Source organism: Neobacillus driksii, from assembly GCF_013409995.1.
Lineage (GTDB): Bacteria > Bacillota > Bacilli > Bacillales > Cytobacillaceae > Neobacillus > Neobacillus driksii.
Genome location: NZ_JACCBX010000001.1, coordinates 122,932 through 353,617, shown reverse-complemented (window position 1 = coordinate 353,617; position 230,686 = coordinate 122,932). Strand labels below are relative to the sequence as shown.

Below are 230,686 nucleotides of genomic sequence, written 5' to 3'. Positions count from 1 at the left end.
AATTCCTTCCTTTTGCAGGTAAGGAGCAAATTCTCCAAAACATTGTTCAGGACTGCCATCGAAAAGAATTCCGCCGCTAGAATCCAGGACTAGACAACGATCAATCAACTCGATCCAATCATTAAGCTTATGTTCAATGACGATCAGCGTAAACGGATGCTCTTTATTTAAACGAGCAATCGTCTCCACCAGCTCTGTGCTAGACAGCGGGTCAAGGTTTGCTGTCGGCTCATCGAGGATGATAACCTCAGGCTGGAGAGCCAAGACACATGCAAGCGCAAGCTTCTGCTTTTGACCTCCAGACATGGTATGGATTGTCGTCCTTTTTTCAGCCAGCAAGCCTACCATTTCAAGTGCAGTATTAATCTTAGCTTCCATTTGCGACCGTGGTACATGGAAATTCTCCAGGCCAAACGCAACCTCTTCCTCAACCGTCAGCATGCAGAATTGGCTTTCGGGATCTTGAAAAACAATCCCGATTTTTTGGTTGAGTTCACCGGGTTTAAAATCATCCAGAGTTTGACCCTCAAAAGTAAGGCTCCCTTTCAATTCACCATCAACTGCTTCTGGATATAACTTGTTGAGGCAGTAGGCAAGCGTGCTTTTTCCAGAACCGCTCGGACCTAATAATAAGACAGATTGATTTTTTTCAATTGAAAAGGTTAGGCCGGTAAATATATTGCTATCTTCATAGCTGAATCCCAGTCCGTTTGCCTTAATCTGAGGTTCAAACGGTGACATTTCGCTTATGTTCCTTTCCTAATGGAAAACTGTTTAAGGCTCCTGTTTTTGCAAGACCTTCACTTAAATATTTGCCAAGTAACCCTGCCAGCAATGCTCCACTTAGTACCCGAACAAAGAACATCGCTGTTACATAACCCGGTGAAAGGGCAGCAAACCCGGAAACAAAAAAGCCCCAAGCAAAGCTAAAAACGGACGAACCCATCCCCGCGGCCATTAGAACCCAGGTGGAATAATTCTTCCACTTTGTGGCAGCAAAGACCGCTTCTGCACCTAAACCTTGAATCATTCCAGAGATGATTAATTGTGGTCCAACGGCATTACCTAACATAACCTCAACGGCAGCAGCGACTGTTTCTGAGAGAAAGGCCGCTCCTGGCTTGCGGATAATATAAGCGGCAATAATCGAGACAATAAACCAAATTCCAAAAATAATATCATAGCCAATCAAGCCGAACAGGCCGAAAAGGACATTACCTAACTGAAGAAACAGTAGATAGACTACTGCAAAAACCACGGCAAGTACCGATAAAACAATGATTTCTCGGAGCTTCCATTTTGCGAGCATTTATTTGTCCCCCTTTTTCGAAGGGCTGTTGGCAGACATCGCAACAGTCATGACAATATGAGTTGAGTCGCTATCGTGGGCACCTTTAAAGGCATCCTCCAGCGTTTTGAACACTTTGTTTGCATCGCCGTCTAGTCTCGAAGCATAGTGAACACCTTTTGTAAAAGTTCCCTGATCTTGGGCAAGTTTACACTGGTCCATGATCACGTTCATATATGTAGGAATTCCCATTGGGTATAGGGCAAATTGGACTGCTACATCCTGTTTGATTTGCAGTGATTTTTCCTCATTTAGTCGATCAGAGTTTTCTGACAGGTAGACATCACCAGCTGAATCTCCCGGACAGCCGTTTGAAAACGTAGCCTGCAGGACAACATGATCACCGTTTTTGGACGACTCTAGAAAAATAGCTTTCACGACATCGAATACATGTTCAGAACGGCCTCTAACACATGTGCTGACATCATCGGTTTCCATCCATACCTTTGAAGTATTCACTTTCTCTAAAGCTGATAGAATAATATCTACAAACCTATCAGACATCGGATAAATCGAAAAACGCGCCCCTGTAATTTCACTTGTACCGCAAAAATTAGTCATCGTACATTCCCCCATTTTGGATTTTTGGCAACAAAAAAACTGCATCCCATGGGGGAATGCAGTCGAATCCTATCAACGTTGACTTCACGATAATCTTCTCCTGCACTTCCCCACGCTAGTATTATCTAGATCGGGTCATAAGGGTCGGACAACGTCCTCTCAGCCAAAAAGCTCCCCTAGTGCAAAAACCATATGCGATTTTCATTGTTGCCTTAATAGTAAGATAAATTTTCCAGCTTGTAAAGAGAGTTGTTTGATTGGTGTTTAATTGGTGTTTAATTGGTGTTTAATTGGTGCCTGTCACCGCTCGTGGACACTGTCCATCTCAGGCGGACATTCATGTACTTTTTTGAATAATATGGTAGTAAGTACCTTATGTAGATTGGGGGTAGATAGATGGGGCTCTGGGATTTTTTTGCGGGTAAGTGCGCATTTTGTAAGAGGAGGGTTAGACCTTTACGAAGTTATTTCGATGATCAGGGGAAGGTGATTAAGGTTTGCTCGCATTGTTCTGAGTATGCTGAGCGCAGGGCATTTAGGAAAAGAACTTGATTTTAGTTCTTATAAAAAAAGTGGAAAGAGTATCGATACTCTTTCCACTTTTTAAACATATTAATTATTTTCCCTTACTTGGATTGACGGTAAAGGTTAATTTTGTTTCAGCCTCATGGTAGCTTGATAAGAAACCATTATTGTTTTTATCTTTAGCTAAAACAATGATTGTATAGGTTCCAGGCAATTTAGGCGTCCATGAAACTGTGCTGTTTACTCCATAATCCTGTAAAAGAGTAATATTTCCCTTTTCATCTTGGAGTAAAAAGCGATATACAGCATATCTGCTTCCTTCTGAGACAGCAGTGAACTTGTGTAGATTCCTAAATGCATGGTTACCCGTCACATTAGAGATAACGCTGACTTTCGTCACTACTTCATCAGTAACGGTTACTTGAGCATCTGTACTTTCATTTTTGGAAGCATCTGCAGCAGTTACATGAATCACTACACCTGCTACCTGCTTTGCAATGGTAATTGTGAAATTGCCCTCTGCATCTGCTTTAGTTGTGCCAATTTCTTTACCATTAACCTTTGCTGTTACATTTGCGCCAGGTTCTGCTTTTCCACTAATAGATAGGTCATTATCGTTAACCCGGTTTACAACTGGTGCTCCTGGTGCGGTAACGTCAAGAACGGTAACTTCTGCTGCTTCACTAACATTGCCTGCAGCGTCAGTGGCAGTCACAAGTAACTTCGTACCTGTATTTTGCACAGCAATAGCGATTGTGAATTTGCCCTCGGTATCTGCGGTGGCCTTACCGATTTCTACTCCATCCACTTTAGCTGTTACTACAGAATTTACTTCAGCAGTTCCGCTAATTGTTGTGTCTTGATCTGTTACACCATTTATAAATGGCACTTCTGGTTTACTAGTATCCGTACCAATCAATTCTTTCGTATCTCTCACACGGATACGTGTACCGTCTGCAAATGTACCAGACAGACCTACTGCTTCAAGTGTATCGCCAACTTTAAGATCAGGGACTGGACCGCTTTGGTTCACAATGTAACCGTCAGTAAATACTAATACATCACCAGAACCATCATTAATTACATAAGAGTTAGCGTCAAAAATCGATACCACTTTACCTTTTACCTTCACAAGCAATCCTTGGTTTGCGTCAGATGTCGCTGTGCCTGTAGGTACTACTTTTGGTTGTAAAGGTTCGCCGGTACCTATTTTTATAACATCCTGATTAAAGCTAGTAAACTCAATTTCTTTGTTTCCGTCAAAAGTAATAATGTGTCCGTAGATTCGAACTTTATCACCTGGTTTAATGCTATCTGCCGGAACTTCTTGGAATGCCATAATTCCGCCAGTTTCATCTTGTACATAGAATGCATCGAAGAATACTCCTGCACCTGTTGTAACAGTTCCTTCAATAACAGTTTGAGAATCATCTGCTAACTTACGTGCATCGCCAATTTTTGTTACTTTTGTTCCGCGTCCTGCCAGCCAGTTAATGGCATTTAGGGAGAACTCGTCATTTCCTTTTGGCTCGTATGATTCATCAATTTGCTTATCATTGAAAATGTTCATACCAGAAACGATAATACGTCCATTTTCTCCGATTTCTTCTGATGCAATTAATGGAATTGCTGAACCGCCAACCGCGTCAGATACTGCGTCATACGTGTAGCCGCCCTTAATATTACCTTGATAAGTGGTTTCATTTCCTTTTGCTAAAATCGTAACCTTGCCGCCATCCGTTAACGGTTGGTTATTAGCTGCCGATAAACTTGTTCCACTATAGTAATCTAAGAATGATACGCGGTCCGTAATATAATTTGAAACTAAGCTTGGGAATACGCGGACTGCAAATGGGCTTACCTTTGGATCACTCCAGAAGTTACCTTCTTTACTATCATCAAATACTCCATCATTACCCATACGAATCGTTGAACCAATTTCCCCTAATAAAGAGTTGTTGATTGTAGGATCTGTGCTGTTATTGCTCTTTCCTGCAAACAAGACGGAGCCGCCATTTTTTACAAATTTGGCAATCGCTGCACTCTCATCTGCTGTAAACGCATTTCGATTGTGTGTAATGACTAAAACTTTTACAGTGCTCAATACTGCATCCGTAATGGTTTCTTTGTTTTCAACAACTGTATACCCTTCTTTTTGTAAAAGAACGGTAAAGGCTTTAAGGTTGTCTTTGTACGTTCCACCATCTGAACTTGTGTTTTCATTGTTGTGTTTCGCGTCGATCATTACTTTTAATCCTAGTGGCTCTTTTACATTAACATCTAGGGTAAACTGGTGCGTCCCATAATCAGACGAAGCCACAGCGATTAATTTGTGATCGCCTTTTATTGTGTTGTTCCACGTAAAGCTTGCAGTTCCAACACCCTTCGATACGATGGAAGAAAGCGTTTGTGTCCCAATAAGGTTCGCTTCTTTTACCTCATCGTAGTAAAGATTTACATTTACATTTTGTACACTTTGTGTTCCGTTATTGCTTACACTTGCCTTTAAAGTAGCTGGATTGCCTTCAAAAATAACTTCGCCCTCAACGTCGATTCCGTTCACACGAACGTCAACTGCTTCTTCTTTTGACCAGATTGGAGCAGAGTACATTCTTTCACCATCTGCTTGTGTTACTCGAACAACAAACCATTGTTGTCCGCCAGCCACATTGTAAGATGGTTCCCATGTGAAATCTTTTGTCATTGGCGAATATGAATCAACAACCACGCCGCCATTTGTGACTAATTCTACTTTTTCAACTCTATCATCAGATTTATAATCAGCTGCTAAGTAGTTATACTCACTCATAGAGCGATCTTCAGCAACTAAGTCGCTTCCTGAAATCTTGAACTTCAAATCCTTGCTATCTACAGTTGAACCCATGTAGTAGTCGTTTGCTAACACATCTAGTGTAAAGTTTGGATCTTCTACCATGTAGACACGCATATTACGCATTGAGTGTAATAGAGACGCTTGTGTAAGATCGTCAGCTACGATTACTGTACGTGCCATGGTTTGTCCCCATGTACCTTCATGGTTATCTTCACCATAAGTTGGAGCAACCTGCCATCCTAAATCTAGTACAGAAAAGAACTTCTTCTCAGCGTTCGCATATGCATAGTGTCCTGAACCATTACCAACTTCTAGCATGGTGAACAGTTGGTCCACTTCTTTGTTATAAGGTTTAAAGTTGTTGAATGCATTGTTTGACATGTCTGGGTGGTTAAACTGACCCACGATATCATCGTATGTCATTACCCATGCATAATATTGGTTTAAATCTTGGTATTGCTTGCCGTTAATATTACGATCGATAAAGTTCTCTGATCCAAAAATATTGGAATGTCCCCATGTGGTAGAAGTCATTTCAAATGCTGGGAAAACGACATATTCACCATTTTTCGTGTTCTGATCAGCTAAATCCTTTGTTAACTGCCAGTCTGAACCGCCTGTACGTTCTTGCATACCATCACGAACAACTGTGTCCTGACCAAGTAAGGTTGGATCGATATCGTGTGAATGGTCAGAGAAAGCAAACCAGTCATATCCGTATCTTTTACCAGCAGCAACCGCAGCTTCTGGACTGCCTGCACCATCATGTGAAATATTGGTATGGTTGTGAGTAGTTCCACGGAAATGCTGACCGCCAGTGAACCGAGGAACAGATTCAAATGTCCATTCTTTCGTACCTTTATTACCTTTAGAGTCAGTGGCTTCTACTTTTACAGTATGAACACCGTTTACAAGGTCTTGCTCAGGTGTAAATTTCACTTGCTTTTTGCTGATTGTTGCGTTTGTTACTTCTGCTCCATCAAACCAAATCTTAACAGTTGTTGTGTCTACTTCACTTGGATCTTCCATAACAACTGAAACTTCTGGTCGAGGGCTTTCTACCCTAGTACCATTTTGAGGAGTTTCGCTTAGGAATTCTGGTGCAAAAGTGTCTGCGACCACAGTTACTTGATGCGGCGCACTTACTGTTCCAGAAGTTTGCGTCTTTTCTCCTGATTTTGCTTCAATATAGTATTCAAAAGAATTGGCAGGTACGTTAGCTTTAGGAAGAGTAACAGTATAACGACCTTCTGTAGTGGAAGTCATTGGAAGTGCCGTAAATTCTGTTGTATCTTTCGCACGGTAGTATGCAGTAACAGACTCTGCACCGCTTGCGATCGTTACAAACTCAATGTTTGTATCTTGGAACACTTCAGTTAATGGAGTGTGGCTCAAGTTCAACATCGCTGTGATATCTTTGACGTCACGCGGGAATACTTGATATCCATTGACGTGTGTAGCATTTGTCGTGTACTGCCCAACAATACCAGTAATCGAATAATTGTTACCAACCACAAGATCAGTATCAGGATTAATTCCTGTACCACCCATTACCCTGATAGTAGTTGATTTATTATTTTCATCCACCAGTGTTACATTGTAATTGGCTCCGGTAGCTGCAACAGCAGATACTTTACCGCTTACTTTTACAAGGCTTCCCTCAAGAGGCTCAGCCACTGTAAATGTAGTTAAATCAAGAATGGTTATATCCTTTACAGCTGGAATTGGATTTCCTTCGCTTACTTTAACAATTGCTGTAGGTTCAAACTCGGTTAAACCATTATAAACAATAACTTTACCAGTCACTTTTAGTTTGTCGCCGCGTTGAATAGTAAGTCCTGAATCAAAGCTTCCAAATACGTTGATACCGCCAGTTGCATCTTGGATATAGTAGTTATTTTTCTGAGTTCCAAGAATACCATTTTGTACGGTTACTACACCTTCAACAGTATAAAAATTGTTTAGATTCAGCAAAATTCCTTTAGAATCTGTTGCTTTTACCTCATTTAAAGGTGTAACAACATCTAACACAGCTTTTTCAATCGCGACAGGAACACTTTCTAACATAGTTCCTTTATCACTAGTTGTCTTCTGTGTAACATACACTTTATCAGGAGCATTGTTAATCGTAATATTGAAATCTCCCGTAGAGCCTGCTTTTACTTCAGTTGTAGTTAATTTTTGAGTAGCAGCTTCATCAGCATAAACATTGATTATCGCTTCCTTAACCACTGCACCAGCGCCGCCGATTAAAGTTCCTTTCCCTGCGTTAACCATATAGCTTAGCTTATCAAAAATAACATTGCTACTCGGAGCCGCTTTATTAATTTGAATAGCAGCACTTTCATCAAGTTCGGTCTGTTTAGCAGCAATAAAAACGGCTGTCAATGCTTTTTCAGAATTGAAGCTGATGTCAAAGGAACCATCTTCTTCCGCTGTTACTGTTGAAAGAGGAGTTCCCTTGGTTGCGGTTTCATACACATTAATAGTCGATTTCCCTTCAACTGCTTCAGGTCCTCCTGTTACCTTAACGGAAGTCCCTTCTTGTAAAAATTGAATATTATAACCCTTCGGCTGTAAACTAATCTGTGGAACCATTGGTTTTTCAGGAGTGCTTGCAGTGTTTTTAGGCACTGGTGCTACTGCAACAAAGTCCGTCTTGTTGTCATTGGAATCCCAAGCATTTCCTTTACCTGCAGCAGGTTCTGTATTAGCGTACGGTCTACGTTGAACGCTCTTTGTAGCAGAAGGTGCTGGAGTTGGCCCAGTTCCCTCGTATGCGCTTGCAGTAGTACCAAAACCTACATAATCAACTTCTACTGACTCATGGTTTACTAATTTTACTTTCCCTGCACCAGCAGCCATTGCAGTCGAACCTGTTGCATCAGGAGTTGGTAGATCTACTCCGTTAGCTCCGCCGCCTTGTGAAATTAAATAATAACCATAAGCTGGAATCTTACCAGATAGAGGTGTACCAGTCCAGGTAGTACCTCCTGCAGAGGCATACTCAACTTTCCATCCGTCTAATGAAATTGCTTGGTCAGTTGGGTTGTATAACTCGATGAAGTCTTTATTTAAAGGAGCTCCACTGTTACCCCCACCGCCATAAACTTGAGAGATTACTACATGACTTGCTTGTTCCGCATAGGCTTTCCCCATTAAGCCGCTCGGCAAAAAGGTGCTAACTAATATGAGAAATGCCATGAATGTGCTTGTCCAGCGTTTAAATTCTTTCCCTTTGCTAAAACTCATCTCTCTACCACCCTTTTGTTTATTTAGCTATCTTTTTCTATTACTTACTTTTAGAAAAAAAGTCTCCTCTCTCTCAATTAATCTATTGCCCTATTATTCTACAAAATTCTCACCAATATAGGAATAACCAAAATCATGTAATTATACTGATAATTATAATTTATGTATACAAAATCCAAAGGAATGTGATTATATATAGGAGGATTCTTAGTTTATAAAAATAGAACTCAGGGGGGCTGTATAGTGATTTCTTGTTTCGACAAAAAAGAACAAGTTTTGAAATTTCTTCTTAAACCAAATAGATTACTTAATTATATTGCTATTTTAGCCATGCTAATGATGTTATTCCCCTCATCCGCACATGCACATGCATATAGCGCAAGTTATACAACTATAAAGATGGATCAGGATAAAACAGAATTTATTTTTTCTATTGATTCCTTGTCAATTATTGAATTAATAGAGGGTATTGATAAAAATAAAAACAATGAACTCGAAAAGTCGGAAGTAAAAGAGGGAAATCATGAATTAGAGGAACTTGTTCATCACCATTTAACACTAGACCTAAACAATCGTCAGCAAGAACCTGCATTGGACAGAATGGTCCTGGAGAAAAAGGAAGATAAGAATTTTTTAAGCTATCATCTAACTTTTCCAGCTTTTTCGGCGGGAGACACCCTCAGCCTTAATGATGGCCTATATGTAAATGATCCAGATACCAATTACGTTAACTTAATTTCCTTTGAGTTTGCTGGTACGACTGGTCAGGCGATTTTACAAGGAAAAGAGCGAACTTGGACAATTCTTTTGGCTGAAGCACAGGAGGAGCAGCTAGAAGAGGGACAAACGTCCCAACCTGAAGAGAATCAACCACAACAGGAGCAATCAGAAGCAACTCCTCAAGTAGAGACTTCTAATTCCTCATCCTGGTTTTCCTTTTTCAAACTTGGAATGCTCCATATCTTAACAGGCTATGATCATCTATTATTTCTATTAGCCTTACTTTTGAGAAAACAAACGTTCAAACAATACGCAGCAATCATTACGTCGTTTACGATTGCACATAGTATTACCATAAGTCTTGCTGTTCTAGGTATTATCACATTGCCTTCTCGATTTGTTGAATCTGTCATTGCATTTAGTATTGTGTACGTTGCGCTAGAAAACATTTTTAGAAAAGAAATCCGGCACCGCTGGGGCCTTACCTTCTTATTTGGATTAATCCACGGACTTGGATTCGCAAATATCTTAAGGGAAATGAATATCCCGAAGAGTGATTTGGCCGTTGCACTCGTAAATTTCAACATCGGTATTGAAGTCGTTCAGTTAGCGCTAGTACTATTAGTTCTTCCACTACTAACCTACATGTTCAAGCTCCAATCATCTAAAATAATTATTAAAATCGGATCCACAATAGTAGCTGCATTAGGAGCATTTTGGCTCATAGAAAGACTATTCTCATAAGCAATATCAATAAAGGCTTACCGTTATTTCCTATGACTAAAGGAAATAACGGTAAGCCTTTATTTTTTTATGCACTTGCTCCACCTTTAAAGCTGTCATATCATGAAAAAGATTATACAATAATGTATAAATGGTGACAGGCACCGAGAAAGGAGGTCAATCCTACAATGGAACTTAATGGCGTTTCTAGATCTGTTTGCCCGCTCGATTGTCCGGATCAGTGTGGTTTGCTGCTGCATAAAGAGGATGGAAGGATTGTTAAGGTTGAGGGTGATCCGGAGCATCCGGTGACGAAGGGAAATATTTGTAATAAAGTTCGGAATATGGCGGAAAGGATTTATGATGAAACCCGTCTGAAATATCCTATGAGGAGAATTGGAGCTAAAGGTGAGGATAAGTTTGAACGGATTAGCTGGGATGAAGCCATAGCTACAATAACTTCCAAGTGGAAAACACTTATCGAATCAGACGGTCCAGAAAGTATCCTCCCTTATAGTTTTTATGGAAACATGGGACTGCTGAATGCGGAGGGGATGGACCGCCGATTCTTTCACCGTATGGGAGCATCACAATTGGACCGGAGTATCTGTTCTTCTGCTGGCTCTGTTGGGTACAGATATACGATGGGCGGCAGCTACGGAATTGATCCAGAAGATACGATTCATTCCAAGTTGATAATCTTTTGGGGGATTAACGCGGCTAGTACGAATATGCACCAAGTGGCACTCGCTCAGAAAGCCCGCAAAAACAACGGCGCTCAAATTGTGGTTATTGATGTGCATAAAAACCAAACTGGAAGATTAGCAGATTGGTTTATTCCAATTTTACCAGGGACTGATAGTGCTCTCGCTTTAGGAATCATGCATATTTTATTTGCTGAAAACTTGGTGGACTCCTCCTTTTTACACCAATATACAGTTGGATATGAGGAACTTCGCGAGCATGTTATTCAATATGATCCTATTACAGTATCAGAAATTACAGGTGTTCCTGTTGATGATATTTATAAGCTTGCTAGAATGTATGGGACTATCTCGCCTTCTTTTATTCGGATTGGCAACGGTCCGCAGCACCATGACAATGGCGGTATGTTTGTCCGAACGGTTTCATGTCTTCCAGCATTGACAGGTCAATGGCTCATCAAAGGCGGCGGTGCCATAAAAGGAAATTCAGGGTATCTAACGACCAACACTACAAAACTGCAGCTTCCAAGATTACTGAAAAATAAACAGACGCGGGTAATTAACATGAACTTGCTGGGAGAAGCTTTGTTAACAGTGGATCCGCCAGTAAAATCACTGTACGTATACAGTTGTAACCCTGCGGTAGTTGCTCCTGAAGGGAATAAAGTCAGAAAGGGTCTTGAGCGTGACGATTTATTTGTTGTGGTTCACGATTTATTTTTAACAGAGACCGCCAAATACGCTGATATACTACTTCCTGCAACATCGTCTTTTGAGAATACAGATATATACACTTCCTATTGGCACCATTACATGCAGATTCAGCAGCCAGTCATAGAAGTCTATGGAGAGTCAAAATCCAATGTGGACGTTTTTCGTCTTTTGGCCAAAGGAATGGGCTATGAAGAATCTGCATTCGAAGATACAGAAGCAGAAATGATCGCACAAGCACTTAATCAACCAGCCAATCCGTATTTGCAAGGAATGGATTATGAAACATTAGTAGAGAAACAGTTTATAAAAGCGGCGGTAAGGCCACTGTTACCAGGCAAGTTGCGAACACCTAGCGGGAAAATTGAATTGTACTCAAAGCGGATGAAAGCAAATGGATATCCTCCACTGCCAACTTATAATCCTTTAGTCATTGACGGAGAACATCCTTATCAATTTATTCCTGCACCCAATCATAATTTCTTAAACTCTACCTTTTCAAATAATCAAAAGCACATCAGCCTTGAAAAGGCACCTCGATTATATATGAATAGCAAGGACGCTAAGGCTTCTGGTATTGAAGATGGTGACCAGGTTCGGGTCTGGAACCAGCGTGGCGAATGTCTGTTAAAAGTGAGTGTAGGCGAAAATGTCCTCCCAGGAGTAGTCGTCACCCAAGGACTCTGGGCGGATTTAGAAGGTACAAAACAACTCGTAAACACCCTAACTCCAGATAGAATCGCTGATATGGGCGGCGGCGCCACCTTCTTTTCTGGACGGGTCAGCGTCGAAAAAATATACAGTGATGTATAAATGGTGACAGGCACCGCCTTTTGGCGGTGCCTGCTTTCATAGTGACAGTTCTCCCACATTTTGAAGTGTCACACCTGTTTCTTCTTTATTTTTTTCTACTTCAATGGTTCCTGTAGTTAGTCGAATGATATTTTGAAGGACACCTTTTAATTTTTTCTCGTGTACAACGACTTCACCTAAGATATCTAATGTAGATACTTTGGTGCGTAGAACCTCTTCACTTACATCGTCATCAAGGAAAAGCTGGCCTTTAACAATGAAAGTAGCTGGCTGGTCTAAGGCTAGGAATTGGTCGTTTGACCATACTTCTTCCCCTTCAATTAAGATAAAGTTGTTTTCGTAGGACAAAACTTCTGTTTCCAGCAGACTTAATCGTTCATAAACGAGGTCCTCGACTTCCTCGTGACAAATGATAACAGAAGTAGAATGAATTTTTTCCACTGCTTTTGTTAGCGTTTCTCTAGAAACATCGCTCTCTATAATAACCGGTTTATTGGTAAACCACTTTTTCTGTTGGAATCTCCGAATCGAACGTGCATTTAAGCGCAGCGGTTTACCCAAAACCTCATATCCAGCAGGAATGACTTCCACTTTACAGGTTGTTAAAGAAGCTGCTTTTTTATATAAATAAGCTTCTTGATTTTCAAAGATTTCGATCTTCCCATTCACTTCTAACTTATTAATTTTCTCATTAAATAAATCTAGATTCAGCTCCTGCGCAAAAGTTAACAATCCATTTACAACTAGAAATAAAGGTTCATCTACTGATTGTAAAAAGGAATTCGTCAATGTAAATTTACCGTTCTCTAATCTTGGCGGGGCACTATGATAGGTTTCAACTGCTCCGTTATTTTTTGTTAACATGCTGCCGGCGACTCCAGATAAATGTGCAGGGCAGTACACTTTTCCATTTACCATCAAGTTTAAATTCCCTGCTTGAATCTGGTCCGGTTGAACATTCCGATCAATAATTACCACACCATTTACTAAAAGAAGGACTGGGTCAACAATGGAGGACAGATAGTTTTGATCCAGATTTAGAACTCCGTTATACAGGCGGTAACCAGATGGTACCTCTAAGCTCGACCCGATATTTCCAATATTTAAGCGAGTAAGGAGATGCGCATTTTCTTTCCCATAAAGAACGAGACCGACATTTTCAATCCGTTCTACACCTTTAATACTCTCTTCCGTAGCGTTAACCAAATTTAGTAATCCCACATTTCCAATTCGTTGACTCATTATATTTCCTCCTCTAAAATCGTTCTCAATCGCTTAATAGCAAGATGAAGCTTATATCGTACCGTTGAGGCCGGAACCCCCAACTGACCGCCAATTTCCTGACTGGATAGTCCTAACCAATATCTTTTAAAAATTAAATCACTTAAATCCTGTGGCAAATGTCTAAGTAAATCGGTTATTTCTAGGTGACTGACACCCATCTGCTGGATAGGAAAATCCAAGTCTTCCTCCCACTGTGTCAATCGTTGTTCTTTCCGGCGGTCATCGATCAACCTGTTTTTCATGACCCGAAAAAACCATGCTCGCTGCTTATATTCCGGCAGGCTGAGCAGCTCTGGTTCATTTAGCGACTTGATCATTGCGTCCTGAACGAGGTCATTTGCCTCCTGCCCATGCCTTGCAATGGAACGGGCAAAACGGAAAAGATCATCTTTTAACTTTTCATATAAATCACTCACTTCGACCTTCAAATTGACCACTCACTTTTATTCATTTTTTAATTCTTAGTGAAAATCATGTATTGCTTTCAGCTATTGTCTTTGCCGCTTTCATGTAGATAACGATTGAGGAAAGAAAAGTGTTGGAATTTTTTAAAAGAATTTTTAAAAGTGGATTTTTCTATAGATTAATATTGATGGAAGTTGGTGCAAAGAAAAAAGACAAGTTCCATATTTATATGGTCCCTGTCTTAATGGATTACTTACGATCTAACTCTAATGGTCTTAAATTCGCTTCAATATCTGCACGGCGGGGTTCCAGAAATGGCGGAAGTGCCAGCTTTTCCCCCAATGTTTCAATAGGTTCATCCACATCGAAACCTGGAGTGTCTGTTGATAATTCAAAAAGGATATGATTTGGTTCACGGAAATAGAGTGCTTTGAAGTAATAACGTTCCACTTTACCTGAATTCATGAGACCCGATGCAGCGATTTTCTGTGCCCAATAGTCATATTCTTCCTCATTCGGAACACGAAAGGCCACATGATGAACACTTCCCCGGCCTGGCCGCTCCCTAGGCAAATCCGGTCTCGTCTCGATATGCACCTCTGCTCCAGAGCCGCCTTCACCTGTTGTAAAAACCAGAATATCCGGGAAATCCCCTGCAAGTGATGGATATGTGCCAGCCTGTGTAAAGCCCATTACTTCAGTTAATACTTTAATCGTTTTGTCCGGGACACCAACCGTTAAGGTCACAGGACCCAAGCCAATGATGGCATGCTCTACTGGGACATCAGTTTTGTCCCAAGGAACACCCGCAGCAACTCCTTGTTCATCGTTATCTGCCACTAAAACTAAACGCGTACCCTCATAATCCTGAAACGCAAGGGAATCACGATTGTTTCTCTTCTCAATCTGCCCGTGTTGAATCCCAAACTGCTTAAAACGTTCTGTCCAGTAGTGGAGCGCATCTGTGTCCTTCACACGCAGTGACGTAGATGAAATACTGCCTATTCCTGGGTAGGTATGTCCCAATCCAGGAATATCAAAGAATGTAATCTCAGTCCCTGGACTACCCTTCGCGTCACCATAAAATAAATGATAAGATTCTGTATTATCTTGGTTGACTGTTTTCTTGACCAGCCTCAAACCTAAAATCTTTGTATAAAACTGAAAGTTCCTCTCCGCCTTACCCGTTAAGATCGAAACATGATGTAAACCTAACAGCTTCATTTAATGACCTCCTAAACGAACTTCATTAGCGCATAATTATCTCGAATTCGAGATAATTATACCTGAAAATGGTTCCCTCCGTCAATATCAGTGAATCAAACAGATATTACTATCCACGGAGGGAGTGTTGTCACCCTGTTTACTGGTTATAATTCCACACAATTTTCCATTCGTCTTTTTCTTGAACAGCAAAGACTTCTTGTTCCAGGTCAAAGTTTCCATATGTTCCCTTATAGGTTTGGGTCACAAGAATCTTATAAACGTTTTCCATGGATGGTCCTGTTTCGGACAATTTCCATTGATCAATTTTTTCGGGTTCACTCATCACAAAGTCAAACGTTTCGACGCCAAAGTGGTTCATGAACACATGGGCCCTGTCTTGTATATAATGCCCTTTTTTGAATCTTTCCTTCATAGTTGAATGAAAAAGCTCCCAGGACGAAGAAAATTCCCCCTCCTGTTCAAACAAATAAAACTCCTCCACCACAGCAGCTGCCTCTTCATCGGGCGATAACCAAGCACCCCTTATTAGCATAAAAACAGTAACGATACAGACCAGCAGCACCATTCCCATTACAAAACCTTTAAGCGACGCGGATTTCCTAGACATGTACCTCTCCTTTAATACAGACTCCCCATACTAAAGACTATGTCCAGCCTCGTCCAAATATTAATAAGTTCGGGTTCAGATTCGACCTACCTGTCCGCCTGGGGTGGACAGTATCCACGAGCGGTGCCTGTCACCATCATCGACCATCCTCATTGTAACCATCAGCGAAATTGATTCTCGATATATTCTAGTTCTTCCTGAGGGGTCAGTAGACGGGTGGCTTTGCCGATGTTTCCGTTTTGGGAGGACCAGATGCGGTTGTGAGCGCTTACGGCATTACTGAAGTCTTTTCGGATCCACGGTTCTAAGATTGCTAGGAGCATATCTTTCGTACTTCCATTTTGGAAGTCCTTATTTTTTATTACATTAAATAATGTCTGAACTTTATCGGCGGTGATTTCGGAGGCACCCCATTTTTTGTCTGCCTCCACCTTCTGATGTGTCATATTGTGAACCTCTTGTATTAGTTCCGCATTAGTCATCGTTTCATATTCCTCCGTCACCTTACTTGCTACAGGGGTCTCAAAGCTTTTATCGATTTTTGTTTGTGCCTCTTTCGCAGCAACGGGATCATTTTTCTTCACATTTAATTCTAGCCCGCGGTCTTCAGTTAAATAAAAATAGGCCCCCACAATACAAGCTAGAATCACTACGATAGGACCCCACACTTTCCATTTTTTCATTGAGCTCTCCCCCTTAAACCTAATCTATCTAATTTCGTTTAGGCAAAAGCCCAATTTTTATTAATTATACAAAATTATCCCAGATACTTGTACCATTAATATTTAACAAGGATATCAAGAATAAATGCTTTCACTCTCAACATAGGTTGCCTCCGTTTTTTTGCAAAAGTAAAAAACAGCAAATTGACTGATAATTAGCCAAAAATGCAAATTGACCTAACTAAATTTAATTAATCGCACAAAACGTGATTGTTCTGACAATTATCAAGTAGTTATGTAATTCATCGCCATTCGATGCGCTTTACGTTTCCCTATAAGGTAGAGGTACCCGGGAATAAAATGAAAAGCGCGCTTTCTGAAAGGGACCATCCTTGGAAAGCTTTGATCGGTTAGCCATTCAATATGAACCAGTGATTGAGCGGATTATGTACTCACTTCACATTTATAAAAATAGGGATGAATTTTTGCCAGGACGGTCTTATCGCCCTTTGGGAGGCAAGCAAGCGATTCAACCCAGCAAAAGGGAACTTTCCCACCTACGCCTATCACTATATAAAAGGCTATATACTCATGGAATTGACAAGGGAAACCAAGGAGTCGGAGAGAACATTTTATCCAGAGAATGAATTTTGGGATAATACAGTGGCCCCTTATACAGAGGAACCTTTGGTGGAGGATATACTTCTTCAGCATTGTCAAACTCTAACACCCAATCAAAGAAAATGGCTCTTACTAACAGTACTGGAAGGCTTGAGCATAAGTGAAATTGCCGAAAAGGAAAAGGTATCACCATCTGCGGTAAAAAGTTGGCGGAAGGGAGCTCGCGACAAATTAAAATTATCTATGGGTCATAATTAAATCCAAAAAGGTGCCTACCACTATAATGGCTCGGCGCCTTTATATGAGGAACACAAGCCAGTAGCAATGGAGGAAGAATATTAGGGTATAGAAACTTGAGGCAAAGACAGTGAGTCCCTTTGTAAGAAAAGATGTTGGTACTTTTTTAAAAAGAATAAACAAGTAAAGGCACAGCGAAAATCCCATCTTGGTAATCAGAAACAAAGCTGGATCTGCTTCATATATTCTATTCATGAGCGGGTTCATTTCCTGTATCATTGAGTTTTTCAAGCCAAAGTAAGTAATGAAAGCATCAAATATGTTTAAGAGAGATAAATAATGAAAAAGTAAGACCACGGCACCCTTACCTCCTAGGTAGTTCTTAATAACGGATTTCTTTTTTGGTGGTATGTTATCCTTCTAACTAGAAAGATAATCGTTAGACAATTTCTTCTTAATATCAACCTAACAATCAAAAATAACACTTGATTGATAGTTGAAATTGACGTTATAGGTCGAGATTGAAAAAGAGAGCTCGAAGAAAGTCGAGTAATTCATAATCATGTTAAATTGAAGAAAGACAGAGAATGAAGGCGAAAAAATTTGTTCAGAATCATTAAATTTATAAAAGAATGGCCCAGAGTTGAAAACTCTGAGCCATTTTACGTTATAAACTATAATTCCGCATTTCCACCAAGTTATCACTCGGGTGCTTTGGTGTGTTTCCACTTGTGACTAGCTTCTTATAGTTTCCATTTTGGAAAGTCTTTTATCTTTTGTTTTTCATACTCCGTCATTCTTGAGTACGAGTGTGACAGTTTTGAAAGGATGTACCCCTGAGGGCTAGCAGTTTCCTCGTGATCGTTAACCTCTTGTAGTTTGATATTGGTAAACATAATAGCTATTTGTGCTAAACTCTCGATTGTGTCCATCAATTCAGGGTTGTCATTGTAATTTTTCTTGGCGATGGCATAAACAGTATCCAGTCTGCTCCTTATGTGCTTAAGTGTTTCCGCGTCAAATTGGTCTTTTTTCATTACATTTCACCCCTTATAACTAAAGCATATGGAATTTCAAGGGATGTGGAACTACTAAAATAAATAATTATTAACAAGAATAAACTCGTTTTAATAGAAAAAAGGCATTTTCCCTTTTGCAAAAGAGAGAACGCCATTTTCACTGATTGGTTATTTTATAAAATATTGATAACAGACGACTGCCTCTTCCTGTTTAAAGCCCTCCTGAATATATAGAGCCTGGGCACGCTCATTCTCTCCGTTTACACTAAGGATGGTGCGTTTATAGCCTTTTTCCTTGGCAAATCTTAATGAAGCTCTCAGCAGGCTTCTTCCTAAGCCGCGGCCTTGATAATCAGGCAAAATCGCGACAGGTCCAATGTTCATAATAGGTGCCTCATCATATTCATCATCGGCTCCTCTTATCACTCCTACCGGTTTTTCCTGATCGAACAGGATCATCATGCCGCCTTCAAGGTAATCATCATCTGTTGACAGCTTTTTTACCCCCTCAGTGGTGAGCGGTGTCTCACTGCCTTTCAGAGTTGAAAAAGCAGCATTTCGTACTTTTAGCCAATGCTCTTCATCCTGTCCTGGACGAAAAGTTCTAAGCTCGTAACCGTCTGGGATTTCGACTTCTGGTATGTCCAGGTCCTCTCTTACTAGCAGGAAAGCATATCTTTCCACTGAAAAATTCAAGCCCTCGATCATCTCTATTAATTTTTTATTAGTTACTGGGATAAACAGAAAAACCTTATCTAGGTCAGTTGTATGTTTTAAGACTGCCTCTAGCAGCTGCTGATAGCAGTGCATATCTTGAGTTTCACAATGGAAAATGCGAAAGCGGGCCCTTTTTCCACGTTTATGATAATCATCCATGACCAGCGAAGCTGTTCCGACTATTTCATCCTGCTCATTTAATGCAAGATAAGTAGGATTTTCATCATCCACGACAAACTCCCGTAATTCAAAATCATACAAATAGGAATCATCAACCTCTGATCTATGCCTTTTACAATAAGCAACAAAATCAGAAACTCTCTCTTTCTCTAACAATACAACCCTCATCTGCTCCCCCTCCTATAAATCTTTATGGCATTCAATTAAGATTTAGGCTGAAATAACTCCAGAGTCTCCCCGTCTGGCCCCTTAAAGAAGATATACTTACTTCCATTCGCCAAAGTAGAAATTTCATCATTTGTAAAATGTACCTTCAAACTTCTAAGACGTTCAATTTCTCCTTCAATGTCGTCCACCGTAAACGCAATATGATGAACCTTCCCTTCATCAGGAAAAGTGTTGTCCTTCCCACAAATAAGTTCAACAATCACCTGTCCACTACCACCATCACCTAAAAACGCTAACCCAGTAGATTCATTCGCATCAAACCTATCCAGCAAATCCAATCCTAAAACATCCTGATAAAAACCAATAGAAACCTCCAAATCACTCACCATCACACCAACATGCTCTAACTTCTTAACTGCCATAAAAAAACCTCCTTATTATGGTGCCTGTCACCATTTATGCAAATTGTACCACTTATACATTCATTTATGTATGAAACCTCTTTTAACGGTTCAAACTGTGGTTGAAAAAGGGGGACGTAGTAATGCGAAGTTGGTTTATTTTTATTTGGTGTACGGCCATTTTGATTTTTACTTGTACGTCAAGCTTTCATGATTTTATCGAATTTGGTGTTGTGAGGTTCCGTTGGGATGGTCGTCCAACCTTTTCTGATTTCCTGTCACCACTCCCCGATGACCTTAGTAAAGGATTCCTTTTGCAAAAGTTAGGCCATATAATCGCTTTTCACGTTCTTACTGTCCTGTTGTTAATGAAATTTAGATCTCATATGATAATCCTCGCTTTGGCTGCTTCCTTTGCGGCTCTAACTGAGTTTATGCAATTATATTTTAGTCGTGGTGGAAGGGCTTTTGACATTGGATTTGATTTACTAGGTATTTTATTGACGTTAGCCATTGCAAGCCTGTTTAGGATAAAACATTCCGATCGCATCAATTTAAATAATTAAAGCACTCATACAGAATAAAACTACCTTTCACTTAATTTTCAGTTATACTTAAGCAAAAATAAATAGATTCAATAGACAAATGAGGTGTAGTTTTATGGAGTGGAAAATTAAAAAAGTTCAAAAAGACCAAGTAGACCGATTTGAGATTGTTCAAGAAGATGTAACCCTGCCAAACCAAACAGATATGCATTTCTCTTATGTGAATTTTTCACAGGGTGTTTGTATTTTGCCGATAACGGAGGACGGGAAGGTTATATGTATTCGGCAGTATCGTCATGCAGTCAAGGAATGGCAATGGGAATTACCTGCTGGAGCCATTGACCCTGAAGACAAAGAACCTCTTTCAGCAGCCAAAAGAGAACTTGAGGAAGAAACGGGCTGTCAGGCTAAAAACTGGATCAATCTAGGAAGTGTTTTCCCCTCCCCTGGGTCCACAAGTGAGCAGATTTTCCTTTTTGCTGCAACCGACCTCATAAAAAAAGAGCAGCAGCTTGAAGCCACCGAACAGATAGACCTACATACCATCGAAATGAACAAGCTAAATCAGCTAATTAGTAGCGGGGAATTCAAACACGGCGCCGGACTCGCAGCCATCCTTCGTTACCTCATAATAAATAATTAAACAGAAAAAGGGTTTCCAGCACAGCACGTGCCAAAACCCTTTTTTTGTTTCATCAAAGCATCATTGATGGCACGCACCAAAACCAACCATTCTTCATTTCGGAAGGAATGCCACTCGTGGTCACTGTCCGCCTCAGGTGGACAGTGTCCACGAGTGGTGACAGGCACCATCCACCGCACTATCCACCAGAAAATATTTTATTTATTCTAACTATGATGTATTATAGTAATATTAAATTTGAACGTTATGAGGGGGATTTAGGATGAGGTTGTCTGGTGAGGAGTTGGAGGTTCTTTCGATTCTGGAAGAAAATCATAGGATTCCAGTGCAAGATATTGCGTTGATGGTGAATTCGAGTGTGGAGGACGTTTCGGCGATTATTAAGAAGTTGGAGGATGAGAAAATCATTGTTAGTTATCCGGCTTTGATTGATTGGAGCAAGGTGGCCGGCGAGGAAAATATCGTCGCGATGATTGATGTAAAAGTGACCCCGAAACGCGGGGTAGGTTTCGATGAGGTGGCGGAAAGAATTTACCGTTTTCCTGAGGTTACATCTCTTTATCTCATGTCCGGTGCGTATGATTTATCGATTACCATTGAAGGTAAAACAATGAGTGAGATCGCTAGGTTTGTGTCAGAAAAGCTGTCGACAATTGATAATGTTATTTCCACAACCACTCATTTCATGTTAAAAAAATACAAACATGATGGTGTCATTTTTGGCGAAAACAATGATCGCGATCGTCGGATGGTGGTTTCACCATGATGAAGGAACACCAACACTATTTATCTGGAATGGTAAAAGAATTAAAACCATCTGGAATCAGGAAGTTTTTTGACCTTGCGGCCTCGATTAAGGGAGTCATTTCCCTAGGCGTTGGGGAGCCAGATTTTATTACACCATGGAGCATACGAGAAGCAGCAATTCTATCTTTAGAAGAGGGCTATACTTCCTACACTGCTAATCCGGGCTTGTTAGAATTACGACAAGAAATTTCAGGTTATTTAAACAAGCGGTTTGGGGTCCAGTATAATCCTGTCGACCAAGTAATTGTAACGGCCGGTGCCAGCCAGGCCATTGACCTGACCTTCCGTGCCATTCTAAATCCTGGTGATGAAGTACTGATTATTGAACCTGCTTTCGTTTCTTATGCGCCATTAGTTACGTTGGCGGGCGGGAAGCCAATTCCGGTCTCAACACACCCGAGCAATGGCTTCAAGCTTACAGCTGAACAAATCGAAAATGCGATTACAACCAAAACAAAAGCAATTCTGCTTTGTTCACCAAATAACCCGACAGGTACCTATTTAAACAAAGAGGAACTTACAGAAATTTCACGAGTGGTAGAGAAACAAGACTTACTTGTTATTTCTGATGAAATCTATGCAGAATTGACCTATGATGATGAATATACAAGCTTTGCATCGATTGAGGGTATGTATGATCGAACCATCCTAATCAACGGCTTCTCCAAAGGATTTGCGATGACAGGCTGGCGACTAGGGTTCTTAGCAGCTCCTCAGCCATTTACCGAACAAATGGTAAAAATTTTACAATACACAACGATGTGCGCACCGCATATGCTGCAGCACGGCGCCATCGAGGCTCTACGAAATACCTATCACGAAGTGGAAAGCATGAGAAGAAGTTATCGTAGAAGACGTAATTATATTGTTCAATCGTTAAACAATATAGGGCTGGACTGTCATACTCCAGGCGGAGCCTTCTATGTCTTCCCTTCCATTAAAAAAACCGGTTTGAGCTCAGAACAATTTGCGGAAGAACTTCTGCTTGCAGAAAAAGTAGCCGTTGTTCCTGGCAGTGCTTTTGGCGAAAGTGGCGAAGGGTATATTCGCTGCTCCTATGCGACCTCTATGGAACAACTTCAAGAGGCAATGCAGCGAATCAAGAGGTTCATGGACTCCTTGGAATCGAAAGAGAACCGTGTCCAAGAGCTTTCTACAAACAATTAAAAGCTTTAAAAAAACGTCAAACCCCAAGGGGCTTGACGTTTTTTCTATTTGGAGAGTTTTGTTAGTAACACCACTGCCAAATTTATGGTAAGATTTATATATTTCAAACAGTTATCTATCAAGAAAAGAGGAAAGAAATGAACCAACAAGATAATTCCAGATCTATATTCATACCACTTACGATTTCAATTATAGCGATATCGTTCTCAGCCATTTTTGTAAAATGGTCGGACGCACCTGCTTCCGTTTTAAGCATGTATCGCATGCTGCTTGCAAGTCTATTAATGCTTCCGATCGTCTGGAAAAACCGCGAAGAATTTAAAAAAATCACAAGAAATGATTGGGTCTTTTTATTTTTATCCGGTCTGTTTTTAGCCCTGCATTTTGTCCTTTGGTTCGGTTCATTAAAATTAACCACCGTCGCTAGCTCAACCATTATTCTTGCCTTGCAGCCTATAATCTCATTAGTAGGTGGTTATTTTCTATTTAAAGAACGAACAACAACATCTGCGTTGATGACAATGGGAATTGCGATAATAGGTGCGATGATGATTGGCTGGGGTGACTTTGCCTTGAGTCAGGACGCCATCCTTGGCGATATCCTTTCCTTCTTAAGTGTAATTGCCGTAGTTGTTTACTTAATGATTGGTCAAAGTATCGTGAAAAAAGTTTCACATTGGATTTATAGTTTTAGTGTGTTTTTCATTGCCGCTATCGTTCTATCAATCTATAACCTTAGTACAAGTGTTGCATTTAATGGCTATCCGGCCAAGGAATGGGGAATATTCCTCTTACTTGCAACCGTTCCGACAATCAGTCACATCATCAATAACTGGCTGTTAAACTATGTTAATGCTACAACCATATCAATGAGTATTTTAGGTGAACCTGTTGGTGCGACGATATTGGCAGTGATTTTATTAAATGAACACCTTGCCAGCTGGCAAATTGCCGGTGGAATGCTCGTGCTTCTTGGTGTATTCTTCTTTTTAACGCAGCAGCAAAAAAGGATTCCTATTAAAGGAACCGTAAAGACCGGGACTTGAAATAAACCTCCATTAGGGGGTTTTTCTAATGTTACAGGCTGTTGTCCATCGACACCCTTGTCTTCTTCTCATAAAATAAGAAAAAACGAAATTATGGAGGAGATGAAATGTACAAGGTATTTGCCGGCCCTTTCAAATCTAGGGAAAATGCACAGGAACGAGTAGCCTTCCTGCGTTCAAAAGGAATCCAATCCTTTATTGTATCCACCGTCATTTCTGGTGAAACTTGGTTCCGCGTACAAGCAGGTGCCTTTTCTACCTGGGAAAACGCAGATAAACGAGTAAATGAAATCAAGGCAAAGACAGGAATAAATGCTTTCATCCTAACAGACAACGTTGGTTCAAGCACGACTTCTAGCACAGTTTCAAGTCCCCGTAGTATTGATCTCAATCCATCCTCAATTTTAGGTACTACCCAGCTATCTGCTGAACAAATGAATGCATATGTAAGGACGATAAACCCTCATGCACCCTTGTTAGGAGAATATTACAAAACATTCGGAGAGTATTATGGGATTAGAGGGGATGTTGCGTTTGCACAAGCCCTGCAGGAAACTGGCTATTTTCGGTTTACAGGGGATGTTAGGAGTAGTCAAAACAACTTTGCAGGAATTGGTGCCACGGGCGGCGGAGCAAGGGGAGCAGGTTTCAACACACCCGAGGAAGGTGTACTTGCACATCTCCAGCACTTATATGCTTATGCTACCACAGCAGCATTACCCGACAAATACCCGTTAGTTGACCCCCGCTTTCATCTTGTAAATAGAGGTTCGGCAACAACATGGACCGCTTTGAACGGAAAATGGGCTGTACCAGGTACCACCTACGGTCAGTCAATCTTGAGTATCTATCGAAGAATGGCTGAAGCTTAAAAAATATCGAAAAGGTTAACTAAAGCCAGGCAAAAGGCCAGGCTTTTGTTTTTCACTTCCCCGACATGATTAATGAGCCTTTTATACTAATTATCTATTAATTTTTTACAAATTCGTGATATGATAAGAGCAAATTCAGATAATTAGAGGAAACTGTATGAATAGAAAAGGGCAAATCACGCTAGTTTTAATATCGGTGCTATTTTCCAGCTTCCAAACCCTTGTGGAGCATGAACGTTTTTTCACAGTAGACTTTCTTATTTTTACAGGGATTGCTTGGCTGGTTGGATGGCAATATGACCGGGCACGTTTCTTCGGTAAAAAAGCGCGTGATAGTGAAGAAAGCTATAGACAATTAATAGATTCATTGCCAAAGTCAGTCATAATACACCAAGATAATAAGGTCATCTATGTAAATAAGGAAGCCCTAACGATGATTGGTGCAAAGCAGAAGGAAGAAGTAATTGGAACTTCTATTTATAATTATGTTTTTCCAGAATATAAGGAACGACTAATAGAACGCCTGAATCAAGTAAAAAAAGAAGTCCTTCCATTAAACAATATTGAATACAAATTTAAAAAGTTAGATGGTTCGGTATTTGACTTTGAAGGCTCTTCCATGTTCATTACATATGGCGGAAAAGAAGCTATATTGTCAATCGGAAATGATGTCACAAAAAGAAAAGAACAAACCGAACAACTCCTGCAAAAATCAGAAAAGTTGGCGCTTCTTGGTCAAATGGCTGCAGGTATAGCCCATGAAATCCGAAATCCACTTACCTCCATTAGAGGCTTCATTCAATTATTCAAAAGCGAGACACATCAGGAAGAGTACTATGATATTGTGTTATCAGAACTTGACCGAATCAATAACATCGTCGGAGAATTTCTTGTACTTGCAAAACCAACCGCTGCTGTTTTTGCCGAAAAAGATGTAAAGGAATTAATTAAAGATGTTGTGACCCTAATTAATACGCAATCCATCTTAAACAATGTCCAAATCTTTGTAGAATTTGAATGTGATTTACCCAAGATAAGCTGCGAGGAAAACCAATTAAAACAGGTCATTTTAAACCTGCTAAAAAACGCAATAGAAGCCATGCCTAACGGCGGAAATATAGATGTAAAGGTTAAGACAAAGGAAGAAGGAAAAATTTCTATCCAAATTATCGATCAGGGAATTGGGATTCCAAAGGATCGAATTCCGACCCTCGGTGAACCCTTTTATACGACAAAGGAAAAGGGAACTGGCCTCGGACTTATGACATGTTATAAAATCATTGAAAGCCATAGCGGTCAATTAATGATTGAGAGTGTAGTAAATGAAGGAACGACAATCGAAATTATTCTGCCAACCATCACCCAGCGAGTTTTTAGCCTTACTTAAGAAACCTTCAGTTATAAGGGTTTCTTTATTATGTAGTAAAATAAATGCCAAGGAGGCGAAGAGAAATTGGACAATAGAGAGATTGTTTATTTAAGCAAGGGATTGCCCAAAACGAATTTACATAAGGATGAAACGTATATATCTGGAATCTGGAAAGAACAATGTGAAGAACTTTTTGCAGGCTTCGATCAGATAAGTGGCGACCAGGTGGCAAATCCTGAGTATCATGGCGGAGCAGACCGTGTCGTCTGCGTATATCCCTTCGAACATTATGAGCATTGGCAAAGTGTTTTTGGTAAACCACTAACACCCTCTGCATTTGGGGAAAATTTAACTCTTATTGGCATGAAGGAAGACCAGGTATGTATTGGAGATGTTTTTCAGATTGGCGAGGCTGTCCTGCAGGTGTCCCAAGGTCGGTATCCTTGCTCAACCATTAATAAACGGAATAATAATAACCTTTTATTAAAAAGAATTGTAGAAACCGGATATACCGGATATTTTTTTCGAGTGCTGAAAGAAGGAAAAATAACAGCAGACGCTCAGATAAAAAAGCTGGTTTCACATCCGGAGCAAATCACAGTCTCCTCTATTCATCATCTCTATTTCCATAATCTATCACCATCGGTTGAATTGATTGAAAAAATAGTCGGGATTGAAGAATTGGCACATCAGTGGCGAACGTATCTCCTTGATTTAAAAGAGAAGATTGAAAAACTCCCGGGCTAAGCCTGGGAGTTTATTTGGTGAACAGTTTTAAAAACTGGTTATAGCCTTCTTCTTGAAGTTTATTTTTAGGTACAAATCGGAGTGCAGCCGAATTAATGCAATACCTGGCGCGATCAGGACCAGGACCATCATCAAACACATGCCCAAGATGGGAATCAGAGGTTTTGCTTCGAACCTCAATCCGCCTCATCCCATGAGAAGTATCAAACCTCTCCTCTAACTCATAACGCCTTAATGGCTTGGTAAAACTCGGCCAGCCGCAGCCGGCATCATATTGGTCAAGTGAACTAAAAAGCGGCTCACCTGAAATGATATCTACATAAATTCCTTCTTCTGTGTTATTCCAATATTCATTTTTGAATGGTGGCTCTGTGGCATTTTTTCTAGTGACATCAAATTGAATCGGTGTTAGTTCTTTTTTCAGATCCTCATCACTTTTCCACTTTTTCCAGTTTTCACGTATGAACTTAGCACGCCCTGAACCCTCTCGATAGTGGTTATAATGAAAAGGCATTTTCTTATAATAGTCCTGATGTTTCTCCTCTGCTCGGTAAAAGGGGCCAGCAGGCAGGATCTTTGTTACAATCGGCTTTTGAAAACGACCGCTTGCAGTGAGCTCTGCCTTTGCGTTCTCCGCCATCTCCCTTTGTTCTTCTGTGTGATAAAAAATCGCCGTCCGGTACGATAAACCGCGATCATTAAATTGCCCGCCCTCATCGGTTGGGTCGATTTGCTGCCAGAATATCTCAAGCAATTTCTTATAGGGAAAAATGTCCGGGTCAAAAGCAATTTGAACCGCTTCATAATGTCCCGTCGTATCCGAGCAAACTTCCTCATATGTCGGGTTTTCCTTATGTCCGCCTGTATAACCCGAAGTCACTTCTATAATCCCAGGCTGCTCGTCAAACGGCGATACCATGCACCAAAAACAACCGCCTGCAAACGTTGCGATTTCCGTCATTGGATCAACTCCTTTTATATTTTCTGACATCCGCCAGTATTTCTGCCATCCGCAACTAATTCCTGCCACCCGCAACTAAACTAATCCAGCCTATCCACCAAGTATTATTTCTTAACCATTTAAGAAAATTTTAATCTTTCGTTTAGAAAAAATTTAGTTTTATAAAGTACCCTTTTGGTAACGAATCACTACACTAGGAGGTTACATTTATGAAGCAACTATGGATTGTTTTTGCCCTCGCATTATTCGTATTAGCCGGGTGTTCATTCAATACCGCTACTGCAAAGAGACCTACAGACGGAGAAGGTTTATATAAATTCAGCTGCTTATCCTGCCATGGAGAAAACTTAGAAGGATTAGCAGGTCCGCCCGTGACCAATATGAAATCAAAGTATTCAGAGGAAGACTTGCAGAAATTGCTGAACGATGGTGCCGGCATGATGCCTGGCGGACTACTTTCAGAAGAAGAAACTAAAACCGTCACAAAATGGCTCTTAGAAAAATAAAAGGTTAGGGATTCCTAGCCTTTTTTTCAGGCTTATTTCATGCTTTCGGACTTACTTCACCAAATTTTTCGGTGTTTCACCCTGTAAACCCTGGAGTAAATTTTCAGCAGCGAGTGACGCCATTTTAAGTCTTGTGTTCACACTAGCACTGCCAATGTGCGGCAGGGCCACAACATTTGGAAGGATGAGAAGAGGGTGGTCTGTCCTCAGCGGCTCTTCTTCAAATACATCAATCCCTGCACCCCAAATAACCCCTTTTATCAAGGCTTGATAAAGAGCCTCTTCATTCACGATCCCGCCGCGGGCCGTATTAACCAAGACAGCAGTAGGTTTCATAAGTGATAACTCTTCAGCACCAATGTAATTCTTCGTCTCCGGCGTAAAAGGCATTAATACGCAAACAAAGTCCGATTCCCGCAGTAATTTTCCTTTGTCCACATACTCAATACCAAGCTGTTCCTCGACTTCACGCTTTCGGGAGCGGTTATGATAGTAAACTTTCATATCAAATCCGCTCGCTCTCCTAGCGAGCGCCTCTCCAATCCTGCCTAATCCGAAGATCCCCAAGGTAGCGCCATATATATCCTGCCCTGTTAATTGCATCGGCGACCATGTTTTCCAATTTCCCTCACGCAAGTAATCGGAGGCTTCTACCAATCTCCTAGACGCGGCCATTAACAACGCAAAGGTTAAATCCGCTGTTGTCTCCGTTAATACTCCAGGTGTATTGGTTACCATAATCCCTTTTTCATTTGCAGCAGCCACGTCGATATTGTTGTAGCCAACCGCCATATTACTAACAATTTTCAACCTTGTTCCCAATTCTAAAAGGGGTCTATCGATAGTCTCTGTTAATAAACAGTAAAGACCATCAACATCCTGAATCTCTTTCTCAAGGATTTCTCTGGGAACCGGCTCCTCTTCCTTATCCCACATTTTCACTTCACAAACCTCTGCTAACCTTGAAACAATCGGTTCCGGCAACTTCCGGGATATGTAGATTTTTGGTTTCAACTTGGTATTCACTCTCCAAAAATAAAAATGATGGTAAAAAATTCATATTTTAGGATAAATTTCCACACCCACTTACACATTTCGACAACCTCCCACACCGCTAAATGGTAAGATAGTCTTGCTTTTATTCAAGTGAAACGAAATGTATCTAATTTTTCATGGGTGTGTCATGGATGGATTGGTTGGTTAGAAAAAAACTATATATTTACTATACACTTTTTCATACTCTTGGTTATTATATCTTACTTCTTTTCTGGCAAAAGAATGAAGCAGTCAATACAACTGGGGAGAATCTATTTTTACTAGCTGCCCCCCTTACCCATCTATTATTTTATATTTCATTTACCGTAAACAGAAAACGAATGAAAAATATCTATGGCTCTTCCTCTCACTAGGATGTTTTTTCAACTTTATGACTTTAATGACAAGTCGTTATTTTTCACAAAAGGAATTTCTTTATCTTGAATGGAATGATTCCTTTTATATTCTTCAAATCGGATGCTTTCTTATAGCGTTTATTTGCAAAATTAGAATAGATGAACACCATAATCTTTTAAAATTTACTTTTGATACCTGTATTGTAATGGCTGCAGCGATTGCATTTAGCTGGCATTTCATCATTCGTGATCTCCAAACTCAACATATTTTTATAGGATATCCCATTGGAGATTTGATCCTTTTTTTCGGGGCAATGATTTTCTATTTAGTATCCGAAAAACTATCCCCTTTTCGAGTTTTAATACTTTCTAGCTTATTGATTCAAGTGGTCGCTGATTGTTCCTATCTTTTTTTTACGATGATGAATATCCCTTTTTCAGAAGGTTTATTTTATCCATTATGGTCCCTTTCACCTTTATTACTGGGTATTGCAGGAACATTGACAATAGCAAATGGCGATACATCTCCAGTAACGAAAAATAAGATCCATTCTTTAAAAGAATCTATCACTCTAAGATTATTACTGCCTTACATAAGTGTAATCCTTTTATTTATAATTATGATTTCCCAACATCATGATTCAATCAGTTTAATTATAGGGTCAGAGGCGGCTATTCTCTTGCTAATCGTACGGCACATTTTTGCTTCCTTAGTAAATCAAACATTGTTGGCAAAATATCACGAACTTACAGAGGAATTAGAGCTGAAAATTGGAGAGAGGACCGAAGAGCTAAGCTCAAAAAACCGGCAGCTCCTTTCTGCAGCACGGAAAATGAAATACATGGCCTACCATGATGTATAAGCGGGCTGCCAAATAGAAGGATGTTTTTGGAAAGGCTGAAGACAGCAATGGATGAAGCCAAAAGGAATCATTATAAACTCGCGGTTATCTTTATTGATTTGGACCGTTTTAAAAATATTAATGATACACTGGGGCATGAGTTTGGTGACCTGCTGTTAAAGCATGTTACAAAAGAAATGGCAAAGAGCGTCCGCAGGATGGATACGATTTCTCGACAAGGCGGGGATGAATTTACCTTCTTACTAAATCGAATCCGTTCGGAGGAGGATGTCATTCCATTAGTGGAACGAATCGATTGATTGTGGCAAAGCCAATCACCATTCAAGGTCAAGAATTACATGTCTCCATGAGTATTGGGATTGCTTTTTACCCAAGTGATGGAAAAAGTACTGAAGAGCTAATGAAAAATGCAGACATGGCCATGTATCGCGCCAAAGAAGAAGGCCGAGATACTTACAAATTTTATTCAATGGATATGAATAAAGCAATTTCAAGAAAAATGGCACTTGAAAATGGTTTGAGGAAGGCGCTAAAAAATGATGAATTTGTTCTAAATTATCAACCGCAGGTGAGTTTACACACCGGGGAAATTGTCGGAGTAGAGGCATTACTTCGGTGGAATACAACGGAAACCGGTATGTTATCTCCGAATCAATTTATACCTGTTGCTGAAGAATCGGGGCTGATCATTCCCATTGGGGAATGGGTCATAAAAACGGCCTGTATACAGGGGAAAACTTGGCATGATAATGGTCAAAGCGATTTAAAAATAGCAGTAAACCTCTCCCCCGTACAATTCCTTCACGATAATTTGGTTGGAACGGTCATTAACGCTTTAAAGACATCTGGCTTTAATCCAAATTATTTAGAGTTAGAAATCACCGAAGGCGTTGCTTTTACGAATGCAGAGGCAGCCATAAAAAAAATGCAGGCTATACGAGAGTTAGGCGTGCGAATATCCATTGATGACTTTGGTACAGGATACTCTTCTTTAATGTATCTTAAAAGCTTTCCAATAAACACCTTAAAAATACCTAAGCCGTTTAACCAGGACATCATGAGAAGCCAAAAAGACAAAGCATTAGTAGAAACGATTATCTACCTTGGCCACAGCCTCGGGTTATCCGTGATTGCGGAAGGAATTGAGAGTAACGAACAGCTGCGTTTTCTTAAATAACACCATTGTGATGTGGTTCAGGGTGACCTGTATAGTAAACCATTAACAGTAATGCAAGTAAGTGCTTTGATTGAAAATAATTTGGCTGAAAAAATCTCATGATTCGGATAAAAAGGTATAGACCCTTCTTTTAAACAAACACTATTCTTATCGTATGTAAAAGGAGACTGTATTGTGATGTCATATGAGATAACCAACATGATTATTGATGATGATTTTGATAGTGAGGAATATGTAACAGCAGAGTTTATACATGATCAAACCAATTACAGCATTACGTTTAAAAAGGCAGACCTAGAAATCATTAATGCTTGGGTATATAAAGATGGCACCTCCCTACCGGCTAATTTATCCGATACAATGATTGAATCGATTAGGGATGATATAAAAAAGAGAATTTAGCTCAGAGCTGGTTGGTTACTCCAATCAGCTTTTTTTATGGATTTGTAAATTTCACTGATATATATTAATGATGTATATCAACTAATGGAGGATACGAAGCTGAAGAAAAAACTAAAAAGGTTGCTCATTTTTCTACTTTTGTTGTCTTTATTTATTTTTCTAAACAATAGTTCTATTTTTGCCAAGGATCGTAAGGGTGACCCTCTGCTTCTCGCACACCGCGGATTGGGACAAACCTTTAGCATGGAAGGAATCCAAGGCGATACATGTACGGCGGAACGCATTTTCAAACCTGAACATTCATACATAGAAAACACAATCCCTTCCATGGAAGCTGCGTTTGAAAATGGAGCTGATGTAGTTGAATTGGACGTGAAACCTACAAAAGACGGGCAATTTGCTGTTTTTCATGACTGGACGCTGGAATGCAGAACAAATGCAGAAGGAACTACAAAGGAATTTACAATGGCTGAATTAAAGCAACTTGATATCGGCTATGGTTATACAGCGGATAACGGAAAAACCTATCCATTTCGTGGGAAAGGCGTGGGCCTTATGCCATCCCTCGATGAAGTGTTAGACCATTTTCCAGAGGGTGCATTTTTAATTCATATCAAAAGTGATAATCCTGAAGAAGGAATCCAACTTGCAAATGTGCTCACAAAACTGCCTGAAAAACGCTTAAGTCAAATAACTGTTTATGGCGGGGACCAGCCCCTAGCCACGATAAAAGAAGAAATCCCTAATCTTCGCGTCATGTCAAAAGCCACGTTGAAAAGCTGTCTTCTTCCTTATATGGCAGTCGGCTGGACAGGATATATTCCTTCAGCGTGTGAAAAAACACAATTGCATATACCAGAGAAGATTGCTCCGTGGTTATGGGGTTGGTCCGAAAAGTTCTTAAACCGGATGGACAGTGTCGATACGCGGGTGATTGTGGTTGCCGGTGATGGCGGCTGGTCGGAGGGCTTTGATACTCCTGCAGATTTAAAAAGACTTCCTGCTAATTATAGCGGCGGAATCTGGACGAATCGGATTGATAAAATTGCCCCGCAAATAAAATAAAGGTGGACGCAAAAGTCCACCTTTTTTCTTATATCATTTGCTTGATTAATTCCTTATTACGCTCTTTAAAAGCCTCATTATGGGAAGAAACCATCGCAACTTTTGCGGCGTCAGGCTGAATAAACTGCTTCGCTTTGTTTACTGCATTGGCTGCATCCTGAAATGCACCCGCGATGAGATTGATTTTCCCCTCGTACATGAGAATATCCCCTGCAGCATAAAGACCCTCAATAGAGGATTCGCTTGTTGCGTTTCCAGCGATATAATAATTATCTACTCTAGCAATATCTATCTCACTATTTTCCAATAGTGTTGCGTCCTGTTCATACCCATGACTAATCACCACTTCATCTACTGACAAATAGGATACCTCACCTGTTTCGTGGTTCGTTAATTCCACGGTAGAGATTTCATCGCGGTCATCATTAGCAATTAATTTGGTGATCGAAGATTGAAAGAAACAATCTACAGAGCTTTCAAGCAGCTTTGTTGCCTGTGCTTCTTGTCCATGCCCACCCAATTCCTCTTTTCGATAGGTTAAATAGACCTTTTTCGCAATTGATTCTAACTCATTTGCCCAGTCTACGGCAGAATTTCCACCACCGGAAATGATGACCGTTTTGTCTTTGAACTGTTTAAAGGATTTAACCGTGTAATGTAAATTAGACACTTCAAATCTCTCGGCACCTTCAATCTCCAGCTTTTGCGGATTTAAAATGCCGCTGCCTATGGCCACAATCACTGTTTTTGAAAAATGCTTTTGTCCAGAAGATCCTGTTAAAACAAAGATTCCTTCTTGGTTACGCGCAATCGACTCTACTTTTTCATTCAAAACAACGGTTGGACTAAAGGTTAACGCCTGTTCAACAAGTTGTTCCATTAACTTTGCTCCGGTAATTGGTGTTAAACCTCCAACATCCCAGATCATTTTTTCTGGATAGACGTGAATCTTTCCACCTAATTCTGGTTGGTATTCAATGACCTTTGTTTTCATTTCTCGTAGTCCACTATAAAAGGTGGAATAAAGCCCCGCAGGTCCACCGCCAATAACCGTTACATCAAACAATTCTTGTTGTTCCATATCCGTCCACTCCTAACCAACTGTAATTGATTATCATTATCAATAAGATTAATGGATTTCCCCTCGATTTACAATAGATATTTTTTGAAAATTCTGCGGCAATAAAATTTGTCGATTTTTTGACAAGTATAGAATATACAACAAACCTTTATTTAATAAGGAAATGAGACTCTTATCAATAAACACTATGAAAAGCTTAAAAACTGTTCACAAAATTGTAATTGACAATCATTATCACTCACCTTTATAGTAAGGTCATACGAAACTGATAATCATTATCAACTATTAAATAGTAACTAACACAAAAGGAGGATTACAATGGTTCGCCTCTCTACTGATAACCTAAGCATTGGCTATGGTGAACGTTTAATTGTCAAAAGTCTAAGCATCGAAATTCCAGATAGGAAGATTACAACCATTATCGGACCAAATGGCTGTGGAAAATCGACTTTATTGAAAGCAATTACACGGATCATCTCCCACCAATCTGGATCCATCCTGTTGGACGGAAAAGATATCTCAAAAGTAAACACGAAGATTCTTGCGAAGCAAATGGCCATTCTTCCTCAAACACCAGAAAGTGCAAGTGGACTAACCGTGGGGGAGCTTGTATCCTATGGCCGCTTCCCTTATCAAAAAGGCTTTGGCCGCCTTACAAAAAAAGATTATGAAGTGATTGACTGGGCCTTAGAAGTAACAGGAACCATTGATTATAAATTCCGGCCTGTCGACGCCCTATCCGGCGGGCAGCGTCAGCGCGTATGGATTGCGATGGCATTGGCACAAGAAACGGAAATTATTTTTCTAGATGAACCAACTACCTACCTGGATATGGCCCATCAATTAGAAGTTTTAGAGCTTCTGCAAAAATTAAATCACGAGCAACAGCGGACGATTGTCATGGTCCTTCATGATTTAAACCAAGCTGCCCGCTTTGCGGATCATATTATTGCCTTGAAAGACGGTGAAATCGTAAAAGCAGGGAATTGTGAAGAAGTCATCAGTCATAAAGTACTCAAAAAGGTATTTAATATTGACGCTGTTATCGGCCACGACCCACGAACAAAAAAACCAATGTGCGTAACGTACAATTTACTAAAAGGAGAAACCAAACATGAAAAAACTACTACTGCCCTTTATCCTGCTCGCAGCGTTAATTATTAGTGCCTGCGGTACAGATACTTCAACAGAAAAGGAAAACGCAGCACCTGCTGAAAAGAAATCAGAAACGATTACCTACCAATCAGAAAATGGACCGATTGAAGTACCGGCAGATCCACAGCGCGTTATTCTACTATCCGGCTTCACGGGTAATGTACTCTCTCTTGGCGTGAATGTTGTCGGCGTAGACACATGGTCTAAGAATAACCCGACATTCGAAAAAGAAATGAAAGATGTTGCAGAAGTATCCGATGAAGACCTCGAAAAGATTATCGAATTAGAACCAGACTTAATTATTGGATTATCCAATATTAAAAACGTAGATAAATTAAGTGAAATTGCCCCTACTGTTACCTATACTTGGGGAAAAGTTGATTATTTAACACAGCACATCGAAATTGGAAAACTATTAAATAAAGAAAAAGAAGCGAAAGAATGGGTGGACAACTTTAAGAAAGAAGCTGAAAGTGCCGGCGAGGAAATCCGTGCAAAGATTGGTGAAGACGCAACCGTATCGGTTATGGAAAGCTACGGAAAAGATCTTTATGTATTCGGAAGCAACTGGGCACGCGGAACAGAAATCCTTTATCAAGCTATGAAACTAAAAATGCCTGAAAAAGTGAAGGAAGTTGCAGAGTCATCAGGCTACTTTACTTTATCTGCAGAAGTAATTCCTGAGTATGCGGGAGATTATGTGATCTTGAGTAAATACTCTGACGCTGATACTTCGTTCCAAGAAACCGAAACATACAAAAACATTCCGGCTGTAAAAAACAATCGCGTTTTTGAAATGAATGGTCAAGGTGCTTCTTTCAGTGACCCAATCACACTTGAAAAGCAGCTAGCATTCATTAAGAAATCATTTTTAGGTAATTAATATTAAGAAGAGGAATCCTTTTACAGGATTCCTCTTCCCCCTATTCTATGAAAGAAAAGATGAGAGAGTTATGACGAATGAAAACCGACGTTCCATTCCTTTTGGCTATAAACTATTAATTGGATTGCTTGTATTTGCCGCGATGTTTGTCCTTTCGATGACCATGGGAGCAGCAGATATTTCTCTCCACAACGTATGGCAGGCACTATTTTCAGATGGTAAGGGTGAAAAAATATCCATCATTCGTGAAATCCGTCTGCCTCGTGAAATCGCTGCCATCATTGTTGGGGCTGCGCTTTCCGTCTCCGGAGCAATTATGCAGGGAATTACTAGGAATCCCCTGGCTGATCCAGGGCTGCTGGGTTTGACCGCCGGGGCAAATGCTGCACTTGCATTCATACTTGCTTTTATTCCTTCGGCAAATTATTTCAGTGTCACCACCGCCTGCTTTATTGGAGCAGCGGTAGGAACCACCATGGTATTCGGCATTGGTGCGATGAGAAAAGGCGGCTTTTCACCACTAAGAATCGTATTAGCAGGCGCAGCTGTTTCTGCTTTCCTTTATGCCATTGCTGAAGGTATTGGGATTTATTTCAAGATATCAAAAAATGTCTCGATGTGGACCGCTGGGGGTATGGTTGGCACTACATGGGGGCAGCTCCAGATTATTGTACCCTTTATCCTAGTTGGGTTACTGGTCTCTTTCTTTTTATCAAGACAGCTTACGATTCTTAGTTTAAATGAAGAAGTGGCCGTGGGATTAGGTCAAAATACAACACAAATAAAGGTCATTCTCTTTATCGCAATCATTTTATTAGCAGGGGCTTCTGTTGCCCTTATAGGAAACATGGCTTTCATCGGCTTAATGGTTCCTCATGTTGTTCGAGCAATGGTTGGAACCGATTATCGTTTTATTCTTCCCATGTCGGCTATCTCTGGAGCTACCTTTATGCTTTTTGCCGATACACTTGGCCGGACCATGAATGCTCCCTTTGAAACACCTGTGGCGGCGATTGTCGCAACCTTGGGACTACCTTTCTTTCTTGTGATTGTCCGTAAAGGAGGTAAGGCATTCTCATGATTCACCCATCGTTACTTAGAAAACAACGAATTATTTTCATTAGTTTACTTGCATTAATTTTGATTACCCTTGTAGTTGGGTTGGGCTTAGGTCCGGCCTCTCTTTCTTACGATAGGCTGATTCCTACCCTTTTTGGTCAAGGTAGTTTCAAAGAGGAATTTGTGTTATTTTCGGTTCGATTACCGCGAATCATCATTACCCTCTTAGCTGGAATGGCACTAGCTTTATCAGGGGCGATTTTACAAGGAATCACCCGTAATGATTTAGCTGACCCTGGCATTATTGGGATTAACTCTGGTGCGGGTGTTGCTGTTACTGTTTTCTTTTTGTTTTTTCCTATCGATTCTGGTACGTTTGTCTATATGCTTCCAGTTGTTGCTTTCGTCGGTGCATTGCTGACTGCCGTTCTGATCTATCTATTCGCATATAGCAAAACCGAAGGGATGCAGCCTGTGCGTTTGGTGTTAATCGGAGTCGGATTTTCGATGGCACTTTCCGGAGCCATGATTGTCCTAATTTCTTCTGCTGAACGCGCAAAGGTCGATTTTATTGCGAAATGGTTAGCAGGGAATATTTGGGGAACTGATTGGCCGTTTATTTGGGCACTCCTCCCTTGGCTGGTTGTTCTGCTTCCTTTTACATTATATAAAGCCAATAGATTGAATCTGCTAAGTCTTAGTGAACCAGTAGCAATCGGCGTTGGTGTATCGATTGAGAAAGAGCGGATTGTTTTACTTATTACCGCCGTTGCCCTTGCTGCCTCTGCGGTTTCCGTTACAGGAGGAATTACCTTTATCGGCTTAATGGCGCCACATATGGCAAAAGCGTTAGTAGGACCCCGAAATCAATTATTTATACCAATTGCCATTCTAATTGGCGGCTGGCTTCTTGTTTTTGCTGACACCGTTGGGCGTAATATCCTAGAATCTTCAGGAATCCCTGCCGGTATTATGGTTGCATTAATTGGAGCTCCATACTTTGTATACCTCTTATTGAAAAAATAAGGCGATATCCTTGAAAAAAGGATACGCCTTTTTATTTTAAATGTTCATTTAATACGTTTTCTTCTAACACATCCATACTGCCATACACTTTTGCTATATGTTTTTCTCCCCAAGCACATAGTGAATCTAAGATACCTTTTAAACTCCAGCCATACTCACTTAACTCATACTCAACTTTTGGCGGAACTTGATTATATACAATTCGGTTAATAACCCCATCTTCCTCTAGTTCACGCAATTGCTGCGTTAGCATCTTCTGCGTTATATCAGGCATCAAGCGTTTCAATTCACTGGTTCGTTTTTTGCCATGGGTTAAATGGCAGAGAATCACACACTTCCACTTACCTCCGATTACTTCAAGTGTGGCTTCTACAGATATATTATATTTCTTTTGTTGTTTCATACGTAATACCCTCCTCTTTACAGGCACTTATAAGTACCTATATTACTTAAAAGTATCTATATCACTTTAAAGTGCGTACTTCACTAATGTTTCACTATATCTCATAATAACATTTATCGATTGAGCTGTAGCAAGCAAATCGTTCAAATATTTTTAAGGAGGAGACATATATGTCTTTCAATCATAAACAAAGTTTGTTTTCACTGCTGGCCTTAGCCATTAGTGCCTTTGCAATTGGAACCACTGAATTTATCAGTGTCGGCCTTTTACCGCTAATTGCAAATGATTTAGAAATACCCGTTACAACTGCCGGATTAACGGTTTCATTATACGCACTTGGTGTTACCTTTGGTGCACCGATACTGACATCACTTACTTCTAGTATGTCACGTAAATCTCTATTACTTTGGATCATGGTCATTTTTATTATCGGAAATGGTCTTGCGGCAAGCGCTACGAGCATCAGCGTACTCCTAGCTGCGCGCGTAATATCTGCCCTCTCACATGGTATTTTCATGTCAATCGGCTCTACGATCGCAGCTGATTTGGTACCGGAAAATAAGAGAGCCAGTGCAATCTCGATTATGTTTACAGGACTAACGGTTGCCACGGTCACTGGCGTTCCGTTTGGTACCTTTATCGGTCAAGAATTTGGCTGGCGAATGGCGTTTATCCTGATTGTTGTTGTCGGAATCATCGCATTACTAGCGAATAGTATCCTAATTCCATCGTCTTTACGAAAAAGTACCGTTTCATCTTTTCGTGATCAAATCAAAATCGTCACAAATGGCCGTCTATTACTAGTATTTATCATTACTGCCTTAGGTTATGGTGGAACGTTCGTCGTCTTTACTTATCTATCTCCAATCTTGCAGGATATCACAGGCTTTAAAGAAGGAACGGTAGCCGCGATTCTACTTGGCTATGGAATTGCAATCGCGATCGGAAACATGATAGGTGGAAAGGTGTCCAATCAGAATCCGATTAAGGCTTTATTTTATATGTTTATTGTCCAGGCTGTTGTCCTATTTATTTTAATGTTTACAGCACCATTTAAAATCGCAGGATTAATCACGATTTTCTTTATGGGACTGCTTGCTTTTATGAACGTACCCGGTTTACAAGTGTACGTCGTGATGCTGGCAGAGCGGTACGTGCCAAGCGCCGTAGACGTAGCCTCTGCCCTTAATATTGCTGCCTTTAATGCAGGAATCGCAATTGGCTCCTACTTAGGCGGCATCATAACCGATTCAATTGGACTGATTCACACCACTTGGATAGGAGCGTTAATGGTCCTTGGCGCTGTAATCCTTACAGGCTTAAGTCGAAACCTTGAACAAAAGGACAAAGCCGTCGAAAACACGTGTTCATTATTAAATCAAAAAATGGAGGTTCAATAAAATGACAAACAACTTACAAGCAACAACTACTTTATCAAATGGGGTAAAAATGCCTTGGTTCGGTCTTGGGGTATTTAAAGTCGAAGAAGGTCCCGAATTAGTAAATGCTATTAAATTTGCGATTAAACAAGGTTACCGCAGTATAGATACAGCCTCTATTTATGGGAATGAAGAAGGTGTTGGACAGGCCATTCGCGAAGCGATGACAGAATATGGAATTAAAAGAGATGAATTATTTATTACTTCGAAAGTCTGGAATTCTGATTTAGGTTACGAATCAACTATTACGGCTTACGAAACTAGCTTAAAAAAACTAGGTCTCGATTATCTTGATCTGTACCTTATTCACTGGCCAGTAGAGGATAAATATGTAGAGGCTTGGAGGGCATTAGAGACAATCTATAAAGAAGGAAAAGTCAAAGCGATTGGAGTTAGTAACTTCCAAGTCCACCATCTTGAAAAAATACTAAAGGATACTGAAATCAAACCAATGGTCAATCAAGTGGAATACCATCCACGGTTAACTCAGGCAGAAGTCAAAGCCTTTTGTGATAACAATGGTATTCAATTTGAAGCCTGGTCACCTTTAATGCAGGGTGAATTATTTGATAATCCTCTATTAAAGGAACTAGCCGATAAATATAACAAAACCGTCGCTCAAATCATTTTACGCTGGGATTTACAAAACGGAGTTGTAACCATACCTAAATCAACAAAGGAACACAGAATAATAGAGAACTCCAACCTATTTGATTTTGAACTGACAAAAGAAGATATGGATAAAATAAGTAGTCTAAACGAAAACTATCGAGTCGGTCCAGACCCTGACAACATTGATTTTTAAAAGAAATCGAAGGCGCTCCATTACAGCAGGGAGCGCCTATTTTTATATTTTCTTCACATACTCAGACTTCAAACTCATGGCACCAAATCCATCGATTTTACAATCGATATTGTGGTCGCCATCCACTAAACGTATATTTTTCACCTTCGTACCTTGTTTTAGTGTTGAGGAGCTTCCTTTTACTTTAAGGTCCTTGATGACCGTTACACTGTCGCCATCACTTAATACATTTCCATTTGCGTCTTTTATGACTCTTTCTTCTTCTTCAGAGACAGTTTCTAAACTCCACTCATGACCGCACTCCGGGCAGATGAATAAACTTCCATCTTCATATGTATATTCAGAATTACATTTTGGACAATTTGGCAAAGTAGACATGTTCGCTTTCCTCCCTTCGTTCTATTCTTTGTATATTGTTGCATAGCTTTTTCAAACGGACAAGCTCCTCTTCTTACAATGAAATTAAATAAAAAAAGTTTGAGCTTCATAAATCTTTTCTATCGAATCCAATCTCTTGACATCAAGATAAATTTGTATTATATTTATCTCGAATTGAAAATATCTTATTTTATAATATTTTTATTCAAAACACTTGAATTCGAAAAACCTTTATAGATTAAAATTAACAGCAAGGGGTGGCCAGCATGGGTTTTTTAAACAAATTATTTGGTACAACAACAAAGGAGGAAGAAACAATGACAAATCCAAAATTAAAAATCGGTATTATTTTAGGAAGTACACGTCAAGGACGTGTTAGCCCGCAGGTAGGAGAATGGGTAAAAGGAATTGCTGATCAACGCGGAGATGCTGACTATGAAATCGTGGATATCGCAGATTACAACCTGCCATTCTTAGGAACTACTGATGGAACAGAACCAGGAATCGCTGCTTGGAATGAAAAACTTGGGAGCTTAGATGGATTCGTATTCGTTGTTCAAGAATACAACCACAGCATTACTGGCGCATTAAAAAATGCAATTGATTTTGCACGTGAAGCTTGGTACAACAAAGCTGCTGGTATCGTAAGCTACGGTTCAACAGGTGGAGCACGTGCTGCAGAACATTTACGTGGAATCCTTGGCGAAGTAAAAGTTGCTGACGTTCGTACACATCCAACATTGTCTTTATTCACAGACTTCGAAAACGGCTCTGTATTCAAACCACAAGATTTACACCAAACAAACATGACGGCAATGCTTGATGAAGTAATCGCTTGGAGCGGAGCTTTAAAAACATTACGATAATATCAAAAATAGCGCTATAGTCTATTCGACTATGGCGCTATTTTTGTCTCTTTTCTAGCCTGTGTTAAAGCGAAACTTTGATATTGGCACCTGTTGATTTGCGCGGAAGGCACGAAGACTCCTGCAGGAGTACGGAGCAAGTGAGACCCCACAGGCGCTTGCGCCGAGGAGAAGGAAAAGCGGAAGCGCCTTGTCCAGCCCCGACAAGCGCTGGAGGGCCTGGCGTTGAAGTCGCTCTTTGACTTCACCGTCAGGACCGAAGCGACTCGAGGGGCTAGGCGCTGTAGCTAGACAGGCTCACCGCAACGTCTGCGGAAAGCGAAGTGCCTCGGGACAGGCAAAGACCGCACGTCCCTGTGGTGATTATTCCAAGAAGCATTCCTTAGTGGAGCGCAAATCAACAGCCCAATTAACACAGTTAAGTAAAAAAATGCGTCACAGTCCATACCGACTGTGGCGCATTTTATACTTGTGTTTTTACCAATTTGTCCAAGCCTTCCCTTTCAAAAAGCATACCTTATTTTTAGAGGATTATAAATTTAGATATTATTTTTGAAAGGAGAATGACAATTGCCTAAAGTTATCCATTTAAACCTGCGGGTGGACCCGACCCAATATATTCCCCAGATTCGGGAAGTTCCAGGCTATGATTATATCCATTTGGTCAGGCAGCCTAAGTATATGGTAAACTTGCCGCTTCTCAATAAAAAGGTTCACTACCTAAGTGAAATCTTCTCACCAAAAGAATATGTAGAAAAAAATAAAATTTCGCTCATACACGCACACCATGCTCAATTAGGTTTATTACTTCTTCCATTTAAGGAAGAAACCTCCCTCCCACTCGTAACAAGTATAAGGGGCAGAGATGCAACCCTTGCTAATCAGCCGGTTGACTATTTAGAAGGCATGAAGATGCTTTTCGAACAAGGAGATCGCTTTTTCCCGGTTTGTCAGTATCTAGCACATCGCATTAATTTATGGGGATGTCCTGCCGATAAAATCAGAGTTCTCTACGGAGGGGTTGACCTTAGCCTTTTCCCTTATAAAGGACCAAATCTACAAGGATCACAGAACATCGTTTCAATCGGGAGATTAGTAGAAAAGAAAGGGCACCATGTCTTAATGCAGGCATTTAGTAAGATTAAATCCCAATTTCCAAATGCTACCCTTACCATTATTGGAGGCGGTGAGCTGGAAGGCTATATTAAATCCCTAGCCTCACAGCTGAATTTAGGTACCTCCTTCCGTCTATTAAATCGTGTGCCAAAAAGCCAAGTTCCAGAATTAATGGGACAAGCTGACATATTTTGTGCACCAAGTTTAACGGCGTCCAATGGCGATGTAGAAGGAATTCCGAATACGGTCAAAGAGGCTATGGCAACAGGAATTCCAGTGCTCTCCACCAACCATGCTGGTATTCCAGAAATCATCACAAATAACCAAGATGGAATATTAGTAAGGGAAAACGATGTCGATCATCTTGCAGAAGCATTAGAATTTATGTTAATGAACAGTCACCTATGGGAAGGCTATGTCATTTCTGCTCGTCAAAAAGTCGAACAAAACTTTGACCAAAATAAGCAGCTCTTTTTGCAGGCTAAATATTATGATGAATTGTTAGGGGGATCATGATGGAAGATTTCAGATTAATTAAAGTAACGAAAGGACCAAAAACTCTATTAATTGACAACCCCACTAACTATCCTTTAATCGGAATGGGTGCTCAAGGAGCCGTATTTAAAATATCGGAGGAGCGCTGTGTAAAAATTTATAGCAACACGCTTCAAGCCCAAATGGAAGTAGAGGCATTAAAAGCAGGACAACACTTACCATTCTTTCCACGACTTTATGGATACGGTGAAAACTATATCGTCATGGAATACTTTAATGCACCAACGTTGAAGGAATACATCCGGAATTGTACCTTTATCCCAGAATCGATTACTAGAAAACTTCTGTTTATATTAGGTGAAATGAGAAATGCTCAGTTCACAATGATTGACGCCCCGTTACGGGATATTTTCGTCCTTGAAAATGAAGAACTTAAGGTAATTGACCATGTAAATGCCTTCAAGCGCATACATCCGGTACCACTTAAATTATTGAGAGATTTAAACATGATGTTACTAAAAGAATCCTTCTTATCTCAAGTAAGAAAATTAGAACCGGACACATATAAAACGTGGCAGAGATATTTTGATGAAAACAAAATAGATTACCGAAACATTCCCGTCTTCTCAGGAGGAGATGGTGAAGGAGTAAAAGTGGATAGCGCTATCTCGCAAACATTAATTGGTGCAGGACATCAAGGTGCGGTCTATCGTATTGCTGAGGATAAATGCGTAAAAATCTATGGAAAACCAGGACATTGCGAAATGGAAAAAACCATTTTATTGGCTAATCAGGACCTTTCCTTTATTCCAAAAGTTTATGAAAGCGGAAATAACTACGTTGTCATGGAATATTTAGTGGGACCAGATTTAAACACCTTTCTAAAGAAACAAACCACCCTTCAACCCGTCGTGACAAAACTCTTATTAGACATTCTAACCTCCCAAAAACAGGCTGGATTTAAACAAATAGATGCCCCTTTACGACATGTATTTGTCACTAACAATGGTTTTAAAATGGTTGACCATGTCTACTCATACTCTCGTCTGCAAGAAAGACCTCTTGAACTTTTTCAAAACCTTCATGAAAGAGGTTTCCTGACTGATTTCCTAGAGCAAGTAAAGGTTCTAGATCCTGCCACACATGCGGAATGGACGAAAACTCCTATCCCACTTACCGAAGAGGAAGTACAAAGGGAAATTAAGGACATTCCTACTGTTTTGCCAGTAATAAAAAACCGTAGCAGTAAAAAAGGGAATGGCCATAAAAAGGGCAAGGATCATGGTAAGGACCACGACCATAAAAAAGGGCATGATCGTAACAGTCAAAAAAGGGAGCACGGCGGTAAGAGGGATAACAAGAATAAGAAAAAGGGAAATGATCGTAAAAAAGGATCGGATAAAAAATGAACATTTTAGTGACAGGAGCAGCAGGTTTTATTGGCTTCCATCTTTCTAAACGTTTGTTAGCTGAAGATTATCATGTAATCGGTGTGGACAACCTTAATGACTATTACGATGTTCGATTAAAAAATGAACGGCTAAAGCAATTAGAGACTAACGATAAGTTTACTTTTTATCATGTAGATTTAGCCGATGCAGAAGGTTTAAACAAAATTTTCGAGAATCATTCGATTCCCATAGTGATTAATTTAGCTGCGCAGGCTGGGGTCCGTTACAGCCTTACCAATCCTCACTCCTATGTTCATTCAAACCTCGTAGGATTTGTAAATATTTTAGAGGCATGCAGGCATTATCAAGTGGAGCACTTACTTTACGCGTCGTCTAGTTCAGTATATGGAGCAAATTCCAAAACCCCCTTCTCTACCCGAGACACTGTTGATCATCCGGTAAGTATCTATGCGGCTACGAAAAAAGCAAATGAATTAATGGCACATACTTACAGTCATTTATTTAATATCCCCACTACTGGTCTTCGTTTCTTTACTGTGTATGGACCTTGGGGCAGACCAGATATGGCTTATTATTCTTTTACAAAGGATATAATCGATGGAAATCCGATAAAGGTGTACAATAATGGCGACATGCGCAGGGATTTTACCTATATTGATGATATCGTTGAAGGAATCGTCAAATTGCTAGACCAACCACCTGAGCCAAATCCAAACAGAGATCTCGACCCAAGCACAAGTCATGCCCCCTACAAAATCTATAATATCGGCAACAATAGCCCCGTTAGATTAATGGATTTCATTCAGACTTTAGAAAATCTAATCGGTAAAAAAGCCAAAATCGAATTCCTCCCGATGCAGCCTGGAGACGTGAAAGAGACCTATGCAGATATTACGGACCTGCAGAAGGCGGCCGGCTTCTCCCCTGCTACCCCATTAGAAATCGGGTTAGGTCATTTCGTAGAATGGTATAAAAAATATCATTAATAACCAGCCCGAATCCCCTCTAATAAATGGAGGGGATTACTTTTATTATGGCTGTGTTAAAGGAGACTGTTGATTTTAGAACCTGTTGATTGGAGCGGAAGGCGCTCGACTCCTGCGGGATGAACGAGCTGAGTGAGACCCCGGAGGTCGGCACGACCGAGGAGGCTCACGGGCGAGCCCGCGGAAAGCGTAGCGCCTGGAGCGCAAATCAACAGCCAAATTTAACACAGCCTTCAGAAAAAAAATCGTACTATATGCCTAGTAATAGAACAAGAACTACAGTCATCTATTCAGTATACTAGGCTTAGGGAAATTTTCATTTTACTAGAAAGCAGGTTGGTTGTATGTCCATTGGAAAAGTGATTTATTATCATCGAAGAAAGCAAAATAAGACGCAAGAACAGCTTTGCCAGGGCATTTGCTCGGTTACCCACTTAAGTAAAATTGAAAACAATGTAAAAGAGGCCAATCAAAAAACACTACAGATGCTGTGTGACAGATTGCAAATTTCTATTGAGGAAGAAAACAAAAAGAGCGAATTAGTTAGATATAAGCTGGATTTATTCTACGAGACAATAGAGCGGCTGCACCAAGAAAAAGCTGCAATATTATATAAAGAATTGCAAGAATACAAGGAATATGTGTACTGTACGGACATGATTTATCTCTATGAATTATATATGCTGCGGTACTATCTGCTATTGCACGATTTTTTTACGTTTGAGGATTCCTCCCGAGGCATTCATAAATATATCTCAAAATTTTCTCCTTATGAAACTTATGTCTGGGACCTCCTTCAAGCCATCTATTATGGAAAAAAGGAACAATTTTCCCAGGCCCTCCTCTTCTTATCTCGTGCGGAAAACAAAGCAGAGGAATATCGGGCAAAAATATCAGAGTATTATTATTTTCGATCAGCCCTGCACGGGCATTTATCCCACTACTCTTTATCGATTCATTATGCGTATAAAGCATTGCATGTTTTTCATCAGACAAACAATTTATTAAGAATGGTTCATGTCAAAATGATTCTAGCTATTAATTTCATTCATATTGGTGAATTTGATAAAGGGAAAGAGATACTTGTACATATTTTAAATGACGCAGAGATGCTTCAGGATACGGAAACGAAGGCCCTTTCGTTTCATAACCTCGGGTTTTTATATTACAAACAAGGGAATATAGAAGAATCGCTGGATTATTATTCACAGGCTCTTCAGCACAAAGAAAAGAATTCAGCTTCCTATTATATAACGATTTCCTATCTAGCAGAGGCGCTTATTTCTTTTTCGCAAAATGAAAAGGCTGCAGAGCTGTTATCTGAGATATTAGATTCCTTTCAAGATCAAAAATCGCCGCGATGCATTGAATTGAAAATCCTTTATTTAGAAGCAGCAAGTACAAAGAAAATGCTGGTTCAATATATCATTAAACATGGACTGCCCATTATTGAACATCATATGAATATCGATAGAGGAATGAAATATCTTCAGATGGTTGCAGCCTATTATGAAGAAAAACAGGACTTTGCTTCTGCCAATCACTATCTTCATATATGCAATCAACACCTGAAGAACCTGCTTACTAACATTAGGTCACCCGTTGACCTTAGGAAAACAGGGGTCCGAGAAAAACAATAAAGATAGTCTTCTAGATTAGAAGGGACAATTGCATACCAATTGTCCTTTTTTGTCGAATGTATAAAATTGTCCCAAGTTAATAGAAAGGAAAAACCATCTATTTTTAATAGTAAACCCTCCATTTTTTATACTAGTTCCTCTTATGGGGCCCTTATTTAACACAAATTGTCCCAATTAACAGTCTATTTAAATCCATCTATAGTTAAAGATGTTACAAGAAAAATTTTTTAATAGAAAAGGAGAATGTGAATAATGGGCAAGCAAAAGTATAAAAAGTATTTTGCTGTGATGATGACCACGGCTCTTCTTGCAGTCCCAACTCTACAAGCATTTGCCGATGATTCGGGCAAGGCTGGCGATGGCAAAGCTGCCATTACAAATCTGCAGGGTGTAAATGCAAAAGCAAGTACTGGAAAACATGTGATTACCCTCATTACTGGTGATGTTGTAACGGTGACAGAGCTTGCAGATGGACAAAGCGTGATTAACGTGGAACCTGCAACTGCTGGCGGTGGTGCACGAATTTTGACAGTGGACAAAGGTACATATGTCATACCTGACCAAGCAATGCCCTATTTAGCTTCTGGTTTCTTAGATCAGGATTTATTTAATGTTACTGCACTCATTAAAGATGGTTATGATGACGCAACACTGAAGACTTTACCTGTTATCGTGCAATATTCAGAAGCAAAATCTCGTTCAGGAGCGTTACCAACACCAAAGGGTTCTAAAAAGACCCATGTACTTGAAAGTATAAATGGTTTGGCACTTTCTACAGAAAAAAAGGACACAAAAAAGTTCTGGCAGGACATTAAGCAGAAGCAGAAGACTGCAAAAACCTCAAAAGCCATGTTGACTCCTGGAATTGAAAAAATCTGGCTGGATGGCCGTGTGGAAGCCACACTTGAACAGAGTGTACCTCAGGTTGGGGCTCCTATTGCTTGGGAATCCGGTTACGACGGTAGTGGCGTAAAAGTTGCAGTGCTTGATACAGGAATCGATGCAGAACATCCGGATATCGCAAGTCAACTGGTTGATGCAAAGAGCTTCGTTCCAAATGAAGATGTACGTGACTATCATGCCCACGGTACTCATGTAGCTTCAACAGTACTTGGGACAGGTGCTGTCTCAGAGGAAAAAAATAAAGGGGTCGCCCCAGGTGCAGACCTGCTTGTAGGAAAAGTCCTTAGTAATGAAGGATTTGGCTTAGATTCTTGGATTATCGATGGGATGGAATGGGCGGCTCAGAATGCCAAAATTGTTAATATGAGTATAGGCAGTAACGAGCCTAGCGATGGAACCGACCCAATGGCTCAAGCCGTAAATAACTTAACTTCTGAAACAGGGGCGCTGTTTGTCATTGCTGCTGGTAATACAGGTATGGAAGGAATAAATTCACCTGGTTCGGCAGCTTCTGCTTTAACAGTTGGCGCAGTGGACAAATCTGATCATCTTGCCTGGTTCTCATCAAAAGGGCCACAAAATGGAATATCGGGATTAAAGCCTGACCTCACGGCACCTGGTGTAGGAATTCTAGCTGCCCGCTCTCAATTTAGTAATGGCAGCGGTTCGTATATGACGATGGATGGTACATCAATGGCAACCCCTCACGTTGCTGGAGCAGCGGCTATTCTAGCGCAGCGTCATCCTGATTGGACAGGAGCACAGCTGAAAGAGGCACTGATGAGTACAACCAAGAAGCTAGACCATATTAAGCCATTTGAAGGCGGTACTGGGCGTCTTGACGTTGCTGCTGCCACATTGGGTACTGTCCGTGCGACAGGGTCGCTGGACTTCGGATTCTATGACTGGCCGCATGAAGGTGACAGTATGGTTGAGAAAAACATCACGTATATAAACGACGGCGACCAGGCTGTTACACTAGACCTTTCTACCGTAATAACAGATAGCAATGGTGCAGAAGTACCTTCTGTCTTGCTTACACTTTCAACAGACAAAGTGACAATTGAGGCTAAGAGCAGTGCGGAAGTTAAAGTAACTCTTGATCCACAACTTGGTACTCTTGGCGCCCGCTATCAAGGACATATTTCAGCTAATCTTAATGGACAGACAGTTGCTCATACTTCTTTAGGCATGATAAAGGAAGAAGAGAAATATTCTCTCACCCTAAATGCAACAGATCGCGACGGGACACCTGCTGAAGCTTACTTTTATCTTCTTGGACCGAATGGCGTTCCAGAATTTATGTCCGTTAACGGGACAAGGGAACTGAGATTGCTGCCAGGTACCTATTCCGTTATGGGTTGGATAGAGGTTGATAACGATACAGATCACCGCGGTATTGCACTTGTCGGTAATCCAGAAATCAACCTGAGCGGTCCACAGACCGTTGAACTAGACGCTCGTAAGGCAGAAGCGATTGAGGTAAACGTTCCAAATAAAACAGAAGCCATTTATCGAAAATTGGAATATTACCGCAACACTGGAGAATCATCTATAAATGATATTTACATCATGCCTGTATGGGCGGATAACATGTATGCACAGCCTACTAAAGAAGTAGAAAAAGGAGAATTCACTTTGGCCACTCGCTGGCGCCTGGCTGAACCGATGTTGACAATCAACTTCCAAGGCAAAGAGCTGGATGATATCCCTCAGGCAGGAAGTACGCTTTTAAAAGGTACACACAATTTAGAGACTGTGTATGCAGGAAAAGGAGCTCCAGAGGATTATACTGGTCTTAATGTAAAGGACAAGGCCGTAGTCGTTCTTCGCAGTGATGAAGTATCAGGCTCAGAACGTGCTGCAGCAGCATTAGCAGCTGGTGCAAAGCTGTTAATTACCGTAAATGATGGACCACAGGAGCTAAGTGAGTGGGTTGGAATTGAAAATGAAGATTTTTCACTTTCTGATACACCTCTAGCTGTTGCCGGTATTAGCGGTACGGAAGGTCAACAGCTTGTGGAGGCAGCGAAGGCCGGAAAAGTAACACTAAATATTAAAGGTAAACCAGACACTGAATTCGTTTATGACCTTGTTGACATGCACCATGATGCTGTACCGAGCGATTTAACGTATTCACCAAAAAACAAAGATCTTGTTAAAATCGATAGCAAATATAAATCAGATCGTCCGGCACCAGGAGCGGAATTCCGTTATGATATCCTGAGTCACAGTCACCATGGAGTTGGTTTCCTGCGACAGCTATCACTGCCTTCTGTTCGAACCGAATGGGTATCCGCCCAAGAAGGCACATCTTGGTACCATCAGGCTACTATACTTGACGCACAATGGGAAGTACGTCAGCCGAAAGTGGCTTACACACCTGGTCAGAAACTAGAGGAAGAATGGTTTTCACCAGTCGTCCGACCACGCCTTGGAGACGGTTTCTGGCCCCCTTACCGTGACAGAAATTACTTTGTTCTTAACATTCCGGCATGGGCTGATTCAGGGATCGGACACACTGGAGCAGACATGAATTATCCTGGAGAGCAAACGTTAGAATTTTATCGTGGAGATACGCTCGTGAAAAAAGCAAACGGACAGGCAATCTATTCATTTGTAGAACAACCCGAGGAAAACACGAAGTATAGAATCGTAAGTAATGCTACTCGTAATCCAGAACGCTGGAAGACATCTGTTCGTACCCATACCGAGTGGACATTCTGGTCAAAAAAGGCAGAAGAATCTCGTGTAGCTCTGCCGCTTCTTTCACTGGATTATAAAATTGATACTGACATGAACGGTAACGCTATTGCAGGCAAAACAACAAAGCTTGGCCTATCCGCGGTTCAAATTGCTGGTGCACCAGGAAACGGAGTTGTGGAAGGTGCTTCCCTTGAAGTTTCGTTTGACGAAGGCCTGACATGGGAAAAAGTTGATTTAACTGCTGAAGACAACGGTTGGACAGCAAGTATTAAATATCCAAACAAAGCTGGAATGACTGTCTCCCTTCGTGCAAGCGCTTGGGATGACAAAGGCAATAGTATCAAACAAGAAATAATTAAAGCTTATGGACTAAGGTAAGTTTTAGGGGCCAGTTTTCACAACTGGTCTCTTTTTGTGGATAGAAAGACAAAAGATATGGAAGTATATAACTAACTTGTCATTAAAATGTTAGGAGGATGAACATTGCAGAAGAAAACTTTGTTTAAGCTTCCACTAATTATTGTTTTTCTAACTGTTACATTTTTCGTAAATAGCGACCAAGAGAAAGAAATTCACGCATTTTCGAACCAGGTACTTCAACAAGGCTCGTCTGGTGAAGATGTGATTGAGCTGCAATCGCGCCTCTCTTATAATGGCTTTTATAAAGGTAAGATTGACGGGGTTTTTGGATGGGGTACATATTGGGCAGTTCGGAATTTTCAAGATCAGTTTGGTCTTCCTGTTGATGGGATGGTAGGGGCAAAAACGAAGGCCATGCTTGTAAAAGCAACAAAATATGAAAAGCAAGGTAATTCAGGTGGTACTGGTGCCAATGTTCCAAATGGGTATAGCCAAAACGATATCCAATTGATGGCGAACGCCGTATACGGAGAATCACGCGGAGAACCCTACATAGGTCAAGTCGCTGTGGCAGCCGTTATTTTAAACCGAGTTCAGAGTGCCTCTTTTCCAAACAGTGTCGCAGGTGTCATCTATGAACCTGGAGCCTTCACTGCTGTAGCCGATGGGCAAATTAATTTAACACCAAATGAAACCGCAAAAAAAGCCGTATTGGATGCAGTTAATGGATGGGACCCAACTGGCAATGCCATTTATTATTTTAATCCTGATACCGCGACAAGCAGCTGGATATGGAGCCGTCCACAAATTAAGAAAATTGGTAAACATATTTTTTGTAAATAAATAGAAAACTGTCATCTACAATTGAATTATGATGACAGTTTTTTAGTCTATGGCTTTATAATTCCCTGCTCCTTCGCTTTAAAAACGGCTTTGTGCCTTCCTGTCACTTCTAATTTGGAATAAATATTTGAAATATAATTCTTAACGGTTCCTTCAGTCAGGAAAAGCTTTCTGGCTATTTCACGATTGGTTAGCCCTTTCGAAAGTTCCTCTACTATTTCTACTTCTCTTTCCGTGAGTCCAAAATCTTTACGATTACTTTTTTCCTCTATTACTTTTTCCGTTGGGGTAATCCATTGTGTAATTAACTGCTTCGCAATCTCCTGCGTAATCAGCGTCCCACCGTGATGGACAAGCCTGATTCCTGCTGCAAGATCTTTTGGATGAATGGCTTTTAATACATATCCCTCTGCTCCAGCTGCCAAAGCGTCCCGAACATACCCTATTTCCTCAAAGGTTGTTAAAACCATTACCTTTACAGACGGAAATAGGCTTTTAATTTGAGCTGTGGCGTCGACCCCATTCATTTCAGGCATATGAATGTCCATCAGTACTACATCCGGAGAAAGCTTTTTCGTTAACTCCAATGCGACTTTTCCATTTTCAGCTGTTCCGACAATTTCAAAGTCAGTTTCCCCTCCCAATACAATCGCAAGGCTTGCCGTAATCAGTTCCTGGTCATCCACTAGTAACACTTTTATCATCTTGTATAACCCCCTCCCTAAAACGGCTTATATTCACAGGTAAAAAACAAGTAACAACCGTTCCTTCATTTCCCTTTGATTCAATGCTCAATCGACCTTGGAGTGATTCCAACCGCTCCTTCATTCCATTAAGACCAAAACCAAAGCTTACCTCTCGAATGCCTATGCCATTATCCTGTATCAAAAGGATCAAATGAGAAAAATCGGCCTTTAGTGTAATCATAATCTCATTGGCATTGCCATGGCGGATGGCATTAGTTAGTGATTCCTGAAGGCACCTTATTAGAGTAATGGTTGCTTGAGAGGATATATTGATTTCATGTAGGCCTATATGTTCAAAATGGATATTAGTTTTCGTATGTAAGGCAAATTCATCCGCAATTTTTTTTAGCTGAGAAGGTACATCTTCCCTATCTTCACTTGGAGATATTTGATGAATTTGAGTTCGAATTTCTCGTAAAGATTTCCTCATCACATCACTTAACACATCTACTTGTTCTTGTGCTTTTTCCGGAGATGTTTTCATTAGATACGAGGCCGCGTCAAGTCCCATAATAACAGATGTAAAGGTATGTCCTACCGTATCATGGAGATCTCGTGCCAAGCGATTTCGCTCCTCCAATAACGTGACCTTTTCAATTTGCCTAGCATATTCCTTCAAAAGTTGATTCTGCCTTCGGTTTTCAACAAGCAGCCTTTGCGTCCTCTTCTCGGCTTCAATAACGTTTGCCACTGCTATACCAATGCCATAGAAGAAAAAACCATCTATAACGCCAAGGCCCAAATGGTTTAATCCAACTGCAAGCACAGCAAGGAACGGAACAAGGGAAAATCCCGCCCAAAACCACCAACGTTCCTTCCCAGGATTACTATAAATACCCGCACAGAGGGCAGGATAGGCCAAGAAGGATGAATACTCCCCTAACAAATAACAGCCGACAATTAAAAACAGTCCGCTGAAAATTAATTCAAGTAAAGGATAGTTTTTGACACCGAAACTATCAATCTTAATTCCTAACCATTGTGGAATTAAGAACGCGGCAAAGAACAACGGCAGGATTAGCCAGAAGAAAGGCATGGAGGAAAGAAATATAGCTAGAAATAATAAATGAAGGACAAACCAGCCTATTCTAGTTATTTGTGCCGTTTTATAAACCCAATGGGATTCTTGCCGAATTGGCAGCATAATGAGCACCTTCAATCTTCTGATTTAATCACTTACTATATTCCACACCGCTTCATATTTCCCTTTTTTTCCGTTAAAGGCTGTCTGTCATAAAAGTCATATGACCCCCTTATGACCAAGTTCACTTTTAGGTATGACCGTTTCTCGCAGATAATGAGGATACAAATTGAAGAAAAGGGGAAAAACAAATGAAAAAATTTTTATATCGTTATAGTTTGGTTTTATTTCTTGTAGTACTGATTGGCAGAGGCTTAATAGGAATGCTTGCCGTAAAGGGGATTCAATCGTTTAACCCTTCACTTACGGTTGAAAAAGATTTAGGTTGGTTAATCATGCTAATCTATGCAACCACTGTTTTCTTAGCAGTAAAATGGGTGAAAATTGACAAAGAAATCGGATTGAAAATGCCTTCCTTAACAAAAGAATGGTATGTTTGAGTACCAGCACTCGTTATCCCTGCCACATTGGCCTTCTATCTTGGTTTTAATTCAACATTGGGGCATATTCCGCTATTGCTGATTGCTGCTGTAGGTGTTGCAGTGAATGAAGAAATTTTATTTAGAGGTATTCTTCTTCGAGCGATATTACCATTTGGTAAAGCAGTTGCGATTATTGTTCCTTCACTTTTATTTGGTACTGCACATCTCGGTAATATCTTTGTTGGCGGGGATGTAACATATGCACTTTTTCAGTTTGGATGGACGTCTTTTGCTGGTATGGCCCTTACAGCGATGGTTTTAGCAAATAAGAGCTTACTTCCAGCTATTCTCTTCCACTTTGTGTTAGATGCAGTAGAGTATGGTACCACAGGCGCTTACGGTGTTCATAGTACAGAGTATTCACTGAAATGGTTAAGTATATTTTTACTGCTCAACTTAGCATTTTTACTATACTCACTCATTATTTTAAAAAAATCCAAAAACCAGCAAATTAATCATACAGTCACACCTTTGTAAAAATAAATAGGGCTGACCTTCAAGGAGGATTATTTCCATCCACCCTTTTGGTCAGCTTCTTTATTTCAGCAACTCTAGAGCGAAGTTTAGAAAACAATCGTTTTGTTTTGATGGACTATAATTCGGTCTTCAATATGCCATTTTACCGCTCGAGCCAAAACACTTCTTTCCACTCTACGACCAATTTTTTTCAAATTATCGACATCATCACGGTGATCGACACGGGCAATATCCTGCTCAATAATCGGCCCTTCATCTAAATCATTGGTAACATAATGGGAGGTTGCTCCGATTAACTTTACACCGCGGGCATGGGCACGCTCATACGGCCTGGCACCGATAAACGCCGGTAAAAAGGAATGATGGATATTAATGATTTTCTTTGGATTTGCCGCAACAAATTTAGGAGTCAGGATTTGCATATACCGAGCTAATATCACTAAATCAATTTCATATTCCTTTAATAACTCAAGCTGCTTCTCTTCCACCTGTTCACGAATATCCTTATTCGCAGGAATATAGTAAAACGGGATATTCAAGCCTTCCACAGCATCCCTTGCTTCCTCATGGTTACTTATCACAAGCGCAATATCCGCCATTAAATCACCACTTTGCCATTCCCATAGCAATTCAAGCAAACAGTGAAGCTCCTTCGACACAAAGATTGCCGCTTTCTTCACATGATAGACATGCGTTAATTTCCAATCCATTGAAAACTTCTCAGCAATCGCAGCAAACTGACCTTCCATATCCTTTGCCTTTTCCTTTAAACCCGGGCATTCAAATTCAATTCGGATAAAAAATACTCCGCCTTCCGGATTGGTAGAATATTGACTGGACTCTATAATATTGGCTTGATACGAAAATAAAAACTGTGAGATGGCTGAAACAATGCCTGGCTGATCCGGACAACTGACAAGCAAACGGCCACGATTACGGTTCTCTTGTTGAAACTTTTCAAGTTGATCCTTTATATATGTATTCATTTTCTATCTCCTCTAACATTATTAGAAAGAATTATACAGCAGAAAGCCTTTATAAGCTAAGTATTTTTGAAAATTCTAATTTTAGTTCACAAACAATTAATGGTAAAATTTATTAAAAGGAGGTTGTCTGTGATATGAAAATCGCTTTCATTTCTGACATACACGGGAATGCTATCGCACTTGATGCTGTTCTTAAGGATATCGAGAAGCAAGGAATTGATAGAATATATGTGTTAGGTGACATCTGTTACCGTGGACCGGAACCGAAACGCTCTCTCGATTTAGTCCGCTCTTTACATACTGATGTGATAAAAGGAAATGCCGATGAATGGGTGGTACGCGGTGTCAGGGAAGGTGAGGTGTCTGATAAGGCACTAGAGTTAATGAATCTTGAACGCCAATGGATTGTGGAGCACCTAGAACCAGCAGACATCGATTATTTAGAGAACCTGCCTGCTCAATTAAATCTCACCATCGAAGATGTTGAGATTTCAGCCTTCCACGCTACTCCGACGAGTTTATTTGATATCGTCCTCCCTAACGCGGATGACAACCAAATCGAAACGAGTTTAATTCAGGCGCAAACTGCACAGGTTTTCGTATATGCACATATCCACAAGCCATATATTAGATATCTAAATGGCAAAGTCATTATGAACATTGGCAGCGTGGGTTTACCATTCGATGGCCTGACAAAATCATCCTATGGACTTGTTGAAGTCCAGGACGGACATATAAAAACATCCATCAGAAGAGTAAATTATGATTTCGAAAGTGTCGCAGCACTGTATCATGAAGTCCATTATCCAAATGCAGAAATGATGAGTAAAGTGATACGGACTGCAAAAATTTAAAGACAAAATCGCTGTTCACTTTATGGCAGCGGTTTTCTTTGAATATAGAAAAAGGAGTTTTTTAAAATGCAGTTATTTGTAAGGAATCTGACGGAAGAATATGCAAAACAGATACTGAATTGGAGATACGAACCACCCTACGATTTTTATAACAATGAAGAAACCTCTGAATCTCTGAACGAATTACTAGAGAACCCCTATTATGCCGTTTTGAATCAATTCGATGAACTCGTTGGGTTCTTTTGTATTGGAAGCGCAGCCCAAGTCCCATTCGGTTCTACAGTTGGCGCCTACAATGAGGATATGAAAGATATCGGTATTGGCATGAATCCTGCGATTACCGGACAGGGGTTTGGGACACCATTCTTCACGTATATCCTTTCGTATATTCAAGAAACCTATCAGTTGGATTCAATCAGATTGACAGTAGCAAAGTTTAATCAAAGAGCCATTCATCTTTATACCAAACTTGGATTTGTTAAAAAAGTGGAGTTTAATAGAGGAACAACTGAATTCATTACGATGGTTAAGCATTATTAATAGATTAGGGCCGGAGTCAATACGTTCTCCGGCCTTATTTGAATTTTCCTTTTAAGCCCTTCTGTTCAGGAGTAAAGAACGTTTCGACCATTTCCACACTAGTTGGTCTGCTAAAATAATATCCCTGCATGTTATGGCAGCCAATACTGCATAAAAATTGATATTGCTCTAACTCTTCAACTCCCTCTGCTACCACATTCATTCCAAGGTTTCTTCCCATTGCCACTAATGTTCGACAGACAGAACGCTGATTTTTATTCTCTAACCCTTCAATAAAGGATTTATCAATTTTTATCGTATTAAATGGATATTGAACGAGATAACTAATGGACGAGTAACCAACCCCAAAATCATCAAGAATGATGTCGACTCCTTTATCCTGTAATTCTTTTATCGTGTGCAATGTTTGCTGGACATTGGTCATCGCTGTTCTTTCTGTGATTTCAATTTTTAACAGATTAGCAGGTAACTGATGGCGTGCTAAAGCGTCCTTAACACTTTCAAGAAAAGATTCCAAATTAATTTGCCTCGCAGGTACATTAATAGAGACATAGAATGGTGGCAAGTTCATATCTGTCCATATTTTACGTTGTCTACAGGCAGTCTCCAATACCCAATTGCTTAATTTTATGATTAAATCTGACTCTTCGGCAATTTGGATAAATTCTCCTGGTGATATCGCCCCTAAAACGGGGTGCTGCCAACGCAGAAGTGCTTCTACCCCGATCACCTGTTTTCCATACACATCAACGATTGGTTGATACACCAGATATAATTCATTCTTTTCTATGGCTTTATGAAGGTATTGCTCTAGCAGCAGTTTTCGTGATAGACTTTTCGCCATTCCTAATTCATAGGACTGTATTCCTACTCCGCTTTCCTTTGCAAGGTACATCGCTTGGTCTGCCTTCTGAATTAATCCTTCTGCCTCATACCCATGATCAGGAAAAATACTCATTCCAATACTGGCATTGAGTACATATTCATGACCAAGGAGTCCGATTGGTTCTGCAATTATTCTATTAATTCTGGCTGCTGCTTCATGAAGTTCCTCCTTTGTGTTCACGTTATTTAGCAAGATGACAAACTCATCCCCGCCTTGACGTGAGATTGTATCATCACTCTCCAAACTGCCCTTCAACCGGTCTGCAATAACCTGTAAAACCTTATCTCCCATTTTGTGACCAAGAGAATCATTGATATATTTAAATCGATCGAGATCCAAGAATAGTACCCCGACCTTTATTTTCTTTTCCTTTGCTTCATTTAACGTTTTATGAAGCTCATAATCCAATTTCCTTCGGTTTGGCAGACCTGTCAAAGAATCATGAAAAGCTAAATACGTTAATTTTTCCTCTGCTTTTTTCCTCTTTGTACTATCCACAACGATTTGATCAATCCTCTTAATACCAGTAATAATAGTATCCCAATTCCGAGTAGTAGAAGGTGAAAGATTCTTTTCATTTGCTGTGCTGGTAATATAGCCGCAAATACCTAGAATTACACCATCTACTTTAACGGGAATAGAAAGAATATTTACATCTATTACTTGACCGTTCCGATTTCTAATCTTTGTTTGAATACTCTTCCTTTCTCCTTTGAGGACAGTATTAATATGCTCAATCGTCTTATCAATCTCTTCTTCTTCTAAAAACGTGACAAAATTCCATTGATAATCAGGATGTCTTTCACAACCTGTTAATTCTTGAACAGCTTCATTCGAAAAAACAATACTGCCCTCCAAATCCATTACGTAACATGGATAGGGCATAGCTAAAAGTAAGGGTTTACATCCTTCGACGAAAGTACTTAAATCTGAATTTTTAATCTCATATCTCAAGAGAAATCTCCTTTCTACGTTCCGGAGAATCAAACATCTGCTTAATGAGACGATATACCATATTCCCGCATATAGCTGTGATAGATATCAACAAACTCAGACATTTTTTTCACCTTCTATAACTAATCAAACGTTTGATTAAAAGCGCTCAATCTCATTTAAAGAAAGCCTATATTAATTTCCTAGAAAATAACCTGTCGAAATAAAGCAGGTCAGTTTGATAGAAACCAGTCGAAAACAAAAGCAGATACTAATGACAAGCTTTTCGTTTTTTCCCATTCCCTTTTTGATAAAGTTAATTATCGAAACGTGTTTAGTGCTTTTGTCTCTATTTTTCAAGTTAAGCACTGTAAAATAAATCATTTGTATTATTGTGAGTGTAAGCGTTTAACATTATAATCAGTATAACAATTGGAAAACAGAAATATTAATCTACAACTACTACTAGGGAGTGGATTTTATGGACGAGCAGGGTAATTTCGCCTATGGACTAGTTTGGGGCACTTCATTAAGTGTACCACTATGGATTGCGTTTTTCGGTTGGATAAAAATAATCATTCATTTTATATTTTAGGCCATATAAAAAATACCCTTGCCCGGAAACGGACAAGGGTTTGTTGTTTAATACTGCTGATTGTTATGCCATCTCCAAGCATCTGCAATAATCTGTTCCAAATTCCGCTCTGCTTTCCAGCCTAATTGATTGTAAATCTTTTGTGAAGAAGCTACCAGTCTTGCTGGATCTCCAGCACGACGATCAGCCATTTCAACATTCGCTTTTACCCCGGTTACTCTTTCACACGTCTCTATAACCTCTTTTACCGAATAGCCAAGACCATTTCCTAAATTATAAATCTCTGCACTTTTCTTTCCACTTAATAAAGCCTCTAATGCAAGGATATGGGCGCTTGCTAAATCAGTAACATGAATGTAATCGCGAATACATGTACCGTCAGCCGTGTCATAATCACAGCCGAAAACAGCCACTTTTTCACGTTGACCTAAAAGCTGTTGAAGAATGATAGGAATTAAATGCGTTTCTGGGTCATGACTTTCACCAATTTTAGAAGATTCATGTGCCCCAGCCGCATTAAAATACCGTAGAATTACATAGTTCAAACCATATGCCTTCGAAAAATCAGAAAGCATTTGCTCTATCATTAATTTAGAATGGCCATAAGGATTGATAGGAGCTGTGACGGTTTGTTCATTAATAATCTCAACATTTGGGATACCATATGTAGCCGCAGTAGAAGAGAAAATAAAGTTCTTAATATTGTTTTTCATCATTACTTTTAGAAGCGTTAACGTAGCTGCGACATTATTTTCATAATATTTAAGAGGATCAACCACAGACTCTCCTACTAGGCTAAAAGCAGCAAAATGCATAACAGCCTTAATGGGATAACTAGAGAAAATCATTTGCAGGTCTTCTTCATTTCCGAGATCTCCCTGTACAAAAATGGCTCTTGTATCGATCGCTTCACGATGACCTGTAGACAGGTTATCTAGTACAATTACCTCTTCCTTTTCCACTAATTCCTTAACAAGATGACTGCCGATATAACCAGCACCGCCAACAACGAGAATCATTGTCATTTCCCCTTATACAAAAAATTTTTCTTATAAGTTTCATTTTATCACAAAATCATTGTAACAAATCCACCCCCCATTACGTCCAAAACTTGAATGTTGTAAATATTGGAAACCCGAAAAGCGGAAGCGCCTTGCCAGGGGCGACAGGCATAAGACGAGCCGGCGAGAAGGTTGTTCTTTAACCTTCTTGACGGATTGTCAGAAATGTGGAGGCGACTGCCCTGGGACGAAGGCATAAGACGGCCACTGCAAGAAGGCGCTTTTTGCCTTCTTCAGGGGGCGGCTTATGACTCGAGTCCCAAGGAGCCGAAACTAGACACGCTTATGACCCCGAGCCCCTAGGCGCTGGAGCTAGACAGTAACCTAAGTTCATAGTTGCTTTCTTATCTTTCAGGTAGGTTGAAAAGGGGGAATATTTAGAATATAATTTTTTTTGCGGGAAACTACTTCTATTATACAAATGTAATGACTTTGAATGAGAAATGAGGTGGGAGATTTTGAGGTTAATTAGATTATTTACATACTATCTACTTGGAATGGTATCTATATTTTGTGTGAGTATTTTTCCACAATATTTTTCCACTAGAGGAACTCCAGAATCAACAGGGTATTTTGCACAATTATTCTCGTTTGGGAAGGACTTAATGAAACCAGAGTCTTGGGTCTATCAATTCGAAAGGTCGCAAGCGGGTGGTGCTCCAATGATGGAGATTATGGGGCCGGCATTTATTTATTCCATGCAAATCCTGTTAGGTGCTCTTTTGGCAGGCTTTAGTATTGCCCTTTTTCTCGCATTGGGGTCGGCCTTTTTACCTAAAATCGTGCTTAGTCCCATCAAGAGATTACTTGATGTGTTGGAATCTGTTCCAGACTTGATACTCGCTACCTTATTACAAGTATTATCGATTATGATCTTTAAGTCGTTTGGAGTGGATTTATTTCGGGTCGCCAGCTTTACCGAAAAGGCCTACTTTGCTCCGATTGTCACGTTGGCGATTTTACCGCTTGTATCCATGTTCAAAATCCTTCTCCTTATGATTGAGGAAGAGTTTTTGAAGGTATATGTCACCTTTATAAAAAGCAAAGGGATAGACAAATTAAATATCTTAATTAGACATATCTTAAAAAATATCATGCCCCTTTCGTTTCATCATATCAAGATTATTATTTGGGGAACACTTTCTAGCCAATTTATCATTGAGCGTGTGTTTAACGTCCACGGACTAACCTTCTACTTACTTGATAACTTCAAACCTATAACCATTTTTGTTACTTTGGGTCTTATTTTTACACCTTTTTACTTTCTGTTCCAATTAGTAGATATTTGGCTTAAAGAAGACCTGCCATTATCTTATGAAACAAGACGGAGATCCTGGTGGCAAATATCACGCATTGGAAATATGGTGGAGGGAACAAAGAGGTTTTTTGAAAACATCCTTTATTCTATTAAATCGATTAACCTAAGAAAATTATCGCCTTTCCGTCCATTCATCAATGCATTCTTTACTTTTTACCGTCATATGAAAAATTGGAAATTTGCAATTGGAGCTTTATTTTTCATAGTAACCATCAGTTATAGCATTATTTATTCGGTCACAACTGATAATCATGTTGACCAAGTAAGACTTTATTATTCAGAAGACGGTGTAAAGCTGCTGAGTGCAATGCCGCATGCTCCCACAAAGCCCTTTTTCTTTGGTTCCGATAAATTAGGGTTCAGCCTTTTTGACCAATTAGTCATTGGCGCGAAATATACGCTGATCTTTGCTTTACTTATCGCCTTATTGCGTGTAGTTGGCGGGCTTTTGTTTGGTGTTATTTATGCCTTTTATTTAGGACCCCGCACCCAGCAATGGCTTGCAAAGTTAATCGATTCGATTCATTTCCTGCCATTAAGCTTGGTGGCATATATTCTGTTGGCGCCGATCTTAATGCCGGCATTTACCGGTTTTGGCTATGAATTTACCTATACGTTTACCGAACGGATTTTACTTGAAATGTTCATTTTAACCATCCTGGTCGTTCCGTTAACGAGTGTTCTACTAGGAAAAGAGATAAAGCGAGTTCTTGACTATGAATTCATTGCAAGTGCGCGCGTTTTAGGCGGGAGCAGATTTCATCTCTTCTGGCGGCACATCTTCCCGCATATTGGTGCCCGTTTAACGATCTTATTAGGAACACAATTTATCCAAGTTCTATTAATTTTTATCCATTTAGGGATCTTTAAATTTTTCTTTGGCGGGACCAAACTAGACTTTGATCCAATGGGTGCGGATCCGCCGATGTCGATTACCCATGAATGGTCTGGATTAATTGGGGAGTTAGGAAGAACAACCATTGCTTCAGGTCGCTACTGGTACTTGTGGATCTTAGCGGCTTTCATGATGGCGATTTTTGCAATGCAGCTGATTATCCAAGGAGTAAAAGAAGTTCAGCAAGTAAAAGTCGGAGTGTTATATAAACTTCCAAAAGCTCAAAAGAAAAAAGCTAAACATACACATGAAGTTCCTTCCTATCAAGTTACAAAGGATAGTTTTAAAGTGATTGGAAATGAGTCTAATAGTACTCTCGAACCTGGTGTGGGTACAACGTTCGACCGAAAAATAAAACCAAAGTTTAAACGAGGGTTTGAACGTGGAATGTAATATCGAACCAGTGCTCGAGCTAGATTCAAACAAAAGAAGAACCCCGTACACTTAGTTTTGTACGGGGTTTATTTTTGCAAGAATAGCATTGTACGTCTCAATCGCAAATTCCTTGAAAGGCAAGTATGGGATATTTTCGAATTTCTTCACTGCCAATTCGGCAGATTGAAGCGCATTTTCCATTTCGCCAAGTTTAAAATGGCATAAAGCTTTGTATGAATAACGAACATAAAAAAGTGATAAATCAAATGGATGGTGAGTAGTGGTCGGAGTCTCTACTTTTTCAAATTCATGTATCGCTTCCGTAAATTTTCCAAGACCATAAAAAGCCTTTCCTTTTTCCATTCTATAAAGCCACTCCACCACTTCTTCTTCTTGGGGGTTGCCTAAGTACTGGTCAAGGATTTCAAGCGCCCTGGCGTACTCTTTGTTTTCAGCAATTAAAGTCATAGCAATGAGCAGATTATGAACGAGGATGGATAATGTATCCTCAGCAAACTCACCGTATTGCTTTAACTTACGTAAATAAAGCTCTCTCTTTTCTTTATCACGAAACATCATGGCCTGTCCGGCACCGATTCTGTATAAATCATCCGTACGATAAAAGATTCGGTGCTTTTTTGAAAAAATTAAAGCATTTTCCATCACATGAGAGGCCGTCTCATACTCACCAACCGCAAAATAAAGAATAGCTTCTGTATAGTCAAGGTCAACCTGTGTCATGGGGTCGATATAGACATGATTGGATTCAATTTCCGTTCGTTCGCTCAGTAAGATCTCTAATGCGTTGGAATAATCATGTTCAATGAACTTTACCATAGAACGAAATATGGCAATTTGCGCTCGATTAGCTGTTACATTCATCTTGTCATACATAGTCGCAGCTTGGTTAGATAACTCTTCCCAGCCAAAACGCTTTTCTTCATATAGACTCCTGCTGTAAATGTCTAACAATCGTGCTGCCTCATACCCTTGGGGAAGGTTTTTTATATAGGGTTCCAGCAGGGTTAAAAGCTGTTTATACTTATCTGTTGCTTTTTCCTTTTTTTCATTGTACAGCTTTTCTGCTTTTTCAAGAACCTCTCTTAATTCCAATGTACTGACTTCCTCTAATAAATCAGTTACTTCCACCCCTAATCCCTCAGCAATATAGGCAAGGCTCTCCATAGAGGGCTGTGCTTTATTGTTCTCGATTAAGCTAAGCATGCCCTTGGTAAGTCCTAGTCCTGCTAGTGCTTCAAGCGTCAGCTTTTTCTGCTTTCGCAATTTTCGTATTCGGTCCCCTAACATGTAAAGAGCAACTCCTTAAAACGTTTCTTTGTTTAATTATATTAAACTTACCCATAATTTGAAAGATATAAACGAGATAAAAATAAATTTGTTTAATTAAATTAAACTTTCTGCTTGATTTGGTAAAAACCTCATGTTATGATTTGTTTAATTAAATTAAACTTACTGAATGAAAAGAGGAGATTTTATGAATAACAGTATGATGTTGAAAAAAGCCACGTATCATCTTTGGACTTTTACCATAAGCAAACTGATTGCATCTTTTGGATCGCAGGTATATTCATTTGCTATTAGTTTTTATATATTGCAGGCTACTGGTTCGGCGAAAAGTTTTGCGTTGAACTTGATTTGCAATGTATTACCTCGGACCATCGCAGCCCCATTTGCAGGTTATATCATCGATAAGTACCCACGGAAAAGAATCGCGATTATCTCACAAATAGCGACGACCTTGGCCATCGGGGGGTTATTAGTCGTCAGTGTCACCTTTGGATTATCTCTAACCGCAATCTATATCACTACCTGCCTCCTCTCCCTAACATCCATGTTTTCCAGCGTAGCGTTCACCTCTTCTATAACAGGACTTGTGGACGAAGCAAGAATTCAAAAAGCCATGTCATTAAACCAAATGTCCGTATCCTTTGCGGCTATTGCCTCTCCAGCAGTCGGAGGCCTCTTGTATGGAGTGATTTCCATGCCAGTGTTCCTCATCTTTTTTATGGCCGCTTCGACGGCTGCCATCGTTCTAGACGCCACGATGAATTTCACATTGTTTGCTTCTCAAAAGTCAGAAACAGTCGATAAACAGAAAGAATCCATGTGGCAAGGAATGAAGGCTGGGGTATCCTATTTAAAATTACAGCCGATGTTGATGACCATTATCTGGATTGCGTTATTCGTTAATTTTCTTTTCAGTGCCTATCAGGTTGGATATTCGTTTATTCTTATTGAAAAATTAAAAATGCTTTCCCATCATTTTGGTTTTACGGAAGGTGCCTTTGCTGTTGGCATGCTGCTGTTATCGATTTATCTCTCCATCCGGAAAGAGATAAAATTTCCGTTGTTGGTTTCAAAAAGGGGTATTATTCTCATGGGGCTCATCATGGGAAGTGCCACTTTACCTTTACTCTTTACCATGTCTTATAACATCATGTTTGGCTACTATATTCTTCTTCAATTTGTGTTAGGAGTGTGTATTGTTTTCGTCAATACGCCAACCCAGGTGATGATGCAAAAACAAATTGCCGATGAATATAAGGGGCGTGTATTTTCGCTTATTGAAACAGTAGCAATGGCTTTATCACCATTAGGTATGGTGCTTTATGGATTTCTATATGATGTATTTCCTGCAGAATGGGTTCTGCTCCTGTCATCTGGAGTATGTGTGTGTGTAGTCCTTACTCTTTTAAGACCTGCCGTCATACGAAGGGTCCATCCGGAGCTTGAAGCGGAAAAAGTAGTGAAGAAAAGTGCGGAGGCATTTTGATAAGGTTTAGATGGTTGGATTCAGTTGAATCTAACCATCTTTATCAACCTAATTTAATAATTCGCCTAACCAACCTTAAATGAGACACCAAGATTAGAAAAACGATGGGATACAGAAAGATGGAATACCAGAGCTTCCAGCCTGTATAGTTAAAAAAGTGAGTCCTTTCAACAAGAATTTCAATAATGGAGGATCCTGCGGTCCATGCAAGGATATAAAAGAGTTTTGTTTGATTAGTCCCTTTAAAGGGATAATAGTTTAAAAACAAAATACTAACAGGCATAAAATAAAGAAATTCCCCTATAAACCCGTGCCATTGAAAACCCTTACCAAAATATCCGTACAAATGGTATTTAAAGTTGAGAACCATATCTACATTAATGCCAAACAACAACGCAAAAAGACTCGTTGTATACAATTCAATTTTACTCAATCTTTTTGGGACTAGATAAGCAATAATGATAAGAATAAAAAAGAATATAAATACCAGCTTCCACATGGATAGATAATCTCCTTCTAAGGCGGCTAATTAAACGTTATATTTTCCTAATCCTTGCTCATATAGTCACATATCAATCCTCGTCTAGATAAAATGCCTAAAGACCTACTCCATCCACCTGAACAGGAGGATTAATTTTCCAAAAATATAGTTATTTGTATCTAAATTGTTATTCTGGTAAATAAAATACTCCTTTAATGAATAATAATGAATTAACCCCCAGAAAGGAGTGAATATGCAATGAGTGTATTAGATCGCAGTCCGTTTTTATACTTTTTATGTATCCTTGCAGGTTTTGCCTTATTAAGGGTGGAGCTAACTGGATTCTTTGCACCGCTTAGTCCCTTAGTTCTCCTCATTGGTGTCATAGCTGTCCTTTTATTCTCACTTGTGTTAATCATCCATGGGGTCCTTTGTTTGGTAAAAAGAAGATAGTCGTTTAAAGTTCAAGAAAGAGAGCGAAAAGCATCGCTCTCTTTTTCTTTTATTGTTTTAGCGAAGGCCTGCATTAAATTTTTTAAAATTTTTAAAAATGCCTATATATAAGCATTGAAAACGTTTTAAAACTAAATAATTAATTATTATTTTAAAAAAGGGATTTGACTTTTCACTAACCCTACAGTAAATTAATTAACAAGTTCAAAAAATGAATAAAGTAAAAATACTTCTTATCAAGAGAGGTTGAGGGACTGGCCCTATGACACCTCGGCAGCGGAATCATTGATTCTGTGCCAAATCCAGCAAGTGCGACTTGATAGATAAGAAGAGGACGCTGATTATTTCAATTTGCCCTCTTCTTTTACAAGAAGAGGGTTTTTACTTTTAACTGAATAGTATTTCTTATCCAGAGAGGTTGAGGGACTGGCCCTATGACACCTCGGCAGCGGAACCAATTATGGACTGTGCCAAATCCAGCAAGCAGCAGGCTTGGGAGATAAGAAGAGATTTTTGCGATTGCTTTGCAGCGGCATGCCCTCTTCTTATTTCCAGGAAGAGGGTTTTTTATTTTTTTTAAAGGGGAGATACACCATGATCGAATTTCAGAATCTTAAAAAGGTTTATGAAAGTGGCGGGCAGCAGGTTGCGGCACTGAATGGAATTGATTTGAAGATTAATAAGGGAGAGATTTTCGGAGTAATCGGGTTTAGCGGTGCCGGTAAAAGTTCTCTAATCCGCTGTGTAAACTTACTAGAGCGTCCGACTTCAGGTAGTGTAATCGTGGATGGTCATGACCTCACTTCTATGTCCGTCAAAGAAGTCAGGGGGATTAAGAAGAATATTGGAATGGTTTTTCAGCACTTTAATCTATTAAACTCAAAAACGGTTTTTGCCAATGTGGCAATGCCCCTTACATTAGCCAAAGTTTCCAAGGACGCGATTAAGAAACGCGTTCAGGAATTACTAGAATTTGTCGGGTTAGCCGACAAAGCGGATTATTATCCTGACCAGCTTTCAGGCGGGCAAAAGCAGCGAATTGGCATTGCAAGAGCCTTAGCAACACAGCCTTCGATTCTGCTTTGCGACGAGGCTACATCTGCACTAGATCCACAGACCACCAGCTCCATTTTACAGCTGTTGAAAAAAATCAATAAGGAATACAACATAACCATTCTAATCATTACCCATGAAATGGCGGTCATTAGAGAAATATGCGACCGAGTGGCAGTGATTGAATCCGGTAAAATTATTGAAGAAGGCACGGTGTTTAACGTCTTTTCATCTCCTAAAACGGAGACAGCAAAGAACTTTGTTAGCTCCGTCATGAACGACCAGATCCCGGATTCTATAAAAAATATCATCCAAAAACATGACGGAATGCAAAAGGTTTACCGAATTAACTTTGTAGGCAGTACAGCCGGTCAGCCCCTGCTTTCTGAACTTGCCAAACAGTTTGAAATTCATATCAATGTCTTGTTCGGAACGATTACTGAGCTTCAAGGAACACCGTTTGGGAACTTAATTGTGGAGTTCCAAGGCTCTGATAAAGAAATCATCCGGGCATTAACCTACATCAACCAGAAGAAAATCAGCATAAAGGAAGTGACAGCACATGCTAGTTAACTCAGAGCAAATTATTTCTGCTTTAATTGAAACGGTCCAAATGGTTGCTTTTTCACTTTTGTTTTCAACCATCCTTGGACTGCCGCTGGGAATTTTGTTAGTCGTAACACGGAAAGGACATCTGCTTCAGAATCTTCCGGTTTTTAATGTATTGAATGGAATTGTTAATATTTTCCGATCTGTGCCGTTCATTATTTTATTAGTGGCAATGATCCCTGTAACAAGGTTGATTGTTGGAACTTCGATTGGAACCGCAGCAGCAGTTGTTCCTCTCGTTTTCTATGCAGGACCTTATATTGCTAGATTGATAGAGAATTCATTACTAGAGGTTGATCCTGGTGTCATTGAAGCAGCAGAGGCAATGGGCGCAACCCCATGGCAAATTATTAGTAAATTCCTCATTCCGGAAGCACTCAGCTCACTCGTTCTTGCCTTGACTATCGCGACCATTGGTCTTGTTGGTGCTTCGGCAATGGCTGGCGCTGTCGGCGGCGGTGGAATTGGAGATTTGGCGATTACATACGGCTACCAGCGTTTTGATACAGTTACGATGATGATTACTGTGGGAATTCTGATTGTGATCGTACAAGGTCTACAGTCATTTGGAAATATAGCAGCTAAAAAAATTAGACGAAGATAACTAGGAGGAAACATACGATGAAAAAACTTTTATTATCCATCATTATTGTTGCATTAGCCATTATTGGCGCTGGGTGCGCTGAGAAAACATCAGAGGGTAAAGAATCCACTACCGTTAAGCTTGGTGTTAGCGGAACCGATACACGCATTTGGGATTTTGTAGCGAAAAAGGCAGAAAAAGAGGGAATCAATATTGAGATCGTATCATTCTCAGACTACGTTGCTCCCAACACAGCTCTTGCAGAAGGCGAAATTGATGTTAATGCCTTCCAAACTGTCGCCTATTTTGATGTATTTATTAAGGAACACAATTTAGACCTAGTGCCAATCGCGACTACCGTCCTTGCCCCAATGGGAATTTACTCTGAAAAATACAAAGATGTGAAAGACATTCCAGATCGTGCAAAGATTGCCCTTCCAAACGATGCATCCAATCAAGGCCGTGCATTATTACTTCTTCAAGAAGCTGGGGTAATTGAATTACCAAAAGATTTCGATCCAAATGGCGATCTAACACAAATAAAAGAAAACCCTAAAAACATTGAATTCGTTCCAATGGTACCAGCACAAACACCAAGAGCATTACCAGACGTTGCCGCTTCTGTGATCAATAACGGGATTGCCGGTGATGCAGGTCTTAGCCCATTAGAAGATGCTATTTTTGTTGAAAGTGAAACAGCGACTCCTTACCTCAATATTATTGCTGTCCAAGCAAAAGACAAAGACAACAAAACCTATAAGAGATTAGCAGAACTTTACCAATCTGAAGATACAGCAGAATTTATTGAAAAAGAGTACAAAGGCAACATGATTCCAACATTCGTGCCACTTAGCAATATAGGCTGGTAGTTTTCTAGAAAAGGTGGAGAAATGATGACAGTACCTACTAAATCCTTAACAGCATTAAAAGAAACAATCATTGAAAATGTAGAAAACAATAAAGAGCTTTACCTATCAACAAGCCATAAAATTCATGAAAACCCTGAAATCGGCAACGAAGAATTTTTTGCTTCTGCCCTTTTGACCGATATTCTTTTAGAAGAAGGATTTGAGGTTGAAAAGGCTGTTGCCCGACATGAGACTTCATTTATTGCTCGTAAAAAGTCAGAAAAACCAGGTCCATCCATTGCATTCCTAGCTGAATACGATGCCCTCCCAGGCCTAGGACATGCCTGTGGACATAATATTATCGGAACCACAAGTGTTGCAGCAGCCATTGCCTTGAGTAAGGTACTGCAAGAAACAGGCGGAGAAGCAGTTGTATTCGGTACTCCGGCAGAAGAAGGCGGTCCAAACGGCAGTGCAAAAGGCAGCTTTGTTAAGCATGGACTAGTGAACGGAATTGATGCAGCACTAATGATCCACCCGAATAGTGAGACACGTCTAACTAGCACATCTCTGGCTGTGGATCCACTAGACTTTGAATTTATCGGTAAGCCGGCACATGCCTCTGCCAACCCGCATGAAGGAATTAATGCACTTGACGCAGTCATTCAGTTGTTTAATGGCATCAATGCCTTAAGGCAGCAGCTTCCGGGCGATGTACGGATTCATGGAATCATCACCCATGGCGGGGACGCACCAAATATTATCCCTGAATATGCAAAGGCACGATTTTACATCCGTGCTGCTACAAGAACTGGTTTGAACGAAGTTACACAAAGGGTAAAAGCAGTGGCAGAAGGTGCTGCATTAGCTACAGGGGCAAAGTTAAACGTTATTGCCTTCCAAAATGAAGTCGATAACCTTCTATTAAATAATAGTTATAATGCTGTATTCAAGGAAATCGTGGAAGAACTAGGTGAAACCGTGGTTGAAAGTGCAGACAAAGGCATCGGCTCAACAGATGCAGGAAACATCAGCCAGGTTGTCCCAACTATTCATCCTTATATAAAAATTGGTGCTAGCGACCTTATTGCACATACGGTACCATTTAGAGAAGCCGCAGCCTCCCCTAAAGGAGACCAAGCTCTGATTACAGGCGCTAAAGCTCTTGCACTAACCGCGTTAAAACTGATGACAGACGCTGATACATTAACGCAAGTAAAAGAAGAATTTATAGAAAGAAAAGCAGCAGAATCCAAATAAAAAGACGCCCAGTAACATAACCTTGTCGCTGGGCGCTTGTGTTTTAATTTACTTTTTTGGTGCTGAAGCACTTTCTCTTACAATTAACTTCGTATTGATGGTTATTTTTTTACTAACTTCCCTTTTCGAAGAGAGTCTCTCTACCAATAAGTCTACAGCTGTTTCACCCATAATTTCGGTATAAAGTTTAACCGTCGTTAGCGGTGGGACCATATATTGAGCTGTCGCCACATCGTTGAAGCCGACAATACTCAAGTCATCAGGGATTTTCACCCCAAGTTCATAGGCGGCTTTATAGCATCCAACAGCAATCGTATCATTGGCAACAAATACAGCAGTTGGCTTAGTTTCTGATGTTAACATTTCTCTTAGGTTGGTATAACCATCCTTCGGATCATATCCACCAATTTTAACTAATTCCTCTTTGAAAATATTTTTTTCTTTCAAGTAATTTTCAAAAACATCTTGCCTCAAATCTTTAAATCGATTCCCATACATATCTGTTTCAACGCCGCCAATAAAGCCAATATTCTCGTGGCCTAATTCTGTTAAATAGTTAAGAGCATTTCGGGTCGCAGAGTTGAAATCGATGACAACGGAGTCAAAATAATATTCGTCCGGATTTGAATCAACAAAGACACATGGTTTATTAAAACCTTTTATTTTTTCAATATCCTTGCTCTTAAAGGTTCCTAGGCATAAAATACCATCAATCTTATTAAGATTCCCCTCATTGCCTTCCTTATCAATTCTGAAAAAATCAATGCTTCTGCTTTTTAACTTTTTTTCCAAGGCAACTCTTATCGACAAGTAGTAAGTATCAACTAATTCCTCCTCAAGTGAGAAAGAATCGTATAATCCTATTTTCCATTTGCTCTTTTGCTTCTTCTTCGGAACTACCACATAGGCTAATTCCTCAGCTGCTTCAAAAACCCTTTTTCTTGTTTCTGGAGAGACATTTAATGTTTCATCATAATTTAACACTCTTGAAACAGTAGTGATTGAAACATTAGCTAAATTGGCTATATCTTTTATTGTGGCCATTATTTCTCCCTGCCTGCTTGTTTTTTATCTCACTGTAATTCAATTACGTATTTCCTTTAATCTATTCTTTTTTAAAAAAGGTAATTTGGTCTCTGAAATGATGATGGCACATAGAATAAGGATTGCGCCAAGCACCATTTTTACGGTCATTGCTTCATCCAGTATCGCAACGGAAAATACCATTCCCCAGAATGATTCTGTTGAAAGAATAATCGCTGCCTTTGTTTCGGTAATCATTTTTTGAGCAACAGTTTGCAATAAATAAGCGATTGTCGTTGAAAAAACACCTAGATAGAGGAGGGACAACACCCCTTCCCTTTCCATCACAACAGATGTTTCCCCTTTGAATGCAACAACAATGCTCCCAATGAGTGCTGCTGTAATCATTTGAATCAGAGTCAATGCGATAGGGTCTGAATCTTGAACATATTTCGCCGTATAGAAGATATGGAACGCAAATCCAAAGGCACAGCCAAGTGTCAACAAATCTCCAATATTAATGTCAGCGGAGAGTTTAAGCGATAATACCCCGACCCCAATCATAGCTAAAATAGCACCAACTAGTTCGTACATATCAATTTTTCGCTTATACATGACAAAGGCAATAAAAGGAACGATCACGACATTCACTGCTGTTAAAAAGGCATTTTTTGAAGGGGTGGTATATTGAAGGCCCACCGTTTGAAGCGCAAAGGCCAAATATAAAAAGATCCCCAATACTGCTCCTTTTATCATAGTACTTTTATCTATATTTTTCAGCTTTTTATGGAAAATTACACCCAAAATCAGAGTGCCTATAATAAACCTTCCAGCCAAAATCTGATAGGGAGTAAAGTGGTCCAATGCGATGGCGCTGGCAACAAATCCGCTTCCCCATATAATAGCTGTAATCGTAAGAGCGATTTCTCCAAAATACTTTTGCATTTAATCCCCCCTAAGTTGATCATCTAACAGCAGCAGAAATACACTCGAAGTCCACGTAAAGGAGGTATCTACTAGTCCTTTTCCAGTTAGCGGATCAAAGTTTTCCGCCATCCCGCCCATAAGCGTGAGATTTAAAAACTTACCTCTAAGCCGATTTCCGACCTCTTCATAACCATTATTTTTTAACGCATCGATAAAGAGATAGGTAACAGGAGCCCAGATTGGACCGAGCCAATAACCGTTTTCCCGGTAATAGTTACTCGTTAGGCCTTCAGTAGCCAGGCCAAATTTTGTTTCAAAGTTGCCTTCAAGGTCAGACACTAGGCGATCCATTATGCTTTTATCCAAGCGATAGCCAATGATTACTGGAAGTCTTAAAATTAAGCTGCTTCTGATTTCTATTTTCTCACCATTCTTGCCAACCCGCCCAAAAAAGCCATCTGCATCATAAAGTCTCTCTAGTAGTAGGTTAAATAAGGTGTCGGCTTGATTCTTAAATTGCTCTGCTTCCTCTTTTTCTCCCAACCTTTCAGCAAAGGAGGAGAGAATATCAAACGAACGAATTAAAAAACTAGCAAGATCCGGCGCTTCCACCGGCATCCCCACATGAAACAGGGAAGCATTATCCCAGCCAGAATCATTTCCATGTTTATAATGTGGCAGCCTGCCCTCGAAGGTCCGATAATTTTCATAATAGGTCATGACTTTTTTCGTAGACTCATAAACCATTCTTAACCGCTGTTCGTCCTTAAAGTAGTCATTTTTCTCCATAAGCTGCTCATAGATATAAGCAAATATCGGCGGCTTGATACAATTGTACGAAATGAACTTGTCATTCACAAAATCAGGGTAGGCACCGGATACATCTTGAGTGTCCATGAAAATTTTTAATTGAGCAAAGCTGAGTTCAGGATATTTTTCGCCTAAATTCAATGCGTTAAAGCAATTGTCCCATGACCAGATATTATACATCCACAGCTTTGACATATACATCGCATAATCTTTTAGAGCCCCATCCGGGTGAACAACGCTCGACCATGTTATATAAGAAGCCCTTTCCAAGGAAGGCAGATATTCCGCCTGTTCATAACCCTTTCTCATGGAATCAAACCATTCTTTGTAAAGTACTGCTACTTGTTCTTTCCCTTTGCTAAATGGAAGGTATTCTTTTATTTGATAAACGGTTCGATAACTTTCAATCACGAAATGTCCATTTTTCAAGCGCATATCAATATAATCATTTCCAATAATATTCCATGGTGCATCCGCAATCATTTCACCATTTAGGTTCATGATCATTAATTTTAATTCCTTAGGATAGATGTGGTATTCGTACATTCCATCTTCTAGTTCCATTAATGAATCATATTTCCCTTTTGTCGCTCTTAATCTAAGTTCCACATTCTGAACTTCAATATGGAGTTCATCTTCCTTAGGGATGATGATTTCCGCAACACGTTCTAAATTGCCTTTTAAATAGAAGGAAACAGAAATCTCCGTAGCATGTACTACGAATTCCTGTGCCACTCCATCTTTTACGATATCTACTTGAAATAGATTTGATGGTGCATCGTCCCCGCCGTGAACGTCTCTTATAAATACAGCCTGTGAATCCTTATCTTGTGAGATACAAAAATAGGACCCAAATCTGGAAAATGGTATTTCTTTAATATCTAATTTCATCCTATTTCTCCTTGTAATTTAATCACCTTTAGCTGTAACCTATTTCAAATAAGCAGGGTTTCCCCTGCCTTTTTAAAATTTATCTAACTCTGAAAAATTTACTCTCTTCTACTAAATCATCTTTAGGAATGCTCCTTATTTCCAGCCCGATTTCAAAGTCTTCTACTCCCACCCGATAGGCTGTAAGCTGTTCCTCACCGCAGCTATTACTTCCAAGCCCGCTTTGTCGATAATCGATCGTTAACTCATTGAATGGTGATTTTTTTATTTTCCCCCGGTGCATCGCGTCCTCCAATGCGCTTGTTTCATAATCATGGATGGTAAAATCCCTGATTTCTTTAAAATTAAAGAGAATTGACTGATTCCCCTTTGATACTGCTAAGAATGAGGTATCACATCTTGAGCCATTTTCCTGCGGATAAACATAATCGGTATGCATTTCTTCTACACTTTTATGATAAAGGCCAATACTTTGGCTTCTTTTACTATCCTGATAACTTTCAGAATCGCCTCTCCCATACCAAGTTACATCATTATACTCTTTGTTAAGATGCATCGTAATTCCGATCCTAGGCAGTAATTCAGGAATCTCTTTCCCTCTAATGATTTTAGATCCTTTCAACTGAAGGTTTAACACACCCATCTGGTTGATCCGATAATGATAAGACAAATGAAAGCCCCAAGCTTGATTGACACTTGATAAATATTTATGGATTTCTATATCAGCAAAGTCTTCATTCATTTGATAGTTAAACGAAACCAATTGCTCCTTTGCATTTTTTAGAAAGTATTTATTAATCCACGCGTCCTTTTTATACATATCATTATCAATAACCGCTCGCCAAAGTGTCAGTTCCGGTCCTTTTTCGATAATTTCTTCCCCATTTAATTTATGGGATACAAGGACACCATAAACTTTAGAGAAAACCGTTTTAAAATGGTCATTCTCTAGCGCCAATTGACTAAAACTTTCATTGATGGAAATCATTGGTCCACCCCCATGCTTGCTTACAACTATTTTCTTCACCTTTGTTGCTTCTAGTAAAAAACTTTCACTAGTAATCAGATGACCGGCGTTCGCATATAAAGTATTCTCTGGTTCCGAGTAACTTAATTTTATCCGAACATCATTATATTTTAAGGCTTCCAGAAGATTCAATGGCAACACTATTTCCATCTCATCCTGTGCAGGGATATTTGGGAGAGTCATATTCTTTTCTTCTATTAATTGATCAAACGATTCTACCTTAATGTGCAGCTGGATACCTTCTAGGTTTCTAAAATCATATCTGTTTTTTAACCTTATCTTGAGCTGATTAAGGTCTACTGCTTCCGTTACAATCGGTTCAATAACCTTTTTGTACTCAATCAGCCCAGGTGATGGTGTCCGGTCTGGGAATACGAGCCCATCAATACAGAAGTTTCCATTCGTAGGGAAATCTCCGTAATTCCCTCCATATAGGTAATAGACATTTCCATCTTCATCAACACTTTCGATTCCATGGTCATACCATTCCCATACGAATCCGCCTTGTAAACGAGGATATTTCCTCATCACTTCTTGATATTCTGTCAGCCCGCCAGGTCCATTTCCCATCGCATGGCCATATTCACATAAAATATGCGGCTTTTTCCCTTCAAAATCCTGCCCAATTTCTTCAAGCGCCTTTAGTCTCGTGTACATCGTCGTATACATATCACTGTAGGAAGCATGTCGATCTCCCTCATAATGTATCAATCTAGTAGAATCAATTTCTTTTATCGCTTGATACATCGCAGTGAAGTTTCTGCCCTGACCAGATTCATTGCCTAAAGACCAAATAATGATACTTGGATGATTTCGATCTCTTTTCACCATTCTAACTGCACGATCGACATACTGTTTTTCCCATAATTCATTGTCACTGATCCAATTATAATTCCCTGTGTTTTCAAAGCCATGGCACTCAAGATCTGCTTCATCAATAACATAGAGTCCATATTCATCACAAAGATCATAAAAAACATCATTATTTGGATAATGGGCCGTTCTTACAGCATTTATATTATGCTGTTTCATTAATAGTACATCATGAAGCATATCCTCATAGGTTACGGTTCTGCCCATTCTCGGATTAAAATCATGGCGATTCACACCATTAAAAAAGATTCTTTTTCCGTTTACTCTCATTTCATTGTCAATAATATCAATTGATCTTACGCCAAATCGCAGCGGAACAATTTCTTTTTCTCCATCAGCTAATTTATACTCTAATGTAGCCATATAGAGATTTGGCTCCTCCGCATTCCATAATAATGGATTCACCATTTCTCTTAACACTTGAAATTCTCTATGAACCACATCTACAGGGAAAGTATCTATTTCATTTCCTGCTTGAAAAATCTTCACATTAACTTTTTGAATTTCACTCGTTAAAAACTTCCCCGTTATTTTTAATGTAAAATCTTTAAAATCTTCGTCCGGTAATGTTTCAATGAACACATCCACAAGAGTATCTTTATTCACTCTATATAGTTCTACACTTCTAAAAATCCCTGAAAGCCACCACATATCTTGGTCTTCTAAATAGGTTCCGTCCGAAAACTGGTAAACTCTAACGGTAAATCTATTTTTTCCATTTCGAACGTACTCCGTTAAATCAAACTCTGATGGCATTCTTGAGCCTTTACTATAGCCTGCATGATGACCATTTACATAGAGATCGAAAGCGGAATCAACACCGTTAAATTTAACGATGATTTTTTCTTCTTCCTTTATATCTTCCAGATAAACTTCTCTAAAATAGATTCCTGTTGGATTATCCTGCGGTACAAATGGAGGGTTAATCGGAAAAGGGTATAAAACATCTGTATAATGCATATTTCCATAACCCTGTAATTGCCAGCAAGATGGCACAGTGATATCATCTAAATCTTCAATTTCGAATTCCTCTGTTTCAAAGTTGACTGGGGAAAATTCAGGAGCTTCCAAAAATAGAAACTTCCACTCACCATCAAGTGACAAATATCCCTTACTCATTTCTTTTTTATATTGTAATGCCTCATCAAACGCACTGTATCTGTAAAAATCAGTATGTGCAGGAAGCCTGTGTAGTGCTGTAAGATGGATATTTTCCCATCTTTTCATTTCACGTTGCATGTTTTCTTCCTCCGAATTTTATTACTTGATTGAGCCGCTTATCCCTTCAACAATGTATTTCTGCGCAAAGGCAAAAACGATGACTGGCGGAATGATCATAACGAGTGTCATCGCCATAATTGGTATAATTTGAAGCTCATGTACACCTTGGAAAGAAGCTAAACCAAGTGCCATCGTATATTTAGATTGATCATTTAAATAAATAAGTGGTCCTAAGTAGTCATTCCAAACCAATATAATATTTAGTACAGCAATCAAGGTTAAAGGTGCCTTCATGATTGGAAGGAAAATTTTATAAAAAATTTGAAACTCATTCGCTCCATCAATTCTCGCTGCATTTTCTAAATCCTTAGGAATATTCATTAAAAACTGCCTTAACAAAAAGATATTATAAGCTGAGCCGAAGAAGGCAGGGACAATCAATGGTTTTAACGTATTGATCCAGCCAAACATATTAAATTCCATATAAAGTGGAATCATCGTAACATCCCATGGAATCATCATCGTTGATAGAAGCAACATGAAGAGAATGTTTTTATATTTAAAGTCATATCTAGCAAAACCATACGCAACCAAGGAACAGGAGATAAGCTGACCGATTGTTGTCAATACGGTTACAATCATCGAGTTCTTAAAATACGTACCAAATGGCTGGCTATTCCAAGCATCGATAAAATTGCTTAAAAGTGGTACATCAGGCACGAATTTAGGTGGAAAGCTAAATACTTCTGCTTCTGATTTAATCGCTGTGATAAATGCCCATATAAAAGGAAATAGAAAATAGAGCGAAAAGAGGACAAGAATACTGTAAACAATGATTTTATGTTTTCGGGTTATCTTCATTTTCTTTTCCTTCCTTTTCTTTCCTTTTTCACTTCAGCCTCATAAAATACCCATGCAGAGGACGACTTAAAGATTAACATCGTCAATAGCAAGATGATAATAAACATAAACCAAGCATTAGCACTCGCATAACCGAGTTCATGGTGTTTAAATGCATTGTTATAAACAAATAGTCCATAGAAATACGTCGATTTTAATGGTCCGCCACCTGTTAATAACAACACTAACGTTAATTGCTGTAATGCGGCGATAACAGATGTGATGACATTAAATAAAATGGTTGGTGTAATGGTTGGAATGGTAATACTAATAAATTGTCTGATAGGACCAGCACCATCAATGGATGCAGCTTCATACATTTCATATGGAATTCCTTTAATATCGGTATAAAAAATTAACATCATCGTCCCGACGCCCCAAGCACTTGCAATTACAATCGTTATGATTGCCCACTTAGGGTCAATAAGCCAGTCTGGTCCTTCAATCCCAAGCAAAGATAATATATAATTTAAAACTCCATACTCAGAGTTAAACATCCAACCCCATATAATAGACACTGCTACACCGGATACAACGGCCGGGAGATAGAAGATTGTCCTAAATATCTTAATTCCTTTAATTGGCTGGGTGATAAGGAGTGCGAGCACCAAAGCAACTAAGAGGTTTAATGGCACAAATATTAAGGCGAATTTCAAGGTGATCACGAGCGAATCATAAAATTGCGGATCAGCCGTAAACATCGTTTTAAAGTTATCAAAGCCAATAAACTTTGTTTCACCGGCAATCGGCCAATCAAACAAACTCATGATTAATGAAAAAACCAAAGGTCCTAAAGTGAAAACAATAAAACCGATGATCCACGGTAAAATAAATAAAAATGGCACTCTTTTACGGACTAATGTGAATTTTTTTGGTTTGTTCTTTTTAGTAAACATATATTTCCCTCATAATGGTTTGACCTTTTTGAATCCGACAGATAGCAAAATCCTATTTAAAAAAATGAGAATATATCATACTGCCATGATATATTCTCACTGGAAATCAATAGACAATCTTACTTAGCTACACTATTTAAAGCTTCTTTAGGATCAACACGTGTACTTGGATTGAAGATTTGTTCAAACACTAAACTTAATTCGTCAGATAGTTTACTCCAGTCTTCTGTTACAAACGATGTTGGTGTATATCCTTCACTTTGTTCTAGCATGTTGTAGAATACTTTCTTAATGGGATCTTCTTGGAGCTTTTCTGATTCAACTACACTTTTTAATACTGGAAGTTCAAAGGATAGTCGTGCTTTATTTGCTTGTTCGCCTGTCCAAAATTCCATAAATTTAAAGGCAGCTTCTTTGTGTTTAGAATCCTTGGACATTGCAATACCAGAAGAACTTACGATACTAGCACTTGGATTATTACCAAACGCAGGGATTTCAACAACTCCATAGTTGATTCCAGCTTCTGTAAAAGCGGAAAGGTACCAGGCACCGTTAATAAACATACCTACTTTGCCTGATTTCATTTCAGTATCGCCCCAGCCTTCTGTGGTAATCGCAGTACCCTCTTCCAACATATTTTGGAACATCGTAAACGTCTCAATTGATTTCTTTGAATTTAAGTTGCCGTCTAATTTACCTTTATTATCTACATAAGAAGCACCATTCCCCCATAAATACATCTCAAAATCATATGGGTCAGGTTGACCTGGGAAAGCAAATCCAGTAATTTTCTTATCCTTATTCGTTAGTTTCTTAGCTGCAGCTTGTAGATCTTCCCATGTCCAACCAGCTTGTGGATACTCAAGCCCTGCTGCGTCAAATAAATCTTTATTATAGTAAACAACATGAGTCGTATAACCTACTGGAAGACCGTAAATATCCTCTCCAACGGAGTTATAGTTCCATAATGCTTCATAGAAGTTACTCTTGTACTCTTCCCCTCTATCCTTGATATAAGAATCGAGCGGCTCCAGAGCATCTTTATATTGCGGATAATTCCACATATACATGATATCCGGAGCGTCCTTAGCACCAATTCCTGCAGTAATCTTCGTGTCATAATCGCCGCCGTAAGCTTCCAAAACTACTTCGATATCGCTATTTTTCGCATTAAATTCATCGATTAATCCTTGTTGTAGCTCGACATCGTCACCAACATCCCACGTTGCAAACCTTAACTTGACTTTCCCATCCTCCGCTTTCTCTCCGTTTGTATCGGATGAACTGCAAGCGGATAACAGCAGTGTGACTACAATAGTAAAAAGGAAAAACAATTTCATTTTCTTTGGTACGTTCATTCTATCCCTCCTAGTAGTTTATAGGATTATTATAATGACAGTTTTACTAAAAGTAAATGCTTTCATTTAATATTTTACTAAAAATATTTTTATATATTTATAATTTTCAAATTCTTTAGTTTGGTAGAATTATACTCTGTTATCACAGTAAAATATGAACAATTCTAGGATTTTTGGTAGTATTTCTTGGAACATAGGGTAAAATCATTCAATTTTTACTTATATATCTCAGTAAACAAATTACCAATCAATTTTAGTAAAAATTGATATTATAAAGGAGAGTTTTACCTAACACATAAAACCACCCGGGAAGCATATCCATATTTTTACTAAATGAGCACAAAATAAAAAAGGCGATTTCAGTCTAGAACTGAAAATCACCTTTTTTAAATCTTTTACTCCAAGTTTGGGCAATCCATTTTAAAACATCTTTAAAACCTCTCTCAAGGCAAACGAGTGGTATGCATCCTTTTTCGTGATAATGCCAAGTCTCCAGTACAAGGTTGGCTCTGCAAGTGGGACGATATGAACATTAGGATTATTTTGTTTACTGTAAATAGACTTTGGCAGCAATGTTACGCCAAACTGTGAAGAAACAAGCTCTAGTATTAAGTCCCACTGTGAACTCTGATAAGAGACCTCCGGAATAAAACCTGCCTCTATACAAACATTTTTAATATAGTCATGCAGCGTAAACTCATCTGAAAAAAGAATAAACTTCTCTTCTTTTAACTCAGTGATTTCAACGGTGTTTCTTTTAGCCATCAGGTGGTTTTTATGTACATAAAGAACAAATTCATCTGTGATGAATGGCTGCACATTAAACTTTGATGTGTCAGCTGGCAGTACGATTATGCCGAGGTCGACCTGTCCGTTTTCAACAAGCTGACCGATAAGTTTTGCACCTCTTTCCACTAAATGCAGAGAAACGTTAGGGTATTTTTCCTGAACCCGCATCGCTATAGTTGGAAAAAACAATGTGCCAATTAGAGGTGGAATCCCTATTCTAATTTCACCAGATGTAACATTCTTTAAGTCGTCAAGAAGGTTGGTGATCTCAGACAGTGACTCCACTGCCTTTTGTGCTTGCTCATAAACAATCTGTCCGGCATCTGTCAAACGTAAATGACGGGTGGAGCGGTCGAACAATTCTACGTTCAATTCTTCTTCTAGCTTTTTTACTGCCTTACTGAAAGAAGGCTGTGATAGATAGGAATGTGCCGCCGCTTTTGTAAAACTTTGATGAATCACTACTTCAATAAAAGACCTTAAATCGCGAAGTTCCACAGGTTGCTCCCCCATTTATTCCAGATATTCATATTATTTATTCTTTTTATGTATTTTACTTATAAATAAACGGCATGTAAACTAGTAGGTAATAGAATATTCAGACTAAAAGGGGAGAATATTGATGAAATCTAGTAAATTAGTTACCTCATTTTCGGAAGCGGTTTCAGATATCCAGGATGGTGCCACTTTAATTGTCGGCGGCTTTGGTTTATGCGGCATCCCAGAACATTCGATTCAAGCTTTAAAGGAACAAGGAACAAAAGATTTAACGGTAGTCAGTAACAACTGTGGTGTGGATGACTGGGGTTTAGGCCTCCTCCTAGCAAACAAGCAAATTAAGAAAATGGTGTCATCGTATGTAGGAGAAAACAAAATTTTTGAACAGCAATTTTTAAGTGGTGAACTAGAGGTGGAATTGACACCACAAGGCACCCTTGCAGAGCGTATACGAGCTGGCGGTGCAGGAATCCCAGGATTTTATACTGCAACTGGTATAGGTACCCCAATAGCAGAAGGAAAAGAAGTGAAAGAATTTGATGGAAAAACCTATCTGCTTGAACGCGGAATTGTTGGGGACTTTGCGCTTGTGAAGGCATGGAAAGCGGATACACTTGGCAACCTCGTTTACCGTAAAACATCACGCAATTTCAATCCACTCGCTGCGATGGCAGGTAAAATTACGATTGCTGAAGTCGAAGAAATCGTCGAAGCGGGTGAGCTGAATCCAGATGAAATTCATACACCCGGCATTTACGTGCAGCGTATTTTAGTTGGCACCAACTATCAAAAACGAATTGAACGGCGGACAGTTGTTCACGCATAACTCACATAAAAAGGAGCGGATGAAAATGAGAGACACTCGTTTAACGATTGTGAAGAGAGCGGTGCAGGAAATAAAAGATGGAATGAATGTTAACCTTGGAATCGGAATGCCGACACTTGTTGCAAATGAGATTCCTCAGGATTTCAACGTATTATTACAGTCGGAAAACGGACTGCTTGGTATTGGTCCTTACCCGATAGATGGTCAGGAAGATCCTGATTTGATTAACGCAGGAAAAGAAACGATTACAACTGTTCCCGGCTCCTCTTTTTTTGATAGTGCTGAATCCTTTGCGATGATTCGCGGCGGTCATATTGATTTGGCGATCCTTGGCGGCATGGAAGTGTCCGAAAATGGTGATCTTGCAAATTGGATGATTCCAGGAAAGATGGTCAAAGGAATGGGCGGCGCTATGGACCTTGTGAATGGAGCCAAACGGGTTGTCGTTATTATGGAACACGTCAACAAACACGGTGAGTCCAAAATTAAGAAAGAATGCTCTCTTCCACTGACAGGTAAACAAGTGGTACACCGACTCATTACCGATCTTGCCGTCTTTGATTTTACACCAGATGGTATGGTGCTGATTGAAACAGCTAGCGGCGTAACAGTCGAAGAAGTAAAACAAAAAACGGAGGCCACCTTCACCTTGTCTCCGCTGCTTTTGGAAGTGCAATAAATTTTAAAGATTGAATCACCGAAGGGGAAAACCCCAGCCAATTTATCACATAAAAGTTAAAAAAACCAAGATGTTCAGTAAGAAAAAGGAAGGGGCCTCCCTTCCTTTTTCTTTTAAAAATCCTGCGACTGTAATTAGAATACTAGATGTCTAACGAATTAATTCTTCCATTCCCCAACTTTTCTTTTAACGCTCCGATAAACAAACTCACTCGTATTATTTCATAAAAATACTGAATTATTAAAATACAAATATATCAATATACTTGAGGAGGTTTTATGGACAAATTTTAGAAATTATGGAAAAACCATATCACATTTTTGTGGTTCATTGACGAGACTAATCGCTCCTAATATTGTAGGAGAAGACCAGTGTTTATATATATACCCATTTTTGAAAGTGCTTTCATCTTTATAAAACAGGATAAGGGAAGCCTGCTTGATCCAAGCTTCATATAAAATTGAAAAAGGGAGAGTTGGAAAAATGAATCGTTTTAAACAGGGACATTCGTGGGTGGCTGTCTTTTTCGGCTTATGTTTACTGCTGTTATTGCCGAATACAAGCTATGCAAAACAACCAGAATCATCCTATTGGTTTCCCGATCAATTAATGAAATGGTCGCCAGAGACTGACCCAAACGCTCAATTTAACCGCAGTAAAATTCCATTAGCAAAACGAGAAGTGTTATATGGAGTGAATGACCATGCCCAATCTGAAGCAAAACTAGTGGCATTGTCTGCGCTCAACTCAAACACAAGCGGTGTACCTTCTCAAGGCGGGAAAGAGTTCTTTGCGAATACGTTCAGTTATTGGCAATATGTCGATTTAATGGTGTATTGGGCGGGCTCGTCCGGTGAAGGCATAATCGTCCCTCCAAGTGCAGATGTGATTGACGCTTCTCACAAAAATGGAGTTCCGATTTTAGGAAATGTGTTCTTTCCTCCAACGGTATACGGCGGAAAGTATGAGTGGGTCGACCAGATGCTGAGCCAAAGAGAGGATGGCTCCTTCCCTGCAGCCGACAAGCTGCTTGAAGTGGCCAGCTACTATGGTTTTGACGGCTGGTTTATTAACCAAGAAACCGAAGGCGGAGACCCAGAATCAGCCAAAAAAATGAAAGATTTCCTCATCTATCTGCAGCAGCAGAAGCCGAAAGGTATGCAGATCATGTGGTATGATTCGATGACGGAGGATGGGAAGATCAGCTGGCAAAATCATTTAACGGATAAAAACGACAGCTTTTTGCAGGACGGAGAAGCTCGTGTTTCTGATAGCATGTTTTTAAACTTCTGGTGGCGTGACCAAGAGTCTTCCTTTAATAAAGCTCATGGCCTTGGAAGAAATCCCTATGATCTACATACAGGCATTGATGTCGAAGCAAGAGGAACAAGCACGTCCATTCCTTGGCAGGGCATATTCCCTGAGGGCAAAGCACCTTTTACTTCTTTAGGTATTTACCGACCTGACTGGGCCTTTAAAACAGCGGCGACAATGGAAGAGTTTTATCAGAAGGAAAATGAATTTTGGATTGGTAATTCCAGAAATCCATCCAATACAATGGATAATGGTGCTTGGAAAGGAATGGCCCATTATTTTAATGCAAAAACAGCGATTAACGAATTACCGTTTGTTACTCATTTTAATACAGGAAGCGGCAAGTTTTTCTCCGTTGATGGAAAAATCGTAAATAATCAATCTTGGAATAACCGCAGTCTTCAGGATATCCTTCCAACCTGGCGCTGGCTTAAGGAAGGCGGACAAAATGTTAATGTTGAGTTTGATTGGGATACGGCCTACTACGGAGGAAGCTCTTTAAAGCTTTCGGGCGCCATTGATCCAAGCAATCCTACTCATCTTAAGCTTTATAAAACCAATCTTCCAATCCAAAAAGATACTGAAATCTCGATGACATACAAAACAGCGGCGAAAAATCCGCACCTGAAGCTGGGAATCAGCTTTATTGATAATCCAGATCAATTTATCTTTTTTGACGTAAAAAAACATAGTAAAAATCAATGGATGACAGAAACCTTTAAACTGAAAAAATACAGTGGTAAAAAAATTGCAGCGATTTCACTGTTGGCTGAAAGCGACACGGAATTGAAAGATTATGAAATGAATATTGGAGAAATCAAGGTTTCCAACAAAAAAGCGAAACAGAATGGAAATTCCCCGCAGCAAGGAAAGGTAAGAAACATTACCTTTGATAAAGGGATTTATGCCGATGTCTCTCTTGCCTGGGATCCTTCTGAATCGGATGATGTAAGCCATTATGAGATTTATCGCCGATTACCGAACAATGAAAAAGAGCTTGTTGGTGCTACACCAAATCATGTTTATTTCTTATCTGCTATGAAACGATTTGAAAAAGAAAGCCAAACCGTATTAGAAATTGTCACTGTAAACAAGGAGTATACTCGCAGCGAACCTGTTGAGGTGACATTTGAATGGCCGCCATATCCAAAGCCGGAAGCAGATTTCCGTGCTGATAAAACGATCGCGGCTCCAGGGGAACCAGTGCAGTTTTCTAATGCCTCCTCAGAGGTAACCGAAGAAGTCGAATGGCATATTGAGGGTGGAACTCCAGCGGTTAGCAGTGATGAAAATCCGGTTGTCACCTATGCAGAGGAAGGTGTTTATTCCGTAACCTTGATTGCGAAAAATAGTGAAGGTGAAAGTATCCTTACAAGAGAAGCATATATTACTATTTCCGAATCCGCTAAAGAGATAAAAAATGTTGCGTTGAATAAGACAGCTATCGCGAGCGGACAATGCGCTCCTTCTGAAGGACCAAGCTTTGCTGTTGATGGAAAGGTAACAGATAACAGTAAGTGGTGTGCATTAGGACAGGCTCCTCATTGGTTAAATCTTGACCTCGGTGATCGATACGCCATTTCTAAGTTTATGGTTCGTCATGCCCAAGCAGGAGGTGAACCGCAAGCCTTTAATACGCAGGGCTTTAGAATCGAAGTGAGTTTGGATGGAGACAACTGGACAGAAGCGGTTCGGATAACGGATAATACTGAGGGTGTTTCCGAGCATAGTATATCTTTAACTAATGCCCGATTTGTCCGCTTATGGATTGATAAGCCGACTCAAGGCAGCGACCAGGCCGCAAGAATTTTTGAATTTGAAGTTTATGGATATCCAAATCAGTAAGTTATGGAAGCAGGGTGTTCGAATTGAGCACCCTGCTTTTACTTTAAAGGAAGCTATGTTAAATTTTATTGTTATTAATTAGGCTGTAGAAACTTCATCCTCCATATCATAGAAACCCAGCTCCATCGTGGATTTCCCCGATAGTGTAAAGGAATTACCCTAATACAGGCTGATCAACAAACCTTATACTTCCTTTATGGTTATGTAATTCCAAAACTACAATTTTGTTTTCTCCCTTATGCAAAAATGGAGCTGGGACATAGAGCGTTTGCTGTGGTCCGATTTCCCAGTATCGACCAAGATTATGTCCATTCACAAAGACAACTCCTTTCGTCCACTCGGACATATCGATGAACGTATCTGCTACTTCCTCAATATTCAAGGTCCCACGGTGAAGATAAGGATGATTTTCTTTAGCGTCATTACTGTTGAACTTTAAGGAACTCAAATCCTTTAACGGTAAAGGATACACGGTCCAGCCAAATAAGAATTGGTTTCCTGCTCGAACACCTTCGGTAATCCCTTTAAAATCCTTAAGGAATGGCCCATAGTTTACGCGTCCCATATTTTCAACTACAATTTGTAATTTTGTTTCTTCCTCGGTGATATCAACCTCAATACTTGCCCGGTTGCCAATTCGCTCGACTAGACCAGCGTATTCACCATTCAAATAAATTTGCCCGCGGTCATGAATATCTTGAACCGTGATCGTCTGCTGACCGTATGCTCCTTTGATTACCGTTTCATAGACGATAAACCCATAAGCCTGCCCCGCCTCTTCCATCGTTAAAGGGGTTTGGCACTGCACTGGATTTGAAAGTTGATTCAATGAATCTAGTAACGCAGCATGTTCCTTCAAATAAACCTCACCGTATCGTTTTTTTTGCGTCACTGGAGGTAATTTCATTTCAGGCAAATCAACATATTTTTCAAATGTCTTTCTCACCGCAAAGAATTTTTCCGTCACATCACCAGATTCTGTCAACAAGCCATCATAATCGTAGCTGGTAATCGTAGGCTGATAATGTTCTTCGTTATGATTGGCACCATTATAGAAACCAAAATTGGTCCCCCCGTGGCCCATATAAAAATTGACGGAACCATTTTGCTGCAAAATGCTCTCCAATGTTTCTATGACACTTTCAGAGGATTGAGTGTGGTGCTCTTCGCCCCAATGATCGAACCATCCGTGCCAAAATTCCATACACATTAGCGGTGCATTAGTCTGGAACTGCTTTAATTGTTCGAAAGCACCTTCTGCACGAGAACCAAAATTGACGGTTCCCAGAACGCCTTCAATCATCCCGCTATTCAGCAAACTTGCCGCTGGACCATCGGAAGTAAATAGAAGCTCCTGTCCGATTCGTTTTTGGACACTGTCCCGCATATAGTGCAAATACTTTTGGTCATTTCCATAACTGCCGTATTCATTCTCAACCTGGATTGCAATGATCGGACCCCCATTGGAACACAGCAATGGCTGTAATCGTTCAAATAAAACATCGAAAAACGCATCTACTTTTTCTAAATACGGTTGATTGTAGCAGCGTAAGTGAAGATTTGGCACGGTTAATAACCAATAAGGAAAACCACCAAACTCCCACTCAGCACAAATATAAGGGCCAGGCCGGACAATAACATGAAGACCAACTTTTTCCGCCGTTTTGATGAAATGCTCAATGTCAGCAATGCCTTCAAAAACAAACTTTCCTTCCTCAGGTTCATGTAAATTCCATGCCACATAGGTTTCTACCGTATTAAACCCACATTCTTTTAATTTAATTAAACGATTTTCCCAATACTCTGGCACGGTCCTAAAATAATGTATCGCCCCGCTTAATAACTGGATTTCCTTGCCGTCTAATAAGAATGATCTTTGATTAAATGTTAATACAGACATACTTCCCCTTCTTCCTTGAGCCTAAGTCAGATTAAAGTTTTTTTCCTTTATCTTGTTATTAATCTGTTCCCTTTTCAACAGGTACCACTCATAATTTCTAGGGTATTGATCAAAGGTGAGTTCCTGATCCAATCCTTCTTCTAAAAGCGCTAAAACTTGTTCTCTACCAACCAAGCTTTCCAGCAATTGCAGCGCTCTTAAATCTTGGAGGGCTTCATTTAAAACCTCAAGCCTTATGGATTCGATTGGACCATCCTCACCGGGATAAACGAGGAAAGCATCTCCTGAAGGGAATGAATAATTGGCATCGGTAATTTTAAATGGATCAATCGGCTTTTTTGAGTATTGTGAATACCAAAAATTGTATCCCCAATGAAGAAAGCCAGAAACGTTGAATTTATACAATTGCATCCCGAGAACCCGGTTTCGAAATGACGGCATATTGAAAAAACGATTTGAAACCTTTTTATATTGGGCACAGCAATAATACGTCCAAAGATTTTCTACACCATTTTCCAAAAAGGCATCGATATGATCATTAGATGGGATCGGAGTTTTGACAAGTCCTTTCTCATAAAAAGCATAGTCTGAAAGTGCGTCAATCACCGGAAAATCTTTTAGGTAGATTTGGAGGATATCACTGGCATTTTGGTACGATTCAATATGATCAAAATGAGGCTCATCTGACACATGGAAAAATACATGATTTTCTAATCCGTTCTGTTTAATGAAATCAATTAAACTAGGAAAAAATTGATGAAGAAAATCACGATACTCCAGGCCGGCAGCATCCGTATTCCAACCGAAAAATTGTTTAGGCTCTTCATTTTCATAGCCCATTATTTTTGGTGCATGCTTTGCTCCCCACTGGGTAAAAAAATGGGAAAACTCAAAATACTTGATTCCTCTATTTCTACATAAATCAAACCATTTTTTTAACTTTTCATATCGGAAATAATAATTTTTACCTGCCTTTTCTACATCAACAAGCTGCACAGTCGGACGTTCTCCACCGGCCTCAGTATCTAAAGGTGGTGTAAATAAAGGTGTTAATATCATATTCATTCCATGTTTTGCAGCTGTTTGAACAAATTGCTCAATTCGTCTCCAATGCTCTTTACTGAAGATTTCTACTTTATAATGTGTTGCCAAACAATCAGTATGAAACCATTCTGTATGAATTAATGTTTGTTTAGGAAGTTCCGACCCAATTACCTCTAATTCAAAAACTTCGTTCCCTAGACATTCGCCATTGGCTTTTTCAAAATTCACTTCAATGGGGTGTCTGCCGGGATTAATGTCGCCTTGAAGATCAACTGTAATCCATATAGCGCGCCACTGACCTGGAAAGGCAGTTAAACCATTTTCGGCCATGATTGGATATAGCGGATCCGGGTATAATCCAGGTAAGGATGTAAGGATGATTTCATCATGGTCATGATAACAAGGTAATTCCGATGGAACCAGCCCTACTGAACGGATAGATATCTTCTCTATCAAGTCGGAGCGCACTACCACCCTAATATCCTTCACTAACATAGTAGATTTATAGGCGATCTGGAAAGAGTACGTTTCATCCAAAAGTGCTGAACTCTTTTTAACCGCCCTGTCTTTTAATTCCTGATTTGCAAAGACCTTGGTTAAAGAACTTATACATCTGGTTATAAATTTTAGTTCCATTAATCATACCCCCACTCTCTCTACTACAAAACAATAACTATAATTTTTGCTTATGCATGAATCGGAAAGCCCTGACTTGTAAATCAGGGCTTCTGTTAGAAAAGCATCATAACAAGCTATAATTGTTTGGGCGGAATCTTCATAATCTGGCTGCCGGATTATATTACGTTTTTTTCAGTACTAACTCTGCAGTAATTGGCAAATGATCAGAAACATTAGTGTTAATAACTTCCCCAGTACGAATTTCAACATCTTCAGAAGTAAAAATATAATCAATACGACTATCTGGTCTATTAGCTGGAAAGGTAAAATCATTATTTTTACCCATTTCGGCAAATACATCTTTATATTGTGCAGTCATCTTTAGTATCTCTGCACTTTCAGGCGTTGCATTGAAGTCTCCTACAATGATACTAGTTCCTTCTTTTTGGTTTGCAATATCATGTATCTCTTTGATCTGTAGATCCCTCTGTTCTGCTCTTTGATCGTCAAGATGTGTGTTGTAAAAATGAACATAATTTCCTTTCACATTAATCACCGTTTCCAAAAGGCCACGCTGCTCTGTGGGGTTCCCTGGATATGTAATATTTGTGAGTAAATGATTTTTAGCAGAAAGGATTGGGTACTTGCTTAAAACGGCGGTTCCGTATTGACGACGCAACTCCCCTTCTTGTAAAGGATCATAGTCAAGATTTGCACCATATGCATAATGCATTCCTAAGTATTTTGATAACCATTTCGCTTGATCTACGAAGCTACTACGCTCGGAAAAATGATTATCTACCTCTTGTAAACCAATGATATCGGCACCCGACGTGTTAATTATTACTGAAATTCTATTCAAAACCAAAATGGCATCTGTTACTGCATGATGAATATTAAAAGTCATAACTTTAATATTAGTTACTTTACCCCTAATGTATCTCTTTTTCACTATTCTCTCTTCCTTATTGGAAATTAGGCTTCTCATCAAAAATAATATTGTCTTACGTCGATAATGGTATATTTCAGAAAAGATTCATATCTATTTTGGTACTAGTCCCTAATATACTCAAACGGCATCCCAAATTCGTCGGACATTATCGAAACTTATTTTTGCTGCCTTCTCACAATCTTCCATTCCTTCGAACTCGATGGAAATATAACCATCATAACCTGAATGTTTAATAACCTTTAAGACCTCAGGTAAATTGATATCCCCATGCCCGGTTATGGCACCTCTTAAATAATTTCCGGAGCTTGATGGAAACCAGCCTTCTCCAAGACCGAGAGATGACGTTCTGCGGTAAAAATCTTTCACATGCACCATTGAGGCATACGAAATATTTTTCTTTACAGCTGAAACTGGATCCTCATCCACACAAAGGAAATTTCCTGCATCTAAGGTAGTTTTAAAATTTTCCTTATCAACTTTGTGAATCAAGCGCTGAACCCGGTCGCTGGCCTGCACATAGTAGCCATGATTCTCAACACTTGTAACAATATCAAACTGGGCAGCATAATCAGCAATTGTACGGCAGGCTTCAGCCATTCTCGGCAGATCCTGTTCAAAATCCCGGATAGATATTTCATCTTGCGACTTCCAGGCAACATCATGCCTCATTAGCTTTACACCGAGACGATGAGCGATTTCAACTTCCATTTTTACTCGCTCAATTTCATTTTCATAATCCGTTAAAAAATTTGCACCAATCGCGTAATTGGAAATCGCGATACCCGCTTCCTCTGCTTTTTGCCGAATAGCATCGGCGAGCGATACATCCTCGACAAGATTAAACCCAATCGGAACAATTTCAACATGCTCCCCGCCCTGGTCGGCAGCCCATTGAATAACATCAAAAATGGTCATTTTTTTCGAATTGATTGCCCCTTGCAAGCTGTACGAACTAAACCCAAGTTTCATTTATTGTTATCCTCCTAATATCGATTCTTCTTATTTCCAACAAGTCAAAATTCCACTGTTGACGAGATAGGTGTTTAATCATCAAACTGCACCAAGCATTTTATACTGTGCTTTTACTAATCCATAGTAAACCCCTTGTTTTGCCATGAGGGTGTCATGATTTCCCTGCTCGAGGATATGGCCATGGTCTAGGACAATAATCTTATCAGCTTCTCTGATTGTTGAAAGCCGGTGAGCGATCATGATCGCTGTTCTTCCTTTTAACAGTGTTTTTAATGCTTGTTGAATTTTCACTTCTGTCTCCGTATCAATACTTGCCGTTGCCTCATCAAGAATGAGAATTTTTGGGTCAGCAAGGAGTGCTCTGGCGAAGGAAAGAAGCTGGCGTTCTCCTACGGATAACACATTCCCGCGCTCTTCCACCTCTGTATGATACCCGTTTGCAAGCTGGGTAATGAAGGAGTCAGCCCCTACCGCTTTTGCTGCTGCCATCACATCTTCATCACTTGCATCTGGGTTACCAAAACGGATGTTTTCCATGATGGTACCTGAAAAAATAAAGGTCTCCTGGAGGACAACGCTAATTTGCGAACGGAGACTTGCGATCGACAGTTCCCGAATGGAATGCCCATCGATTTTGACAACCCCCCTTGTCGCATCATAAAAGCGGCTTACCAAATTCGCAATCGTCGTCTTCCCAGAGCCGGTGTGTCCGACAAGTGCAACGGTCTCTCCCGCTTGGATGGAAAAAGAAACACCGTTTAACGCTTTCCTTGTGGCATCATAGGAAAACTCCACTTCCTCAAACTCGATTTGCCCTTTAATCGAAGAGAGCTCCAATGGTTTGGCAGCCTCCTTCACAATCGGTCTTTCATCTAAAAACTCAAAAATCCGTTCCGAGGACGCCATCCCGATTAACAGCTGGTTATACAGCTGCCCAAGCCTTGAGATCGGCTCCCAGAACATGCCTAAATAAAAGGCAAAGGAAACGAATTCCCCAATGGTACATTCCCCATTCGCAACCAGCACTGCACCATACCAGATTAAAATAACGGTTCCCACCGCATTGGTCATTTCAACAAGCGGGCCAAACATCGCATTTTTCCGAACCGCCAGCTTCCATCTTTGGAGGTTATCATAGTTAAGCGCCTTAAAAAATTGCGTGTTTTCGTTTTCCTGTGTAAAAGTCTGAGTGACACGAATTCCTTGGATACTCTCATTTAAGTGCGAGTTCATCTTTGACTGAATGGAACGTACCTCCTGCCAAGATAGCCGGATTTTTTTCCGCAGGCTTGTGGAGATAAAAAACATAATCGGCAAGATCACCATAATGGCAATCGTTAACTTAGCGTTTAACGAAAACAAAATAAAAATCGTCGCAAACAACAGGAGAAAATCCGTTAATAAATTGATAACCCCGCTCGTAAACAGCTCCTGAAGGGAGTTAATGTCATTCATAATCCGGACTAAGATGGACCCAGCAGAGCGCTGATCAAAAAATCGATGCGATAGGGACTGCACATGGGTAAATAAATGCTTGCGCAAATCATAAATCACATTTTGACCCAGCTGATTCATCCAGCGAATCCTTAAAGCATTAACGACATAGGACACTATATATAACCCGGAAATGATAAAGACAAGCTGGATTAACAGGGTTGTATCTTTTTCAATAATGGCCTTATCAAGGGTATAAACCCCAATCAAAATCGGAATAAGTAACCGGATGGCCGTTGAAATAAGTACCGTAAGAAACGAGAGTGGCAGTAAATTTTTTGCATATGGTTTTACATATTCTAATAAACGCCACATTTGTTGCCAATTAAACGGTTTATCAATGACTTGATCCTGTGAATAATGAAATCGCTCTAAAATTAGCTTTTTCCTCTGATTTTCTTTCATACTTCCACCTACCTTACTGCCTTTTGCATAATCGCCTCGTGATCCTGGTATTGAATGTTATAAATCCTTCGGTACGCTCCATTACCGGCTAAAAGCTCATCATGTGTTCCGCGTTCTATAATACTTCCATTATCTAATACGAGAATTTCATCCGCATGCTGAAGCGAGGAAATTCGATGAGCAATAATAAAGGTTGTTCTCCCCTTCATGACTTCCTGAAGAGCCTTTTGAATTTGAAATTCCGTTTCCATATCTACAGCACTTGTTGCATCGTCTAAAATGAGAATGGCCGGATTTGTACAGATGGCACGGGCAATGGCAATCCGCTGCTTTTGTCCTCCGGAAAGACCCATTCCCCTTTCCCCCAGCATCGTGTTATATCCGCCCGGCAGCTCCATGATAAACTCATGGGCATCGGCCCGTATGGCTGCGTCGATGATTTCTTCCATCGTCGCCTCCGGTCGTCCGTAGGAAATATTGGCTTTGATGGTTGAAGAGAAAAGGAAGGTTTCTTGTAATACAACCCCGATCTGGGAACGAAGTGTTTTAAGACTATATTCCTTAATCAAACGATCATCAATCAGAATATCACCTTCCGTTGGATCGTAAAAGCGCGACAACAGTTGGATTACACTCGTTTTTCCAGAACCAGTAGCGCCAATTAGTCCAATGGTTGAACCGGGAGGCACATCAAAGTTAATTTGCTTTAGTGCAGCTGTTTTCTCGGTTTGATAACGGAATGTTACATCACGAAAGACAACATGCCCTACCACTTTTTCACTTTGTCTTATCGTTTCTTCATCAATAATGGCTTCTTTTGCTTCCAAAACTTCTAGGAGCCGTTCGCCGGAGGCCTTCGCCTGGGAGAACATATTAATGGTGAAACCAAGGTTCATGATGGGCCACAAAATATACCAAATTAAACTGTAAAATGCCACAAGCTCACCTGGTTTTAAGCTGCCATTGATGACTTTGTATCCGCCAAATGCTAGTAGTGCAACGACAGAGATATTTCCAATCAGCTCCATCAGCGGGAAATATTTCGACCAAATCGAAGCAGTAAAAAGCTGTTTTGTCCGATAGTCCTGGTTGGACTTATTAAACCGCTCAATTTCCACCTTTTCTTTCGATAGTGCCTTAACGGTATGGATTCCGCTAATATTTTCTTGAACCTTTGTATTTAAGCGGCCAAATGATTCACGAATCCCGCGAAATGCGGGATGAACGCTTTTATCGAATTTGTACACCACGACACTGATAAACGGAAGGGCAGCAATCGTGACAAAGGTAAGGGAAACAGAATAATAAAACATCACGCATAAACTGGCACCGACTACAATAATAAACCGGAGAACCTCAGAAAACCCGAATGACACGAAAAAGCGAAAGCCTTCAACATCAGCAGTTAAACGTGACATTAAATCCCCGGTCTTCGCATTATCATAATAACTGAATGACTGCCGCTGCAGTTTTTCATACAGGGCGTTACGCAAACTGTACACCGATTTAATGCCGAACATATCGGCTAAATAATGTTGGATAAAGGTCGACAATCCTTTTACGGCCATTACCGAGATGAATCCTAGGGAAATCCACGGCACCCAGTTATACTGCCCACCAAGTACGACTTCATCAATTGTCATCTGCAGGATCACCGGATAAACAACGGTAATGCCCGCCACAATGATCAAGAACAACATTGACCAAATGAAGTCCCGTCTATATGGGAAATAGAACGACCTTAATTTTTTGAAAACAGACATGTCTTCCTCCTTTAGAAAAATGTATCAACCTTTAGATCATATTGTGTTAGTCCCAAAAATATTTCGGAAAATTTATATTTCGTAAATCTAACATTTGGACAATATAAATACTTATATTGATTATAAGACCATAAAAAACGTAAAGAGTAATCCTTACGTTTTTATGGTCTATTGTCAATAAGGGTCTGTCAAATCCTTGTTTCTTCTATTAATATGGCATCCTCAATCAAACGCAATTTCCTGCTGTTTGGCTGCCGATTCATAAATCGCGGTTAGCATCTTCATCATTTCAACACCATCATCAATCCCGCCGATTGGCTGCTCGCCCGTTAGACAGCAGGTAACAAAGTGATTGATTTCATTTTGGAAGCCATCTTGGAAATTAAACCCTGGATGATCGATTTGCGGCGTACTGTTAAGGATCGTATTATTTTCCTCGTGAACAAGCACCAAGGCTGGATCAATTTCCGCTCCGCCTTTATCACCAAAGATGATGGCACTGCTTTGATCTTGTTTCGCATGCAAGGTAAAGCTGACGTCGACCATTATGGAGGCACCATTTTCAAAACGTATTAAGGCATTAGCCAAATCCTCAACATTATTATCTGGAGAGTAGTCCGCCGCTTTATAAAAGGAAAGTGCTTGAATATTGGTGCGATTACCTAGTTTGTGGTATGTATTCGCACTTACAGTCTTCACCTTTGGCCTACCCATTAAGTACCATAATAAATCAAGCACGTGAACGCCGATATCAATTAACGGACCGCCGCCGGAACGAGATTTATCGGAGAACCAGCCGCCGGGATTCCCCAATCTTCTTAAGTTGGAGGCTTTTGCATAATAAATTTCTCCTAATGTTCCTTTATCGATAAACTCTTTTAAAATTGCAATACTTGAAGCATGACGGCGGACATAGCCAATCATAAAATGTTTATCCGTCCGCTCGGTTGCGGCTTTAATCTCCAGCGCTTCTTCGTAGTTGATACATAAAGGTTTTTCACATAATACATGCTTTCCGGCATCTAGCGCTGCAATTGAAATTTCCTTATGTGTATTATTCCACGTAACCACGCTGATGGCATCCAATTCCGGGTTTTTCACCATTTCACTATAATCCGTATAGACATTAGCAATCTTATATTTTTCGGCCTTCTTGGCGGCCCGTTCTTCAACTAAATCGCAAACAGCCATTAATTCTACATTGGGATTGTTTTTGTACGCTTCAAAATGAGCTTCTGATAAGGAGCCTGCTCCAATAACACCAATCTTTAACTTTTTCATTTTTATCAGCCTCTACTTCGTTTTTTTATTCTTCATTATGCGGGGCTTCCCCAACATGGTGGAACGACATATCCTTAATGATCGGTGTTCCGTCACATTCCGTAATTTCAAGGATGACACCTTGTACTTTCACTGCCGGAACTCGAATAATTGCCTTATGGCCAATATTTTTCCCTTCATAAATGGTGACAAGCTGATGGGATTTAGCCGTGATGATGCTGACTTTATATTGTAAGACGTTTTCGCCTTTACTCAAATCTTCCGTGATGATGATATGATCGAGTATTTTAGGATCTTTAGGCTTGTAAATCCACTTTTTATCCTCATTCTTACATTGATGAAAGGTACCGACCGGATGCTCAAAGCGGCGCTGGATTTCCCTGCCCATTTCCAGCAGCAGTTCCGTGTCCTTCTGCGGCAAAACCCCTTCTCTATTTGGACCAATATTCAGCAGCAAATTGACCCCGCGCCCAACAGATTGATAATAAAGCCCCATTAATTCTTCGATACTTTTTATGGTGTGTTCATCATGTTCGCTATAGAACCAATTCGTCCGCATTTGCACGTCTGCCTCTGCCGGCAGCCAGCGCGCTTCCCCTAATTGATTTTTCTGCTCTGTAAGGATGGAAAAATCCATTGCATCGACCACATTCCAGCTTGGCACAGGTGCAATTCCATCTTCATTGCCAACCCAGCGAAAGTCAGGATCCCCCATGTTTAGGAGGATATTGGGCTGTAACCGCCGGATTTCTCCGATAATGCGCGGCCAGTCGTATTCGTGTCCCTCTGAACCGCAGCCATCCAGCCAAAGAATATCAATTTTGCCGTAATTGCTTAACAGCTCGGTGATTTGATTCACAAAATAATCATCGTATGCCTTCGCATCTTTCGTGTAAAAATCGACGGATCCGTCATATGGAGAATAATATAAACCTGATTTGATTCCAAACTTACGGCAGGCATCGGTAAATTCCCTAACGACGTCGCCATTGCCACCTCTCCACTCTGATTGAGCGACAGAAAAACTGGAATAGGCTGTAGGCCAATTAGAAAAACCATCATGATGTTTCGCTGTAAGCACCGCATATTTCATTCCGGCTTCTTTGGCGGTTCTAATCCATTGTTCACAATCTAAATTCGTTGGATTAAATTTGGCAGGTGACATCGGTCTTTCGTCGAAATCAACGTACCCCTCATAAAAGGTTCTTAAGCCAAAATGTAAAAACAGCCCGAATTCCCAGTCTTGATAAGCAAGCTGTCTCTCAGTCGGGTAAATCTTATGTTTCGTTGTCATTGCACTGCCTCCTTTGTTTTAAATAGATTGCACTACCTTCGACTCCATATCAGCCTGAGACAATGATGATATTTGCATATGGACAGGCATCGCCTGTTTTTACCGCACCTTTTGCATGGTTTGTCAGTTCTTTCATTTCATGGTGACTGATTTTCTCAAGAAGAATATGCGGGTAACGCTTCTTTAAATCTTCTAATCTATCAGGGCTAATATCTTCCATCTCGTCTGTAACGATAATTCGATCAATCGATATTTCTTCTGCTAATGGTTCAAGTACCTGTAGAACGGTCGGTTGGTTATTTGCATATCCGAGATTGATTCTTGTAACGTGATTGGGGAGAGGGTACCCTTTATCTGCTATAACGAGATAATCGGTATGACCAAGACTTGCAGCCAAATGTGAAAGTTCCGGATGAAGGATGCCTTTTTTCTTCATATTTTTTGTCCTGCCTTTACCATTATGATGTTTTTCTGGATTCTGCTTGTCCAAAATTCTGTTTATACACTTCTTCCTTCTGTTCTTGAGTAAGGCGGTGCACCAAACTCTGCACAGGCCGTTTTAAATAAAACGTTAAGCCGGTAGGGTGCTGGACCACTGTTACAAGCTCCCACCCTTCCGCACCCAACATTGAAATATTCTCTTCTTCATTTGTAAATAAATACTCCCACTTCATCTAAATAGTGTACACTCCTCTCATTCAAATCCTATGATATAATAAGGTTACCGATAACCCCAGAATAACATCGCCTTATTTTTTTGTCAATTCAAAATCTTCCATAAAAAATAATAGATTTGTAAAAATCTCATTAGAAAGGAACTTCTTCAACAAATAGGTGGCTTTATTTGAAAGGAAATAATAAAACAACGTCCAGATATTATTTCTCTGAACGTTGTTTTATTATTTCAATCATTTCCTCAACTTCATGACAAGGATTTAAAATGTTATAGATTAAAAAGCTCTAGTCTGTGCACTTTGATTCATTTCTCAAAATAGATTAGCAGATTATGCATCAGCTTTAATGCGCCATACCGTAAATCCAGTGCTCATTACTTTGCACTGTCCAATCGCTTGTTCCACCGTAGTATAATCCTTGCTCCACGCAACGAAATAGCTAAATTCGTAAAACCCGCCCAATGTCGCTTTGAAATTAGTCTCCCAGTAGTTACTCATTACCCAGGCATACATTTGGCGTTCTGTCTCTTCGCTTTGCTGAGTATGGAGCAATCGTTTTCCATATTCTAGAGAGCCTAATTGTATTAGAGGCGTATCTGGTGCAGCAATCATGAGGGAACTGTTTTCACCTACAAAAGCCAAACCTTCTTGAACGCAATAATAGTCGAGCAGTGTCCCCGATATTTGATCAATCCAAGGGCGTACAGGAGCTCCAGCCTTATCAAGCCACAACGTTTCATCCTTCTTCTCTCCTGAAGTAAACGGTAGCGAAATATATACATTTTCTGGTTCCCACACGCTATCTTTATGAAAACGGACAGCTACGTCAACTCTGCTGCAAGATGCATGAAGTTTTAATAGCAAAGAGTAATAGCTCATTCCATTTATTTCGAACTGAAGTTCAACTACCCCATATAACGGTCCGCTGGAGAGTGCCTTCGCCTTAACTAACCGTCCGACGGAACGCTGCACGTTCAACCCTTTCCTGTTACGGCCCATCGTGCTGCGAGCAGTGAAGATGCTGCTCGGGTTCTTTGGGTCAACCGCAGGCGTCAATTCATATACAGGCGTGAACGCGCCGTGCTTCCTGTCGTTACGGATCAATTCCTCTCCCGTTTCCTTATTCATCCAAGAGAAAATCCCTTCTTCGTTCCAGCGGATTTTCACGAAAGGAGAGTCAACATCATGCTGTGAAATAATAAATAAATCCTTAGTCTCGCCAGATTGGTTTATATCCTCAATGTCATAAATCGCGTCTGCGCCAATCAGCTTAAAATTGCTTGTTGTTCTGGATTTAGCTGTTTTCGCCGGTCGGATGAAATATCTCTTCAGCTCCCCCGGCTGCAACTTCGCCTCGACAGTAACACTTTGGTAACCAACTTGATACGGAACAACCTGACCGCTTTGTTCCTCGACGACTTTAGATATTTTGTGCCCTCATAAAGCGGATATTAAAGAGTCTTTTACCTCATTGGAAGTTGATGTTCCTGAAGGAAAGTCCATTGTACCTTGCAACATAAAGGCAGGAGACGTTCTTTTCTTCAACGGAAGTGTTATTCACGGCTCTTATCCGAATCAAACAAAAGAGCGCTTTCGCCGAGCCTTTATTTGTCATTATGTTGCCGAATCTACCTCTAGAATCGGAAAAGGATATGGTCCTTTGTACCGATTTGACGGATCGGCAGTAGATATAGAGACTAACAGTAAAGGATTACCGTGCGGCATTGATTGGGAGCACGAATTCGAAATACATTAATTTATTTATTTTGCTAACTTAGCACTTTTAAAAAGAAAGAGTGGCACTGAAAAAGTCTGATTAAGAGGTAAAACTCTCACATAAATGAGAGTTTCTGCCTTTTTTTAATTGATGTATAAATGTAAAGCGGTGGTTCTAGTGTGTAACCTAGCCAATCTCCAGAATGGCTTTTAAATAGTTGACGGGACTTCCTACTTCAATTTCAAAATACCCCTTCTCAAGCTCGTATTTATGTTTGCTGCTAAATACTTGTAATTCTTCCGCTGCTAATTCCAAGGTCACTTCTTTGGTTTCTCCAGCGGCAAGCCATACTTTCTTAAAGCCTTTTAGTTCCTTCACCCTTCTTGTGATACTAGAGCCCTTTCCTTTTACATAAAGCTGAATAACTTCGAAGCCATCGCAATCACCGCTATTCGTAACATCTAAGATTATTTTGAACTTTTCACCTGCTACTAATTTGTCAGATGGGATTGTTTGCTCGGAGTATCGAAGATTGTCATAGTTAAACTCCGAATACGAAAGTCCAAATCCAAACGGAAATAATGCCTTTCCAGACATATCAAGATAGTCCTTTTTAAATCCCCCTTCTTTGTAATTATAAAAAACAGGGAGCTGCATGGAAGACCTTGGGATTGAAACAGGTAATTTTCCACTTGGATTAACATGTCCAAATAGCACCTCTGCAATAGCTTGTCCGCCCATTTGTCCTGGGTACCAAGCACTTAAGATGGCCGGAGCTTGTTCCGCTATCCAGGGAATGGCATGGGGTCGCCCCTGTATCAGGACCACAACGGTGGGTGTTCCGGTTTTGATGATTTCCTGCAGCAATTGCAGTTGATGACCACCCAACTCTAGGTCTGCTACGTCCACATTTTCACCGCAATCCATTTCTTCTTCCCCAGAAGCATGAACGACCGCTCCATTCAGGTCAAATTGGGCGTTGAAATTCCTTGCACTTGAACCCCCTAACACCACAATGGCCACGTCAGAAATGCCGGCAAGTCGAACGGCTTTCTCGATCCCTTCCGAATCAAGGGAACGTATGCCACATCCTTTTTCATAAGCAACTTCTATATCTCCCGCTAAGGTGGTGATCCCCTGAAGAACCGTGGTAACCTTTTTCTCTTTTTGGAACGGTGTATAATCGCCAAGCTGATTATAGATGGCATCAGCATTTGGTCCAATGACAGCAATCTTTTTAATACCCTTATTTAATGGAAGAATTCCATTATTTTTTAACAAAACGATGGATTGCCTGGCTGATTCTAGATTGATTCTATCCGCCGCTTCCTTATTTTGGGGAGGTTGGGCTTCTGCAAAAGGTTGATCAAACAATCCCATTTTGAATTTAAGCGTTAAAACCCTTCTGACTGCATCATTAAGCTTTTCTTCACGAACAAGACCTTCTTTAATCGCCTTTTCTAATGTGAGATACACATGATCCCAAAGACTGATATCTATCCCGCTATCAAGAGCTAAGGCTGCTGCCTTTTCCCGGCTCTGGGTTAAATGGACCAAAAGATCTAGAGCGCAGCCATCTGCCATAACTGCCCCTTTAAACCCTAACTCTTCGCGTAGAATTTGATTGAGAAGATAGCCATTGGCATGGCACGGGATTCCGTCAATTTCATTATAGGCTGCCATACAGGCCAGGGCTCCTGATTTAATAGCCGAAATCATCGGCGGCAGGTGAATCTCCCTAAGTTCTCTTTCACCTATCGAAGCGGGGGCAGCATTATGGCCCCCCATTCCATTTCCTTGGGCGGCAAAATGTTTGAGGACAGCAATCATTTTACTGTAGGGGATTGTGTCACTTTCTTCTCCTTGCAGCCCTTTTACTACAGCTTCGGTAAACCGGGCAGCAAGATACGGATCTTCACCAAAGCATTCTTCCGATCTTCCCCATCTTGGATCGCGGAGAATATCCAGTGTCGATACGAGTGCCAGATGTGCGCCTTTTGCCCGTACTTGTTCGGCAACGGCTGACATCAGTTCTTCATGTAAGTCCGGGTTCCATGTTGCTCCCACTCCTAAATTAACGGGGGTAAGCAGGCTGTCCAGACCTTGATGACCGTGGGAGCACTCCTCTGATAACAGGACGGGAATTCCTAATCTGGTATGGTCCCTGATATATTGTTGAATCATATTAGCGACTATGAAACTATCGCTCTCGGGAATACCGTTTTCATAGGTAATTCCTGACCATGGGTCTGAACGAAACAGGCCATAAAGAACGCCGATTCCATCTCCGAAACGAACATGCTCCTTAAATATTTCCGTCAATTCATACCCTGCTTCCGTTTTTCGAAAAGCCTCCCAACCATACATTTTTTGGTTCACCTGGCCCACTTTTTCCTTTAAGGTCATTTTTTCCAGTAATATTTCCACCTTGTCCGCTATTGTTCCTATTTCGTTAATTGAATGATCCATTTTCCACCTCACTCTGACTCCTTTAGTCCTTTTTTTATGGCTAGTTGGGTACTACAATAGTTTTCACTTCAAATGGCTTCAAATGGAGGAATAGTTTGCTCCCTTGCATCGGGATAACGGCTTGTCTCTCCTCCAACAGATTCGTTTCAGCTGCAGAATGAACGGACTTCGCCAAATTGATTTGTATTTCTTCTCTGCCGCCGCTTGATTCATACATTCTAAGCGTAAGTCCTGTGCCATCCTCGGAGGTTTTCACTGTATCAAGAATGACATGTTTAGACCGTGTCGCGATAAAGGAATTCGAACTTGGAAGATTTCCTTTATGGGAAGAGGTGCTTACGACCACTACAGGATGATTCAACTCATAGCCCCGCTTCACTACTTCCGCCTCTCGGAAGTCTCCTTCATGTGGGAAAAGAGAGTAGGTAAATTCGTGATGCCCGAGATCCGCCCCCGGATCCGGCCATTTCGGTGCACGTAATAAAGAAAGCCGCAATACGTTTTTTTTCACGTCATATCCATACTTGCAGTCATTTAACAAACTCACACCATAGCCCGCTTCCGAAAGGTCCGCAAAGCGGTGCCCGCAAACCTCAAATTGTGCCTTTTCCCAGCTAGTATTGGTATGGGTTGCCCTTTCGACTGATCCGAATGGAATTTCATACGTCGCTTTATGACTTACTACCTCGACAGGGAATGCCACTTTTAATAGTTTATGCCGTTCTTGCCAATCTACTTTCGTTTGGAAGTCAATTCGTTTACTTTGATGGTACAGAATCATATCTTGTTCGATAACGGATTCTGCCAGCTGCCATTTAAAACGAATGACATCCTTCGTCTCGCCTTTTTGAATCCCTTTCTCTAATAGGACCGCCGTTTCTGCAGGCTGGTCTTCAAATTTCGGGTCAATATCCCATGCATCCCAGTAGAGCGGACGGTCATGAAATAATTGAAGCTGATTGGCAGCCCCGCCATTACACAGGACATCACGCTGGGCCAACTTGTCATACAGACGGGAAATTTCCCCCTTTTCGTTCCAGTTCACTAAATAAAAGGCTGTTTCCCATTCGTGACCGAATTCATCTTGATTATGGATAAGCGGATTTTCCCTATTTTTCAACCATACTGTCGTGTACCCCATTTCGGGAATGTCAGGAACATAAAAGGATAATTCCAGTTGGCCATGATCCAATGGAAGGATGTCCGTTGAAAGGATCTCACCATCCTGATTGACCGCGACCTTTCCGGCTAATTCAAGACCGCCAACCAGTCTCACCGTTTCTGATCGTTTCCAGGATAAACTGTTAAACAAGAGTAGAGGATCCCCTTCACCTACCGTCTTAATTTGCCTTTCTAACGAACGCAGGGCATCCCGTTTCACCTTTTCACCAAGTTCAAAAATTTCATTGTAATCCACTTCTGACTTTAAATAAACTTCCGGAGTAGAAGTGCCTGGAATAATATCATGAAATTGGTTTAACAGAAGTAATTTCCAACCTTCCTCCAATGACGGAAGAGGGCTAATCCCTGTAAAGCTTGAAGCGATGCTGCTCCAAACTTCTACCTCCCGGTAAAGAACTTCCGCTTTGCGATTCCATTTCTTATTCCGGGCATGTGTGGTATAGGTTCCCCGATGAAGCTCTAAATACAGATCCCCTACCCATGTAGGCAAATGTGGGTCTGCTTGGCGTATGCCATCGAAGAATTCATGGGCTGTACTATTCACTACAGCCGGCAGGCCAGGAAGTGAGGAGGAACGATCCAGATAGTCAATCATTTCCTGTGTCACTCCGCCGCCGCCATCTCCATGACCATATAACAGCATCTGTTTGGGATAGTCTTTCTTTTGCTTAAAATGATTCCAGTGATTCTCAATTTCCTTTGGATGGGTATATTCATTCAGCCCATGATTCAAATAGGAAAGGACCCGCGTCCCATCGATGCCTTCCCAATAAAACAAATCATAGGGAAAGGGGTTCGTATCATTCCAATTCATTTTCGTGGTCATGAAGTAATCCAGCCCCGCTTTCTTTAACAATTGCGGCAGAGAGGCACAATATCCAAATGTATCCGGTAGCCACTCAATTTTTGGCTGAACCCCGAATTCATCCTTATAAAATTTCATGCCATATAAGAGCTGACGTACTAATGATTCACCGGAAGGCATATTTAAATCAGGCTCCACCCACATGCCTCCGACCACTTCCCAACGGCCATCCGCAATATGCTTTTTTACCCTCTGATAGATTTCAGGATAATGCTCTTTTACAAATGCGTAAGCTTGAGGCTGGCTCTGGGCATAGGTAAAGTTCGGATTTTCATCAAGCAATGTACTCATCGTCGAAAAGGTCCGGCTGCACTTACGAACGGCTTCCTTCATAGGCCAAAGCCAGGCTAAATCGATATGGGATTGTCCAACCATCAGCATCTGTCCCTGCGAACTTCCCGCTATGTCTGCAAGCTTTATCTTTAAGTCATCTTCTATCTCAGCAACCCATGATGGATTGGTTAGGGCCTCCGGTTTTTCAAAAAGAATCTTGTGATACACCTCTGTCAATTCCGTGATCATTTTGTATTTTTCCAGGTTACCTTCCGGCAGCAACTTGCTGGCTTCAAAGTAACATTTCACGGTCGCCAAAAGACTTTGGACAGCTGTATTGGGCAGCTCAATTCGCCCTTTTAGAAGCGTAAGGGGCGGCGGGTCAAATTCTGCCGGTTCATTTTGATGATTTAACTCATCAACCGATTGGGCAGCGGGGTTAAATAATTCAATTTTGATCTGGACTTTTTCCTGTCCCCGTACATTTTCCGGAAAAGGGACATAGCTCCGGTTGCGGTCAATCCCATGATAGGCATGTCCATCTAATGAAACTAATCCCTCATGGTTGGTGGGGCGTCCCTGTGCTCCAACTAAAAAGGTGAAGCCAAATGGTCGATTTCGCCACCCTTTTGGGATGGACACTTCTTTTTCCAAAAACATCGTGGTTCCTGAATGGATTAACAAGTCCCCTTCATTCGCAAGGATGGTTCCTTCAGATTCAAATTCATACGTTAATGGCTCGGCGTAAAACCCTCGTTTTGCCCGCCAATCGGGGATTTGAACGGACTCTAAGACTTGGTGTTGGTTTAAATACTGAATCAATCGGTGGATTCTCTGCAAACGGTCTCCCTCCAAGCTATCAAACTCTCAAAGTAAAAAAAGAGTATGGCAGATTGACTCTAGATATCTGCCATACTTAAAAGAAGTGTCCTCGCTTTATTTAAATGTGCGAATATATTTGATTGCCTCGCCAATGTCATGGGCAGGGTTGGTCCCGACCTCACGTTCAATCGTTAAGTAACCCTTATACCCAATTTCTTGAAGCGCTGCGAAATAGCGCGGGAAGTCTACCTTTCCTTGTCCAAGTGGAAGCTCTCTAAAGAATTCGCCTTCTGTCACCATTTTGGCAATCTTCTCGTGATCGACACCTCCGCCATAGCCAAGAGCACCATATACATCACGTGGGTCAACCAGCTTATATCTGGCGCCGTCCTTCACATGGGTATGAACGATGTAATCCTTCAGAAGTTTGACACCCTCCACAGGATCATCCCCCGTGACCATCACCATATTAGCCGGATCAAAGTTAACAGAAACGCCATTTGTACTTAATGAATCCAAAAATGTTTTCAATGTTGCAGCGGTCTCTGGACCTGTTTCAATCGCAAAAAAGGCATCCAAGCTTTTTGCGTATACACCAAGCTCCTCGCAAGCCTTTTGCATATCCTCATACACACGGGAGAAAGGATCTTCAGGAACGATGCCAATATGCGTCGTGACAATGGTCGTTCCTAATTCTACAGCCAGGTCAAGGATCCGCTTTGACTTCTCCACTTTCTCAAGGTTCACAGCGCCATCCTGAAATCCATGTCCTCCGAGATCGCCGCATAGGGCGGAAATTTCTAATCCTAAAGACGCAATGTAATCTTTTAAATCTCTCCGGGCTGAAGAGGATAAATTTTCCGGACTCATCTCGCCTGAAACCGCATAAATTTGGACACCGTCTGCACCAAGGTCCTTTGCAACTTTAAGACCTTCGCGGATGGGTAAGCGAAGACTATCCACAATAACGCCAATGTTGTTGGTTAATTTATTAAAAGCCACTATTTACTCACCTCATCCCAGAATCTTCTAATATTGTCCATCCCAATTTTGGTCCCAACCTGACAATCTTCCATACCCTCGAATTCAATTGTAAGGTATCCATCGTAGCCGGAGCGTTTGACAAGTTTCACAATTTCACGAATATTAATGTCGCCATGGCCAACAATAGCCCCGCGCAAATAGTTTCCGTTTACAGTGCCAAACCATTCGCCGCCCCCCGGATTCTCATAGAAAGGACGGATATAGAAATCTTTAAAATGAACGGTTGCAGCATATGGAAGATTCTTCTTAACGCCAACAAGCGGTGCCTCATCTGCACAAAGGAAATTCCCCACATCAAGAGTGTTTTTGAAATTAGGACGGTTCACGGCATGAATCACACGCTGAACACGGTCGCTTGATTGCACATTAAAGCCGTGATTTTCAATGGTGGTGGTAATGCCGAATTGGGCAGCATAATCGGCAAGTAATTGACTGCCGCGCACCATTTCATCAAAATGCTCTTCAAAATAGTGGATCGTCATTTGCTCCGGCGGCAGCGTGAAGGCAGTTACATCATGACGCATGATTTTGATGCCCATACGGTTCACGATATCAACATGCTGTTTCAAACGCTCAACCTCAGCTTCGAAGGCTTCCTCGTCTGGTTGAATGAAATTTGCCGGCAACGAGTAGGCAGATAGCTCAATTCCCACAGACTTGGCCTTCTCGCGGATTTGGTCGGCTAACTCTGGCTGGTCAACAACGGTAAAACCGTATGGCACAAGTTCAAGATGCTCACCGCCGTTGTCAGCAACCCATTGGACGACGTCTAGAATGGTCATCTTGCCTGCTTTGATATCTTTTAATAGACTATAAGAACTAATTCCTAGTTTCATTTTTCAAGACTCCTTTTTTCTTCTAATTTATAGGATTTCACACTTCAATCAATAGACTAACTAGCTATTTAACCAATTAGTTCCAATTCAATAACTGTGTCACTCTCATCCGGCAATGCTGCCCCTGTTAACGTGATAAATGCGCCATTTTCTATATCAGAATACTGCTCTGCCATCCACGGTACTTCTACCTTCAATTCGCTGCCGTCTGCCAGAAAACGTGCTTTTTTAATTTTTCCTTTTAAGCCTTGGAAGTAAATTGGCCCAATGCCGCGGTCATACACATGCGCATATAAAAAGCGGCCTTTTTGTGTATAACGTCCCCACTCCGGCTTGGCCAATGATGATGCCGTACAACCATAGATGCTGTCGCCGTTTTTCTCCAACCACTCTCCGACTTCGGATAAAATCGCCAAGGACTGCTTCGGAATAACCCCTTTCGCATCCGGACCTACATTTAGCAGCAAATTTCCACCCTTGCTGACACATTCTACTAATGTGCGAATAACCTGTTTCGGAGATTTATAGTTTACATCCTTTGAATGATAGCCCCAATGATCATTTAACGTAATGCATGCTTCCCATGGAATCGGCTCCCCGTTTCCATTCACGATGCCGCCGACCGGAATAATCTGTTCAGGTGAGTAGAAGTCACCGGCATACACTTCCGGCTCAGCAGACTTAATATTACCGCCAAGACGATTATCAATCAGGACATCAGGCTGGATGGAACGAATCATTTCTACTAGTTTCGTTGCCTCCCATTTCTCCCCGGTCATGTCGTCATAGGAAAAGTCAAACCAGAGAATATCAATTTTGCCGTAATTGGATAACAGTTCCTTCACTTGCCCATGGAAGTAATTTACATAACGGGAGAAATCGGTCACTTCATCCTTATATTCCTCATTGTTCCGCATCGGGTGCTGGCGATCGCCGTATTTAGGAAAATCTGCATGATACCAATCAATAATAGAATAGTAGAGTCCGACCTTTAGACCTTCCTCACGAAAAGCCTCCACGTATTCCTTAATGAGGTCTCGCCCCGCCGGCGTATTGGTTGCTTTGTAATCAGTCAGCTTACTATCAAATAAGCAAAAACCGTCATGGTGTTTCGCAGTAAGGACCACGTATTTCTGTCCTGCTGCCTTAGCGGCTTTTGCCCATTCCCGCGGGTTATAACTGGTTGGATTAAATTCTTCAAAATACGGCTGGTAGTCTTCATTACTTAAACACTCGAAGCTTCGTACCCATTCTCCTCTGGCAGGGATCGAATAAAGTCCCCAATGGATAAATAAGCCGAAGCGGTCCTCCATAAACCACTGCACACGCTCTTCTCTTGTCATCATTTTGTCACTCCCTCTTTTTAAGTCACTATTCACTTCGTTCTCTATCTATCTATCTATCTATCTATTGTAATTAAATCGTTTCTTTTACAAAAGTATTAGTTAATGATCCTAACTTTTCAATCTCCACGGTTACAACGTCGCCTGGCTGAAGATACACCTGCTCCGCTTCAGGCTTTCCTAGTACAACACCTTCAGGGGTGCCTGTTAAAATAAGATCGCCGGGAACCAATGTCATATGTTGCGAGATATAGCTGACAATTTCCGCAACATTGAAGATCATATCCCCCGTATTTGAATTTTGCCGCACTTCGCCATTAACAAGGGTCTTTAACTGTAAGTTTTGCGGATCCCCTACCTCATCCGCAGTCACAAGATAAGGACCGACAGGACTGAAATCATCACATGTTTTTCCCAACAGCCATTGCGGTGTTTTTAACTGAAGATCGCGTGCCGATAAATCATTTACCGTACAATAGCCAAATACATGATTAAGGGCTTCCGCTTTTGATACATATTTTGCCTTTTTGCCAATGACAACCCCTAGTTCTACTTCATAATCAAGTTTCTCGGTTACGCTTGGTACCGCAATATCGCGCTCATGACCCGTTAAGGTGTTATTAAATTTATTGAAGAGAATCGGAACCTGCGGATACGGTGCATTTGTTTCATCTGCATGCCTACGGTAATTTAAGCCTACACAGATGATTTTATTCGGTTGCACAACACATGGTCCATATGTACAATGATCCTCATCCACTAAATAGGGAGGATTATCCGTTGTATCCAACTGGTTAATAAAATCCCTAACCTTTTCCACTGCCTCTTTCCCATGTTCAATAACTTCTGTAATGGTTGTAGGGATCTTTTCATCATTTCCGCTGATCAAAGCCGCTTCCACATCAATAATACCCGCTTCAATTTTGACACCTAAGGTTTTTCGTCCTTCATTATCAAGCGTTAAAAATTTCAACGTAGTTCCTCCATTTCTTTCATTAATCTAGGCGTTTTTCCCAAATACGACTCCGCCGTCAATGTAAAGAGGCGAACCCATCATAAATTTCGACTCATCTGATGCTAGGAACAAGGCTGCCTGTGCCACATCTTCCGGGCGGCCAAGTTCACCGCTTAATTGTCTCGTTTTAATCGTCTGAATGGCTTCCTCCGGATTATCATAGGAAGTTTTTAAATAGTTTTGGACAAATGGTGTCAAGATCGTCCCCGGAAGCAAGGCATTTACACGAATATTGTACGGTGCGTAATCAACCTGCATCGATTTTGTCAGGGAGAGTACCGCTCCTTTTGTAGCTGCATAGGAGGCCCTGTTTAATAGCCCGATTTCCGCGATACAGGATGACATATTAATAATGGAACCGCCTCCTTGCTCCATCATGTGCGGAATCGTATATTTGCTTGGCAGATAGACCCCTTTAATGTTCACATTGATAACTTTATCCCACGTCTCCGGTTCAATTTCATGCAAACGTCCTACCCCGCTAATCCCGGCATTATTAAAGAGAACGTCAATTCGCGAAAACTTCTCAATGATTTGTTCAATCATGCCGTGGACAGATTCCGGGTCAGTTACATCAGCCTGAATAAAAATCGCATTTCCGCCTGATTGAACGATTTCCTGAACCGTCTCCTGTCCTTTTTCCGAATCTAAATCATTGATTACAACCATTGCACCTTCTTTGGCAAACTGAATGGCTGTACACTTGCCAATCCCTGACCCTGAACCCGTAATTAATGCAACTTTATCCTTTAATCTCATGATTTTAATTCCTTTCATAAACAGAATCTGCAACGTGCCATTTGTTATAAACTGATTCCGATTCTATTGATGCTAAATTCCTGATGTCCTAAAATTTCGGCCTTTGTTAGGCTGCCGGAAGCAACACTGACAATTTCATCAAAAATTCTCTTCCCTGCTTGTTCAAGTGTTTCTTTTCCTTGCAATACTGCGCTGGTATCAATATCAATATTGTCCTCCATGCGCTTGGCTGTTCGTTCGTTCCCTGTAATTTTGATGACAGGAATAATCGGATTACCGGTTGGCGTTCCAACCCCAGTCGTGAAACAGACGAGATGTACACCTGCTGCAGCCATACCGGAAACACATTCAATATCATTTCCGGGGGAGTCCATGAAGTAAAACCCATTCCCATTAATTGGTTCTGCGTATTCAATAACACCCTGCAGCGGTGAAGTGCCCGCTTTACTAATACAACCCAGGGATTTCTCTTCAATGGTTGACAATCCGCCCTCAATATTGCCTGGACTTGGATTCCCGCCGCGCATGTCTACTCCCATACGGTCGATTTCCGCTTCAAAATTTCTGATACAATCGTAAAGTTTCGTAAGGACTTTGGCAGATACCGCTTTTTCCGCTAAAATATGTTCCGCCCCTATGATTTCGGTGGTTTCGCCCATGACAATTGTGCCATTTTCGGCAACAATTAAGTCAGACGCCTTCCCAAGTGACGGGTTACTGCATAAGCCTGATGTGGCATCAGACCCGCCGCATTTTACCCCGACATTTAATTCAGATAAATCAATATCGACTCTATGTGCATTCTGGACTTGTGTTACCAATTCCTTCGCAGCTTCGATTCCTTTTTGGATCGTCTTTATTGTCCCACCTTCATCTTGGATATCAAGCCAGATGACCGGTTTGCCTGTTTCCTTGATTTCATCGCGAATTTGTTCGGCATTCATAACCTCGCAGCCAAGGCTGATAATTAAGACGGCACCGACATTAGGGTTTTTCCCCATACCGACCAATACTTGATGTGTTCTTTCCTTGTCTTTACCCACCTGGCTGCAGCCATGCTGGTGGGGAATCGCAACAGTTCCAGACACCTGCTGCTCAATTCGGTTCACCACTTGATTTGAACAAATGACTGTTGGCATTAGAAGCACATGATTTCGAATCCCTACCGTACCGTCTGGTCTTTTATATCCCTTTATGATGGTCATGAATTCTTCACCTCTTTTTGTGTATGAGCATCTCCCCGACCGCGAATCCCTTCGATATTATGAACATGTACATGTTCACCACGATCAATAAACTCCGATGCAGCACCAATTGATTCCCCATATTTCAGAATTCGTTCCCCTTTTGGAATCGGACGTAATGCCACTTTATGTCCAAAACGAATGTCATCCTTTACCACCAATGTCTGTGGTTTTCCTTCCAACGTGTAGGTAATCGTTTCTCCCGCTTTCACATCACAGAGCATTGTCGCGACATTGTCTATATTATTCAAAACAATGCTTGACATGTCAGAATTGAAATCATATGCCGCCATGTTTACCCCTCTTTTCAATCATTTTATTATACTTCTACACGATCCCATTCTGGCTTAGGCCCAGCTGCATACCCAATAGTGGCACCGCCATCTACAACAATATTTTCACCTGTTACAAAGGAGGAATCATCACTTGCTAGAAATAAGGCAACATTGGCAATTTCATTTGGGGTCGCTGTTCTCCCTAATAAATGGGAACGATCCTGGGCCAGACTTGCCTGCTCCGGATTTTCCTGCAGTTGCAGCCAATCCGCTAGCAACGGTGTTTTGACACCAGCAGGACTAATCGAATTCACTCTGACTCCATGTGGCGCAAGGTCAATCGCAAGCGCTTTTGTTAACGCAATAACGGCACCCTTCGTTGCGGAATAGGCCGGATTAAATTGCTGGCCGACAACCCCTGTCATCGAACCCATATTCACGATGCAGCCTTTGCTCGCCTTTAAATAGGCTAATCCATATTTAATGGTTAGGAACATACTTTTTACATTCACGTCAAAAAGCCTATTCCATTCATGTCCCTCGATTTCTTCAATCCCTTTGGGTAAAATGGTCCCAGCATTGTTAAATAAAATATCAATTCCACCAAATCTTTGAATCACAGAAGCAATCAAATCTTTTACTTTGTCTTCATTGGAAAGATCGCAGCAAATCCCCATTACCACGCAGCCCTGCTGCTGTAATTCCTGGACAGTCTGATTAAGTTTTTCTTCATTAATATCAACCACCGCGATTTTTGCTCCTTGTGATGCAAATACATCAGCAGCAGCTTTGCCAATTCCACTGCCGCTCCCGGTAATGATGGCTACCTTATTATGTAATCTCATACCATCCCTCCTCCTATTTATCTCGTTAATTTATAAAACCGAAAAGCATTTTCCCCAAAAATAGCTTCCCTATCGCTTTCCGTTACATAATCCGGCAATGTGGAAAGCAATAGTTCCACAACATCCTGATAGCTTGTTTTTAAGAGACATACTGGCCAATCACTGCCAAACATCACGGAGCGGGATCCGAAGACATTGACGACATGATGGATATAGTGCTCAATTTCGGAGTTCTTGATTTGCGGCCCTGCTTCTGTCACCATGCCTGACAGCTTGCACATAACATGTTGGTAGCTGGCAATTTCGGTGATTTGCTCCTTCCACGGCTCAATGATTTGCTCTGCTATCCTTGGTTTTCCCAAATGATTAATCACAGCCCGTAAACTTGGGAACGTTTTTAGCAGCTGAATAATGACCGGAAGATGACGCGGATAGATTAATAGATCAATCGGAAAGTCATCTTCAACTAGCAATTCGATATTCTTTAAGACATTATTTCTTAGAATCCATTTGTCATCGTCTAAATCCTGTAACATCGGTCTGATTCCAACGAATCCTTTTTGATTTTTAAGCCTTCTGTATTCACTTGCAAAACGGGGAGATTCCATGTCTAGCCAGCCAACCACACCGGCAATAAAATCATTCTGTTCATATAATTCTAGTAAAAACTTGGTTTCAGCCATGGTAGGGGCTGCCTGAACCACAATGGTCTTGTCCATTTGGAATGACTGTAAATTTTGGGAAAAATCCTCTGGTAAATAATCCCGATATAAGAGCGAATGCTCAGGAGTCAACCAATCATAATCACCCCGCGCTAACTTCCAAAAATGTTGGTGGGAATCAATTCTCATCGCGAACATCCCTTCAGAAACTACACCCTATTTTTTGCGAGAGGTGATAGTTTAGTGTTATCGGTAACTAGAAAATCAATCACTTTCCCTAAATAAGTCTAAAAACATTGTTGGAAAATTAAAAATGTTACCCATAACACAAAAATATCACGGAAAGTAGTTGCTGTCAATTAAGATATACCATATATTTATAGTAAGGAATCTTTTTAAAAGGAGAAATGATATGACCACTATTTATGACATCGCAAAAAAAGCAAATGTCTCTCCTATGACCGTTTCAAGAGTAGTGAATAATTCAGGGAAAATTAGTGAAAAAACAAGAGAGAAAGTTGAAAAGATTATTGAGGAGCTAAATTATATTCCTAATAATGCTGCCAGAAGCTTAACGCTTAAACAATCAAAAATATTGTCATTGGTAATAACGGATATAACCAACCCTTTTTATACAAAAGTTGCCCGCGGTGCTGAGGATAAAGCAAAGCAAATGGGGTATCGTTTACTTTTAAGCAATAGTGATGAAAGCTTCGAAAAAGAATCTGAATATGTTGATATGCTTATTTCATCAGGCGTTGACGGCGTACTTATAGCACCATCCGGGGATGAATCACAAAAAAATCTTAAAACCCTGATAAAAAATAGAATACCGTTCGTATTAATCGACCGGCATGTAAAGGGAATTGACTGTGACTTAGTCATGGGTGACAGTTACCAGGGGACAAGGCAGCTGTTAGAACATTTAATCGGGCAAGGCCATTCAAAAATTGCGCTCATCAATGGTCCAACGAATGTTTCAACAGCACGTGAAAGGGAAAAAGCGTATTTTGAGGTATTGCGCTTAGCTGGCATCGAAGCAGACAAAAAGCTTGCCGCCAATATTTCCTATATGCAGAATGATTCCTATAAATTTGTTAAAAATCTTATCTCCCTGCCTGAGTCCAAAAGGCCGACAGCAATTTTTGCAGCGAACAACTTTATTGCGATTAACACGATTAAAAGCCTTCGCCAATTAAATGTCCGGGTACCTGAAGACATAGCGGTTGTTTGTTTCGATGATCCGGATCCGATTCCGGATTTCAATCCGTTTCTAACGATTGCCGCGCAGCCGGCATACAATTTCGGGTATATGGGAATTCAGTTATTAATTGAACGAATCGAAGGCAATGGCCCGGCGGAAAAGCAAAAGGTCATTCTGCCACCGGAAATCATTATTCGAAGTTCTTCCTTGAAAAAATAAAACAAGAAAAGGTCTGACATGGGGTCAGACCCTTTTTAGTTAAGTCAATTTAAAGACATAGGCAATTGGAGCCTTTTCTCCCTCGCCCAATCTTGGAACCTTAACCATTAATCCAGCATCCGTCTGTTCAAATTCGACAAAACCTTTTCCACCGAGCATTTCCACTTGATTAACCTTTTGGGTATATGGAATCGTCAAAGATTCATCAAAAGAATAATCAGCTTCATTTTTAAATAGACGGAAACAATAGGTAGTGTCTCCTTTGCATGTGAAAGCAAAATCTTCTGTGAAGTAAGGGTCACAAATACGTGTACCGTAAATGGCCTCACCATAAACTTTTAACCACTCACCAAGTTCCTTCATTCTCTCGATGGCCCTTCTAGGCAGGCGACCATCAGGCTGTGGCGCAACATTAAGAGCAAGGTTTCCACCTTTTGATACAACTTCAACCAAAATATTTACAAGTTCACGTGTAGATTTATAATCATCTTCATATCTAAATGAAAAAGAAGTTCCCATCGTGATGCAGCTTTCCCAAGGTACATGCAATGCCCGTTTGGGGATGGTCTGTTCAGGTGTAACATAATTTTCAAACGGTCCGCCAATTGTTCTGTCCGCTGTCAACAGCCATGGCTGTAATTTGCGAGCTTTTTCGACTACTTCCCCAAGGCGGATGTCCTGTTTTCCTTTCCCGACCCAACCGGCATCCAACCACAAAATATCTATCTTTCCGTAATTGGACATCAGTTCCATAATTTGATTATGGGTAAAGTTTACAAACTGATCCCACAGCCATGGATATTCTTTTGGATCATAAGATGGGCCGCGCCACATATCCCTGCCTCTTTCCATTCCCGGGGCCCAATAATACTCCGTATTCCAATCGGCTTTGGAGAAGTAGGAAGCAATCCCTAACCCTTTATTGCGAAAAGCATCGAAAACATGCTTGCATATATCCGCATATTTATGAGCATGGAAAGGGCAATCCGGACCTGTAATTCGATAATCCGTCTCTTTTGTATCCCACATACTAAAGCCATCATGGTGTTTAGTCGTAAAAATTAAATATTTGAAGCCATTTTCTGAAGCCAAATCTGCCCATTGTTCAGGCTGAAATCGAAGCGGATTAAAGGTTTTGTTCAGTTCGAAGTATTGCCGTTTGAATTCCTCACCATCAGAAGTCCAGTCAATATCGGTGCGTGACCAATCTGCATCCTTATCACTTAATGCCCATGATTCTACTAGCCCCAATTGTGAATAAGGCCCCCAATGCATCATTAGCGCAAGCTTCTGGTCCTTAAACCATTCTAACCTTTCCAATAGAAGCGGATCTTCCGGTTTAACCCATTCTTTTTCAGAGCTGTAGTTATGAACACCTTCCGTAATTTCCTTTTCTTTAACCTCATTAGCCATAAAATCATCTCCCCTTTGAATGGTAAACGAAAAAGAGAAGAACATCTCTTCCCCTTTTCGTACAGAGCAATTAAACTAGTAAATTATTTTTTGTATTTTTCATCGTAGGCTTTTTGATAGACTTGAATGAAATCTTTAAGACCGGCATTCTCTAAATTCTTGACATACTCTTTCCAAGACTTATCATCAAGTTTTGTTTTTCCAGTAATAAACGCAGCTGTCATTTCATCAACATAATTCTCGATTGCCTGTTCAAGAGTAGCTAATTTGTTTGAATCTTCCTCACTAAAGAATAATTTTGGAACCGGCTCGATAGTCGTTGAGATGTATGGTACATGTTCTTCTGTGGCCTTCCATAAAAGCTGTTCCTGATCATTCTCAGGTACTGCTTGACCAGCACGGAATGCGTTTGTTCTTAGAGATGGACCTGTTTGATTCCACCCAATATTATTGTTAACATTGTTTGGATCCAGCTCCTCTAATGTCCATACGGCCGGATTTCCATCTAAACCAAGTTGACCCTCTTTCGCTTCAAGGAACTGACCCATTCCAAAAACGGAATTGATCGTGACTTCGTTTTCATACATTGCTTCTGCCCATCTAAAGGCAACATCAGGATGTTTTGCTTTATTCGTAATAATAAACTCAGCCGGACGGGTAACAGGTGATGGTTCGTTAAGGGTTATTTGTTGACCATCTGGTCCTTTTAAAGGAGGAACGGCAACGTAATCCTTTGCTCTTCCCTTATCTGAAACATCTGTAAAAAATGAAGGAACAGATGATGCTGCTGCACCTAAAATTGCGATGTCAGGATTTTCACCCAATTTTTTAAATTGCTCAGGATCTTGTGTAAATGAGCCTGAATAAATTAAACCATCATTGTACATCTTATTTAAGTATTTTAAGCCTTCTCTCCATTCAGGCTTATCCCATGGGACAACAAATTTTCCATCTTCAATATATTTATCACTATAACTAAACGGGTTCATAAGAAATCCAGCAACCTCTTCATGCCAATAATTCTTCATGCCTGAAAACGGGATCTCATCCGCTTTTCCATTGCCATTTGGATCCTGTGTTTTGAATGCCATCATGACATCGTAAAATTCTTCTGTCGTAGTTGGTACATCAAGTCCAAGCTTGTCCAACCATGGTTTATAGATCCACATTTTTTGAGATGTAGTACAGTGAAAACATTCATTTACCTGCGGCAAGGCAAAAATATCGCCATCCGGAGTTGTTACTGCATCTTTAACTAAAGGCATTTCTTCAAACATTTTCTTCGTTTGAACACCATACTTGTCAATCAAATCATTTAACTTAAGAAAGACACCTTTTTCCCCATACACGCGTAATTGTGCTGGAGTAAGAGTCATATCCATAATGACATCTGGATATTCACCGCTAGCCAGCATAAGATTTAACTTTTCTGCGGCACCCTCCTCTGGAAGAACCTCCCACTTAATATGTACTCCGGTTTTCTCTTCGTACCACTTCGTAAACTCATTGGTGGCAAAATCTTTTACCCCTGTGTTCGATTTGGTCAGGACTGTTAAGGTCTGTTTTTCCTCTACAATTGGAAATGTTCCTGCTTCCGTGACAATATCTTTGTATTCTTTGTCTTTCTTTTGGGTTGTGGAGGCATTATCGGAACAGCCAACCAATAGTAGTAACATTGCTATTACTAAAGACAGAAGCATATTAAACTTTCTTTTCATCGTTTCATCCCCCTTAATAAAGTTTCATTGAAAAAACATATAGCTTATTAAAGCAATTTGATTCAATACAGTTAATCAAAGAAATTTTAGGACCAATTCGTGTTACCACCCCCTCACAGTGTAATGAAAAAAGATTACTTCCCTAGTTATCCTTTTAAAGATCCAATCATAACACCCTTTACAAAGAACCTTTGGACAAAAGGATAAGCAATTAAAACCGGAAGGGAAGAGACAACAATAAGTGAATATTTCAGCAGCTGTTGTAGTCCAATTTTATTTGCCAATTGTGTGGCATCACCCATCATTGAAGGGTCCACGCTGTTTTGAACAAGAATGTCCCTTAATATGAGCTGCAGCGGGAATAAACTTGCATCGCGCAAATAAATTAATGCACTAAAATAAGAATTCCAATGCCCAACTGCATAAAAGAGGGAAATAACCGCAATGATAGGTGCTGAAAGCGGTAACACAACTTTGAATAAAAATTTAAAATCATTGCACCCATCTAGTTGAGCCGATTCGAGCAATTCATTTGGAATGGTAGATTTAAAGAAACTCATCGTAATAATGACATTAAACACCGATAACGCATTTGGAATAATAAGAGCCCAGCGGGAATTTAATAATCCTAAATCTTGTACTAGAAGATAGTTTGGAATTAATCCGCCATTAAACATCATGGTAAACACAAACAGGAACATGAAGATTCCGCGTCCATAAAAGTCTCTTCGTGATAGCGGATATGCCGCTAAAATGGTTAAGACAACATTCACTGTTGTTCCAACAACCATATAAAACAATGAGTTTCCATATCCAGTCCAAATTTTGCTATATTCAAAGATTGTCTTATATCCTAACAAACTGAACTCTACCGGAAATAACCAGACCCGCCCGCTTGCTACAGCGTTTGTCGAACTTAAGGATGCACTAAGTACATAAATAAGCGGATACAAAACTGAAAGGACGAGGAGTGATAGGAAAATGTAATTGCAAACAGTGAAAATGCGGTCACCCCTAGACTCGCCAATCTTTGTGTTCATAAGAATCCTCCTCTTTTAATTGGTTTACCATAGCCCATCCTGTCCAACCTTTTTCGCCAACTTGTTGGAGGCAATAATAAGAATAAATGCTACTAATGATTTAAAAATTCCTATAGCAGCTGCATACGAATACTGCGGAAGTGCAGAGACAAGACCGACATTATACACATAGGTGTCAATTACTTGAGATGCTGAAAGGTTCAACGGGTTTTGCATTAATAAAACCTTTTCAAACCCGGTGTCCAGGAAGCTTCCCATATTAAGAATGAGGACCAATACAGCGGTCTGCATGATACCCGGAATATCGACATGCCAGATTCTGCGGATCTTCGAAGCACCGTCTACTATGGCAGCTTCATGAAGTTCAGGGCTGACGCTTGTCAATGCGGCCAAATAAATAATGCAGCCGAAACCAACATTCTGCCAGATACCACTCATAACAAAAATCGATTTAAAATAATCTGCCTCACCCATAAAGTTAATTCCCTCTTTAACCCCGAAGAGCGATAGAAGATTATTTAATGGACCACGAGGGTCTAAAATCATAAAAATAATTCCAACCATAACAACAACCGATATAAAGTGAGGAGCATAGGTGATTAACTGTGCAGCCTGCTTAAATCTTTTTGAGTATACATAGTTAAGGCTCAGAGCTAATAAAATAGGCAGAGGAAAACCTGCTATCAAACTATAAAGACTTAGCCCTAGCGTATTTTTTAATACCCTTACAAAGTCGTATGATTCAAAGAACTTTTTAAAATGTTCAAATCCTACCCAAGGACTTCCTCCAATCCCTAATACAGGGTCAAAGTTTTTAAACGCGATCGAAGCGCCATACATAGGGTAGTAATGGAAAACTATGATGTACATCAGTGGCAGGATAAAAAGAACATATAGTTGCCAGCTTTTTTTAATTTTTGTCAAAAGCTTTTTCTTAGTTTTATGCTTTACTTCAGAAATGGTTGATTTATTCTCAACAACCCCAGTAACATTCAATGACTAACACTCCCTTTTTATATTATTTGTTTATATATTTTGTTACCGATAACAAAAATGAATACGAATACACAATTAAATTTTAAATCCAACTATTTTTTTCATTTTAGGACTAGGTGTTAAGTATGCTGTTTGTTTTATTTGAATTTTATTAAATGACCGCATTCCAATCCACATCAATGGAAAGGAAACAATGGTTGTACCGGCAAAGATAAACACAACCGGAAAATAGAGGAAAAAATAATATGAAACGACTAAACTTACCAACATTAAAAACGTCTCAAGAGGACGGGCGAAAACGATTAAAAAGCTCTGTTTAATATAGTTTAGCTTCGACAGGTTGAGATGAACATAAACGGGAAGTAAAAACAGACACATCGATAGATAAAGAAAACCGGCAATAAATACGAAGATACGGATCAAATCCATATGTAATTCGGCATTTACGATGCGAAGGTCGAAATAGAGAAATAGACCTATTGAGAAATAAATGAGACCTAGTAGATTTGTTTCTATAAAAAATGACTTATAGGAGTTTATAAATGTACGAAAAATCGGGACATCGTTCTCCTTCATAAGCCATTTTCGAATAACTGAAAATACGGAAGCGGTTGCTGGCATCACACCGACTATGACCAACCCAGCAAGGGTAAATACAACCCATAAAAAATGGAGATACATGGCTTTCGCAAGCAAATCGCCCACTTTATACAAAACCCTTACTAAGCCATTCATTGGCATTCACCCCCTTATGTTAGGTAATGTTACCGGTAATTTTATTGTAACATTCTAAAAACGCAACCGTCAAGAATTTTCTGACATTATCGAGCTATTTGAATTGACTACTAAGCTACTGAGGATCTTGTCGGTACCTACTCAGATTGGACGTTCACCAATTAGCAATTAACGGCTTGCTGTTTTCCTTCCTTTTCTTCTTGCAATGGCCACAACGGCAATCGACCCCGAACAGGATATCCATGAAGAAGCCGTCTATGTATTCTGGTTGATCAACCTTAATCAAATCTAGTAAATGTTCTTTGAAATAGTGTCCATATCCGGTGTTCAAGCAGATTGTGTAATAAAATTGTGAATCTGGCACATGTTATTATAGGAGTCTATTAATATACGAAAAATCGGGACATCGTTCTCCTTCATAAGTATTCAACAGTGTTTGTCCTATGTTATATTATGTTACCGGTAATTCAATTGTAACATCCGAAAAATGGAAACGTCAACTATATTTCGATATTATAGAATTGTTTGAATTAACAAAAATATTAAATACCTTGATCGGCGGAGTATGGCTTGGAGCGCTCCAACTGAGATAAAGGAAACACGATGAGCCGGAGGCGAATCGCTGTTGACTTATCGTAGGCAGAGAGCGAAGGACACTAGCCGCTATGGAGCTGGACATTTCTCATATTCGAATTTATATTTTCTATTCTCATAAAAAAAGGCTGATAGAATCTTGATTCACATTCTATCAGCCTTTTTTTATTTATTGCTATCCAATTAGCCTTCTATTTCATGTACACATTGGCGACCACAGGGTAGTGGTCACTTGGAAAACGGCCATTAGGATGAGTGGCCACAATCCCTACAGACTCTGTTGTTATATTACCTTGAACAAGGATCCAATCAATGCGCTCTTTCCCGCCAGGAGGATCCTGAAAATCATTAAACGTTCCTAACTCCTCATTCTCCCGAAGATTTGTCATATTCCATGTATCCGATAATGCCCCTTCTTTAAGAAAGACTTCATACGGCTTCGAATGGATATCCTCGTTAAAATCACCTGTTACAAGAATGGGAAGCTTCGGATCAAATTCGGCTATTTTTTTGATCATTAATTGGGCACTTTTTACCCTCGCATTTGACGACTCATGGTCCAAATGTGTATTCATATGATAGAACTGGAGATTTGTCTTCACATCAACAAATCGTGCCCAGGTCACCATCCGAGTGATAGAATTCCCCCAAGAAGTGGAGCCGATGACGTTAGGCGTTTCAGAAAGCCAGAAGTGATCGTACTCCAACACTTTAAAGCGGTCCTTTTTGAAAAAGATGGCTGTGTATTCGCCCTTACTTCCTCCCTCTCTTCCAAGACCGACCCAGTCATAATCCGGTAATATCTCTGCCGCGTCATACACTTGACCAACCAAACATTCCTGTGTCCCCAGTAAATCAGGGGATTCAAGTTGAATGAGCTCTTTTATCAGCTCTTTACGCTCTTCCCATGAATGAGGCGGAGGCAGGACATCTGCTGAATTTTTTACATTGTAAGTCATTACTTTAAGGATAGTATTCCCTGTCATGTTTTTCTCCCCTTGACTTTATTTACTGCTCTTTTTATAAAACTGCCCTGCTGCCTTCCCTCTTAATCATGATGAACCAATGTGCGGCAAGAGGAACCATGATGATACTAGTTAACCAATAGAGCGATTGAATGCCAAAGACATCAATCATGGCAAACCCCACCAATGGCCCTAATGCCGCCCCCGTATCAGAAAATAATGTATAAATGGAAATGACCGTCACTTGATAGGGGCCTGCTGCAAGGTCGGCAGCGATCGTATCACTCATCGTGATTAAGATTGTGGTTACTAGTTGAAATACCAATAACAGTCCGATAAAAAGAATCATCGGCAATTTCACAGGAAGCAGACTCAAACAAAAAGCAGCAGCCAATATGCCGATAATTAAAATCGGGAATCTTCCCCATTTTTGATCAGCCATTCTGCCGAGATAGGGGGCAAGGAAAGGATCCCAGCCTGTCCTAAGGGCTTGAATGAAACCGGTTATGGAGGCTGCCCCGATGGATATGCCTAGAATCAATACATGTTTATTTATTTGCCATTCTATTAATTTACTTAATGATGAGGCAAAAACACCATAAACGACAAAAGCAACCAGTAACCCCGTTACAAATGCGGCTACAATTCGTTTATTTTTCCAAACCGAGAAATCCTTCGTTTTCTTCATGAGGCGGATGGGCCCCAGCTCCTTCGTGTTTTCGATAAATCGAAAAACAATCAGAATACTACTGGCAGCGAGGACCCCGAAAAGATTCGTCGCAGTTTGGATCCCAATAAGCTCCACAAGTACGCCGCCAATTAGCATGCCAATTAAGGTTCCAAGACCCCACAGCCCGTTATACAAGCCAACATACTGACCTCTTGTTTTTGAATTGCTTGAAGAAAGAATCGTTAAATACCCGCCAATCCGGAATAGTGACCACGCAATCCCCCACAAACATCGGGCAATTATGAGCAGCCAAAAACCCTTTACCAACCCATATGAAAACGTAGAGGCAGCCGCTAGTACAACAGCTGCCATGATACACAATTGGCTCCCAAACCGTTTGTAACACCAACCTACAAGCGGATTAAGCGGAATCCTAATAATTCGATTAACCGATAATAACATACCAACCTGCCAGAGCGATGTCAGTCCAAAAAACTTCCAATATAGTGGCATTACAATAAACAGCATTTCGTTTCCCAACAGACAAATAGCTGTTACAATGGCAATGGTGATAATTGGCTTTCTCGAAGGATTATTCATAGGTGTAAATCCCTTCTACAAAAATTTTGGAGGTGAATCGCTTGGGCTCTTTACCAGTTACGAAAGCTCATTCGTAATTACATCAAGAGTTCGATAAAGCTCATCCAACTCCCCTAACTTCTCATCGTTAGAAAAAGATTGGGGCGACATTTGAATAAATTTTTCAAAGACCTCTTGATCCCAACCGTTCCATGAGGTGACTGCCATTCCCAACAAACGCCCAGACCCCTCTGTTTCACTTGCTTGCTGCCTGCTCTTATTCAGAAAATCTAATGCCGCCTCTGTTTTAAACCAGCAGGAAGGTATCACTGAAAATCCCTTTTCTAGAAAAATTCCAATCGAAGGATAGGCATCAAGCGGATCATAATGCCAATCCATCAATACGATATCGGTTGGAATCTTCGAAATCGCCCGGTGAGTGCCAAACGTATCCCCCTCCCACATGTTATAACCCGTTGCCTCGCTATCATTCAAGCGATCTGCCCACATAAACATCTCGACATTCCGTTCCTTCACCAAATATCCGTGTAAATCATTTACCGCTTTTGCAAAAAGTTCAGCCCGGTCCTTTCCTTTGCAGCGCGGACACTGATCATCAGCAATGGCATACACTTCATCCATGCCGACATGCATGGCGTCTGCATCAAAGGCTTCGATGATTTCGTCAAGCAAATCAAAGGCAAGCGCGTTGACATCCGGATGCTCTGGACACCAGCTTCTGCAGAAAAAGTCTGGCCATTTTGCATCTAATGGGACATGAGGGGTTTCATCAAACTCGGGATAGGCTTGTAACAGCGTATTCGGTGCCCCGCCCCAGCCTTGATGGCCAAGGCATTGAAACAAAGGAATGACCCGAATGCCGTGCTGCTTGCAGACGGCGGCAATTTCCCTTGCATCCTGTTTGGTCAATGTTCCTCCCGTTATTTCCGGATGGTTTTCAAAAACAAATGACGTACTGCATTCAATAATTAACTGATTGATGCCTTTTGGCGCCAATACCTTTTCAATAAACTGTATGAATGGTTTTACTAGTTGATGTGATCCAAATCGCAGATGAAATGCTTTAATAGATTCAATATTTTTCACTAGTTTAACATCCTTTCAAAGCTCTATTTTTTTGACAGGGCACTGCCTTTTACATACCTGTTGCACAGTGTTAACAAATATTCGCTGAACATCGAATTTGCCCAGGAAAACCATGGCCGTGTAAATTTCTCCGGCGCATCGACATGAAAGCCTTCATGCATGAGGTTGGCATTGGCATCCGTGCTCTTAAACAAAGCTAAAATCTTTGCCTTTTCCTCCACTGTTGTTGCCGTCATGCCTTGAATCGCAAGGGCAATATGCCAAATAAATTGCGGCGGTGTATGCGGACTGCCAATGCCTTTCGCTGCAGCCCCTTCATAGTAATAAGGGTTTTCCTTGCTTAAAATAAATTTGCGTGTATTGAGGTAGATCGGATCATCAGGACTGCAATAGCCGAGGTACGGCATGGATAATAGACTTGGAACATTCGCATCGTCCATTAAGTTATAGTTTCCTAGTCCATCTGTTTCATAGGCATACATCGCTCCATACTCCGGATGGTTGACGATGCCATACGTCAGAATACCTTTGTCGATTTCCTCCGCCAGTTGAATGGCTTGCTTCGCCAACAGTGAATCCTGTAATACATTCTCGGCAATCTCAGCCAGTTGTTTCAGGACGACGACCGCAAACATATTAGCCGGAATTAAATACCCATATTGGCAGGCATCATCACTTGGACGGAAAGCAGACCACGTCATTCCTGTATAACTCACAAGGCTGCCTTTTCCATCCCTCGTTAAGGTATCGGATGGCTGACATTGGTCGCGCTCGAACCGATACGGGGATTGCTCCTCGTGATGTTGTTCGACCTTCCATAGGGTCATGATTTTTTCAACAGCCTGTTGAAAGCTTTCATTAAACTGCGTTGTTCTCCCCGTTGATTTCCATAACAGGTAGGCAAGCTGAATCGGATAACAAAGCGAATCAATTTCATATTTCCGTTCCCAAATCAGCGGTGTCATCTCTGTTGCATCCTCATGGTACCGCTGACCATTCGGCTCTTCATTAAAGGCATTGGCATATGGGTCATGGTTGATATAGGCAAATTGGCTGGCAAGGACGCCTTCAATCATATCCGCGATTGCCGGGTCAGTTTCCGCAAGCATCAAATAAGGACGAACCTGAGCTGCAGAATCGCGCAGCCACATCGCCGGAATGTCCCCTGTGATCACAAAAACAGAGCCGTCTTTACGCTTTTTTAAGGTTGTTTCATACGTATTCGAAAAACACTGTTCAAATAACGTTTGAACCTTCTTATCTTCTGGAAAAATAGTATTTACTTCTTCGATTAGGGCCGTCATACTGGCTGGCAATTGGTTAATCATCAATGAATATTCCCCTTTTTCTTAAGACCTACTGTGATAATTTCATATTTATCGACTGACACCTCGTTAGCAAGCTTCCTGGTTCCCTCTTGCTCGAGAATATCGCTTTTATATGCCTTTTCGGTGCTGAAATGCGGCTGGAAGCTCAATGTCTCTTGGTCAGCTGACAGGTTATACCAGCGAAGCATCACATCACCTGTCTCCTCCGCCGTCTTCATCGATGAAAAGGCAAGCTTGGCACCTGACCATTCCACACCTTTATGTGTAAGCGGCAGTTTGCCGTCATGAAGATCTGTTTGCTTTGCCACCCATGGGATTTGGAACTGGTAAGCCTCTTGATAGGCATCCTCTCCATGAGGGATAATTTTAAACTGAATCGTTTGTTTTCCTAAGCACTGCGCTTCCGGTGTTGGAAAATAACCCCAATCCCCTAATTCCCTTACCGCACGAAGGATTGTGATCGCAATCGTATTTTTGCCGTCACGAAGAATCTCATATTCATTCAAGCCTTTATTGGCAATGGTCAGGCCGGACTTTTCATCGTGGACACTGACGAATGCTTGCTGATGCTGGCAATTACTTGGATTTTTCCATTCGCTTGATGGCAGGTTATCCCGTTTGGCTGCTTCAAAGATGGAATCTGCGTAATGGCAGTCAGTGGTGATTTCAGTTGGGAATAATACCCGTAAACGATGATCAGTGACCTGATTATCGAATGAAGTCGTCACATCGATGCCCTTTCCATCTTTTTCAAGATTGACAATTGTTTTAATCGTGAATGGTGTTGTTTCCTGTACCCGCTGTGATTTTCGGGCAGTAAACCAAACGAGCTGGCTTTGTTCTAGCTCCAATTGTTCACTCGCACCGGCCGGCAGCTCCCAATGATGAATTATTTCAAAGGCGGCCGCAAATGGTGTATCTTTTATTAATCGAACCTCAGCCTTTATATTTTCGGTTGTCAGCGCAGTTTCACCGTTTGGCTGGCGGTACATATACTCATTTCCAATATCCCCGCTATCTTCGTAGACACATAGATTGGTAAATACCTTGCCGCTCTTTTTATCGGTTACGGTTAAGGATCCATTATCCTCAACGTTCATCCGTATGAATTCGTTTTCTATTTCCCTAGCGTTGTTCACTAGGGTATGATGGTCGAGCTTTTCCGATTTTGCTGCTTTGACAAAGGCAAACGTTTTATATCCTAAGCCCGGAACATCATTTGCCTGAAACGTTACGCTCACTTTTCTCGCCATATACGGCTGACGGAATTTGTCATTCGGTAAATCATAGCCAAACTGGAGACCTAAATCGGTAATTTCATATGGGTAATCATTCCCATGCTCATCCATCAGGCTGCGGTTATTTGTCTGGATATTCAGCAATTCTGCTTTGTTGACGCCCTTTGCGTAGTACTGCCGCTCAAGATCGATTTCCACTGTAACGACACCTGTTCGCTTCCAGCCTGATGTATTAAACACAGTAAACGGAAGAGCATCTTCACCATATTGCCGAAACAAGTTAGTATAGATCTGAGCAGTGATGGCAGCTGCACTGTCGTCCACAATCATTTCCGCCACATGCCGGCTTTTGTCAAACCTGGTCACCATTTCACGATGCACCTCATCCACACTACAGCCGCAAATGCTATCATGCGGGTGGTTTTGCATCAGTGTTTTCCAGGCATACGAAAACAAGTGATGCGGATATGTCTCGCCTGAAAGATAGGCGATAGAAGCTAGTGGTTCCGCCACTTTTTCAAGCATCGTCTGCCCTAGTTGGTTAAGCTGCTTTAAATAAATTCTGGATGAAGCTGTATTGACAAGCGTTCCCCAGCCATCGGTATGCTGGCTTCGCAGTTCTCCACCCACCACTTTTAAATTTTCAGGAAGTGCTTGATCCACTTGGTTGATATAGTGATTGAAATCAGAATGAATAAATTCATAGTCAGGATAAAGCTCCTGGGCTACTTTTATTGCTTCTGATAAATCCGTTTGAACCGGCTGATGGTCGCAGCCATTCATCATTAATAGATGTGGCGTCGCGGCGTATTTTTCTGCATCCGCTATTTTCCTCTTCCAAAACGTTTGCGCTTTTTCACGGTCAACCGGGATTTCGTTACCATTGCTGTACCAATTGGCAAACAAAATGCCGAGTACGGTCGAACCATCCGGTGCCTGCCAAGTCATTTCGGAATAAGGAGACTCATAGTCTTCAGCGTCGCTGACGGTATTGTTGAAGCCCGTTGGTTTAACTCCCCTACCGAAAACGGCCGTGTGAATGCCGGCCTGCTGTAAAATTTGCGGCGCCTGGCCCATGTTGCCAAACGAGTCAGGGAAGTAGCCAAGCTTTGATACCTTGGTACTCCATTTGGCCGCATCTTTTAATCCAATCTGTAAATTACGGATGTTCGCCTCGCTGCTAGTTAAAAATTCATCCTGGAGGATGTACCATGGACCAATATGAATTCTTCCTTCGTCAATAAAGCGCTGCAGCTTTTCCTTTATCTCCGGACGAAATTGCAAATAATCATCGAGAATGATGGTCTGCCCATCGAGATGGAAGCTTTTAAAATTTTCATCCTTATCAAGTGTTGCCACTAATTGATCCATTAGTTTACAAAGCAAAACGTGGTGCTTTTCAAATGGCAAATACCATTCACGGTCCCAGTGGGTGTGGGAAATGATATGTACAGACTTTTTCTTCACCCTGCTTCCTCCTGTTTCTTACATTTTGACTATTTTTGTAAACTTTGTTGCTATTAACAGAGAAGTGGCTGATATCCTTACTCACACTTCTCAATTTGTTCCCTGGTTGCTCTTTCGATCATCGTGGAATGACCCGCACCTTTATTCGCGATATAAACAGTCGGTCCTTCTTCCTCCGTCGCGACCACAAAAGGAAATTCCACATTCGTGGCAACGCCCCACTCGCCATGCTTATTCATGCAGATCAACGACATCGCACCGGCCTTGCCTTTCTTTCGAACCAATTTGTCATGAAAACGATAAACAGCCCTATCAGCTGCCTCCTGCGGCGTCATCCCTTCACCCATTAACCGAACAATTTCATAACAGAGACAGCCTTTCAGCAAATCCTCACCAAGACCAGTGGCTGTCGCTCCGCCAATTTCACTGTCCACATAAAATCCCGAACCTGACAAGGGTGAATCCCCGACCCGGCCCGATTTTTTCATAAACAGCCCTGAACTTGAGGTGCCGGCGGTCATTGATTCCATAAGATCCAAACAAACGACACCAACCGTATCATGGCCGTCGTAAGGGCTTAAATCACTATTTTTCATTTCCTCCAGCCGCTTTTGCCAAATAGTCCTGGCCTCATCGGTCAGCATATTTATGCGTTCTAATCCAGCTTTTTGAGCAAAGGCCGTTGCCCCCTGGCCGACAAGGAAACGATTAAACTGGTTGCTGCTAAGCTTGCGGGCCGCAGAGATGGGATTTTTCACATCCTGAATGGCGGCAACCGCGCCAATATCGAAATGATCCCCATCCATAAAGGCCGCATCCAATTCAACAATCCCGTGCTCATTTGGGAGTCCGCCATAACCAACCGAGCGATATCGGGGGTTATCCTCCACCACTCTGATGGCATGTTCTAACGCATCTCCTGCATTCACACCCTGCTCTAATTCCTTCGCCGCCTGACTTACCCCCTCCAAGGCCATTCTCCAGGTTGCAATGATTCCCCATTTCATTTCATTCCCACCTCATTCGTCCTTCGTGCATTGATCTTTACTTCGTCTCCTCTGTAAATCCCTATGATTTCTCCCGTCTTGTCTGCCGCAAATAAGACACTGCGTTCCGATTCCAGCAAAAATTCATACGTTTGCCCCGGCTTCGGGTCGGTCACTGACACATTCGCATCGGAACTAAATTCGGAAACAAAGATGAAGAGGGAGCCCTGTTCGAATTCTAATTTTCTGCCATAAACTCCTGGAAAGTCCCCTTCATTCCAGATAAGATGCTCGGAAATTCCGGCATTTCTCAGCGCATATTGATATAAGGCAGCAATCGATGCAGATCGTTCATTTAACTCCATCGGCAGCGGTGACCAAATGATGGTTCCTTTGCCAAACGCAAATTCCTTCACTGACAGAATTCCTTTTTCATCAGCACCGATTTCCTTCACCAACTCGGCAATCTTTGTCCCGCCGAAGGAAACGGCAGTGGCTGTTCCGTCAATCTGCAGCATTTCCTCGCGCAATACATTGACACACCTCGTTGCAATGGCAAGCTCCTCGGCAACACGGTTTGTTTCATTCCAATATTCATCAATGCTTACTGGTCCCGTAAACAATAAGGTAACCTTATGAGATTTGACAAACGCCAGGACTTCCTTCAAAGCCGATGTACTAAAGTTATGCGGACTTGGCACGATGATGAGCTTCGGCGGCTCCTCCGCCAAAACGGATAGATCATATTCGCTAACAGCCCGGAATGGCTGATTTAACTCATAGCACAAGACTCTCGTTAATTTTGTAGTCGCCTCAAACGCAAATCTTCTGTTGGAAAAATCATTCGAATACGGGAACACAACCGCAATATCCTCAAGTTCCCTGCCGCGGAACAGATGCCCGGTTTCCTTGATAAACTGACCAAAATCATACGAAACATTGGTCTCCGGCTTCTCCGTTCCGTCTGCCCGCAACGCCCCAATGTTAGATTCATTAATATTATTCATAAAATAATTCGTATTCCACACCCATTGAACCGCACCGGCATTGCCCCCCGCAAATGCATAGGCATACTTGCGTTCAAGGATGTTGCGAAGCTCTTCCTCTGACCGTTTCGCGTGGTTATTCGGTTTTTCCACATACATAGTTCCGGTTTCTTGAATCAAGTTTGGTTTATCAAACGTCTTGGCAAAAATCCCGTCCCAGAGCAGTTGATCCATCATCCACCACGAGTGATTGCTCGTGTAATCAACGGCCTTCCCATAAAATAACGGTGATGGACGCTGTCCTGCTAACGCTTCATCCTGTCCAACCGTTACTAGGTGGTCACCTGCCAATTTTTTAATCGTCGACGAAAGCTGCTGCGCCCACTGATTATGTTTGTCCATTGTGTATAACGTGTAATCCAGCCATTTCAAGCCTTTTTTCCCAGAAGCCATGTCCATGATATGCGAATTGACTTCACTCGCAAGCGGCGGTCTGACACTTGAAAAAGAAGGCAGTTCAGCCGGTGTCATATTCCAGCGTTCCTGGACATGGGCGATATCGCCATGGCGGTTTCGCACCCATTCTTGATAGTCGCGGACATCAAACGCATCATGAAGTGTTCTTGGTCCGGCAAAGGTTTGGTTAGGATTAAACAACGAGGGTTCATTAATCAGATCCCAATGCACATTCTTCGTGGTCCTGTGCCGCGAAACAATGGCCGTAATAAATCTTTTTTGGGCCGCCACACTTCTTGGGTCGAGATATGGATTTTTCCCATCCCATGCTTCGGGCGTGAACGAGAAAAAGTTAAATGTTAACTCGATTTCATGCTGCTTCGCCGTTAGGATAAAGGCATCGATTGCCCGTAAGACACCCTCACTCATATGGCCATCGACAAACATCATCTGCCGCCAAGCTGTCCAAATGCCTGTCCGCACATAATTAATCCCCGCACCCGCCATTGATTGGAAATCCTGATTCCACACACTTGGGTTCGGCAGGAATAGAAAATTCCGGGCAACATCGGACGTCATATACGTCATGCCGACAATCGGAAACGGCTTGTTATTTTTTAAAAAATAATCCCGGCCGCACGTGAGCACTTCACCACTTTCAAGCAATTCGCGATCCATATACCAGAATCCCTGATGAAGAATTCTTTCTTCCCCCGCTTCGCTCGTGAACCGGCAGGTTAGTTCATAAAATCCCGGCTTAAATTCCTTCGTATGTAGGGTGATCGTCCGTAAGTCAAGTTCATCCGTTACAGTCACTTCAAGGCTCCGTGTTTCAAGGATCGTTCCATCCTTTTTTAACTGAAGTTTTACGCTCCATTCCGATTTTTCCTTCAATAAGGATTGGGTCTGCAAGGTAATGGTCGGTACTTCATGGTCGTAATAGGTTGCGTAATTCGTCTTCAGCCAAAATTCCGTTACACCAAGCGTTGTTACGTCCGTCAGTTTTTTTAAAAATTGACAGCCTTTTTCAGACCAAAACGATTCTGTTAAAAGCTGATTGATAAACACCCAACGTCCGCCGGTAAACATGCCGCCATAGTTTTCAATTAAAACAGCAGGGGCGGCCACCTCACGCCCGGAACTGGAAATTCCCTTTAATAGTGGGAAAATCCTTGCATCCATCGGCCCGCACGAACCCATTTCCGCTTCAATAGAGGACGTCTTCGTCGGATGCAGGATAAAATTCGAGGTATCCTGAATCGTGAATAGCTCTTCCATCCCGTGAAAAATTGGGATGTCTTGGTTGGCAGCTAATGTTTCAATCGGTTTCTGATCAACCTTTAGTACCTCGTGAATATTCAGTTCCATATGATAGGCCGTTTGTTCGCGTTCAGGGATCCAGCTTCCGTTTACTAGATTACAAGGCTGGCGCAACGGTGCAGCCCCGATGGAGACGAATCCCTTTCCTTTTTGTAAAAAAGCTTGAATAGCGCCCCATGCGTTTTTTGGAAAAAAAGAACCATGCAAATGAATGAAAGATTCTATTTGATCCGTCAAAGCATGCTCCAATTCCTCTGCCTTTACAATCGTGGCCTGCTTTGAAAGTTTTTGGATAATTTCTAGTGACGGTCTTTGTCCGTCAAACGGAAATGATTCGTCATAAAAGATAACAGCCATGGTTAGTTCCCCCTTCATGAATAAAGACAGGCCCGTATCCATTGTTGTCAACAGTACGAGCCTTATCTTAAAAATCAAACTTCCTTATTTGTTCCAACGATCATATGCTTTTTGATAAATCTTCACTAATTTATCTGAGCCCATGTCATTCATTGTTTTCACATATTTATCCCAGTTAGATAATGGCTCAGTGCCTGTGATAAATTTCGCTTCCATTTGCTGTACATATGTTTCCAAATCAGACTTTATTCGGCTTACTTCATCTTGCTCTTCAGAAGTTAAGTAAACAAGCGGATATGGAATTTTTGCATATGGCTTAATCTTGTTATCGGTTTCTTTATCAAGGAAATTCTGGAATTCAGGAACAGGGAATCCTTCAATCTTCTCACGGTATCCCGGTACGTTGATTCCAAAGTCAGGTGTAGTTGTTCCACGATAATCTTCAATGGTTTTACCAGCAATTGGTGATTCATTCATTTTTCTTGTACCAGCGCTCTTGTCTACCCATGACCAGACATCGCCATCTTTACCGATTTTAATCAGCTCATTCCCTTCTTTTGAATAGAGGTAATCTACCCAGCGAATCGCAGCAGCAGGATTAGCTGCTTTGTTGGTTATGGCAAATTGACCGCGGTAAATACCAGGGCTTAGCGGCATAACTGGTTGGTCAACAATGTCACTCTTAACTGGTTGATACATTGGATCATCCATCGCATCTTCTTCTTTATCCCCGGTAGTAAAGTAGGAGAACCAGTCTTGGAATAACCCTAATTGATTGGCTTGTCCTTTTGCCTTCTTTTGTTCATTGGATTGTGAGAATGTTTCCGGATCCATTAATTTTTCGGAATACAACTTATTCATGAATTTAAGGTATTCTAAATATCCCTTTTCTTGCGGTGTAAAAACAACGTTTCCTTTAATTTCTTCAATACCCCAATTCGTGAAACCGAAGGCACCTAAAAGCCATTGTCTAGAATCATCTAGTTTAATAGAAGTGAATGGGATTTCGTCAGCTTTCCCGTTCCCATTTGGATCTTCTGTTTTAAAGCGTTTTAACAAAGTGTATAATTCATCGGTTGTTTTAGGCAATTCAGTCACATTTAAGGCTTCAAGCCACTTGCCGTTTACCCATAGCGGTCCCATGTACCAAACAGCATTCTTGTCAATCATTGGCAAGGCATAGATATGACCATCAACGGTCGTAATGGACTTCTTCACGTCAGGATATTCCTCAAAAACTTTTTGAATATTTGGAGCATATTTTTCAATTAAATCTTCAAGTGGAATTAATGTTCCTTGTTTCCCGTATTTAACCTCTTGGTCGGCTGTTAAGGAACCACCGAAAAGAACATCCGGAATCTCATCACTTGCAAAAGCTAGATTCAATTTGGTTGGAAAATCACTTAACGGTGGTGTGGTAAATTTATAATGAACATTTGTCATCTTTTCCATTTCTTTAAAGAAAGCCATGTCCTCCCATTTTGCTTGGCCCACATCCGGACCCATCATCGACATGGTTAGTTTCTGATCTACAATTGGATAGCCTTCTTTGTTAATGTTAACTTTTTCCTTAGCACCTTCATTAGAGTTTGACTTTGACGAACAAGCTGCAAGCATAGAAATAATTAATAGAACGGACATGATGACACTAAGAGATTTCCTCATTCTCCTTGACCCCTTTCATTTATAAAAAAATTACCTAATGGCCTCTAACTAACTGTAGCCCTTGCCAAAACCACCTCCCTAAATGAACTGCTGAATCCAGATCATTCTCAAATTCGTGGCAGATCAACCTTTTACAGACCCAATCATGACCCCTTTTACAAAAAAGCGCTGTAGGAACGGGTAGACAATAATGATTGGCAGTGTTGAAACAATCATGACCCCATATTTGATAATGGCCGCAAGTTCCGCCTTGTGGTGTGCGGCTTCGGCAACGGAACTCGACATCCCATTACCCGCCATTTCAGCTGTCATCGACTGAACAACTAAGATTTCACGCAATACTAACTGAAGCGGGTAAAGATCTTTATTAGAGAGATAAATTAATGCATCAAAGTAACTATTCCAATGTCCGACTCCGTAAAACAAAGCCATAACAGCAATAATCGGAGTGGATAATGGCAGAATGATTCTAACAAACAATTTCATATTCGTGCACCCGTCAATTGCAGCTGCTTCTTCCAGCTCCTTTGGAATGGAAACCTGGAAAAAGACGCGGGTGACAATCAGATTCCAAACTGAACAGGCTCCCGGGATAATCATCGCCCAAATCGTATCAATCATGCCAAGATTCTTGATTAACAAGTAGGAAGGAATCAATCCACCGCTGAAAAACATCGTAAAGACGAACAATCCCATGAATAGATTTCTTCCAGCCAAATCTTTGCGTGAAAGAGCGTAGGCTGCCGGGATGGTGAACAATAAGTTTACCATTGTTCCGAGTACGGTATAAAAGATGGTATTTAGATAACCTTTCCAAATAAGATCATTTTGAAGAATTAACTTATATCCTTCCCAGGTAACTCCCTTTGGAAATAACCACATCTTCCCCGAGCTAACCTCGGAGGGATTGCTGACAGAGGCGCTGATAATATAAATCAACGGATATAAGACAATAATGAACGCAAAAAATAAGAATGAATAATTGAGAATCTTGAAGACTTTATCGGCCTTCGTATCTTTAATAACTGTACTCATGGATGCTCCCCCTTACCATAGACTTGTTTCGCTCTTCTTGCGGGCAATTTGATTCACAACGACTAAAAGAATCGCACTAATGACAGAGTTAAATAAACCGACTGCTGCCGCAAAGCTGTATTGGGCATCCAAAAGTCCTGCTTTATAGACAAATGTGGCAATGACATTCGACGAATCCATATTAAGCGAATTCTGTAACAATAGGATTTTTTCAAAACTAACGCCTAAAATACTTCCCATGTTTAAAATGAAGAGAATGACCATCGTTGGAACAAGGGCAGGTATATTAATGTGCCAAATACGCTGCAGGCGGCTCGCACCATCGACAATTGCTGCTTCATGAAGCTGTTGGTCAACTCCTGCTAATGCGGCCAAGTAGATAATCGTTCCCCAGCCTGTCCCTTGCCACACACCTGAAAATACATAAACCGTTTTAAACCATTTCGGATCGCTCAAAAAGGCAATCGGTTCAAGTCCGAAAAAGACCAAAACGTGATTGATCATCCCCGTTGAAGGTGATAAAAAGGCGATAATCATTCCAGCCATTACAACAACGGAAATAAAATGTGGTGCATATGTGACCGTTTGAACCGTCCGTTTAAATAGACCATCTTTCGCTTCATTAATTGAAAGCGCTAATAAAATTGGCAAGGGGAATCCAATAATCATTTCATAGACACTGATTCCAAGTGTGTTTTTGATTAGATCCCAAAAATAATAGGACTCGAAAAAATGTGTAAAATGTTTGAAGCCAACCCATTCACTTCCCCATATTCCATTTGTCGGGATGAAATCTTTAAAGGCAATTTGCACACCGTACATCGGTACATAGGCGAAAATAATGAAGTAGGCGACTGTTGGTAGAAGAAATAAATACAGTTCCCAATTTCGCAGGATTTTCTTCATCCTTTTCTTCCTTATATTAATTTTTTCTTCCAGCTTAGGCTCTTTGGACCGCAGTCCTACATCTAATAGTGCGTCTGTTTGATTCGTTGTTACCTTAGCACCATTCACTTTATCTCCCCCTCCTTTTTCCTTTGAAACCGCTTGCTTATATGCTAACTCTACCTGAGAATGACGAATGAAATAAATATGTGATTTTTGTTTCTTGTTGTAAAAGGCTTGTACTATAGGCAATACAGCATTCTCATCTGCCTTTTAGAAGCAAATATGTCATTTTTAACCTCGTATGTTACTTTATACTTTTCTCTAAATAAAAAGGAATAGCCTAAGAAATGGCTATCCCCTCAATTGTTCATCGGTATTGGATTGTTTTTTTCCCCCGTAGAGCGAACGGTATTGACCTGGTGTAACGCCTTCCGCTTTTTTAAATTTCCTTGTAAAATTGGCTACATCCATATACCCTGCCTCAAGGACAATATCCCTAATGGTTTCGTCCGTATTAGCCAATTTTCGCTTAACCTGCTCAAACCGTAAAATCCACACATACTGTGTAAATGTGACACCTGTCTGTTCTTTGAAGAATCTACTTAAATAGGAGGTGGACAATTTAAACAGCTGCGCTGTACTTTCAAGGCTTAAATCATAATTAGAGAAATTCTTCTGTATATAATCGATAATTTCATTGCCGAGCCTGCTTCTTGAGCACTCATTTTTCCTCTCGATATCCTTGCAAATGGCCATGACAACCGGTTCAAGTCTTTTTTCTAGCTCTTCAATTGAATTAAAGTCGACAATCGGACCGATAGGATGGTTGCCATTCCCAAGACCTGCTTCGATTGCTGCTTTTAACACTGTATTAATGATGTCAAAGCTGATGCACTTGACCATTTGCACTGAAATATCTTTTTCAATCATACTTGCAAACATATGATTCATTGCTTCAAGGGCAACAATCCCATCCCCTTGCTTTAAGCTTTGAACTAATTTTATTTGCTCTTCCTTTGGATAGCCGATGGTCTTTTCAGTTGAATTTGTAATTTCCTCAAAGTGCGTAATCCTTTTATGACCATGCATAAAGCGGTACTCAAGCGCCGCTAATGCCTCAATAAAGGAGTGGTTAATTCTGCTCTTGTCCGTATAGACATTCCCGACGGAAAAAACCGGCTCAGGTCCCAAATGTTCCTTTATATATGCATGAAGATCTTCAACCACTTTCGAAGGTTCACAGGGCTTGTCCATGCTGACAATGACAGCAATCGCCTCTTTATAACCGACTTCTACTCCGTAACAGATTGCATTTAAAAACGATTTCTTTGATAATAGGTGAATCATTTCTTCCTGTTCTTGCATATTTAGATTCCTTAATGAGACAGCCGTAACAAAATAACCATCCTTGTACATAGGAATACTATTAGACTCTAGCAGCCTATTAATCTCGGTTTCGTCTGTTAATTTCCCGTTCAAAATCTGCATCAAAAACTGATGCCTTACATATGGAGCCTGGCTGTCGATCTTCTCACTTAGGCTGGCATGATCCTTAAAGACCCTGTCTATGGTAAACTTGATGGTATCCAGTTCATTCATATCATCAATATGTGAAATTTGATTCGATTTAATAAAGTCCAATAGATTATGAATGGGACGATACTGTTTTCTTGCTAGCAAGATGGAAAAGCCAATCCCGGAAATAATCACCGAAGCTAGAATCATCCATAACAACCGTTGTAAACTAATGACTTTCTTAAAAAACTGATGGGTCGGCATGACGGTTACAAATGTCCAGCCGCTGATGCTTGATTTAACCGAGACGACCGAGAACTCTTCCCCGTTAATCTTAAGATTAGATACGCCGTCCTTAATGTTGTTAAGCTTTTGCATGTCCGCTTTGCTAAGTGCTGCAGAATTGATGGTTGAGGTTAAAACATTTTTTTGATGGTCAAAGATATAGGCATTCCCTTGAAAATCACTTAAAGTATCCTTAATTAAATCAGTCATGGCTGATTCTTCAATAAAATAAGTGACCGAACCATATGGAGTTGCAGGACTCCTTTTCAACGGGTACAGATAGACTAGCAGCTTGTCCATTTCATTTTCGTTCACTTTTACAAGTTCCGCAGGAGAAATGACAGGTACATCACTATCTAATAGTGTACGGATTTTCCCACTATTCCCTTTCGCAAAATCATACTTCTTTTCGAAGGTCTCAAGTGAATAGGAGCCTTGTGAGGAGTACAAATTACGGTCGCCATGATAATAAAGAAACAATTCCTTGATGATGGAACTGTTCGCCTTGTACTTATTTAACTCTTCAACGGCCTCTTTACTGTAAAAGCCATCGTTCACCATAAAGGGGGTTAACCTTGGATCATAGGAAATTCTTAATGCGAGCTTTTCTAATTCTTCCATACGCTCATCTGTTATGGCTTTTACCTGATTTAACTTGTCAATATTGGACTGTTCAATCCCGGCCTGCAGGCTGCTGGCTGAATTTTCATAAATGATCATACTGGTCGTGATTAATGGGATGAAAAACATTAGAACATAGGACAGGACGTATTTGGTTAATAGTTTTGATTGAACTTTTGGTAAACTGCGCATAGGAGTGACCACCTTTTTCAAACCGAAAGCAAACGCTTCCAAAGTAAAAAATATTCCGACATATTAAACTAGAAAAATAGTTCTTTCGATATCTTTCTACCTTTTATGATACGGAATTAGTAGAATGATGTCAATAAAATGGAAGCCACAGGTATGGAGATATCGCCTGAAAAAAGGTCGACAGGCAAATAAAAAGACGGATTGTACCAGAATGAAATCCAATACCATCAGCCTTTTTATAGTCTTACCTGTTTAGAATGCTTACTACTTATTCGAAACTAATTTCTCTTCCTGTTTCGCTTGATTCATAGACACCGCAAAGGATTTTCATTAGTTCGACCCCATCTTCAACCGGGGAAATGGTTTGGGATTCCCCTTTGCAGCAGGAAACGAAATGATTGATTTCATTTTGGAATGCCTGGACAAAGTCAAAGGATGTTGCATCAATTTGCGGCTTGACATTTAAAATCGTATCATTTTTCTCCGTTACAATGACAAGGTCCGGCTCAATCTCAGCACCGCCTTTATCCCCAAATAGTTTCACCTCGATTTCCTCCTGCTTGAGATGAAGGGTGAAACTGACATCTACAAATAAGGAAGCACCATTTTCAAATCGAATCAGCACATTGGCCAAATCCTCGACCCCGTTAATACTTGGATCATAATCAGCTGCTTGATAAAAAGAGAGATTTTTGATATTCGAACGGTTTCCTAATCGTGAATAGGTATTCCCGCTAATCGATTTCACCTTTGGCTTGCCCATTAGATACCAGCATAAATCAATCACATGAACCCCGATATCAATTAACGGCCCACCGCCGGAACGCTCTTTATCAGCAAACCAGCCGCCCGGATTGCCAAGTCTTCTTAGAATAGAGGCCTTGGCGTAGTAGATTTCCCCAAGATCACCCGTATCAATAAATGACTTTAATACCTTTGTATTCGTTCCAAATCGGCGGACGAAACCCACTTGGAGCACCTTGCCGCTTTTCTTCACGGCATCCTCCACCTTAAGCGCTTCCTCAACCGTCTTACATAACGGTTTTTCTACTAAAACATGCTTACCCGCTTCAAGTGCCGCAATAGCAATCTCTGCATGAGTGTTGTTCCAGGTGCAAATGCTGACGGCATCCACATCCGGATTTGCCAGTAAGTCATGATAGTTTGTATAGACAAGCTCTGCCTGATATTTTTGTCTTTTCTCGTTTGCTCTTTGTTCGTTCAGATCACAAATAGCATAAATATCAACATTTTCATGCTTGGTATAGGACTGAAAATGAAAATCTGAAATCGATCCTGCCCCAATGACACCAATTTTAAGTTTTCCCATTTTTCGATTCCTCTCTATTTTAAATGGCTTCCCAAATGGCTTGGACGTTTTTAAAACTCATTTTTGCCGCTTTCTCGCAATCTTCCAATCCCTCAAACTCGATGGAAATATAGCCATTATAGCCTGATTGTTTAATAACCTTTAAGACCTCCGGCAAATTGATATCGCCATGACCGGTAATGGCCCCTCTTAAATAATTTCCGGAGCTTGACGGGAACCAACCTTCTCCTAAACCGATTGGTGATGTCCTGCGGTAAAAATCCTTCACATGGACCATTGAGGCAAACGGAATATTATTCTTCACCGCTGCAACGGGGTCCTCATCCACACAAAGGAAATTACCAGTGTCAAGTGTCGTCTTAAAGTTTGCTCTGTTGACTTCGCTAAGCAGTCTTTGTACGCGGTCACTTGCTTGCACATAGTAGCCGTGGTTCTCAACACTTGTGACAATATCAAATTCTGCTGCATAATCCGCAATTCGCTGGCTGGCCTCAACCATTTGCGGTAAATCGCTTTCAAAATTGGTGATCGAAATTTCATTTGCCGATTTCCAGGCCACGTCATGACGCATCAGCTTTACCCCAAGGCGGTTGGCGATTTCAACTTCTCGTTTAACACGGTCGATTTCTTTTTCAAATTCTTCTTTGGTCGCTGTTAAGAAGTTAGCGCCAATTGCATAATTGGAAATTTCTATTCCCGTTTCCTCGGCCTTGTGACGGACTGAATCTGCAAGATTTGGATTTTCTAGTAAATTAAAACCAATCGGAACAATTTCAATATGCTCTGCACCAAGGTCTGCAACATACTGAATCACATCGAGAATCGTCATTTTTTTTGAAGATATGGCGCCTTGCAGACTGTATGAACTAATCCCAAGTTTCATTTTGTTTTCCCCCCTAAAGGTATGTTTACGGGCACTCCAGCCTCGTTAGATTGGTTGGCTGCCAAAGTAACGGATAGTGTTTTCAGACCGTCTTCATAGGTTGATAGTATTAGATCCGGATTCCCTGTTAGGATGGCTTCAATAAACACGTCATCCTGGACTTTATATACATCAACTCTAGATTTATAGTCGATGGTGTGGTCTTTTTCAATGATGGATACATTCACCCCGTCAAGGACGACGCGAAAGTCCTCACCCATGATTTCAAGCCCCATTCGATGATCAAACTGGGCGAAACTACTGACAATATTCCCTACTGCTCCGGTATCGAATACGATGTTGACCGACGTTACATCTGGGATTGTAATATTCTCGATATCCTTGTGAACCTGAAGGCTCATATTCGCATGTACCTGTGCAATCTCACCGCTTAAATACCTTGCCAAATCAACAATATGTGTGGATTGTTCCACAAGTTGGCCACCGGACTTTTCCATTTCACGATACCATGGTGTCGGAACGAACATCGTTAAATAGTGACCACGAATCATCGCAATTTTTTTACCTTGTAAATAGTCCTTTGCTTTTTGAACGGTATCCAAATAGCGCAGGCAATACCCGGAAGCACAGATGATTCCGGATTGCTTAATGATTTCTGCTTTTTTGAGGGTGGTTTCAAGATTAAGACCTAATGGTTTTTCAACCATTAAATGAATCCCTTTTCCGGCTGCCTTCTCTTCCATTTCTCCATGAGCAAACGGTGGAACAGAGATGAATAAGGCATCCAATTGTTCTTTTTTAATCATTTCGTCAAAACTAGTATAGACGCTGCCACCGTATACTCCCGCTTTTTCGCTAGCCACTTCCTCATTAATATCACAAATGGCCACAATCTCAGCCTGGTCATTCTTTTGGATATTTTTTAAGTGATTGGCTGCAATTCCACCGGCGCCAACAAAACCGACTCTTACTTTTTCCAACATAGTCCCTCCTTCAATTAACTTCTATGTATATGTTAATTTTTTCGGACCTTACTATGAATATGTCATTTTTTTAGGAGTATGTTGTTTATGATTTTCCAAGGCTCCAAACACCTTGTTCCCAATCCACATCATGGGGTAGGCCATCATTGGCCCAGCAAAAAAGACAGTTAGTACCGGAAATATATATAAAGCCGTCACAATAACACAGAAAATCCCAATTAATGCCAAACTATATAATGGCCTAATAAAAATCATAAAGAATGTCTGTCTTATATAAGAGAATGTGTTCAGCTCATAATGGACAAATGTCGGAAAAAAGAACAGGACACTTAAACTAAATAGCAAAATGATAAATAGTAACAATAGGTGGATAATAAGGTTGCCAATCATTTTCTGCGAAACATATAAATCCACCGCTAAAAATACCCCAGTTGCCAGAATGATCAGCCCTAAAATATTTGACTGTATAAAGCTATTTTTATAAGTTGTAATAAAATGTTGGGCGGTGTTAACATCCTGCTCACCTTTTATCCATTTTCGAATAACACTAAAAAGCGAAACTGTTGCCGGAAAAAATCCAAAGATCACCCCGCCTAACAAGGTAAATACAATCCACATCAGATTTAGCAGAATGAATTTAAATAACCATTCTCCTTTTGTTTGAAACTGTTCCCACACCCAGTTCATCATAGTCCTCCTTTACCCTTCATTTTCTTAAGCTTACTTCAAATGAAAAAGGAAGGTAAATATGTTTTTCTTGTTTGATTCTTGGTTTTTAGTTGATCAATAAGGTAATTTGACTGGGTGGAAATTTGCAATTATGTGATTTTTGACATGTATGTTATTTTTCTTTTTACCTTATCCAATTCTAAGGAAACAACTTTTTTAACGTTTTTAATGCGTTTGGGATCTTTACTTCTGTATTTACCATGTTTACGCTTGTGATACAATCAATTCACAATTTCCGTTAATTTCAAACTCACCAAATCCAACAGGGACGATAAGATGTGTACCTTTCTTTAAGCCATATTGCTCCCCATTATGTACAAGAGAACCTTCACCTTTTACCACAGACAATAGCAAATATTGTTGATTAAAGGAGAATATAGATCTTCCATGAATCTCCCATTTATATACGGAGAAAAACTCAGAATCTACAAAAGTAGTTATTGTGACATTCTCCTGTTCCTGAAAACTTGGAGCAACCCCTGTATCCTGGTGAGGAATAGTCGTGACATCAATGGCCTTCTCTAAATGAAGCTCACGTAGATTCCCAGCAGAATCCTTACGGTCGTAATCATACACCCGATAGGTTGTATCTGAGCTTTGCTGAGTTTCTAATACAAGCGTTCCTTCACATAAGGCATGAATGGTTCCACTCGGTACATAAAAAAAGTCACCTGGTTTAATTTTCACTCTGCGAAGTAGTTCACTCCATTTTCCTTCCTTTATTTGCTGGACCAGCTCTTCTTTGGAAAGGGCATAATGGCCAAAGATCATGTCAGCGTCCTGCTTACAATCAAGGATATACCAGCATTCTGTCTTTCCTAATTCGCCATTTTCATTTACCTTGGCATATTCATCATTTGGATGTACCTGTACAGATAAATCCATATTGGCATCCAAAATCTTTGTTAAAAGGGGAAAGACCTCTCCTTCGGGATTTCCAAATAATTCAGGGTGTTCCTTCCATAATCTATCCAAGGTCATTCCCTTGTAAGGTCCATTTACAATCATAGAAGGTCCATTAGGATGTGCCGAAATAGCCCAGCATTCTCCAGTATGTGGTGTAGGAATGTCATACCCAAATACCTCTTGTAAGGCCGTACCTCCCCAAATTCTATCCTTAAAGACTGGTTGTAAAAATAATGGTTCCAAATTTCCTACCTCCAAATAATATTATTTTCGATTTAAATAGTGAAACAGCGCACCTATTAAGTTGGCATCGTTGTCAAATTGGCAGGCTTCGACAGAAATAGCTAGTGTTGAGATGTCATCCTTCAATCGTTTTAATTCCTGATTGATGCCCTCAATAACTTCCGGCCGTTTGCTAATTCCCCCGCCAATCAGAATTTTCTCCGGGTCAAGAGCGTATTTTATATTATAGATTCCAGCTGCCAGCTTTTTGTAGAATATCGTTATGCATTCATTGGCAATAGTGTCACCTTCTGCAGCCATCCGGAATACCTTCTCCCCATCCAAACTTCCTTTATCAAGGGACTTCCTCCGTTCAACTTCTTGAACGAGAGCATTGGTTGAAGCCACTTGGCTCCAAATTGACCGCATTGGATTGTTCAGCGGGTCCCCCATAATCATATAGCCAAATTCTCCCCCGTGAAGGGAAGCACCGCGTAGTATGGTTTGATTCATCACAATACTGCCGCCAATTCCCGTGCCAATAACGATGCAAATATAGTAATCTCTTTCTTTGGCGGCTCCAAGCCAGCCTTCTGCCAATGCGGCACAGTTCGCATCATTTTCTATCGAAACGTCAAGACCTGTCCGTTCTTTTATTAAGTCTGTCATCGGTATACCGTGGATATAAGGAATAGCACTTGCTCCCCCAATATATCCGCTTTTCACATCCACTGCACCCGGAGAACTAAGTGCAATCCCTTGAAAAGTATAAGACTGTTGATACTGTGTTACTATGTCAGAGACCTTCTGCAGAAATATTTCTAATCCTTCCTGAGGAGTGGGAACCTTACCGCCTTCTAACTTCATTCCCTGCTCATTCATCACCGCATATTTTATATACGTTCCTCCAATATCAAACACCATATAAGCTTTCATGGTCAGCCTCCTCTTACTAAAATGCTGCTTGTTGAGCCAATAAAGCCGCCCCAATCACACCTGCTTTTGTACCTAAGGAAGCACTCACCATTTCCACCTTATTCCGCAGCTGTGGATATAGGAAGTCATTCACTCTTTCAACAAGCAACGGCATAATGTAGTCCTTTGACTGCATCACTCCGCCTCCAAGTACAATAATATGTGGGTCAACCGTGTGAACAATATTCGCAATCCCTTTTGCCAAGGAGGTAATCATTTGATCGACAATCTGTTGCGCTTCTATGTCTCCGTTCATGGCCAGTGCGAATACTTCCCCCGCATGCCCTGTAATTCCAAGCTTCTCTATTCCACGCTTTTTCACTGCTGTCCCGCTAGCCAATGTTTCTAAGGAGCCAACATTCAAGGCGTGGTGCGGCGGCCCGTCTGAATCTACAATGAGATTGCCTATTTCACCGGCACAAAAATTCGCACCTTGGAGCAATTGCTTCCGGAAGACAAAGCCGCCGCCAACTCCTGTACTAACAGTTATATAAAAAACAGATTCTCTTCCTCTGCCAGCGCCTATAATGGCCTCGGCAAGTGCAGCTGAATTTGCATCATTATCAAGATAAACCTTTTTCTCTAAAGCCTTCTCTAACATGTTTACTAATGGGATATTGTCCCATCCAGGCAAATTGTTTGGACTTAGGATTATGCCATGTTTTACATCTAAAGGACCAGGGGATCCAATTCCAATGGCCTCAATGTTTCGTTCCCGCATAATTTTCTCACAAAGCTTAATCATTTGGTTGATGACATAATAAGGGCCTTTTTCACTTTCTGTTTTTACATTCATTTCTTCTACCAGTTGACCGTCAGATGTTACGACCGCGACCCTTAAATTTGTTCCTCCTAAATCAATCCCTAAAAGATACTTCTCCATTTCCTGCCACTTCCTTTTTACTGAATGAATAGATTTACTGGGATTACGCCCTGCTCGATTATTTCATTAGAAGCCATTATTTTCAGACAATCGTTTATACCATCTGCCTGATTTCTTAATCGTTCGCTTTAAATTGTTCTTTAAATCTACTTCTACTAATCCGTAACGATTCTTATAGGCGTTCGTCCATGACCAGTTATCCATAAATGTCCAAAGATGATATCCAAGGCAATTTGCTCCTTCTTCAAGAGCTTTATGAACCCATTTCAAATGTTCCTGGATAAACTCGATGCGATAATCATCTTCGATGAAACCCTGATTATTTCGAAATTTCTCTTCCCCTTCAACACCCATTCCATTTTCTGAAATGAAGAAAGGGATATTATCATAATGATCGCGAATATCGATCATTATGTCGTATATGACTTCTTCACAAATCTCCCAGCCGCGATGCGGATTGATTTTTCGCCCCGGCATCAAATACGGATCAAAGAGATGTTCCGGCATAAACGGAACGTCTATTGCTTCCGGCTGCTCTTTTGCTTTCACACGGCGCGGCTGGTAATAGTTCACACCAAGAATATCTATGGGATGATTACGAATGACGTCCAAATCTCCCTGTTCTACCACCGGCAAAAGCTCTCTATCTCTTAAAATATCAATTAACTCCTTCGGGTATTCACCCTTTGTTACAGGATCAAGGAAGCTTCGATTAAAGAACAAATCGGCAATATGAGCAGCCTTCACATCATCTGCTTCTTCACTTCTTGGATAGGAGGGCGTTAAGTTAAGAATAATCCCAATTTGGCCATCAAGATTCATCTTTCTAAATGACGCAACCGCTTTTGCATGAGCAACAATCGTATTGTGGGCCACCTGTGCCCCTCGCTTAAAATCTACTACTCTCGGAAAATGTAAATTATATAAATAGCTGGCCTCAACAGGGACAATTGGTTCATTAAAGGTAAACCAATGCTTTACCCGGTCCCCAAACAAGGAAAAGCAGGTTTCGGCAAAGTTTACATAGGCATCGACAACTTCCCGGGACTCCCAGCCGCCTTTTTCCTGCATGCACATGGGCATATCAAAGTGGTATAAATTCATGAACGGCTCAATATCATTGGCAATTAACTCATTAATGACCTGATTGTAAAAATCCACTGCCTGTTGATTGATTTTGCCCACACCTTCCGGAATCAACCTTGACCATTGAATCGAGGTGCGGAAGGAATTATGACCCGTTTCCTTCATAAGTTGAATATCCTCTTTGTAGCGATGATAGAAATCGGATGTGTTCACCGGTCCTACCTCATTATGAAAACATTCCGGCTCTATGCTATACCAATAATCCCAAATGCTGGCTTTTCTACCGTCAATTAAGGCTGCACCTTCTGTTTGCGGACCAGAAGCAGCACTTCCCCACCAAAAATGCTTTGGAAAACGATAAGTTAGGTTTTCTTCATGAATATGTTTTTCCATTGTTTATCACCGTCTCTTTTTTATACTTTTTCATTACATAGGAGTTTTATATTTTTCTCCATTCACTTGGTGTCGTTCCCACCGTTTTTCTAAACTGTTTATAAAAATAAGTCGTATCGGAATACCCAACCTTTTTGCCAATTTCACCTGCTCGATAATGGGTTGTTTTGAGAAGTTCCTTTGCCCTTTCCAAGCGATATCGGTTTAAATACTCAGAGAAAACAACACCGACTTCTTTTTGAAATAATTGTCCCAGATAAATGGCATTGACATGAAACTGCTGACCCAATGTTTTTAATGAGACTCCTTGATCATAGTGCACATGTATAAAATCAAGGACATTTTGTACAATAGGACTGCGCATATTTACTTGATTAAGAATGGATAGAATTAATTCTCGGCAATATTCCTTTAAAATGGTCATCATCTGATGAATGTCTTTGCTATATACAACCTTTTCGACGGCAGCTGTATAATAGGAAAGATCGTCAGACTGCAGTGAATAATGGATATAAGAAATTAAGTCATAGGTGTATTTTTTCACTGCTTGGGGTGAAATAAAGGATGATTTTTTCGATATATCCTGAAAGTATGAATCTACCATTTTTAGTGCTTCCTCATCTGCTTTCAATATCAACTTTACAATATTATCTTTGAATTCCTGCTGCTTTTTCATTTCCTCCTGTTTATCTACCGTTATACGTTCAGATATAAGTACATTAGGATTTGAATATAATTGAAGTAAACTATATTCCCTTGCAATCGCAAAACTCTCTTCTAAATCCTCTACTGTTTTAACAGGCTTTCCCATCGATAAATAGAATAACCCTGCCTTACTTGGTTCACTATTAAAATCATGTACAAGATTTTGGTTGAATTGCATTAATTCCTCTTCGCTTGTACCTCCAAAAATAATCAGTAATTCCTGATTCGGGCTATATAGACATAGTGCTGAAAATTGGTCTTCAATATAATTCCTAATATCCTTGGAAATCTCAGCCTTATGATAATTCTCAAAACTTAAGATCGATACACTATAATATGGCTGATTGAATTGAATATTGTAAAAGGACAACCTTTCAAGACAATCATTCTTATCAATTTCACCATTTAAAAAACGCCATAACGTATTATCCTTCAATGTTGACGGTTCCTGTTCCTGATTGCCTTCTGTCACAGCATTCAATTTATCGCCTACATTTCGGATGGTCTTTAATAATTCTTCCTCATCAACAGGCTTCACTAAATAGTTTTCTATCCCTAACAACAATCCTTGCTTAATAAACTCAAACTCTTGGTACCCTGTCAAAACAATACATTTTACCTTCGGCTGAAGGATTTTCACTTCTTTTATTAATTCTAAACCAGTCATTTCTGCCATCATGATATCGGTAACGAGAATGTCAATTTGATTTTCTTTTAGATAGGATAAAGCTTCTTCGCCATTCTCAGCTGTAGACACAACCTCAAAGCCATAATCCGCCCAATCTAACAACGCCTTTAGCCCAGTTGTGATTAACGGTTCATCGTCGACAAGAAGTACCTTATACATGGCTGGTCCCCCTTACTGGAATTGACAGGGTAACAATCGTCCCTTTACTTTGGATGCTATTTAAGGAAATCCCAAACTGATTTCCGTATTTCAATTTTAGTCGTTGATGGATATTTCTTAAGCCAATGGATTTCATTTGATCCCCCTCTTCAGAATTGATATGATGGACAATTCTAGAATGCTCTTCCTCTGTCATCCCTTTACCATTATCTTCAACACTGATTTCTACCAAATCACCAAGATGCCTAGCGCGTATAAATAACTGATTATCTGTCCGATCCTTTTTAAAACCATGCACGAAATAATTTTCAATGATTGGCTGCAAAATTAATTTTTGTACAGGTGTTCGTTCAACATCACTGGGTATATCAAAGGAAACCTGTAATTTGTTAGGGTATTTAAATTGCATTAATTTTAAATACTGATTCACATACTCAATCTCAGTATATAAAGGGACTGTATTGATCGATTCTAACGAATAGCGGAACAGTTTGGATAAATGGAATATCATTTTACTAGAAGTTTTTGAACCCTCTACGACAGCTACCATTCGAATCGCCTCTAGCGTATTGAATAGAAAATGCGGATCAATTTGTGCCTGAAGTGCTTTTAATTCCGCTTCCTGCTGCTTTAGAGTTAACAGATAAAATTGTTCGATATAATTATTCAATTCATCTAACATCGAATTAATATTAACAGCGATTTTCGATAGTTCATCTTCATGCTTCGATTTTGGAATCCTTGCACCTAGGTTTCCCTTTTCAACCTGGCGAATAATGGAAACAATGTTATGAATTCGCCGTGAATAATTTCGAGTAAAGGAATAAGTGATTAAAATAGAGATAATGATGAAAAAGATGATCGCAATCCACATGGTGCCCCTGATAATCGTTAGCTTTTGCCACCCTTTATCAGGAATTACACTGACATAGGTATAATCTCCTTTGTTCGCTATCGTATTTATATAAAAACCTCTATCCTGCCAATCCATTTTTATCTCATTTGTTTCCGGTTTTATCTGATCGATTAGCTCTAAGGGAACATCACCATTATTGCACGAATAAACGACACTCCCTTCCCCATCAATCAAAAAGAAAGAAGCAGGGGATTCATCATGCTTTTTAACAATTTTGTCTAAACGGTCAGTGGAGTAGAAAATGGTAATTTCACCAATTTTCTCCAGCAAAAATGGATTATTAATAATCATCTTTTTGGTAATCGTATTCGTTAACTTTCGGCCTTTAGGCAGCCCATCTCCACTAAGGTTAGGAATTCCTCTTGAAAGAAGTGAAGATTCTAAGCTTGATGAGGAGTTAACTACGCTTTTATTCCATTTTAAATTATGATAAATGTGCAAATACTCAATCGAAGGGTTTTCAAACGAGCGGATACCAACTGCATTAATATCAGGGTCTTGTCCGAAATAAGCATTTAAATAAGTATCGATATTACTTGGAACAAATGACTGACTTTCAGAGAATTTATCCAGACGATATTTTAAATATTCCTCATATCCATTGTTAAGGGCAAAGGAGATATCATCAATCATGTCCCCATTCACATATAAATCCCTTTTAGCTCGATCAATATCAGTATCCTTTGCGGAAAGGTAATCCTCTACCCTTTCCATTGTCCTAGTATTGATATTGATTTCTTTTTGAATAATAATATCGGAGTAATAGTTGGTAATCGTCACGATTAAGATAATAACAGTCGCAATGATTGTTAGAGACGAGGTTAAAAAAAGTTTATTAAAGATATTTTGAGTGAATCTGCCTTTTCTTCTGATATCCATTTGAATTCCCCAATTGCAATAAAATCAAGCTGAGAGTCGCCGCTCAGCTTGATTTTATTATTATTTTTGTTTGCTCTTCCACTCATCAAATTGCTTTTGTATTTCCTTTAACACCTTATCGATTCCAGCTTCTTCTAACTTTTTATTGTATTTTGGCAGATATTCTTCTGGGTCAACAGATCCTGTTGCCAAGGCTGGATAGAACTCTTTAGAGATATTCGTAATTGATGCAAGTTCCGATCTCACTGGGTCACTGTTGAAGTGGAAACCGAGTGTTGGTGCTGGCTTTGCAGCTTCATTAAACTCTTTGAATTTTTCCCATTTGTCTTTCGGATCGTTTTCATATAGATTAAGGATGAAATGGTTACCTAAAGAATAAGTTGGCAAGTTGTATCGCTCAATACGTGCTGGAAGATCTTTAATCGTTCCATCCTCATTCTTTTCGTAATGAACTCCTTCAATTCCTTTATCAACAAGGTTGCGAAGATATGGATCTGTGTTAAGCAGATTTAAGAATTCCATTGCTTTTTCAGGATTTTTTGATGTTGCTGAGATAGCCTGGATAGAACCTGATACAGAATCATTAAAAGTAGTTGGTTCTTCAGCTGGTACAGAAACTACTTCATATTTAGCTGCACGTGACCATAATGCATCAGCGTATGGCTGGGAATCCCCCATACGGACAAACCAGTTTTCCACATCCATTGGCCAGCTGTCCTTACTTGTTGCAGCATCCTCTTTAAGGTATCCTGCCTTATAATAATTATGCATCGTTTTATAGGTTTGCATCGCTAAATCAGATTCAAATTGGTTAATAACATGCTCTCTGTCACCATCAATTGCGAACGCAAATGGCATTTCATTATTAAAGACATAGTCAAATGGAAGATACGCTTTAAATGTTGCCATTGGTGTAATGGAAGGTTCATTTTCTTTAATGACTTTTAGCATTGGCTCAAGGTCTTCTAAGCTTTGTACTTTTGAAATATCAAAGTTGTATTTGTCAACAAGCCGTTTATTAAATGTATAAACCGTTTGTCTTGCTGCCTCTTTATTAGTAGGAACACCATAAATTTTTCCATCAATCTTAATACCCTCTAATAACGATGGGTCGATCGCTTCTTTTAGTTCTTTGCCTTCCTTGTTTAACAGCTCATCTATCGCAAAGAATGCACCTTTTTGGGAATTTTGAACATATTCAGTACCATTAGTGAAAATAATATCAAATGGTTCCCCTGAATTAATCATTACCTGCGATTTTTGTGCCCAATCTCCCCAATCAATTTGGGTCATTTTTACGGTAGCATTAATTTCTTCCTTCAAATATTTGTTTACCTCTTCGAATACCTTAGCAGTATCCTTCTGTGGAGTTCCAATTGTGTACCATTTAATTTCATATGGTTGACCATCTTTTCCCTCTTTGTTTGAGGTAGCATTTTCTTTACCGCTGCACGCTGAAAGAATCGTACCAATGGTAAGAACGAATGCAAGAAGAAGCATTAATCTTTTTTTCATTTCAAACTCTCCTCATTCTAAAATTTTATTCTTTAACGCCGCCAATAGTCAGTCCGCTAATAAAATACTTTTGAAAGAACGGGTACGAAACTGCAATTGGTAAAGTGGCGATAACAACCATGGCCATTTTAGCTGACTCTTGTGGAATGGTATCAAACAAGCTTGACTGCATGATAGCTACATCCATATTTTGCCTCATGAATTCAAGATTTGCTTCTATTTTCATCAGTAGTGATTGCAAAGGTACTAAATTGGGTTCATCGATATACAGTAACGCCGTAAACCAATCATTCCAATAACCTAATGTACTAAACAAGGCAATAGTCGCAATTCCCGGTAAGGAAAGCGGGAAGATAATTTGGAAGAAGATCCTCCATTCACTTGCTCCATCAATCCTTGCTGATTCTAAAATCGACTCTGATACTGATTTTAAGAAGAAGGTTCTCATAATGATAATATAAAACGCATTCATTGCAAGGGGCAGAATCAATGCCCAAATGGTATTCTTCAAACCTAAAAACTGGGTGACAACAATGTAAGTAGGTACTAGACCGCCACTGAAAAGCATTGTAAAAAATGCTAGAAACGTGAAAAATCTACGATACTTAAATTGTGGTCTTGAAATGGCATAAGCATAAAACGTTATCATAAATACACTAATTATTGTGCCAACAATCGTAATAAAAATGGTCACACCGTAAGAGCGGAAGAATTGCGCCTTCATTCCCCATAGATAATGGTACGCATCAATGCTCCAATCCTTCGGGAACAATTGAAAACCGTTTCTCACGATACTCTCTTCACTAGTAAACGAAATAATGATGACATAGAAAAAGGGAAAAATGCACATAATCGCTAAAATTCCTAGTAATACACTAATAATGGTATTTACGACTGGGTGCAGGTGTTGAGGGTCTCTATACTTCTTCCTTAAAATCTTAACCCCAGCCCCTTTCATATCATTCGTTGATTGTGACAAAGCGATAGATGATTGAGTTTGCAGTTTCTTTGGCATAGTTTAGCCGCTAAGCGACCTTCCCTCCTTTCTTAGAAAAGCACAAGCTTCTAGATGCAAAGCTAGCCAATTCTTAAAACCTATTAAATAATCTAAAATAATGCACTTTCATCATCCACTTTTCTTACAATATAGTTCGTAATCATGACAAGGGTAAATCCAACGGCTGACTGATATAGACCTGCTGCCGTACTCATACCAATGTCGCCCAAATTCATAAGGCCGCGGTATACAAATGTATCAATAACATTTGTAACTGAATACAGTGCCCCTGAATCTCTTGGCACTTGATAAAAGAGTCCAAAATCAGAGTTGAATATTCTTCCGATATTCATGATTGTAAGGATAATCATTAATGGTTTAAGCATTGGCAGGGTAACGTGCTTAATCTGCTTCCACTTCGAGGCACCATCAATCATGGCTGCTTCATAATATGCTCGATCAATCCCGACGATGGACGCTAGATACACGATACTTCCGTAACCGACACCTTTCCACAGGGCCATAAACACTAGAATAAACGGCCAATACTTCGACTCGCTATACCATGAAATCGGATCGATATGGAACCAGCTAAGAACATGATTTAATAGGCCGTGATCTGTACTTAAGAATGTGAAGACAAAGTAGCTCCCGATAACCCATGAGATAAAGTGCGGAAAAAGGATGGAAGTTTGATAGACTTTTGATAACTTCTTATTCACTAGCTCGCTAAGCATGATTGCCGTTGCCACAGCCGCAATTAACCCCACTACAATAAAGATAATATTGTATACAAGGGTATTTCTGGTTATAATCCACGCATCACTTGTACTAAACAAATATTCGAAGTTTTCCCAGCCAACCCATTCACTGTTAATAACACTGGCAAAGAAACCGTCTGGGTGAATTCTGAATTTCTTAAAAGCCAAAACTTGTCCAAACATTGGTAAATAAGAAAATAATAGAAGCCAAATCGTTCCAGGCAGAACCATTAACAGCCAGATTCGGTTTTTATAAATATCACTCAGTATTTTTTTCATTTTTATCCTCCTCTCAGTTGTTGTAAGCACTTCCATACCTTTATTCTATAGGGAAAAGAGCCCTATTTATAGTTGACTAATTTGGGATTAAGTGCAAAAATCTTAGATAACTGAAATTTTGATGTTCGAGATAAATAAATAGGACCAGCTGGTGACTGCCAGCTGGTCCTGTTTTTTGATATTACAAGATTCTTATCGTCTTAATTTCATATGGTTTAATGTCAAACTCAATCGGCAATTGGCATACGTCCGCCACTGCTTCTTCCATAAGATTGGTTTCCACCCATGAAGTGATGTTTTTGCCAACCTCAAGCGTAACCTTCCCTCTTCGTCCCTCATACTCATGCAAGCGGACAATGATCCCGTTGCCATCATAAGCCGGCTTCACAGCATCAAACCAGACATGGTCAGAATTTGTATCAAGGAATGACGCTTCTTTTGTCCATTTCCCTTCTACAGCAACAATCGGATCATTGAGATCCCAAGCCTTTTCAACTGTCTTTCCATTCCGCCAGTCCCCGATATGCGGATACAGCGAATAAACAAAAGAATGGGTTCCTTGATCCGCTTCTGGGTCAGGATGAATCGCAGATTTTAATAAGGTTAAACGGATTGTATTTTCTTTGATGTCATAGCCATATTTGGAATCATTCAATAAACTTACACCATAATCCGGTTCTGATAAGTCAGCCCATTGGTGTCCAACTGATTCAAATTTGGCCATATCCCAGCTTGTATTCCAATGGGTAGGGCGCTTTACATTCCCAAATTGGATATCATAGGTTGCTTCCGTTGTTCGAACATCTACAGGGAAAGCAGCCTTTAGCAACTTCCTCTTTTCGTGCCAATCCACACTTGTGTCAAAATCAATACGGCGATCATTTTGATAAAAAACAATTGACTGCGAAATGTCAGAATGATGATACTTCCACTTCACATGAATCGTAAAGGCAATTTCGCCATTTTCAACTACTTCAAATGAGACTAGTTCGCGAATTTCTTCCATTTTTTCTTGATAAAAAAGATCAATATCCCACGCATCGTGTGCAAGTGGTTTATCCTCAAAAATTTGCAGAACGTTTCCTCTTTCATTCTCCGCTAGAACATCACGTTTTGCCTCTTTATCATAAATCCTTGTCATCTGTCCGAATTCATTCCATTCAACGAGATAAAACGGTGTTTCTAATTTGCGGTCATGATAGATAAAACTTGATTTTTTTTCTTGATCAGCTTCCTGCGGCTCAAAAGACAACGTTTTAGCACCAAAGGATGGAAGTGTATCCACTTCAACAAGCCAGCCTGCAGGAAGCTTTTGATGTGATAATACCGTTCCGTTATCATCTTTCCATACCCCCGCCTTATAATCAGCAAATTGAGGGATCACTACATTTCTCATTCCCTTATGATGTGAAGTGTTAAATAGAACCACTGAACGGTCAGCTTGGTCAATCCCGCTATTGATCACACTTGAACCTGCACTTTCGCCTATTTCTAGCGCTTCCCTGTACTCTTCCTTTGCATCCTCATATACCTCATGAATAGACGAACCAGGTATAATATCATGGAATTGATTTCGTAAAATAATTTTCCACCCGTCTTTAAGCTCCTGATCCCCAATCCACTCGCCATTTTCAGATATCCAGGAAGACAGGAATTCAACTCTTCTATATAAAAGTTCCAATTTACGATTGGTTTGTTTCATAAACGCCTGGCTTGTATACGTACCTCGATGGTATTCCAGATACAATTCGCCATCCCATTTATGGATATAGCCGTTAGACTCCGCTACATTTTGGTGAAGCTTCTCAAAAAACTCTCCAGCAGTTGACGTCTTTACATTCGGCATACCAGGCATCATGTCTAGTCTGCTTCGCATTTCAAGCATGTGGCGATTGACTCCGCCGCCGCCGTCGCCATATCCGTATGAAAGCAGCAGATCTTTTGAAAGATCCTTATCCCGATAGCCCGTCCATGCTCCTTTAACCGTTTTGGCTGTAATAAAGCCATTATACGTGTAGAACCAAGAGTCTGGACCGTTCCATGGTTCCGGTGTTGTGATAAAGTGTGTTAAAATCTCTGAACCATCGATTCCCTTCCAATAGAAGGTATCATGTGGCATGCGGTTGTATTGATTCCAGCTGATTTTCGTTGTCATCATCGTTTTGATGCCTGATTTTTTTAAGATTTGTGGCAATGCCCAGCTGTACCCAAACACATCGGGCAGCCATAAATATTCACAATCAACCCCAAATTCCTCTTTAAAGAAGGCTTTTCCATGCAAAATTTGGCGGACAAGTGACTCACCACTAGGAATATTACAGTCCGCTTCCAGCCACATCGCACCCCCTGCTTCCCACTTGCCTTCCGCAATTCTAGCTTTCATCTGTTCATAGATGTCAGGATAATCCGTTTTGATATAATCATAAAGCTGGGGCTGTGTTTGTAAGAATAAATATTCAGGGAATTGCTTCATTAAATGCAAAACAGTCGAGAAGGAACGTGCAGACTTCTCTCTCGTATTTCTTAATCTCCAAAGCCAAGCAACATCAATATGTGTATGGCCCACAGTGTGCACCGTTATATCTGATGATTTGTCAATCGATTGAAGTGCCTTGGTTAAATTCTCCTCCGCAGCATAACAGGATTCATAAAACTCATGACTCCCAGGTTCCGTCCAACTAATAAGCTGTAAGGCATTAGAAATGACTTGCTTCAAAATCGTATAGGCTGACTCCGCCTCACCTGTTTCCATCAATACTTCATACGCTGCCAAAAGGGTGTAGTATAGATTATCCACCCGCTTATCAAGCCAGCCGATTTTCGCCATCTCTAGTTTGAATTCATTGTCAACAGGAACTCCGCCGCCCTCAAGACCTGACCAAAGTCTAAAATCCAACGTGAGCGGCCCACTCGCAGTTTGTTCATCAAAAAGAACCTCTTCATGATTGGAATCGACACCTTGATAGGGTTTTCCATTTACAAATAATAATGATTCAAACCCTGAATTATTGCCACCGCCAGTCTTTCCGAAAGAGAACAGGCCGACAACCTGCCTGCTATTGTTTGGCAGGTGACAATCAACGTCCGCATGCAGCCAAATATATCGATCGCGGCCTTTCCAATAATCGCCTAGCTTCATGACACTGTTTTCATCGTAAGATACCGGCGGGTAAGCCCCAACCTTGCCGTCATCTTCCTGTGTAGTAAATTGTTCAATTGTAATGCAATCGCGATAACGGTAACCTTCTAATTCCCGAATACGTGCTTCAAACTTTCTTTCCGTCAAAAACATTCCAATCACCCCATTTAGATATTTCTATCCTTTATAATGAAAAGTTCCCTGCAGTGACGATACGATGATAAACATTGCCGCCAACTAAGCCGTCAACAATTTCCCAAGGCCCATCATGACGTAATCGTTCTTCTTCTAATTCCTCAATGGCAGAAATCCTGCCCGCGAGCCATTCTTGAATTCGATATTTTACTGAGTCAATTCTGGTAATGACGCCGCCGTAGCGAATATCGATGACCTCCCAGCCAAATGGCTTGTACGATTCAAACCATATTTTTCGGTGCTTTTGACGTAACAGATTGACATTGGTTTGAATCCAATCAAGTTCTTTAAGGAATGATTTCATTTGCTCGTAATCTTTCCGATCGTAAACTTCTTTTATCTTAATTCCGATTTCCGCCTTCACACTTAGAACCCTTGCCAATTGCTCATAAAAGTCAAATAGGCTTTCCCATTTTGGGTTGTTGTATTTTGCTTTTTCAATCTCAGAAACTAGTTTTTCATAATGCTCACCTAAGGATAGTCCTTTACTATTTTCATCGTATAATCCAATTAGTATATCCTGGTACAGCAATACTTTAGAGGTCATTGATGTATTCATATTGTCCTTCATGACGCCAGGGGTTTCATCCAACTTCTTCAAGACCATGAAATCCTCAAAGTTTCCTTCACCACAGAAGGAATAGCGCTTCGCTGTTTGTTCAAGTGTGACTTCCTTATGGTAGGTGTGCTCTGCAAATAATTGTAAGATCGGCAATGATGTAGAGAATGGTGTTTCGGCTCCATTGTCGCCCCACAGTGTAACAAACACTTCTTTAATGCCCTCTTTTTTACACGCAGCCATAGCAGCCTCTGTCGTTGCAATAGCTTTGCCATAGTTTGGGACAATCCCATTCCATGTCCACGCACCGCCGGCAAAAATCGGCGTCTGACCTAGCAGCTTATGGTGTTGAAAATCCTGCTCATAAACTTCCTGTTCTCTCCGGTAATAATTCCAATAAACAAGCTCTACATCAGGGATGGAAGTTAGTATGTCTTCCGGAATCTTGCCGAACTCATCTCGATATTTGCTGTTTTCCTGAAACAACGGAAAGTACATATCGCTCCAGATCATCGGTTTTAGATCATACTTATCCGTAATAGAAACGACCTTTTTCAAATGCCTATTCATGATATCAATATGATTCTCATAACCATGTTTCTCCAAATATTTCCCTAAGCCAAGCTGGAACGTTTCATCCATTCCGATATGAATTCGCTTGGTACGGAAAGGCAGAGAGGCTGCCCTTATACAGTTTTCCAAGAATTCATATGTCTTTGGCTCATCAACCAATAAAATGTCATCTGTGTCTTTAAAATTAGAAGCATAATTCCATTTAAGCGCTTCCCGTAAATGGCCCAGTGATTGAATACAAGGGATCATTTCAATCCCTAATTTCACCGCATAGTCATCACATGCCTTTAACTCCTCAGCCGAATATCTTCCCCGCATATATCCAAAATAAGGATGTTCCTTTACCTCGTACGTATCCTCTGTATATAGCATTAAGGTATCTAGTCCCATTAAAGCCATTCTTTGCAGCAGCTGTTCTACATCAGAAAGTGTTGGTACTGCATTTCTAGACGCATCCAACATAACACCGCTCATTGTAAACTGTGGATTCTCTGACAAGTCAAACCCTTTCTCTTTACTAAAATGTTCAAGGAATAATCCTAAGCCGCGAAAAAAGTGAATAGGCTTCTCAAAGCTAATTTCCGCCTGGCCATTGTGATTCATAACATGCAATGGACCCTTTCGCTGTTTCACCTGTACTGGATAGCCATCCTCTGAAAGTTGAACCGTTAAATTCCCTATTACAAGATTAAGCCCTTCGGCAATGGAGGATAGGTCACCGGTTAAGTGTAGTTTCATCTTTCTCCCTCATTTCATTTCATTTATATAACAAGCACTGCCGAGCACTAAGAAAGAGACATTCTTTTCTCAAGCATGTTAAACCGAATCAAGTTGACTTTCATCATCCAGTAAGCAGGTGCAACACCAGAAATAAACGGAAGTAAGCCCGGCATCCTAATTAAAAGCATGCCAATAATGAACAATCCTGCTCCGATCCATATCGTGGATGGTAATCCCGTTAAGGTAAATAAAAAGGATTGTTTTATATATTCTTTCGTTGAGAGTTGATAATGGACATAAAGCGAAAAGAAATTACCAACCGCCAATAGCAGGACAAATGCTAAGATATATAAAATGATTAATAGAAAACTAGCAAAAATCCCCGTCATGACTTGCTCTGCAATACGAATATCAACAAAGAGAAAAAGGCCAATGCTGTAAAATACAAGGCCTATTTTATTGCTTCTTTTCCATTCTTTAAAATAAACTTGCTTAAACGTCGCCCAGACAGGTATATCACTATCTTTCCTTAGCCACTTCCGGACAATGGTAAACAGGGCAATGGATGCTGGAAAAAAGCCAAAGACCCCTAACCCAAGGATGGTAAAGGCAATCCAGTATAGATTCGCCAAGATTGCCCTCCAGATCCATTCACAAACGACTATCATCCATGGAACTTTTTTCATGATCCATCACCCTTTCAAAGTATTAACTTGACTAATTTTATAGATTACTATGGCTCTTCATTAATTGGTCATAAAGCGGACTGCCTTTTACTGCTTTCCCCGTTAAACTTAAAACGAATTCACTAAACATCGTGTTTGCCCAAGCAAACCAGTCTCTTGTAAATTCCTCAGGGCAATCGGCATCAAAGCCTTCGTGCATAAAATTGGTACCGCCGTCTGTTTGTTTAAAATAAGCTAAAATTTCTTGTTTTTCTTCTTCACTCGTTGTGGTCATTCCTTGAATCGCAAGCGCAATATGCCAAATATAATGATCAGGAGTGTGCGGACTGCCAATTCCATTTGCATATTTTCCTTCGTAATAATACGGATTATCCCTGCTTAGAAGGAAGGAGCGTGTGTTTAAATAGGTCGGATCACCATATGGAAGATAACCTAAGTACGGTGCTGCAAGCAGGCTCGGAACATTGGCATCATCCATTAAATTCACTCGTCCTTCGCCATCCGTTTCGTATACAAACATGTCTCCATGAATCGGGTGGTCCAGCTTAGCGTATTGTTCAATTCCGCTTTGAATTTCTTCACGCAGCTTCAGACATTCTTCTTTGAGTGCTGTTTGGTTTATAACATCACACATTTCCGCAGCATACCCCAGGATAACTACCGCAAACATATTAGCCGGTACAAGATATCCATAGGTACAGGCATCATCACTTGGACGGAAAGCACTCCACGTCATCCCTGTCGGAACAACCCGCCCTCCTTTGCCCTCTCGGATTAACGTATCAGACTGACGGCAATCCGTACGCTCAAAGCGGTAAGGTGAATGATTTTCATGATCCTGCTCTGTCCGCCATACCTGAATAATCGTTTCCATCACCTGTTTGAACGTGTCATTTATAAGAGTCGTGCGTCCTGTTGACTTCCAAAATAGGTAGGCAAGCTGTATGGGATAGCACAAGGAATCAATTTCATACTTCCGCTCCCAAATATGCGGTGTCATCTTGGTCAGGTCCGTTTGGTGTCCCTTCCCATTTGCTGTTTGATTAAACGCATTGGCATACGGGTCATGCAAGATAAAATCAAACTGTTGGCGAATCACCCCTTCAAGTAGAGTAGCCATTTCTTCATCCTCTTCAGCAGCCAGTAAATAAGGTCTTACCTGTGCGGCTGAATCTCGCAGCCACATCGCCGGGATATCTCCCGTAATCACGAATGTCTTCCCATCTTCTTGTTTCTTCAACGTAGTGGTATACGTATTTACAAAACATTGCTCGAACATGTGCTGTAATTTTTCATCCTCTGGGAAAAATTCTTTTACATGTTGAATCAGTTTTTGCATGGATTCAGGAATTACTGTCGTCATTTTTTTCCGCTCCTATCTCTTTTTATGAAAACCCAGTGTGATGATTTCATATTTTCCTACTTCATATGAATCTTGGGTATCGTCTGTTTTTTCTTCAAGGATGTTACTCTTGAAGGATTCATAATCCTTGATATCAGCCTTAAGATGTGCCTCTTCTTCGGCTGGATTAAACCAGCGAATTATTACATCATCATGCTCTTCCGCTATTCTCATTGATGTCCATACCAGTCCATTGGATTCTGTTTGAACAAACTGATATGTTTCCGGTAAATCACCTTTATGGACGCTTGTCTGAACAGCCACGAGCGGCACTTTGTATTGATACGCATCGACATATGCCTGCGATTGGATGACATCTTTTTCATGCGGCAGCACTTGCCATTCTGCTGTTTGCATTCCTAAGCATTGTGCTTCAGGTGTAGGGAAATAACCCCAGTCCCCGAGCTCGGCTGTCGAACGGAGCACTGTTACTGCAATGGTGCCATTCTCCGGGAGAATTTCATATTCTTGCAGACCATCTGTCGCTACGGATAATCCTATTTCTTCATCCGCTAGGCTGGCAAAGCGCTGCTGGTGATGACAAAAGCTCGGATTTGCCCATTCCTTCTCTGGCGTATTCGGGCGGGTTACAATTTCAAAAATACTGTCAGCTTTATGTGTTTCGGTCTGTAAATCAGTTGGGAACAAGACACGCAGACGGTGATCGGTTGCTTGGTTGTCCATCGTCAACTTAAATGCTGGACCCTTCATTCCCTTTTCCAGTGTGACAACCGTTTGCAAGGTGATTGTTGTTATTTCGTCCGATCTTCCGGCTTCTCTTTCCTTATGCCAAATAAGCCTATTTCGTTCCATTGCTAAGCGGTCATCTGCGGAAACCGGTATCAATAATTTGTGCTTAAACTCTAGGACTGTTCTGAGTGTACTTCTTTCTAGGAATCTAAATTCCGCTGGTACACCCTTTGTTGTGATAGCCTCAAGCCCCTTAGCTTCCTTGTACATATATTCGTTACCAATATCCCCAGTGTCTTCGTAAATTCCAAGACGATGGAAGGACTCACCGGTATCTTTATGCATTAAGTCATAGCTGCCATCTTCATGAAACTGTAGATGAACATATTCATTTTCCATTACGAACTGGGTTTCTGAAGAAGACTCACACTCCTGCTCTTCTTTGGCACCTGGCACAAGGTAGAATGTTTTAAAACCAAATGAAGGAATTCCCTTTGCGAAAAACGAAAGCTTTGCACGTTTGGCAAAAAACGGCTGACGAAATTTATCGTCTGGTAAGTCATAGCCGAATTCGACGGAAGGACTTTCAAGCTGATAGTCTACCGCTCTGCCTTCACCATCAACCAGTTTGTATCCTGCCATTGGTTTATCCTGCAAATAAACGGGAATATCTTCAAAGTGCATTTGTGAAAAATACACTTTTTCCAAATCGACTACTTTTGAAACGACTTCATTTTTCTCCCATCCGGTTGTATTCAGGACAACTAGCGGAATACCGCCTTCAGGTGTCTGTGAAGTATCAACTGTTTGTGCAAGCGTAGCTGCATTTTCCTCAACAAATACCTCTCCCATTTGCGCTACAGTTTCAAAACGAGTCACCATTTCACGGTGGACTTCATCGACACTACAGCCGCAAATACTGTCGTGCGGGTGGTTCTTCATCAATGATTTCCACATAAAGCGGATGTATTCCCGCGGGTAGGTGCCACCTGCTAAAGCTAACATGGCCGCAAGCGGCTCAGCGTTCTTTTCCAAAAGAGTTTGACAGTGGTGATTCATTTGCTTCAAATAAATACGGCTTGATGCAGTATTTACAAGGGTGGACCAGCCATCTGTCCGCTGATTGCGCAATTCCCCTTCGATTACTTGCAGCTGCTCAGGCAGTGCTTGTATTAACGCTTCCGTATATTCATCAAAACTAGAATGCTTAAACTGATAATCTGGATATAAGGCAGCTGCCGTTTCAATTGCCTGTGGAATCGTCTTTTGCAGCGGCTGGTGATCGCAGCCATTCATAAACAACAACTGATTCGTTGAGGCATATTTTTCAGCATCTTGGAGCTTCTTATCCCAGAACGCTTTCGCTTCTTCTTCATCCACCGGAATTTCATTCCCATTGGAATACCAATTGGCAAAAAGAATGCCTAAAACACTTGATCCATCAGGTGATTTCCAAATCATTTCGGAATAAGGTGATTCATAGTCAGGAACGTCTGATACCGTGTTATTAAAGCCGGTCGGCTTCACGCCTCTTCCAAAGGCAGCCGTGTCAATTCCCGCTTGCTTTAAAAGCTGCGGTGCCTGCCCATAAATACCAAAAGTATCCGGAAAATAACCTATTTTTGAAACATGTCCATAGGCTTTCGTATCATTCATACCAATCAACAGGTTTCTGACATTTGCTTCGGAGCTTGTTAAAAACGCATCCTGCAGTACATACCAAGGACCGATATGAAGCTTTTTCTCCTTTATTAATTGCTTTACAATTTCACGATTCTCCGGGTGAACCGCGAAATAATCCTCCAACAGAACCGTTTGGCCATCTAGATGAAACGATTGAAAGCCGCTTCCTTCCTTTTTGAACTGTTCAATAAGATTATTCATAAGCTGTATGAAATAATAGCGATGTTTCTCAAAAGGTAAGTACCATTCCCTGTCCCAATGGGAATGAGATATAATATGGGCTGTCTTGTTCACGAGACTTCCACTCCTTTAATGATTTCTAAAGAACGAAAACGCTGTCATTATTAATAAATAAAATACTTCTAGTACTTACAATAAGAAAACCAGACGTAAACAGCAATAGAATAGCGGCAAGTCATAAAGTTATTACAGTCGATATAAAATTAATCCATAAAATGAATGATCTATTAAAAAAGTCCCGTTTTTCACTGCATTTTTACAGTGAAAAACGAGACCCTTTTGGTGTCAGAAGAATGTGAGTTTCAGAGCTTCCCGCTATTCCCCTTTTTTGCTTCCATTATTAAAATTCTTTTTCAATTCCTGTATACGATCCATAGCTTGAACCAAGGTATCATAGTTAGCGACCTGTTCTCTTAATGTTGGGTGAAGCTTGTTGTAGGCAACTTTACTATCATTGACGATATCCTTATCCTCTAACGTCAAATCCGCAACAGCAGGAAGGTTATTGATTTGAAGCATCACTTCCGTTACCTTTTCATTCAAGTAAGCTGTGCTGAACCTCAGACTTTCTCTCTCACCTTCGTTTTGAACCGTATAATAGACTCTGCCGCCTTCAAGTCCAAAATCCAACTGTTCGAAGGAAATCGTTCCGTCTTTTTCAGCAGCCTTTTCTGCTAGAACATTCTTAGTTTCCAAGGAGTTATATAATCTAACGGTTTGTCCCTGTTGAACTCTGTCAATTGTCACCTGGTCATTTGCACCTGTATTATTTTCAGCATTTGCAAAATGCATCATAATATTTTCCGTTCTTGGCAGCGCGTCACTTTCAAACATCTGCCATTCATAGATCCGGATCGCACCCCAAGGAGAGGTACCACTATTGTAGACCTGAAGCTTAAATTCTCTAGCCGTGACAGGCTGGTCTAAAACAATATCGGTCACAGCCTTCGTATTATCTGTAATCCTTTTTGCACTGACCCAATCCCCGTTTTCATTTTTATAAAGCAGCTCGAAATCAACGGTATTCATATTACTTGCTTCTCCACCATACTCAGCATGTTCGACGCGCCAGCGTTTGATTGTTTTCTCCTCACCCATATCAATGGTCATATAACCAGTCTTTGCATTTGTTGCACACCACTTACTATTACCGATTGCTGTTCCATCTAATGCTTTCGCAGCAGGCTCAGCATCATTTTCTGCGGATACATCTGTTACTTGCGCGCCAAGAACAACATTCTCAGAGGTTGGGTTTTGTTCAATCTCCGTAGCATCCGTACCCATTCCCCAATCAAAGTCAAGAACAGCAGCTCCACCTCGTACATAATCTTGATTGACCGGCACAACTTTTATGGATGTACGATTATTACTCGAAGCGTTTTCATTTGTACGGGTAATATTTGGTGTGTAGAAATAGTTATTTGGTGTAACGCCTAAAAGTGTTTCCACCCCATCGGCATTCTCTTGGTAAATCTCATAATGCAATACGTTCTTCTGCTCGGTCCAGCCTAGACGTGCTTCCGCCTCAAATGCTGACATCGTCATTTCTTCTAAAATTTCCACATCTGCTGGTTTGGATAAAACCTCTTCAGCTGAATCATAAATGGATAGCTGACCTAAATGAAAAGCATAGTTTTCAAGTTTTTCAGAGTTACTAATTTTTAGACTTACTGCATACGCCGTCTTTCCTGCCTCTTCTCCCAAATCAACGATGGCAGTCTGCCAGCCCTTTTCTGTCGCTGGAAGTGAATAATATTTCATGTTATCCTGCGAATAATCTTTACTGTATGCTACACCAAGCTTAACATCTGCACCTGATTGATTTTCATAGATCACGCGGACCTTTGTACTGTCGGTGATCGGCAGTTTGGTGCTGTAAAGCATAGTATCATTTTCGGAGTTGGCTTCAAGCGTACCGCTAAATTTCAGTGAATTACCCCCGTTATATGCTTTTTCAAAATCATAGGATACATTCATTCGGCTGCCTTCACCGCGAATCCACCAACGCCAGGTTGGCATAATATCCTGGATTGAGCGATTGTTCCACTCAAGATCACTAGCGATTTTTCCATTAATAAAGTATTGTTTTCCATGGCCGCTATTAAAGTTTGTGGTAAAAGGCATTTCCTGAATAACAGACGAATCGGTTACAAATCGAGCCATTCCCTTCCAATCGGCTGAATCATCTGCAAGGGTTGGGTCACCCTGCGGTCCAGTCCAAAGATTTTTTTCTTTTTCGTGGAAGTCAGCAGGATTTTCTGCCAGCCCCATTGTCGAGTTTGGTGTATAAAGCGCGATGGAAACCTTTGGCTGTTTATAATCATCCAAGAGGGCTTCCGTGTTAATCTTTGTATTATAAGAATTCTGCTGAATTTCAAAACCTGCATAGGCGTCAAAAGGGTTGCGGTTATGGCTTTTCATCGTTTCAACAGTTGTTTGAATCTTACTGGTATTCCAGTTATAGTTTAAAAAGAACTCATCAACGGCGTATTCCCCGTCCTCTGCAGGCTTCACATACATGTCATTTTGGCTGTTGATGGAATCCTGATAGTTGACATTTCCGGTATTGTCTTGGGCATCGTACCAGCTGATTTGAAGTTCTGATTTCCGTTTGATATAGCGCATCATTTCGTTCATGCGTACAGCTGTTTCCTGATTTACACCATACGTTTCTTGGTTAAAGAAATATCCATCAAATCCAAAATACTCGGCTACTTCAATCATCTTGTCTGCCACAGGGAAACTTCCGTCAGAAGCCTGCTTTGTAAACTTTTCTATTTCAGCGAGTCCTTCAGCTGATCTGCCCCATGGGAATCCAAGTGTTGCATAAACAGGCACCCCATTTCGGTGAGCGGCATCCACAATATCTGGTGTAGGGATGGCGAAAATCCCTTCATTTGTTCCTGCCCAGTAAATATAAGAATCTAGCAGCTGCCAGTTATCGAAAGCGTATACATTAAAGTCATTGCTACCTACCGAACTCGCTTCATCATGATTCCATGTTGTGATTGCTGCAGAGGTGATACCAGCCTTTGGATTGGCTAATGGATTAATCTGAGCTCCTTTGAATCGGTCCTTGTTTAAAGGGACGCTGGTGCGGTTTAATTCTGCGTCAGGATCCTTTTCAGGAGACCATTCCATGAGTGAATCCACGTTGAAAGCGGGTGCCAGCGGCTTTAGACTGAGCTTGTCCGCATAGTTCTCATTAACGACGGCTGTTCCATCCCCGTTAACACCGGCTTCTGCCCCAGGGGCACCCATTGAACCAAGTAACATGATTGCAGCCGAAGCAGATAAAATGCGGCTGTACAACTTACTTCCTCTTCTTCTCATATTGTTCCTCCTCTAACATTTATTGCTTCTCAAAAATGGAAGCACTTCCAATTATTATAAAATTCGGTCCTTTTTTATAATAGTGGAGTATTAATAGATTTGCTGTCTAAATTAAAGAAGCAAGTTGAGGTGATACTATTTGCTAGAATATAAAAAAGACGATTCGAGGGGGGACCGAATCGTCTTTTTGCTGCCTGTATTTATGCTGTTGCTGTTGCTGTTGCTGTTGCTTTATTTTTTCTAAGAGTTTTGTTGAATGGTACTACCCAGTAGTCTAAACCGTATCTTCCTGCGTTGAAGCCTGCAGTTAAGATGATAAAGCCTAAGAGAATATCTGTTGGGTTATGAGATACTGTTCCAGCTAAGAAAAAAGAGAAGTTCATTACTAGACCGAAGAACATAGCTGCAGTTGTTAAACATCCAATCATAAGTCCTAAACCGATTAATAGTTCGCCCCAAGGAACGATAAAGTTGAACACATAAATGTTTGGTAACGCAAAGTTTTCTAAGAAGCTTACATACCAGCTGTACACCATGTTGCCATCTGGACCTTTTACTGGATTAGCTACTGCATTTTTTAGAAATCCTGAAGCGTCAAATCCGCCTGTAATTTTATGATAACCTGCTGTGAACCAAGCATAGCCAAGGTTAAACGAAGAATAGTTAAGATTGCTGCTGAGATTTTATTTTCTCTTAAGAAGTTGTTAAACATAAGTCATTCCGCCTTTCAAAATTTACTTGTTCTTTATACTTACACTATATTGGATTTCGGCAGTTAATAACATGGGTATAGTGTTAAGTTCACAGTTTGTTTGAAATGTTATGGCGGAATGTTGAACAGCAAAAGTTTGAATTAGTTCCTTATAGATTATCTCAGGACTTGTAATAGTAGAACTTTCACCGCAAGTCCTTTCTCGTATGACTGATTGGCAGGTAACGTTACAGCAAGCGTCTTTAAGCCATCAAAGGTCTGCCTCCTAGTATAAAAGTCATAACAAAACGCAGCCTGTTCTTCTAACAAACAAGCTGCGTCTTTTTTTATACTACAGGAATACTGCTTTCCTTCCTGCTACGCTTTCCTCGTAACGACTTGCTAATTTCCACTTGCGAATTCTCGTCCGTAGAAAATGGCTTTAAGTGAACAGCGAATTGGAAATCCTTATTTTCTAGGCGGTATGGTTCCGTCACGTCTGGTCCGCAGCTAGCGGATCCAAGACCATGCTGCTGATGATCCAGGTTAAACGTAATAAAATCCTGCTTGATTAAATCATACGTATGCTGGGCCTGATCTAAGTTTTCCGTTGTATAATAGTGGGCACTAAAATCAAGTGTTGGCTCACCGGCTGCGACGAATCCTATACCGCAGGTGTTCGTTAACGATACCCAGCGAACTTCATGGCGATTGCCATTTTCCTGTGGAAAAATATATGGAGTGTATAACTCTTCCACTTTTTTAGCATAAACACCTACGCGATTAGCCTCTCTGCTGTCGCTATAGGCTTCGCCCGGTCCTCTTCCATACCAGGACACATCACTTAAAGCAACCGGCAGCTTCATTTGCAAGCCAAGACGCGGGTAAGTTTCCGGCCCATTTCCTTCTGGACTGCCTTTCACATCGATTGATAGTTCACCATTGCTATGAATCGTATACGTATAAATGACGTTAATTCCCCAGGCTAAACTTGGCGGAGCAATCCGAACGCTGGAAGTGATGACAACCTTATCGCCTGATATTTGCTGCCACTCGACGCTATTGACACGGTGCTGAAGCCAATGTAAACCATATCGCTTCCAGTCAGCAGCTGAACGGTGATCATTGTCAATTAAAGCCCGCCATAATTGCAGCTTTGGTCCTTCTTCCAACAGATTCATACCCCGATAAGACCACGAATTTAGTGTTCCATAAACGAGATCAAACTCAACCTGAAACTCTTCTCCTTGAACCAGTAGCTTGTTATTCCATTCCTGACAATCAAGGTGCTGATGAAGAGAGTCAACCACTTTCCTTTCAACACTGCTAGTGACAGGTAATTCAAACTGCCCCCAAGCAATCTCATGCCCTGTTTTTGCCCATTGCGTATCAGCGGCCAAGTTAAATTGAAGATTTAACCAATAATCTGTATCCGGCTGGATTAGCTCAGGAAGCTTGTATGGAATCATCAAAGTCACTGTTTCACCTGGTGCCACATCAGGAGCTGGCATCACGCCTTGATCAATTAGCTTGCCATCTGCCTCGACTGACCACGACAAATTCAAATGATCTAAGGAAATAAAATCATAACGGTTCTTAATAATCACGTTTCCTGTTTTCAAGTCCACAGCTTCTACATGAACAGGTTCAATGACTTTTTTAAATTCAATTAACCCTGGAGATGGTGTTCGATCAGGCATTACAAGCCCGTCAACAACAAAATTATAATCATTTGGCTTATCACCGAAATCGCCGCCGTAAGCGTAGTATTCTTCGCCTTCTTCGGTAAACTGGCGGATTCCATGATCACACCATTCCCAGACAAAGCCTCCTTGTAAACGTTTGTATTGGTAAAATAGATCCCAATACTCTTTAATGCCGCCAGGACCGTTCCCCATCGCATGGATGTATTCACACAGAATATGCGGCTTGTTCAGATCTGTTCTTTGCCCTAATTGTTCCATTATTTCAATCGATGTGTACATCGTTGTATGCACATCAGAAACGGCTGGATCTCTTTTTGGGTTATCGTCGTCTTGAATCATTATGCTTCTAACTTCACCTTCATAGTGAACAAGACGTGTCGGGTCATTTTCTTTAATCCATTTGCCCATTGCTTCATGATTACATCCAAAGCCCGATTCATTTCCTAATGACCACATGATAACCGAAGAGTGGTTCTTATCGCGGGCAACCATCCGTTTGGCTCGATCAATATAAGCCTCTTCCCACTCAGGATCATCACTTAACTTGCCTCGATCACTATTCGCCTTAACCCAATCAGGATTATTACCTAGTAAAGCATTACCGGTATGTTCAAAGCCATGGGTTTCTAAGTCCGCTTCATCGATAACATAAAGACCATACACATCACAAAGGTCATAGAATCTCGGATCATTTGGATAATGGGCTGTCCTAACCGCATTGATATTATGCTGTTTCATCAGGATGATATCCTTCTCCATTGCATCAAGAGGCACGGCACGGCCTAAATCCGGATGAGAATCATGACGATTGACCCCCTTGAATTTAATGGCTTCACCATTAATGAGGAAAACACCATCCTTCAATTCGATTGAACGGAATCCGGTTTTATTCGGAATCACCTCGATCCGATTCCCAGCGGCATCCTTTAACGTAATTAATAAATGGTATAAATATGGATGTTCCGCGGACCACTTTTCAGGGTTTTCTACCGGAATTTCTGTGGTAAAAGTAATCTGTTGATTATTCGGCAGGAACACTTCTTGTGAATGAACTGTAACTAAGGCACCATCCTGATCAAGAAGCCGATATTCAAGCTGGTAATTTTCAAACTCTAGACTGGTGCCATTTTCAATAACCGTATTAATGGATAGAGTCGCATGTTGATACTGCTCATCAAGGTTGGTAGTGACGAAAAAGTCTTGAATATGGACCCTTGGTTTTGCTACTAAATACACATCTCTGAAGATCCCGCTTAACCACCACATATCCTGATCTTCTAGGTAGGTGCCATCTGACCATTGATAGACTCGAACAGCTAACGTATTTTCGCCCTCATGGATGTAAGGGGTGATATCAAATTCAGCTGGAATTCGGCTGCCTTGGCTATAGCCGACCTCTTGGCCATTCACCCACACATGGAACGCACTGTCTACACCCTCAAAATGTAAGATGATTTTTTCCTGCAGCCATTGAGCAGGGATATAAAAATTCCTGCGATAGGAGCCCGTTGGATTTTCTGTCGGTACATACGGCGGATTTACCGGGAACGGGTACACAACATTGGTGTAATGAGGCTTTCCATATCCATTCATCTGCCAATGGGAAGGAACGACAAGCTCATCCCAGTCACTTACATCAAAATAATCTTGATAAAAATTCTCGGGAGCGAGGGCTGGATTTTCTGCATAATGAAACTTCCAGCTTCCATTTAACAGTTTAAATCCCTGGGAATTTCCTCTATCATATGTTAAAGCAGAACGGTCGTCGGAAAACGATAGAAAGTACGCCCGTTCAGGCAGTCTGTTTTTATGCAGGACGGTAATGTTTTCCCAATCTTTTCTCTTAGTCATTCAAAATACCTCCAAAAAGTTTCTGTTTTTTGAATTATGATATTGTCTTAGGGGTTACACCTTTCGAAAACCCTTACACCTACTCCTCCAAAGAATATCATCATATTCCGTTAGATTTATTGGAATTTCAGACTTTATTAAAATATTTCTATTACTCACTAAAAATGTCTTATTATTTTATATTGTTTCCGATAACACGGTATCCTTTATAAAATGGAAAACTTAATAATAAATAATAGAACTCGGACGAGTTCTATTATTTATTATTATTATTCAACACCGCCTCCGGCTGACAGCCAATAATCAGCTGTGTTCCATCGCTGTATCCTTCTTCTCTTCCTTTTAGTTCTTGAACGAGAATATCTCTTAAGTATGCTACTTTCTCTGAATACCTATGATCATGACTTAAGTTATGAATCTCTTTCGGGTCATTTACTAGATCAAAATACTGTTCTATACCTGTTTGTGAATACCAAATATATTTCTCTTTGCCATTTACAATATAATGATGAGATAAATCACCATATGCATGTTCTCCATGGAGGTAAGGTCTCCATTCCGTCTCCATTCCTCTTGCAAGCGGAATAACACTTTTTCCCTCTACTGTTTCAGGTACCGGAGCCTCAGCTGCATCTAATAAAGTCGGCATAATATCGCGCAGTTCAATGATGTTATCACAGGTTGTGCCCTTTTGGATCCCAAGCTGATTTCCAGGGTCAGAAAGGATAAAAGGAACTTTCGCACTACCTTCATATGCCAGTGATTTCGCTAGAAAATGATGTTCCCCCAACAGTTCCCCATGGTCAGAAACAAATAAAATGACTGTATTCTGATAAACCTGATATTCAATCATTGCCTGAATAAAACGGCCAATTTGATCATCCAGATGGGCAATTAATGCATAGTAAGCGGCCCGAGCACGTTTAAGTCGCTGTTTCGGAACCACACCTCTTCTTGTAGTGGGGAGCAGTCCTAATCCCGCCTCATCTTCAGCTGCCCATGTTCCAATCACTGGTTCATCTATCTCTTTACTCATATAGTAATCAAAATAGGCTGGGGGCGGATCAACCGGTGGATGCGGACGGACAAATGACATTTTTAAGAAAAATGGTTTCCTTGGATCTCTGCGCCTTAAGAAATCAATCGATTGGGTAACAACCCAATTCGTTGGATGAAACTCTTCCGGTAAATGCCAAGGACGGCTCATCGCAGACGCATTACAATCCAAACCAATATCCGTTAAATCGCGATGACCGCCAAGCCGCTCCCTAAGCCAAGGTAAATAGTCATCGGTTTGTTCAAACGACTCTTGGTATGGCGTGTTTTTAAAACGATTATGATGCAAATAGCCGTCATGTAAAATAACATTGTGAAAACCACATAAATTTCTGGATGGATACACATGCATTTTCCCGACACATTGGGTATGGTAACCGGCACGGCTCATTTCTTCCGGCATCATATGTGGGTAATCCCAAGGCACTCGGTCCTGATACCCCACCCGTCCAGTTGACCGCTGCGACATACCGGTTAATACAGCCGCACGAGCTGGGACACATGTCGGCGTTGCAGAGTAAGCATTCCCAAATGTGACACCCTCCGCTGCCAATTGGTCAAGATTTGGCGTTTCAACAATTGGATGACCGGCGGAACTTAAACAATCAAATCTCATTTGATCAACCATGATCAATAAAACATTTGGCTTCATTTTTCTCCTCCTCCTTAACCTTTAGCTGAACCTGCAATTCCATCGACAAAATACTTTTGGAAAATGAGGAAAATAACAACAATTGGAATAAATGATATCGTTGCTCCAGCGGCCATTGCAGCTAAATCGCTGCTGTTGTCTTCAACAAAAGAATACATACCTACTCCCAGCGTTCTTAAATCAGGGCGATGGATGGTGAAGACAAGCGGGACAAAGAAACTATTCCAACTATTGATAAACTGTAAAATAAACGTAGTTGCAATAACAGGTTTAGCTAATGGAAGCATAATCGTAAAAAATGTTCTTACAAAGCCAGCTCCATCAATCTGACTAGCTTCTTCCAACTCCTTTGGTATTCTAGAGAAATATGCAGTAAATAGCAGTATATAAAGTACATGAGTACCCCCTGCTTCAGCTAGTATAAGACCAGCCATTGATTTACCAAGTCCTAAGGCGTTAATTAATTGCCATAAGGGGATAATCGTATACCCTGCTGGAATAAACATGGTGGCGATAATCGCACCCATAATCAAAAATTTACCTAGAAAATCGTATCGGCCTAATACATATCCTGTTAAAGCACAAAGGGCAATAACAATGATAACAACCGCGAAGGTAAATAAAAGTGTATTAATAAAATATTGACTGAAATTCGCTATATACCAAGCCCGGCTATAATTATCAAATTGCAATATTTCCTCAAGCTGGCCCCAATTGGATGGCAGGAGAAAACTCCATTCAAACTTATCAGGAAATAACTTTACACTGCCGCTAAACATTTCTCGATTCGTCTTTAATGAAGAACTAACCGTCCAAATTAATGGATACACCCATGCAAGTGTTAACACTAGAAAAACAAAATGAAACAAAAACCGAATGAGTTTTCTTCGTTTCATAAACTTATACCTCCATTACGCTCAGTAGCGATTTTTCCCATATTTACGCACTAGAGCACCAAGTATTAGGGTAATAACCATCGTTGCCATCCCATAAACAATTCCCGCAGCTGAAGCAAACCCCATTCTTGGCAGGCCTCCATCCATTTCAAAGGCATAACGATAAATATATAAAGGTACCATATCTGTGCCAAATAAAGGCCCGCCATTTGTAAAGGTTTTGACTAAATCGAACACATTAAAGGCCCAAACGGTTTGGAAAAAAGTGATGACAATTAGAAATGGAATAAGAAGAGGAACGGTGATATAAACAAATTGTTGAATAAGATTGGCCCCATCAATTTTAGCTGCTTCATAGATATCCTTTGGCAGCGTTTGTAATCCTGCTAACCAATAAATGACCTTAATCCCAAATCCCTTCCAAACACCGACAATCACGACGGATGTCATCGCAAGGTTAGGTCCTCCCAGCCAATTTATGGGTTCGTCGATGATATGCATTGAAAGCAGGAATTCATTCATAAATCCACCCTCAAAAGCAAACATATTCTGCATAATAATTCCGACAATCGACATGGTTAAGACAACCGGAAGAAAGAATAAGGTTCTGAAAAATGCAGCACCATAAAGCTTGGACTATTTAAAATGAGGGCAATAATTAAACTTGTTGGAACAACAATAATGACTAGGAAAAAGGTATAGATAAAACTATTTTTAAATGCATTCCAAAAATAGGAATCTTTTAGAACCTCTACAAAGTTTTCCCAGCCGACAACTTCCGTTGGCCAGCCAATTCCGTTCCAATTAAAAAATGCAAAATAATAGCTTCCGATAATTGGCCATAGAGTAAAGGTAAGGTACAAAATAATCTGAGGTGCTAAAAACAAGTAACACCACATATAATGCTTCCGTTTCAATCCACTTTTTTTCCTAGTTTTTCTTTCCAGTTCATTTGATACGAGCTTTTGTTCCGAAATAGTAGATTTTGAAATCATAGTGCCTCCCCCTAAATGCCCCTCCAAAAAACTATTTGGAGGAGCACAGATTTTAGTAACTATTGATTATAATTCGATTTACCATCGAAATTAGGGAATGTTAAATCATCTCTTGATACATCTTGTCCTTCTGCTGCGGCCTTTTTAATTGCCTCATCAAGACGTGTATTTAATGCATCATTTAATTTTGTTAATTCTTTTTTCCAGTCTATCATTTCTCCAATATACGCACCGATGATAATATCATTTAATTGCAGCCTTGGAGGAGCCATGGTTTTTTCGATTTTTTTGGCTTCAAATGCACCTAGATTACTTTCATAAACCGGACGATACACGACAGTGTCTTCCAAGATTTGAGCCATTTTCTTCAACTGCTCACTTGAATAATTGCTTTCATCTTGAATTAAATCTGGATGTGGAGGGAGCAATAAATCCTTCTTCATTTGACCAACATAATAGTCTTCCTTGGAAGTTAGCCACTTTAACAACTCTGCAGCTTCTTTTGGATGTTTGGTTGATTTTGTTAAATAGGCATCATAGGTCCCAGGGACCACCCCCTGATACAAACGATCTCCTTCTTTTAAGACTGGAATTTCTGCCACATTATAGTCTTCTACTCCACCCAGTTCATGCTGATTTACACGAACAATCCATTGTGCATTAAATCCAAATGCAGCCTGCTTGTTCGCAAACAATCCCTGATAATCTAGTAATCCTAAGGTAGGTGAGTTGGGGTGCACGATTCCTGCATCTTTCATCTTTAATAGAAATTCTATAGCTTTAACGACATTTTCAGAGTCTAAGTCATATCCTCCTTTTTGAAAGTCAAATCCTTCTCCATCCAATGTTGGCTGAAGAGTACGTGCAAGAAGGAGAGTATGTGCGGCTGCACTATCCTTTAATGGGATTGCAAAGCCGTAAACACCATCAACCTTTTCTGTTACTTGCTTGCCCATTTCCAATAGGTCGTCCCAATTCTTCGGTGGACTTGCCGGGTCTAAACCTGCTTCTTCCATTAAGTCTGTATGGTATAGCATGAATGATCCACTCTTTGGACTAATTCTTGGATAGGAGTAAATCTTACCATCGAGCATGTTAACCCCTTCAACAAAAACTTCATTTGGAAAACGGTCCTTAATATCAAAATGAGCATCTAACGGCTGCACCCAGCCATTTTGAACTAAGTCTCCGATCAGAAAATTACCTGTAGGCTGAATAATATCAGGCAGTTCGTTAGAAGATGCCAACGCTAAAAATGTATCGTCCCAATTTTTACCGTGAGCATAAGTGACTTCTACCTTAATATTAGGATGCTTCTTCATAAACTCCTGGATTCGTTCATATCCATATTGACCATTTCTAAATTGTCCATGAGCAGAAAATAATTTAATGGTTACTTCCTTCTCTCCACTTTTCCCACTTCCGGCTTCTGTCGAAGAACTCTCATTTTGACAGCCTGCTAGTACAAGCATAAATAAAATCATGATTACACCGAAAATTTTACTTCGCCTCTTCATCTTTCCACCCCTTTTTAGATGTTAACGCTTACAAATAAAATTCTAATGTATTTTTTGAAAAGTTAGAATGTTTCATTTTTTTTGCAAATACGTGGGAATTTTTTGCCCTATTTCTCCTGTTCATCTTTTATTTTCCTATATCTTTGTGGTGAAAGTTGAAAATGTTTTTTAAACACTTCGGTAAAATAACGCTGGTCCTCATAACCTAGGATTTTTGCAATCTCTTGAATTTTGATTAAAGGATTATTTAAAAGCTGTTTTGAATATTTCATTCTTTCTTGTGTGACAAACTGAATAAATGACATCCCCGCTTCTTTTTTAAATTTTCTGCTAAGCGCAGATGAATTCATTTGTAAATACTGAGCCAGGTTATCAAGCGTAGCCGATTCAAGGTGGTTTAATATCCAATCCTTCGCCTTGTTCATCATTTGCGTGTCATCAATAGAGTTATTTTGTCCAGGTTGATAGGGGTAATGGGGATTGATCTCTTTTCGAATACGATGAATAAGAGCTTCCAGTTCCTCCATCACGATAGGCTTTTCAAGAAAGTCAAAGGCACCCAGCTGCATTGCACGTTTTGCATATGCAAAATCCGCATAGCCGCTTACCAATACATATTTTACTGGCTGCTTAATTTCGTGGTTGATATACTCTAAAAATTCAATCCCATTCTCGCCGGGCATTCGAATGTCTGAGAAAATGACATCAGGAACCAACTGGGTCAGCTTTACTTTGGCCTCTTTAGTATTTTCAAAGGAACTAACCACTTTTATATCTTGAAATTTATTGAGTTTACGTTCGAATGACTCTCGAAAAAACTTTTCATCCTCAATAATCATGACCTTAATCATTTGGTAGACTCCTTTATAATTTTATACGTATTTGAATAGCAGTTTTGTTTTTGTCACTATCAATCTGAACCATCGATGACTTGCCGTAGGTTAAAAAAATGCGTCTAATGACATTTTTTAAACCTGAATCTACCTTAGGAATCAATGAATCTTCTTTTTTATGACTTTGAATAAAATCATTTAATTCCTGTAATTTATCTAGTGACATTCCAACTCCATCGTCTCGTACTTCAATGGATAAAAATGGCTCAGTATAAGAAACCTTTAAAAAAATATTCCCTTTTCCTAGTTTTCCTTCTAATCCATGGATGTAGGCATTTTCAACAATAGGCTGAATAAGCAGCCGATTAATTCTCAGTGGGAACAATGTTCGCGGTACATCGTAAATGAAATTAATTTTATCGTTATACCTAAATTTTTGAATTTCCGTAAACACCTTTACATAGGTAAGCTCTTCTTCTATGGTGACAAAATATTTTTCATTTGACACCGTATAACGTAAATGTCTGCTTAATAAGTTGACAGCACTTTCTATTCGGTGATTATCATCAAGTTCAGCCATACTTTGGATACACGATAGTGTATTGTACAAAAAATGAGGATTTATTTGTGCCTCTAATTGACGTTTCTCGGCTTCCTTTTGCCTGATTTCAATCTCGCGTTTCTGCAGTTTGATCTTTTGGTTTTGAATTTCAGTCTGCTGACGCTCTAGCTTCTCAAGGAATAAATGCTCAGTGACATGGCTAAGTCGATTGACAAGGTTATTATATTGGTCTACTACAGGCTTCATTTCTTTGATTCTAGTGGGTTCTACTTGTGACGAAAAGTCACCGCCTCCTAATCTTTGAAATGCATAGACGAGTTGTTTTAAAGGGTTAAAAGCTTGAAGAAGCAGCCTCCAGCCAATTAAAAAAATAACAAGTGATGAGAATAAACCAATTCCAATCACAAGGAGAATCATTTTAGAGACAACGGTTTGTGTCACCTCAATCGGTTCTAATCGATAAAATGTCCAGTTTAAAACAGGTGAATACTCGCTGAAAGCATAATAGGAATGGTTGTCTATTTTTACTTTTTGAATAAGATCAGTACTGTTTTCTCTCGAAGGTGAAATCAATCGGTAAGCAGTGTTTGATATATCTGTGCCAATAAGAGTCGAGGAACGACTATAAACGATCCTTTTATTATCATCTACTACCAGTAGATTAGCATCATTTCTCTGATCAACATTTCTCAAAATCCGAAACAATTTTTCCGCACTAACATCAATCCGAATAACACCCCGCCATTTAATACTTGGCACTTCATATAAGGGCCTTGTTAAAGAAAACACTTGTTCACGATCCAAGTTATAGTTAGAATCATGTGGCCCATCGATAAAAGGTTTCGTCATAAGTCTGCTCTTTTGGATAAAGGACTCATTTAGAATATTGTAGGTTCGGTTCAATACCGTTCTGGAACTATCATAAATAATTCCACCGTCATCAGTAATAATGTAGATTCCTTTAATTCCCTGCTGCCAGGAAAACAAAAAGGACATATGCTGATTAATGTTGAGAATGTGGCGTGGATTTTCGTTCCAATCCTCTAAGGGGATTTGTAATAAATACTGAAGATCCTGATGGGTCCATAATGAGTTCACAGATACTTCCATACTATTAAAAACACCTTCTATCTGTTGTATCAACGGTTCTAATCCTTCATGGGCATGTTTTATAGCGGTTTCCTGTGTTGATTTTTGGTAAATATAAATAGAATAAGAGCATGTTACAGCTAGAGCAATTAAGATAATCATGATAATAAAAAACATTAAACGATACGAAATGGCGTATTCTTTTTTATCCTTGCTAAATACTGACATATCGCGATATCCTTTCTATTAAATACGGCATGGAGGTGTAATTTATAATTCGGGGCATTACGAACAAGAAGGTCTGAATAGCACGGTTTGTTTTTAAACGACGGTTCCAAAAAACGGAAAACCCTGACGTAGACATCAGGGCTGCTGTTGTACAGTTTTTCTATAGTTTGACTTTAAAAACAGCTTTTTTGACCTTTTCGCGGCCATTGACCATTATTCCAGCCATATGAGCATCTTGTGGATAGCAAATGATAAAATCACCTTTTTCAAGTTTTACCTTGGATTGCAGACTGCCTTCCAAAAAGTAAATATCATCCTGCTCATTGTAATCCTCTTTGATTTTTAACCGTTCAAATAACTCATACCCAATGAATTCATGTCCCTCGATGATGACTTGGATATCGATATATCTTTTGTGTGATTCCCAGACACGGTCCTCTATACCTTTTGTTTCATATTCAACTAGATTAAGAAAAAGTTCTTCTCCTTCTATTTCATAGAAGCCTGGCTCCAACTTTTCAAAATTCGTGTTTTGGATATATTCAAAAGCTTTATCGAATTTCTCATTGAGCCCTTTGTAAGAATTTACATTATCAATGTGATTAACAATCATGATGGTTGCTCCTTTTTTCTTTCGGGTAGTGTGAAGGTATTATCCTAATACAGGCTGGTCCACAAACCTTATACTTTCTTTATGCTCATGTAATTCCAATACGACAATTTCGTTTTTCCCATTATGCAAAAACGGAGCTGGTACATAGAGGGTTTGCTGCGGACCGATTTCCCAGTATCGGCCAAGATTATGTCCATTCACAAAGACAACCCCTTTTGTCCAACCGGACATATCGACAAACGTATCTGCCGCTTCATCAATATTCAAAGTTCCCCGGTGAAGATAAGGATGATTTTCTTTTGCCTCATCACTAGTAAACGTTAAGGAACTCAAATCTTTTAACGGTAAAGGATACACAGTCCAATCAAATAAAAATTGGTTGCCTAATCGGACTCCTTCTGTAATTCCTTTATGATCCTCGAGGAATGGTCCGTAATTAATCCGTCCCATATTTTCCACGATAATTTGCAGTTTTGTTTCTTGCTCTGTAATATCCACTTCGATACGGGAGCGGTCGCCGTTGCGCTCAACTAACCCTGCATATTCACCATTCAAATAAATCTGACCGCGGTCATGAACATCTTGAACGGTTATCATCTGCTTTCCGTAAGCTCCTTTTATCACTGTTTCATAAACGATAAACCCATAAGCCTGCCCATACTCCTCCATCGTTAATGGCGTTTGGCTCGCAACTGGACTAGAGAGTTGATTCAATGAATCTAGTAAGGCAGCACGCTCTGTGAAATAAACCTCACCGTACTGTTTTTTTGGTGTGACAGGAGGTAATTTCATTTCAGGCAAATCAACGTATTTTTCAAACGTCTTTCTCACCGCAATGAATTTTTCCGTTATATCACCTGATTCTGTCAATAAGCCATCATAATCATAGCTAGTAATCGTTGGCTGATAAACTTCCTCATTATGATTCGCTCCATTATAGAAACCAAAATTCGTTCCGCCATGGGCCATATAAAAGTTGACAGAACCCTTTTCCTGCAGAATACTTTCCAATGTTTCAATGACACTTTCAGATGATCGAGTGTGGTGCTCTTCGCCCCAATGATCGAACCAGCCATGCCAAAACTCCATACACATCAGCGGAGCATTTGGCTGATACTTTTTTAATTGTTCAAACGCGCTTTCTGTGCGTGAACCAAAATTTACGGTTTCCAGAACGCCTTCAATCATCCCGCCATGAAGCATGCTTGGTGCCGGACCATCGGAAGTAAATAGCAATTCATCATGGACCCGTTTTTTAATGCTATCGCGCATATAATTTAGATATTTTTTGTCATTTCCAAAACTTCCATATTCATTTTCGACTTGGACTGCAATAATCGGACCGCCATTAGAACGAAGCAATGGCTGCAATCGTTCAAATAAGACATCGAAAAAGGCATCTACTTTTTCTAAATACGGTTCATTGTAGCAGCGTAATTTGATATTTGGTACGGTCAGGAGCCAATAAGGAAAGCCGCCGAATTCCCATTCTGCACATATATAAGGGCCGGGTCTGACAATGACATGAAGTCCCACTTTTTCTGCCGTTTTGATGAAAGTTTCAATATCAGCGATGCCCTCAAAAACAAACTGCCCTTCCTCAGGCTCATGTAAATTCCATGCTACATAGGTTTCTACCGTATTAAACCCACATTCTTTTAATTTTAATAAACGTTCTTCCCAGTATTCTGGCACCGTACGGAAATAATGCATCGCACCGCTTAATAGTCGGATTTCCTTGCCTTCTAATAAAAACGATTGAGGATTAAATGTTAATGCTGACATCCTACACCTTCTTCCTTGAACTTAAGTCAGTAGTAAGGGTTATTTCTTTAATCTTGTTATTCATCTGCTCCCTTTTTAACAGGTACCACTCTTGGTCTTGGGGATATTGATCAAAGGTGATTTCATAATCCAGCCCTTCTTCCAAAAAGGTTAACACTTGTTCTCTGCCAACCAAGCTTTCCAGCAATTGAAGCGCTCTCAAATCTTGGAGGGCTTCATTTAAAACCTCAAGCCGAATCGATTCAATTGGTCCATCCTCACCGGGGTAGACGAGAAAAGCATCTCCGGATGGGAATGCATGATTGGCATCGGTATTTTTAAATGGATCAATCGCCTTTTTTGAGTATTGTGCATACCAAAAGTTATATCCCCAGTGGAGAAAGCCAGAAATTTTATATTTATATAGCTGGATACCGAGAACCCGATTACGGAACGATGGCATCGAGAAAAATCTGTTTGCAACCTTCTTATATTGAGCACAACAATAGTAGGTCCAAAGATTTTCTACCCCATTCTCCAAAAAGGGTTGGATATGATCATTGGAAGGAATCGGAGTTTGGACGAGTCCTTTCTCATAAAAGGTATAGTCTGAAAGTGCGTCAATCACTGGAAAGTCTTTTACATATTCTTGAAGAATGCGACTGGCATTTTCATATGATTCAACCTGTGGTAAATGCGGCTCATCCGACACATGGAAAAAACATTGATCTTCTAAAGCATTCTCGTTAATAAATTCTAGCAGACTAGGAAGAAATTGCTGAAGAAAACCTCGGTATTCAACGCCTGCTGCATCCGTTTCCCAGCCAAAGAACTGTTTAAACTCTCCATTTTCAATACCCACTATTTTCGGCGCATGCTTTGCTCCCCACTGGGTAAAGAGATGGGAAAACTCAAAATACTCTATCCCTTGTTTACTGCATAAATCAATCCATCTTTTTAGCTTTTCAAAGTGGAAATGAAACGTTTCACCTGACTTTTCTACATCAACCAGTTGAACAGTCGGACGCTCTCCCCCGACCGCGGTATCTAAAGGCGGCGTAAATAGGGGTGTTAAAATCATATTCATTCCATGTTTTGCAGCCATTTGAACAAATTGGCCAATTCTCCTCCAATGTTCCTCACTAAATACATCTACATGGTAATGAGTAGCAAGGCAATCGGTATGGAACCACTCTGTATGTATTAATTTTTGTTTGGGCAGTTCGGCGGCGATAACCTCTAATTCGAAGGCTTGCTTGCCCAGGCATTCCCCGTTTTCCTTTTCAAAGCTTACATCAATAGTATATCTGCCTGGATTACTGTCTCCCTGAAGATCAACAGTAATCCAAACAGAACGCCACTGCTCTGGAAAAGCGATTAGACCATCCTTGGCATGAATCGGATAAAGCGGATCAGGGTATAATCCCGGTGTTGATTTCAGTATGAGATCATCATGATCGTGATAACATGGTAATTCGGATGGAACCAGTCCTACAGAGCGGACCGTGATTTTATCATGAAAAGCTGAATTTACTTTCACCTTAATATTCTTTACGAGTGTTCTAGATTTATAGGCAACCTGAAAAGAGTAAGATTCATTTAAAAGCGCTGAACCTTTGTTAAAGTCCTGATCTTTCAATTCTTGATCAGCAAAAACCTTTGTTAGAGAACTTAAACATCTTGTTACAAATTCTAGTTCCATCAGCCATTACCCCCTTAATTAATCTAAATTATCTAAATTATACCACCACCACTTGTTGAGTCAACCCAACAAGTTCAATTTCCTTACTGCCTTTAGTTAATAGATTCATATGAATCGTCCATAAAGTGGTAAACCGCCCCAATCATTCCGGCATGATTAGATAGTTTAGCAAGAACAACCTCTGTATTTCTCTGAAAAGAAGGAAGCAAATAGGTGTTGATTTCTGTTTGTACTTCTTGTAAAAACGTCTCTCCCCGAGCCGTGACACCTCCGCCGATGATGACCTTTTCCGGGTTAAAAATATATATAAGATTGGAGATTCCAATTGCTAAATAACGATAAAACTCTCTGACAGCCTCTTGAATCTGCTCGTCACCTTGATCATATAGATCAAAAATTTCTTTTCCGGTCCATTGACGTTGTCCTTTATAGTGATTGGCAAACTGAATTAATCCAGAAACGGAGGCATTCTTTTCAAAAGGTTCACCCTCAACGAGCATATAGCCCCATTCCCCTGCACTGAAGGAATGCCCCGAATACATTTTTCCATCCATCACAATCGCTCCGCCAATGCCTGTACCTACGGTTAAAGCAATGAAATTGCTTGAGCCGTGATCACCAAGCCACATTTCTCCAAGGGCTGCACAGTCGACATCATTTCTTACTGCTACAGGCAGTCCGAGGGCCTCACTAACGAGTTTCTTAATTTCCACACCTGTATAATCAGGGATTGTTTCACCGGCAGCTACAATACTTCCGGTATGGAAATTAACCTGTCCGGCTGTACTAATGGCAATTCCACTGACAGCATATTCCGCCACAATGGTTTTACTGGCCGTAATTACCTTATCGATGATGGCCCGTCCGCCGAAGTGCGCTTCGGTGTCCATAATCCAATGGGAAAGAATTTCTCCTCTTTCTGTCACAATCCCATATTTAATTTGTGTACCCCCGATATCAAATGCCAGATAGTGCTTCATTCTTAGCGAATTCCTTCCGCAAAAGCTTTTGTGATTAATTGCGGCCTTGAAATGGCTCCTCCTACCACTATCGACCAAGCGCCCAATTCCAGCATTTTGCGTGCTTGCTCTGGTGTTTGGATGCGGCCTTCTGCAATAACAGGGATGGGTAACCGCTTAGAAAGCTGTTCGACTAGTTCAAAATCTGGATCATGTTGTTTTGGACTGTCATCTGTATAGCCTGAAAGAGTCGTAGAGACCATATCTACACCGCACTCTAACGCATATTCCGCATCCCTAATCGTTGCAATATCCGCCATTACTAACGCATTACTATTTTCATGGATATAGTCCACTAAATCTTTTAGGATTTCCCCATTTGGCCGCTTGCGATAAGTGGCGTCTAGTGCAATGACATCTGCCTCTACTGCCAATAGTTCCTTTACCTCTTTAAGGGTTGCTGTGATAAAGACTTCACTGTCTGGATAATCACGCTTGACTAAACCAATGACCGGTAGTCCTGTTTGGAGTTTAATCGCAGCGACATCAACTGCGGAATTGCTTCGAATTACCTTTGCACCGCCTTCCTTAGCTGCCTGAGCCATTTTCGCCATGATTTCTGATCCGTGCAGCGGCTCATGTTCAAGCGCCTGGCAAGAAACAATTAAATCTTTGTGTATTGTTGTAAAAAAAGGATGAGTGTTCATGTTATGATCTCCTTATTATTTTTATACTGTGAAAAAGGGCATTGTTGACTTTATTTATTTTAAGGATCTAAATAGACGGAAAAATTCCGCTTAATCAGTTATTACTATTAAAAATAGCCTAAATAGACGGAGGGATTCCGCCTATTTCCCAGAAATAGGTGAAATCGGATAATATCCCTTTGCATAACCGGAAAACTTCCCCTTATTCCCCCCGAAACAGGCTCCATTCTACATTTAACCGAAAAGTATTCGCTTATTTTCTTTCGCTGGTTACAGGAGCGCAAATCAACAGCTATTCTTTAATGCAGTTTGTCCTTCATAAAGCTATGAAGGACAACTAATAACCTATTAATATACTTTTTCTACTTCATTTCTATAGGTGTTTATTAGTGCTTGGATCGTATCATTTAATTTAGCAAGGGATGCATGGTCTTGCTGAGTTACAGGTAATAATGGAAGTCTTGGAGAACCTGTTTCAATATTTCTTAGTGATAAAATATACTTACAAGCACCGTATAAAGATGGATAGCTTAATAGCTTTTTAATCACGCTATTAATTTCAAATTGTAATTTTTGAGCCTTTTCGATTTCATTTGCTTTATATAATTGGTCAAGTACGCAGAATAATTCCGGCATAACACCGTATGTTCCGCCAATACCACCATCTGCTCCCATGATACGTCCGCCTAAGAATTGTTCATCTGGTCCGTTATAAACGAGAAACTCTTTTCCAGCATTTGCTTTAAATTGTTGCAAATCAAAAACACTTTCTCCAGACATCTTAATTCCAATTACTTTTTCTTGAGCAGCCATTTTTTGGAATAGTGATTGAGTTAAATTGAATCCTGTTGTCTGTGGAATGTTGTAAATAATAAATGGCAATGAAGTGCTGTCGATCATTTCCTGCCAATGCTTTTCAACCGATTGCTCCGACAAACGGTAATAGATTGCTGGAACGGCTGAGATCGCATGGGCACCACATTTCTCTGCATGAATCGCAAGCTCTTTGCTTTCTTTTGTAGAATTTGCCCCAACATGGACGATAATCGTTAGCTCGCGGCCAACCTCTTCTGTAACAGCTTCTACTACTTTCTTTCTTTCTTCCGCTGTTTGCAGGATCCCCTCGCCAGAGCTGCCTCCGACATATAAACCTGTTACTCCGCTATTTACATAGGAACGTGCCAGCTTTTTCACTCGTTCCTCACAAACCTCGCCTGCCTCATCATAGGCAGAATACATGGCAACAAATACACCTTTAAATTGATCTAAATCCCAAGCTTTCATGTTGGTATCCCCTTTAGACTTTTATAGTAAACTGGCAGTTGTTCTTCTATAATTCTACAAATTCTAAACCTGATTGAGTTGGTTTATGTCTCCCTTGCTCAATCTGAACAACTTTTCCGCCTGAGCGAATCGATTCTGTCGCTGCACAGCCAACAGCAACACTCATACGGCCAGCAAAAGGTGTTGTTAACGGCTGCTTATTAAATAAAACTAAATTCACAAAATCCTGACAGATGCGTGGATCTGCACCGCTATGAGTCCCAGGCATTTTCTTCATTTCATAGGTGATATCACTCATCTCATGCCACGAACCTGATTTTCTAGTTTTCACATAGACCTTGTCATTCACATCATCATTTTCGAGACGGCCTTTTGTTCCAATAAAGGTATAATTTCGCGAATAGTCAGGTGTAAAATGGCATTGCATATAAGAAGCTTTAATGCCGCCCTCTAACTCCATAATCAGCATATTATTATCTTCTACATCGATTTCTTCTCTGAAGGCACACTGTGTTAATGTTTGTAAACTAGCGTCTGGACAAGTATCTTTGAGTTCGCAATCCGGGCAATGCAGGTCATTCGGTTTGTCCCCGCCATAATAATCTAGACTTCCAAAAGCCGATACTTTGGTTGCATAACTGCCTGTCAGCCAATGAATCACATCGATATCATGAGAGGCCTTTTGTAACAATAATGATGTTGTATTTGCTGCAGTACCATGCCAATCGTGGTAATAATAATAGCCTCCAAGTCCGACAAAATGTCTGACCCATACGGCTTTGATATCGCCAATGACACCCGAATCAATAATTTCTTTCATCGTTTGGTACATGCTCATGTAGCGCATATTAAAACCAATCATTAAATGTTTTCCTGATTTTTGGGCTTCATCAAGAACTCTGTCACAGCCTTCAGGAGTGATAGCCAAAGGCTTTTCACAATATACATGTTTTCCTGCCTGTAAGGCAGCGACTGCATGCTCTTCGTGTAAATAATCTGGGGATAAAATCGCAATGGCATCGATGTCTTGTCTTTTTAGCAGCTCCTTATAATCAGTCGTTACAAATACATCTTTATCAATCTCGTTTTTAAATCTTTCCAGCGCCTTCGAAGACACATCAGCCGCGCCCACTACAACTGAGTTTCCATCAGGGTTATGCCAATATTTCGCAATCGTACTCCTTAATCCTGTACCAATTACACCGATTCTTAACTGTGTCATGATATCCACCTTTTTAAATCAAGTTTTTATACTAAGCTATTATTTATCTTCTCTAATTTTGAAACCTTTTTTTCCATTCTCGTAAAAGCAGATTTTGCCATCCACATTAGTCCAAACGCCAGCACACTGAAACTAAAAAACGGAATTAGTCCTGGAATTATAATCATTACCATGCTGAAGCTAATAATAAGCGCCGCCATACTTAGACAATGAAATGGATTTGAAATAGCAATAATCAGTGCATATTTAACAACGTTAATCAGTTTGATGTCAAAATGGACATAGACTGGAATCATAAGCAGGACCGTCATCAAATAAAGGATTCCTGCAATCCACACGACAATGAGTAAAACAAGATCGATCATTCCCTCTGCTCCTTTGAACAGCTGGAAATAATAATAGAGACTCAAACCCGTTAACGTGGTAACCCAACCTAGAAGATTGGTTTTGCGAAAGCCTTTACGGTACATATCCCAGAACGTTCGAAAAATGGGAAATTCCGTTTGTTTATTAAGCCATTTTCGGCAAATCGCAAACATCGTAAAAGTGGCCGGGAATATGCCTCCAATCACCAGTCCCACAAGACAGAATAATATCCAAATTAATTGAAGGACAAAAAATCTCATGATCCATTCCATAATTGTATTTAACTTCTCCATGTAGCCAGCGTGAAACATATTCCCACCTCTTTTTAGATTAAAATTAACTAGGTATTACTATTATTGGCACGTGCGATTCGATCAACTGCTGGAAACGTACTGCCATGATTTTGTCGCCTGCTCCGTTTGGATGCAGTCCATCAGGCATGAATTTTTCATATTCTTCGCCAAACAAGTCAAGCCCGTCTATATAATAGATGTTTTGATCGCCATGACTCTTAAACAGATCAACGATTTGAACAATTTCGTATCTCACTTTTTCCAGTGACAATCCAACTTGATTTTCAATTTTTTCACTCTCCCTGTGAAAAATAGGAGAAATGATCACCAGCGGCACATCCTTGTGCACATCACGAATTGTTTCGATAAACCCAATCAAGGCGGGGGAAAAAGTTCTTTCCGATAATGTATTTCCACCTACGATATTAATTCCTGCACATATCGAAATAAAATCAGCCGGAAGATCACGCATCATTCTTGCTACCATTGGCTCTAAATGACAATTTCCACTATACCCTAGGCAGGTTAAATGGAAATCCATCTTCTTAGCAGCCAGCGCCGGCCATGTTTGCGATGGACTATCTGAATAGTAGCAATGCGTGATAGAACTCCCATACGTAATCCAGCGCAAACGGGAATCATCTACCAGTTCCCACTCTGCCCCTTCATCAATCCAAATTCCTGAAATAGAAACAGGTACTTTTTGAGATAAATAGATTTCAATCAACTTTGATTGCCCAGCGAGGGAATCAAAGGAAACCATTGTGTCCCCTGTCGGAATATAGGCTGTTTTTACTAGAGAACCATCAATGAGACAATCCATTTCCATCAATTCCGCTGCTTCCACAATCCCAATCTTAATCAATTGGGTATTACTGCGGATTTTAATTCGGACCCCTGCCGGCAGCTCCGCTTGCCCACTTATGCCGTTTGGAGGAAAAAACTCCTTCTTGTCGAAAGGGATTCTCCAAGGCTTCACATACTCTTTTGTTTTTTCCAGTGAAACGGCTCCATGAAACAACTTTTCAGATAATGGAATCTGCTTCAAGTTTATTCCTCCAATTATAACTAGCTATAAAACTAGTTAAGACTTCAACCAATCTAACGAAAACTTAACAAACGCTATGTCCATGTTATTCCAATCAGCGTAATCATACACGCGTTCATACAGGACACCAATTTCACCATTTTTAAGGACAGTTAAGCAAGAATACCCGTAGTAGCCGTCTTCAACTACCTTGCTGTACGGCCATGTTTTACCGCCATCTTCACTTAAGCGGACAGTTCCTTTTACTCTCGTTTTTTCATCCGCTGGGTTGGAGAATAATACTCGTACCTTTCCATCTCCTAAATCTGGATAAGTAACAACACTAGATTGACAGATTGGATCGATCAATTCCATATCAAACGTAACATCGCCCCATGTTTCGCCTCCGTCTGTACTAGTTGTAACGGCTGTTCTTTGGAGTCCATAATGGTTTCGCAAATAATACTTCAATTCACCCGTTGGCAATTCAATAACTTGTGACTCTGTTAAATATTGTTTACCTTCAGAGATGGTTTTGGCTGATAGAACCTCACCGTCAAGCTCTCTTCCGTCGTTTGGAGATTCACCGCGCTGCCACGTCACACCATGGTCATCACTATACATACAAGCACAAGACAGAGCTCCTGCTTCATTGGAAAAATAGATTGGGAACACTAACCGGCCTTTCTTTTCCCCATGCTTTAGTTGAATACCGCAGCCAGGACCTGATCCAATAAACTTCATCCATTCTTCCTTAACCGAACCATTCAATTCTCTTGGTTTGGACCAAGTCAGTCCGTCGTCATCACTTTGAATGATTTGTAAAAAGCATGTTCTTGCTTCTAGTAAACTTTCATTAGGGTCAATTCCCTTTTTAAAATAAATATTCCCCTCGGCTTGACCATCATTGAAAACATAACCATTTTCGTCAACGGTATAACTCGTTACATTGTTTTCAGTATCAAAAACGTTTCCTGATTGTGATAAAAAGTATACATTTCCTTTTTGATCATATAATTTGCGGCGGCCATCTCCATCAAATCCAATTCCCGGCTCACTATTCCATAAACCAATTCCTCCTGGTGAATGACAATAGATCATAAAGATTGTTCCTGTTTCTTCATCTTGTAAAAGGGATGTATCAATGGCGGCAGCTCCGTCTAAGCCTTCACCCGCAAAAGCTACGAGTTTTTGGACAGGTCCCCATGTCACACCATGGTCTTCACTGCGTCGGATTGAAGCATCGATTTGGTTAGGATTGTCAGTTTGATCGACAATTCTCGCATCAATGCCAGCGATTACCGTTCCCTTCGTTGTCGTAATCATCGATGGAATCCTGTAAGCCCTTGACCCCGCAAGGTTTGGATAAAAGATTGCTTCTGCTTGAATAGTAGACATAAAATTATCGCTCCTAACTAAGTAATTCAAAATAAATGTGGGTACCAAAGCACCCACATTTAATTTTTAATTTATTACTTCATTAAATCTGATGCCTTTGGCGCTTTTTCTAGCTCAGCCAGCAATTCTTTACCGCCATTATTCATCCAGTTTTCAACGTAACTATCCCATTCTTTATCGATATCAATTTCGCCGACGATGGCTTTCATTCTAAATTCAGCCACAATGGTATCAAGTTGACCTTTATAACGCTTTTCAACTTCCTTAATGTTTGTTTCGTTTAATAAATCCCACTTATATGGACGAATGACCATTTTTTCTTTCACATCTTCACGTGCATAGAAATCTTCTTTTACTTTCATCGTATATTCAGATGTAAACCATTGTGTTCTCTCTTGATCATACGTACGGAAGTTGTAGGCCCAGAAGCCTGAATTTCCTTCTTGCTCAGCAAATTCTGGTCGCACTTTAATCGCTGATTTATTCGGTTCGCCTTCCCAATCAGAATGCTCGCCAATTTCACCATACAAGGTCCATCTTGCTTCATTATCGAAGTTAATATAATCAAAAACTTGTAGAATTCTGGCTAATTCCTCATCCGTAACATCCTTCGATACATAGAATGCATCCGCTAAATTTCCAACCGGAATAAATGCACCTACACCTTGTTGGCCATTTTTCCCTATTTCTGGTGCTGTCGCAAGTAATTTAGCTGTGGATTCTGGATTTTCGACGATATTTTGAGGTGCACGTCCTTTTGCCCAGTCATCCATTGCAATATAGGCTGGCTGTGCAATATAGTAGCCGACTTTTCCTTGCTTGTACTTTTCCCAGCTCTTCTTATCGTCAAGTGTCGTAAATTCAGGGTCAATTAAGCCCATTTCATACCATTTTGCCATTTGCTTTAGAAAAGCTTTATACTTTTGTGAAATCTCAGTCGTAACCAGTTTGTCATCTTCCATTAAGTTATAATTAGCAGAAAGCGCAATTCCAAATGCACCCGTTAGTGAAGCAGCCCAGTTGGTATTGCTATTCCAAGGTGAAATTCCGTACGTATCGTCCTTTCCATTCCCATCAGGATCGTTGAACGTAAAGGCTTTCAAAATCTCTTCCAATTCATCAATCGTGTAAGCACCATCTGTATAATAGATTTTTTCGCGACCTCCGCTTGGTCCTACTTGCTTGATTTCACCAGGCGGCTCTATGCCTAATTTCTCCAGCCAATCGAGGCGGAAGGTTGGGCTCCAAGTTAAACCATCAACATGACCATATTGACCAATTAATTGTAGATATTCATTATCCGTTCCCTTCTTCAGGTTCATGATTGGACCTGGAGGGTTTTCAGATAACATCTTCATATAACGTGGGGCATATTTTTCCAGCATTTCTTTTGGAATGGTTCTTGTTAGGCCAGAATCATATAATTCTTGTGCTGTCTTTCCGCCTGTAGTAAAAGAAAAGGTATCGGGAAGATCACCGGATGCAACCATTAAGTTTACCTGGTCAGCATTCCAAGTATCCGTTTTTGTATTGATAATTTTGATATTAAATTGCTCTTCTAATCTCTTTTGAACATAGTTTCCATCCTCAACCTTGCCTCTTGTAACAGATCCTGATAAATTTAGCTCAAGTTCTTTAGAAAAATCCCCAGCTTTAGGCAAGCTTGCGACATCAACTTTTTCTGCTCCTTTACTTGCTTCCTGTTTCGAACATGCCCCTGTTAAAATCAGTGCACCTGAAATAGCCGCAAGTGAAAGTGCTTTTGTAAACTTTTTCATGACTACATCTCCCTTTTAACCTTTTAAAGAACCAATCATGATTCCTTTAATAAAGTATTTTTGTACAAACGGATAGATTAAAACAATTGGACCGATAGAGATGATAACAGTTGCTGCACGAACATTACTCAACAGCAGCTCTGAACTGCTCATACCGCCGCCGCCCACTGAGGCAGCTTGATTACTTGAGAGATCCATTGCCGTTAACATATCTCGTACCACGATTTGTAGCACGGTTTTAGCATCATCCTGGATATAAACAAGCGCGTGGAACCACTCATTCCAATGATACACAGCTGCCCAAAGTGCTACAGTGGCAATAACCGGCTTTGAAATTGGAATAATAATTTTCGTTAAAATTTGGAAATAATTTGCTCCATCAATAATCGCAGATTCTTCAATTCCTTTATCAATCGTCATAAAATAATTTCGCATAATAATGATAAAGAATACATTCACTGCTGACGGTAAAATCAGTGACAAGCTATTGTCCAGTAATCCTAGATTCTTTATTAATAGGTAATCGGGAATCATTCCCCCCGAAAAAAACATTGCAATTAAGAAAAATATCGTAAAGAAATTACGGTAAGGCAATTCCTTTTTTGACAACGGATAGGCAGCCAGCACCGTAAATGTAACAATTAAGATGGTACCAGCGACGGTACGAATAATCGTATTTACGTATGCTCTCATAATGTTCCCATATGAAAACACAAATTCATACGCATCCATTATCCAGCGGTCAGGCCATAAATGAACTCCGAGGCTTGAAGATGCATTGGCATCTGAGAATGATAAAACAATTGTCTGCCAAAAAGGATATAGCACAATGATTGAAAACAAAATGAATCCCGTCACATTAAGAATATCGAATAAAGATATCTTTTTCCGTGTAGCCCCCATAGTAAGTCCTCCTTCCTACCAAATTCCATGTTCACTTTTTCTGCGAATAATAGCGTTCGCAGAAAGAATTAGGATAATTCCGACAACGTTTTTAAATAATCCCACTGCTGTTGCATAGTCAAATTGGAATTGCTCCAAACCACTTCGATATACATACGTATCAATAATATCTGCCACTTCATAGACTAATGGGTTGTACAAGTTAAGGATTTGGTCAAAACCTGCGTTCAACACACTTCCAAGTCTAAGAATAAACAAGATGATGACCATTGGCATAATCGATGGAAGAGTAACATGAATCATTTTATGGAATCTTCCTGCTCCATCCATTTCAGCTGCTTCATACAACTGTGGATCAATGGAGGCAATGGATGCTAAGTAAATGATTGCTCCCCAGCCAACTTCTTTCCACATATCTGTTAAGATTAAAATTGGAATGAAGGATGCTTTGTCCGACATAAAGTTTATTGGATCCCCGCCAACAAGAGTAATAAAGAAATTGATAATCCCTCTTTGCGGTGAAAACACTTCAATGACCATTGCCGATAAAATAACCCAGGACATGAAATGTGGTAAATAGGAGATCGATTGACTCACCTTTTTGAATCTTTCATTCTTAACTTCATTTAACAAGATGGCAAAGATGATCGGTGCTGGAAACACAATAATTAGTTTTAATAAACTGATGACGACTGTATTTTGTAATGCCCTTAAAAATAAGAAATCATCAAACAGTCTTTTAAAGTGTTCAAAATTATTCCATGGGCTATCCCATATACCCAAGCCAGGTGAAAAATTCTTAAAAGCAATTAATATCCCATACATTGGAATGTAATGGAAGATAAATAGCATCACCATTGGGATTGCCAACATGATATAAAGCGTTTTCATCTTTTTCATTTCAATCCACTTAGTATTTGCTTTTCGCTTAGGTTTTGTTTTTGTTTCCGCCTTTTGTACTACCGTTTGCATAAGATGTCCTCCTCTCATTACTTGCGTTGAAAACGTTTCCTGTATTTAGAATAATATAATTTTTAATGTAAAAGTTTTAAATTCTTTAGGAAAAGTAACACTATTTTAAGCCATATAAGAAAGTAGAGACGCATGAAATATTCATGCGTCTCTCAGTGATTTTAGTTATTTACTTCTTTAATAAATCGGAAACCTTAGGAGCTTTTTCTAACTCAGCCAGGGTTTCTCTACCGCCGTTATTCATCCAGCTTTCAACATATTTATCCCATTCTTTGTCGATGTCAACTTCGCCGACAATCGCTTTCATCCTAAATTCGTCGACAATGGTGGTGAGTTGTCCGCTATAACGTTTTGAAAGTTCTTTTAGTTTTGTTTCATTTAAAATATCCCATTTATATGGACGAATCAGCATCTTTTCTTTCACATCTTCACGGGCATAGAAATTATTTTTTAAATTCAACGTATATTCAGATTGAAACCACTGTACTCTTTCTTTATCATAGGTACGGAAGTTGTAGGCCCAAAATCCTGAATTACCTTCTTGCTCTGCAAATTCTGGACGGACTTTAAGCGCTGATTTTTCAGGTGTTCCTTCCCAATCAGAATGCACGCCCACTTCCCCATACAATGTCCATCTTGCCTCATTATCCAAGTTAATATAATCAAAGATTTGAAGAATTCTTGCCAATTCTTCATCCGTTACATCCTTCGAAACATAGAATGCATCCGCTAAATTACCAACTGGTAAATATGCTCCTTCACCCTGCTGTCCACCTTTGCCGATTTCTGGTGCTGTCGCTAGCAATTTTGCTGTAGAATCCGGATTTTCAACGATGTTCTGTGGCGCTCGTCCTTTTGCCCAATCATCCATGGCAATATAGGAAGGCTGTGCGATATAGTAGCCTATTTTTCCTTGCTTGTATTTTTCCCAGCTTTTATTATTGTCAAGTGTTGTAAATTCAGGATCAATCAATCCCATTTTGTACCACTTTGCCATTAATTTTAGAAAATCCTTATATTTTTTTGAAACCTCAGTTTGAACCAATTTTCCATCTTCCATAAAGTTATAACCAGGAGCAATTCCAAATGCACCCATTAACGTAGCTGACCAGTGGATTTGGTTGTTATAAGGTGAGATACCGTACGTATCATCCTTTCCATTTCCATCCGGATCATCGAAAGTAAAGGCTTTCAATATTTCTTCCACTTCTTCAATCGTATAAGCTGCATCTGTATAATAAATTTTTTCGCGGCCGCCGCTTGGACCTACCTGCTTTATTTCTCCAGGAGGATCAATACCCAATTTTTCTAACCAATCAAGTCGGAATGTTGGGCCCCAAGCCAAGCCATCGACATGTGCATATTGACCGATTAATTGTAAATATTCATTATCTGTTCCCTGCTTCAGGTTCATACTTAGCCCTGGAGGATTTTCAGATAACATCTTCATATATCGAGGTGCATATTTTTCAAGCATCTCTTTTGGAATCGTTCTCGTTAAACCAGAATCAAATAATTCTTGTGCTGTCTTTCCGCCAGTAGTAAACGCAAATGTATCTGGAAGATCACCGGAGGCTACCATTAAGTTTACTTGGTCAGCATTCCAAGTATCCGCTTTCGTGTTGACAATTTTGATGTTGAATTGCTCTTCTAATCGTTTTTGTACATAGTTTCCATCTTCAACTTTACCTCTTGTCACAGATCCCGAAAGATTTAGTTCAATCTTTTTAGAAAAATCCCCAACTTCAGGCAAGCCTCCTACATCAACTTTTTCTGCTTCTTTACTTGCTTCCTTATTTGAACATGCAGATGTAAAAATGAGTGCACCTGAAACAGCTGCCAAAGAAAGTGCTTTCAATTTTCTTTTCATTATTGCTCCCCCTTAACCAATTAGTGTCACTTTTTCTTTCCATATTTGCATTGGCACTGATGATTAAACCGAATAGTTGAAAAGATCCTCCTCTTTGTTTTTTTAAATGAAACCGATTTCTATTTTTAGAATAGTATAATTTCTTTTGGTGAAGTTATACTTTCTTAAGGTTAAATAGCACTATTTTAAGTTCCTTAAAATTTTTAAATATAAATTAAAACTATTTAAAGCTTTTTTTATTTCTTAAAAAACAAAAAAAAGAGGCTGTTCCAAAGGAAAAGATCCCCTTAGAGAAAACCTCTACATTAGAATTAAATAGCAGCGGGAAGCACAATCGTAACTTTTGTGCCCTCACAACGTACGCTTTCTATACTAAGTCCATATTTTTCACCGAAATGAAGCCGAATTCTACCATTTACATTATAAATACCGGCTTTATCCAGCGAAGATGAAGCTAGGTGACTTTTTATTATTAACAGTTCTTCTTCTCCTATCCCTACTGCATTATCCTCTACAACAATATGAATTTCGCTTCCTTTAAGCTCACACGAAATATGAATGGTTACCATGTCCTTGGTTTTCCTTGCTCCGTGGTGAATGGCATTTTCTATGACCGGCTGCATAATCAGCTTAACCGTTTTATCATTTAATACATTTTCATCAACATCCCAAATGCATTCAAAATTATCAAACCGGTAGGACATAATCTTGATATAGGTTTTCGTAAATGTGAGCTCCTCACGTAGTGTAATCATAAATTGTTCCCGATTGGTAACAAATCGAAAAAACTGGCTTAAAGACTCAATCATCTCGGTCGCTCTATCTGTCTCATTGGCTTCGACGAGATAGATTAAATTATCGAGCGTATTATATAAAAAGTGTGGATTAATTTGCGACTGCAGCGCATTTAGCTGCAGCTCACGTTTTTCATATTTTAATTGAATTCGTTCTTGATTCGTTACGATCGTCTCATGAATCAATTCTTCTATTCTCTCCATCATATGATTGAAGTTTTTTGTAAGGGCGTCAACCTCTTCAATTCCAGATAATCGTTCCATTACATCATGATGGGAGCCCTTTAAATCAAAGGTTTGAACCAACTCGTTCAACTGTCCAATCGGCCTGTGCATCCTTTTTGAAATCCAATAGGCAAATACAAGCAACAAAAGGATGATGAAAAAAAATAGATAGAGGTCACTGATAAACAATTGATGGACCTGCTTTTGTATATCAGAATAATTGTATTTTGAAATAAATACCCAGTCTAGACCAGTAATTTTTGTGCTGTAAGCATGAACTTTAGACCCATCAGCTTGCATCATTTTCTCTTTACTATCAAAAACTTTGCCAATATTAAGCGGATTCGGATGGGAAAGAATCATGTTTCGTTTATCTGCGATCAGCATTTCAAGACCCGTTTTTTGCCAATCAGAATAATACTTTTCCAATTGATTGTTTTCAATATCAACGGTTATATAGCCAATAATTTTTGAATATTCCACCGGGGAAAAAACCGGCATCCCAATCACAATGGTAACATTATCAAAGTGGTCCCTTTTTAGTGTATAACTAATCTTCCGACCTGAACTTTCTAAATTTCTCATGAACTCGAAAGCTAGTTCCTTCTCCAGACTGTGCATGTTTGTATACAAAATTTTTCCTGACTCATCATAAATTTTGATATTTTGCCGTCTTAATTCGAGGAATTGCTTCCTGTCTACTAATTCTTGGCCAATCTTTTCAGCGTCATGTTCCATAATGTGAAGCTGTACATTGTTATTATGCGCAATTCGTGCCATGGTCAGCTCTCGTTGGTTAATTTCGTTATTCATCAACCGAGCCATCTTTTCATGGACGGAATGATAGCTTTCCTGCATATCTCCCGAAACAAGTTTAGAAGTTTGTCCATAGAGAATTCCAATAAAAATAAATAGTGGAAGCAAAACAGTTATCACAAAATAAAAAAAGAAGCGCTCCTGTAAGCTTAGTTTCATGCCAAACGTTTTATTTTGCTGTACAAGACTGCTGTAATTCCTGCTTTCTTCGTACTCCTTAATCGATGCGATTAATTGATAAAGCGGTTGAATAACCTTTCGGCCTATCATTCTGGAAAAAATAATCGTAATCAATGCGGAACAAACGAATGTTAATAAAATCATTTTCCACATTAGCCCAATTTGTTTTTTATAAAAGCCTAATGAATCCTCATAAATAAGCTGAAAATTATAATAGGGGATGCTTGAATAATAGACTCCCTTATCCGCTCTGGATAGCAATAACTCCTTTTTACTTTGATTATTTAACTTTTCCAGATTCTCCCCTTCTACTTGGTCTCCTTTAAAAAACAGCCGGCCATTTTGATCAAATAAACGAATTTGACCGGCATAAAAGAGAGATTCGTCAAGATATTTTGGATTAATAAAGATTAAAATGACTCCTTTATCAACCCCGTCTGGAGAATTGATATTTGTTCCAAAAAAAAGATGATTATTTAAGTCATTCCATTCAGAGGCTTTCCACCCGTTTTCCCCATTAATTGATGGGAGTTCAATCTTTCTGTTTGCCTCGCCCATGTTAATAAAATAAAAATTATTTTCGACTTCCGTTTTAACCTTCATACCATTAAATTTGAAATCTACATATTTTTGATCTGAACTGTATTGAGTTGTCGGTGTAATGATGAGGATATTTTCAATAAGTTTATTGTTCTGTTTGATTGTATTTAAATAATCCTCAAAACCCGCATGCTGGTAATACTTTTCTGATGGGCTTATCTTTGAACCGCTCAACTCATCGATATAGCGGATAACAATTTCATTGGTCTTTAAATTATTTGTCGTATCATAAATATTATTAAACTCCGTCTGCAGCTCATGGGAAATCTGTTCCATTCTTAACTGGATTGACGATTCTTTCTTTTCTTCAATAAAGTTTTTTATTTTTATAAAATATAAACTGCTTAACAGCAAAAGAAATACAAATACAGTGATCAACGAAAACTTTAATAAAAAGGTATGGAAATGAAGCTTTTTAGCTTTTTTCATGGTTTACCTCCTGAAGGCTGACCTCGTTTACTGTCTTCTGAACACAACAGGGGTAACACCTGTTTCATTTTTAAATACTTTGTTAAAATACGAATGGCTTTGGAAACCGACCATATCGGAGATTACTTTGATTTTATAATCTGTATTTTTAAGAAGCAGTACCGCTTTTTCGACACGAACTTGATTGACATAATCGATAAAATTTTGTCCTGTTTCCTTTTTAAAAATCGCACTGAAGTAAGCTTGATGCAAGAATAATCGATGTGAAATATCATCAAGTGTAATCCGTTCCTGATAATTCTCCTTTACATATTCCTTAGCCATAAGAACGTAACTGTTTACATCCTTTTTATCCTGATGGATCAAATCAAAAGAAATCGTTTCCAACATTTGCGTCAGCCATCGCTTTAATTCCTTTAAAGAATCAATCTCGTAAATTCTGCCTAGTACATGCTGCTGATCAATAGACGCGAGAGATAGTCCCTTCTCTTTAAATCGGAACATAAGGATAATAATAAGTTCAGAACAAGAACTTCGTATTTCGGCAATCGGCAGTCCACCAATCTGTTTGTATGGGTCAAAGAAATGATTGACTAAATCACCAATGGACATTTTTCCATTCGATTTCATCGAATCCATCAAGCAATTTTCAATTTTGTTCACATGGTCTAACATGAAGTTTTGTAATTCTGTATGATTCCCTCTATCACCTTCGACATTCAAATCTTCATAGAAGATTACTATTTCATAATCATTAAAGTATTTATAGCTATATGCGTAAACCGCCTCATTATAGGAACGGCAAATTTCTTGATACGTGCATACTGGATCACCAACACCTACCACAAAATTCTCTTGTTCCTTAAATAAGTCACCAAGGTTATCTCTTAGTGAATCAATGAACAAGTTAATTTTCGGTAAGAGATTCTGTTTCGAAACAAGCTTGGAATCGGTACTTAACACAATCAGACTATTCCCGTAAAACAAAATGGAGACTTGATAGCGATTCCAAAAATTCGAAGCAAGCTCTGTAATTTTCTGCCTGATTGAAAAAGTGGATACCTTTTTAAACAGTCGATCAAAGGAAAAAATGGCGACTCTAAAGCTTTGGGTATGGTGATTCCACTGGTCAGCATACTGCGATAGATTATCCCCTTTAATTAAATCCAAAAGCATTAATTCCTCAACTCGATCCACTGCTTTTACTTCTTCATCCTCTCTTAATTCTTCAGCTAGTTTCGTAAAAACATTGAAAAAGTCATTTTTCATCAATGGCTTCAACAAATATCCCTTCACACCAAATTGTATGGCTTCTTGGGCATATTTAAAATCGTCATAAGCACTTAGAATGACCACTTTTATTTCAGCGTATGATTTTTGAATTTCTTTCGCAAGCTCTAATCCTGTCATCTCAGGCATAAGAACGTCTGTCAAAACGGCATGTGGACGCTCCTGTTTAATGAGTTCCAATGCTTCTACGCCATTTTCCGCTATCCCAACTACTTCGAACCCTGCCTCAGACCAAGGAAAAAAATGAGCCAAGCGGTCACGGATGTTTTTCTCATCATCAACTATGATTATTTTGTACATCAAAAGCCCCCCTTTTTCTATTAAAGTGAAGGTAATATAATTAGTTTATCAGATAAATTAATAATCGGCGTATTTTTGTTAAACGAATCTATGAAATTATGTAAAAATTCTATCATATTTTTAAGGTTTATTGATGGAGGCAAATCGCTCCAAATAATGTAAGGGTGGCAATCTCCTTGTTAATTCTCCCCTGTTGATTGGAGCGGAAATCAACTGGCCTTTGGGCAGGCTGAAAAATAAAAATTGCCGAGAAGATACTTTCTCGACAATCTGAGGAAGGGAAACCCCTTCCTTTTCTTTATGAAAATCCTGCAACTGTAAATAGGATGGCCAAGCCAACTAATAGGAGGAACGCTAAATATCCTAAAATACTGAGAATGGTAACAATCCAGCCGACTACCTTTCGATCTGTCCTAATTAAGTAGATTCCTAAAGCAATGGCACCAAAAACAAAACCTAGAATTCCCCATAGAACGGGGTTCTTACCATGCTTTTTAGAATCAATAACTAAATAAATAGTCAGAATGATATTTAAAGCAAGTCCAAAAAAGCCTTCCAAAATTCTCTCTCCCTGCTATGTTTAAGTATATACTTAATATTATATTATACCAGAAAATACCTTTCCATAACTCATAATATTTAGAAAGGAAAAGTAAAAACCGCTTGGTTGACTAGAACCCAAGCGGTTTTATCTAAAATCTAATTTAATTCAGTGTGCATGGCACCGTATACTGCCCCTAGTAAGTTGGCATTTTGACGATACTTACATGCCACGATTTCAGGTTTAATTTTAGCAAGATTGACTCTTGTTAAAATACTATCCAGCTTCTCATTGATTCCATCAATGAGTTCGTCTCTAGCACTGATTCCACCGCCAATGACGATTACTTCAGGATCATAAATGTACTGCAAATTATAAATCCCTACCGCCAATAAGTGATAGAAATGATTGATAGCTTCAATACAATCCTCATCTCCAGATTCAGCAAGTTTAAAAATTTGTTCACCTGAAATAGATTCCACATCTATTTGCTTTCTTTCTGCGACATTTCTCACCAGCGCAGCGGTTGAAGCCACTCTGCTCCAAACATCATTGCTATCTTGAATATCACCAGTTAGCAGCATATAACCGAATTCGCCGCCATGGAGATGGGCCCCTTTATGCAATTGGCCGTTCTTAAACACCGATCCGCCAATTCCGGTTCCAATCACCATAACAAGTACATCCTTTTTCCCCTTTGCTGCGCCGTTCCAAATCTCAGCATAGCCCGCACAATTGGCGTCATTTTCTAAGTAGACCGGCAGTGAAGTTATCTCACTCACCAAATTTTTAATATTTGGTCCGTGTAAATAAGGAATGGCACTGGAACCATAAATCACGCCTTCATCCGAAACAGCACCAGGTGCACTAATTGCAATCCCTTTAACCTCCGAATACTTCCCAGACAGTTTTTCGATAACCAAAAGCAATTCATCTAATGTTTTAGGTGTTTTCACTTTATTGTTCTCAAGGATTTCAGCCTTCTCGGTCACCAATCCGTATTTAATAAATGTTCCGCCGATATCAAAAGCTAAATATTTACTCATCTTAAGAAACGCCCCTAGGTAGCTTTTTATTTATAGATATTGTCGTCCTGTCCTTCGAATTGTTTGGTTTCGATGACGTCTTTTAGCCAATAAGCAGATTTTTTAAGCGTACGGTTCCGATTTTCTTCGAGGTTAATTTCAACCAAACCGTAACGATTCTTAAACGCATTCATAGGTGATACGTTGTCGCTGAAGGCCCAAAGCATATAGCCTGTACAGTTGGAACCTTCTTCAACACCCTTTAATAACCATTTTAAATGTTCACTAATAAATTCAATGCGGTAATCATCTTGAATCATGCCTTCTTCATTTTTAAAACGGTGTTCATTTTCCACACCCATTCCATTTTCAGCAATAAACCATTCGATGTTTCCATATTCCTCTTTCATTCGCATAGCGATATCATACATCACCTGAGGATAGATTTCCCAGCCGCGGTGAGGATTCATTTTTCTGCCTGGTAAATCAAAGCTTTCATAATAGTAGGCAGGATGGAAAGGCGTCTCTTCATTCCATGCGGTTGAACGTGCTTTTACACGGTATGGGAAATAGATATTTAATCCCACATAATCAACGGTGTTCTCTTTAATGATTTGCAACTCTTCTTCTGTTGCCTCGAAAGCAATATCATGCTTGTTCATTAATTCAAACAATTCTTCAGGGAATTCGCCTTTAATCGAAGGATCCAAGAAAATTCTATTGTAAAATAAATCAAAAATGCGTGCTGCTTTTTGGTCATGTTCAGCAGAAGAACGCGCATATGCTACCTCTGGATTAATGATGTTACCAATCTTGGCGCCATATTTTTCTTTTAAGTCCATTTGTTTAAATAAACGAATTACTTTAGCCGTTGCTAAGCTTTTATTAAAATTCCATTGCATCCATTTCTGCGTATTTTGTTCAAATGGATAACGAACCGCGTCTAAATAGACACGTGTTTGAATAACAATTGGCTCATTGAAAGTAAACCAGTGCTTAACGCGATCACCATAACGCTCAAACACCTTTTCTGTATATTTAACGAATAAATCCACAACATGTTTTGATCCCCAGCCGCCGTATTTCTTAAATAATTCAGCAGGAAGCTCGTAGTGTTCAAGACAAATCATCGGCTCCACATTATTCTTGATTAACTCATTGATCATATCATCTATATAACTAGCATATTCTTCATCTACTACGGCATTCTCATAATCTAGTAAAAAGCGAGACCAATTAATAGAAGTTCTAAAATTTTGCAAACCAATTTGCTTCATATAACCAATATCTTCTTTATATCGATTCTTAAAATCAGTTGCTACAGCAGGACCATATCCATTATGCCAAACATGTTTATTTTCTTTATACCACATGTCTAGAAAGGAATCCTGTGTCTCTTTTTTTCCTGACCATCCCTCCGTTTGCCAAGCAGACACTGCTGCTCCTAGGAAAAAGTCATTCGGTACATTAATTTTCTTTTGCATACTACTTACCTCCAATTTCATAAGTCACTCTTATGATTAATTGATATTGTTTGCCCTTACGTTTCTATACTTTGTTGGCGTATAGCCTGTAAATTTTTTAAACACATCCACAAAGTACTTATATTCTCGATATCCTACCTTTTCAGCTATTTCATTTACATTAAAAGGGGTTTCTTCAAGCAGCTGTTTGGCTGTATCCACACGCAAGGTATTAATATATTCATTAAAACTTTTGCCCGTTTTTTGTTTAAATAAAGAACTGAAATAATTAGGGGAAATATTAATGACGTCTGCTACTTCATGTGCCTTGATTGGTGACGCATAATAGGTTTTGATATATTGTTCTGCCCTATCCATTAACCAGTCGTTAGCCTTTGACTTATTCGCCAATGATTCACTTACAGGACTAACAACAACCCCGTCTTCACTAAAAGGAATATACCGGGTATCTTCATATAATCTTAGATACACCTCATTCAGCTGACCAATTGTGATGTCAGTATCATTAACAACACAATTTAACTCTTGGAAATCCAAATTCCGAGGAGTAAAATCAGACAAATGATTGGTTACACAAGTGAGTAAGACATTTTTACTTGTAAACACCGATACACATGAAAACCCCTGACTGTTTAACAATTTTTCTACTTGGTTTTCCCAGTCCACAGCCACGTTTTGCAGTTCTTCTTCAGAAAGATCTTTTGTTTTATTTTTATACTCTTTTAACATGGTAACAAAGGGATAAATACGCACATCAGCAAATAAACCCGAATGGTTTGGAGCAGTATCTGGTAAATCTAGAACTTGATGAAAAATAGCATTTTGTAAATTCATCTGATAGATTTGCTGTGCAGCTTTTCTTTCTTCTTGTAAGGTACTGGTGATTTTTGTGATGACCTGTAAAAGCTCATCTACCTCTACCGGCTTCAATAAGTAATCCTTTACACCTAATTGAATCGCCTGCTGTGCGTATTTAAAATCGTCGTACCCACTTATGATAATCATTCGAATATCTGAATAGTTCTCTGCAAGGAATGCCGCCAGTCTCAAGCCATCAACATTCGGCATTCTGACATCGGTTAGGACTAAATCGATATCACCATGTTCCTGAATCTTTTGAATAGCCTCCGCCCCGTCATACGCAAGGTCAACAACTTCCACCATATATTCATCCCACGGAATGGTCTGTTGCAAACCACGACAAATAATGGGTTCATCATCAACAATTAGCATTTTAAAGGGCATACTACTCACCTGTCTCATTTGGAATTAGATTGCGATTATCATTCTCTGATATAGGAAGCTTCAAGCGAATCCATGTTCCCGCAAGAGAATCCAACAACTCGAATTTTGCCTCTTCGCCAAAGGCCATCTCTAAGCGGTCGATGAGATTAGGAATGGCATAGCCGCCTTTCCGTTTATCATCTTCATCCTGTTTCTCACTCTTAAATCCCCAGCCATTGTCGATTACATCTATCCAAATTTCCTCATCAACCTTAAACATGCGAATCTGGATAACGCCCTGTCTAGGCAAATTTTTAAAACCATGAAGGATACTATTTTCTACTAATGGCTGTAAAATTTGCTTAATGATATAGATATCTTTTATTTGATCGTCATAAAAAACACTGTAATTTAAACGATTTCCAATTCGGCTCTTTTGTAACTCCAGGTAGTTTTGAATATAATGAATTTCTTCCTCTACCTTTACCCACATTTTCCCCATGTTTAAATTCATACGAAAGATTTTAGATAAACGCTCAATTAACTGACCTGTTTCCATCGCTTTTTCTAATCGGGCCGTCCAACGAATCATGTCCAGTGTATTGTATAAAAAGTGTGGATCAATCTGGCTTTGAAGAGCCTTCAATTCCGATTCACGCTGCTTAATCTTTAACTTATATTCTCGATTAATATAATTTTGAATGGTTGTGACCATTTGGTTAAATCGGAGTCCTAATTTCCCAATCTCATCTTGTGAAGAGATTTGAACCTTTGCACTGAAGTCGCCTTCTCCCAGCTGCTTCGTTTGCTTCGTCAATTCCACAATCCTTCGGATAAAGGATTGATAAAATCCGACAAAAGCTAATGCTCCAAGTGCTAATAAAAGGAGAATCATAAAAACAAACAAGCCGCGGACATTATATAAACTTTTAACCACTTCTCCCTCATTTACCATCGCAATCGAAACCCAATCCGTTCCTGTAATTGCTTTTTTCACCAGTAAATAGTCACTTTGATCAGCCTTGGTTTTCAACGTTTTATTTTTACCGTTTAAAATCCAGCCGGTTATTTTTGAATCAGGAAAGGGTTTCCCCGCTAATGAAGGATTCTGATGCAGGACGACTTCTCCTTTTTTGTTCAATACAAAATAATCACCAGTTTGGTTAATGGAATTACTTTCAATTGTCTTATATAGCTTAGATTCGTCTAATCGTATTCTCACCATTCCGATAGGTGTGTTGATATGGTTAATATCATTAATAACCCTTGTTAAACTAACAACATTTTTTTTTGCAGATCCATTTTCAATCACTTGATAGGTATTGCTCCAATATGGACGGCCTTCAAGCTCCCTGGCTCCTTGATTCATACTGACTTCATTTCCGATTAAATGGCTGCCAATTTCTAAAACATGTCCATCATTTGCGACCAATAGAATCGAATCGATATAACTATGACTCATAAGCTGAAAGGTAAAATAACCATTAATCCCTGCAACTGCCTCTTTATACTCTGCTTGAGTAAGGTCTTCCTCCGTAGCCGTAAAAAACGTTCGGAAGTTTTTTTCATAGATCATGTAAGAAGACATATTCTCAATCCCACGAATGAGGGAAGTTAAGTTATCTTCATTTTTTTCTAGTTTGTCAACGGCATTTTTTTCAGCCTGCTGCTTAAAAACAGTTGTCGTTTGATAGTAGATAATGCAGCCAATAATAAAGGTTGGTAAGGTAATCAAGAGTAAGAATACGGTGACAAACTTATTTTTTAATCCCCAATTTCGGATCATTGCACATCAGCCTTTTAATTTATTACCGTTAGTTTATCCTTTTACGGCTCCGGCTGTCATACCATTTACAATTTCTTTTTCCAAGAATAAATAGAAAATGATAATTGGAATCATGGACATCGTTAATCCTGCCATCTGTGCACCATAATTCACGGTAAACTGTCCAGCAAAACTTGCAAGACCTAAAGGCAATGTCTGCAGGGCTGGATCATTTAGTAGTACGAGTGCAAACGAGAACTCGTTCCAGTTATAAATAAAGTTCAAAATGATAACCGTGGCAAGTGCGGGACGGGACATCGGTAAAATAATCGACCAGAAAATCCGGAAGATTCCACAGCCATCGATAATCGCTGATTCTTCAATATCCTTCGGAAAAGCCTTCATAAAACTGGTTAAGATAAAGATCGTAATCGGTAAATGGAAGGCAATGTACGGAAATAATAAGGTAATAGGATTATTTAATAACCCTAAATTTTTCAATAAAATAAACATTGGAACAAGCGTTGCGTGAATCGGAATTAACATCCCGAAAATAAAGAATGTGTACAAGGCGTTCTTCAACTTAAATTCAATTCTTGCTAGAAAATAAGATGCTAACGCGCCGATTAACACAGTAAGAATAGTTGCCAATAAACATATAAAAATACTATTTTTGAAGAGGATGCCTAAATTAGCAGTGCCCCACGCTTCAATATAGTTATCAATTACCAAAGTCCTAGGTAAACCAAATTGATTCACCGCAAATTCTTTTTCTGACTTAAAAGAGTTAATAATCATCCAAATAATAGGATAAACATTAATCACCGAAAAAATAATCAAGACTGCATATATGAGGGTATTCTTTACACTCAATTTCCTTGTGCTTTGTGGCAGCGGCAATGCAGATTGTGTTGTTTTCTTAATCGTTGTTTCCATTCTGTGCCCCTCCCCCATCAAATAAATTTTTGGCCAAGAACTTTTTTTACAATTCCAATCAAGATGAGACTGAAGAAGAAAATAAATACGGATATCGCACTGCCGTAACCATATTGCAGATTCGAAAATGTCTCATTGAACATATACAACGCCATCACGTCGGTAGAATGTGATGGTCCGCCATGTGTCATAACATAAATTAAATCAAAGGTTCTTAAACTACCGGAAATACACAAAATAATCGCAACGATAATCGTATCCCAAATCATAGGGATGGTTATTTTCCATGTAGTCACCCATTCAGAAGCACCATCCATCTTTGCCGCTTCCATTACTTCTTCCGGTATGTTCTGCAAAGCCGCTAGGAAAATAATGAGATAAAGTCCAACGAATTGCCAAATGACCGTAATACACACAGCCACCATCGACCATTTTGTATCACCAAGCCAGTTTTGTGCCAAAAAGTCTAACCCAACAGCTCTTAAAATTTCGTTAATCATGCCATCCTTTGTATTGTAAATCAGGCTCCATGTTAGCGAGATAACAACCGTTGATAAGACAACGGGCAGAAAGCCAATGGTTCTAAAAATCTTTAAGCCCTTAATTTTTCGATTTAATAACAGAGCTATAAATAAAGCAATCGGAATCTGTCCAAATACGGAGGCGATGACAACAAAAATGTTATTGCCTACTGAATTCCAAAATAACGGATCTTGAAAAAGATTCTCAAAGTTTTGCAGACCGATAAATTCCATTTCCGAAAAACCGTCCCATTCCATAAAGGAATAATAAAACGATTGGATAATCGGATAGATAGCAAAGACGGTATAAATCAAAAATGCCGGCAGTAAACCGATAATAAGAGCCGCTTTACTTTTTCCAGTTAGTTGCATATTTATCTCCCCTATGAAATGCAGGTTGCCTTAGAGAAGGCAACCTGTATTTTAAAAGATTATTTCTTTCCTTGTTCGTTTTCCTTCTGCATTTCATCAGCTAATTCTTTAGGTGTCTTTTCACCGATTGTGATCGATTGTAAACCATTGTTAATCATGTCTGTTAACTCAGGTGTTAAGGTTGCATCATAAACTGGTGCTAAACCGCCTTGTGCAAATCCGTTAGCTGTTTTGTAAATTTCAGGAATGCTATCATCCATTTCTACTTGTACTGGAACAACGATATTAGACTTAGCTAGTCCTTGGTATAACTCATCGCCATAGAAGAATTGTAAGAATTTAAATGCTGCTTCTTTCTTCTTACCAGATAATTCAGCATTAAGAGCGATACCGCCGCCCGCTGCACCAGAAATTTTCGCTGTATCACCTTCGCCGCCAAAGCTTGGGAACGGAGCAACTCCGATATTATCGATATTTTCTACACCTTCAAGGATTGGTCCAATAGCCCAAGAACCGGCGAAGTGCATAGCTGCTTCCCCACTATTGAATAATGTTCTAGATTGAGCTTCGTCAATGGTATTGAAATCTTCGTTAAATGCTTTAAGCTTCGCTAATTCTTCCACTACTGTTAATGCTTTTACAAAGTTCTCATCTGTAAACGAACCTTTACCACTTAACGTGCTTGGTAAGAATTCACTGCCAGTGAAACGGTCTGCAATCGTTGAAATGTAAACAGATTGCAGCGGCCAAATCGCTTTATTACCTAATGCAATTGGCGTTACTTTTTGATCATTTAATGCCTTGATTAAATCTTTTAACTCATCATACGTTTTTGGAAATTCTTCAAATCCTGCTTTTGCCAATACATCTTTATGATAGTAAATCAAGCTAGTTTCACTAATATTTGCTGGAATCGCATACTGTTTCCCGTCAACTGCATAATCTTTCAAGATACCTTCTGGGATTTTTCCTTCCCACGTATCAAGGATATCATTTAAAGGAAGTAACACTTTTCCTTCAACTAGAGGCTGAATACGTGCACCAGGCCATACGCGGAACATATCCGGTAATTGCTTTCCTGCTGCTTGTGTTCTTAGCTTTGTTTCATATTGATCATGTGGAATACTTTCAATTTTAACGTGGATACTGCCTTTGTTTTCTTCATTGAATTTAGCAATGATATCTTTATAAACCTTATATTCCGGACGATTTTCAGTCCAGTCATTCCACACTGTAAGTTCTGTGACTTTACTGTCCCCAGAAGTTTTCTCTTCTCCACCGCCGCATGCGGTTAAAAATAGTAATAATAAGCCTAAGACTAAAACGCCTAGCTTCTTCATGGTGTTTCCCCCTTATTAATATCAATCGCTTACATGTCTTATTGTAAAGGTTTTCATTTTTTTCACTATCCGAAAAAATTAAAAAAATATCCGATAATTTACGGTCTTTTTAAAACGGTTTCATTTTTTGTATGTAACAACAGTATGAGTTAATTTCTTCAAAACAATAAAAAAACGTAAATGGATCAAGTGCCCACTTACGCTTTTTTATAGAGAATTAAATTTGGTTGACAGGCACCACTTATATCACTTTTTGAATTTGGTCCTGTTCTTGTTTACCTCGTTTATGATACCCCTTACCATAATAGAAGGCCGTTAAGATTCCAAGCCAAAGCGGTCCAACAATTAACGCGATTCTTGTATCTGGGAAGAATGCCATTAATCCTACTACTAGAAGTAAAAATGCTAAAGAAACGTAGGAAGTGAATGGGAATAACGGCATTTTATATTTTAGGCCTTTTACCTGATTTGGATTTAAACCCTTACGATACTTAATTTGTGATAATAAAATCATGGACCACGTCCAAATCGCACCAAACGTTGAAATAGCTGTTACCCATGTAAATACTTTTGCTGGTACTAAATAGTTAAGAACAACACCTACTAAAAGGGCACCTGCCGTTACTAAGACAGCAGTACTTGGAACACCATTCTTGTTTAATTTGCCAAACCCCTTCGGTGCTTCATCATTTTCAGCTAAGTTGAATAACATACGGGCTGTACTAAAAATACCCCCGTTACATGATGAAAGTGCAGCGGTTAACACAACAAAGTTGATGATTCCTGCTGCTGCAGGGATTCCAAGCCGATCAAAGGTCAATACGAACGGACTGCCTTCGGCACCGATTTCGGTCCATGGATAAATAGACATAATGACAAACAATGCACCTACATAGAAGATAAGAATTCGCCAAAAAACGCTATCAATCGCTTTAGATAATGTTTTTTCCGGATTCTTTACTTCGCCGGCGGTAATCCCAATCATCTCAATACCCAAGAAAGCAAACATAACCATTTGTAAGGACATTAATACCCCAGTGATACCATTTGGAAGGATTCCCCCATTCTCCCAAAGATTGCTGATACCAGTAGCAATACCGCCATTACCAATTCCAAATACAATCATGCCAATACCACTTACGATCATGAAGATGATGGTCACAATCTTAATTAATGCAAACCAAAACTCAAGTTCGCCATACGCTTTTACATTTAGAAAATTGACCGAAGCCATAATAACTAGTGCTGATAGTGCCCAAATCCAACGAGGTACTTCTGGGAACCAATACTCCATGTAGATTCCTGCTGCTGTAATCTCGGCCATACATGTTACAACCCATAAGAACCAATAATTCCATCCCGTTAGGAAGCCAGGCAACGCACCTAAATAGTCACGTGCATATTGACTAAAAGATCCTGCAACCGGTTTTTGAATCGCCATCTCACCAAGTGCCCTCATAATAAAGAACATAATCATCCCAGCAAAGGCATAACCCAGAATAATCCCCGGTCCTGCAAGCTTAATCGCAGTTGCTGACCCTAGAAACAGACCAACCCCAATCGCTGCTCCTAGTGACATCAGCGTAATATGTCTTTCTTCTAAACCTCTTTGTAATTGATTTGGATTTTTTTGCATAGTCTACCCCCTATTTAGTTTAAATCTCCTATTTCCCTTTTACTCTAAAAAAGTTACAATATTATTCGAAATAAAACCTACTGTTTATATTTAAATAATATCCTCCTATTCTTTTTACGAATGATAGCGTTTACAATGTCTTTTAATCTAATAAAAGTTAAAACTTTGTGAAATTAATATAACATATCTGTGAACATTTTATATTGTAGAATAAATACAAATTTATTAAAAAATTATTGTCTTAAATAACAAATACGTTACATTGTGCACAATCTCATTGATAAAGGTGGTAATTTATGAAAAATGATCCGTTTCGCGCCAGTTTTGATAGTCTAGAAGAATTTGCAGATATGGTAAGTGAGGTTTTACATTGTCCGATAACCATAGAAGACGCGAACCATCGTCTCCTTGCCTACAGTACCCATGATGATCGGACCGACCCGGCAAGGATTGCCACAATCATTGGCCGCCGGGTACCGGAAAAAGTGATCAATTCCTTATGGAAGGAAGGGGTCATTCCTTCCTTGTTAAACAGCCGTGAACCAGTAAGGGTTAAGACGGTAGATGAGATTGGGCTAGGCAATAGGGTTGCTGTATCCATTTGGAAGAATGATGAAGTACTCGGCTTCATTTGGGCGTTAGAGATTGAAAAAACACTAGGCGACGAAGAAATGGATTGTTTGAAGCGAGCGGCGGACGCAACCAAAAATAAATTGATTCAACTGCAAAATCGTAAAAATAAAAAAGAAGAACAGTATCAAGAGTTTTTCTGGCAGCTGTTAACAAGTCATCTTTCTTCCAATGAAGAAATTATAAATAAGTTTCATGCGTTGCAAATTTCGCCACCTACACTATTTGGTGTTGCCGTTTTTCAATTTTCAAAGGAATTAGGAAGAGAGGATGAAAAGCAGATAGCCTATCTGTTAAAAACAATTCAACTGCCAAAGATTTTACTGCACACCATTGACCATCAACAATTAATTTTGTTTATTGCTCTTGACGGGAACCAGCAGCCGGTGAATAAACTAAATGCATTTTGTGAGCTGTTTGTTGTTAAGATGAAAGAACGATTTGGAATTGAATCAATCGTTCAGGGCTATAGCAGTGTTTATTGTGATTTAGGAAAAGTGGAAAAAGCATACAAAGAGGCTCGAACCGTATTATCGGTAAAAAGAAAATTCCCTAGTGAAGCAACAGAAATCCATGGCTACCAAAGCTTAGGAATCTATAAGTATATTGATGTATTGATAGAAAAAGCTGGTACGGACCAGAATGAAAACTATTCTCTGAAAAGGCTTCAAGAATATGATAAAAAAAATAACACCGACCTCGTCGAAACATTAGAAGTTTTTTTAAACAAAGACAGCAATGTCCATGAAGCGGCAAATGCATTGAATGTACACACAAACACGCTAAACTACCGGCTCAAACGGATATCGGAAATCGGTGAAATTAATCTAAAAGACCCAAACCAAAAAATATCCCTCTATCTAGACCTTAAACTCGAAAAGTTCAAAAAATAATGGTGACACCTAAAAGGTGTTCACCATCTGTTTGAATATTTCAACAAAGCAAAATTTGATTTTTTTAATTTGTATGCCTTGTCATTTTTCCTTTTATAGCAAGGAATTTGTGAACGATTTGTGTAATTCCACAAATAGAATCGTATTATTTCTACTTTCTAAACAAAGAAAAATGGTTTTGAAAGGATTATTCTAAAGTCAGAAAAACTCACTAAAGACTTCCAAGGGGGATACCGATAATGATTATTGGCGTAGTGAAAGAAATTAAAAACAATGAAAACCGTGTGGCATTAACTCCAGCAGGGGTTGTTTCATTTGTACAGGCTGGACATAAAGTATTAGTTGAAAAAGGGGCTGGAATTGGAAGCGGTTTCGTTGATGTCGATTATGCTCAAGCAGGTGCTGAATTAATAGAATTAGCAGCTGATGTTTGGAATCAGTCTGAAATGATCATGAAGGTGAAAGAACCGCTTGCAAGTGAATATAAATACTTCCGTCCAGGTTTAGTATTATTTACTTATCTGCATTTAGCTGCAGAGCCTGCTTTAGCTCAGGCACTTAAAGACAGCGGTGTCATTGCGATTGCTTACGAAACAGTATCAGTTAACCGTACGCTGCCACTTCTTACACCAATGAGCGAAGTAGCTGGCCGTATGTCTGCACAAATCGGGGCACAATTTTTACAGAAGTTCAATGGCGGTAAAGGGATCCTGCTTGCAGGTGTTCCAGGGGTTAGCCGTGGTAAAGTAACCATCATTGGCGGCGGTATTGTCGGAACAAACGCAGCAAAAATGGCAATTGGTTTAGGTGCAGATGTAACGATTATTGACCTAAGCGCAGACCGTCTTCGTTACTTAGATGATATCTTTGGAAACCAAATTAAAACTTTAATTTCAAATCCTTTCAACATTGCTGAAGCAGTGAAGGAAGCAGATTTAGTTATCGGTGCGGTATTAATTCCAGGGGCAAAAGCGCCTAAACTAGTGACAGAAGAAATGGTTAAAACGATGAAGCCTGGTTCTGTAATCGTTGACGTTGCGATCGACCAAGGCGGAAGCGTTGAAACGATTGATCATGTAACCACTCACGATAACCCAACTTTTGAAAAGCATGGTGTTGTCCACTACTCGGTTGCGAACATGCCAGGAGCGGTTCCAAGAACATCTACAATGGCTCTAACAAATGCGACTGTTCCTTATGCATTGCAAATCGCGAATAAAGGTGTTGCGCGTGCAATCTCTGAAAATCCAGCATTAAAACTTGGAGTGAACGTTGCTAACGGCGAAATTACTTATGAAGCGGTAGCAAAAGACCTTAACTATGTATATGTACCAGTGGAAGAAGCATTGGAAAAAGAAATCGTATTGAACTAACCATCTTGGTACCCTCAAGTTTATCTTGAGGGTTTTTTCATAGGGGAACTTGGGAGGGAGATTCTTGAATCAACATAGTTATCGAGATACGTGGGCGGAAATTTCATTAGATGCGATTAGACATAATACGGAAGAATTCAAAAAACACATTGGGGAATGTGTTGGCCTAATGGCTGTCGTAAAAGCAGATGGTTACGGGCATGGGGCAGTCCCGGTGGCGAGAGCGGCTGTAGAAGCGGACGCAGATTACTTAGCAACAGCAATTTTGGATGAAGCCATTGAACTGCGTGAGGCTGGGATCACTCAGCCAATCTTAGTATTAGGATATACTCCTATTCGCTCCATTCGGCAGGCGATTATTGCAGGGGTTGATTTAACTGTTTTTAGTGAGGATGTCCTTGACGAAATTATTATTCAGTCCGAAGAGCTTCAAAAAACGGTTTTCATTCATTTAAAAGTCGATACCGGAATGACAAGAATTGGTGTTCAAACAAAGGAAGAAGCACTTGTTTTAGCAAACAAAGCAGTTAATTCCACTTTTGTCACAATTAAAGGTATCTTCACCCACTTTGCTAACGCCGATAGTGGGGATCCATCCTATACGCGTCAGCAATTCGAGCGATTTCGTTCGGTCATTACCTATTTAGAAGAAAACCAAATTTCTATCCCTTTAAAGCATTGCTGCAATACCGCTGGGACCATGAACTTCCCTGATATGCATCTAGATATCGTCCGTGTCGGCATTGGCTTGTATGGCCTGTATCCCGACGTGTCATTAAAGGCACATCCCATTTCACTTCAGCAAGCGATGACACTTAAAACGAAAATTGCGGGTCTTAAGAAGGTAGCCAAGTCGCAGCCGGTTAGCTACGGATGCACCTATATTCCTTCAAATGAAAGGGTCATTGCCACACTCCCAATCGGATATGCAGACGGGCTCTCTAGGCAACTTTCCAACTGTGGACAATTTCTTCTACATGAACAAAAGGTTTTGGTGGCTGGTCGCGTCTGCATGGACCAAACGATGATTGATGTAAGTAGCGTATCCTCGTGCCAGCAGGGAGATGAAGTCATTATTTTTGGTGGAAATTCTGAAGCCTTTCAATCTGTGGATGAGATTGCGCTCTTGATGGGAACGATTAATTATGAGGTTGTGTGTTTAATTGGAAAACGTGTTCCACGTATTTATACAGCGTCAGAGAACGACGTTCAACATCAAGTCCTGCTAACTGTAGACTATATATAATTCATAATAAAACAGGTCACATCAACTTGGATGTGACCTGTTTTAAAACTATAATTCTATCTTTGAAACAGGTAAAAACAACTTAATACCACGTCTATTAAACGGTAATATTTTTAAATCTGCCATTAAATGACTGATATATCCCCCCAGACAGGCATAGAAAACGCCGTTGATTCCAATTGATCCCTCTAGTTTTGAAGCAATTATCCCAAAGAAAATGACGCCCAAGATAGAATGAGTATAGCTGCGATGCGAGGTGATGGACGCTATGACGATATAAATTCCAAGCAGAATTAACCATACCTCTGATAACGAGATTCCCCCTGCCAGCACGCCAATTCCAGTGATGGTTAACATATGCTTTTGTTTAATAAGGGAAGAAACAATTATGATCACCAGACCACTACCGATACCAAACCATTTATCTACTGTGCTTCCCTCGTAAAAACTATAAAAGACCATTAGAATCCCAATAAACAATGCCGCCAGCCGAATCACTTTATGGGATAGGGTAATTTTACCGCGTAGCTTTCCATCAATGTCTAAATCAGGCATTAATCCCGAAACTGCTCCTAGTCCAACGAGAATCATGGTCTCAGTCGGAGAGGAATGAAAGGTGTTTGCCGCGATAAATCCTGTTGCGGCTCCAATTGCTGTATGTGCGGTACCATTCAAAGTTACATCCACCTCTATTTTCAATGTAACCTTTATCATACAACAAAACATTTGTTCCGATTAGAAGTTTCCTGTAAAATCCTACTATTATCCTATGAAAAATATCACTTCCCTAAATATTTCTCAAGAAACTCCGCCATCTCCGAGTAGGAATTTAGTTTATTTTTTAGCTTCATCATCGTATGTCCTTCCTCTTCGATGCGAATATACTGGACAGGATGATTACGTTTTTTTAGTTTGCTAACAATTTGATCTGATTCTTGGATGGAAACACGAGGGTCATTCACTCCATGAATGATCATTAGCGGTGCTTTAATCTTATCCGCATGATTCAATGGGTCGATTTGATCAAAAAAGTCCCCATCCTTTTCAATTGTTCCATATTCCGACTCTCTAAGTTTTTTTCGCCAAGGGCTGGTTGTTTGCAGGAATGTTCGGATGCTCGACATTCCCACGATATCGATGGCAGCTGCCCACAATTCCGGATAGTGGCTGATTGCAGCCAGTACGATAAATCCTCCATAGCTTCCACCGACAATTGCTGCCTTTTTAGTGTTGATATCCCCGGTTCTTTTCAGCCATTCCATTAGAAAAATTACATCCTTTACGGCGTTCATTCGTTTTCGACCATCATCGAGATGTGTGTAGGTTTTTCCATAACCAGTGCTGCCGCGGATATTGGGGGCAACGACTGCATAACCCTGGTTTATGAAATATTGCAAAAAGGGGCTGTACACCGCACGGCTTTGGCTTTCCGGTCCTCCATGAATATAGACAACCACCGGGGCTTTGTCAGCATTACGATTGGGCTTATAGTAAAAGGCAGGTATTTGAAGCTGGTCAAAGGATGGGAACAATATTTGTTCAGGCTCAATTAGTTTTTCCTCAAGAATGGGGGTGCGCGAGATATAGGTAAGCCGCTTCGCTTGGAGAGTCTCTATGTCCACCTCCCATATATCCGGAGGATGGGCTGGTCCATTTAACACAAAGCCCAGCTTTTGTTGATTCGGTGAGAATCTGAGATTATAAATCACCCCCATGGGTGTATTCCATGTATATAATTTACTTCGGTCCAAGTCAATGAGGCAGCCTTTTGAAATTCCCCCTTCATTGACGGAAAAAGCTAATTTGTTTTTATCCTTATTCATGGCTAGGTCTTCAAGGTCCCACTCCTCTCTCTCCAGCCAGGTAAATTGTTTTGTAGATAACTCAATCAAGGCGAGACCAAAGAACTCACTGTCCTGATTGGTTAAAAAATATAGATGATCCCCTTCCTTATTAAAATGAAAATCCTTATAACTGGCTTCCCCCTCATGCTCAGTAATCCAGTCCATTTTTCCGGTAGAAAGTGAAAATACCCCTAAATCATGATCAAGGGGAGAGTTTGCTTTTTTTACTAAAAGCGATTTCCCATCTGGAAACCATTTTTCCACCATATACGTTCCGTCCTGGGTAAAAACCCGGCGAATTTCCAAGGTCTCCAGATTTTGAATATAAATATCTAAAAATCTTTGATTCCGACGGTTACTGGACCAAGAAATCCATTTCCCATCCGGTGAGCTGTCGCCAAATAAATGCAGATGTTCAGGTGAGTTGGTCAGAGCGATTTTATCACCATTCTCCTTTAATAAGTATAGCTGCTCTTTTTCATCTCCATCCGCATCCATCCCAAAAACCAAGTCGGACGTCCCAGCAATATATTTAATAAAAGTGATTCCTTTCATCGTAAAAGAGGTTTGCGCCGGCCACCTGTCCTCCCGGTCAAGCTCCCATACCTGCGGGACCCCTGTAAAATCCGAAATAAAGCTGATTTTCTTTCCCCTTGGGTCGTATTCAAAACTTTTTACCATACGAACGTGGATATAAGGGTCAATGGTTATTTCCTTCATTCCATTACCACCATTCACTATGACTTTTTAAAAAAAATGTCCCCCTTTCATTGTATTTAGCTGGGTTACTGTTCATTCGGTATAATTAGGTAGAAAAAAGACGATTCAAATTTGAATCGCCTTTCCTTACTCTAAAAATTCAATAAACCATTTTACACATTGATAGGTGGTTTCCCAATCCGCTAAATCCTCTACACCCCAGCATGCATAGAGTGTTCCTAGTGCAATCGCAGCTTTTAGCAATCGCCTGCAATCAAGCCCCATCTGTTCGCTGATGGTATCGACACGAAGTTTCAGGATGCTTTTTGCATCGGGCTTTGATTCTAATTGATTGATTAAAAAAGAAATCACGTCAAAATATGGGTCGCCAGCGACACCTTTTGGGTCAATGGCCATCCAGCCCTTTTTCTCAGAATAGAGAATATTTTCATGGTGCAGATCGCCGTGAAGCAGCTGGGGTCCTTCCGAAGTTTCCATTACTTGTTGAAAAAACTCCTCTGCTAACTGGACATGCTCCAATGAAATAGGACCACCTCCAGCATTACGGTAGCGTGTTAACCCCTCAAACCAGTGTGTAAGGGATGGCGTAGAGGTCCCATCAGGTACAGGTCTGCGAATGGCCTTCCAAACTTTTATGAAATTCTCTAAAACAACCATTTCATCACTTTCAGCAGAAAGCATTTTTCCAGGGACGAGTCGTTCCAGCAGCATGACGCCATTTTCAGGGTCAGACTTCAAAAGCTTTGCACACCCTTCCCCATTATAGGTTTGAAGCGTCACCATCTCATTACGAGTATCGAAGTTTGGTACTCCTAGCTTCAAAATCAATGGAGTTCCATTTGAATCCGTCACTTTTATAACGAAATTATAAGAAAGATTATCAACAGGCCCTTCACTCTTCAACTCCCACTTTTCTAGATAAGTTTCGACTCTTTGCTCTAAAGACTCTATCCAAGCCTCTCCAGCGGGGCCAAAAGCATTAATAATTTTATCCTGAAATTCACTAGAAATTTTCATAGTATGATAGCTCCTTATTTTTACAATTACCAGTCTTATTAATTCAACATTTCACCACACAACTCCTTTTTTAACACAAAAAGACGATTCGGGGGGAGCGAATCGTCTCTTTGTGCCTACTAGTTAGGCTGCTGCATTATGTTTTGTAGTATTAGTCTTAGTTGTTTTACGGATGAATGGAACCACCCAGCGGTCTAAACCATATCTTCCAGCATTGTAGCCTGCTGCTAGGATGACGAATCCTAAGAAGATATCTGTTGGGTTATGAGAAACTGTTCCTGCTAAGAAAAAGCTGAAGTTCATTACTAAACCAAAGAACATCGCTGTTGTTGTTAAACATCCTAGAAGAAGTCCTAAGCCGATTAACGTTTCGCCCCAAGGAACGATGAAGTTGAAGACATCAATATTTGGGAGGGCAAAGTGTTTTAAGAAATCTACATACCAAGCATATACCATAGTGCCATCGGGACCTTTAACTGGATTAGCCGTTGCTCCTTTTAAGAATCCAGAAGCATCAAAGCCGCCTGTTAATTTATGAAAACCAGCTGTGAACCAAGAGTAGCCAAGGTATAAACGAATAATAGTTAAAATAGCTGCAGAGATTTTATTTTCTCTTAAAAAGTTGTTAAACATAAGTCATTCCGCCTTTCAAAATTTGTTTGCTCTTTATACTTACACTATATTGGATTTTGATAGTTAATAACATGGGTATAGTGTTAAGTTCACAGTTTGTTTGAAATGTTATGGCGGAAGTTTGAACAACAAATATGGCTATTTTGATAAAACCTCTTTTAACGTAGGTATTGCCGTTATTGCTCCTACCTTAGTACATACCAACGCACCTACTTTATTACTAAAATTAATAATTTCTTTAAGTTTCTCAAAGTCTTCTATCTTAGGGTTTTCTTTTGCAAATTGGAATAAGGTTGCGCCAACAAACGCATCACCGGCACCGGTGGAGTCAATGGATTTTATTTTTACACTTGGCACAATTTCACTGTTTTCCCCATTTGACAGTAAAGTTCCCTTACTTCCCAATGTTACTGCAACTACTTTTGCCCCTAATTCGTGAAGATAGTTTGTTCCCTCAACTAGATTACCGATTCCTGTAATTAGTTTTAGCTCTTCATCACTCACTTTTACAAAATCAGCTAAGGAGATTCCCTCTTTTGCCAACGCGATAAATTCAGGTATCCTGTTTCTCCACAGATCTACTCGGTAATTAGGATCAAATGAAATAAACTTACCTTGTTCCTTTGCATTGCGTATTACATGAAAATACGTAGATTGAAAAGGGGCGTTTAATAAAGCAGTGGCAGAGCCAAAATGATGAATTGCAGCCTCATTTAGCTTATCTTTATCAATTTCTTCCTCCATTAAAAAGGCATCTGCCCCGCGATTAAATACAAAATCTCTTTCGCCATTTGCCTGTAAGGATACAAAAGCCAATGTGGTTGGATGTAAATCATCAAATACGACCATTGATGTATCGACTTGAACGTCATCAAGAGTCTTCTTTAGAAAATGCCCAAACGGGTCATTTCCAACCTTTCCACTGAAAAGAGCAGTACCACCTAATTTCGCAATCGTCGCACAGACATTTGCCGGCGCTCCCCCAGCCTGTTTTTGAAAATTTTGCCCTTCTATTAAGTTAATGTCCACATCGGTACAGAAAAAATCGATTAATAATTCACCCATGCATATAATTGATGAACTCAAGCCAAACACCATCCTTTTAAAAAATAAAGCTCTAACCAATGAACCGATTAGAGCTTCCTTACTTCACTTACTTGCTCCAAATGGAATCAAGTTCCGTTACGTTTACTTCCAACACATTTGTGGTCCCTTCATTTGAGAACAAAATGAGTTCTTGCGCTGATTCAGACGGAAACAATAAGCTTGTAATAGCAGTCTCCCCATTGTTTGCGAATACCTCAATTGAAGACGTGTCTAAAAATAACTGAAGTTTCAACCGTTGATCCTCCAACTTTAATGGGGCTTCTTGTACTGCTTGGAAGGATGCTGAAAAGCTATGCTCTCCAGAAAGTGTTCGGTCAACAAATAGCTTTTCTTCTGCTGTATTATACCCAATGACGGTTTTTTCTTCATCAGAGTGTTTTATGATTAATCCAAATTGGCTTGAATTTTCTTTTTCAAACTCAATTGTTATTTCTGTTAAAGAATGAGTTAACGGAATTGAAACACTGTTCCCTGATTCAACTGACATTTTTGGATATGATTCCGTTTCTTTTCTAATTCTACTAACCTCAGCAACAGGTTTTTGGAATAAGCGGACGCCAGCCTCAGTGGTAGCTAAAGATAGTTCTCTTGGCAACGTCATTGCACTTCTCCATGCTTCTGTTGGAACTTGATTCGCATAGCGCCAGTTACTCATCCAGCCAAGATATATACGTCTTCCATCTTGAATATCAGACCAACTCACACCTGCATAATTATCACGCCCATAATCTAACCAAAGTATCGTTGAATCGTCATAGTCATTCTCAAAAGTTTTTCCATCAAACTCGCCGATAAAATATTGTGTTCTGGAACCTTCTGCTGATTGGCCGTTATCTCCGATACTTACAATCATTACCCACTTTTCTTGTCCGCTATCCACTGGTAGTTTGAATAAGTCAGGACATTCCCAAACGCCAGCATGCGAACCTGCAGCATGCCCAAATTCACTTGCAAACTCCCATTCTTTTAGATTAAGAGAAGTATAAATCGTAATCGTTTGACCTGTAGCCAGAACCATCACCCATTTATTTGTCTCTTCATGCCAAAAAACTTTAGGGTCACGGTAATCGGTAATGTTCACGTCTGAAAGGACAGGATTGCCTTCATATTTTACCCACGTTCTTCCATTGTCCTTACTGTAAGCTAAGCTTTGTTGCTGGAGCGGTCGATCAGAATCAGGGTACGTGCCGGCACTCGTATAAATCGCAACCAATCCTGGTTGATCTTTTTCAAAAAATCCTGTGGTATTCTTCCAATCAACGACCGCGCTACCTGAAAAAATGGCACCCAGTTCATCCGGGTGTAAGGCAATCGGCAGGTGCTCCCAATGAATCAAGTCCTTACTTACGGCATGTCCCCAATGCATCGGTCCCCAGGTCGTACCAAATGGATGGTATTGATAGAACAAATGATACTCATCATTAAAAAAGACCATTCCATTCGGATCATTCATCCACTTTTCTTCCGGTGAAAAGTGAAATTGCGGGCGATACTGCTCTTTATTGGTTTGTGTCATTTTATTTAGCTCCCTTTTTTAAAATAAGGCTGTACGTTGGCAAAAGCACCTGTACAGCCTCGAGACTTTTACCGGGTATTATTGCTGATTTCGATCGTATCCTTTTTGCTTAATATCTAGCCATTCCTGTAAACCAAGTCGATCTAATTCTGCTAGATATTCATTCCATTCTTTTTCCACTCCGCCATTTGCAATCCATTCCGCACGTTTTCGCTTAATATAAGCAAACATATCCGTTTCGATAACAGAAAGTCGATCGAGATCCTCTAGGGAGAAGAATACACGTGGGTAAATATTATCGGCTTCCATATAAGGAACCATAACTTCTTTCATTAGGTTCAGTCTCCATGCTGCATCGTCTGGTTTTGTTGTCACAGTACCATAATAGCTGTCTAAAATCGCTAATGGTCCGCCGACAGATGTTTTTTCTCTTAATTCAACTGGTGCTGTACCTTCTAGTGGAAGGTGTTTTAACATTTTTGTTGCCTCATCCATACCAAAAATGTTTTGTTGCTTTTCATCACCATACGTACCCCAGTTATTTTGAACGGATTGAGATGGATTATAAAGCTGGTCAATCCACTTTGCAGTTAATTCAAGGTTTTTATTTGCTGAAGTTACCACTAAACGGGAGCGGTCAAAGCCCATTCCATTTGTTCTCGCCACATTTTGATGTCCTTCTGGGCCTTTTAATGGAGCTAATAAATCGTAATCATCGCCCATTCCAGTGATATTTCCTTTATCCCATGTGAAGTACAAACCATATTTTTTGTCTCGGCCTTTTGCTAGATACGTGTTCCAATCATGTTCAAATGCTTCAATATCGATTAGTCCTTCATTGTATAAATCATTGAACCAGCTAATCGCCTTTTTATAGCTTTCGTCAGCAGCCGTAAGTTTTACCTCACCATCATTCGTTACAACCGTGAAATCCCAGTTGTCCCCTAGACCAAATGCACCGAATAATGAATGTGGATCTTGTCCACCATCATTAATGATGAATGACATTGGAATTTCATCCGCTTCGCCATTACCATTTGGATCCTGTGTTTTAAACGCGATTAATACTTGTTTTAACTCTTCCGTTGTTTTCGGAACTTCTAATCCTAATTTATTTAACCATTCCATATTAATCCAAGGGAATGCGTCGACGGAGTGGATACTTTCTTTTCCTTCACCTAACTCCTCAATCCAAGGGAATGCATAGATATGGCCATCAGGCGCAGTCATCATTGCTTTGTATTGTGGTGCTTTTTCAAGGACAGCCTGTAGGTTAGGCATATACTGAATTAAATCCTCAACTGGTACAATCACTCCATCCTTCGCATGCTTTAATAGTTCATAATCGCTGAAACCGGCATTAAAGATAGCATCTGGAAGCTCACCACTCGCGATCGCTAAATTTCTTTTTTCATTAAAGATATCCGTGGTATAGTTTCTCCAATCAATTTTAACACCCGTTTGATCTTCTAAGCGTTGAAAAATTAACTTGTCATTTGGATTCTCTGGAGCTAATGGTGAACTAGATGTCATAATCTTTAAGGTTTTTTCCTCTTTTAATGGGAAGGTTACATCTTTTAGCCCATAATCCTTCGAAGAGAAACTTTCACTGCCGCCGCTTTTACTCGTACATCCAGTTAATAGTAACGAACCTGACAGTAATAGAGCAGAAGCGGTTGTAAACACTCTTTTTTTCATCATAAACCCTCACTTTTTTGTATTATTTTAGTGAACCAACCATTACTCCCTTTTCAAAATACTTTTGGAAGAATGGGTACATAATCAATAACGGTAAACTTGCAATCACAATCGATGAATAACGAATCATCTCTGAAATCCTCATTAGCTCGTTCCTCGCCTCAACATCCGCTACCATTCCTGGCTGTACTTCGTTTTGTATTAAAATCGAACGCAATACTAATTGCAATGGATGCAATTCTCGATCATCCAGGTACATCATCGCATCGAAGTAAGCGTTCCATTGTCCAATGAATGCATAAAGAGCTAGAACAAAGATAATCGGTTTAGATAAAGGTAAAATAATTTTAAAAAAGATTTTTAGATCCGAGGCACCATCGATTCTTGCTGCTTCCTTCAGCTCATTTGGAACCGCTTTAAAATAGGTTCTGGCAAGAATAATAAACCAGACATTAACAGCACCAGGCAGGATAATCGCCCAAATTGTATTCAGCATCCCTAAATCACGAATCACAAAATAAGTCGGGATTAATCCTCCTCCAAAAAACATGGTAAATAAGAAGAAAACCATAAATACTTTTTTTCCAACTAAACCATCTACCGATAACGTGTATCCGGCAAAAAGGCAAACAAGAACGGTCACAATCGTAAATCCAGTTGAATAAAGAAGTGAATTTATAAATCCTCTCACAATGGTGTCATCCGTAAAGAGTCGCGTATAACCTTCTAATGACCAATCAGAGGCATTTAACGATAGTCCTTTTCGAATGATTGCATTCGGTTCTAGGAAAGACGATAAAAAGACATATAATAGTGGCCCCACAATAGCAAGAACGATAATTGTTAGTAAAATATTATTGGTCAAAAGAAGAACTCGGTCGCCTTTTGGATGTTTGATTTGGTTGTTCATACCTATCCTCCTTCCTTAAACGAGTCCTTCGCCTTCGTTTAGTTTCTTAACCACTTGATTGACAACCCCAAGTAAAATTACATTCACAACGGCATTAAATAATCCAACTGCGGTTGCAAACGAATAATCCCCTGCTAGCAGCCCTCGTTTATAAACATAAGTGGCGATAATTTCTGATGATGGCGAATTCATTGGTGTTTGCAATAAATAGGCTTTTTCAAAACCGATTCCCATAATTCCTCCAGCCGCTAAGATAAACAGTACAGCCATCACTGGCTTTAGCGTTGGAAGATCAATATGCCAGATTCGTTGAAGAAGTGATGCCCCGTCAAGTGTCGCTGCCTCATGGAGCTGCGGATCAACGTTCGCAAGTGCGGCAACATAAACGATCGAAGCCCAGCCTGCACCTTGCCAAACTCCCGACCAGATGTAGATGGATCTAAAATAATCCGGGTCAGACATGAACGAAATCGGCTTATCTAGAAATGTTGATAACAATGCATTAATAGGTCCAACCGGTGATAGAAAAAGAAAGACCATTCCCGAAACCACCACTACTGATATGAAATGTGGTGCATAGAGGGCTAATTGAATATTCTTTTTCACACTCGATTTTCGGAGTTGGTTTAACATAAGAGCCAATATAATAGGAATAGGAAATCCTATCAAAAGTTCAAAGGAACTTAGCTTAATCGTGTTCATTAGTATTTCGATGAAATTAGGCGACGTTAGGAAACTTATAAAATGTTTAAACCCTACCCACTCACTGCCCGTAATCCCCCGAATCGGACTAAAATCCTTAAAGGCAATCGTCGCCCCGTATATGGGGATGTACTTAAAGATAATTGTAAGAATAACGGCAGGAGCAATAAGCAAATAAAGAATGTAGTTCTTTTTAATATAAGTAAGGTTCTTGCTTAGTTTTGTTGGTGCTGCTGGTTTACTAACGGGTATGGTTTGCTCTGCTTTTACTAATTCTTCCACTCTCTTACCCTCCTATTCAGATAATCTGTTGAAAGCACTTTCAACCTGGGTTAAATATAACAAAATGGGGAGAAATAAGAGTTTAATATTTTTGGTTATAACAGTTTAAAATTTTCGGAAGTTTGACATCGCTTTCAAACTATTTTTTCGGTAAGATAGGATGGAGAAAGGATGTGGGATATGCCGCCATATAAAGCTAGGAGTGAATCTTTGATATTAAAGGTTTTACGTATTTTGAACAAACGAATGAAATTAACTGAAGATGATCAGAGGTACTACCAAAACCAAGAGAAAGGTTTTCAAGGGGAAGTACAGTTTGATGTCTTGACGGAGAAGCTCCAATGTAGCTGCCATATCTTGAACGATTTGCAGCTGGAGCATAACAAGTCTAGTTTTCAACTGGATTCATCCCTCCTATTTCAAGAGACTTATTCCCTCTTTGATGTAAAAAATTTCGAAGGCGAGTACGTTTATGGTGATGAATATTTTAAAACACCAAGCGGACGAGATATCCAGAACCCGCTTGACCAACTGAAACGAAGTAAGTTACTGCTAAGCAATCTTCTTCAATCGTTAGGAAGTAAACTAACCGTTGAAGCATACGTTATTTTTATTAACCCCCAGTTTACGTTATATCAAACTCCACCTGACTTGCCTTTTATACTTCCAACCAAACTGGACAGCTTTATGAAGAAAATAGACCAGAAGCCTTCACTGCTCAATAAGTCGCATGTAAATCTAGCGGACAAGCTCATTTCATTGCACCAAACAGTGCCACCCAAAATCCAGCTTCCTAACTATAGCTATGAGACGTTAAAAAAAGGGGTAACCTGCTGCAATTGTGACTCATTTTCAGTGACGATAGTTGGGAAGAAATTGATTTGTGGTAAATGTGGAGGCGAAGAACTGGTAACAGTCGCCGTAATGCGCAATGTAGAAGAGTTCAAGCTTCTGTTTCCTGAGCGAAAAATCACGACAAACGTTATTCATGAATGGTGTGGCGTAGTCGATTCCAGGAAAAGAATAAGCAGAGTTCTGGGAAAGAATCTTAAAATTACAGGTCTTGGTCAATGGGCCTTTTATAAATGAACGTAGCATGAATTTATTTTTATCCTTAAGACTCTGTCTTAAGGATATTTTTATATTCTAGGTATTTTGTAGATTGATTGGAGACATATCTTATTGCTACCTTTGGGTTTTGGCACTCAATACTTTTTTGTTGAGGACAAATCCTCTCTGGGCACTCATTAGTTTTGTCCTCAATCCCCCTTGTTGAGGACAAATCCTCTTTGGGTACACTTTAGTTTTGTCCTCAATACCCATGATTAAGGACAAATCCTCTCTGGGCACTCATTAGTTTTGTCCTCAATCCCCCTGATTGTGGACAAATCCTCTTTGGGTACTCTTTAGTTTTGTCCTCAATCCCCCTGATTGTGGACAAATCCTCTTTAGCTACTCTTTAGTTTTGTCCTCAACTCCCCTTGTTGAGGACAAATCCTCTTTGAGCACTCGCGTGTTTTGTCCTCTATACCCCTGATTGTGGACAAATCCTCTTTGAGCACTCATTAGTTTTGTCCTCAATACCCTTGATTGAGGACGAATCCTCTCTTGGCACTCATTAGTTTTGTCCTCAATCCCCTTGATTGAGGACAAATCCTCTTTGGGCACCCATTGGCTTTGTCCTCAATACCCCTGATTGTGGACAAATCCTCTTTAGCTACTCTTTAGTTTTGTCCTCAACTCCCCTTGTTGAGGACAAATCCTCTTTGAGCACTCGCGTGTTTT

At 40.1% G+C, this 230,686-nt stretch carries 183 protein-coding genes, 2 pseudogenes and 3 riboswitches (1 of these 188 cut by a window edge); of the genes and pseudogenes, 51 read left to right on the top strand and 134 right to left on the bottom strand.

The annotated features are described in order from the left end of the window. The 4 genes from F4694_RS01540 to F4694_RS01525 all read right to left on the bottom strand — a co-directional run. Positions 1-741: the 5' portion of an ABC transporter ATP-binding protein gene (locus tag F4694_RS01540; RefSeq protein ID WP_179595137.1), read on the bottom strand. The gene continues 879 nt to the left of window position 1, outside the view; 741 of the gene's 1,620 nt are visible here — the first part of the coding sequence; the start codon lies at positions 739-741; its stop codon lies off the left edge, out of view. Beyond that, the gene (locus F4694_RS01535) at positions 728-1,309 is read right to left on the bottom strand and encodes an ECF transporter S component (protein WP_179595136.1); all 582 of its coding nucleotides are present in this window, start codon (positions 1,307-1,309) and stop codon (positions 728-730) included. The genes F4694_RS01540 and F4694_RS01535 overlap by 14 nt, the downstream gene beginning before the upstream one ends. Continuing rightward, the gene (locus tag F4694_RS01530) at positions 1,310-1,909 is read right to left on the bottom strand and encodes a YkoF family thiamine/hydroxymethylpyrimidine-binding protein (RefSeq protein ID WP_179595135.1); all 600 of its coding nucleotides are present in this window, start codon (positions 1,907-1,909) and stop codon (positions 1,310-1,312) included. It lies immediately after the preceding gene. 90 nt (positions 1,910-1,999) lie between these two features. Beyond that, a riboswitch (TPP riboswitch) is annotated at positions 2,000-2,097 on the bottom strand. 428 nt (positions 2,098-2,525) lie between these two features. After that, positions 2,526-8,519, bottom strand: a complete 5,994-nt coding sequence (locus F4694_RS01525; protein WP_179595134.1) for a DUF4350 domain-containing protein — start codon at positions 8,517-8,519, stop codon at positions 2,526-2,528. Between the two features lie 243 nt (positions 8,520-8,762). On the opposite strand from F4694_RS01525, the gene F4694_RS01520 reads away from it, so the two are divergent. Together F4694_RS01520 and F4694_RS01515 are read left to right on the top strand one after the other, a co-directional pair. Beyond that, the gene (locus tag F4694_RS01520; RefSeq protein ID WP_308806235.1) at positions 8,763-9,983 is read left to right on the top strand and encodes a HupE/UreJ family protein; all 1,221 of its coding nucleotides are present in this window, start codon (positions 8,763-8,765) and stop codon (positions 9,981-9,983) included. Positions 9,984-10,150: 167 nt separating this feature from the next. Then, complete coding sequence (locus F4694_RS01515; protein ID WP_179595133.1) at positions 10,151-12,190, top strand: molybdopterin-containing oxidoreductase family protein; 2,040 nt, start codon at positions 10,151-10,153, stop codon at positions 12,188-12,190. Positions 12,191-12,226: 36 nt separating this feature from the next. Here F4694_RS01515 and F4694_RS01510 read toward each other — a convergent pair whose 3' ends face one another. The 5 genes from F4694_RS01510 to F4694_RS01490 form a co-directional block, all read right to left on the bottom strand. After that, positions 12,227-13,432, bottom strand: a complete 1,206-nt coding sequence (locus F4694_RS01510; RefSeq protein ID WP_179595132.1) for a hypothetical protein — start codon at positions 13,430-13,432, stop codon at positions 12,227-12,229. Continuing rightward, positions 13,432-13,902 carry an RNA polymerase sigma factor gene (locus F4694_RS01505; RefSeq protein ID WP_179595131.1) on the bottom strand — a complete coding sequence of 157 codons (471 nt, stop codon included), beginning with the start codon at positions 13,900-13,902 and terminating at the stop codon, positions 13,432-13,434. Before F4694_RS01505 ends, F4694_RS01510 begins: the two co-directional genes overlap by 1 nt. A gap of 226 nt (positions 13,903-14,128) precedes the next feature. Further along, entirely contained in the window at positions 14,129-15,103 is a 975-nt protein-coding gene (locus F4694_RS01500) for a ring-cleaving dioxygenase (protein WP_179595130.1), read from the bottom strand. Positions 15,104-15,242: 139 nt separating this feature from the next. Then, complete coding sequence (locus tag F4694_RS01495) at positions 15,243-15,713, bottom strand: hypothetical protein (protein ID WP_179595129.1); 471 nt, start codon at positions 15,711-15,713, stop codon at positions 15,243-15,245. A 161-nt stretch (positions 15,714-15,874) separates the two neighbouring features. Continuing rightward, the gene (locus F4694_RS01490) at positions 15,875-16,396 is read right to left on the bottom strand and encodes a DUF6241 domain-containing protein (RefSeq protein ID WP_179595128.1); all 522 of its coding nucleotides are present in this window, start codon (positions 16,394-16,396) and stop codon (positions 15,875-15,877) included. A gap of 456 nt (positions 16,397-16,852) precedes the next feature. Between F4694_RS01490 and F4694_RS01485 the strand changes: the two genes are divergently transcribed. Beyond that, positions 16,853-17,254 (top strand): sigma-70 family RNA polymerase sigma factor, encoded by a 402-nt coding sequence (locus F4694_RS01485; RefSeq protein WP_257029074.1) that lies wholly within the window; start codon positions 16,853-16,855, stop codon positions 17,252-17,254. Positions 17,255-17,293: 39 nt separating this feature from the next. On the opposite strand, the gene F4694_RS32885 is transcribed toward F4694_RS01485, so the two are convergent. The 4 genes from F4694_RS32885 to F4694_RS01470 all read right to left on the bottom strand — a co-directional run bounded on the left by F4694_RS32885 (position 17,294) and on the right by F4694_RS01470 (position 19,739). Continuing rightward, positions 17,294-17,590, bottom strand: coding sequence for a DUF5658 family protein (locus F4694_RS32885; RefSeq protein ID WP_374757395.1), 297 nt, complete (start codon positions 17,588-17,590; stop codon positions 17,294-17,296). Between the two features lie 386 nt (positions 17,591-17,976). Next, on the bottom strand, positions 17,977-18,270 hold the full coding sequence (locus F4694_RS01480; protein ID WP_179595127.1) for a hypothetical protein: 294 nt from the start codon (positions 18,268-18,270) through the stop codon (positions 17,977-17,979). Between the two features lie 150 nt (positions 18,271-18,420). Then, a complete protein-coding gene (locus tag F4694_RS01475; protein ID WP_179595126.1) occupies positions 18,421-19,317 on the bottom strand; it encodes a GNAT family N-acetyltransferase in 897 nt (298 codons plus the stop codon). 35 nt (positions 19,318-19,352) lie between these two features. Next, positions 19,353-19,739 carry a VOC family protein gene (locus F4694_RS01470; protein WP_179595125.1) on the bottom strand — a complete coding sequence of 129 codons (387 nt, stop codon included), beginning with the start codon at positions 19,737-19,739 and terminating at the stop codon, positions 19,353-19,355. A 122-nt stretch (positions 19,740-19,861) separates the two neighbouring features. Between F4694_RS01470 and F4694_RS01465 the strand changes: the two genes are divergently transcribed. The 8 genes from F4694_RS01465 to F4694_RS01430 all read left to right on the top strand — a co-directional run bounded on the left by F4694_RS01465 (position 19,862) and on the right by F4694_RS01430 (position 26,914). After that, a complete protein-coding gene (locus F4694_RS01465; protein ID WP_179595124.1) occupies positions 19,862-20,284 on the top strand; it encodes a VanZ family protein in 423 nt (140 codons plus the stop codon). A gap of 94 nt (positions 20,285-20,378) precedes the next feature. Further along, on the top strand, positions 20,379-20,906 hold the full coding sequence (locus F4694_RS01460; protein WP_179595123.1) for an NUDIX hydrolase: 528 nt from the start codon (positions 20,379-20,381) through the stop codon (positions 20,904-20,906). A gap of 262 nt (positions 20,907-21,168) precedes the next feature. Beyond that, positions 21,169-21,672: an Lrp/AsnC family transcriptional regulator gene (locus tag F4694_RS01455; protein WP_179595122.1), complete on the top strand. Its 504-nt coding sequence runs from the start codon at positions 21,169-21,171 to the stop codon at positions 21,670-21,672. Then, on the top strand, positions 21,672-22,880 hold the full coding sequence (locus tag F4694_RS01450) for an aminotransferase (RefSeq protein ID WP_179595456.1): 1,209 nt from the start codon (positions 21,672-21,674) through the stop codon (positions 22,878-22,880). The genes F4694_RS01455 and F4694_RS01450 overlap by 1 nt, the downstream gene beginning before the upstream one ends. A 137-nt stretch (positions 22,881-23,017) precedes the next feature. Beyond that, positions 23,018-23,926 (top strand): DMT family transporter, encoded by a 909-nt coding sequence (locus F4694_RS01445; RefSeq protein WP_179595121.1) that lies wholly within the window; start codon positions 23,018-23,020, stop codon positions 23,924-23,926. 107 nt (positions 23,927-24,033) lie between these two features. Continuing rightward, positions 24,034-24,798 (top strand): SPOR domain-containing protein, encoded by a 765-nt coding sequence (locus tag F4694_RS32880; protein WP_179595120.1) that lies wholly within the window; start codon positions 24,034-24,036, stop codon positions 24,796-24,798. Between the two features lie 157 nt (positions 24,799-24,955). After that, positions 24,956-26,185, top strand: a complete 1,230-nt coding sequence (locus F4694_RS01435; protein WP_179595119.1) for an ATP-binding protein — start codon at positions 24,956-24,958, stop codon at positions 26,183-26,185. A gap of 66 nt (positions 26,186-26,251) precedes the next feature. Beyond that, entirely contained in the window at positions 26,252-26,914 is a 663-nt protein-coding gene (locus F4694_RS01430) for an MOSC domain-containing protein (RefSeq protein WP_179595118.1), read from the top strand. Positions 26,915-26,924: 10 nt separating this feature from the next. On the opposite strand, the gene msrA is transcribed toward F4694_RS01430, so the two are convergent. After that, positions 26,925-27,905, bottom strand: a complete 981-nt coding sequence (gene msrA, locus F4694_RS01425) for a peptide-methionine (S)-S-oxide reductase MsrA (RefSeq protein WP_257029073.1) — start codon at positions 27,903-27,905, stop codon at positions 26,925-26,927. A gap of 179 nt (positions 27,906-28,084) precedes the next feature. Between msrA and F4694_RS01420 the strand changes: the two genes are divergently transcribed. Further along, entirely contained in the window at positions 28,085-28,381 is a 297-nt protein-coding gene (locus tag F4694_RS01420) for a c-type cytochrome (protein WP_179595455.1), read from the top strand. A gap of 51 nt (positions 28,382-28,432) precedes the next feature. Here F4694_RS01420 and F4694_RS01415 read toward each other — a convergent pair whose 3' ends face one another. Then, positions 28,433-29,395: a 2-hydroxyacid dehydrogenase gene (locus F4694_RS01415; RefSeq protein ID WP_179595116.1), complete on the bottom strand. Its 963-nt coding sequence runs from the start codon at positions 29,393-29,395 to the stop codon at positions 28,433-28,435. Between the two features lie 173 nt (positions 29,396-29,568). On the opposite strand from F4694_RS01415, the gene F4694_RS01410 reads away from it, so the two are divergent. The 6 genes and pseudogenes from F4694_RS01410 to F4694_RS01385 all read left to right on the top strand — a co-directional run bounded on the left by F4694_RS01410 (position 29,569) and on the right by F4694_RS01385 (position 33,279). After that, positions 29,569-29,790, top strand: a complete 222-nt coding sequence (locus F4694_RS01410; RefSeq protein ID WP_179595115.1) for a hypothetical protein — start codon at positions 29,569-29,571, stop codon at positions 29,788-29,790. Beyond that, positions 29,691-30,635, top strand: a complete 945-nt coding sequence (locus F4694_RS01405; RefSeq protein WP_179595454.1) for a DUF4084 domain-containing protein — start codon at positions 29,691-29,693, stop codon at positions 30,633-30,635. The genes F4694_RS01410 and F4694_RS01405 overlap by 100 nt, the downstream gene beginning before the upstream one ends. A 20-nt stretch (positions 30,636-30,655) precedes the next feature. Beyond that, positions 30,656-31,111 (top strand): annotated as a pseudogene (locus F4694_RS31945) (diguanylate cyclase domain-containing protein); the annotation flags it as partial. 23 nt (positions 31,112-31,134) lie between these two features. After that, on the top strand, positions 31,135-31,812 hold the full coding sequence (locus tag F4694_RS01395) for a putative bifunctional diguanylate cyclase/phosphodiesterase (RefSeq protein WP_257029102.1): 678 nt from the start codon (positions 31,135-31,137) through the stop codon (positions 31,810-31,812). A gap of 177 nt (positions 31,813-31,989) precedes the next feature. Further along, positions 31,990-32,214, top strand: a complete 225-nt coding sequence (locus F4694_RS01390) for a hypothetical protein (RefSeq protein ID WP_218895479.1) — start codon at positions 31,990-31,992, stop codon at positions 32,212-32,214. Between the two features lie 84 nt (positions 32,215-32,298). Next, positions 32,299-33,279, top strand: a complete 981-nt coding sequence (locus F4694_RS01385; protein WP_179595111.1) for a glycerophosphodiester phosphodiesterase family protein — start codon at positions 32,299-32,301, stop codon at positions 33,277-33,279. Positions 33,280-33,307: 28 nt separating this feature from the next. Here F4694_RS01385 and F4694_RS01380 read toward each other — a convergent pair whose 3' ends face one another. After that, positions 33,308-34,360, bottom strand: a complete 1,053-nt coding sequence (locus F4694_RS01380; RefSeq protein WP_179595110.1) for an NAD(P)/FAD-dependent oxidoreductase — start codon at positions 34,358-34,360, stop codon at positions 33,308-33,310. A 318-nt stretch (positions 34,361-34,678) separates the two neighbouring features. Between F4694_RS01380 and F4694_RS01375 the strand changes: the two genes are divergently transcribed. From F4694_RS01375 to F4694_RS01360, 4 genes are all read left to right on the top strand, one after another. Continuing rightward, positions 34,679-35,524 (top strand): ABC transporter ATP-binding protein, encoded by an 846-nt coding sequence (locus tag F4694_RS01375; protein ID WP_179595109.1) that lies wholly within the window; start codon positions 34,679-34,681, stop codon positions 35,522-35,524. After that, positions 35,475-36,398: an iron-hydroxamate ABC transporter substrate-binding protein gene (locus F4694_RS01370; protein ID WP_179595108.1), complete on the top strand. Its 924-nt coding sequence runs from the start codon at positions 35,475-35,477 to the stop codon at positions 36,396-36,398. Before F4694_RS01375 ends, F4694_RS01370 begins: the two co-directional genes overlap by 50 nt. Positions 36,399-36,468: 70 nt before the next feature. Beyond that, positions 36,469-37,479 (top strand): FecCD family ABC transporter permease, encoded by a 1,011-nt coding sequence (locus F4694_RS01365; RefSeq protein ID WP_179595107.1) that lies wholly within the window; start codon positions 36,469-36,471, stop codon positions 37,477-37,479. Further along, positions 37,476-38,483: a FecCD family ABC transporter permease gene (locus F4694_RS01360; RefSeq protein WP_179595106.1), complete on the top strand. Its 1,008-nt coding sequence runs from the start codon at positions 37,476-37,478 to the stop codon at positions 38,481-38,483. Before F4694_RS01365 ends, F4694_RS01360 begins: the two co-directional genes overlap by 4 nt. Before the next feature lie 31 nt (positions 38,484-38,514). Here the strand turns inward: F4694_RS01360 and F4694_RS01355 are convergent, their stop codons facing one another. Beyond that, positions 38,515-38,886 (bottom strand): winged helix-turn-helix transcriptional regulator, encoded by a 372-nt coding sequence (locus F4694_RS01355; RefSeq protein ID WP_179595105.1) that lies wholly within the window; start codon positions 38,884-38,886, stop codon positions 38,515-38,517. Positions 38,887-39,056: 170 nt separating this feature from the next. On the opposite strand from F4694_RS01355, the gene F4694_RS01350 reads away from it, so the two are divergent. Both F4694_RS01350 and F4694_RS01345 read left to right on the top strand, forming a co-directional pair. Then, positions 39,057-40,286 carry an MFS transporter gene (locus F4694_RS01350; protein WP_179595104.1) on the top strand — a complete coding sequence of 410 codons (1,230 nt, stop codon included), beginning with the start codon at positions 39,057-39,059 and terminating at the stop codon, positions 40,284-40,286. Between the two features lies 1 nt (position 40,287). Then, entirely contained in the window at positions 40,288-41,130 is an 843-nt protein-coding gene (locus tag F4694_RS01345) for an aldo/keto reductase (RefSeq protein ID WP_179595103.1), read from the top strand. A gap of 42 nt (positions 41,131-41,172) precedes the next feature. On the opposite strand, the gene F4694_RS01340 is transcribed toward F4694_RS01345, so the two are convergent. Next, positions 41,173-41,508: a zinc ribbon domain-containing protein YjdM gene (locus F4694_RS01340; protein ID WP_179595102.1), complete on the bottom strand. Its 336-nt coding sequence runs from the start codon at positions 41,506-41,508 to the stop codon at positions 41,173-41,175. Between the two features lie 266 nt (positions 41,509-41,774). Here F4694_RS01340 and F4694_RS01335 point away from each other — a divergent pair, with 266 nt between their 5' ends. The 7 genes from F4694_RS01335 to sleB all read left to right on the top strand — a co-directional run bounded on the left by F4694_RS01335 (position 41,775) and on the right by sleB (position 52,835). Further along, a complete protein-coding gene (locus tag F4694_RS01335; RefSeq protein ID WP_179595101.1) occupies positions 41,775-42,374 on the top strand; it encodes an NADPH-dependent FMN reductase in 600 nt (199 codons plus the stop codon). 570 nt (positions 42,375-42,944) lie between these two features. Next, positions 42,945-44,006 carry a glycosyltransferase gene (locus F4694_RS01330; RefSeq protein WP_179595100.1) on the top strand — a complete coding sequence of 354 codons (1,062 nt, stop codon included), beginning with the start codon at positions 42,945-42,947 and terminating at the stop codon, positions 44,004-44,006. Next, positions 44,006-45,394, top strand: coding sequence for a protein kinase family protein (locus F4694_RS01325; RefSeq protein WP_257029072.1), 1,389 nt, complete (start codon positions 44,006-44,008; stop codon positions 45,392-45,394). The genes F4694_RS01330 and F4694_RS01325 overlap by 1 nt, the downstream gene beginning before the upstream one ends. Further along, a complete protein-coding gene (locus tag F4694_RS01320; RefSeq protein WP_179595099.1) occupies positions 45,391-46,383 on the top strand; it encodes an NAD-dependent epimerase in 993 nt (330 codons plus the stop codon). Before F4694_RS01325 ends, F4694_RS01320 begins: the two co-directional genes overlap by 4 nt. A 344-nt stretch (positions 46,384-46,727) precedes the next feature. Next, the gene (locus tag F4694_RS01315) at positions 46,728-48,023 is read left to right on the top strand and encodes a helix-turn-helix domain-containing protein (protein WP_179595098.1); all 1,296 of its coding nucleotides are present in this window, start codon (positions 46,728-46,730) and stop codon (positions 48,021-48,023) included. A 252-nt stretch (positions 48,024-48,275) separates the two neighbouring features. After that, complete coding sequence (locus tag F4694_RS01310; protein WP_179595097.1) at positions 48,276-52,010, top strand: S8 family serine peptidase; 3,735 nt, start codon at positions 48,276-48,278, stop codon at positions 52,008-52,010. 105 nt (positions 52,011-52,115) lie between these two features. Beyond that, positions 52,116-52,835: a spore cortex-lytic enzyme gene (gene sleB, locus F4694_RS01305; RefSeq protein ID WP_179595096.1), complete on the top strand. Its 720-nt coding sequence runs from the start codon at positions 52,116-52,118 to the stop codon at positions 52,833-52,835. A gap of 47 nt (positions 52,836-52,882) precedes the next feature. Here sleB and F4694_RS01300 read toward each other — a convergent pair whose 3' ends face one another. Together F4694_RS01300 and F4694_RS01295 are read right to left on the bottom strand one after the other, a co-directional pair. Beyond that, a complete protein-coding gene (locus F4694_RS01300) occupies positions 52,883-53,539 on the bottom strand; it encodes a response regulator transcription factor (RefSeq protein ID WP_179595095.1) in 657 nt (218 codons plus the stop codon). Beyond that, positions 53,514-54,725, bottom strand: a complete 1,212-nt coding sequence (locus F4694_RS01295; protein WP_179595094.1) for a sensor histidine kinase — start codon at positions 54,723-54,725, stop codon at positions 53,514-53,516. Before F4694_RS01295 ends, F4694_RS01300 begins: the two co-directional genes overlap by 26 nt. Positions 54,726-54,913: 188 nt before the next feature. Between F4694_RS01295 and F4694_RS01290 the strand changes: the two genes are divergently transcribed. Then, positions 54,914-55,162 (top strand): hypothetical protein, encoded by a 249-nt coding sequence (locus F4694_RS01290; RefSeq protein ID WP_179595093.1) that lies wholly within the window; start codon positions 54,914-54,916, stop codon positions 55,160-55,162. A 27-nt stretch (positions 55,163-55,189) separates the two neighbouring features. After that, complete coding sequence (locus F4694_RS01285) at positions 55,190-55,681, top strand: CPBP family intramembrane glutamic endopeptidase (RefSeq protein WP_218895478.1); 492 nt, start codon at positions 55,190-55,192, stop codon at positions 55,679-55,681. 86 nt (positions 55,682-55,767) lie between these two features. Here F4694_RS01285 and purU read toward each other — a convergent pair whose 3' ends face one another. Beyond that, positions 55,768-56,667: a formyltetrahydrofolate deformylase gene (gene purU / locus F4694_RS01280; protein ID WP_179595091.1), complete on the bottom strand. Its 900-nt coding sequence runs from the start codon at positions 56,665-56,667 to the stop codon at positions 55,768-55,770. 134 nt (positions 56,668-56,801) lie between these two features. Between purU and F4694_RS01275 the strand changes: the two genes are divergently transcribed. Then, a complete protein-coding gene (locus F4694_RS01275; protein WP_179595090.1) occupies positions 56,802-57,521 on the top strand; it encodes a metallophosphoesterase family protein in 720 nt (239 codons plus the stop codon). A 66-nt stretch (positions 57,522-57,587) separates the two neighbouring features. Further along, a complete protein-coding gene (locus F4694_RS01270) occupies positions 57,588-58,061 on the top strand; it encodes a GNAT family N-acetyltransferase (protein WP_179595089.1) in 474 nt (157 codons plus the stop codon). Positions 58,062-58,095: 34 nt separating this feature from the next. Here F4694_RS01270 and F4694_RS01265 read toward each other — a convergent pair whose 3' ends face one another. Continuing rightward, positions 58,096-59,901 (bottom strand): sensor domain-containing protein, encoded by a 1,806-nt coding sequence (locus F4694_RS01265; protein WP_179595088.1) that lies wholly within the window; start codon positions 59,899-59,901, stop codon positions 58,096-58,098. A 621-nt stretch (positions 59,902-60,522) separates the two neighbouring features. Next, the gene (gene galE / locus F4694_RS01260) at positions 60,523-61,494 is read right to left on the bottom strand and encodes a UDP-glucose 4-epimerase GalE (RefSeq protein WP_179595087.1); all 972 of its coding nucleotides are present in this window, start codon (positions 61,492-61,494) and stop codon (positions 60,523-60,525) included. Between the two features lie 500 nt (positions 61,495-61,994). Here galE and F4694_RS01255 point away from each other — a divergent pair, with 500 nt between their 5' ends. Next, on the top strand, positions 61,995-64,142 hold the full coding sequence (locus F4694_RS01255; RefSeq protein WP_179595086.1) for an ABC transporter permease: 2,148 nt from the start codon (positions 61,995-61,997) through the stop codon (positions 64,140-64,142). Positions 64,143-64,193: 51 nt separating this feature from the next. Here the strand turns inward: F4694_RS01255 and F4694_RS01250 are convergent, their stop codons facing one another. After that, positions 64,194-65,432: a helix-turn-helix domain-containing protein gene (locus F4694_RS01250; protein WP_179595085.1), complete on the bottom strand. Its 1,239-nt coding sequence runs from the start codon at positions 65,430-65,432 to the stop codon at positions 64,194-64,196. Positions 65,433-65,619: 187 nt separating this feature from the next. On the opposite strand from F4694_RS01250, the gene F4694_RS01245 reads away from it, so the two are divergent. Further along, positions 65,620-66,918 (top strand): MFS transporter, encoded by a 1,299-nt coding sequence (locus F4694_RS01245; protein WP_179595084.1) that lies wholly within the window; start codon positions 65,620-65,622, stop codon positions 66,916-66,918. Positions 66,919-66,961: 43 nt separating this feature from the next. Here the strand turns inward: F4694_RS01245 and F4694_RS32875 are convergent, their stop codons facing one another. Next, positions 66,962-67,417, bottom strand: coding sequence for a CBO0543 family protein (locus F4694_RS32875; protein WP_374757394.1), 456 nt, complete (start codon positions 67,415-67,417; stop codon positions 66,962-66,964). Between the two features lie 240 nt (positions 67,418-67,657). Between F4694_RS32875 and F4694_RS01240 the strand changes: the two genes are divergently transcribed. The 5 genes from F4694_RS01240 to F4694_RS01220 all read left to right on the top strand — a co-directional run bounded on the left by F4694_RS01240 (position 67,658) and on the right by F4694_RS01220 (position 72,205). After that, entirely contained in the window at positions 67,658-67,852 is a 195-nt protein-coding gene (locus tag F4694_RS01240) for a hypothetical protein (protein ID WP_179595083.1), read from the top strand. A gap of 230 nt (positions 67,853-68,082) precedes the next feature. Beyond that, a riboswitch (SAM riboswitch) is annotated at positions 68,083-68,182 on the top strand. Between the two features lie 72 nt (positions 68,183-68,254). After that, a riboswitch (SAM riboswitch) is annotated at positions 68,255-68,358 on the top strand. 88 nt (positions 68,359-68,446) lie between these two features. Further along, on the top strand, positions 68,447-69,478 hold the full coding sequence (locus F4694_RS01235; RefSeq protein WP_179595082.1) for a methionine ABC transporter ATP-binding protein: 1,032 nt from the start codon (positions 68,447-68,449) through the stop codon (positions 69,476-69,478). Continuing rightward, on the top strand, positions 69,468-70,118 hold the full coding sequence (locus F4694_RS01230) for a methionine ABC transporter permease (protein WP_179595081.1): 651 nt from the start codon (positions 69,468-69,470) through the stop codon (positions 70,116-70,118). Before F4694_RS01235 ends, F4694_RS01230 begins: the two co-directional genes overlap by 11 nt. Positions 70,119-70,135: 17 nt before the next feature. Beyond that, entirely contained in the window at positions 70,136-70,966 is an 831-nt protein-coding gene (locus F4694_RS01225; protein ID WP_179595080.1) for a MetQ/NlpA family ABC transporter substrate-binding protein, read from the top strand. 24 nt (positions 70,967-70,990) lie between these two features. Beyond that, positions 70,991-72,205: a M20 family metallopeptidase gene (locus tag F4694_RS01220; protein WP_179595079.1), complete on the top strand. Its 1,215-nt coding sequence runs from the start codon at positions 70,991-70,993 to the stop codon at positions 72,203-72,205. Between the two features lie 48 nt (positions 72,206-72,253). Here the strand turns inward: F4694_RS01220 and F4694_RS01215 are convergent, their stop codons facing one another. From F4694_RS01215 to F4694_RS01180, 8 genes are all read right to left on the bottom strand, one after another. Next, on the bottom strand, positions 72,254-73,249 hold the full coding sequence (locus tag F4694_RS01215) for a LacI family DNA-binding transcriptional regulator (protein ID WP_179595078.1): 996 nt from the start codon (positions 73,247-73,249) through the stop codon (positions 72,254-72,256). Positions 73,250-73,288: 39 nt separating this feature from the next. Next, on the bottom strand, positions 73,289-74,173 hold the full coding sequence (locus F4694_RS01210; RefSeq protein WP_179595077.1) for a DMT family transporter: 885 nt from the start codon (positions 74,171-74,173) through the stop codon (positions 73,289-73,291). Then, a complete protein-coding gene (locus F4694_RS01205; RefSeq protein ID WP_179595076.1) occupies positions 74,174-75,856 on the bottom strand; it encodes an amylo-alpha-1,6-glucosidase in 1,683 nt (560 codons plus the stop codon). A gap of 79 nt (positions 75,857-75,935) precedes the next feature. After that, the gene (locus F4694_RS01200) at positions 75,936-78,995 is read right to left on the bottom strand and encodes a glycoside hydrolase family 2 TIM barrel-domain containing protein (protein ID WP_179595075.1); all 3,060 of its coding nucleotides are present in this window, start codon (positions 78,993-78,995) and stop codon (positions 75,936-75,938) included. A gap of 21 nt (positions 78,996-79,016) precedes the next feature. Then, positions 79,017-79,838, bottom strand: coding sequence for a carbohydrate ABC transporter permease (locus F4694_RS01195; protein WP_179595074.1), 822 nt, complete (start codon positions 79,836-79,838; stop codon positions 79,017-79,019). Then, a complete protein-coding gene (locus F4694_RS01190) occupies positions 79,835-80,773 on the bottom strand; it encodes a carbohydrate ABC transporter permease (protein WP_179595073.1) in 939 nt (312 codons plus the stop codon). The genes F4694_RS01195 and F4694_RS01190 overlap by 4 nt, the downstream gene beginning before the upstream one ends. A 119-nt stretch (positions 80,774-80,892) precedes the next feature. Continuing rightward, positions 80,893-82,131: an ABC transporter substrate-binding protein gene (locus tag F4694_RS01185; RefSeq protein ID WP_179595072.1), complete on the bottom strand. Its 1,239-nt coding sequence runs from the start codon at positions 82,129-82,131 to the stop codon at positions 80,893-80,895. 420 nt (positions 82,132-82,551) lie between these two features. After that, a complete protein-coding gene (locus tag F4694_RS01180) occupies positions 82,552-83,418 on the bottom strand; it encodes a LysR family transcriptional regulator (protein WP_179595071.1) in 867 nt (288 codons plus the stop codon). Positions 83,419-83,542: 124 nt separating this feature from the next. Between F4694_RS01180 and F4694_RS01175 the strand changes: the two genes are divergently transcribed. From F4694_RS01175 to F4694_RS01165, 3 genes are all read left to right on the top strand, one after another. Further along, on the top strand, positions 83,543-84,244 hold the full coding sequence (locus tag F4694_RS01175; protein ID WP_179595070.1) for a CoA transferase subunit A: 702 nt from the start codon (positions 83,543-83,545) through the stop codon (positions 84,242-84,244). Between the two features lie 25 nt (positions 84,245-84,269). Then, on the top strand, positions 84,270-84,923 hold the full coding sequence (locus tag F4694_RS01170; protein WP_179595069.1) for a CoA transferase subunit B: 654 nt from the start codon (positions 84,270-84,272) through the stop codon (positions 84,921-84,923). A gap of 483 nt (positions 84,924-85,406) precedes the next feature. Beyond that, a complete protein-coding gene (locus F4694_RS01165) occupies positions 85,407-88,082 on the top strand; it encodes an endo-beta-N-acetylglucosaminidase (protein WP_179595068.1) in 2,676 nt (891 codons plus the stop codon). A gap of 154 nt (positions 88,083-88,236) precedes the next feature. Here the strand turns inward: F4694_RS01165 and F4694_RS01160 are convergent, their stop codons facing one another. The 11 genes from F4694_RS01160 to F4694_RS01110 form a co-directional block, all read right to left on the bottom strand. After that, on the bottom strand, positions 88,237-89,982 hold the full coding sequence (locus tag F4694_RS01160; protein ID WP_179595067.1) for a glycoside hydrolase family 35 protein: 1,746 nt from the start codon (positions 89,980-89,982) through the stop codon (positions 88,237-88,239). Positions 89,983-90,003: 21 nt separating this feature from the next. Beyond that, positions 90,004-91,662, bottom strand: a complete 1,659-nt coding sequence (locus F4694_RS01155) for a DUF4091 domain-containing protein (protein WP_179595066.1) — start codon at positions 91,660-91,662, stop codon at positions 90,004-90,006. Between the two features lie 163 nt (positions 91,663-91,825). Continuing rightward, positions 91,826-92,596, bottom strand: a complete 771-nt coding sequence (locus tag F4694_RS01150; protein WP_179595065.1) for an endonuclease/exonuclease/phosphatase family protein — start codon at positions 92,594-92,596, stop codon at positions 91,826-91,828. Positions 92,597-92,713: 117 nt separating this feature from the next. Further along, entirely contained in the window at positions 92,714-93,565 is an 852-nt protein-coding gene (locus tag F4694_RS01145; protein WP_179595064.1) for a sugar phosphate isomerase/epimerase family protein, read from the bottom strand. A gap of 81 nt (positions 93,566-93,646) precedes the next feature. After that, positions 93,647-95,467, bottom strand: coding sequence for an ABC transporter ATP-binding protein (locus tag F4694_RS01140; RefSeq protein ID WP_179595063.1), 1,821 nt, complete (start codon positions 95,465-95,467; stop codon positions 93,647-93,649). Between the two features lie 8 nt (positions 95,468-95,475). Next, on the bottom strand, positions 95,476-97,230 hold the full coding sequence (locus tag F4694_RS01135; protein ID WP_179595062.1) for an ABC transporter ATP-binding protein: 1,755 nt from the start codon (positions 97,228-97,230) through the stop codon (positions 95,476-95,478). A 222-nt stretch (positions 97,231-97,452) separates the two neighbouring features. Further along, the gene (locus F4694_RS01130; protein WP_179595061.1) at positions 97,453-98,511 is read right to left on the bottom strand and encodes a Gfo/Idh/MocA family protein; all 1,059 of its coding nucleotides are present in this window, start codon (positions 98,509-98,511) and stop codon (positions 97,453-97,455) included. A 25-nt stretch (positions 98,512-98,536) separates the two neighbouring features. Beyond that, complete coding sequence (locus F4694_RS01125; protein WP_179595060.1) at positions 98,537-99,805, bottom strand: alpha-L-fucosidase; 1,269 nt, start codon at positions 99,803-99,805, stop codon at positions 98,537-98,539. A 49-nt stretch (positions 99,806-99,854) separates the two neighbouring features. Next, positions 99,855-100,241 (bottom strand): D-ribose pyranase, encoded by a 387-nt coding sequence (gene rbsD, locus F4694_RS01120; RefSeq protein WP_179595059.1) that lies wholly within the window; start codon positions 100,239-100,241, stop codon positions 99,855-99,857. A gap of 22 nt (positions 100,242-100,263) precedes the next feature. Then, entirely contained in the window at positions 100,264-100,479 is a 216-nt protein-coding gene (locus F4694_RS01115) for a hypothetical protein (protein WP_179595058.1), read from the bottom strand. A gap of 330 nt (positions 100,480-100,809) precedes the next feature. Next, entirely contained in the window at positions 100,810-101,478 is a 669-nt protein-coding gene (locus F4694_RS01110; RefSeq protein ID WP_218895476.1) for a hypothetical protein, read from the bottom strand. A 472-nt stretch (positions 101,479-101,950) separates the two neighbouring features. Between F4694_RS01110 and F4694_RS01105 the strand changes: the two genes are divergently transcribed. Then, entirely contained in the window at positions 101,951-102,235 is a 285-nt protein-coding gene (locus F4694_RS01105) for a phytanoyl-CoA dioxygenase family protein (RefSeq protein ID WP_179595056.1), read from the top strand. Between the two features lie 147 nt (positions 102,236-102,382). On the opposite strand, the gene F4694_RS01100 is transcribed toward F4694_RS01105, so the two are convergent. The 11 genes from F4694_RS01100 to F4694_RS01050 all read right to left on the bottom strand — a co-directional run bounded on the left by F4694_RS01100 (position 102,383) and on the right by F4694_RS01050 (position 116,019). After that, positions 102,383-104,665, bottom strand: coding sequence for a glycoside hydrolase family 3 N-terminal domain-containing protein (locus F4694_RS01100; RefSeq protein ID WP_179595055.1), 2,283 nt, complete (start codon positions 104,663-104,665; stop codon positions 102,383-102,385). A 40-nt stretch (positions 104,666-104,705) separates the two neighbouring features. Next, positions 104,706-107,825 carry an alpha-mannosidase gene (locus tag F4694_RS01095; protein ID WP_179595054.1) on the bottom strand — a complete coding sequence of 1,040 codons (3,120 nt, stop codon included), beginning with the start codon at positions 107,823-107,825 and terminating at the stop codon, positions 104,706-104,708. A gap of 96 nt (positions 107,826-107,921) precedes the next feature. Then, positions 107,922-108,809 carry a sugar phosphate isomerase/epimerase family protein gene (locus F4694_RS01090; protein ID WP_179595053.1) on the bottom strand — a complete coding sequence of 296 codons (888 nt, stop codon included), beginning with the start codon at positions 108,807-108,809 and terminating at the stop codon, positions 107,922-107,924. After that, a complete protein-coding gene (locus F4694_RS01085; protein ID WP_179595052.1) occupies positions 108,809-109,687 on the bottom strand; it encodes a sugar phosphate isomerase/epimerase family protein in 879 nt (292 codons plus the stop codon). Before F4694_RS01085 ends, F4694_RS01090 begins: the two co-directional genes overlap by 1 nt. 68 nt (positions 109,688-109,755) lie before the next feature. Further along, positions 109,756-111,033 (bottom strand): alpha-L-fucosidase, encoded by a 1,278-nt coding sequence (locus F4694_RS01080; RefSeq protein WP_179595051.1) that lies wholly within the window; start codon positions 111,031-111,033, stop codon positions 109,756-109,758. Between the two features lie 70 nt (positions 111,034-111,103). Further along, entirely contained in the window at positions 111,104-112,003 is a 900-nt protein-coding gene (locus tag F4694_RS01075; protein ID WP_179595050.1) for a fumarylacetoacetate hydrolase family protein, read from the bottom strand. Between the two features lie 27 nt (positions 112,004-112,030). After that, positions 112,031-112,804 carry an SDR family NAD(P)-dependent oxidoreductase gene (locus tag F4694_RS01070; protein ID WP_179595049.1) on the bottom strand — a complete coding sequence of 258 codons (774 nt, stop codon included), beginning with the start codon at positions 112,802-112,804 and terminating at the stop codon, positions 112,031-112,033. A 44-nt stretch (positions 112,805-112,848) separates the two neighbouring features. Then, a complete protein-coding gene (locus F4694_RS01065) occupies positions 112,849-114,009 on the bottom strand; it encodes a UxaA family hydrolase (RefSeq protein WP_179595048.1) in 1,161 nt (386 codons plus the stop codon). After that, the gene (locus F4694_RS01060; protein WP_179595047.1) at positions 114,006-114,341 is read right to left on the bottom strand and encodes a UxaA family hydrolase; all 336 of its coding nucleotides are present in this window, start codon (positions 114,339-114,341) and stop codon (positions 114,006-114,008) included. Before F4694_RS01060 ends, F4694_RS01065 begins: the two co-directional genes overlap by 4 nt. 26 nt (positions 114,342-114,367) lie before the next feature. Further along, on the bottom strand, positions 114,368-115,168 hold the full coding sequence (locus tag F4694_RS01055; RefSeq protein WP_179595046.1) for an SDR family NAD(P)-dependent oxidoreductase: 801 nt from the start codon (positions 115,166-115,168) through the stop codon (positions 114,368-114,370). A gap of 17 nt (positions 115,169-115,185) precedes the next feature. Further along, a complete protein-coding gene (locus F4694_RS01050; RefSeq protein WP_179595045.1) occupies positions 115,186-116,019 on the bottom strand; it encodes an amidohydrolase family protein in 834 nt (277 codons plus the stop codon). Between the two features lie 223 nt (positions 116,020-116,242). Between F4694_RS01050 and F4694_RS01045 the strand changes: the two genes are divergently transcribed. Next, complete coding sequence (locus F4694_RS01045) at positions 116,243-117,253, top strand: LacI family DNA-binding transcriptional regulator (RefSeq protein ID WP_179595044.1); 1,011 nt, start codon at positions 116,243-116,245, stop codon at positions 117,251-117,253. A gap of 39 nt (positions 117,254-117,292) precedes the next feature. Here F4694_RS01045 and F4694_RS01040 read toward each other — a convergent pair whose 3' ends face one another. From F4694_RS01040 to F4694_RS00695, 70 genes and pseudogenes are all read right to left on the bottom strand, one after another. Then, on the bottom strand, positions 117,293-118,666 hold the full coding sequence (locus F4694_RS01040) for an alpha-L-fucosidase (protein WP_179595043.1): 1,374 nt from the start codon (positions 118,664-118,666) through the stop codon (positions 117,293-117,295). Between the two features lie 83 nt (positions 118,667-118,749). After that, entirely contained in the window at positions 118,750-120,384 is a 1,635-nt protein-coding gene (locus tag F4694_RS01035) for an extracellular solute-binding protein (RefSeq protein ID WP_179595042.1), read from the bottom strand. A 146-nt stretch (positions 120,385-120,530) separates the two neighbouring features. Beyond that, positions 120,531-121,424 (bottom strand): carbohydrate ABC transporter permease, encoded by an 894-nt coding sequence (locus F4694_RS01030; protein ID WP_133371146.1) that lies wholly within the window; start codon positions 121,422-121,424, stop codon positions 120,531-120,533. 24 nt (positions 121,425-121,448) lie between these two features. Next, the gene (locus F4694_RS01025) at positions 121,449-122,420 is read right to left on the bottom strand and encodes an ABC transporter permease (RefSeq protein ID WP_257029071.1); all 972 of its coding nucleotides are present in this window, start codon (positions 122,418-122,420) and stop codon (positions 121,449-121,451) included. A 75-nt stretch (positions 122,421-122,495) separates the two neighbouring features. Next, positions 122,496-123,155: a YesL family protein gene (locus tag F4694_RS01020; protein ID WP_179595041.1), complete on the bottom strand. Its 660-nt coding sequence runs from the start codon at positions 123,153-123,155 to the stop codon at positions 122,496-122,498. A gap of 785 nt (positions 123,156-123,940) precedes the next feature. Continuing rightward, complete coding sequence (locus F4694_RS01015) at positions 123,941-124,735, bottom strand: endonuclease/exonuclease/phosphatase family protein (protein WP_179595040.1); 795 nt, start codon at positions 124,733-124,735, stop codon at positions 123,941-123,943. 34 nt (positions 124,736-124,769) lie between these two features. Further along, on the bottom strand, positions 124,770-125,984 hold the full coding sequence (locus F4694_RS01010; protein ID WP_179595039.1) for an MFS transporter: 1,215 nt from the start codon (positions 125,982-125,984) through the stop codon (positions 124,770-124,772). Between the two features lie 57 nt (positions 125,985-126,041). After that, entirely contained in the window at positions 126,042-127,070 is a 1,029-nt protein-coding gene (locus F4694_RS01005) for a family 20 glycosylhydrolase (protein ID WP_179595038.1), read from the bottom strand. A 23-nt stretch (positions 127,071-127,093) separates the two neighbouring features. Beyond that, entirely contained in the window at positions 127,094-128,398 is a 1,305-nt protein-coding gene (locus tag F4694_RS01000) for a glycoside hydrolase family 125 protein (RefSeq protein ID WP_179595452.1), read from the bottom strand. Further along, the gene (locus F4694_RS00995) at positions 128,398-131,103 is read right to left on the bottom strand and encodes an alpha-mannosidase (RefSeq protein WP_179595037.1); all 2,706 of its coding nucleotides are present in this window, start codon (positions 131,101-131,103) and stop codon (positions 128,398-128,400) included. Before F4694_RS00995 ends, F4694_RS01000 begins: the two co-directional genes overlap by 1 nt. A 77-nt stretch (positions 131,104-131,180) precedes the next feature. Beyond that, a complete protein-coding gene (locus F4694_RS00990; RefSeq protein WP_179595036.1) occupies positions 131,181-132,110 on the bottom strand; it encodes a N(4)-(beta-N-acetylglucosaminyl)-L-asparaginase in 930 nt (309 codons plus the stop codon). After that, positions 132,107-135,208, bottom strand: a complete 3,102-nt coding sequence (locus F4694_RS00985; protein ID WP_257029070.1) for a glycoside hydrolase 5 family protein — start codon at positions 135,206-135,208, stop codon at positions 132,107-132,109. The genes F4694_RS00990 and F4694_RS00985 overlap by 4 nt, the downstream gene beginning before the upstream one ends. A gap of 84 nt (positions 135,209-135,292) precedes the next feature. Continuing rightward, the gene (locus F4694_RS00980; RefSeq protein ID WP_179595035.1) at positions 135,293-136,873 is read right to left on the bottom strand and encodes an extracellular solute-binding protein; all 1,581 of its coding nucleotides are present in this window, start codon (positions 136,871-136,873) and stop codon (positions 135,293-135,295) included. Positions 136,874-136,996: 123 nt separating this feature from the next. Then, positions 136,997-137,908: a carbohydrate ABC transporter permease gene (locus F4694_RS00975; protein ID WP_179595034.1), complete on the bottom strand. Its 912-nt coding sequence runs from the start codon at positions 137,906-137,908 to the stop codon at positions 136,997-136,999. 12 nt (positions 137,909-137,920) lie between these two features. Continuing rightward, positions 137,921-138,814 (bottom strand): ABC transporter permease, encoded by an 894-nt coding sequence (locus F4694_RS00970; protein WP_179595450.1) that lies wholly within the window; start codon positions 138,812-138,814, stop codon positions 137,921-137,923. A 333-nt stretch (positions 138,815-139,147) separates the two neighbouring features. Further along, positions 139,148-141,409 (bottom strand): AraC family transcriptional regulator, encoded by a 2,262-nt coding sequence (locus F4694_RS00965; protein ID WP_179595033.1) that lies wholly within the window; start codon positions 141,407-141,409, stop codon positions 139,148-139,150. A gap of 268 nt (positions 141,410-141,677) precedes the next feature. Continuing rightward, on the bottom strand, positions 141,678-142,739 hold the full coding sequence (locus F4694_RS00960) for a Gfo/Idh/MocA family protein (protein WP_179595032.1): 1,062 nt from the start codon (positions 142,737-142,739) through the stop codon (positions 141,678-141,680). Positions 142,740-142,758: 19 nt separating this feature from the next. Further along, positions 142,759-143,622, bottom strand: coding sequence for a sugar phosphate isomerase/epimerase family protein (locus F4694_RS00955; RefSeq protein WP_179595031.1), 864 nt, complete (start codon positions 143,620-143,622; stop codon positions 142,759-142,761). Then, the gene (locus F4694_RS00950) at positions 143,619-144,602 is read right to left on the bottom strand and encodes a Gfo/Idh/MocA family protein (protein WP_257029069.1); all 984 of its coding nucleotides are present in this window, start codon (positions 144,600-144,602) and stop codon (positions 143,619-143,621) included. The genes F4694_RS00955 and F4694_RS00950 overlap by 4 nt, the downstream gene beginning before the upstream one ends. A gap of 54 nt (positions 144,603-144,656) precedes the next feature. After that, complete coding sequence (locus F4694_RS00945; RefSeq protein WP_179595029.1) at positions 144,657-145,292, bottom strand: YesL family protein; 636 nt, start codon at positions 145,290-145,292, stop codon at positions 144,657-144,659. Between the two features lie 246 nt (positions 145,293-145,538). Then, complete coding sequence (gene manA / locus F4694_RS00940) at positions 145,539-146,483, bottom strand: mannose-6-phosphate isomerase, class I (protein ID WP_179595028.1); 945 nt, start codon at positions 146,481-146,483, stop codon at positions 145,539-145,541. A gap of 21 nt (positions 146,484-146,504) precedes the next feature. Next, the gene (locus F4694_RS00935) at positions 146,505-147,398 is read right to left on the bottom strand and encodes an ROK family protein (RefSeq protein ID WP_179595027.1); all 894 of its coding nucleotides are present in this window, start codon (positions 147,396-147,398) and stop codon (positions 146,505-146,507) included. A 16-nt stretch (positions 147,399-147,414) separates the two neighbouring features. Next, positions 147,415-148,320 carry an ROK family protein gene (locus F4694_RS00930; protein ID WP_179595026.1) on the bottom strand — a complete coding sequence of 302 codons (906 nt, stop codon included), beginning with the start codon at positions 148,318-148,320 and terminating at the stop codon, positions 147,415-147,417. 66 nt (positions 148,321-148,386) lie between these two features. Next, on the bottom strand, positions 148,387-149,799 hold the full coding sequence (locus F4694_RS00925; RefSeq protein WP_179595025.1) for a glycoside hydrolase family 1 protein: 1,413 nt from the start codon (positions 149,797-149,799) through the stop codon (positions 148,387-148,389). 46 nt (positions 149,800-149,845) lie between these two features. Further along, the gene (locus F4694_RS00920; protein WP_179595024.1) at positions 149,846-151,351 is read right to left on the bottom strand and encodes a response regulator transcription factor; all 1,506 of its coding nucleotides are present in this window, start codon (positions 151,349-151,351) and stop codon (positions 149,846-149,848) included. Beyond that, positions 151,344-153,146 (bottom strand): sensor histidine kinase, encoded by a 1,803-nt coding sequence (locus F4694_RS00915; RefSeq protein WP_179595023.1) that lies wholly within the window; start codon positions 153,144-153,146, stop codon positions 151,344-151,346. Before F4694_RS00915 ends, F4694_RS00920 begins: the two co-directional genes overlap by 8 nt. Positions 153,147-153,206: 60 nt before the next feature. Further along, positions 153,207-154,661: an ABC transporter substrate-binding protein gene (locus F4694_RS00910; RefSeq protein WP_179595022.1), complete on the bottom strand. Its 1,455-nt coding sequence runs from the start codon at positions 154,659-154,661 to the stop codon at positions 153,207-153,209. A gap of 25 nt (positions 154,662-154,686) precedes the next feature. Further along, complete coding sequence (locus F4694_RS00905) at positions 154,687-155,619, bottom strand: carbohydrate ABC transporter permease (RefSeq protein ID WP_034673868.1); 933 nt, start codon at positions 155,617-155,619, stop codon at positions 154,687-154,689. A 149-nt stretch (positions 155,620-155,768) separates the two neighbouring features. After that, positions 155,769-156,698: an ABC transporter permease gene (locus F4694_RS00900; RefSeq protein ID WP_034673854.1), complete on the bottom strand. Its 930-nt coding sequence runs from the start codon at positions 156,696-156,698 to the stop codon at positions 155,769-155,771. Positions 156,699-156,879: 181 nt separating this feature from the next. Then, entirely contained in the window at positions 156,880-159,990 is a 3,111-nt protein-coding gene (locus F4694_RS00895) for an alpha-mannosidase (RefSeq protein WP_179595021.1), read from the bottom strand. A gap of 31 nt (positions 159,991-160,021) precedes the next feature. Next, positions 160,022-161,902: a beta-N-acetylhexosaminidase gene (locus tag F4694_RS00890; RefSeq protein ID WP_179595020.1), complete on the bottom strand. Its 1,881-nt coding sequence runs from the start codon at positions 161,900-161,902 to the stop codon at positions 160,022-160,024. A gap of 47 nt (positions 161,903-161,949) precedes the next feature. Continuing rightward, complete coding sequence (locus F4694_RS00885; protein ID WP_179595019.1) at positions 161,950-162,570, bottom strand: YesL family protein; 621 nt, start codon at positions 162,568-162,570, stop codon at positions 161,950-161,952. Positions 162,571-162,607: 37 nt separating this feature from the next. Further along, entirely contained in the window at positions 162,608-163,933 is a 1,326-nt protein-coding gene (locus F4694_RS00880) for a glycoside hydrolase family 125 protein (protein WP_179595018.1), read from the bottom strand. Positions 163,934-163,945: 12 nt separating this feature from the next. Beyond that, positions 163,946-166,639 (bottom strand): alpha-mannosidase, encoded by a 2,694-nt coding sequence (locus F4694_RS00875; RefSeq protein WP_179595017.1) that lies wholly within the window; start codon positions 166,637-166,639, stop codon positions 163,946-163,948. Positions 166,640-166,900: 261 nt separating this feature from the next. Beyond that, the gene (locus F4694_RS00870) at positions 166,901-169,918 is read right to left on the bottom strand and encodes an endo-beta-N-acetylglucosaminidase (RefSeq protein ID WP_179595016.1); all 3,018 of its coding nucleotides are present in this window, start codon (positions 169,916-169,918) and stop codon (positions 166,901-166,903) included. Between the two features lie 200 nt (positions 169,919-170,118). Beyond that, positions 170,119-170,630, bottom strand: a pseudogene (locus F4694_RS00865) (DoxX family membrane protein). A 156-nt stretch (positions 170,631-170,786) separates the two neighbouring features. Further along, the gene (locus tag F4694_RS00860; protein ID WP_179595015.1) at positions 170,787-170,939 is read right to left on the bottom strand and encodes a hypothetical protein; all 153 of its coding nucleotides are present in this window, start codon (positions 170,937-170,939) and stop codon (positions 170,787-170,789) included. Positions 170,940-170,956: 17 nt separating this feature from the next. Then, entirely contained in the window at positions 170,957-174,166 is a 3,210-nt protein-coding gene (gene ebgA, locus F4694_RS00855) for a beta-galactosidase subunit alpha (protein WP_179595014.1), read from the bottom strand. A 256-nt stretch (positions 174,167-174,422) separates the two neighbouring features. Then, positions 174,423-175,874 carry an arylsulfatase gene (locus F4694_RS00850; protein ID WP_179595013.1) on the bottom strand — a complete coding sequence of 484 codons (1,452 nt, stop codon included), beginning with the start codon at positions 175,872-175,874 and terminating at the stop codon, positions 174,423-174,425. 14 nt (positions 175,875-175,888) lie between these two features. Next, positions 175,889-176,770, bottom strand: coding sequence for a carbohydrate ABC transporter permease (locus tag F4694_RS00845; RefSeq protein ID WP_179595012.1), 882 nt, complete (start codon positions 176,768-176,770; stop codon positions 175,889-175,891). Between the two features lie 21 nt (positions 176,771-176,791). Next, a complete protein-coding gene (locus F4694_RS00840) occupies positions 176,792-177,346 on the bottom strand; it encodes a carbohydrate ABC transporter permease (protein WP_179595011.1) in 555 nt (184 codons plus the stop codon). Between the two features lie 2 nt (positions 177,347-177,348). Beyond that, entirely contained in the window at positions 177,349-177,765 is a 417-nt protein-coding gene (locus F4694_RS00835; RefSeq protein WP_179595010.1) for a carbohydrate ABC transporter permease, read from the bottom strand. A gap of 59 nt (positions 177,766-177,824) precedes the next feature. Next, complete coding sequence (locus F4694_RS00830; protein WP_179595009.1) at positions 177,825-179,282, bottom strand: ABC transporter substrate-binding protein; 1,458 nt, start codon at positions 179,280-179,282, stop codon at positions 177,825-177,827. A gap of 107 nt (positions 179,283-179,389) precedes the next feature. Beyond that, the gene (locus tag F4694_RS00825; protein WP_179595008.1) at positions 179,390-180,133 is read right to left on the bottom strand and encodes a response regulator transcription factor; all 744 of its coding nucleotides are present in this window, start codon (positions 180,131-180,133) and stop codon (positions 179,390-179,392) included. Positions 180,134-180,146: 13 nt separating this feature from the next. Next, on the bottom strand, positions 180,147-181,994 hold the full coding sequence (locus F4694_RS00820; RefSeq protein WP_179595007.1) for a sensor histidine kinase: 1,848 nt from the start codon (positions 181,992-181,994) through the stop codon (positions 180,147-180,149). Positions 181,995-182,154: 160 nt separating this feature from the next. Next, positions 182,155-182,607, bottom strand: a complete 453-nt coding sequence (locus tag F4694_RS00815) for a YhcH/YjgK/YiaL family protein (protein WP_179595006.1) — start codon at positions 182,605-182,607, stop codon at positions 182,155-182,157. A 39-nt stretch (positions 182,608-182,646) separates the two neighbouring features. After that, positions 182,647-184,392 carry a glycoside hydrolase family 35 protein gene (locus tag F4694_RS00810; RefSeq protein ID WP_179595005.1) on the bottom strand — a complete coding sequence of 582 codons (1,746 nt, stop codon included), beginning with the start codon at positions 184,390-184,392 and terminating at the stop codon, positions 182,647-182,649. A gap of 1 nt (position 184,393) precedes the next feature. Beyond that, on the bottom strand, positions 184,394-186,073 hold the full coding sequence (locus F4694_RS00805) for a DUF4091 domain-containing protein (RefSeq protein WP_179595004.1): 1,680 nt from the start codon (positions 186,071-186,073) through the stop codon (positions 184,394-184,396). Positions 186,074-186,165: 92 nt separating this feature from the next. Continuing rightward, on the bottom strand, positions 186,166-187,053 hold the full coding sequence (locus F4694_RS00800) for an ROK family protein (RefSeq protein ID WP_179595003.1): 888 nt from the start codon (positions 187,051-187,053) through the stop codon (positions 186,166-186,168). Between the two features lie 2 nt (positions 187,054-187,055). Further along, positions 187,056-187,739, bottom strand: coding sequence for an N-acetylmannosamine-6-phosphate 2-epimerase (locus tag F4694_RS00795; protein WP_179595002.1), 684 nt, complete (start codon positions 187,737-187,739; stop codon positions 187,056-187,058). Positions 187,740-188,087: 348 nt separating this feature from the next. Then, positions 188,088-189,023, bottom strand: coding sequence for a dihydrodipicolinate synthase family protein (locus F4694_RS00790; RefSeq protein ID WP_179595001.1), 936 nt, complete (start codon positions 189,021-189,023; stop codon positions 188,088-188,090). A 46-nt stretch (positions 189,024-189,069) separates the two neighbouring features. Next, positions 189,070-190,245 carry a Gfo/Idh/MocA family protein gene (locus F4694_RS00785; RefSeq protein ID WP_179595000.1) on the bottom strand — a complete coding sequence of 392 codons (1,176 nt, stop codon included), beginning with the start codon at positions 190,243-190,245 and terminating at the stop codon, positions 189,070-189,072. A 26-nt stretch (positions 190,246-190,271) separates the two neighbouring features. After that, positions 190,272-190,904, bottom strand: a complete 633-nt coding sequence (locus tag F4694_RS00780; RefSeq protein WP_218895475.1) for a YesL family protein — start codon at positions 190,902-190,904, stop codon at positions 190,272-190,274. Positions 190,905-190,947: 43 nt separating this feature from the next. Continuing rightward, entirely contained in the window at positions 190,948-191,952 is a 1,005-nt protein-coding gene (locus F4694_RS00775; RefSeq protein ID WP_179594998.1) for an SGNH/GDSL hydrolase family protein, read from the bottom strand. Positions 191,953-191,988: 36 nt separating this feature from the next. Then, positions 191,989-193,329, bottom strand: coding sequence for a sialidase family protein (locus F4694_RS00770; RefSeq protein ID WP_179594997.1), 1,341 nt, complete (start codon positions 193,327-193,329; stop codon positions 191,989-191,991). A gap of 74 nt (positions 193,330-193,403) precedes the next feature. Then, positions 193,404-195,107, bottom strand: a complete 1,704-nt coding sequence (locus tag F4694_RS00765) for a type 2 periplasmic-binding domain-containing protein (protein WP_179594996.1) — start codon at positions 195,105-195,107, stop codon at positions 193,404-193,406. A gap of 15 nt (positions 195,108-195,122) precedes the next feature. After that, entirely contained in the window at positions 195,123-196,010 is an 888-nt protein-coding gene (locus tag F4694_RS00760) for a carbohydrate ABC transporter permease (RefSeq protein ID WP_179594995.1), read from the bottom strand. A 15-nt stretch (positions 196,011-196,025) separates the two neighbouring features. Next, the gene (locus tag F4694_RS00755) at positions 196,026-196,982 is read right to left on the bottom strand and encodes an ABC transporter permease (RefSeq protein ID WP_179594994.1); all 957 of its coding nucleotides are present in this window, start codon (positions 196,980-196,982) and stop codon (positions 196,026-196,028) included. A gap of 169 nt (positions 196,983-197,151) precedes the next feature. Beyond that, entirely contained in the window at positions 197,152-198,852 is a 1,701-nt protein-coding gene (locus F4694_RS00750) for a type 2 periplasmic-binding domain-containing protein (RefSeq protein WP_179594993.1), read from the bottom strand. Between the two features lie 311 nt (positions 198,853-199,163). Beyond that, positions 199,164-201,896 carry a sensor histidine kinase gene (locus tag F4694_RS00745; RefSeq protein ID WP_179594992.1) on the bottom strand — a complete coding sequence of 911 codons (2,733 nt, stop codon included), beginning with the start codon at positions 201,894-201,896 and terminating at the stop codon, positions 199,164-199,166. Positions 201,897-201,923: 27 nt separating this feature from the next. Beyond that, on the bottom strand, positions 201,924-203,486 hold the full coding sequence (locus tag F4694_RS00740) for a response regulator (RefSeq protein ID WP_179594991.1): 1,563 nt from the start codon (positions 203,484-203,486) through the stop codon (positions 201,924-201,926). Positions 203,487-203,784: 298 nt separating this feature from the next. Beyond that, positions 203,785-204,045: a hypothetical protein gene (locus F4694_RS00735; RefSeq protein ID WP_179594990.1), complete on the bottom strand. Its 261-nt coding sequence runs from the start codon at positions 204,043-204,045 to the stop codon at positions 203,785-203,787. Positions 204,046-204,185: 140 nt separating this feature from the next. Further along, complete coding sequence (locus F4694_RS00730; protein WP_179594989.1) at positions 204,186-205,073, bottom strand: ROK family protein; 888 nt, start codon at positions 205,071-205,073, stop codon at positions 204,186-204,188. 26 nt (positions 205,074-205,099) lie between these two features. Beyond that, positions 205,100-206,536 carry a glycoside hydrolase family 1 protein gene (locus tag F4694_RS00725; RefSeq protein WP_179594988.1) on the bottom strand — a complete coding sequence of 479 codons (1,437 nt, stop codon included), beginning with the start codon at positions 206,534-206,536 and terminating at the stop codon, positions 205,100-205,102. Positions 206,537-206,572: 36 nt separating this feature from the next. Next, entirely contained in the window at positions 206,573-207,781 is a 1,209-nt protein-coding gene (locus F4694_RS00720) for a response regulator transcription factor (protein ID WP_179594987.1), read from the bottom strand. Between the two features lies 1 nt (position 207,782). Next, positions 207,783-209,546, bottom strand: a complete 1,764-nt coding sequence (locus tag F4694_RS00715; protein ID WP_179594986.1) for a sensor histidine kinase — start codon at positions 209,544-209,546, stop codon at positions 207,783-207,785. Between the two features lie 33 nt (positions 209,547-209,579). Then, positions 209,580-210,461, bottom strand: coding sequence for a carbohydrate ABC transporter permease (locus F4694_RS00710; RefSeq protein WP_179594985.1), 882 nt, complete (start codon positions 210,459-210,461; stop codon positions 209,580-209,582). A gap of 17 nt (positions 210,462-210,478) precedes the next feature. After that, positions 210,479-211,354, bottom strand: coding sequence for a carbohydrate ABC transporter permease (locus tag F4694_RS00705; protein ID WP_179594984.1), 876 nt, complete (start codon positions 211,352-211,354; stop codon positions 210,479-210,481). Between the two features lie 59 nt (positions 211,355-211,413). Then, a complete protein-coding gene (locus F4694_RS00700) occupies positions 211,414-212,694 on the bottom strand; it encodes an extracellular solute-binding protein (RefSeq protein ID WP_179594983.1) in 1,281 nt (426 codons plus the stop codon). 241 nt (positions 212,695-212,935) lie between these two features. Further along, on the bottom strand, positions 212,936-214,330 hold the full coding sequence (locus F4694_RS00695) for an amino acid permease (RefSeq protein WP_179594982.1): 1,395 nt from the start codon (positions 214,328-214,330) through the stop codon (positions 212,936-212,938). Positions 214,331-214,626: 296 nt separating this feature from the next. Between F4694_RS00695 and F4694_RS00690 the strand changes: the two genes are divergently transcribed. The 3 genes from F4694_RS00690 (at position 214,627) to alr (ending at position 218,472) form a co-directional block, all read left to right on the top strand. Further along, entirely contained in the window at positions 214,627-215,853 is a 1,227-nt protein-coding gene (locus F4694_RS00690) for a PucR family transcriptional regulator (RefSeq protein ID WP_179594981.1), read from the top strand. A gap of 239 nt (positions 215,854-216,092) precedes the next feature. Next, the gene (ald, locus tag F4694_RS00685) at positions 216,093-217,226 is read left to right on the top strand and encodes an alanine dehydrogenase (protein WP_179594980.1); all 1,134 of its coding nucleotides are present in this window, start codon (positions 216,093-216,095) and stop codon (positions 217,224-217,226) included. A 64-nt stretch (positions 217,227-217,290) separates the two neighbouring features. Next, complete coding sequence (gene alr, locus F4694_RS00680; RefSeq protein WP_179594979.1) at positions 217,291-218,472, top strand: alanine racemase; 1,182 nt, start codon at positions 217,291-217,293, stop codon at positions 218,470-218,472. A gap of 48 nt (positions 218,473-218,520) precedes the next feature. Here alr and F4694_RS00675 read toward each other — a convergent pair whose 3' ends face one another. The 9 genes from F4694_RS00675 to F4694_RS00635 all read right to left on the bottom strand — a co-directional run bounded on the left by F4694_RS00675 (position 218,521) and on the right by F4694_RS00635 (position 228,871). After that, the gene (locus F4694_RS00675) at positions 218,521-219,147 is read right to left on the bottom strand and encodes a metal-dependent hydrolase (protein WP_179594978.1); all 627 of its coding nucleotides are present in this window, start codon (positions 219,145-219,147) and stop codon (positions 218,521-218,523) included. A 104-nt stretch (positions 219,148-219,251) separates the two neighbouring features. Next, positions 219,252-221,054 (bottom strand): S9 family peptidase, encoded by a 1,803-nt coding sequence (locus tag F4694_RS00670; RefSeq protein ID WP_308806218.1) that lies wholly within the window; start codon positions 221,052-221,054, stop codon positions 219,252-219,254. Positions 221,055-221,162: 108 nt separating this feature from the next. Then, a complete protein-coding gene (locus F4694_RS00665; RefSeq protein WP_179594976.1) occupies positions 221,163-222,053 on the bottom strand; it encodes an aminoglycoside phosphotransferase family protein in 891 nt (296 codons plus the stop codon). Between the two features lie 123 nt (positions 222,054-222,176). Continuing rightward, positions 222,177-222,686, bottom strand: a complete 510-nt coding sequence (locus F4694_RS00660; protein ID WP_179594975.1) for a DoxX family membrane protein — start codon at positions 222,684-222,686, stop codon at positions 222,177-222,179. A 138-nt stretch (positions 222,687-222,824) separates the two neighbouring features. After that, positions 222,825-223,751: a carbohydrate kinase family protein gene (locus F4694_RS00655; protein WP_374757399.1), complete on the bottom strand. Its 927-nt coding sequence runs from the start codon at positions 223,749-223,751 to the stop codon at positions 222,825-222,827. Positions 223,752-223,839: 88 nt separating this feature from the next. Further along, a complete protein-coding gene (locus tag F4694_RS00650) occupies positions 223,840-225,309 on the bottom strand; it encodes a glycoside hydrolase family 32 protein (RefSeq protein WP_179594974.1) in 1,470 nt (489 codons plus the stop codon). A gap of 78 nt (positions 225,310-225,387) precedes the next feature. Continuing rightward, entirely contained in the window at positions 225,388-227,007 is a 1,620-nt protein-coding gene (locus F4694_RS00645) for an ABC transporter substrate-binding protein (protein WP_179594973.1), read from the bottom strand. Between the two features lie 22 nt (positions 227,008-227,029). Further along, positions 227,030-227,917, bottom strand: a complete 888-nt coding sequence (locus tag F4694_RS00640; protein WP_179594972.1) for a carbohydrate ABC transporter permease — start codon at positions 227,915-227,917, stop codon at positions 227,030-227,032. Between the two features lie 15 nt (positions 227,918-227,932). Continuing rightward, positions 227,933-228,871: an ABC transporter permease gene (locus F4694_RS00635; RefSeq protein ID WP_308806259.1), complete on the bottom strand. Its 939-nt coding sequence runs from the start codon at positions 228,869-228,871 to the stop codon at positions 227,933-227,935. A gap of 210 nt (positions 228,872-229,081) precedes the next feature. Between F4694_RS00635 and F4694_RS00630 the strand changes: the two genes are divergently transcribed. Beyond that, on the top strand, positions 229,082-229,990 hold the full coding sequence (locus F4694_RS00630; protein WP_179594970.1) for a nuclease-related domain-containing protein: 909 nt from the start codon (positions 229,082-229,084) through the stop codon (positions 229,988-229,990). Positions 229,991-230,686 lie beyond the last annotated feature (696 nt).

Coding starts and splice junctions, on each gene's coding strand:
- F4694_RS01055 (WP_179595046.1), bottom strand. CDS start 115,168: ATGAGATTACATAATAAGGTAGCCATCATTACCGGGAGCGGCAGTGGA.
- ebgA (WP_179595014.1), bottom strand. CDS start 174,166: ATGACTAAGAGAAAAGATTGGGAAAACATTACCGTCCTGCATAAAAAC.
- F4694_RS00975 (WP_179595034.1), bottom strand. CDS start 137,908: ATGAGTACAGTTATTAAAGATACGAAGGCCGATAAAGTCTTCAAGATT.
- F4694_RS01445 (WP_179595121.1), top strand. CDS start 23,018: ATGAACCAACAAGATAATTCCAGATCTATATTCATACCACTTACGATT.
- F4694_RS00960 (WP_179595032.1), bottom strand. CDS start 142,739: ATGGGAAAACTTAAAATTGGTGTCATTGGGGCAGGATCGATTTCAGAT.
- F4694_RS00710 (WP_179594985.1), bottom strand. CDS start 210,461: ATGGAAACAACGATTAAGAAAACAACACAATCTGCATTGCCGCTGCCA.
- F4694_RS01460 (WP_179595123.1), top strand. CDS start 20,379: ATGGAGTGGAAAATTAAAAAAGTTCAAAAAGACCAAGTAGACCGATTT.
- F4694_RS00630 (WP_179594970.1), top strand. CDS start 229,082: ATGCCGCCATATAAAGCTAGGAGTGAATCTTTGATATTAAAGGTTTTA.
- F4694_RS01250 (WP_179595085.1), bottom strand. CDS start 65,432: ATGTTAGGGGACCGAATACGAAAATTGCGAAAGCAGAAAAAGCTGACG.
- msrA (WP_257029073.1), bottom strand. CDS start 27,905: ATGTCAGAAAATATAAAAGGAGTTGATCCAATGACGGAAATCGCAACG.
- F4694_RS01510 (WP_179595132.1), bottom strand. CDS start 13,432: ATGAGTCAACGAATTGGAAATGTGGGATTACTAAATTTGGTTAACGCT.
- F4694_RS00955 (WP_179595031.1), bottom strand. CDS start 143,622: ATGAAACTTGGGATTAGTTCATACAGTCTGCAAGGCGCCATATCTTCA.
- F4694_RS00820 (WP_179595007.1), bottom strand. CDS start 181,994: ATGTCAGTATTTAGCAAGGATAAAAAAGAATACGCCATTTCGTATCGT.
- F4694_RS00980 (WP_179595035.1), bottom strand. CDS start 136,873: ATGAGGAAATCTCTTAGTGTCATCATGTCCGTTCTATTAATTATTTCT.
- F4694_RS01455 (WP_179595122.1), top strand. CDS start 21,169: ATGAGGTTGTCTGGTGAGGAGTTGGAGGTTCTTTCGATTCTGGAAGAA.
- F4694_RS00895 (WP_179595021.1), bottom strand. CDS start 159,990: ATGTTTTTGACGGAAAGAAAGTTTGAAGCACGTATTCGGGAATTAGAA.
- F4694_RS00715 (WP_179594986.1), bottom strand. CDS start 209,546: ATGATCCGAAATTGGGGATTAAAAAATAAGTTTGTCACCGTATTCTTA.
- F4694_RS01335 (WP_179595101.1), top strand. CDS start 41,775: ATGGGTTTTTTAAACAAATTATTTGGTACAACAACAAAGGAGGAAGAA.
- F4694_RS01065 (WP_179595048.1), bottom strand. CDS start 114,009: ATGACCATCATAAAGGGATATAAAAGACCAGACGGTACGGTAGGGATT.
- F4694_RS01225 (WP_179595080.1), top strand. CDS start 70,136: ATGAAAAAACTTTTATTATCCATCATTATTGTTGCATTAGCCATTATT.
- F4694_RS00930 (WP_179595026.1), bottom strand. CDS start 148,320: ATGGAGAAGTATCTTTTAGGGATTGATTTAGGAGGAACAAATTTAAGG.
- F4694_RS01165 (WP_179595068.1), top strand. CDS start 85,407: ATGAATCGTTTTAAACAGGGACATTCGTGGGTGGCTGTCTTTTTCGGC.
- F4694_RS01435 (WP_179595119.1), top strand. CDS start 24,956: ATGAATAGAAAAGGGCAAATCACGCTAGTTTTAATATCGGTGCTATTT.
- F4694_RS00790 (WP_179595001.1), bottom strand. CDS start 189,023: ATGAAAGCTTGGGATTTAGATCAATTTAAAGGTGTATTTGTTGCCATG.
- F4694_RS01275 (WP_179595090.1), top strand. CDS start 56,802: ATGAAAATCGCTTTCATTTCTGACATACACGGGAATGCTATCGCACTT.
- F4694_RS01100 (WP_179595055.1), bottom strand. CDS start 104,665: ATGGATCATTCAATTAACGAAATAGGAACAATAGCGGACAAGGTGGAA.
- F4694_RS01345 (WP_179595103.1), top strand. CDS start 40,288: ATGACAAACAACTTACAAGCAACAACTACTTTATCAAATGGGGTAAAA.
- F4694_RS00925 (WP_179595025.1), bottom strand. CDS start 149,799: ATGGAAAAACATATTCATGAAGAAAACCTAACTTATCGTTTTCCAAAG.
- F4694_RS01200 (WP_179595075.1), bottom strand. CDS start 78,995: ATGCAACGTGAAATGAAAAGATGGGAAAATATCCATCTTACAGCACTA.
- F4694_RS01290 (WP_179595093.1), top strand. CDS start 54,914: ATGAAAAAATTTTTATATCGTTATAGTTTGGTTTTATTTCTTGTAGTA.
- F4694_RS00905 (WP_034673868.1), bottom strand. CDS start 155,619: ATGAAAGGGGCTGGGGTTAAGATTTTAAGGAAGAAGTATAGAGACCCT.
- F4694_RS00730 (WP_179594989.1), bottom strand. CDS start 205,073: ATGAGTAAATATTTAGCTTTTGATATCGGCGGAACATTTATTAAATAC.
- F4694_RS00755 (WP_179594994.1), bottom strand. CDS start 196,982: ATGCAAACGGTAGTACAAAAGGCGGAAACAAAAACAAAACCTAAGCGA.
- F4694_RS01500 (WP_179595130.1), bottom strand. CDS start 15,103: ATGAAGCTGTTAGGTTTACATCATGTTTCGATCTTAACGGGTAAGGCG.
- F4694_RS01035 (WP_179595042.1), bottom strand. CDS start 120,384: ATGAAAAGAAAGTTTAATATGCTTCTGTCTTTAGTAATAGCAATGTTA.
- F4694_RS01135 (WP_179595062.1), bottom strand. CDS start 97,230: ATGTCTGTTTTCAAAAAATTAAGGTCGTTCTATTTCCCATATAGACGG.
- F4694_RS00885 (WP_179595019.1), bottom strand. CDS start 162,570: ATGAAAAAAGTTCCATGGATGATAGTCGTTTGTGAATGGATCTGGAGG.
- F4694_RS00740 (WP_179594991.1), bottom strand. CDS start 203,486: ATGTACAAAATAATCATAGTTGATGATGAGAAAAACATCCGTGACCGC.
- F4694_RS00990 (WP_179595036.1), bottom strand. CDS start 132,110: ATGAAATGGGGAATCATTGCAACCTGGAGAATGGCCTTGGAGGGGGTA.
- F4694_RS00850 (WP_179595013.1), bottom strand. CDS start 175,874: ATGAAGCCAAATGTTTTATTGATCATGGTTGATCAAATGAGATTTGAT.
- F4694_RS01130 (WP_179595061.1), bottom strand. CDS start 98,511: ATGAAAAAGTTAAAGATTGGTGTTATTGGAGCAGGCTCCTTATCAGAA.
- F4694_RS01370 (WP_179595108.1), top strand. CDS start 35,475: ATGAAAAAACTACTACTGCCCTTTATCCTGCTCGCAGCGTTAATTATT.
- F4694_RS00765 (WP_179594996.1), bottom strand. CDS start 195,107: ATGAAAAAGTTTACAAAAGCACTTTCACTTGCGGCTATTTCAGGTGCA.
- F4694_RS01535 (WP_179595136.1), bottom strand. CDS start 1,309: ATGCTCGCAAAATGGAAGCTCCGAGAAATCATTGTTTTATCGGTACTT.
- F4694_RS00660 (WP_179594975.1), bottom strand. CDS start 222,686: ATGTTTAACAACTTTTTAAGAGAAAATAAAATCTCTGCAGCTATTTTA.
- F4694_RS01490 (WP_179595128.1), bottom strand. CDS start 16,396: ATGAAAAAATGGAAAGTGTGGGGTCCTATCGTAGTGATTCTAGCTTGT.
- F4694_RS00945 (WP_179595029.1), bottom strand. CDS start 145,292: ATGAACTGGGTGTGGGAACAGTTTCAAACAAAAGGAGAATGGTTATTT.
- F4694_RS01050 (WP_179595045.1), bottom strand. CDS start 116,019: ATGAGAATTGATTCCCACCAACATTTTTGGAAGTTAGCGCGGGGTGAT.
- F4694_RS00760 (WP_179594995.1), bottom strand. CDS start 196,010: ATGGGGGCTACACGGAAAAAGATATCTTTATTCGATATTCTTAATGTG.
- F4694_RS01325 (WP_257029072.1), top strand. CDS start 44,006: ATGGAAGATTTCAGATTAATTAAAGTAACGAAAGGACCAAAAACTCTA.
- F4694_RS00970 (WP_179595450.1), bottom strand. CDS start 138,814: ATGAAGAAAATCCTGCGAAATTGGGAACTGTATTTATTTCTTCTACCA.
- F4694_RS01340 (WP_179595102.1), bottom strand. CDS start 41,508: ATGTCTACTTTGCCAAATTGTCCAAAATGTAATTCTGAATATACATAT.
- F4694_RS00935 (WP_179595027.1), bottom strand. CDS start 147,398: ATGAAAGCTTATATGGTGTTTGATATTGGAGGAACGTATATAAAATAT.
- F4694_RS00785 (WP_179595000.1), bottom strand. CDS start 190,245: ATGACACAGTTAAGAATCGGTGTAATTGGTACAGGATTAAGGAGTACG.
- F4694_RS01060 (WP_179595047.1), bottom strand. CDS start 114,341: ATGGCGGCATATGATTTCAATTCTGACATGTCAAGCATTGTTTTGAAT.
- F4694_RS01080 (WP_179595051.1), bottom strand. CDS start 111,033: ATGATGACAAGAGAAGAGCGTGTGCAGTGGTTTATGGAGGACCGCTTC.
- F4694_RS01235 (WP_179595082.1), top strand. CDS start 68,447: ATGATCGAATTTCAGAATCTTAAAAAGGTTTATGAAAGTGGCGGGCAG.
- F4694_RS00745 (WP_179594992.1), bottom strand. CDS start 201,896: ATGAAAAAAGCTAAAAAGCTTCATTTCCATACCTTTTTATTAAAGTTT.
- F4694_RS00770 (WP_179594997.1), bottom strand. CDS start 193,329: ATGTCTACTATTCAAGCAGAAGCAATCTTTTATCCAAACCTTGCGGGG.
- F4694_RS01380 (WP_179595110.1), bottom strand. CDS start 34,360: ATGGAACAACAAGAATTGTTTGATGTAACGGTTATTGGCGGTGGACCT.
- F4694_RS00835 (WP_179595010.1), bottom strand. CDS start 177,765: ATGATTTCAAAATCTACTATTTCGGAACAAAAGCTCGTATCAAATGAA.
- F4694_RS01485 (WP_257029074.1), top strand. CDS start 16,853: ATGAATTTTTGCCAGGACGGTCTTATCGCCCTTTGGGAGGCAAGCAAG.
- rbsD (WP_179595059.1), bottom strand. CDS start 100,241: ATGAAGAAAAAAGGCATCCTTCATCCGGAACTTTCACATTTGGCTGCA.
- F4694_RS01525 (WP_179595134.1), bottom strand. CDS start 8,519: ATGAGTTTTAGCAAAGGGAAAGAATTTAAACGCTGGACAAGCACATTC.
- F4694_RS32875 (WP_374757394.1), bottom strand. CDS start 67,417: ATGTGGAAGCTGGTATTTATATTCTTTTTTATTCTTATCATTATTGCT.
- F4694_RS00890 (WP_179595020.1), bottom strand. CDS start 161,902: ATGAAACTACACTTAACCGGTGACCTATCCTCCATTGCCGAAGGGCTT.
- F4694_RS01140 (WP_179595063.1), bottom strand. CDS start 95,467: ATGAAAGAAAATCAGAGGAAAAAGCTAATTTTAGAGCGATTTCATTAT.
- F4694_RS01350 (WP_179595104.1), top strand. CDS start 39,057: ATGTCTTTCAATCATAAACAAAGTTTGTTTTCACTGCTGGCCTTAGCC.
- F4694_RS01495 (WP_179595129.1), bottom strand. CDS start 15,713: ATGTCTAGGAAATCCGCGTCGCTTAAAGGTTTTGTAATGGGAATGGTG.
- F4694_RS00690 (WP_179594981.1), top strand. CDS start 214,627: ATGAAAAATGATCCGTTTCGCGCCAGTTTTGATAGTCTAGAAGAATTT.
- F4694_RS01465 (WP_179595124.1), top strand. CDS start 19,862: ATGCGAAGTTGGTTTATTTTTATTTGGTGTACGGCCATTTTGATTTTT.
- F4694_RS01245 (WP_179595084.1), top strand. CDS start 65,620: ATGAATAACAGTATGATGTTGAAAAAAGCCACGTATCATCTTTGGACT.
- F4694_RS01375 (WP_179595109.1), top strand. CDS start 34,679: ATGGTTCGCCTCTCTACTGATAACCTAAGCATTGGCTATGGTGAACGT.
- F4694_RS01185 (WP_179595072.1), bottom strand. CDS start 82,131: ATGAACGTACCAAAGAAAATGAAATTGTTTTTCCTTTTTACTATTGTA.
- F4694_RS00965 (WP_179595033.1), bottom strand. CDS start 141,409: ATGCGCAGTTTACCAAAAGTTCAATCAAAACTATTAACCAAATACGTC.
- F4694_RS00645 (WP_179594973.1), bottom strand. CDS start 227,007: ATGAAAAAAAGAGTGTTTACAACCGCTTCTGCTCTATTACTGTCAGGT.
- F4694_RS01155 (WP_179595066.1), bottom strand. CDS start 91,662: ATGGAACTAAAATTTATAACCAGATGTATAAGTTCTTTAACCAAGGTC.
- F4694_RS01385 (WP_179595111.1), top strand. CDS start 32,299: ATGGAGGATACGAAGCTGAAGAAAAAACTAAAAAGGTTGCTCATTTTT.
- F4694_RS00840 (WP_179595011.1), bottom strand. CDS start 177,346: ATGTCGATTGTCGGAATTATTATGCAGAATATGTTTGCTTTTGAGGGT.
- F4694_RS00825 (WP_179595008.1), bottom strand. CDS start 180,133: ATGATTAAGGTCATGATTATTGAGGATGAAAAGTTTTTTCGAGAGTCA.
- F4694_RS01240 (WP_179595083.1), top strand. CDS start 67,658: ATGAGTGTATTAGATCGCAGTCCGTTTTTATACTTTTTATGTATCCTT.
- F4694_RS01160 (WP_179595067.1), bottom strand. CDS start 89,982: ATGTCTGTATTAACATTTAATCAAAGATCATTCTTATTAGACGGCAAG.
- F4694_RS01170 (WP_179595069.1), top strand. CDS start 84,270: ATGAGAGACACTCGTTTAACGATTGTGAAGAGAGCGGTGCAGGAAATA.
- F4694_RS00830 (WP_179595009.1), bottom strand. CDS start 179,282: ATGAAGAGGCGAAGTAAAATTTTCGGTGTAATCATGATTTTATTTATG.
- F4694_RS01270 (WP_179595089.1), top strand. CDS start 57,588: ATGCAGTTATTTGTAAGGAATCTGACGGAAGAATATGCAAAACAGATA.
- F4694_RS01210 (WP_179595077.1), bottom strand. CDS start 74,173: ATGCAAAAGTATTTTGGAGAAATCGCTCTTACGATTACAGCTATTATA.
- galE (WP_179595087.1), bottom strand. CDS start 61,494: ATGATTCTCGTTGTTGGCGGTGCTGGTTATATCGGCAGTCATCTTGTT.
- F4694_RS00910 (WP_179595022.1), bottom strand. CDS start 154,661: ATGAAAAAAAGATTAATGCTTCTTCTTGCATTCGTTCTTACCATTGGT.
- F4694_RS00805 (WP_179595004.1), bottom strand. CDS start 186,073: ATGGAACTAGAATTTGTAACAAGATGTTTAAGTTCTCTAACAAAGGTT.
- F4694_RS00815 (WP_179595006.1), bottom strand. CDS start 182,607: ATGATTGTTAATCACATTGATAATGTAAATTCTTACAAAGGGCTCAAT.
- F4694_RS01300 (WP_179595095.1), bottom strand. CDS start 53,539: ATGATAAAAGTGTTACTAGTGGATGACCAGGAACTGATTACGGCAAGC.
- F4694_RS01190 (WP_179595073.1), bottom strand. CDS start 80,773: ATGTTTACTAAAAAGAACAAACCAAAAAAATTCACATTAGTCCGTAAA.
- F4694_RS01195 (WP_179595074.1), bottom strand. CDS start 79,838: ATGAAGATAACCCGAAAACATAAAATCATTGTTTACAGTATTCTTGTC.
- F4694_RS32880 (WP_179595120.1), top strand. CDS start 24,034: ATGTACAAGGTATTTGCCGGCCCTTTCAAATCTAGGGAAAATGCACAG.
- F4694_RS01030 (WP_133371146.1), bottom strand. CDS start 121,424: ATGAACACAAAGATTGGCGAGTCTAGGGGTGACCGCATTTTCACTGTT.
- F4694_RS00780 (WP_218895475.1), bottom strand. CDS start 190,904: ATGGAGAAGTTAAATACAATTATGGAATGGATCATGAGATTTTTTGTC.
- F4694_RS01010 (WP_179595039.1), bottom strand. CDS start 125,984: ATGAATAATCCTTCGAGAAAGCCAATTATCACCATTGCCATTGTAACA.
- F4694_RS00915 (WP_179595023.1), bottom strand. CDS start 153,146: ATGGATATCAGAAGAAAAGGCAGATTCACTCAAAATATCTTTAATAAA.
- F4694_RS01205 (WP_179595076.1), bottom strand. CDS start 75,856: ATGAAATTAGATATTAAAGAAATACCATTTTCCAGATTTGGGTCCTAT.
- purU (WP_179595091.1), bottom strand. CDS start 56,667: ATGAATACATATATAAAGGATCAACTTGAAAAGTTTCAACAAGAGAAC.
- F4694_RS01320 (WP_179595099.1), top strand. CDS start 45,391: ATGAACATTTTAGTGACAGGAGCAGCAGGTTTTATTGGCTTCCATCTT.
- F4694_RS01295 (WP_179595094.1), bottom strand. CDS start 54,725: ATGCTGCCAATTCGGCAAGAATCCCATTGGGTTTATAAAACGGCACAA.
- F4694_RS01020 (WP_179595041.1), bottom strand. CDS start 123,155: ATGAATGGCTTAGTAAGGGTTTTGTATAAAGTGGGCGATTTGCTTGCG.
- F4694_RS01125 (WP_179595060.1), bottom strand. CDS start 99,805: ATGACAACGAAACATAAGATTTACCCGACTGAGAGACAGCTTGCTTAT.
- F4694_RS00655 (WP_374757399.1), bottom strand. CDS start 223,751: ATGGGTGAATTATTAATCGATTTTTTCTGTACCGATGTGGACATTAAC.
- F4694_RS01310 (WP_179595097.1), top strand. CDS start 48,276: ATGGGCAAGCAAAAGTATAAAAAGTATTTTGCTGTGATGATGACCACG.
- F4694_RS01515 (WP_179595133.1), top strand. CDS start 10,151: ATGGAACTTAATGGCGTTTCTAGATCTGTTTGCCCGCTCGATTGTCCG.
- F4694_RS01420 (WP_179595455.1), top strand. CDS start 28,085: ATGAAGCAACTATGGATTGTTTTTGCCCTCGCATTATTCGTATTAGCC.
- F4694_RS01220 (WP_179595079.1), top strand. CDS start 70,991: ATGACAGTACCTACTAAATCCTTAACAGCATTAAAAGAAACAATCATT.
- F4694_RS00750 (WP_179594993.1), bottom strand. CDS start 198,852: ATGAAAAGAAAATTGAAAGCACTTTCTTTGGCAGCTGTTTCAGGTGCA.
- F4694_RS00880 (WP_179595018.1), bottom strand. CDS start 163,933: ATGACGACAGTAATTCCTGAATCCATGCAAAAACTGATTCAACATGTA.
- F4694_RS00695 (WP_179594982.1), bottom strand. CDS start 214,330: ATGCAAAAAAATCCAAATCAATTACAAAGAGGTTTAGAAGAAAGACAT.
- F4694_RS00705 (WP_179594984.1), bottom strand. CDS start 211,354: ATGCAACTAACTGGAAAAAGTAAAGCGGCTCTTATTATCGGTTTACTG.
- F4694_RS01450 (WP_179595456.1), top strand. CDS start 21,672: ATGAAGGAACACCAACACTATTTATCTGGAATGGTAAAAGAATTAAAA.
- F4694_RS01145 (WP_179595064.1), bottom strand. CDS start 93,565: ATGAAACTTGGGTTTAGTTCGTACAGCTTGCAAGGGGCAATCAATTCG.
- F4694_RS01015 (WP_179595040.1), bottom strand. CDS start 124,735: ATGACAGGGAATACTATCCTTAAAGTAATGACTTACAATGTAAAAAAT.
- F4694_RS00795 (WP_179595002.1), bottom strand. CDS start 187,739: ATGAACACTCATCCTTTTTTTACAACAATACACAAAGATTTAATTGTT.
- F4694_RS01530 (WP_179595135.1), bottom strand. CDS start 1,909: ATGACTAATTTTTGCGGTACAAGTGAAATTACAGGGGCGCGTTTTTCG.
- F4694_RS00985 (WP_257029070.1), bottom strand. CDS start 135,208: ATGGCTGTTATCTTTTATGACGAATCATTTCCGTTTGACGGACAAAGA.
- F4694_RS01315 (WP_179595098.1), top strand. CDS start 46,728: ATGTCCATTGGAAAAGTGATTTATTATCATCGAAGAAAGCAAAATAAG.
- F4694_RS01475 (WP_179595126.1), bottom strand. CDS start 19,317: ATGAGGGTTGTATTGTTAGAGAAAGAGAGAGTTTCTGATTTTGTTGCT.
- F4694_RS00810 (WP_179595005.1), bottom strand. CDS start 184,392: ATGTCAGCATTAACATTTAATCCTCAATCGTTTTTATTAGAAGGCAAG.
- F4694_RS01470 (WP_179595125.1), bottom strand. CDS start 19,739: ATGGCAGTTAAGAAGTTAGAGCATGTTGGTGTGATGGTGAGTGATTTG.
- F4694_RS01360 (WP_179595106.1), top strand. CDS start 37,476: ATGATTCACCCATCGTTACTTAGAAAACAACGAATTATTTTCATTAGT.
- F4694_RS01175 (WP_179595070.1), top strand. CDS start 83,543: ATGAAATCTAGTAAATTAGTTACCTCATTTTCGGAAGCGGTTTCAGAT.
- F4694_RS00650 (WP_179594974.1), bottom strand. CDS start 225,309: ATGACACAAACCAATAAAGAGCAGTATCGCCCGCAATTTCACTTTTCA.
- F4694_RS00800 (WP_179595003.1), bottom strand. CDS start 187,053: ATGAAGCACTATCTGGCATTTGATATCGGGGGTACACAAATTAAATAT.
- F4694_RS01365 (WP_179595107.1), top strand. CDS start 36,469: ATGACGAATGAAAACCGACGTTCCATTCCTTTTGGCTATAAACTATTA.
- F4694_RS01110 (WP_218895476.1), bottom strand. CDS start 101,478: ATGGGCCGTAACAGGAAAGGGTTGAACGTGCAGCGTTCCGTCGGACGG.
- F4694_RS01355 (WP_179595105.1), bottom strand. CDS start 38,886: ATGAAACAACAAAAGAAATATAATATATCTGTAGAAGCCACACTTGAA.
- F4694_RS01480 (WP_179595127.1), bottom strand. CDS start 18,270: ATGAAAAAAGACCAATTTGACGCGGAAACACTTAAGCACATAAGGAGC.
- F4694_RS00920 (WP_179595024.1), bottom strand. CDS start 151,351: ATGTATAAGGTACTTCTTGTCGACGATGAACCGTTAATCACAACTGGG.
- F4694_RS01215 (WP_179595078.1), bottom strand. CDS start 73,249: ATGGCCACAATAAAAGATATAGCCAATTTAGCTAATGTTTCAATCACT.
- F4694_RS00720 (WP_179594987.1), bottom strand. CDS start 207,781: ATGCCCTTTAAAATGCTAATTGTTGATGATGAACCCATTATTTGTCGT.
- F4694_RS01000 (WP_179595452.1), bottom strand. CDS start 128,398: ATGATTAACCAATTGCCAGCCAGTATGACGGCCCTAATCGAAGAAGTA.
- F4694_RS01230 (WP_179595081.1), top strand. CDS start 69,468: ATGCTAGTTAACTCAGAGCAAATTATTTCTGCTTTAATTGAAACGGTC.
- F4694_RS00700 (WP_179594983.1), bottom strand. CDS start 212,694: ATGAAGAAGCTAGGCGTTTTAGTCTTAGGCTTATTATTACTATTTTTA.
- F4694_RS01045 (WP_179595044.1), top strand. CDS start 116,243: ATGACCACTATTTATGACATCGCAAAAAAAGCAAATGTCTCTCCTATG.
- F4694_RS01390 (WP_218895479.1), top strand. CDS start 31,990: ATGTCATATGAGATAACCAACATGATTATTGATGATGATTTTGATAGT.
- F4694_RS00845 (WP_179595012.1), bottom strand. CDS start 176,770: ATGAAACGAAGAAAACTCATTCGGTTTTTGTTTCATTTTGTTTTTCTA.
- F4694_RS00725 (WP_179594988.1), bottom strand. CDS start 206,536: ATGCAAAAGAAAATTAATGTACCGAATGACTTTTTCCTAGGAGCAGCA.
- F4694_RS01040 (WP_179595043.1), bottom strand. CDS start 118,666: ATGGCTAATGAGGTTAAAGAAAAGGAAATTACGGAAGGTGTTCATAAC.
- F4694_RS00900 (WP_034673854.1), bottom strand. CDS start 156,698: ATGAAAAAAATACTGAGTGATATTTATAAAAACCGAATCTGGCTGTTA.
- F4694_RS01085 (WP_179595052.1), bottom strand. CDS start 109,687: ATGAAACTAGGAATTAGTTCTTATAGTCTATTAAAAGATATCAAAGCA.
- ald (WP_179594980.1), top strand. CDS start 216,093: ATGATTATTGGCGTAGTGAAAGAAATTAAAAACAATGAAAACCGTGTG.
- F4694_RS00665 (WP_179594976.1), bottom strand. CDS start 222,053: ATGAAAATTTCTAGTGAATTTCAGGATAAAATTATTAATGCTTTTGGC.
- F4694_RS00870 (WP_179595016.1), bottom strand. CDS start 169,918: ATGAGAAGAAGAGGAAGTAAGTTGTACAGCCGCATTTTATCTGCTTCG.
- F4694_RS01395 (WP_257029102.1), top strand. CDS start 31,135: ATGGCACTTGAAAATGGTTTGAGGAAGGCGCTAAAAAATGATGAATTT.
- F4694_RS00640 (WP_179594972.1), bottom strand. CDS start 227,917: ATGAACAACCAAATCAAACATCCAAAAGGCGACCGAGTTCTTCTTTTG.
- F4694_RS01410 (WP_179595115.1), top strand. CDS start 29,569: ATGGATTGGTTGGTTAGAAAAAAACTATATATTTACTATACACTTTTT.
- F4694_RS01115 (WP_179595058.1), bottom strand. CDS start 100,479: ATGAAGTGGGAGTATTTATTTACAAATGAAGAAGAGAATATTTCAATG.
- F4694_RS01070 (WP_179595049.1), bottom strand. CDS start 112,804: ATGAGATTAAAGGATAAAGTTGCATTAATTACGGGTTCAGGGTCAGGG.